At 47.2% G+C, this 230686-nt stretch carries 200 protein-coding genes, 1 other RNA gene, 3 pseudogenes, 2 riboswitches and 1 other annotated feature (2 of these 207 only partly in view); of the genes and pseudogenes, 78 read left to right on the top strand and 126 right to left on the bottom strand.

The annotated features are described in order from the left end of the window. The 9 genes from LBPC_RS07350 to LBPC_RS07310 all read left to right on the top strand — a co-directional run. Window positions 1-750 carry the 3' portion of a PD-(D/E)XK nuclease family protein gene (locus LBPC_RS07350; protein ID WP_003660865.1) on the top strand. 2790 nt of this gene lie to the left of the window's left edge, so the window shows 750 of its 3540 coding nt (coding positions 2791-3540); the start codon falls outside the window, past its left edge; the stop codon is at window positions 748-750. Beyond that, on the top strand, window positions 747-4451 hold the full coding sequence (gene addA / locus LBPC_RS07345; RefSeq protein WP_003594544.1) for a helicase-exonuclease AddAB subunit AddA: 3705 nt from the start codon (window positions 747-749) through the stop codon (window positions 4449-4451). The genes LBPC_RS07350 and addA overlap by 4 nt, the downstream gene beginning before the upstream one ends. Window positions 4452-4489: 38 nt before the next feature. Further along, the gene (locus tag LBPC_RS07340) at window positions 4490-7276 is read left to right on the top strand and encodes a helicase C-terminal domain-containing protein (RefSeq protein WP_011674518.1); all 2787 of its coding nucleotides are present in this window, start codon (window positions 4490-4492) and stop codon (window positions 7274-7276) included. 428 nt (window positions 7277-7704) lie between these two features. After that, window positions 7705-8193, top strand: a complete 489-nt coding sequence (locus tag LBPC_RS07335; RefSeq protein WP_003565619.1) for a cell wall elongation regulator TseB-like domain-containing protein — start codon at window positions 7705-7707, stop codon at window positions 8191-8193. Window positions 8194-8247: 54 nt separating this feature from the next. Next, on the top strand, window positions 8248-9423 hold the full coding sequence (locus LBPC_RS07330; RefSeq protein ID WP_003594539.1) for a pyridoxal phosphate-dependent aminotransferase: 1176 nt from the start codon (window positions 8248-8250) through the stop codon (window positions 9421-9423). 30 nt (window positions 9424-9453) lie between these two features. Continuing rightward, window positions 9454-10752: an asparagine--tRNA ligase gene (gene asnS, locus LBPC_RS07325; RefSeq protein ID WP_003660869.1), complete on the top strand. Its 1299-nt coding sequence runs from the start codon at window positions 9454-9456 to the stop codon at window positions 10750-10752. Between the two features lie 54 nt (window positions 10753-10806). After that, entirely contained in the window at window positions 10807-11430 is a 624-nt protein-coding gene (locus LBPC_RS07320; RefSeq protein WP_003565613.1) for a DnaD domain protein, read from the top strand. 35 nt (window positions 11431-11465) lie between these two features. Continuing rightward, the gene (locus tag LBPC_RS07315) at window positions 11466-12155 is read left to right on the top strand and encodes an endonuclease III domain-containing protein (RefSeq protein ID WP_003660870.1); all 690 of its coding nucleotides are present in this window, start codon (window positions 11466-11468) and stop codon (window positions 12153-12155) included. Continuing rightward, window positions 12152-12613, top strand: coding sequence for a deoxycytidylate deaminase (locus LBPC_RS07310; RefSeq protein WP_003565609.1), 462 nt, complete (start codon window positions 12152-12154; stop codon window positions 12611-12613). The genes LBPC_RS07315 and LBPC_RS07310 overlap by 4 nt, the downstream gene beginning before the upstream one ends. 107 nt (window positions 12614-12720) lie before the next feature. Here LBPC_RS07310 and LBPC_RS07305 read toward each other — a convergent pair whose 3' ends face one another. Together LBPC_RS07305 and recU are read right to left on the bottom strand one after the other, a co-directional pair. Next, window positions 12721-15027 (bottom strand): PBP1A family penicillin-binding protein, encoded by a 2307-nt coding sequence (locus LBPC_RS07305; protein WP_003565607.1) that lies wholly within the window; start codon window positions 15025-15027, stop codon window positions 12721-12723. Then, the gene (recU, locus tag LBPC_RS07300; RefSeq protein WP_003565605.1) at window positions 15020-15646 is read right to left on the bottom strand and encodes a Holliday junction resolvase RecU; all 627 of its coding nucleotides are present in this window, start codon (window positions 15644-15646) and stop codon (window positions 15020-15022) included. Before recU ends, LBPC_RS07305 begins: the two co-directional genes overlap by 8 nt. A 66-nt stretch (window positions 15647-15712) precedes the next feature. Between recU and LBPC_RS07295 the strand changes: the two genes are divergently transcribed. From LBPC_RS07295 to LBPC_RS07270, 6 genes are all read left to right on the top strand, one after another. Next, window positions 15713-16288, top strand: coding sequence for an SLOG family protein (locus tag LBPC_RS07295; protein ID WP_003565602.1), 576 nt, complete (start codon window positions 15713-15715; stop codon window positions 16286-16288). A 55-nt stretch (window positions 16289-16343) separates the two neighbouring features. Beyond that, a complete protein-coding gene (gene gpsB, locus LBPC_RS07290) occupies window positions 16344-16739 on the top strand; it encodes a cell division regulator GpsB (RefSeq protein ID WP_003565600.1) in 396 nt (131 codons plus the stop codon). A 12-nt stretch (window positions 16740-16751) separates the two neighbouring features. Beyond that, window positions 16752-17117: RNase P RNA component class B (gene rnpB, locus LBPC_RS14835), an RNA gene on the top strand. 426 nt (window positions 17118-17543) lie between these two features. Next, window positions 17544-18686, top strand: a complete 1143-nt coding sequence (locus tag LBPC_RS07280; RefSeq protein WP_003594527.1) for a THUMP domain-containing class I SAM-dependent RNA methyltransferase — start codon at window positions 17544-17546, stop codon at window positions 18684-18686. A gap of 132 nt (window positions 18687-18818) precedes the next feature. Further along, complete coding sequence (locus LBPC_RS07275; RefSeq protein ID WP_003660877.1) at window positions 18819-19757, top strand: phosphoglycerate dehydrogenase; 939 nt, start codon at window positions 18819-18821, stop codon at window positions 19755-19757. A gap of 155 nt (window positions 19758-19912) precedes the next feature. Beyond that, window positions 19913-20140, top strand: a complete 228-nt coding sequence (locus tag LBPC_RS07270) for a hypothetical protein (protein WP_003594523.1) — start codon at window positions 19913-19915, stop codon at window positions 20138-20140. Window positions 20141-20253: 113 nt separating this feature from the next. Here the strand turns inward: LBPC_RS07270 and LBPC_RS07265 are convergent, their stop codons facing one another. Beyond that, window positions 20254-21267, bottom strand: coding sequence for a lipoate--protein ligase (locus tag LBPC_RS07265; RefSeq protein ID WP_016386941.1), 1014 nt, complete (start codon window positions 21265-21267; stop codon window positions 20254-20256). A 239-nt stretch (window positions 21268-21506) separates the two neighbouring features. Here LBPC_RS07265 and LBPC_RS07260 point away from each other — a divergent pair, with 239 nt between their 5' ends. Together LBPC_RS07260 and LBPC_RS07255 are read left to right on the top strand one after the other, a co-directional pair. Continuing rightward, window positions 21507-23411: a M13 family metallopeptidase gene (locus LBPC_RS07260; protein ID WP_003594519.1), complete on the top strand. Its 1905-nt coding sequence runs from the start codon at window positions 21507-21509 to the stop codon at window positions 23409-23411. A 227-nt stretch (window positions 23412-23638) separates the two neighbouring features. Continuing rightward, complete coding sequence (locus LBPC_RS07255) at window positions 23639-24520, top strand: LysR family transcriptional regulator (protein WP_003594517.1); 882 nt, start codon at window positions 23639-23641, stop codon at window positions 24518-24520. A 76-nt stretch (window positions 24521-24596) separates the two neighbouring features. On the opposite strand, the gene nrdF is transcribed toward LBPC_RS07255, so the two are convergent. The 3 genes from nrdF to nrdH all read right to left on the bottom strand — a co-directional run bounded on the left by nrdF (window position 24597) and on the right by nrdH (window position 28101). Further along, window positions 24597-25577, bottom strand: a complete 981-nt coding sequence (gene nrdF, locus LBPC_RS07250) for a class 1b ribonucleoside-diphosphate reductase subunit beta (RefSeq protein WP_003565553.1) — start codon at window positions 25575-25577, stop codon at window positions 24597-24599. A 52-nt stretch (window positions 25578-25629) separates the two neighbouring features. Further along, window positions 25630-27801, bottom strand: coding sequence for a class 1b ribonucleoside-diphosphate reductase subunit alpha (gene nrdE, locus LBPC_RS07245; protein WP_003565551.1), 2172 nt, complete (start codon window positions 27799-27801; stop codon window positions 25630-25632). 69 nt (window positions 27802-27870) lie between these two features. Then, complete coding sequence (nrdH, locus tag LBPC_RS07240; RefSeq protein ID WP_003565549.1) at window positions 27871-28101, bottom strand: glutaredoxin-like protein NrdH; 231 nt, start codon at window positions 28099-28101, stop codon at window positions 27871-27873. A 374-nt stretch (window positions 28102-28475) separates the two neighbouring features. Here nrdH and LBPC_RS07230 point away from each other — a divergent pair. Both LBPC_RS07230 and LBPC_RS07225 read left to right on the top strand, forming a co-directional pair. Beyond that, window positions 28476-29926: pseudogene (locus LBPC_RS07230) on the top strand (helix-turn-helix domain-containing protein). Window positions 29927-30077: 151 nt separating this feature from the next. Next, window positions 30078-30404, top strand: coding sequence for a hypothetical protein (locus LBPC_RS07225; RefSeq protein ID WP_003594511.1), 327 nt, complete (start codon window positions 30078-30080; stop codon window positions 30402-30404). Window positions 30405-30472: 68 nt separating this feature from the next. On the opposite strand, the gene cls is transcribed toward LBPC_RS07225, so the two are convergent. Then, window positions 30473-31942, bottom strand: a complete 1470-nt coding sequence (gene cls, locus LBPC_RS07220) for a cardiolipin synthase (RefSeq protein ID WP_003565543.1) — start codon at window positions 31940-31942, stop codon at window positions 30473-30475. Window positions 31943-32123: 181 nt separating this feature from the next. Further along, window positions 32124-33044, bottom strand: coding sequence for an IS30 family transposase (locus LBPC_RS07215; RefSeq protein WP_003574021.1), 921 nt, complete (start codon window positions 33042-33044; stop codon window positions 32124-32126). A 262-nt stretch (window positions 33045-33306) separates the two neighbouring features. Here LBPC_RS07215 and LBPC_RS07210 point away from each other — a divergent pair, with 262 nt between their 5' ends. Further along, window positions 33307-33909, top strand: coding sequence for a nitroreductase family protein (locus tag LBPC_RS07210; RefSeq protein ID WP_003575135.1), 603 nt, complete (start codon window positions 33307-33309; stop codon window positions 33907-33909). A gap of 240 nt (window positions 33910-34149) precedes the next feature. Here the strand turns inward: LBPC_RS07210 and LBPC_RS07205 are convergent, their stop codons facing one another. Next, complete coding sequence (locus LBPC_RS07205) at window positions 34150-34548, bottom strand: ribonuclease HI family protein (RefSeq protein WP_003594509.1); 399 nt, start codon at window positions 34546-34548, stop codon at window positions 34150-34152. 24 nt (window positions 34549-34572) lie between these two features. Here LBPC_RS07205 and LBPC_RS07200 point away from each other — a divergent pair, with 24 nt between their 5' ends. The 21 genes from LBPC_RS07200 (at window position 34573) to LBPC_RS07100 (ending at window position 59004) form a co-directional block, all read left to right on the top strand. After that, complete coding sequence (locus LBPC_RS07200) at window positions 34573-34977, top strand: EbsA family protein (RefSeq protein WP_003565537.1); 405 nt, start codon at window positions 34573-34575, stop codon at window positions 34975-34977. Window positions 34978-34989: 12 nt separating this feature from the next. Continuing rightward, window positions 34990-36663, top strand: coding sequence for a formate--tetrahydrofolate ligase (locus tag LBPC_RS07195; RefSeq protein WP_003584453.1), 1674 nt, complete (start codon window positions 34990-34992; stop codon window positions 36661-36663). A 110-nt stretch (window positions 36664-36773) separates the two neighbouring features. Further along, window positions 36774-37238, top strand: a complete 465-nt coding sequence (gene lspA, locus LBPC_RS07190) for a signal peptidase II (RefSeq protein WP_003565533.1) — start codon at window positions 36774-36776, stop codon at window positions 37236-37238. Next, window positions 37238-38158 (top strand): RluA family pseudouridine synthase, encoded by a 921-nt coding sequence (locus LBPC_RS07185; protein WP_003575124.1) that lies wholly within the window; start codon window positions 37238-37240, stop codon window positions 38156-38158. The genes lspA and LBPC_RS07185 overlap by 1 nt, the downstream gene beginning before the upstream one ends. A 342-nt stretch (window positions 38159-38500) precedes the next feature. Beyond that, window positions 38501-39049, top strand: a complete 549-nt coding sequence (gene pyrR / locus LBPC_RS07180) for a bifunctional pyr operon transcriptional regulator/uracil phosphoribosyltransferase PyrR (protein WP_003565527.1) — start codon at window positions 38501-38503, stop codon at window positions 39047-39049. Between the two features lies 1 nt (window position 39050). After that, window positions 39051-40358 (top strand): uracil-xanthine permease family protein, encoded by a 1308-nt coding sequence (locus LBPC_RS07175; protein ID WP_003565525.1) that lies wholly within the window; start codon window positions 39051-39053, stop codon window positions 40356-40358. Continuing rightward, window positions 40345-41286, top strand: coding sequence for an aspartate carbamoyltransferase catalytic subunit (locus LBPC_RS07170; protein WP_003575122.1), 942 nt, complete (start codon window positions 40345-40347; stop codon window positions 41284-41286). Before LBPC_RS07175 ends, LBPC_RS07170 begins: the two co-directional genes overlap by 14 nt. Window positions 41287-41289: 3 nt before the next feature. Further along, the gene (locus tag LBPC_RS07165) at window positions 41290-42555 is read left to right on the top strand and encodes a dihydroorotase (protein ID WP_003594504.1); all 1266 of its coding nucleotides are present in this window, start codon (window positions 41290-41292) and stop codon (window positions 42553-42555) included. Window positions 42556-42714: 159 nt separating this feature from the next. Continuing rightward, window positions 42715-43797, top strand: coding sequence for a carbamoyl phosphate synthase small subunit (locus LBPC_RS07160; protein WP_003570893.1), 1083 nt, complete (start codon window positions 42715-42717; stop codon window positions 43795-43797). A gap of 2 nt (window positions 43798-43799) precedes the next feature. Further along, a complete protein-coding gene (gene carB, locus LBPC_RS07155; protein ID WP_003660895.1) occupies window positions 43800-46982 on the top strand; it encodes a carbamoyl-phosphate synthase large subunit in 3183 nt (1060 codons plus the stop codon). A gap of 160 nt (window positions 46983-47142) precedes the next feature. Further along, complete coding sequence (locus LBPC_RS07150; protein WP_003594500.1) at window positions 47143-48018, top strand: dihydroorotate dehydrogenase; 876 nt, start codon at window positions 47143-47145, stop codon at window positions 48016-48018. Next, the gene (gene pyrF / locus LBPC_RS07145) at window positions 48015-48734 is read left to right on the top strand and encodes an orotidine-5'-phosphate decarboxylase (protein WP_003660896.1); all 720 of its coding nucleotides are present in this window, start codon (window positions 48015-48017) and stop codon (window positions 48732-48734) included. The genes LBPC_RS07150 and pyrF overlap by 4 nt, the downstream gene beginning before the upstream one ends. Beyond that, window positions 48727-49368: an orotate phosphoribosyltransferase gene (pyrE, locus tag LBPC_RS07140; RefSeq protein WP_003565510.1), complete on the top strand. Its 642-nt coding sequence runs from the start codon at window positions 48727-48729 to the stop codon at window positions 49366-49368. Before pyrF ends, pyrE begins: the two co-directional genes overlap by 8 nt. 562 nt (window positions 49369-49930) lie before the next feature. Continuing rightward, the gene (locus LBPC_RS07135) at window positions 49931-50782 is read left to right on the top strand and encodes a phosphate acyltransferase (protein ID WP_003594496.1); all 852 of its coding nucleotides are present in this window, start codon (window positions 49931-49933) and stop codon (window positions 50780-50782) included. Next, on the top strand, window positions 50779-51900 hold the full coding sequence (gene buk, locus LBPC_RS07130; protein ID WP_003660898.1) for a butyrate kinase: 1122 nt from the start codon (window positions 50779-50781) through the stop codon (window positions 51898-51900). Before LBPC_RS07135 ends, buk begins: the two co-directional genes overlap by 4 nt. Continuing rightward, window positions 51897-53312, top strand: a complete 1416-nt coding sequence (gene lpdA / locus LBPC_RS07125) for a dihydrolipoyl dehydrogenase (RefSeq protein ID WP_003594494.1) — start codon at window positions 51897-51899, stop codon at window positions 53310-53312. The genes buk and lpdA (LBPC_RS07125) overlap by 4 nt, the downstream gene beginning before the upstream one ends. A 17-nt stretch (window positions 53313-53329) precedes the next feature. Continuing rightward, on the top strand, window positions 53330-54334 hold the full coding sequence (locus LBPC_RS07120; protein ID WP_003594492.1) for a thiamine pyrophosphate-dependent dehydrogenase E1 component subunit alpha: 1005 nt from the start codon (window positions 53330-53332) through the stop codon (window positions 54332-54334). Between the two features lie 139 nt (window positions 54335-54473). Then, window positions 54474-55460 (top strand): alpha-ketoacid dehydrogenase subunit beta, encoded by a 987-nt coding sequence (locus tag LBPC_RS07115; RefSeq protein ID WP_003660899.1) that lies wholly within the window; start codon window positions 54474-54476, stop codon window positions 55458-55460. Between the two features lie 17 nt (window positions 55461-55477). Next, the gene (locus tag LBPC_RS07110) at window positions 55478-56803 is read left to right on the top strand and encodes a dihydrolipoamide acetyltransferase family protein (RefSeq protein WP_032780923.1); all 1326 of its coding nucleotides are present in this window, start codon (window positions 55478-55480) and stop codon (window positions 56801-56803) included. A gap of 93 nt (window positions 56804-56896) precedes the next feature. After that, window positions 56897-57841, top strand: a complete 945-nt coding sequence (locus LBPC_RS07105; protein WP_003565495.1) for a 2-dehydropantoate 2-reductase — start codon at window positions 56897-56899, stop codon at window positions 57839-57841. A gap of 14 nt (window positions 57842-57855) precedes the next feature. Further along, a complete protein-coding gene (locus LBPC_RS07100) occupies window positions 57856-59004 on the top strand; it encodes a PTS sugar transporter subunit IIC (RefSeq protein WP_003594488.1) in 1149 nt (382 codons plus the stop codon). A 59-nt stretch (window positions 59005-59063) separates the two neighbouring features. Here LBPC_RS07100 and LBPC_RS07095 read toward each other — a convergent pair whose 3' ends face one another. Next, window positions 59064-59375 carry a MazG-like family protein gene (locus LBPC_RS07095; protein ID WP_003565490.1) on the bottom strand — a complete coding sequence of 104 codons (312 nt, stop codon included), beginning with the start codon at window positions 59373-59375 and terminating at the stop codon, window positions 59064-59066. 45 nt (window positions 59376-59420) lie between these two features. Then, complete coding sequence (locus LBPC_RS07090) at window positions 59421-61124, bottom strand: NFACT RNA binding domain-containing protein (RefSeq protein ID WP_032780925.1); 1704 nt, start codon at window positions 61122-61124, stop codon at window positions 59421-59423. A 153-nt stretch (window positions 61125-61277) separates the two neighbouring features. Between LBPC_RS07090 and LBPC_RS07085 the strand changes: the two genes are divergently transcribed. The 16 genes from LBPC_RS07085 (at window position 61278) to LBPC_RS07010 (ending at window position 74482) form a co-directional block, all read left to right on the top strand. Beyond that, window positions 61278-62144: a DegV family protein gene (locus tag LBPC_RS07085; protein WP_003565486.1), complete on the top strand. Its 867-nt coding sequence runs from the start codon at window positions 61278-61280 to the stop codon at window positions 62142-62144. A 49-nt stretch (window positions 62145-62193) separates the two neighbouring features. Beyond that, window positions 62194-62754, top strand: coding sequence for an NUDIX hydrolase (locus LBPC_RS07080; protein WP_003565484.1), 561 nt, complete (start codon window positions 62194-62196; stop codon window positions 62752-62754). Window positions 62755-63322: 568 nt separating this feature from the next. Beyond that, window positions 63323-64420: a histidinol-phosphate transaminase gene (gene hisC / locus LBPC_RS07075; RefSeq protein WP_003660904.1), complete on the top strand. Its 1098-nt coding sequence runs from the start codon at window positions 63323-63325 to the stop codon at window positions 64418-64420. Between the two features lie 189 nt (window positions 64421-64609). Next, window positions 64610-64864 (top strand) — a binding site (T-box leader). A gap of 125 nt (window positions 64865-64989) precedes the next feature. Then, window positions 64990-66138, top strand: coding sequence for an ATP phosphoribosyltransferase regulatory subunit (locus tag LBPC_RS07070; RefSeq protein WP_003660905.1), 1149 nt, complete (start codon window positions 64990-64992; stop codon window positions 66136-66138). Next, window positions 66135-66770, top strand: a complete 636-nt coding sequence (gene hisG / locus LBPC_RS07065) for an ATP phosphoribosyltransferase (protein ID WP_003660907.1) — start codon at window positions 66135-66137, stop codon at window positions 66768-66770. The genes LBPC_RS07070 and hisG overlap by 4 nt, the downstream gene beginning before the upstream one ends. Continuing rightward, window positions 66767-68059: a histidinol dehydrogenase gene (gene hisD / locus LBPC_RS07060; protein WP_003660909.1), complete on the top strand. Its 1293-nt coding sequence runs from the start codon at window positions 66767-66769 to the stop codon at window positions 68057-68059. Before hisG ends, hisD begins: the two co-directional genes overlap by 4 nt. A 3-nt stretch (window positions 68060-68062) precedes the next feature. After that, complete coding sequence (gene hisB, locus LBPC_RS07055) at window positions 68063-68647, top strand: imidazoleglycerol-phosphate dehydratase HisB (RefSeq protein WP_003660910.1); 585 nt, start codon at window positions 68063-68065, stop codon at window positions 68645-68647. Next, window positions 68648-69274: an imidazole glycerol phosphate synthase subunit HisH gene (gene hisH / locus LBPC_RS07050; protein ID WP_003565472.1), complete on the top strand. Its 627-nt coding sequence runs from the start codon at window positions 68648-68650 to the stop codon at window positions 69272-69274. It begins immediately after the preceding gene. Continuing rightward, window positions 69252-69968 (top strand): 1-(5-phosphoribosyl)-5-[(5-phosphoribosylamino)methylideneamino]imidazole-4-carboxamide isomerase, encoded by a 717-nt coding sequence (hisA, locus tag LBPC_RS07045; RefSeq protein WP_003660911.1) that lies wholly within the window; start codon window positions 69252-69254, stop codon window positions 69966-69968. The genes hisH and hisA overlap by 23 nt, the downstream gene beginning before the upstream one ends. 1 nt (window position 69969) lies before the next feature. Next, the gene (hisF, locus tag LBPC_RS07040) at window positions 69970-70728 is read left to right on the top strand and encodes an imidazole glycerol phosphate synthase subunit HisF (RefSeq protein ID WP_003660912.1); all 759 of its coding nucleotides are present in this window, start codon (window positions 69970-69972) and stop codon (window positions 70726-70728) included. Further along, window positions 70725-71057, top strand: coding sequence for a phosphoribosyl-AMP cyclohydrolase (gene hisI / locus LBPC_RS07035; protein WP_003565465.1), 333 nt, complete (start codon window positions 70725-70727; stop codon window positions 71055-71057). The genes hisF and hisI overlap by 4 nt, the downstream gene beginning before the upstream one ends. Further along, window positions 71054-71386: a phosphoribosyl-ATP diphosphatase gene (gene hisE, locus LBPC_RS07030; protein ID WP_003565462.1), complete on the top strand. Its 333-nt coding sequence runs from the start codon at window positions 71054-71056 to the stop codon at window positions 71384-71386. Before hisI ends, hisE begins: the two co-directional genes overlap by 4 nt. An 83-nt stretch (window positions 71387-71469) precedes the next feature. Further along, window positions 71470-72561 carry a histidinol-phosphate transaminase gene (gene hisC / locus LBPC_RS07025; RefSeq protein WP_032780927.1) on the top strand — a complete coding sequence of 364 codons (1092 nt, stop codon included), beginning with the start codon at window positions 71470-71472 and terminating at the stop codon, window positions 72559-72561. A 268-nt stretch (window positions 72562-72829) separates the two neighbouring features. Next, window positions 72830-73465 carry a nitroreductase family protein gene (locus LBPC_RS07020; RefSeq protein ID WP_003565458.1) on the top strand — a complete coding sequence of 212 codons (636 nt, stop codon included), beginning with the start codon at window positions 72830-72832 and terminating at the stop codon, window positions 73463-73465. Between the two features lie 220 nt (window positions 73466-73685). Next, the gene (locus LBPC_RS07015) at window positions 73686-74084 is read left to right on the top strand and encodes a GNAT family N-acetyltransferase (RefSeq protein WP_003565456.1); all 399 of its coding nucleotides are present in this window, start codon (window positions 73686-73688) and stop codon (window positions 74082-74084) included. Between the two features lie 2 nt (window positions 74085-74086). Continuing rightward, window positions 74087-74482: a GNAT family N-acetyltransferase gene (locus tag LBPC_RS07010; protein WP_003660915.1), complete on the top strand. Its 396-nt coding sequence runs from the start codon at window positions 74087-74089 to the stop codon at window positions 74480-74482. Window positions 74483-74719: 237 nt separating this feature from the next. On the opposite strand, the gene LBPC_RS07005 is transcribed toward LBPC_RS07010, so the two are convergent. Next, the gene (locus LBPC_RS07005) at window positions 74720-75922 is read right to left on the bottom strand and encodes an MFS transporter (protein ID WP_003565453.1); all 1203 of its coding nucleotides are present in this window, start codon (window positions 75920-75922) and stop codon (window positions 74720-74722) included. Window positions 75923-76080: 158 nt separating this feature from the next. On the opposite strand from LBPC_RS07005, the gene LBPC_RS07000 reads away from it, so the two are divergent. From LBPC_RS07000 to LBPC_RS06985, 4 genes are all read left to right on the top strand, one after another. Continuing rightward, on the top strand, window positions 76081-76773 hold the full coding sequence (locus LBPC_RS07000) for a response regulator transcription factor (RefSeq protein ID WP_003605134.1): 693 nt from the start codon (window positions 76081-76083) through the stop codon (window positions 76771-76773). Continuing rightward, on the top strand, window positions 76770-77726 hold the full coding sequence (locus tag LBPC_RS06995) for a sensor histidine kinase (protein ID WP_003594426.1): 957 nt from the start codon (window positions 76770-76772) through the stop codon (window positions 77724-77726). The genes LBPC_RS07000 and LBPC_RS06995 overlap by 4 nt, the downstream gene beginning before the upstream one ends. Window positions 77727-77819: 93 nt before the next feature. Continuing rightward, on the top strand, window positions 77820-78590 hold the full coding sequence (locus LBPC_RS06990) for an ABC transporter ATP-binding protein (protein WP_032780929.1): 771 nt from the start codon (window positions 77820-77822) through the stop codon (window positions 78588-78590). Continuing rightward, complete coding sequence (locus tag LBPC_RS06985; RefSeq protein ID WP_003660917.1) at window positions 78587-80578, top strand: FtsX-like permease family protein; 1992 nt, start codon at window positions 78587-78589, stop codon at window positions 80576-80578. Before LBPC_RS06990 ends, LBPC_RS06985 begins: the two co-directional genes overlap by 4 nt. 67 nt (window positions 80579-80645) lie before the next feature. Here LBPC_RS06985 and LBPC_RS06980 read toward each other — a convergent pair whose 3' ends face one another. From LBPC_RS06980 to parE, 9 genes are all read right to left on the bottom strand, one after another. After that, window positions 80646-80999 (bottom strand): hypothetical protein, encoded by a 354-nt coding sequence (locus LBPC_RS06980; protein ID WP_016383373.1) that lies wholly within the window; start codon window positions 80997-80999, stop codon window positions 80646-80648. A 106-nt stretch (window positions 81000-81105) separates the two neighbouring features. Next, on the bottom strand, window positions 81106-82218 hold the full coding sequence (gene xerS / locus LBPC_RS06975; protein WP_003660919.1) for a tyrosine recombinase XerS: 1113 nt from the start codon (window positions 82216-82218) through the stop codon (window positions 81106-81108). Between the two features lie 966 nt (window positions 82219-83184). Beyond that, window positions 83185-84201 (bottom strand): IS30 family transposase, encoded by a 1017-nt coding sequence (locus LBPC_RS06970; protein ID WP_003596308.1) that lies wholly within the window; start codon window positions 84199-84201, stop codon window positions 83185-83187. A 361-nt stretch (window positions 84202-84562) separates the two neighbouring features. Beyond that, window positions 84563-85495: a manganese-dependent inorganic pyrophosphatase gene (locus tag LBPC_RS06965; RefSeq protein WP_003598664.1), complete on the bottom strand. Its 933-nt coding sequence runs from the start codon at window positions 85493-85495 to the stop codon at window positions 84563-84565. A gap of 29 nt (window positions 85496-85524) precedes the next feature. Beyond that, the gene (locus tag LBPC_RS06960) at window positions 85525-86493 is read right to left on the bottom strand and encodes a LysR family transcriptional regulator (RefSeq protein WP_003565438.1); all 969 of its coding nucleotides are present in this window, start codon (window positions 86491-86493) and stop codon (window positions 85525-85527) included. Window positions 86494-86617: 124 nt separating this feature from the next. Beyond that, complete coding sequence (pflA, locus tag LBPC_RS06955) at window positions 86618-87469, bottom strand: pyruvate formate-lyase-activating protein (RefSeq protein WP_003570339.1); 852 nt, start codon at window positions 87467-87469, stop codon at window positions 86618-86620. 131 nt (window positions 87470-87600) lie between these two features. After that, window positions 87601-89862 (bottom strand): formate C-acetyltransferase, encoded by a 2262-nt coding sequence (gene pflB, locus LBPC_RS06950; RefSeq protein WP_003660924.1) that lies wholly within the window; start codon window positions 89860-89862, stop codon window positions 87601-87603. 251 nt (window positions 89863-90113) lie between these two features. Beyond that, on the bottom strand, window positions 90114-92558 hold the full coding sequence (gene parC, locus LBPC_RS06945; protein ID WP_003660925.1) for a DNA topoisomerase IV subunit A: 2445 nt from the start codon (window positions 92556-92558) through the stop codon (window positions 90114-90116). Between the two features lie 6 nt (window positions 92559-92564). Continuing rightward, on the bottom strand, window positions 92565-94577 hold the full coding sequence (gene parE, locus LBPC_RS06940) for a DNA topoisomerase IV subunit B (protein ID WP_003660926.1): 2013 nt from the start codon (window positions 94575-94577) through the stop codon (window positions 92565-92567). A gap of 562 nt (window positions 94578-95139) precedes the next feature. On the opposite strand from parE, the gene plsY reads away from it, so the two are divergent. Continuing rightward, on the top strand, window positions 95140-95763 hold the full coding sequence (gene plsY / locus LBPC_RS06935; protein ID WP_016383375.1) for a glycerol-3-phosphate 1-O-acyltransferase PlsY: 624 nt from the start codon (window positions 95140-95142) through the stop codon (window positions 95761-95763). A gap of 81 nt (window positions 95764-95844) precedes the next feature. Here the strand turns inward: plsY and LBPC_RS06930 are convergent, their stop codons facing one another. The 16 genes and pseudogenes from LBPC_RS06930 to LBPC_RS06855 form a co-directional block, all read right to left on the bottom strand. Then, window positions 95845-96723, bottom strand: coding sequence for an aldose 1-epimerase family protein (locus LBPC_RS06930; protein WP_003660928.1), 879 nt, complete (start codon window positions 96721-96723; stop codon window positions 95845-95847). Window positions 96724-96758: 35 nt separating this feature from the next. After that, window positions 96759-98168, bottom strand: a complete 1410-nt coding sequence (gene hslU, locus LBPC_RS06925; RefSeq protein ID WP_016383376.1) for an ATP-dependent protease ATPase subunit HslU — start codon at window positions 98166-98168, stop codon at window positions 96759-96761. A gap of 43 nt (window positions 98169-98211) precedes the next feature. Beyond that, a complete protein-coding gene (gene hslV, locus LBPC_RS06920; protein ID WP_003565422.1) occupies window positions 98212-98736 on the bottom strand; it encodes an ATP-dependent protease subunit HslV in 525 nt (174 codons plus the stop codon). A gap of 247 nt (window positions 98737-98983) precedes the next feature. Further along, window positions 98984-99880, bottom strand: a complete 897-nt coding sequence (xerC, locus tag LBPC_RS06915; protein ID WP_003660930.1) for a tyrosine recombinase XerC — start codon at window positions 99878-99880, stop codon at window positions 98984-98986. 124 nt (window positions 99881-100004) lie between these two features. Beyond that, complete coding sequence (trmFO, locus tag LBPC_RS06910) at window positions 100005-101324, bottom strand: methylenetetrahydrofolate--tRNA-(uracil(54)-C(5))-methyltransferase (FADH(2)-oxidizing) TrmFO (RefSeq protein WP_003660931.1); 1320 nt, start codon at window positions 101322-101324, stop codon at window positions 100005-100007. 415 nt (window positions 101325-101739) lie between these two features. Further along, window positions 101740-103824 (bottom strand): type I DNA topoisomerase, encoded by a 2085-nt coding sequence (gene topA, locus LBPC_RS06905; RefSeq protein WP_003565415.1) that lies wholly within the window; start codon window positions 103822-103824, stop codon window positions 101740-101742. 269 nt (window positions 103825-104093) lie between these two features. Then, window positions 104094-104909, bottom strand: a complete 816-nt coding sequence (gene dprA / locus LBPC_RS06900; RefSeq protein WP_003660933.1) for a DNA-processing protein DprA — start codon at window positions 104907-104909, stop codon at window positions 104094-104096. A gap of 61 nt (window positions 104910-104970) precedes the next feature. Next, window positions 104971-105729, bottom strand: a complete 759-nt coding sequence (locus LBPC_RS06895; protein WP_003660934.1) for a ribonuclease HII — start codon at window positions 105727-105729, stop codon at window positions 104971-104973. Further along, on the bottom strand, window positions 105713-106573 hold the full coding sequence (gene ylqF, locus LBPC_RS06890) for a ribosome biogenesis GTPase YlqF (RefSeq protein WP_003660935.1): 861 nt from the start codon (window positions 106571-106573) through the stop codon (window positions 105713-105715). Before ylqF ends, LBPC_RS06895 begins: the two co-directional genes overlap by 17 nt. Window positions 106574-106725: 152 nt before the next feature. Beyond that, window positions 106726-107076: pseudogene (locus LBPC_RS06885) on the bottom strand (MmyB family transcriptional regulator); the annotation flags it as partial. Between the two features lie 58 nt (window positions 107077-107134). Next, entirely contained in the window at window positions 107135-108577 is a 1443-nt protein-coding gene (locus tag LBPC_RS06880) for a S41 family peptidase (RefSeq protein ID WP_050568401.1), read from the bottom strand. Continuing rightward, complete coding sequence (locus LBPC_RS06875) at window positions 108546-108788, bottom strand: YozE family protein (RefSeq protein ID WP_003565389.1); 243 nt, start codon at window positions 108786-108788, stop codon at window positions 108546-108548. The genes LBPC_RS06880 and LBPC_RS06875 overlap by 32 nt, the downstream gene beginning before the upstream one ends. Continuing rightward, window positions 108788-109309, bottom strand: a complete 522-nt coding sequence (gene msrA, locus LBPC_RS06870; protein WP_003660940.1) for a peptide-methionine (S)-S-oxide reductase MsrA — start codon at window positions 109307-109309, stop codon at window positions 108788-108790. Before msrA ends, LBPC_RS06875 begins: the two co-directional genes overlap by 1 nt. Before the next feature lie 25 nt (window positions 109310-109334). Next, the gene (locus tag LBPC_RS06865) at window positions 109335-109964 is read right to left on the bottom strand and encodes a YpmS family protein (RefSeq protein WP_003570299.1); all 630 of its coding nucleotides are present in this window, start codon (window positions 109962-109964) and stop codon (window positions 109335-109337) included. Window positions 109965-109969: 5 nt separating this feature from the next. Beyond that, a complete protein-coding gene (locus LBPC_RS06860) occupies window positions 109970-110815 on the bottom strand; it encodes an SGNH/GDSL hydrolase family protein (RefSeq protein WP_003660943.1) in 846 nt (281 codons plus the stop codon). A gap of 337 nt (window positions 110816-111152) precedes the next feature. Then, window positions 111153-111995, bottom strand: a complete 843-nt coding sequence (locus tag LBPC_RS06855; protein ID WP_003565381.1) for a DegV family protein — start codon at window positions 111993-111995, stop codon at window positions 111153-111155. Between the two features lie 203 nt (window positions 111996-112198). Here LBPC_RS06855 and trhA point away from each other — a divergent pair, with 203 nt between their 5' ends. Next, window positions 112199-112840 carry a PAQR family membrane homeostasis protein TrhA gene (gene trhA / locus LBPC_RS06850; RefSeq protein ID WP_003575035.1) on the top strand — a complete coding sequence of 214 codons (642 nt, stop codon included), beginning with the start codon at window positions 112199-112201 and terminating at the stop codon, window positions 112838-112840. A 154-nt stretch (window positions 112841-112994) separates the two neighbouring features. Here the strand turns inward: trhA and LBPC_RS06845 are convergent, their stop codons facing one another. From LBPC_RS06845 to LBPC_RS06825, 5 genes are all read right to left on the bottom strand, one after another. Further along, complete coding sequence (locus LBPC_RS06845) at window positions 112995-113486, bottom strand: dihydrofolate reductase (RefSeq protein WP_003660945.1); 492 nt, start codon at window positions 113484-113486, stop codon at window positions 112995-112997. Between the two features lie 127 nt (window positions 113487-113613). Further along, window positions 113614-114564 (bottom strand): thymidylate synthase, encoded by a 951-nt coding sequence (locus LBPC_RS06840; protein ID WP_016365569.1) that lies wholly within the window; start codon window positions 114562-114564, stop codon window positions 113614-113616. 28 nt (window positions 114565-114592) lie between these two features. Continuing rightward, entirely contained in the window at window positions 114593-116485 is a 1893-nt protein-coding gene (locus LBPC_RS06835; protein WP_032780931.1) for an ABC-F family ATP-binding cassette domain-containing protein, read from the bottom strand. 95 nt (window positions 116486-116580) lie between these two features. Beyond that, a complete protein-coding gene (locus LBPC_RS06830; RefSeq protein WP_003565371.1) occupies window positions 116581-117036 on the bottom strand; it encodes a hypothetical protein in 456 nt (151 codons plus the stop codon). 137 nt (window positions 117037-117173) lie between these two features. Further along, on the bottom strand, window positions 117174-118370 hold the full coding sequence (locus LBPC_RS06825) for a CCA tRNA nucleotidyltransferase (RefSeq protein WP_003570288.1): 1197 nt from the start codon (window positions 118368-118370) through the stop codon (window positions 117174-117176). Window positions 118371-118473: 103 nt separating this feature from the next. On the opposite strand from LBPC_RS06825, the gene LBPC_RS06820 reads away from it, so the two are divergent. Further along, entirely contained in the window at window positions 118474-119352 is an 879-nt protein-coding gene (locus LBPC_RS06820; RefSeq protein ID WP_003570286.1) for a YitT family protein, read from the top strand. A 10-nt stretch (window positions 119353-119362) separates the two neighbouring features. On the opposite strand, the gene LBPC_RS06815 is transcribed toward LBPC_RS06820, so the two are convergent. The 8 genes from LBPC_RS06815 to LBPC_RS06780 form a co-directional block, all read right to left on the bottom strand. Next, window positions 119363-120631: a tetratricopeptide repeat protein gene (locus LBPC_RS06815; RefSeq protein ID WP_003660954.1), complete on the bottom strand. Its 1269-nt coding sequence runs from the start codon at window positions 120629-120631 to the stop codon at window positions 119363-119365. Window positions 120632-120876: 245 nt separating this feature from the next. Next, entirely contained in the window at window positions 120877-121152 is a 276-nt protein-coding gene (locus tag LBPC_RS06810; protein ID WP_003658248.1) for an HU family DNA-binding protein, read from the bottom strand. Window positions 121153-121395: 243 nt separating this feature from the next. Then, window positions 121396-122703 carry a ribosome biogenesis GTPase Der gene (der, locus tag LBPC_RS06805; RefSeq protein WP_003570284.1) on the bottom strand — a complete coding sequence of 436 codons (1308 nt, stop codon included), beginning with the start codon at window positions 122701-122703 and terminating at the stop codon, window positions 121396-121398. An 89-nt stretch (window positions 122704-122792) separates the two neighbouring features. Continuing rightward, window positions 122793-124112, bottom strand: a complete 1320-nt coding sequence (gene rpsA / locus LBPC_RS06800) for a 30S ribosomal protein S1 (protein ID WP_003565358.1) — start codon at window positions 124110-124112, stop codon at window positions 122793-122795. A gap of 87 nt (window positions 124113-124199) precedes the next feature. Continuing rightward, window positions 124200-124865: a (d)CMP kinase gene (cmk, locus tag LBPC_RS06795; RefSeq protein ID WP_003565355.1), complete on the bottom strand. Its 666-nt coding sequence runs from the start codon at window positions 124863-124865 to the stop codon at window positions 124200-124202. 65 nt (window positions 124866-124930) lie between these two features. Then, complete coding sequence (locus tag LBPC_RS06790) at window positions 124931-125551, bottom strand: SAG1386/EF1546 family surface-associated protein (protein WP_003660960.1); 621 nt, start codon at window positions 125549-125551, stop codon at window positions 124931-124933. Between the two features lie 58 nt (window positions 125552-125609). Continuing rightward, a complete protein-coding gene (locus LBPC_RS06785; protein ID WP_003660961.1) occupies window positions 125610-127019 on the bottom strand; it encodes a RecQ family ATP-dependent DNA helicase in 1410 nt (469 codons plus the stop codon). Continuing rightward, window positions 127006-127986, bottom strand: coding sequence for a helix-turn-helix domain-containing protein (locus LBPC_RS06780; RefSeq protein WP_003660963.1), 981 nt, complete (start codon window positions 127984-127986; stop codon window positions 127006-127008). The genes LBPC_RS06785 and LBPC_RS06780 overlap by 14 nt, the downstream gene beginning before the upstream one ends. 65 nt (window positions 127987-128051) lie before the next feature. Here LBPC_RS06780 and LBPC_RS06775 point away from each other — a divergent pair, with 65 nt between their 5' ends. Continuing rightward, entirely contained in the window at window positions 128052-128309 is a 258-nt protein-coding gene (locus tag LBPC_RS06775) for a ferredoxin (RefSeq protein WP_003660965.1), read from the top strand. A gap of 136 nt (window positions 128310-128445) precedes the next feature. Here the strand turns inward: LBPC_RS06775 and LBPC_RS06770 are convergent, their stop codons facing one another. The 11 genes from LBPC_RS06770 to dnaE form a co-directional block, all read right to left on the bottom strand. Next, window positions 128446-129024, bottom strand: a complete 579-nt coding sequence (locus LBPC_RS06770; protein ID WP_003575012.1) for an ECF transporter S component — start codon at window positions 129022-129024, stop codon at window positions 128446-128448. Between the two features lie 96 nt (window positions 129025-129120). Then, window positions 129121-129239, bottom strand: a riboswitch (FMN riboswitch). 87 nt (window positions 129240-129326) lie between these two features. Then, window positions 129327-130070, bottom strand: a complete 744-nt coding sequence (locus LBPC_RS06765) for a pseudouridine synthase (RefSeq protein WP_003570271.1) — start codon at window positions 130068-130070, stop codon at window positions 129327-129329. After that, window positions 130054-130674 (bottom strand): SMC-Scp complex subunit ScpB, encoded by a 621-nt coding sequence (scpB, locus tag LBPC_RS06760; protein ID WP_003565342.1) that lies wholly within the window; start codon window positions 130672-130674, stop codon window positions 130054-130056. Before scpB ends, LBPC_RS06765 begins: the two co-directional genes overlap by 17 nt. Further along, the gene (locus LBPC_RS06755) at window positions 130674-131399 is read right to left on the bottom strand and encodes a segregation and condensation protein A (protein ID WP_003660966.1); all 726 of its coding nucleotides are present in this window, start codon (window positions 131397-131399) and stop codon (window positions 130674-130676) included. Before LBPC_RS06755 ends, scpB begins: the two co-directional genes overlap by 1 nt. Further along, complete coding sequence (locus tag LBPC_RS06750) at window positions 131374-131760, bottom strand: hypothetical protein (protein ID WP_003565339.1); 387 nt, start codon at window positions 131758-131760, stop codon at window positions 131374-131376. The genes LBPC_RS06755 and LBPC_RS06750 overlap by 26 nt, the downstream gene beginning before the upstream one ends. Window positions 131761-132014: 254 nt before the next feature. Continuing rightward, window positions 132015-132896, bottom strand: a complete 882-nt coding sequence (gene xerD, locus LBPC_RS06745) for a site-specific tyrosine recombinase XerD (RefSeq protein WP_003565337.1) — start codon at window positions 132894-132896, stop codon at window positions 132015-132017. 4 nt (window positions 132897-132900) lie between these two features. Beyond that, the gene (locus tag LBPC_RS06740; RefSeq protein ID WP_003565335.1) at window positions 132901-133779 is read right to left on the bottom strand and encodes a CvfB family protein; all 879 of its coding nucleotides are present in this window, start codon (window positions 133777-133779) and stop codon (window positions 132901-132903) included. Between the two features lie 39 nt (window positions 133780-133818). Beyond that, window positions 133819-134280, bottom strand: a complete 462-nt coding sequence (locus tag LBPC_RS06735; RefSeq protein WP_003565333.1) for a DUF441 domain-containing protein — start codon at window positions 134278-134280, stop codon at window positions 133819-133821. Between the two features lie 223 nt (window positions 134281-134503). Continuing rightward, window positions 134504-136270 (bottom strand): pyruvate kinase, encoded by a 1767-nt coding sequence (gene pyk, locus LBPC_RS06730; protein ID WP_003565331.1) that lies wholly within the window; start codon window positions 136268-136270, stop codon window positions 134504-134506. Window positions 136271-136328: 58 nt separating this feature from the next. Then, on the bottom strand, window positions 136329-137288 hold the full coding sequence (gene pfkA / locus LBPC_RS06725; protein ID WP_003565329.1) for a 6-phosphofructokinase: 960 nt from the start codon (window positions 137286-137288) through the stop codon (window positions 136329-136331). A gap of 111 nt (window positions 137289-137399) precedes the next feature. Then, window positions 137400-140696, bottom strand: a complete 3297-nt coding sequence (dnaE, locus tag LBPC_RS06720) for a DNA polymerase III subunit alpha (RefSeq protein WP_003598608.1) — start codon at window positions 140694-140696, stop codon at window positions 137400-137402. A gap of 95 nt (window positions 140697-140791) precedes the next feature. On the opposite strand from dnaE, the gene LBPC_RS06715 reads away from it, so the two are divergent. Then, on the top strand, window positions 140792-140986 hold the full coding sequence (locus LBPC_RS06715; protein WP_003565324.1) for a YjzD family protein: 195 nt from the start codon (window positions 140792-140794) through the stop codon (window positions 140984-140986). Window positions 140987-141093: 107 nt separating this feature from the next. On the opposite strand, the gene LBPC_RS06710 is transcribed toward LBPC_RS06715, so the two are convergent. From LBPC_RS06710 to obgE, 10 genes are all read right to left on the bottom strand, one after another. Beyond that, the gene (locus LBPC_RS06710; RefSeq protein WP_025376147.1) at window positions 141094-141954 is read right to left on the bottom strand and encodes a hypothetical protein; all 861 of its coding nucleotides are present in this window, start codon (window positions 141952-141954) and stop codon (window positions 141094-141096) included. Window positions 141955-142047: 93 nt separating this feature from the next. After that, window positions 142048-143601 carry a bifunctional metallophosphatase/5'-nucleotidase gene (locus tag LBPC_RS06705; RefSeq protein WP_003660970.1) on the bottom strand — a complete coding sequence of 518 codons (1554 nt, stop codon included), beginning with the start codon at window positions 143599-143601 and terminating at the stop codon, window positions 142048-142050. Beyond that, on the bottom strand, window positions 143598-144149 hold the full coding sequence (locus LBPC_RS06700; protein WP_003565318.1) for a DUF1836 domain-containing protein: 552 nt from the start codon (window positions 144147-144149) through the stop codon (window positions 143598-143600). Before LBPC_RS06700 ends, LBPC_RS06705 begins: the two co-directional genes overlap by 4 nt. A 356-nt stretch (window positions 144150-144505) precedes the next feature. Beyond that, window positions 144506-144697, bottom strand: coding sequence for a 50S ribosomal protein L32 (rpmF, locus tag LBPC_RS06695; protein WP_003660971.1), 192 nt, complete (start codon window positions 144695-144697; stop codon window positions 144506-144508). 180 nt (window positions 144698-144877) lie between these two features. Next, a complete protein-coding gene (clpB, locus tag LBPC_RS06690; protein WP_003660972.1) occupies window positions 144878-147484 on the bottom strand; it encodes an ATP-dependent chaperone ClpB in 2607 nt (868 codons plus the stop codon). A 356-nt stretch (window positions 147485-147840) separates the two neighbouring features. Then, window positions 147841-148176, bottom strand: coding sequence for a LapA family protein (locus tag LBPC_RS06685; protein ID WP_003579059.1), 336 nt, complete (start codon window positions 148174-148176; stop codon window positions 147841-147843). A 13-nt stretch (window positions 148177-148189) separates the two neighbouring features. Next, window positions 148190-148975: an SDR family NAD(P)-dependent oxidoreductase gene (locus tag LBPC_RS06680; RefSeq protein ID WP_016383383.1), complete on the bottom strand. Its 786-nt coding sequence runs from the start codon at window positions 148973-148975 to the stop codon at window positions 148190-148192. Between the two features lie 43 nt (window positions 148976-149018). Then, window positions 149019-149981: a ribonuclease Z gene (gene rnz / locus LBPC_RS06675; RefSeq protein WP_003660975.1), complete on the bottom strand. Its 963-nt coding sequence runs from the start codon at window positions 149979-149981 to the stop codon at window positions 149019-149021. Window positions 149982-150209: 228 nt separating this feature from the next. Then, window positions 150210-152204: an acyltransferase family protein gene (locus LBPC_RS06670; RefSeq protein ID WP_003570229.1), complete on the bottom strand. Its 1995-nt coding sequence runs from the start codon at window positions 152202-152204 to the stop codon at window positions 150210-150212. 39 nt (window positions 152205-152243) lie between these two features. After that, window positions 152244-153530: a GTPase ObgE gene (gene obgE, locus LBPC_RS06665; RefSeq protein ID WP_003660977.1), complete on the bottom strand. Its 1287-nt coding sequence runs from the start codon at window positions 153528-153530 to the stop codon at window positions 152244-152246. A gap of 248 nt (window positions 153531-153778) precedes the next feature. On the opposite strand from obgE, the gene LBPC_RS06660 reads away from it, so the two are divergent. From LBPC_RS06660 to LBPC_RS06650, 3 genes are read left to right on the top strand one after another with little or no spacing between them, the layout of a single operon-like run. Further along, window positions 153779-154528, top strand: a complete 750-nt coding sequence (locus LBPC_RS06660; RefSeq protein WP_003565300.1) for a DeoR/GlpR family DNA-binding transcription regulator — start codon at window positions 153779-153781, stop codon at window positions 154526-154528. Then, the gene (gene pfkB / locus LBPC_RS06655; RefSeq protein ID WP_003565298.1) at window positions 154525-155439 is read left to right on the top strand and encodes a 1-phosphofructokinase; all 915 of its coding nucleotides are present in this window, start codon (window positions 154525-154527) and stop codon (window positions 155437-155439) included. The genes LBPC_RS06660 and pfkB overlap by 4 nt, the downstream gene beginning before the upstream one ends. A gap of 9 nt (window positions 155440-155448) precedes the next feature. Next, on the top strand, window positions 155449-157419 hold the full coding sequence (locus tag LBPC_RS06650) for a PTS fructose transporter subunit IIABC (RefSeq protein WP_003590641.1): 1971 nt from the start codon (window positions 155449-155451) through the stop codon (window positions 157417-157419). Window positions 157420-157794: 375 nt separating this feature from the next. On the opposite strand, the gene uvrC is transcribed toward LBPC_RS06650, so the two are convergent. The 3 genes from uvrC to LBPC_RS06635 all read right to left on the bottom strand — a co-directional run bounded on the left by uvrC (window position 157795) and on the right by LBPC_RS06635 (window position 161973). Beyond that, complete coding sequence (uvrC, locus tag LBPC_RS06645) at window positions 157795-159603, bottom strand: excinuclease ABC subunit UvrC (RefSeq protein WP_032780936.1); 1809 nt, start codon at window positions 159601-159603, stop codon at window positions 157795-157797. Between the two features lie 176 nt (window positions 159604-159779). Further along, entirely contained in the window at window positions 159780-160526 is a 747-nt protein-coding gene (locus LBPC_RS06640) for an amino acid ABC transporter ATP-binding protein (RefSeq protein ID WP_003565291.1), read from the bottom strand. Continuing rightward, a complete protein-coding gene (locus tag LBPC_RS06635; RefSeq protein ID WP_003565289.1) occupies window positions 160516-161973 on the bottom strand; it encodes an ABC transporter substrate-binding protein/permease in 1458 nt (485 codons plus the stop codon). Before LBPC_RS06635 ends, LBPC_RS06640 begins: the two co-directional genes overlap by 11 nt. A gap of 154 nt (window positions 161974-162127) precedes the next feature. Between LBPC_RS06635 and LBPC_RS16985 the strand changes: the two genes are divergently transcribed. Then, window positions 162128-162289 (top strand): SPJ_0845 family protein, encoded by a 162-nt coding sequence (locus LBPC_RS16985; protein WP_003565287.1) that lies wholly within the window; start codon window positions 162128-162130, stop codon window positions 162287-162289. A gap of 43 nt (window positions 162290-162332) precedes the next feature. On the opposite strand, the gene LBPC_RS06625 is transcribed toward LBPC_RS16985, so the two are convergent. The 10 genes and pseudogenes from LBPC_RS06625 to rpsO all read right to left on the bottom strand — a co-directional run bounded on the left by LBPC_RS06625 (window position 162333) and on the right by rpsO (window position 174018). After that, a complete protein-coding gene (locus LBPC_RS06625) occupies window positions 162333-162623 on the bottom strand; it encodes a nucleoside triphosphate pyrophosphohydrolase family protein (protein WP_003565285.1) in 291 nt (96 codons plus the stop codon). 3 nt (window positions 162624-162626) lie between these two features. Beyond that, entirely contained in the window at window positions 162627-163223 is a 597-nt protein-coding gene (yihA, locus tag LBPC_RS06620; protein ID WP_003660982.1) for a ribosome biogenesis GTP-binding protein YihA/YsxC, read from the bottom strand. Window positions 163224-163441: 218 nt separating this feature from the next. Then, entirely contained in the window at window positions 163442-164692 is a 1251-nt protein-coding gene (gene clpX / locus LBPC_RS06615; RefSeq protein ID WP_003565281.1) for an ATP-dependent Clp protease ATP-binding subunit ClpX, read from the bottom strand. 194 nt (window positions 164693-164886) lie between these two features. Continuing rightward, a complete protein-coding gene (gene tig, locus LBPC_RS06610; RefSeq protein WP_003660984.1) occupies window positions 164887-166224 on the bottom strand; it encodes a trigger factor in 1338 nt (445 codons plus the stop codon). 190 nt (window positions 166225-166414) lie between these two features. Further along, window positions 166415-168151, bottom strand: a pseudogene (locus LBPC_RS06605) (ABC transporter ATP-binding protein). Between the two features lie 453 nt (window positions 168152-168604). After that, a complete protein-coding gene (tuf, locus tag LBPC_RS06600; protein WP_003565275.1) occupies window positions 168605-169795 on the bottom strand; it encodes an elongation factor Tu in 1191 nt (396 codons plus the stop codon). Window positions 169796-170005: 210 nt separating this feature from the next. Further along, window positions 170006-170917, bottom strand: a complete 912-nt coding sequence (locus LBPC_RS06595; protein ID WP_003579029.1) for a hypothetical protein — start codon at window positions 170915-170917, stop codon at window positions 170006-170008. An 86-nt stretch (window positions 170918-171003) separates the two neighbouring features. Further along, complete coding sequence (locus LBPC_RS06590; protein ID WP_003565271.1) at window positions 171004-172686, bottom strand: ribonuclease J; 1683 nt, start codon at window positions 172684-172686, stop codon at window positions 171004-171006. Between the two features lie 175 nt (window positions 172687-172861). After that, window positions 172862-173557, bottom strand: coding sequence for a hypothetical protein (locus LBPC_RS06585; protein WP_016365665.1), 696 nt, complete (start codon window positions 173555-173557; stop codon window positions 172862-172864). Window positions 173558-173748: 191 nt separating this feature from the next. Then, window positions 173749-174018, bottom strand: a complete 270-nt coding sequence (gene rpsO / locus LBPC_RS06580; protein ID WP_003565267.1) for a 30S ribosomal protein S15 — start codon at window positions 174016-174018, stop codon at window positions 173749-173751. A 247-nt stretch (window positions 174019-174265) separates the two neighbouring features. Here rpsO and rpsT point away from each other — a divergent pair, with 247 nt between their 5' ends. Then, a complete protein-coding gene (gene rpsT, locus LBPC_RS06575) occupies window positions 174266-174520 on the top strand; it encodes a 30S ribosomal protein S20 (protein ID WP_003565265.1) in 255 nt (84 codons plus the stop codon). A 90-nt stretch (window positions 174521-174610) separates the two neighbouring features. On the opposite strand, the gene holA is transcribed toward rpsT, so the two are convergent. From holA to LBPC_RS06480, 19 genes are all read right to left on the bottom strand, one after another. Continuing rightward, the gene (gene holA, locus LBPC_RS06570; RefSeq protein ID WP_003660992.1) at window positions 174611-175654 is read right to left on the bottom strand and encodes a DNA polymerase III subunit delta; all 1044 of its coding nucleotides are present in this window, start codon (window positions 175652-175654) and stop codon (window positions 174611-174613) included. Further along, window positions 175641-177845 (bottom strand): DNA internalization-related competence protein ComEC/Rec2, encoded by a 2205-nt coding sequence (locus LBPC_RS06565; RefSeq protein ID WP_003565259.1) that lies wholly within the window; start codon window positions 177843-177845, stop codon window positions 175641-175643. Before LBPC_RS06565 ends, holA begins: the two co-directional genes overlap by 14 nt. After that, window positions 177842-178525: a helix-hairpin-helix domain-containing protein gene (locus LBPC_RS06560; RefSeq protein WP_003660993.1), complete on the bottom strand. Its 684-nt coding sequence runs from the start codon at window positions 178523-178525 to the stop codon at window positions 177842-177844. The genes LBPC_RS06565 and LBPC_RS06560 overlap by 4 nt, the downstream gene beginning before the upstream one ends. Before the next feature lie 113 nt (window positions 178526-178638). Next, window positions 178639-179721, bottom strand: a complete 1083-nt coding sequence (locus LBPC_RS06555; RefSeq protein ID WP_003590624.1) for a SepM family pheromone-processing serine protease — start codon at window positions 179719-179721, stop codon at window positions 178639-178641. Continuing rightward, window positions 179699-180202, bottom strand: a complete 504-nt coding sequence (gene coaD, locus LBPC_RS06550) for a pantetheine-phosphate adenylyltransferase (protein ID WP_003565253.1) — start codon at window positions 180200-180202, stop codon at window positions 179699-179701. Before coaD ends, LBPC_RS06555 begins: the two co-directional genes overlap by 23 nt. Beyond that, the gene (gene rsmD / locus LBPC_RS06545) at window positions 180195-180761 is read right to left on the bottom strand and encodes a 16S rRNA (guanine(966)-N(2))-methyltransferase RsmD (RefSeq protein WP_003660994.1); all 567 of its coding nucleotides are present in this window, start codon (window positions 180759-180761) and stop codon (window positions 180195-180197) included. The genes coaD and rsmD overlap by 8 nt, the downstream gene beginning before the upstream one ends. Next, complete coding sequence (locus LBPC_RS06540) at window positions 180748-181104, bottom strand: YlbG family protein (RefSeq protein WP_016366066.1); 357 nt, start codon at window positions 181102-181104, stop codon at window positions 180748-180750. The genes rsmD and LBPC_RS06540 overlap by 14 nt, the downstream gene beginning before the upstream one ends. Window positions 181105-181121: 17 nt before the next feature. After that, window positions 181122-184559, bottom strand: coding sequence for a pyruvate carboxylase (locus tag LBPC_RS06535; protein ID WP_003660997.1), 3438 nt, complete (start codon window positions 184557-184559; stop codon window positions 181122-181124). Further along, window positions 184552-185721, bottom strand: coding sequence for an FtsW/RodA/SpoVE family cell cycle protein (locus LBPC_RS06530; RefSeq protein ID WP_003660998.1), 1170 nt, complete (start codon window positions 185719-185721; stop codon window positions 184552-184554). Before LBPC_RS06530 ends, LBPC_RS06535 begins: the two co-directional genes overlap by 8 nt. Window positions 185722-185925: 204 nt before the next feature. Further along, entirely contained in the window at window positions 185926-186924 is a 999-nt protein-coding gene (locus tag LBPC_RS06525; protein ID WP_016377049.1) for an IS30 family transposase, read from the bottom strand. A 155-nt stretch (window positions 186925-187079) separates the two neighbouring features. Further along, window positions 187080-188924 carry a translational GTPase TypA gene (gene typA / locus LBPC_RS06520; RefSeq protein ID WP_003570179.1) on the bottom strand — a complete coding sequence of 615 codons (1845 nt, stop codon included), beginning with the start codon at window positions 188922-188924 and terminating at the stop codon, window positions 187080-187082. A 258-nt stretch (window positions 188925-189182) separates the two neighbouring features. Further along, the gene (locus LBPC_RS06515; protein WP_003565236.1) at window positions 189183-189974 is read right to left on the bottom strand and encodes an inositol monophosphatase family protein; all 792 of its coding nucleotides are present in this window, start codon (window positions 189972-189974) and stop codon (window positions 189183-189185) included. 2 nt (window positions 189975-189976) lie between these two features. Then, on the bottom strand, window positions 189977-190258 hold the full coding sequence (locus LBPC_RS06510) for a UPF0223 family protein (protein ID WP_003565234.1): 282 nt from the start codon (window positions 190256-190258) through the stop codon (window positions 189977-189979). After that, window positions 190248-191138 carry a Rossmann-fold NAD(P)-binding domain-containing protein gene (locus tag LBPC_RS06505; protein WP_016383408.1) on the bottom strand — a complete coding sequence of 297 codons (891 nt, stop codon included), beginning with the start codon at window positions 191136-191138 and terminating at the stop codon, window positions 190248-190250. Before LBPC_RS06505 ends, LBPC_RS06510 begins: the two co-directional genes overlap by 11 nt. A gap of 236 nt (window positions 191139-191374) precedes the next feature. Then, the gene (gene lpdA / locus LBPC_RS06500) at window positions 191375-192778 is read right to left on the bottom strand and encodes a dihydrolipoyl dehydrogenase (protein ID WP_003565229.1); all 1404 of its coding nucleotides are present in this window, start codon (window positions 192776-192778) and stop codon (window positions 191375-191377) included. A gap of 2 nt (window positions 192779-192780) precedes the next feature. Further along, complete coding sequence (locus tag LBPC_RS06495; protein ID WP_003661000.1) at window positions 192781-194445, bottom strand: dihydrolipoyllysine-residue acetyltransferase; 1665 nt, start codon at window positions 194443-194445, stop codon at window positions 192781-192783. A 17-nt stretch (window positions 194446-194462) separates the two neighbouring features. Beyond that, window positions 194463-195440, bottom strand: a complete 978-nt coding sequence (locus LBPC_RS06490; protein ID WP_003565225.1) for an alpha-ketoacid dehydrogenase subunit beta — start codon at window positions 195438-195440, stop codon at window positions 194463-194465. Window positions 195441-195442: 2 nt separating this feature from the next. Beyond that, on the bottom strand, window positions 195443-196555 hold the full coding sequence (pdhA, locus tag LBPC_RS06485) for a pyruvate dehydrogenase (acetyl-transferring) E1 component subunit alpha (RefSeq protein WP_003565223.1): 1113 nt from the start codon (window positions 196553-196555) through the stop codon (window positions 195443-195445). Between the two features lie 260 nt (window positions 196556-196815). Then, on the bottom strand, window positions 196816-197631 hold the full coding sequence (locus LBPC_RS06480) for a P-type ATPase actuator domain-containing protein (protein ID WP_003565222.1): 816 nt from the start codon (window positions 197629-197631) through the stop codon (window positions 196816-196818). A gap of 217 nt (window positions 197632-197848) precedes the next feature. Then, a riboswitch (M-box (ykoK) riboswitch) is annotated at window positions 197849-198012 on the bottom strand. A gap of 391 nt (window positions 198013-198403) precedes the next feature. Between LBPC_RS06480 and def the strand changes: the two genes are divergently transcribed. After that, window positions 198404-198958, top strand: a complete 555-nt coding sequence (def, locus tag LBPC_RS06475) for a peptide deformylase (RefSeq protein WP_003565220.1) — start codon at window positions 198404-198406, stop codon at window positions 198956-198958. A 63-nt stretch (window positions 198959-199021) separates the two neighbouring features. Here def and LBPC_RS06470 read toward each other — a convergent pair whose 3' ends face one another. Together LBPC_RS06470 and LBPC_RS06465 are read right to left on the bottom strand one after the other, a co-directional pair. Next, window positions 199022-199315 (bottom strand): hypothetical protein, encoded by a 294-nt coding sequence (locus LBPC_RS06470; RefSeq protein ID WP_003565218.1) that lies wholly within the window; start codon window positions 199313-199315, stop codon window positions 199022-199024. A 30-nt stretch (window positions 199316-199345) separates the two neighbouring features. Further along, a complete protein-coding gene (locus LBPC_RS06465; protein WP_003565216.1) occupies window positions 199346-199795 on the bottom strand; it encodes a hypothetical protein in 450 nt (149 codons plus the stop codon). Window positions 199796-200414: 619 nt separating this feature from the next. On the opposite strand from LBPC_RS06465, the gene LBPC_RS06460 reads away from it, so the two are divergent. The 3 genes from LBPC_RS06460 (at window position 200415) to LBPC_RS06450 (ending at window position 203554) form a co-directional block, all read left to right on the top strand. Then, on the top strand, window positions 200415-200627 hold the full coding sequence (locus LBPC_RS06460; protein ID WP_003565214.1) for a DNA-dependent RNA polymerase subunit epsilon: 213 nt from the start codon (window positions 200415-200417) through the stop codon (window positions 200625-200627). 4 nt (window positions 200628-200631) lie between these two features. Beyond that, on the top strand, window positions 200632-202314 hold the full coding sequence (rnjA, locus tag LBPC_RS06455; RefSeq protein WP_003565212.1) for a ribonuclease J1: 1683 nt from the start codon (window positions 200632-200634) through the stop codon (window positions 202312-202314). A 289-nt stretch (window positions 202315-202603) separates the two neighbouring features. After that, window positions 202604-203554: a diacylglycerol/lipid kinase family protein gene (locus LBPC_RS06450; protein WP_003570166.1), complete on the top strand. Its 951-nt coding sequence runs from the start codon at window positions 202604-202606 to the stop codon at window positions 203552-203554. Window positions 203555-203628: 74 nt separating this feature from the next. Here the strand turns inward: LBPC_RS06450 and LBPC_RS06445 are convergent, their stop codons facing one another. The 11 genes from LBPC_RS06445 to LBPC_RS06395 all read right to left on the bottom strand — a co-directional run bounded on the left by LBPC_RS06445 (window position 203629) and on the right by LBPC_RS06395 (window position 216882). Then, on the bottom strand, window positions 203629-204846 hold the full coding sequence (locus LBPC_RS06445) for a GNAT family N-acetyltransferase (protein WP_003661003.1): 1218 nt from the start codon (window positions 204844-204846) through the stop codon (window positions 203629-203631). Window positions 204847-204852: 6 nt separating this feature from the next. Further along, on the bottom strand, window positions 204853-207321 hold the full coding sequence (recD2, locus tag LBPC_RS06440) for an SF1B family DNA helicase RecD2 (RefSeq protein ID WP_003661004.1): 2469 nt from the start codon (window positions 207319-207321) through the stop codon (window positions 204853-204855). Beyond that, window positions 207308-207976 (bottom strand): CDC27 family protein, encoded by a 669-nt coding sequence (locus LBPC_RS06435; RefSeq protein ID WP_003661005.1) that lies wholly within the window; start codon window positions 207974-207976, stop codon window positions 207308-207310. The genes recD2 and LBPC_RS06435 overlap by 14 nt, the downstream gene beginning before the upstream one ends. Before the next feature lie 37 nt (window positions 207977-208013). Then, the gene (locus LBPC_RS06430; RefSeq protein WP_003565202.1) at window positions 208014-208676 is read right to left on the bottom strand and encodes a histidine phosphatase family protein; all 663 of its coding nucleotides are present in this window, start codon (window positions 208674-208676) and stop codon (window positions 208014-208016) included. Window positions 208677-209226: 550 nt separating this feature from the next. Then, on the bottom strand, window positions 209227-210360 hold the full coding sequence (gene mnmA / locus LBPC_RS06425) for a tRNA 2-thiouridine(34) synthase MnmA (protein WP_003565200.1): 1134 nt from the start codon (window positions 210358-210360) through the stop codon (window positions 209227-209229). A gap of 569 nt (window positions 210361-210929) precedes the next feature. Next, on the bottom strand, window positions 210930-213212 hold the full coding sequence (locus LBPC_RS06420) for an ATP-binding cassette domain-containing protein (protein WP_003661013.1): 2283 nt from the start codon (window positions 213210-213212) through the stop codon (window positions 210930-210932). A gap of 217 nt (window positions 213213-213429) precedes the next feature. Then, window positions 213430-213771, bottom strand: a complete 342-nt coding sequence (locus LBPC_RS06415) for a DUF1831 domain-containing protein (RefSeq protein ID WP_003661016.1) — start codon at window positions 213769-213771, stop codon at window positions 213430-213432. 210 nt (window positions 213772-213981) lie between these two features. Continuing rightward, a complete protein-coding gene (locus LBPC_RS06410) occupies window positions 213982-215145 on the bottom strand; it encodes a cysteine desulfurase family protein (RefSeq protein ID WP_003565195.1) in 1164 nt (387 codons plus the stop codon). Window positions 215146-215160: 15 nt separating this feature from the next. Beyond that, a complete protein-coding gene (locus LBPC_RS06405; protein WP_003570151.1) occupies window positions 215161-215871 on the bottom strand; it encodes a 5'-methylthioadenosine/adenosylhomocysteine nucleosidase in 711 nt (236 codons plus the stop codon). A 102-nt stretch (window positions 215872-215973) separates the two neighbouring features. Further along, complete coding sequence (locus LBPC_RS06400) at window positions 215974-216234, bottom strand: hypothetical protein (RefSeq protein WP_016365910.1); 261 nt, start codon at window positions 216232-216234, stop codon at window positions 215974-215976. Window positions 216235-216345: 111 nt separating this feature from the next. After that, window positions 216346-216882 (bottom strand): NUDIX hydrolase, encoded by a 537-nt coding sequence (locus tag LBPC_RS06395; RefSeq protein WP_016383414.1) that lies wholly within the window; start codon window positions 216880-216882, stop codon window positions 216346-216348. 301 nt (window positions 216883-217183) lie between these two features. On the opposite strand from LBPC_RS06395, the gene LBPC_RS06390 reads away from it, so the two are divergent. Then, a complete protein-coding gene (locus LBPC_RS06390; protein ID WP_003574907.1) occupies window positions 217184-217846 on the top strand; it encodes a 5-bromo-4-chloroindolyl phosphate hydrolysis family protein in 663 nt (220 codons plus the stop codon). Beyond that, the gene (locus LBPC_RS06385) at window positions 217843-219054 is read left to right on the top strand and encodes a toxic anion resistance protein (protein ID WP_003565187.1); all 1212 of its coding nucleotides are present in this window, start codon (window positions 217843-217845) and stop codon (window positions 219052-219054) included. The genes LBPC_RS06390 and LBPC_RS06385 overlap by 4 nt, the downstream gene beginning before the upstream one ends. Before the next feature lie 95 nt (window positions 219055-219149). On the opposite strand, the gene LBPC_RS06380 is transcribed toward LBPC_RS06385, so the two are convergent. Continuing rightward, window positions 219150-220586: an MFS transporter gene (locus LBPC_RS06380; RefSeq protein WP_016383415.1), complete on the bottom strand. Its 1437-nt coding sequence runs from the start codon at window positions 220584-220586 to the stop codon at window positions 219150-219152. Between the two features lie 175 nt (window positions 220587-220761). Here LBPC_RS06380 and LBPC_RS06375 point away from each other — a divergent pair, with 175 nt between their 5' ends. Further along, window positions 220762-221667 carry a phosphate ABC transporter substrate-binding protein PstS family protein gene (locus LBPC_RS06375; protein WP_003565182.1) on the top strand — a complete coding sequence of 302 codons (906 nt, stop codon included), beginning with the start codon at window positions 220762-220764 and terminating at the stop codon, window positions 221665-221667. Window positions 221668-221803: 136 nt separating this feature from the next. On the opposite strand, the gene LBPC_RS06370 is transcribed toward LBPC_RS06375, so the two are convergent. The 9 genes from LBPC_RS06370 to LBPC_RS06330 form a co-directional block, all read right to left on the bottom strand. Beyond that, window positions 221804-222025: a cold shock domain-containing protein gene (locus tag LBPC_RS06370; RefSeq protein WP_003565181.1), complete on the bottom strand. Its 222-nt coding sequence runs from the start codon at window positions 222023-222025 to the stop codon at window positions 221804-221806. Between the two features lie 12 nt (window positions 222026-222037). Then, on the bottom strand, window positions 222038-224824 hold the full coding sequence (gene ileS, locus LBPC_RS06365; RefSeq protein ID WP_016376104.1) for an isoleucine--tRNA ligase: 2787 nt from the start codon (window positions 224822-224824) through the stop codon (window positions 222038-222040). Between the two features lie 246 nt (window positions 224825-225070). Then, window positions 225071-225856, bottom strand: a complete 786-nt coding sequence (locus LBPC_RS06360; RefSeq protein ID WP_003661031.1) for a DivIVA domain-containing protein — start codon at window positions 225854-225856, stop codon at window positions 225071-225073. A 57-nt stretch (window positions 225857-225913) separates the two neighbouring features. Further along, window positions 225914-226693 (bottom strand): YlmH family RNA-binding protein, encoded by a 780-nt coding sequence (locus tag LBPC_RS06355; protein ID WP_003661032.1) that lies wholly within the window; start codon window positions 226691-226693, stop codon window positions 225914-225916. Between the two features lie 6 nt (window positions 226694-226699). After that, window positions 226700-226993 (bottom strand): YggT family protein, encoded by a 294-nt coding sequence (locus LBPC_RS06350; RefSeq protein WP_003565173.1) that lies wholly within the window; start codon window positions 226991-226993, stop codon window positions 226700-226702. A gap of 11 nt (window positions 226994-227004) precedes the next feature. After that, window positions 227005-227460 (bottom strand): cell division protein SepF, encoded by a 456-nt coding sequence (locus LBPC_RS06345; protein WP_003565171.1) that lies wholly within the window; start codon window positions 227458-227460, stop codon window positions 227005-227007. Between the two features lie 17 nt (window positions 227461-227477). Then, entirely contained in the window at window positions 227478-228737 is a 1260-nt protein-coding gene (gene ftsZ / locus LBPC_RS06340) for a cell division protein FtsZ (RefSeq protein WP_003574874.1), read from the bottom strand. Between the two features lie 24 nt (window positions 228738-228761). Beyond that, window positions 228762-230108, bottom strand: coding sequence for a cell division protein FtsA (gene ftsA / locus LBPC_RS06335; protein ID WP_003565166.1), 1347 nt, complete (start codon window positions 230106-230108; stop codon window positions 228762-228764). A 109-nt stretch (window positions 230109-230217) separates the two neighbouring features. Continuing rightward, window positions 230218-230686, bottom strand: partial view of a cell division protein FtsQ/DivIB gene (locus LBPC_RS06330; RefSeq protein WP_003565163.1) — the 3' portion only. It continues 386 nt past the right edge of the window; the window shows 469 of its 855 coding nt (coding positions 387-855); the start codon falls outside the window, past its right edge; its stop codon occupies window positions 230218-230220.

The following is a 230686-nucleotide window of genomic DNA, read 5'->3' as shown; positions in this document are numbered from 1 at the left end:
CCTGGCTTGTCTTGGCCGCTGCCGCATGGTGGTCGCGTTAATGTACGCGGCAAAATTGACCGACTAGATGTCTATCGAGAATCAGATGCGCAGCGATTTATGGTTGTTGATTACAAGAGCACGCAACATCGGTTCGATGACAGTGACGCGTACTATGGCATTGCCTTACAGATGTTGACGTATGTTGAAGCAATGGCAAATGTCCCAGCTGATCCGCCATTTGTGCCAGCCGGAGCACTGTATTTTCACTTACAAGATCCTAAGTTCAAATTCAGTACCGATCTTGACCTCGATATTGATCGACTAAAAGCTTTTAAATATCTAGGTTTCTTGGTAGCTAAAGATGGGGCAGACTTGGCGGCGGTAGACAAAACCATTTCAGCAGAAACCGGTGGACGCAGCATGATGGTGCCACTTGGTTTTAAAAAAGACGGTGCCTTCAATTATAATCAGTCAAACATTCTGACACCAGAAGATCTAAGTGCCTATCTTTTGCACAATCAGGCATTGATTATTGATGCTGCCAGTCGGATTTTAGCCGGGGATATCGCTTTGGCGCCGTTTCAATATGGACAGGAATCCACCGTTATCAGCAACAGCGATTATCAAAGTATTATGCTGTTCGATCCGGCAACCGGGTTTGATCATTACAATCATGTGCCAAAGTTGAAACGCAAAGAGGTGCTTGGCCGCGTCACAACTGATCCCACACAAATTCCGCATCATCGTCAGGAGGATTCGCAAGCATGACCCAATTTACAACCTCTCAACAAGCAGCGATTACCCACGACGGGCATGACGTGCTGGTTTCCGCCTCTGCTGGTAGCGGGAAAACCACCGTGTTGGTTGAGCGAATTATTCAAAAGATTCTCAAACAGCATGCCGACATTACCCGGATGTTGATCGTGACATTTACTCGTGCGGCAACAGCCGAAATGCGAACCAAGATTCAGACGGCTTTGAAGAAGGCACTCACCGAGCGACGACATGAGCTTAGTGGTGAGGATCGGCGTCATCTTGCCAATCAAATTGCCATGGTTAATGCGGCTAAAATCAGTACGCTGGATGCCTTTAGTTTGCAAATTGTCCAAACTTACTACTATGTCATTGATCTTGATCCCGGTTTTCGGTTGCTTACGGATGAAACTGAACGCTACATGCTGCAAGAGCGCGTTTGGGACGATTTGCGTGAACAATTATATGCCAGTGACGAAGCACCTGCGTTTGAACAACTCACGGCTAATTTTAGCGGGGATCGAGATGATAGCGGTTTGCAAGACTTGATGTTTGAGTTGATCCGCCAAGCCGGTGCGACAACTGATCCCAAGGCCTATTTGGAAGGATTGGCAACGCCGTATGCACCGGAAAAATGGGAAGCGACCTTTAGCCAACAAATCTGGCCGCGAGTTAAAGGCCAATTGCTGCAAATAGCCACCAGTTTGACTCAGGCGTCAGCGTTAGCCAATCAACTGCCAAACCCAATTTGGTATCAGCAAATTCAGGCTGATCTTGCCCCATTGCAAACACTATTAGAAACAAATGCACCCACATACGATACAGTCCGCAGTGTCTTGATTTCCCATGAATTTGCTGCTTGGTCGCGCATCAGTAAAGGACTGGATGACGCAGATAAGGACACTAAAAACGCGGCAAAAGATCTACGTGATGCTGCAAAGAAAACTTGGCAGAACAAACTGGCACCAACTTTTGCCTTAGCTGCTGAGCAAATTGGCGATTTGTTGCGGGAAGCTCAACCTTTAGTGGCCACATTAGCTAATGTGGCCTTAAAGTTCGAAGACGCGTTGACCGCTGAAAAGGCCGCTCGGCATGTTCAAGACTATAGTGATATTGCGCATAATGCTTTACGCATTTTGCAACAAAAAGATCCACAAACCGGTGCACCAATTGCCGATAACTATCGCGCGAGTTTCGATGAAGTGATGGTGGATGAGTATCAGGACATTAGTCCGTTGCAGGAGGCTTTACTTGCCGCTGTCAGCACCACTACGCCAGGTGATCGATTCATGGTCGGGGATGTCAAACAGAGTATTTACGGCTTCCGACTGGCCGATCCGCAACTATTTATTCATAAATACCAAACATTTCAAGATGCACCGACCGATCCCGCCGCGCCAGAACGGATTATTTTAGCTGAGAATTTTCGTTCGACCAAAAATGTGTTGGCGTTTACCAATCTGATTTTCAGTCAAATCATGGATCCGGAAGTTGGCGATTTGAGCTATGACAACGCAGCGGCTTTAAAGTATGGTGCGCTTGATTACGGTGATGCGCATCCGGCAGTGAAAGTGTTGTTGTATAGCAAAGCAACATCTGATGAAGATTCTTCTGATGCAAGTGAGTTACCGGGAGATGCTGATGATAACGAGCCAGTGGACATTGCGACTGGCCAAACGCAGCTAGTCTTGGCCGAAATTCAGCGATTAATCAACGATCCCGATGCGCAACTATGGGATCGTCAGGCGCAGGAGTATCGGCGCATCCACTATCGCGATATCACATTACTGACGCGTCAAACCAGTCAAAACAGTCTGATTCAAACACAGTTTGCTGCAGCAGGAGTCCCATTGTTTGTGGCCGATACCAAGAATTTTTTCAAAACGACTGAATTGATGGTTATGCTGGCGCTTTTAAAAGTGATTGATAACCAAAAACAAGATATTCCGTTAGTGGCTGTGTTGCGTTCGCCGATTGTTGGTTTGTCAGCTGATCAGTTGGCACTGATTCGTTTAGCGGCAAAACAGGTGCCATATTATGATGCCGTGACAGCATTTCTACAAGCCGAACCAAAAACGCCACTTGCTCAGCGGACGCATGACATGCTGACGCACTTCTTCAACCAGCTCAGCCATTTTCGCGACTTGGCCCGAGAAAATGACTTGGTCACTTTGTTGTGGGCTATCTATCAGGATACCGGATTTCTTGACTATGTTGGCGGCACCCCAGGGGGCAGTCAGCGACAGGCAAATCTCCAAGCCTTGATTGATCGAGCCCGCACTTATGAAGCGGGTGGCTTCAAAGGGTTATTTGCCTTTATTCACTTTATTACTTTGATGCAGAAGCAGGATCAAGATTTGGCAATGCCTGCCCAAGTCGATCCAGATAATGATGCGGTGAAGTTGATGACCATTCACAAAAGCAAGGGTTTGGAATTCCCGGTTGTCTTTTTGATGCAGGCAAACAAACATTTTAATATGCGCGATCAAACCGGCACTGCCATTTTGACAAAACAAGGTATCGGTATTAAATGGCTAGATCCTGAAACTCGCGTTGAATATGAATTACCCCAGTATCAAGCTGCCAAAGCTGCACGGCAAAATCAGACCTTGGCTGAAGAGATGCGGTTGTTGTATGTTGCTCTGACGCGTGCGCAACAGCGACTTTACGTGGTTGGCGCAACGATGAGTGGCAATCAGCTGACGTCTGCTGATAAAACGGTCGAAAAATGGGCTGCGGCGGCGGAAGGTGAAGCGCGTGTTTTGGCGCCGCAAGTCCGCAGTGGGGCAACGAGCTATCTCGACTGGATCGGACCGGCCTTGATCAGACATCCACAGGCCCGTGGGTTAGCCGAAACAACTATCAAACCTGCGCTCGTCGGTGATGAAACGGAGTTTACAATTGAAATTGACGTGAATCCGCAAGTCACACCGACTGCAACTCCGGAAAAAGTTTCTGACGATTCAGGAACAATGGTCGACTTATCTGCGTGGTTTAAAAAGGCCTATCCTTTCCAAGCAGCAACAACTACGACAGGTTTTCAAAGTGTTTCAGAAATTAAACGCGCATTTGATGATCCAGATACCATTGATCTGGTCAATGCAGATCGTTTCCTCGGTCCCAAGCCACCGATGCGGGATTTAACGGCGCCAGCGTTTCTGACCGAAACCCCTAGTGGCATCAGCCCAGCAGCTATTGGGACGGCAACGCATCTATTGCTGCAGCTAGTGGATCTCGCCAAGCCGATCACCATGGCCAGCTTGAGGGCTTTGCGCGATCAATTGACCACCACGCAGGTCATTGCGGTCGATGTGGCAAAGCACATTGATTTGACGGCACTTATTCGCTTCTTTGAAACTGATTTAGGTCGGTTGTTATTGGCTAAGCCGCAGCAGGTTCATCGTGAAGTTCCGTTTTCCATGCTGCTGCCTGCTGACCAAGTTTTTGAAGCATTGGCCGATGACCCAGGCGAGGACGTCTTGATTCACGGGATTATTGATGGATACGTGAGTGATGAACAAGGCGTCACGCTGTTTGACTACAAAACTGATCATAACCCGAACACGGCCGTTTTAGTGGATCGTTATCGTGGACAGTTAAACTTATATGCACAAGCTTTGCAGGATTTACAACCCAAACCGGTGCTGCATCGCTATCTGGTCTTTTTGCGCACCGGAACCGTTGTCGATCTGGTAGCATCAGGTGCTGGTAAATAGTATGATATGAACAGTATGTTTAGACGGGAATGTTTAAAATGAATGCTGAGACCATTTTTGCTGTGGTCGATTTAGAAACAACTGGGACCAGCGTCAAAGACGGCGACCGGATGATCCAGTTTGGATGTGCCTTAATGCAGCACGGCAAAATTATCCAGACAATTTCTCAGTTGGTGAATCCGGATCGGTCGGTACCAGTGGCAATTCAGCGACTAACCGGCTTGGATCCCAATCGATTAGTCGCGGCCCCTTATTTTGAAGAAATCGCCAAAACGTTGCATCAGCTGTTGACTGATACGGTTTTTGTAGCGCACAACGTTAATTTCGATTATCCTTTTTTAAATGCGGAATTTGAGCGAGTGGGGCTGCCAAAGCTGCAATTAGCTGCGATCGACACGGTTGAATTGGCGCAAATTTTATTGCCTGAGATTAGCAGTTTTCGCTTGCCTGATTTAACAAGTTACTTACAAATTGAGCACGATAACCCGCATCAAGCCGATAGTGACGCGATTAGCACAGCTAAGTTGTTGCGCCAGCTGGCGGCTCGCTTTCAGGCCTTGCCCAGTCCGACGCAACAGGCGTTGGTTGCGCGCGGCAGTGGCTTGTTGCGGGAAACCGGCAATTATTTGAAGGCAATTGCTAAACCGTTGAAACCGTTAAAACGCGGGTTTGTTCAAGTTGGCCCGTTGGTCTTGCGCCGAGTGCCGACAGCAACTCAGGAGACGTTTGCGTCAGCAGCTTATCCGGCAACGGATCTTGAAAAACGGCACTTGCTCCAACCGCGCTATCGCTTCCGCAAGGCCCAGGCGCGGATGATGGATGCGGTTTTTGCACATGCACAAGAGGGTGGTCCCCAGCCACTTTTCATTGAGGCAGGAACCGGTCTTGGCAAAACGCTTGGATATTTGCTGCCTTATGCTTATGTAGCAACCGCCGAACATAAGTTAGTGGTTGCGACATCAACGCTTGTTTTGCAAAGCCAACTAATTCAGACGGCCATTCCGACTTTAGCCGCTGTTTTAGGCAGAGACTTGCCAGCAGTCGAGGTTAAAAGTCCGCAACATTATATTGATCTCAACAAGTTCGCGGCTAGTTTGCATCAAGAATCACCAAGTCGGCAAACGCAGCTATTGCAAATGAAATTGCTGGTTTGGTTGACACAAACAACCACAGGCGACCTCGATGAGTTGCACTTAACAACTTATCGGGCACCATTGTTCATGCAAATTCGGCATACTGGTGATTCAGGCACACCATTTATCAACCCGTATTACACACTTGATTTTTATCGGCGGCTGCGTGCTTCCATTGATCGGGCGGCTATCGTGGTTACGAATCACGCTTTTCTGTCACGCCACGCTGATTTGTTGGACCTTGAGGCGCCATTTCTGGTCGTTGACGAAGCGCAACATTTTGCTGATAATACCGCCGCTGCCTTTGCGCAACGGATCGACTTAGCGCAGATTCGGCGGCAGTTGCGACATTTGTGGCGATTGAGTGATCCCGATGAAGATCGCTCATTGGTTAACGTCTATCAAAATGATCGGCAGATGCTGCCTGTGTTGGCGCAACTTAACGCTCTAACAACAACGGCCCAAGAAACGATTGAAATCCTGCAGCACCAAATATATCGGCATTTCTTTAACGGCAAGACAACGGCTGATCAAGGGTTTGTGAGTCTGAGCTTGGATCAAGCTGCTATTAATTGGTTAGTCACGTCCCAAACAGACAATATTAAGACATTGATCAAAGTCATTGGTCGCATTCAGGTCATTGCGACTAAACTAGATGCAGATTTCAATGGCCGGCAACATTTCTTTTTGAAAAGTGACGGTCAACGATTTCAAGCCTTAGCCGCGTTGACAGTCACCCTGATCGATCAACGTGACCGCTTGAAATTACTGTTAGCGCGCTTGCCAGAACTGGTTGCCGGCCAAACTGCCGTAGCTTCTTTGACGTTGCGGCAAATGCATGATGTTAGCAGTCTTGGCCTAAGTTGGGACATTTTTCAGGTTGGATCAGCCATTCAGCAGTTGCTACAGCGGTTTACGGCACCGGTGTTTGTCGGGGCGACTTTAACCACTGACCGTTCGTTTGACTTTTTAACCGCTCAGCTTGGTTACCATGACTTACCAGAGACAGCTTTTCTAAAGTTACGCAGTCCTTTTCATTATCGTGATCAGGCAAAAGTACTTGTCGCCACGGACGCTCCTGCGGCTGGTGCGGTGAGTGCAGAAGCCTATGCCGATTATCTTGCCGCGGCGATTGAGTTGTTGGCTGATAACCGACACCAAACGATTGTATTGTTCAATTCACTGGCGACCATTGCCGCGGTTTACCAACGCCTTGCTCATCGACCGATTGCCGATCATAAAGAGTTATTGGCTCAGGGGGTGACTGGTTCGGCGGAAAAGATCGCCAAGCGTTTTGCGGTCGGTGATCAAAGTTTATTGCTCGGTGCCGCAAGCTTCTTTGAGGGGATTGATTATCCGGATCGGTTGCTCGAAATGGTGATCTTGACCCGGTTGCCGTTCGATGCGCCCGAAGCCGCTATCACCAAAGCTCGATACGAACGACTTCAGGCAGCAGGCCGCGATCCATTTACTGAGGATGCTTTGCCACGCGCAACCTTGCGATTACGCCAGAGTTTTGGGCGCCTGATCCGAACCGAAACCGATCGTGGTATCTTCGTTGTCCTCGACCCCCGATTCATCACCACACGCTACGGTCGAAAAATGCAGAAATCCTTACCAAATATTAAGCCAATGACGTTGCCACTAACTGACATGCCGGGGTACATTAAGATGTGGCTAGACAGAGCGTGAGCAGGCGCGTTTAGAAGCCGGAGCATAAGCGGCCTTGAACTTAAATGGCCAGGTTTTGGCCATTTAAGTTCAAGGTCCTTATGTGCAGGTTTCTGCGCCTGCGAACGCGTTTCAGACAGAGTGTGAGCCAGTCCGGTTAGAAACCGGAGCATAAGTGGCGTCAAGCCTAAATGGCTGGGCTTTGGCCATTTAGGCTTGAGGTCCTTACGTGCAGGTTTCTGGACTGGCGAACGCGTTTTAGCCAAAAGTTGCGAGCAGGCCATCCGTAAGCGCCAGAGCTCGATGGCCGAGAAAACTTTGATCATTACTTTCAAAGCCTGATATGCAGGCTTTTGTGCCAGCAAGTGCTTTTTTAGAAATTTTAATTACCCCACGTATCTCGTCAGCTATCAAAAATCATCTGACCATACTTCGAAAGGAGGCACCCCATGCGTCATCGTCGATTTGACTGGGTTAAGTTCTTTGTGATTACTGGATTGATTGTTTTAATTATTGGTGCCATTGGCGTCTACGCGAAAAGCCTCTCACCTTATCAACAACTACGTGGGCAAGCTGAGAAAATCGCGACAAACCGCGCAAATCTGAAAACGATTAACGGTTTTTGGTGGTATAACCGCGACAAAAGTTATCTGACTGTTGCGGGTAATACCAAGAAAAATCAAGCCGTGTACGTTGTGATTCAAGAAAAAACGGGCAAAGTCAATATTTTAAACCAGAAATCTGGCATCACTCGGCAGCAAGCGTTGCAGCAAATTAATCAAAGTGCTTCGCCAAAGAAAATCTTGAATGCTTCATTAGGAAAACGTGGGTCAGAATTCGTTTGGGATATTGGCTATCTGTCAAAGTCTGGTAAACTAAACTACGTGACGTACAGTTTTCGCAGTGGCGAACAGCTGAACGCGATCAAAAACTTATAAATAAAGTATGATTCGGCAGCGCAAACAACTGCCGGAACTGTAGGAGGCGCAGTCGTGCATTTAGCAAAAAGAATCCTCAACGTCGCACCATCAGCGACGCTTGCATTGAGCAATCAAACTAAGGCTTTGAAGGCAAAAGGAGCCGATGTCATTGATCTGTCCATTGGTCAACCTGATTTTCAGACGCCGAAAACGATTGATGAAGCGGCCATTGCGGCCATCCAAGCCGGGAATGCTAGTTTCTATACTGCCGCGACTGGGATCCCAGAATTGAAGCAGGCCATTAGCGACCGCATTTTCTCGCAAGACGGTGTGCGTTATCCAGCTAGCCAGATTGTGGCGACGACTGGGGCAAAGTTTGCGTTATATGCTTTGTTCCAAGTTTACTTAAACCCAGGCGATGAAGTTTTGATCCCGGTACCATACTGGGTTTCTTACGAGGAACAAATCAAACTTGCTAGCGGGACGCCGCATTTGGTCATGCCATCGGAAGGCCACAAAGTCAGTGTTGATGATCTTGAGGCGGCGCGGACGGACAAAACGCGTGCCTTAATTATCAACTCACCGCAAAATCCAAGCGGGGTTGTATACACGCGAACGGAACTGACATTGATTGGTAACTGGGCACTGCAACATCATATCTTGGTCATTACCGACGATATTTACCGCGATTTAATTTACAACGGCACAACCTTCACGGCAATGATCAGCATCAACCCTGACATTGTGGCCAACACCGTTTTGATCTCTGGTGTTTCCAAATCGTATGCAATGACTGGGTGGCGGATTGGTTATGCTGCCGGACCAGAAAAACTCATGCAGGCGATGGCGACCTTTATCAGCCACACCACCTCAAATCCAGCAGCTGTGTCTGAATATGCTGCAGTGGCCGCATTGACGGGCGATCAGCAGATTGTCGAAACCATGCGGCAAGCATTTGAGGAACGGCTCAACCTTTTTTATGATTTATTAGCCGAAATTCCGGGGTTTGACATGGGAGATAAACCACAAGGCGCCTTCTATTTATTCCCGAACATCAAGCGAGCGGCACAGTTGAGTCATTATGGTACCGTCGATGACTTTATCAGTGCGTTGCTTGCGGAAACCGGCGTTGCAATCGTGCCAGGCCGCGCATTTGGTATGCCTGACCATGCGCGTATCAGTTATTGCAAGGATCTAGACAGCTTACGCGAGGCCGCACGACGTATTCGAGAATTTGTGGGCAAGTAATTATTTAAATTAGAAATAGGGAGTTAACGCATGACGGAACAGATTCGCATCATTGATGCCAAAGAACATGTGAACGAAGAAGTTAAAATTGGGGCTTGGTTGACCGACAAACGCAGCTCAGGGAAAATTACCTTTTTACAGTTACGTGACGGTTCAGCTTATTTTCAAGGAGTTGTTTCAAAAGCTGATGTCCCAGAAGAGGTTTTCAGCTTAGCTAAAGAACTGCGCCAAGAGTCCAGTATGTGGATTACGGGTGTGATTCATCAAGACAGCCGCAGCCACTTTGGCTATGAAATCGAGGTTCGTAACATCGAACTGGTTGGTGATTCGCACGACTATCCAATCTCCCCGAAGGAGCACGGCATCGAATTTCTGCTTGATCATCGCCATCTATGGTTGCGTTCTAAGCGCCAATTTGCGATTCAACAAATTCGCAATGAAATGATCCGAGCAACGTTCGAGTTCTTCAATAACGAAGGGTTTATCAAAATGGATCCGCCGATTTTGACCGATTCCGCACCAGAAGGTACGACCGAACTTTTCGAAACCGATTATTTTGACAAAAAAGCTTACTTGAGTCAATCAGGTCAGCTTTATGCTGAAGCAGGGGCAATGGCTTATGGCAAAGTCTTCACCTGTGGTCCAGTTTTCCGAGCTGAAAAAAGTAAGACTCGGCGCCATTTAACCGAATTTTGGATGATTGAACCGGAAATGGCATTCTGTCACCAAGAAGAGAGTTTGAAGGTCCAAGAACGCTACGTTGCCTATCTCGTGCAGTCCGTTTTGGATAATTGCGCCTATCCGCTGCACTTGCTTGATCGCGACCCAGAAGTACTCAAGCAATACACCAAATTGCCATATCCGCGGATCACATATAAGCAGGCCATTAAAATGTTGCAAGATGCCGGTATGGACGTCAAGTATGGTGACGATTTCGGTTCACCGGAAGAAACCTACCTGTCTGATCAATTTGATCAACCGGTGTTTGTTTTGAACTATCCGAAGACGATCAAACCGTTTTATATGCTGACAGATCCGGAAGATGATCAGCAATATGTTTGTGCCGACATGCTGGCACCCGAAGGCTATGGGGAAATTATCGGTGGGTCTGAACGTGAAACCGACTATGACACACTGAAGAATGCTATCGAACATGCTGGACTTGATTTAGACGAATACGAATGGTATCTCGATCTGCGCAAGTATGGGAGCGTGCCACATTCAGGCTTCGGTCTTGGACTTGAACGGGCAATTACGTGGGTCTGCAAGCTGGATCATTTACGTGAGGCGATTCCATTCCCACGGATGATCAACCGTTTGAAACCATGATGACAATCAAAAGTCGGACGCCTGTGCGCCGGCTTTTTTTGGAGGGCAAGCACCATGACGGATTTCAAAACTTATCTTGAGGCAGGGCAGTTCAGTCTGTCGAACCTGCTGTTTGATCACTACGCCACCTTGGGGTTAACCCAAACCGAGTTCATGACTTATTTGTTCATTGATCAGTGGCAGGCAAGCCATCATCAGGCACCGGATTTGAAAGTGTTAGCTGCCCGAATGAACGTTGCCCCAAATGCGATTTATAGTGCCATTGAGACGCTTATTCAAAAACAAGCCATTGCTTTGGAAAGTGTCCCGGATGGTCATGGTCGGATGCGTGATCATTATGATCTCAGTCCAATATTGGCTAAACTGCCAACCTCAGCTGGTGGCACACCAACCCCGGCAACTTCGCAAGCAAATGTTGATGCGCAAACCAATGTATTCAACCAAATTGAGATTGAATTCGGACGACCACTATCGCCAATTGAGCAAGAGACGATTCGTGATTGGCTTACAACCGATCATTATCTACCGGAAGTCATTTTACTAGCTTTACGAGAGGCCGTATTGAACTCGGCTTATTCGCTAAAATATATGGATCGCATTTTGTTGAACTGGGAACGCCGCAATCTTAAAACGCCACAGCAGGTTCAGGCAGATATTAGACGTCATCAGGAGCTGTGACAAAGCCGCAATGACAAGCGCCAGGAAAACCTTATATGAAAATTCACCCATCATTAGCCCAAGAGGAGGCACCATTTGTGACCGATGCTGAAGCCAAACAACTATTTGATCAGATCATGGCACTTTATCCTGATCCGCAACCAACCTTGCACGCCGAGGATCCATTTCAGATTCTTGTAGCCGTCATGTTATCGGCGCAAACGACCGATGTGGCCGTCAATGCGGTCACGCCAAAGCTTTTTGTGGCTTATCCGACGCCTGCTGACATGGCTGCAGCGCCGGTTGAGGCGATCGCTGCGATCATTAGCCGGCTAGGCCTTTATCGTACTAAAGCTGCGCATTTGAAAGCTTTGAGTGATATTTTGGTTAAGGAATATGCAGGTAAGGTTCCCAACAAAGCGGCTGACTTGGTCCGTTTGCCAGGCGTTGGCAAGAAAACAGCCACCGTTGTTTTAAGTGATGCATTCAACATTCCAGGTGTGGCTGTGGATACGCATGTTAGTCGAATTGTAAAGGGGTTGGGACTCGTCCCGCAAAATGCGACACCGGTTCAGGTTCAGGCGCGACTGGAAGCCTTGATGCCCCCGTCAGAATGGATTAAACTTCATCGCAGCCTAATTCGTTTTGGCCGGGAGTATTTGCGCGCCCGTGATCCGCAAGTGCCAGCAGGGACGCAATGGGCGTTTTTAGAAACACATTATTTACCTTTAGGGGGCAAATCATGACAGATAGCATTGTGCCATCCAAACGAACCGTTCATCGGGAAAGTTGGGATCAGTATTTTTTGGAGTTAGCGGAGAAGGTCTCGGAACGATCAACCTGTGAGCGAGCCACAGTTGGGGCTGTTCTGGTGCAAGAACATCGGATCATTGCGACTGGCTATAATGGTGCCATTAGTGGCGATCCGCACTGTGATGAGGCTGGCCATTTGATGCGAGACGGCCATTGCATTCGCACAATTCATGCCGAAATGAACGCGATTATCCAGTGTGCGGCTAACGGTGTCAGTACCCATGGTGCAACTGTTTACGTAAATTTTTTTCCCTGTCTTAATTGCACCAAAGCCTTGATTCAGGCCGGTATCAAGCGCGTGGTTTATGCGCAAGATTATCGTAACGATCCATACGGCGAAGCCTTGCTAAAGCAGCATCATTTGGATGTTGTGCGCCTCAGCCAACAATAATTTCCGTAAAAATAAGCCTCATCCGCTTCTTGCATTGCCGTCGTTAGGCAGGTGCAAGAAGCGGATGAGGCTATTTTTTAGGGTTTACTGAAGCAGCTTAGTCGTTATCAGGGGTTGTTACTACCACCGCTGCCGCTACCAGAACCCGAAGGCGTGCTTGGTTCGCTTGAACTGGCACTTGGTTCTTGATTTGAAGGTTGAGAGGAGGCAGAGGCTGATACTACCGGCTCAGAGCTGGAAACTGAACTTGAGCTTTCAATACTTTCTCGTGAAGAGGAACTAACAGAACTGCTTGAGCTCGAGGAAGAGGACTCGACTGCCGCTTTGCGGCTGCTTGGGCCGTGTCCGCGGACGTAGAGTTCTTTAGTCGTATCACCAGATCCGCCGGTAATGGCCGTTCCTGGATTACTTCCCTTGAGAATATTATAAGACTCAACTGTATCAGGCTTGGTCCAATCACGATTGGTCAGACTCTGTGACGTATAAGTCATTAGTGCTTTGTATATTTCTTGTGAAATGGTCTGTTCAGCATAGTTAATCCCGTGTGAAGTCGGTTTATCATAACCGGTCCAAACCGAAATGACTCGGCTACGTGTATAACCTGTGAACCAGGCATCTTTGGCAATGCCAGTTGCGTTCAATGCGGGGTTTTGTTGGAGTTCGGCATCACTATAGTCAGTCGTCCCAGTTTTACCAGCTTGATACAGTCCAGAAATAGCCGCCGAGGTCCCGGTTCCTTTGGTCAGAACGCCTTTTAACATGTCAGTAATCATATAGGCGGTACTGGACTTCATAGCCCGGCTGCCTTGACTATTGAAGGTTTGGGTATTGCCATCAGCGGTGACAACTTTGCTAACATAGTACGGTTTATAGTACGTGCCGCCGTTGGCAAAGGCGCCATAAGCACCAGCTTCTTGAACGGTATTGACAGAAGCACCGATCGCACTTGAGAGATATTGTTCCGAACTTGGCAAATTGATCCCTAAACCACTGAGGAATTTAACCGCATTCGCCATGCCAACAGTACTAAGGGTCTTGACCGCTGGAATATTTCGTGATTGTTCAAGTGCTGTCCGCATAGAGATGCGTCCTTGGTACTTCTTGTCCCAATCATAAAGTGAAATGCTCGTGCCCGGATACGTGTACGGTTCATCGGTCATCTGCTCGTAAGTGGAGTAATTCAGATATTCGATTGCTGGTCCATAATCCATCAACGGTTTCATGGTAGACCCATTGCTACGTGTATTTTGTGCAGCACGATTATAGGCCAATCGGACGTCGCCAGTTTTTCGACCGCCGATTTGTGCGAGAACCTGACCATTGTTTGGATCGGTCATCGTGACACCGGTCTGGAAGGCATCATCAGGGAAGTTAACGTATTCGTCAGTGTTAACAATGTCATAAAGCCGACGCTGGGCGCCCATATCGATATTAGTATAAATATCCAAGTTGTCGGTATATGGATTAAGGCCGGTCTTTTTCTTAACTTCGGCAATCACTTGAGTGAGGTAAGAATCAATCACTTTGTCATTGGTTGCGGTATTAGTTTGCTGCTGTTTTGGCTTTAAGCCATCAGTGATTGGTGTTGCTTTGGCTTGTTTAGCCGCCGTCGCGGTGATCTTTTTATCACGCAACATGGCATCAATGACGGCATTGCGCCGTTGAGTTGCTTTTTGCGGATATTCATAGGGATCATAACCGGCTGGGCTTTGCGGCAGGCCTGCAATAAACGCAGTCTGCGCAAGCGTTAAATCCTTCAGTGACTTGTTAAAGTAAAACTTAGCACCCGTGCTCATGCCATATTGACCATAGTTCATGAAAACTTTGTTAATGTAATACTCTAAAATCTGATCCTTGCTATATTTTTGTTGGACCTGCATGGCCAACCAAGCTTCTTGTGCTTTACGCCGAAGGGTTTGGTCGGAGGATTTGGTACTGAAAACCGACAATTTGATCAGTTGTTGCGTTAAAGTCGAGCCGCCCTGTAAACCATCGCTAGTGCCTGTTATATTATTAAACGCTGCCCCGATGATTCGGACAGGATCAACCCCTAATTTCTCATCATAAAAGCGCCGGTCCTCAATGGAGACGACGGCATCTTTTAATTGTTGCGGGATTTCCGAGGCCTTCACATAATCCCGACTTTCCAAACCAAGTGTCGTAATTTCATTGCCAGATCGATCATAAATGGTACTGGAACCGCCTGACTCTAATTTTGCCTGAGTCACTTCTGGCGCGTCTTTAGCGTACCAGGAAAACAGGCCAACGCCGAGAATGAAAAATGCCAGGATCGCGAGCAACGTCCACTTAAGAATTCGCCGCCATAATCGTTTTGGCGGTTTAGGGGCAGATCCTTTCGTGAACTTATCTTCGCGGCGTCGGGCCATTCGCGACATATTTTGATTATCAGCCACGCACATTACCTACTTTCGTTTCAATCAACCAGTCAACCCCATCAAGAAAGGGGATGACCGGCTGTAGTTGTGGATGAAGCTCGAATCCGTTTGTGACAATATCCTTCAATGGAATCGATTTGCGACCGCCGTCTGGTTGTCGGTCCCAACAGTCAATCAGTCGACCGGCAGGGAAAACAAAGAGACGTTTCAGGGTTGCAAACCGAATGACCACAAAACAGATCCCGCTTTGTTTCAAACAGCGCCGAAAATGCTCAATCTGATGCTGATGAAAGTTTTTTAGCGGGAAGCTCGCTTTATTTTTAGTTTCCTTAGCTTCAAAGTCAAGGTAAAATCCACGATAAACACCATTATAATCTGTTGTTGACGGCGTTTTAAAATAGGCCTCGCGAATCACAGCCTGACTTCGCTTAGGGTAGTCAACTTTCACAATCTGAACTGGGGTCGGTTTCTTGTAGACGACCGCTTTATCAATACTGCGGTAATATTGATTACTGATGTTCAATTCTTCTTCCAACGTCATACCGCGTCCACCATAGATAGTTGGACGCGAAATAGCTTGTGATGAAAATTGCGTCCCGTCTTTGTATGGATTACCATTAGGGTAATGAATGGTCATGCGATCACACTCCTTGCGCTATTATACCAATATCAGCCGCTTTGGCCTAATAATCGGAGGTAAGTCATGGTTGGAAAACGATTATGGGTCACGGGGTACCGTGCCTATGAGCTCAACGTTTTTGGCAGTAATGACCCAAAACTTAAGGTACTTAAAACTTCATTAAAAAATACGCTCATGCAGTTTCTTGATGAAGGCTTGGAATGGTTAATTACTGGCGGGCAATTAGGCGTGGAGCAGTGGGCAGTCGAGGTTGCTTTAGGACTCAAACCATTGTATCCAGATTTTAAAATTGCGATGATGGTTCCATTCACAGATTTTGGCAAGCAGTGGAATGAAGATAACCAAGGTCAACTGGCGGCCCTACGTGGACAAGTGGACTTTTCTGATGCGGTTTCGCAAGCACCGTATCAACAACCAGCGCAGTTGCAGGGCTATACCCGGTTCATGACCATCCATACAGATGCAGCGCTGCTGGTTTATGATCCAGAATTTCCAGGTAAAGCTAAATGGGATTACCAAGCAGCAGAGGCGATGGCTGACCGTCGTGATTATCCAGTTCAGCTCATTACCATGGATGATTTAGAAGAAACAGCGCAAGCAATGGCAGAAGCTGAAAATGAGCATTTTCAAAATGATTGAGATATGGTAAGCTAATTAGTAGTTTGGTTCCATGAAAACAATGAGGTGTGTCGGAATGGATAGTAACAAAGAGACAAAGTTTAGCATCCAGTACGGGCCTAAGGATATTTTGGACAAGAAGTTCAAAAACAAGGTCCGCGGTTATGATCCTGATGAAGTTGACGAATTCTTGGATGGTATCATCCGCGATTACGAAGCTTTCACCAATGAGATTGATCGACTGAAGGAAGAAAATACCAAGCTGTTTAGCCGGGTCGACGAGCTGACCAAACAGCTGAGTGTTTCCAAGAATGTCAGTGCGCAGACGCCGCAAACCAATGCGGCTGCGACAAATTATGATATTCTTAAACGTCTGAGTAATCTGGAACGTCATGTGTTCGGCTCAAAGCTATCTGATAGCAGTGTTGACAATCATGATGACGGCAACCATTCCGACGTTGACCAATATTAATGATCACATGTAGGTCCTGAGTGATCGCGGTCTGCTTTTGCAGGCTGAGGAAAGTCCATGCCCGCACAAGCTGAGATGCTTGTAGTGTTCGTGCTAAGCCCAATAAGCTTAGGGGCCGTGTAAACGGCTACGGCGGCCAAACGCGCTAAGGCGTCAGCTATGCGCTAGTAGGTCTGAAAAGTGCCACAGTGACGAAACGATCAGGGAAACCTGAGCGGTGGAACGGGTAAACCCCGCGAGCGAGTAACCCAAACTTTTGGTAGGGGCGTTTTGCCAAGCAAATTGAAGCGACGGCAATACAGCGGTAACGCTGAGATAGATGATGACTGAAGGAGCTTGTGCCTGAACAAGTTCTGGAACAAAACATGGCTTATAGGGATCTACATGCAGGCACAGCCCGGGGAAACCCGGGCTGTTTTTTTAAGAGCGGAAACAAAAGCGTTTAGAAACCGGAATGTAAGTCGCCTTGACCCTAATGACCTTACGTTGGTCATTAGGGTCAAGGTCCTTACGTGCAGGTTTCTGCTTTTGTTTGCGCGTTTCGGAGAGCCAACAGAGCTTTTCCACACGGGGGTGGGCATTGTCTTGCTTCAAGAGCCCTTACACGTCAATTTCTGCGGCTTTTTGCGCGTTTAAAAGAACCACGAATTTTTTACCTTCAAATTCCTTACACAAAAATTCCTGTGATCATCACGACCACTTTCTAATCACCAATTCAAGTACCATTTTCCCCCAAACCATCTCAAAAACTTGTAAACTAAAACTAACCACTAAAAACGCTGCATGAATGAAAGGAAAACCCATATGAGATATCAACTTGTTGCCACGATGGCTGCCGGACTTGAATCTGTGACAACTAAAGAATTGAAAGCCCTTGGCATTCAAACCCGAACAGAAAATGGTAAGGTTTATTTTGAAGGCGATGATAAGACAATCGCGCTAACCAATGTTTGGTTGCGTAGTGCCGATCGAATTAAAATCGTTGTTGGTCAATTCAAGGCGCTGACTTTCGATGCGCTTTTTGAAGGCGTTAAGGCGTTACCTTGGGATCACTACCTACCGCTTGACGCAGCGTTCCCGGTTGAGGGCCGAGCGGTTCGTTCGCAATTACATTCAGAACCGGACGTTCAAGCCATCACCAAAAAAGCAATTGTTGAAAAAATGTCTGCGGTTTATCATCGCACGACGCGGTTACCGGAAACTGGCGCGACTTACCCGCTGGAAGTTTCGATTTTAAAAGATATTGCAACATTGACGCTTGATACGACTGGATCAAGTCTGTTTAAACGCGGGTATCGAATTGCCAAAGGTGAGGCGCCGTTGAAGGAAAACTTTGCGGCCGCGTTAATCATGTTGACAAACTGGCATCCGGATATGCCGTTTGTCGATCCAACCACTGGTTCCGGCACAATTGCGATTGAAGCCGCTTTGATTGGCCATAACATTGCACCGGGTCTGCAACGCCAATTTACTTTTGAGAACTTTGGCTTTTTTGACCAGCCAGTCTTACAAACCGTCAAAGATGAAGCGATGGATCAAGCTGACTTTGATCGTGAATTAGATATTCAGGCAAGCGATATTAACGGTGACATGATTGATATGGCCAAGTTGAATGCGCAACAAGCAGGCTTGCTGCATAGCATTCAGTTTAAACAATTGGCGGTTAAAGATTTTTCGACGAGCAAAGAAAACGGGGTCATTGTTGCCAATCCACCTTATGGGAAACGGCTCAACGATCAGGCCATGGTTCGACAATTATACGCAGAAATGGGCCAAGCATTTGCGCCTTTAACCACTTGGAGCAAGTACATTTTGACAAGTGACATGGGCTTTGAAAAGGCTTATGGCAGCAAGGCAACCAAGCGCCGCAAGCTGTATAATGGGACTATCCGAACCGATCTTTTCCAATATTGGGGCAAACCTAACTGGCACCATGATAGAGCGTGACCAGGGGCGGTTAGAAACCGGAGTGTAAGTGAGCGGCCTTGGCTGTGATGGCCGAACTTTGGCCATTGGAGCCAAGGTCCTTACACGCAGGTTTTTGCGCCTACGTACGCGTTTTTTGAAAAGGAGTGCGACATGATGAAGATTCTAAACAGCTTTAGTCTGAAGCCGGAGCAGCGCCAAACACTTGAAGCAGCGGGACACAGCGTCATCGATGCTGACAAGCTTGATGATGCCACGGCTCAACAAATTGACGTGGTTTATGGTTGGAATGCTGCGGCTACGCGCGTGAACTTTGACCGACTTCAGTTTGTGCAGGCGATGTCCGCTGGCGTTGATTATTTACCATTGGCTGAGTTGGCTAAACACCATGTCTTGCTGGCTAATACAAGCGGCATTCACGCCGAACCCATTGCGGAGTATGTGCTTGGCGTCTTGTTTACGATCAGTCGCTGTATTTTGCCAGCCATTCGAGCAGATCGCGACATGTGGACATTACGTCAAGAGCGACCGCCAATGACATTGCTTAAGGGCAAAACAGCAGTCATTTTTGGCACCGGTCATATTGGATCAACGATTGCGACCAAACTCCAGGCATTGGGCTTGCATACGATTGGCGTGAGTGCACATGGCCGTCCAGCTGCAGGATTTGACCAAGTGATGACGGATGTGGCGACCCATGAGGCAGCAGGGCGAGCAGATGTCGTCATCAACGCGTTACCATTAACGCCAGATACAAAACACTTTTATGATGAAGCATTCTTTGCAGCCGCTAGCAAACAACCGCTTTTCATTAACATTGGCCGTGGTCCGTCAGTTGATATGGCTGCTTTGACGCAGGCATTGAAAAACAATCAAATCAGTGCTGCTGCCTTGGATGTGGTGGATCCGGAACCACTGCCGCAAGACTCACCATTATGGGGCATGACGAACGTTTTGCTCACGCCGCATATTTCGGGCACGGTGCCGCAATTACGCGACAAAGTTTTTAAAATATTTAATGATAACCTCAAAACCTTGATATCAAGCGGCCAATTGGCAAGCCATCAAGTTGATCTCACGCGCGGATACTGAAATTTTTCGACACAACCGTTATACTGAAGCTGTAACCGATTTCAGTCACTGCATCGTCGCTGACTGATGTTCACCGCGGCTAGCAGCGATGCGCATTGAGACATCTGCGGACAGGTTTTTCGCTCGTCTGCTCTTAGATGAAGGAGGAATTGCTTATGGCACAACGCCCGGAAGAAATTACCAACTTGCTTCAAGATGCATTGCACACGCAGCATGAGGTCGCGATCAATACGATTGATCGCCATCGGCTCAAGGGACGCGTGGTCGATATTGAGGCCGCGACTGTCAAACCTTATAATGAACGCGGCGTGATCACCGTGGCAACAGGTCGGGGAGCGAAAAGGATTCAGGCGTACGCCATTAGTCAAATTAAATATAATTGAGCGATCAATCGCTGATCGATCGAAGGACAGCCTGTTAAAGGTTGTCCTTTTTGCATGAAAAAAGGCGGCACAGCATTTGGCCGTGCTGCCTTAAGTTCTAAAAACTGATGCGATTATGGTACGAGCAGGTTAACCACATCGTCCTTAGGAATATTGGTGAAGTACTCATTCGTGTTGATGGCATCTAAAGTGTCTTTAATGGCTGCTGACGTGTAAGGCTTGCCTTTTAACGCACCGGCAACATCCGCAATATCCTTAGGACCAAAGAAATCACCATAGAATTTGACGTTAGCAATTTTGCCTTCCTTGACATCGAAACGAGCATCAATCGTCCCATAGTCAAAATGCTTCCGCTTCTTGGTGGTGAATTCCGGGCTATGGCCATATACCCAATCCCAGTTGTTGTAAACATCATCGTAAATCTTTTTAATTTCGACTTCGTCTTCTGGGGTGACGTGATACTCTTTGTCTTTGATTTCAGCGATGTCATCAACGCCGAACAACCGAGTCAAAAGAATATCGCGGAATTCAGGAACAGTGAGGTTTTGATACTTTTTATCTAGATAAGGCCGCAAGTTCGTCACACGGCTCTTAACAGATTTAATGCCCTTACTCTTGATCTTGTCTTCTGGGACGTTCAAGACGTTAGGAATCACACTCATGTCAACATCCAGCATCAAAGTACCATGGGAGAACGTCTTGCCGTTACGTGTATACATAGCACTGCCAGAGAACTTTTTACCGTCGACCAGCATGTCATTACGGCCAGAAACTTCAGCGCTAGTCGCCCCTAAAGTATGAATTGCATCAACAATCGGCTGTGTGAAGGACTTGAAGTCACCAAATTCTTCAGAGTCACTGTCAACCACAAACGAGAAGCACAAGTTATTGAGATCATGATAAACTGCGCCGCCACCGGATAACCGCCGCGTCACAACAATGTTATGATCCTCCACGTATTTTTGATTCAACTCTTCAAGCGTATTCTGGTTTCGGCCCACAATCACACTCGGCTTTTCATAGTAGAACAGCAGTAACGGTTCATCAAATTGTTTCGAGTTCATGAGATATTGTTCTGTTGCCAGATTCTCACGAATATCATGAGACTTCATAATGACATAATACATTTTCAATCCTCCTGAATGATGACTGCCATTGACGACTAGCCATCGATTTGACTTCATGCTCCATTTTAGCGGGTTAATCATTAAAAAGAAAGCGATTTCGATTGTGAACAATTGACTTAATCAGTTCTTCATTGTTCTCAACTAAAAGGAATATGGCTGAAAAGCGATTCAACCGTGCACGCAAATGAGAAGTGCGTTAAGATTATGACATATCTGTTCATATTGAAAGGGGCTTTTTAATGACTAGTGAAGTGCGCTACCAAGATGATCTGTACCGGGCAGTTAACGGGGCTTGGACGGATCAGGCAGTCATTCCTGATGACAAAAGCAGTACTGGCGGTTTTCAGGACCTTGCCGATGAAGTCGAAGAAAAAATGATGGCTGATTTTTCAGCGATTGCTGACGGCAAAAAAACGACGCCAGACAAGTATTTTGCATCTGCGGTGACGCTGTACAAACAAGCCAAGGATTTCAAGACCCGAGACGCAGCGGGCTTTGCACCAGCCTTGCCGCAACTACATTTGGTTGCTGGCATTAAAGACCTTGCGGATTACAATCAACGGGCAGCCGAACTGCTTCAGGAGCATCTGATTGACCCGCCATTTAATTTCTACGTAGATGCTGACATGAAAGACACCAGCAAAAATGTGATTAATTTGATGGGTCCACGAACCATTTTGCCGGATACCACATACTACGCCAAGGGCAATCAAAACGGCGAACAATTGATGACCATTTTCAAAGATATGATGGCTAAGCTTTTAGCTTACACAGATCTTGACGCTGCTGCGCAAAAGGCAACTTTAGCTGGCGCCTTGGCCTTTGATGCAGAAATTGCGAAACATATTAAGAGTTCTGAAGAGTGGGCAGATTACCCTAAGGCCTATAACCCGATGCCGACAGCGGAGGTTGTTGAAAAACTCAAGCCATTCAAGTTTGCTGACTTCTTACAAAAGATCTTTAAACAGGTGCCAGAAACGGTCGTTGTGAATGATCCGCGGTTCTTGGATGAGTTTACGCAGTTGTTCAACGAAGCTAACTTCAGCAATTATCGCGACTGGTTGTATGTCACCCGGCTAAACAGTCTTGTTAGTCTTTTAAGCGAACCATTGCGCCAATTAGGCGGTACTTTTAGTCGTGCGCTATCCGGTGCGCCCAAAGCACCGGATCAAATCAAACACGCCTACCGATTAGCCAACGCTTTCTTTAGCGAACCAATTGGCATTTACTACGGCCGCACTTATTTTGGCGAAAAGGCGAAGGCTGATGTAACACAACTTGTCCAAAAAATGATTGCCACTTACAAACGGCGACTCAGCAACTCTGATTGGCTATCACAACCGACCAAGGACAAGGCGATTCTTAAGCTCGACAAGATGGTGCTCAAAATGGGTTATCCCGATAAACCTGAGGACGTCTACGATTTGCTGCACGTTAATCCGGATAAGTCACTGATCGATAATATCAACGCGATGCAACTTGTTGAGCTTCAGTACAACTTCGACAAGCTCACCAAGCCTGTTGATCGCACCGTCTGGAATATGCCAGGTCACTTGGTCAATGCCAGTTATGATCCTTCCAAGAACGACATCACTTTCCCAGCCGCCATTTTGCAGGCGCCGTTCTATTCCCTGAAACAAAGTGCTTCCGAAAATCTGGGCGGTATCGGCGCGGTCATTGCCCATGAAATTTCCCATGGTTTTGACAATAACGGTGCTCAATTTGACGAACTTGGCAATATGGTGAACTGGTGGCAAAAGGCTGATTATGCCCACTTTAACAAGCTCACCGAAGCCATGATCCAAGAATTTGACGGTCTTGAAACTGAAGCCGGTAAAGTTAATGGCAAACTCGTTGTTTCTGAGAACATCGCTGATGCTGGCGGCTTGGCTGCGGCTTTAGATACAGCCAAGAGAGAACCGGACGTTGATCTGCATGCCTTCTTCATCAACTGGGCAAGAATTTGGCGTTCAAAGTCTCGCCTCGAACGGCAAAAAATGCTACTAGCGGTTGATGTGCATGCACCACACGAATTGCGGGCGAACATTCAGCCACGCAATCTTGATGATTGGTACACAACTTTTGATGTCCAACCAGGTGATGGGATGTATTTGCCACCGGAAAAACGTGTTCAAATTTGGTAATCCTTTAGCATCGGCTCATTTGCAGCCGGTGCTTTTTTTGAATCAGGCTGGGATCTTTTGCAAGAGATGCGAGTGACTAGATTTAAATAAATTACCCGTGGCGAGCGTGACTTACAAAATAGTTGCGTCCTGCTGTGTGAAAGGGAATACAATTGTTGTCGGATAGGGTATAATTGTTATAGGAAGTCGTTTGCGATAAACAAGGCTGATAGGAAGTAGGGGAGTTTATGGAACTGCAGACGTTGCGCAACTTCATTGAAATTGCTGACCACGGCAGTATTACCGCGGCGGCACGAACGCTGGGCATTTCACAACCCGGACTATCGCGCCAATTAAAAGACTTGGAAAAAGAGCTCGGCGTTAAATTGCTAGTTCGTGGTAATCGACGTGTGACGCTAACTGAAGATGGTACCTATTTGTTAAACCGGGCACGTGAACTCACCGCAATTGCCGAGCGCACAAAGAATAATTTGCAAAGTAAACATGCCCTTGGTGGTGACCTTTACATTGGTGCAGGCGAAACCAGCGGCAAACGGTTGGTTCTTCATGTTGCCCAAGAATTGCGCCATCAATACCCCAGTTTGCATGTTCATGTTACCTATGGCTCCGATGAAGGGCTGGTGGCCAATCTTGAGGCCGGCATGTATGATTTCATACTGCGACCTGGCAAGCAGCAGACGCAGTATGAAAGTTTGCTACTGCCAGTTCGTGATGCTTGGGGTATTTTGATGACCAGTGATGATCCGTTAACTGATAATTTATTGATGACACCAACGGACATTGGCGACAGTGAATTAATCCTGCCGCGGGCCACGCACGCACGCAACACCTTTGAACACTGGTTAGGCCAAGGCATGGATCCGGCTTACATTGTTGGGACTTATGACCTGACCGTCGATGCGCTTGGGATGACTGCTGTCGGCTTAGGACGAGCCTTGTGTCTTGAATATTTGGCCACCCAAAGTCCTAACACATCATTGACCTTCCGACCATTAGCACCAGCATTAGCGGACCCAGTAGCGCTTGTCTGGAAACGTGATCGCGAGTTGTCCAGAATCGCGCAACGTTTTCTTAGTATGATGAAGCAAACCATTAAAGACAGTGAATGATCATCGTCCTAATCAGACCAAAACAAAAAAGCCACCGCAAAGCATTGCAGTGGCTTTTTTTGTTGCCGCGACGGCTTTATTTGTCGTGGTCTTCATCTTCAGTTGAGAACTGATAATCATCATCTTGCATCGCTTCAACTTGACCCAGCCGGTAACCATTACCAACTTGTGAGAAGAAGTCATGGTTGGCGGTAGACGTTGAAATCCCATTCATTACGATTGGGTTGACGTCATCAGCCGTGTCAGGAAAAGCCGTTTCCTGACCTAAATTCATCAAGGCTTTGTTGGCGTTATAACGCAAGAAAGTCAAAACTTCATCCGTCCAGTTGGTCTTCGCGTAAAGATCGTTAGTGTACTTTTCCTCGTTTTCATACAAATCGAACAACAAGTCGTACATCCAATCCTTCAATGTTTGTTGTTCAGCTTCCGGCAACTCGTTGAATCCGAGCTGGAATTTATAGCCGATATAAGTGCCATGAACACTTTCATCACGAATAATCAGCTTAATGATTTCTGCCACGTTAGTTAGCTTATTGTTGCCCAAGTAATACAACGGGGTAAAGAAGCCTGAATAAAACAAGAAGGTTTCCAAGAAAACACTGGCAATCTTCTTCTGCAGCGCCGAACCGTTATGATAAATATCATTAATTTTGTTGGCTTTGTATTGCAGATGCTCGTTATGATTGGTCCAATCGAAGATCTCATCGATTTCTGCTGGTGTGTTTAGCGTTGAAAAAATCGAAGAGTAACTCTTTGCATGCACACTTTCCATAAACTGAATGTTGTTCAACACAGCCGTTTCTTGCTGGGTGCGAATATTCTGCCGCAAACTTGCCATGCCGTCCTGACTCTGCAGGGTATCCAACAAGGTCAAGCCACCGAACACGTGGCCGACAACCCATTGCTCGTCATGATTGAGAGATCGCCAGTCGTCCAAGTCGTTGGACAGCGGAATCCGGGTGTCTAACCAAAATTGTTCCGTCAATTTTTCCCAAGTTGCTTTATCAACTTCGTCTTCGATCGCGTTCCAATTGATCGCAATATACTGTTTTGCCATGTTTACGCTCCCTTATGTAAAAACAGGGGAAACTCCCCCTGTTAAAAGATTATCAGATTGAGCAGCTTTCACAAGCGTTGCTGCCGATTTCTTCTTGATCATCCGTGTAAGTCCGGATGTAGTAAATCGACTTGATGCCCTTATGATGTGCGTAATTACGCAAAATATTTAAATCACGGGTGGTCATTTTATCGGTTCGGCCATCTTTCCAAGGATAAAGGCCAGCCGGAATGGTACTGCGCATGAACAACGTCATGGCCATTCCTTGATCGACATGCTGCTGGGCAGCAGCGTAAACGTCAATCACTTTACGCATATCAATATCATAGGCACTTTGATAGTAAGGCATCGTGTCATTAGAAAGGTCTGGAGCAGGGTAGTAAATCGTGCCGATCTTCTTTTCTTGCCGATCTTCAATGCGGTTAACGATCGGCTGTAATGATGCACTGGTGTCGTTGATGTAACTGATCGACCCATTTGGCGCAACAGCCATGCGGTTCTGATGGTAGAGACCATCTTTCATGACACTGGTCTTCAGCGCTTCCCAATCAGCCTGCGTCGGAATGTGAATGCCATCAAACAGCGCGCGAACCTTGTCATACTTCGGTGCCCATACTTGCTCGGTGTACTTATCGAAGTAGCTACCGTCCGCATACTTGCTGTTTTCGAAGTTGTGGAAGCTTTCGCCGCGTTCCTGGGCAATTTTATTGGATGCCTTCAGGGTGTAGTAATTCAGCAAAAGGAAGTAAATATTGGTGAAGTCCAAGCTTTCAGGCGAACCGTAGAACATATGATTCTTCGCAAAATAAGTGTGCAAGCCCATCGCACCAAGGCCAATGCTGTGAGCCTGGTGATTACCGTGCTGGACGGAAGGTACAACGTCGATGTTGCTGTGGTCCGTGACATAAGTCAAAGCACGAACCATTGCTTCGACACTGCGGCCAAAGTCGCGGCTATGCATCAGGTTGGGAATATTCGTGCTACCTAAGTTGCAAGATACATCAGTACCCAGCACTTCATATTCCTGTTTATTGTTCAACTTGGAAGGCACCTGAACCTGCATGATTTCCGAGCACAGATTACTCATGATGATTTTGCCTTCGATTGGGTTGGCGCGATTTGCCGTATCAATGTTGATAATATAAGGATAACCAGATTCCTGCTGAAGTTTGGAGATTTCGTTTTCTAGATCACGGGCCTTAATCTTGTACTTCTTAATGGCCGGATTGGCAACCATGTTGTCATATTCCTTGGTGATATCAACATAAGAGAACGGCTTCCCGTAAACCCGTTCAACCGAGTAAGGGGAGAAGAGGTACATATCGGCATTAGCCTTAATGAGGTCATAATACTTATCCGGAACGACAACGCCAAGACTGAGTGTTTTAACCCGGTACTTTTCGTCCGCGTTTTCCTTCTTGGCACCTAAGAAACTGATGATGTCAGGATGGAAAACGTTCAGATACACAACACCGGCACCTTGTCGCTGGCCCAATTGGTTGCTATAGGAAAAAGAGTCTTCCAACAGCTTCATGACTGGCAAGACGCCGCTAGCGGCACCTTCAATGCCCTTAATTGGGGCACCGGCTTCACGTAGGTTGGACAAGGTGAGGCCAACGCCGCCACCAATTCGGGATAATTCCAAGGCCGAATTGATCGCCCGGCCAATTGAATTCATGTCATCAGTGATTTGCAACAAAAAACATGAAACCAGTTCGCCACGGCGGGCCCGGCCAGCATTCAAGAAGGAAGGGGTGGCCGGTTGATAACGTTGATGAATCATTTCATCAGCAAGGTCAACTGCCAAGTCCTCGTTACCGTCTGCAAAGAAAAGTGCGTTGGCAAAAACCCGATCTTTAAAATCTTCTAAATACTGGGTACCGTCATCGGTTTTCAAGGCATACTGTGCATAGTATTTGTAGGCGGCCATGAAGGATTTGAACTGAAAATGCTGCGCTGAAAGAAATTGATCCAGTTTTTCCAAAAAAGCTGGCTGATACTTGTTCAAAAAGTCGGCTTCATAATAGTGGTTATCGACTAAATACTTCAGTCGATCAGCCAGCGAATCAAATTGCATCGTATTTGGCGCTACATTTTCGGTCAAAAATGCCTGCAACGCTTCCTTGTCTTTGTTCAACGGAATCTGGTCATTCACAGGAATGTTGATCTCGTTGTTGAGCGCGTAATAGGTGACTTGATCCGGACTAATTGTTTTTAATGACATGCTAAACCCTGCTTTCGCTGCGTTTTATAATAGCTGGTTGCGTTGTGATGCGATAAAAAAACTGGCTGATCAAACAGCCAGTTGCTTCAAGGCGTCCGGTCGGAACCCGGAGAATGAATCGAGCCCATCCGCTTCAAGAACAGGAACCTGCTGGAACCCCTTTTGTTTTAAGTAATCAATGTATTGCGGTTCTTCGTTGATGTTGTGCTCCGTGAATGGAATTTTATGGGTGTCAAGGTAGCGCTTGGTCATCCGGCATTGCGGGCAGCCATTGCGTGTGAATAAGGTGATGTTACGCATAGGTATCATCCTTTCTCGTTATCTTATGTAGCTTAGGATACTCAATATTGGGGTGTCTGTCAATTAAAAATACCATATCTTGGGGCTATTTTTTTGAATACCCCAAGTGTATGGTATTGGCTGACACTTTTGCTTACTTTTAGTATACCAAGTTCGTATGGCGAAAACCAGTCGCAACCGTCAACTATTTGTTGAAGCTGAAGAGCAACTTTGTATCAACGTCACGGTATTGACGAAAAAACCTGACCAAAAATATTTGCGATAAAAATCAGTTGAGACCGTGAAAAAAAGCTTAAAAAACCATGAGCATATCTTATCGGGTTTTTTGCTACCTTTGCTATACTGTAGCAAACGCTTTCGAGGAGGCCTTCTTTATGGTCTTTGATGAATTATTTCTCGATCGGGAAGAGCGAGATCGCATCAATATCTACAGCACGTTGTGGGAGGCCCCAGGGCACCGGCTGGATATTGCTGCCACCGCCATAACCCGTGGTGAGAGTTACCGCCAACTCCGACGCCGGATGGAAAAATTGCCGCAGACTTGGTCACGATGCAGTCAGACGCTGCACCATTACTGCGACGCGGCGATGGTAATATGATTGCACCACCATCAATCAGTCTAGATCGTTATCGTATCTTTCTATATAGGCGGTCCTTGCCGGGACAACTATTGATTCAGACGCTGAAGCGGCCTCAATTGACACTGCAGATGCTTTTGGATGAAACCGGGTTTTCACGAGCCGCCTTTTTCCGCCGAATCTCGGCTTTGCGCCTTTATTTTCGGAAAGCCGGCGTTACCATCAGCCTAAATCCTTTAGCGCTTATGGGACCGGAAGCCCGCGTTAGACAAGTTTACCGGCAATTATTGTGGCAGTTTGTCGACTTTGCCCATCCCTTGTTTTCGGAAATTTTGCCGCAGTCGCGTCAATTAATGCGCGAACTCGACAAAGCTGGTCTGATCCAATCAGATTTTTCGCGGGCACAGCTTCTATTCGCAGCTAATGTTCATCTACACCGATTGTTAGCGAATCACTCCATCGTTGGTACCCTTGATTTTGACGAATTGGCACCTCGGCCAACACTAACTGCAGCACTACCGAGTGCGTTTGATAATCTGCCGAGAAAGGCTGCTGAGGATGAAACATGGCATCTTTTTTTAACTCAGTGGCGCGTACCTCGGTTTCACTCGGAACAACAATTTGATGCCGCTACTCTAGTTGGCTATCACGCAGCGCGTAATATACCTGCATGGCAGTTAGTCGAGAAAATCCGCAACGAGTTCAGTCGAACAGTTGTCGGGATTGCCCCGACAGTAACAACAGATCTAGCGTTGGCAGGGAATCTCTTGAAGATTTTAATCAGCGAGCGCATTTTCCCCGGTGGCGCCTATATTGATCTCACGCGAACAGCGAGTCCAATGCGTGCTTTTTATCCGCGATTAGAAGCTGCCTTGGAGGCTTTTTTCGCTCGCGAAGCGCCATTGGAAAATGCATCAAAAGAGATCATTGACGGGTTCTATCAACTGCTGTGGCCATTTATGACGGACAGTGCGATTGCTGATAAGCTCAAGGTAGCACTTGATCCTTTAATGCCGCAGCCGTTATATGAAACCGTTCGTCTCAACTTGACTCAGCCTGCGTATATTCGGCTAGTGACGACTGAGCAACAGCCTGATCTTGTTATCTCGGCGCAAAATCTTGCGCCTGGAGAAGAACCTATTGTACCAGATACACCAGTCTTTTATCTTGCCAGTGATCGGTTTGAAAGCTGGTCACAACTTTATCAGGAATTATTCGCGCGTTCCCGTAAATTAATAGCCCACTGAAATAATTGATTTTTGAAATGTTCAAGTTTGCTTTGATGCCTAGCACCAGCCTGACTACTTTTGATAGCTAGTAGCACATAGCAAAGGCACTACGACCAGCTTTAAAAAATGGATTAGCAGGCGCATACTTGTTTTATTGGGAGATGACAAAATGAAACGAGACAAGCAAGCCGATGAAGCCGCCGTTGTGGATATGAATGACACGCTCATGGACTATGCGCATAAACGTCAGCCGCATGTCGACGATTTGGCCGAAGAATTGGCTACACGGGCGAAAGATAATATCAACGCGATTGACGATTATTTAAAAGATGATGGTGAGGCGCGTAAAGAGTATCAGGCGATTGCCACCGGCTATTTGCGTGATAAATATGACCTTGAAGGTGACGATCTCACCGCTGCCCGTGACGAACTTGTTCATGCCGCGATTCATTACTTAGTCGGCCACACCAAAGTCTTGGACGACTGGCAACGTTAATGAAGCTTTATATAGTAAAAACTGGCGCTTTATTCTGACATCATTCAGAATAAAGCGCCAGTTTTTACTTAAAGAATAGGTGATAATAACCGCGAGAAGTCTTGTTTAAACCGAAGCCAACTGCTTTGTTTGGCGATTAGCTCAGGCGTCAGTAAGTAACTGCGCGCCATATCAGCCTCGAAAATCTGGCCCAAGCTACTGGCCACTTTACGATCATAAATAAACGCATTAATTTCAAAATTCAGCTTAAAACTACGGATATCGAAATTTGCCGAGCCAACGCTGGCGATGGCATTGTCGACAACCACCGTTTTCGCATGCATAAAGCCGTGTTCGTAATGGTAGATTTTCACGCCAGCGCGAGTCAGATAATTCGCATAGTATTGTGTCGCGCGGAAAATGAACGGGTGATCAGGCATGTCAGGAATCATGATGCGAACATCAATCCCTGACATGGCAGCGGATACTAAAGCGTCGATCACAGTATCATCTGGCACCAAATAAGGACTTTGAATCCAAACAGATTTGGTGGCACTGGTGATTAACTTGGTGTATCCCAACTTAATTTGTTGCGTTGGGCGGTCAGGTCCGGAAGCAACGATCTGGATAGGCGTTGCACCGGCTGTCAAACTGTCGGCAGTGACACTATCGGCACTATCTTGTTCAACACTATAAGCAATTTCGTCTTTTTTGCTGACTGTTGCATTCCAATCCATGGTGAAGCGAATTTTTAAAGCGTAAATCGTATTGCCGATAATGCGCAAATGTGTGTCGCGCCAATAACCGAACTTAGGTTTGCGGGAGACGTATTGGTCACCAACATTAAACCCGCCGATATACCCGACGTGGTCGTCAATGACAACGATCTTGCGATGATCACGATAGTTCAAACGAAAGTCAGTGATGGGATGCTTGGAACTAAAGTAACTTTCGGCTTGCCCGCCAACGTCGGTCAGCCGGCGCCACCACTTTGCTGTAGCGCCCATGGAACCCCAAGCGTCATATAGGACCTTTACAACAACGCCTTCCTTAGCTTTCTTGATCAGCAGTTGCTGGAATTGATTGCCTAATTCATCATTGTAAATGGTGTAGTACTCAACATAGATATAATCTTTAGCGGCCTCAATATCGCGGAATAACGCCGCAAACTTTTTCTCGCCATCCGTGTAAAGTTGCACTTGGTTATGGGCAAGGACCGGTGCTTGCGCGGTATTCAGAAAAAAGGCGGTTAAAGCCTTGGCCGCTGGCGTGTAATCAGTCGGTGGCAATAACTTATTCCGGGCGTTTTCGTGCTTTTGTAGTGAGACAAATGCTTTTACGCCAGACTCATATTCGTGTTGAATCCGTTGCAATTTTTTCGTTGATAAGCCGCGGCCAGCAAATAAATAAAAACCAAACCCGACGATCGGTAAAAAAATAAGCACTAGCAACCACGCCCAAGTCGTTGAGATATCTCGGACCTCGCGTAGAACCGTGAAGATTGCCCCGAAGGTGTTTAAAACCAAAATAATAAGAATAAGCCAGGTAATCAGCGACATACCGCACCTCCAAGAAGAATAAGTTCATTGTACTCAAGCGAAGCGAGGCTGTCACGTTGGAGGGGCAAATAGGAGGATTTGCGAAATATTTGGGTAGGAGGAAAGAAAATGTCGATATTTGGGGTTTACTTACTTTTAGTCAGTTGGTAGAATGATACTTGCCTAGATTGCAATAATAAAGTTACCACCTAGAAAGAGGCTTGCTCACTGCTTGAACTGGGGTTTGCCAACGGAGACATTTTCTAGGTTTGTTATTGATAAGCGCTGTGGCTTGTTGAATATCGGTCTCTGAAACCTGATCAAACTGTGTTCCCTTCGGGAAATAGTAGCGAAGTTCTCGATTGAACCGTTCATTTGTGCCCCGTTCATTCGGGTGATAGGCGTGGCAAAAGTAAACCGGTATCCGATAGCGCTTTGTAAGCGCCTGATCGCAGGAAAACTCTTTACCGTGATCAACCGTCACTGATCGAACCGGACCCGGAAAGTCCACCATCAGTCTTGCAAATCCCTTGAGAACAGCATTTTGTGATAAGTTTTCAAGCTTAGTTGTCGCCATTAAACGTGTCACCCGATCGACAATGGTCAAAACAGCAGCCTTTGACCCGCGACCACCGCGAACTGTATCCATCTCTAAATGTCCTTTTTCGGTTCGCCGATTAGCTGACTCACTGCGAATCTCAATTGAGGTGCCTACTGCTTGGTTATAGCGCGACCGAAGGTCTTGTCTTCTTTTATGACGTTTACCGTGATCAAAGAGTTGGCTTGGCTGAAAATCGACTTGTCTTTGATAAATCCAGTGGTAAATCGTGTGTGGCGCACAGTGAACGGCATAACCGACCATTTCAGGGGACCAACCTAGGTTTAGCTTCTCAGTTACCATCCGCTTCAACTTAGGCGTTAAAATCGAGTGCCGACCACAACGATGCCGACAAGTATCGGCATGATCCTGAGCTATAATGGCGCAGTAATCACCTTCAGGGCAACGGTGAAGCTCATGCCTAATAGAAATACGAGAGCGGCCTAAGGTCGCGGCGATGTATTGAATCGTGTGGTGTTGCATCAGTTCTATCTGAGATCGTTCAATTAAGGTTATAATGGCCATGGGACCTGTCCTTCTCTCTAGATGGTATGTTATGCAAACACCATTTTAGCAAGAACGGACAGGTCTTTTTTCACATTTTCTGGGTGGTAACTTTAATTATGCAATCTAGGCTTGTTCTGAAATGCGTCTGCAGGCGCAGAAACCTGCGTGTAAGAATCTTGGCGGCAATGACCAAAACCTGGCCATCACCGCCAAGACTGCTTACACGCCGGTTTCTAACTGCGCCAGCGCACGCTTTAATTTATAAAAAGGTGGTTTTCTCGTGAATCAAGACTTACTGAATCTTTTAAAACAACGCCGGTCAATTTATGCACTTGGCAAAGATGTTAAACAGAATCCGGATGACTTAGTGGATTTGATTGAAACCGTCATTCAGGAGACGCCGACTGCGTTTAATTCACAAACGACGCGCGCTGTTTTTCTGTTTGGCGAGCAGCATGACAAGCTGTGGGATATTGTCGTGAAGCGGCTGGAGAGTGAAGTGCCGACTGAGCAGGCTTACGAAGCAACCAAGCAGAAAATTGCCAGCTTTAAAGCAGCTTACGGTACCATTATGTATTTCACCGATACTGACGTTGTAAAGCAATTGGAGAATAATTTCCCATTATATGCGGCAAACTTTGCGACTTGGGCAGAACAGGCGCAAGGTTCCGCACAACTTAACACATGGGTCACCTTGGCGAACAATGGCATCGGCGCGAATCTGCAGCACTATAATCCAATCATTGACGATTTAGTGCGTGAAGCCTTTGATATCCCGACCAACTGGAACTTACGGGCACAAATGCCATTTGGTTCCATTGAAGGTTCAGCAAAAGATAAAGATTACATGGATCGAAAAGATCAGTTTAAAGTTTTGAAATAAGCACCCATCAGCTTAATTTAAAATTGTCGTGATGAGACGACAAAGTTGGGATATTATTCACAACCATTAATAAAGGCAACCGTTTCCGTCTACAAGGAAATGGTTGCCTTTTCTTTTCTCAGAAACAAGCTTTTGTTGAACTTAATGATCACGGCGCCAGTACCGACGAGAGTGGCGTCTGGCAAGAAAAATTGCTTTTTGCCTCGATTGTTCTAGTCATGACGCAATTTTGCCGAAAATTTATATTTTAGTTTCAGATTGGCGCAACCCTTGCTGAGCTAACATATGGGCGCCGCGATTGGCCCGGTCAGGCAGCCAGTTTGGCAATACTAAAGGAAATTGACCGATTAAGGTCAGCAAACGGCCTGCTAGGTCGGGATAGTGCTTAGCGTATTGCTTTTCAATCGCCTGAATCACAAGCTTGGAATCACTGTAGAAGGCGACCGGTGTTGTATTTAAGCCGGCTTGGCTCAGCAGTTCAAAACCAGCGATTGCGGCTGCAAACTCGGCTTCATGATTACTCATTGCTGGCAGTGCAGCATGTTTTTGAATTTGATGGGGCAAGCCACTGACCAAGATGCCGATCCCAGCGGGTCCTGGGTTGCCTTTTGTCGCGCCATCTGTGTATAGTTTAAGCATAATTTCTCCTAAGGAAGTGTCAAAGTGCCAGAATACCGAACTCATTATCAACCTGCCTGGATCGATTTTAGCATGTTTTGGAGTATGATCGTGATCGGGATCAGCCTTGCCACGATTGTTCAGTTAGAAAGTACCAAGCCATCGCTGCTAGCCATTGGCATTGCCGTAGTGACAGTGCTTGTTGCGATCATTCAAGTGCTGCTTCATCGTCTTGTTGTCCATGAACAAGGCCTAAAACTGGTTAGTCTTTTTAAGAGTAACACCTTGGAAATGACTTGGCCGGAAATTGAGGGGTTTACGTTTGGCCATTTGACAGTTATTCTTAAAACCAAACGATATGGTCAAGTGACTTTTGTTTTGTTCGGTAAAAAAAGAAAACAAAAAGTAGTGTCGTTGATCCAAAAAGGGCTGAAAGAGTCCGCCAAATAAGGAGTGTGTTGTATGTCTGATATTGAAATTGCACAAGCCAATGAAGCGACGGCAATGTGGCCGATTACGAAAGTTGCGGCTGGTTTAGGTTTATCAGAAGATGATCTTGAACTTTATGGCAAAGCCAAAGCCAAGCTTAGTTTTAGTGCACTTAACGCCTTAAAGGATAAACCTTTTGGCAAACTTGTGCTGGTAACGTCCATCAACCCAACACCAGCTGGCGAAGGTAAGTCGACCATCACCGTTGGCTTAGGGGATGCGCTGCAACAACGCGGTAAGCATCCTGTGATTGCTTTACGCGAACCGTCTTTAGGCCCGGTAATGGGCATGAAAGGCGGTGCGACAGGCGGCGGTTATGCGCAAGTAGTTCCAATGGAAGACATTAACCTGCATTTTACAGGAGATATGCATGCACTTACCACGGCGGTGGATACCCTAGCCGCCTTGATTGACAATCATTTGCAACAAGGCAATACGCTCAATATTGATCCACGGCGGATTTTATGGAAGCGTGCTTTAGATATCAACGATCGCGCTTTGCGTCATGTTACGATCGGTTTGGGCGGTCCCACAAGCGGTGTGCCGCGCGAAGATGGCTTTGATATTACAGTTGCTAGCGAATTAATGGCAGTGTTGTGTCTGGCGGAAAACATTGCCGATCTGAAGGCACGTATCGGCCGAATTGTCATTGGATACACTTATGACCGGCAGCCGGTGACCGTGGCCGATTTGAAAGTCACCGGTGCGATTGCGATGCTATTGCGAGATGCCTTGAAACCTAACTTGGTTCAGACATTAGAACATACCCCGGCATTCATCCACGGTGGTCCATTTGCCAACATTGCGCACGGCTGTAACTCGGTTTTGGCCACGCGTACGGCTTTGCAGCTCGGGGACATCGCAATCACCGAAGCCGGCTTCGGTGCGGATCTCGGCGGTGAAAAGTTTATGGACATCAAAACACCTGTACTCGGCAAGACGCCTGATGCAGTCGTCATTGTCGCAACCGTGCGTGCCTTGAAGTATAACGGCGGGGTCGCGTTAAAGGACCTGCAAACGGAAAATGTCGAAGCCTTGGCCCAAGGCTTCGACAATCTCAAACGCCACATCCACAGTATGCAAAGTTACGGTGTGCCGGTTGTAGTTGCGATTAACCGATTCACTAGTGATACCGATGCCGAAATTCAGTTTTTAATTGATGCTTGTGCGAAACTAAACGTTAAAGCCGTCACCGCCACCGTTTGGGCTGACGGCGGACGCGGCGGATTGGCGGTTGCGGATGCTGTTTTGGCGGCACTTGATCAACCGGCGCATTTTACTCGCTTATATGATCCGCAAAGCGATGTCAAAACCAAAATCAAGACGATTGTGCAAAAGATTTATGGCGGAGCTGATGTCGATTATGAAGGCAAAGCAAACAGTGCCTTGCGCACGATCGTTAAAAACGGCTGGCAGGATTTGCCAGTCTGCATGGCTAAAACGCAATATTCGTTAACGGATAACGCCAAAACGTTGGGTGCACCGGAAGGGTTCACGATTCACGTTCGCGACATCATCCCCAAGTTAGGCGCCGGCTTCCTTGTCGTCATGACTGGCTCGGTGCTTACCATGCCCGGCTTGCCAAAAGTGCCCGCAGCCTTGAACATGGATGTTACCGACGATGGCAAGATTTCCGGCCTGTTCTAATTTTGTGTGGTTTTTAATCAGCTCATGCGTAACCGCCATTTTTAAGATGGCGGTTTTTCTTTGACCGCGGTACACTAGGAAACAAACGCTTTTACTCAGGGGGAACTTCTGTGCTTATTTATCTCATCATCGCCGCTGCGCTCGTATTAATTGATTTTCTGATTAAGGCGTGGGTTACTGCTCACATTCCATTAGGCGAAAGCCAACAACTGATTCCAGGCGTGATTGATCTCACGCACATTCGCAATACTGGCGCAGCTTTCTCCATGTTTGAAGGCAAACAATGGTTTTTCTATATCACAACCTTACTCGCATTCGGGGTTGTTGCCATGCTGTGGCGCGACAGTTTGCACAAACCGATCTATCGCCTAGGACTAACCTTGATTACTGCCGGGGCCATCGGTAATTTCATTGACCGCTTGCGGTTTCAATATGTGACAGACATGTTTCACCTTGAGTTTTTGGATCAGTGGCGCTTCAATGCCATTTTCAACTTTGCAGACATGTGCATCACGTTTGGGGTTATTTTAGTGCTAATTTTTATCCTGTTCGATCATGACAAGGCGGTGGCGTGATGACTAGCACCTTTACGATCACGACCGAGCAGGGGCGCATCGATAAGGTTATCACGGCGCATGAAACCACTCACACGCGCAGTCAGGTGCAAAAATGGTTGCAAGATGGCTTGGTGACGGTCAATGGGCAGCCAACCAAGGCCAATTACAAAGTTGCTAGCGGCGATGTGATTGCTATCTCAATTCCTGAAGCCAAGCCGCTGGAAGCTATTCCGGAGCCGATTCCGCTCGATATTGTGTATGAAGACGACCAAGTCATTGTCGTCGACAAACCGCAGGGCATGGTGGTACATCCTGCACCTGGTCATCCAGATGGCACACTGGTCAACGGTTTGTTATATCATACTGATTTGCCGGGCATCAACGGTGTCATTCGTCCCGGCATCGTGCATCGCATCGACAAGGACACCAGCGGACTACTGATGGTTGCTAAAACCGAAAAAGCGCAACTAAGTCTCTCCGCGCAATTAAAAGCCAAAACGTCGATTCGTGAGTATTTAGCACTTGTCCATGGCACGTTCAAAGAAGATGAAGGCACAATTGATGCACCATTGGGTCGTGATCCTCGCGATCGTAAACGTCAAGCTGTCGTGGCAGACGGTCGCCATGCTGTTACCCATTTCCAAGTATTAGAGCGTTTTGAACATTACACGTTCATTAAATGCATTTTAGAGACCGGCCGGACGCATCAAATTCGCGTGCACATGGCATACATTCATCACCCTGTGGCCGGGGATCCACTTTACGGGCCAAAACGCACCCTGCCCGGCAAAGGCCAATTTTTACACGCGGCTAAACTGGGATTCGTTCATCCGACAACCGGTCAATTGCTCGTCTTCGAAGCACCAGTACCGCCAATTTTTGAAAAAACCTTAGCCGATCTACGTGCAGGCATTGACAAGACCCGCAACGTTCGGTAATCTTAATGCAATCAAACAAGCACCTTTAACTAAGTCCAGTGAGGCTTAGAAGGTCCATTCCGCTGCGGCGGATTATTCAGGCTACGGTCGCCTTCTATCCCAAATTGGATTGAAGGCGACTTTTTTTGTAGAGCGCGAGCAGGAGCGCTTAGAAACCGGAGCATAAGTGGCCTCAGATCTAAATGGCCAAAGACCGGCCATTTAGATCTGAGGTCCTTATGTGCAGGTTTCTGCGACTGCGAGCGCGTTTAGGAAATGCCAGCATCGGAGCGTAACACCCGCATCACTGTTCACTTCCAAAGCACCAAAACCGCAATACATATAAGAAAGGGTGGCACATCAATGGCACAGTCAAAACAAGTTGTAGACGAGGTAACCATGAAACGTGCATTAACACGCATTAGCTACGAGATCATCGAGCAAAACAAGGGACTCAACGATCTCGTTTTAGTCGGCATCAAAACCCGCGGGATTTATTTAGCCCATCGGATCGCCAAGCGTCTCGAACAACTTGAAGGGTTACAGGTTCCGGTTGGCGAATTGGACATTCAGTTTTACCGCGATGACGTCCATAAGATTGATCATGATCATCAGCCAGATGTTGAAGGCGCACAGTTACCGGTTAATATCACCGGCAAACATGTCATTCTGGTTGATGACGTCATCTTCACCGGCCGCACCATTCGCGCTGCTTTAGATGCCTTGATGGACGAAGGCCGGCCTCGCAAGATCAGCTTGGCTGTCTTGGTTGATCGCGGACATCGCGAATTACCAATTCGTCCAGATTTTGTCGGTAAAAACATTCCGACCTCATTAGACGAACAAATTCAGGTTCAAGTTTCTGAGCTTGACGGTAAAGACGGGATCAGCATCGAAAGGATGGAGGGCTAAGATGGCATTTCACAACGACGAAGCCGTTTTAGATATCGGCGACAAGCCAAAATTCGGTCAATGGGTTGGCCTTTCTATTCAACATCTGTTTGCGATGTTCGGCTCGACAGTTCTTGTGCCGATCTTAGTTGGACTCGATCCTAGCATTGCCCTTTTTTCAAGTGGGGTTGGGACGTTAATGTATATCCTGATCACACGCGGCAAAATACCGGCTTATATGGGATCAAGCTTTTCTTTTATCACGATCATGCAGGCCTTGATGAAAGGTGCTGGCTATCCGGCCATCGCTCAAGGCACCATCGCGGTTGGGGTTGTGTATCTCATTGTGGCCTTGATCGTAGCGCGCAGCGGGTCAGCATGGATTGACCGGGCTTTGCCGCCAGTTGTGGTTGGCCCGATTGTGATGGTTATCGGCCTATCTCTTGCCGGCACTGCTGCCACTGATGCAACGATGCGGACCATCAGCGCCACCAAGAGCGTTTATGACTTACGTTACTTCGCAGTCGCAATGATCACTTTAGCCTCTGTCATTATTTATAATATGTACCTCAAAAAATTCATTAGTCTGTTGCCAATTCTACTAGGCATTATCACTGGCTATCTTGTTGCTTTGCTCTTTGGCATTGTTGATTTGACACCAGTTCAGCAGGCTGCTTGGTTCGACCTGCCTAAGTTTGAAATTCCTTTTATCAGTTATCAGCCGCAAGTTTATTGGGGCGCGATTCTCTCCATGGCACCAATTGCTTTTGTCACTATGACCGAGCATATGGGGCACATCATGGTGCTCAACAAGCTGACTAAACGTGACTTCTTCAAAGATCCTGGTTTAAACCACACCCTAGCCGGTGACGGTACCGCATCCATTATCGCCGGTCTGGTTGGCGGCCCACCTGTCACCAGTTATGGTGAAAACATCGGAGTTTTAGCGATGACCAAGGTCCATAGTATCTATGTGCTGGGCGGTGCCGGGTTCTTCGCCATCTTGTTTGCCTTCATCGGTAAGCTTAGCGCCTTGATCCGTAGCATTCCCAGTCCAGTTATTGGCGGGATCAGCTTTCTGTTGTTTGGGGTGATCGCTTCCAACGGCCTGCGCGTCTTAATTGACAACAAAGTCAACTTTGATCAGAAGCGCAACCTGATGATTGCTTCAACCATTCTCGTGATCGGCATCGGCAATGCCAGCCTACAGTTCTCCGGGTATCAATTCTCAGGACTGGCGCTGGCAACTGTGATCGGGATCTTCCTGAACTTTGTCTTACCTGAACACGCCGCTAATGAAGAAGAGGCAGAAAAAAATGACCTTATCTAATTTCACAGATACATCCTTTCAAGATTTTGTTTCCGCTGAACAAGTTGATGACAAAAGCGCCATGGCTTTGATCAATCGCGCCGAAGATTTTAAAGCTGGTCAAACCGTCCATTTTCCAGAGCCGATATACGCAGCTAACTTATTTTTTGAAAACAGCACGCGCACCCACACTAGTTTCGAGATGGCTGAACGCAAATTAGGTCTGACTGTCATCCCATTTGATCCGGCACATAGTTCGGTTTCAAAAGGCGAAACCCTTGAAGACACCATTAAAACGATTGGGGCGATCGGAGTCAACATTGCGGTGATGCGACATGCACAAGATGGCTACTATAACGATCTTTTAGGTGCATGGCCAACGACAGCGATTGTCAATGCTGGTGACGGTGCCGGCCAGCATCCTTCCCAGATGATGCTGGATCTGATGACGATTCACGAAGAATTCGGTCATTTTGACGGCTTGAGTATCGGAATTGTTGGCGATTTGAGTCACAGCCGAGTTGCGCGCAGTGATATGCAGATGCTGCATAAACTCGGAGCCACGTTGCACTTTGCCGGTCCAGAGCAATGGTACGATTCCAGTTTCGATCAATATGGTGATTTCATCACCGTGCCTGAATTGGTCAAGCAGGTGGATGTTTTGATGCTGCTGCGCGTTCAGTTGGAACGCTTCAACGCCGACCACCGTCAGGCTTTCTCAAAAGAAACCTACCATGCAAAGTACGGCATCACCGATGATCTTGCTAAGACAATGAAACCTGGCGCGATTTTCATGCATCCGGCGCCAGTCAACCGCGATGTTGAGTTAGCCAGTGATCTGGTTGATGGCCCGCAGTCACGCATTTTCACTCAGATGCAAAACGGCGTCTTCATGCGGATGGCCATGCTTGAGGCCGTCATTAATGCCCGTCATTTTGGAGAGGAGTAACCCATGCTCATCAAACACGCCCATATTGTCAGCGATACTGAATACATGGCTGACATCCAAATTACCGATCACATTATCTCGGCGATTGGTCAATCGCTGGCGCCGCGCGATCACGAACAGGTGATTGATGCAACTGGTGCCATCGTCATGCCGGGATTAATTGATGTCCATGTGCATTTTCGCGAACCCGGCTTTACTGATAAAGAGACAATCAAAACTGGCGCTGCGGCGGCTGCTCACGGCGGTTTCACAACTGTTGTCGCCATGAGCAATCTCAAACCGGTACCAGACACTGTCGAAACCTTAAAACCACTGCTTGAGAAAAATCAAACTGATGCGAAGATCACGGTTTTGCAGTTTGCACCGATTACGCATGACCTGCATTCTGATCAGGTCGTTGATATGGCAGCCTTACAAGCTGCTGGAGCGCTGGGCTTTTCCAACGACGGGGTCGGGGTTCAGGATGCCGACACCATGTATCAAGCCATGCAACAGGCTGCTAAGTTGCATGCGCCTATCGTTGCTCATATTGAAGATGCAAGTCTGATGCATGGCGGGGTGATCAATGCCGGTCCAGTTGCCAAGAAACTGAATTTACCGGGGATCATCAATCAAACCGAAAGCAGTCAGTTAGCGCGCGATCTTGAACTTGCCGCTGCAACCGGCGTGCATTACCATGCTTGCCACGTGTCGACTCGGCAAAGCGTTGACCTAATCCGCGAAGCTAAAAAACGCGGGGTAAACGTCACCGCTGAAGTCTCACCGCATCACCTGCTATTGGATGAGAATAACATTCCGGGCGACAATCCAATGTTTAAAATGAATCCGCCGTTGCGCTCACGTGCCGACCACTTAGCCTTACTTGAAGGCTTGCAAGACGGTACGCTTGATATGATTGCGACTGACCATGCACCACATACGGCTGCTGAAAAAACCGGTTCCTTCAAAACAGCGGCATTTGGCATTGTTGGGTCAGAAACGGCCTTTTCAACGCTCTATACCAAGCTGGTTAAATCAAAGATGTTCACCCTAAAACAGCTGATCGCACGCATGAGCACGATTCCGGCTGAGAAATTTGATCTGCCAGGCGGCCATATCACAGTCAGTGGACCTGCCGATTTAACCATTATGGATCTCGATACGCCTTACACCATTGACCCAGCCGACTGGTTCTCCAAAGGCAAAAATTCACCTTTTATTGGCGATAAAGTCAACGGTCAAACACTGTACACGATCAGTCAGGGGCAAATTGCTTACGCAAGAGCGTGAACCAGCTTGGGCTTCTAGCTGGCAAGCACGTTTAAAAGAGCGTCAGCCAGCCCTTAAGAAAGTATGAACAAACGCGATTAGCATTAGGCAAACGGGTTTAAGCAAAGCGCTCACCAGATCGGCTTCTGATCTAGTGAACGCCTTTAGAGGAGGACAAGCATGAAGCGCTATTTAATTCTTGAAGACGGCAGCGTTTTCCCTGGCGTCGGTTTCGGTGCGGAAACCGTTACAACGGGCGAAATCGTCTTTAACACCGGGATGAGTGGTTATCAGGAAACCATCACCGATCAAAGTTACAACGGCCAAATCATTACCTTCACCCAGCCACTGATAGGCAACGTCGGGATCAATCGTGACGATTATGAAAGTATCGATCCAACCGCAAAGGGGATTGTGGTACGCGATGTTGCCCGAGTGACCGGCAATTGGCGCAGTCAAATGACCTTAGATGAATTTCTGAAACGCAAACACATTCCTGGCATCAGTGGCGTTGATACCCGCGCCTTAACTAAGAAGATTCGTGAAGTTGGGGCAATGAAGGCTAGTATTGTCGACGCAGCCGATGAGCACGCATTCGATCAATTGAAAGCCCTCGTGTTACCTAAAAATCAAGTCCAGCAGGTTTCTACCCAACAGGCTTACCCAGCTCCTGGCACAGGCCGCAACGTGGTCGTCATTGATTTCGGACTCAAACATAGTATCTTACGCGAACTTGCCAAACGGCAGTGCAATGTTACCGTGCTGCCTGCCACCACCACCGCCTCAACAATTCTCGAATTAGCGCCAGACGGGGTGATGCTCACCAATGGCCCTGGTGATCCAAAAGACGTTCCTGAAGCACTGGACATGATTCGTGGCGTGGAAGGCAAAATTCCGCTGTTCGGTATCTGCTTAGGGCATCAACTATTCGCACTCGCCAATGGCGCCAACACTTTTAAAATGAAGTATGGCCACCGCGGTTTCAATCATCCGGTTCGTGAAATTGCCACCGGCCGAATTGATTTTACCAGTCAAAACCACGGCTATGCGGTTGATCCTGACAGCATTGATCCAGATACTTTGTTGATCACCCACGTGGAAATCAACGACGGTACAGTAGAAGGTTTGCGGCACCGATTGTATCCTGCCTTTACTGTCCAGTTCCATCCAGATGCCGCTCCTGGCCCACATGATGCCGATCATCTTTTTGATGAGTTCATGGAAATGATGGATGCATTCTCAAATCGCACGCAGAAAGGATAATCATGCCAAAACGTCAAGATATTCATAAAATCTTAGTGATCGGCTCCGGTCCAATTATTATCGGTCAGGCCGCGGAATTTGATTACTCTGGTACGCAAGCCTGCCTTGCTTTACGCGAAGAAGGTTATGAAGTGGTTTTGGTCAATTCCAATCCAGCAACCATCATGACCGACACGGAAATTGCCGATCGCGTCTATATTGAACCCTTAACAGTCGAATTTGTGAGCCAGATTCTACGTAAAGAGTTACCTGATGCGATTTTACCAACCATCGGCGGCCAAATCGGCTTGAATTTAGCGATGAAACTCAGCAACACCGGCATTTTGGATGAACTGGGTATTGAATTGCTAGGCACCAAGTTGACGGCGATTGATCAGGCCGAAGATCGCGAATTATTCAAAAACCTGATGCAAAAACTCCATGAACCAGTACCTGAATCAGCCATCGCCAATAACATTGAAGAAGCACAACAATTTGCCGATAAAATCGGGTTTCCGGTTATCATTCGACCGGCCTTCACCATGGGTGGCACCGGCGGCGGGATTGCGAACAACGAAAAGGAATTGGCAGAAATTGCGGAAAACGGCCTCAACCTAAGCCCCGTGACGCAGGTGTTGGTTGAACGCTCCATTGCCGGCTACAAAGAAGTCGAGTTTGAAGTTATGCGCGATGCAGCGGATTCTGCAATTGTCGTCTGCAACATGGAAAACTTTGATCCTGTCGGTGTCCACACCGGCGATTCGATGGTCTTTGCGCCAACCCAAACGTTGACCGATAAAGAAGTCCAGATGTTGCGCGATGCTGCGTTGAAAATCATTCGCGCGTTGAAGATCGAAGGCGGCTGCAACGTCCAATTTGCCTTGGATCGTAACAGCTTCAAGTACTACGTCATCGAAGTCAATCCGCGGGTGTCGCGCTCCAGTGCACTGGCTTCCAAAGCTACTGGTTATCCAATTGCGAAAATGGCTGCCAAGATCGCAGTTGGCCTGCACTTAGACGAAATCAAAAATCCGGTCACGAAAAAAACTTGGGCCGAATTCGAACCGGCTTTAGACTATGTTGTCACCAAATTGCCACGCTTTCCGTTTGATAAGTTTGAAAACGGTGATCGCACATTAGGCACCCAAATGAAAGCCACTGGCGAAGTCATGGCAATTGGCCGAACGCTTGAAGAAAGTCTGCTAAAAGCGGTGCGCTCATTAGAAGTTGGACTAATTCATCCAGAACGGCCAGCTTTTGCCAAGTTGAGCGACGATGAACTGAGCAAACAGATCATTCAAGCCAACGATGAACGACTTTTCTATCTCGCTGAAGCTTTCCGTCGCGACTACACCATTGAAGAAGTCGCCGAGTTATCGAAAATGAACCCATTCTTCCTCGACAAGATCAAACATATTGTGGAATTAGAGCGGGAACTGGCGGCACATAAAGCTGATCTGGGGTTGCTCGCCGAAGTAAAGCGGTACGGTTTTGCCGACGAAGAGATTGCCAAACTCTGGGGCCTGCACGCTGACCAAGTGCGACAGATGCGCAAGGAACAAAAGATACTACCAGTTTACAAAATGGTCGATACCTGCGCCGGTGAATTTGCCAGCGACACGCCGTATTACTACAGCACCTATGAAAGTAGCACCGAAAGCGTTAAAAGCGACAAGCCGAGTGTGCTCGTGATTGGCTCGGGTCCGATTCGGATTGGTCAAGGGGTGGAGTTCGATTACGCCACTGTGCACAGTGTTAAGGCCATTCAAAAAGCCGGCTATGAAGCGATTATCATGAATAGTAATCCGGAAACGGTGTCGACTGACTTTTCGATTGCTGACAAGCTGTACTTTGAACCATTAACCCTTGAAGATGTCCTCAACGTCATTGATCTGGAACAGCCAGAAGGGGTCATCGTCCAATTTGGCGGGCAGACCGCCATCAACTTGGCTGAACCGCTGGCAAACCGTGGCATTAAGATTCTTGGCACTTCAGTTGAAGACCTTAATCGGGCCGAGGATCGTGACTTGTTTGATCAGGTGATTAAATCACTTAAGTTACCACAACCAGAGGGCGGTACCGCCACGGATAAAGCCGGTGCGTTAGCGGTCGCTGATAAGATTGGCTATCCGGTTTTGGTTCGGCCTAGCTACGTGTTAGGCGGCCGGGCGATGGAAATTGTTCACGACGCAACTGAACTTGACAATTATATTGATCGGGCGGTGTCCGTTTCACATGATCATCCTGTGCTGATTGACCACTATCTAGTCGGTAAGGAATGCGAAGTGGATTGCATCTCTGATGGTGACACCGTTGTTTTGCCAGGGATCATGGAGCATATCGAACGCGCTGGCATTCATAGCGGCGATTCGATGGCTGTTTATCCGCCGCAGACCTTTAGTCAAGACATTATCGATCAAATCACCGATGCCACGATTAAATTGTCGCGGACACTAAACTGCATTGGCTTGATGAACGTTCAATTCATCATTCACGATGGTAAAGCCTACGTCATCGAAGTCAATCCGCGGGCCAGTCGAACCGTGCCGTTTTTGAGTAAAGTGACCAACATCAAACTGGCACAAGTCGCAACATTGGCAATTCTTGGTTTAAGTTTGAAGGAACAAGGTTTTGAAACAGGCTTGTTGCCGAATCAGTCAGGTATTCATGTCAAATCACCGGTGTTTAGTTTTTCGAAGTTGAATCACGTTGATAGTCTGCTTGGGCCGGAAATGAAATCGACCGGTGAAGTCATGGGCAGCGACACCACCCTTGCGAAGGCGTTGTACAAAGCTTTTGAAGCGGCTGGCATGCACTTGCCACAATTTGGCCGGGCATTGATCACGGTTAAAGACGCTGACAAGGCTGAAGCAACGGCACTAGCAAAACGATTCCGCGAAGTTGGTTATCAACTAGTGGCAACAAGCGGCACTGCTAAGGCCTTTGAGAAAACCGGTATCACAGTGTCAACGATTGAGAAACTTGACAGTGGCCAGGAGACGATTCTTGAAGACATTGCCAATCGGAAAATTCAATTAGTGATTAACACTATGAGTGCAGATAAGAAGGTTTCAAGTGACGGTTTCCGAATTAGAGAAGCTGCCATCGAACATGGCGTGCCATTGATGACCAGTCTAGACACAGCTGGAGCCATTTTGAAAGTTCTAGAATTACAAGCATTTTCAATATCGCCGATTAAAAGTTGAGCGCCTTGCCATACAAAGTGATTTTTTCAACACTATCTAGGTATGATCACCATCAAAATGCTCGTTGCGTTATTAACGCTGCTATTTTAGCTTTTATAGCATGACGGGCACGCTTTAACGCACTTGCAGTCGCAGCAGCCTACACATAAGGAGGTACCACATGGCCATTCAATTACCGGGTTTCACGATGAAAAATCCGTTAATGCCCGCGAGTGGGACGTTTGGCTTTGGCGAAGGTTACGCCAAAGAGTATGATCTCAATTTGCTAGGGGCGTTAGTCACAAAATCGACGACACTCGCACCGCGCATCGGCAATCAAGGGACTATTTTTGCCGACGGCCCTGACAGTACTTTGAATGCAGTAGGTCTAAAGAATCCCGGTTCTGATGTCGTGCTGCACGAAAAGCTGCCATGGTTGGCCACGCAGTATCCTGATTTGCCGATTATCGCTAGTATTGCTGGGGTGGATGTTGCCGAATACGCAGCAGTGGCGAAAAAATTGAGTGCCGCTCCTAATGTTAAGGCACTAGAAGTCAACATCTCCTGTCCGAATGTCAAGCAAGGCGGGATGGCGTTTGGAACAGACCCAGAAGTCGCTGCGGCCGTGACGCGTGCGGTTAAAGCCGCGAGCTCGGTGCCGATTTTCGTTAAGCTGACGCCGAATGTGACTGATATCACTGCCATTGCTAAAGCAGTCGAACAAGCGGGAGCCGATGGTCTTTCACTGATCAATACGTTTGTCGGCATGCGGCTGGATATTGCCACTGGCAAACCGCTTCTCGACAATGTGACTGGCGGCGTTTCAGGTCCGGCTTTGCTGCCAATGGCACTCCACATGGTTTATCAAGTGGCTCATGCCGTTCGCGTCCCGCTGATTGGGATGGGTGGGATCAGCTCTGGCCATGATGCAGCAGAAATGTTGGCGGCCGGTGCCACGGCACTTGCAGTTGGTTCAGCCAATTATTATCAAAAGCGAGCCATTCCGAAGATCGCGGCTGAATTGGCAGCCATACAGGAAGGACAGACAGTTTTATGACGCCTATTATCGCACTGGATTTTAAAGATAAGACCACAACTCTTGATTTTTTAAGCCAATTTCCAAAAGAAGAATATTTGTTCGTTAAAGTTGGCATGGAACTTTTCTATGCTGAAGGCCCAGCAATTATCACCGAGATTCAACAAGCCCGACCGGTGTCGATTTTTCTCGATTTAAAACTTCACGATATCCCTAACACCGTGGAAAAAGCGGCGTGGCAATTGGGTAAACTAGGTGTGGCGATGACCACTGTCCACGCAGCAGGCGGGAAAGACATGATGATCGCAGCCAAACGCGGGCTATTGGCTGGCGCAAAGGCAGCTGGTCATCCAGCACCAAAAATGCTTGCGATCACGCAGCTAACTTCTACAGATCAGACGATGCTGACAAATCAGCTTTCGATTGAGATCCCGATCAGTCAAGCGGTTCAGCATCTTGCAGCCATCGCGCAGGCAAGTAATGCCGATGGTGTGGTGGCAAGTGCTTTGGAAACACCACTCATTCGAAGTGTGACGCGACCTGATTTTCTGGTAGTCACCCCGGGAATTCGACCGTATGGTGCGGCAGTCGGCGACCAAAAACGAGTCGTGACCCCGGGCAGAGCCAAGCGTTTAGGCAGTTCAGCGATTGTTGTTGGCCGGCCGATTACGCAGGCTGATGATCCGGTGGCGGCTTATCAATCAATTAAGGAAGCGTGGGAAACAGCACATGACTAAATTAGAAACACAAATTGCCAGCGACTTACTCCGTATTCAGGCCGTCACCTTGCGTCCTGATGCACCGTTCACTTGGGCCAGCGGCATGAAAAGTCCAATTTATACCGATAATCGCTTGACCATTGGCTACCCAGACGTTCGCAGTAAAATTGCAGCTGGTTTGGCGCAGCAAATTGTGGCTCACTATCCTGATGTTACCGCGATTGGCGGCGTGGCTACTGCTGGGATTCCACATGCGGCTTTGGTCGCAAACTTGTTGAACCTACCGCTGGTTTACATTCGCAGTAAGCCTAAGGATCACGGTCAAGGGCGGCAAATCGAAGGGCATCTGCCAGCCGATGCTAAGCTGGTGGTCATCGATGATTTGCTCTCAACTGGCGGATCAGTCTTAGGCGCGGTTGCAGCCGCTCAAAAAGATGGTGCTACAGTTTTAGGCGTCGCTGCAATCTTTAGTTATCAACTAGCCGCGGTCAAAACTAATTTTGCCGATGCTGGCTTACCGTTCTTCACATTGACAAACTATACGGCTTTGATCCAAACAGCCGAGGCACAAGGCGCCATCACTAGTACGCAACTCGCTTCACTGCATCAATGGCGAGAAGATCCGGTCAAGTGGGGCGCACAGTTTCAATAAGCCGCACCAATTGAGTCCCATGTTCAAATCGAAAAAGCCAAGCACGGTTACTTCAAAAAATATTTTGAAGTAACCGTGCTTTTTTGTCCTTGCCGATGACGTGAAGCTGCATTCGTTAATTTATCGAAACCAAGTCGCATTGGTGAGCAATCTAAGCAAGCCATGAGGAAATGAGAATTTCAGAATATGATCGTTGATTCACATAGTGGCAAATAAAAAAATTATTTTGACTGATATTGGATTAATTAAGCAGTAAAATCCATTTTAAACTGATTTATTAGAAAATGATTTGATTGCATTTATATGCACAATGCGTTGAATTCAGGTTTCATCAAAATAGCTTCATGAGAATTCAGGAAAATCGAGCCGCGTTTTCTTGCTGTATCGACACCAACTGTTATACTACAGATAGGGGCAATTAAAGCTTATATACTTATTTTCATTAATTTATGAGTAAAATTTATGGAAAATAGACGTCATCCGGTTAATTGTTATACAACAGTTGTTCGCAATTTAAATGGCCACTGGCAAGATACCATTTATCAACTTTGGAGGTGAAAGGATGATCACAGTTGCTATTCCAATGGGTTCGCAACCAGACATATTAACCCTTGTAACTCGTGCTCGCAGTGAGCTCGCTTCGACCTTGGCGGACAAACTGCAATTTGTTGTGTTTGATAGCGGTTCGAACGTTGACCAAGCAGACACTTGGACGTTTCATCAGGCGCGCGATGAAGCGGACGCGGTGACGCAAGCGGTTGGTTTAGTCGCTCAAGGTAAGGCCGATATTTTACTAAAGGGCATTGTGCAAACGCATACATTACTGAAAGAACTGCTTCGTCCTGACTATCAACTGCGGCTTCAGAAAGTTTTGTCTCATGTTGCGATTATTCATCTGCCACAACTAAACCGGCCGCTTCTTTTGAGCGATGCTGGTATGAATATTGATCCCGACGAAGACAGGCTGGCCGCCATTGTCGAAAATGCAGTAGGCGTTGCGCATCAAATTGGTTTGCCAAAGCCAAAAGTTGCGCTACTCAGTGCAGCCGAGAACTTTAATCCGAAAATGCCTTCCTCAGTTTTGGCGCAGGCGGTCGCAAAACAGTTTGAAACGCGCTCAGATGCCGTGATTGCCGGCCCAATCTCGCTTGATTTGGCATTATCACCAGCATCTGTGGCGCATAAACATTATGAAGGCGTGATTCAAGGTGATGCCGATGTGTTAATTGTCCCAACCATTGATGTTGGCAATGTTTTATATAAGGCGTTGATGCTATTCACGAATGCTCGCTCAGGCGGCACGATTGTGGGGGCCAAAGTGCCGATAGTTTTAACTTCGCGCAGTGATTCCGTTGATAGTAAACTAACGGCGCTGGCATTCGCGATTGCACAACTGAAAGGCGGTGCCTCATGACCATGCATCCAAAACGCGATGTTGTCATCGTGATCAATCCTGGCTCAACTTCGTCCAAAATCGCCTTATTTAAGGCTGGTAAAATGGTCGCCGAACGCACACTTAACCACTCCTTAGCCGAGCTAAGTCAATTTGATGCCGTTATTGCACAAAAAGATTTTCGGATGCAAGCCATTCAAGAATTTTTAGCCGATCAGGACTTTTCAGCAAGCGAAGTGCTGGCAGTCGCTGGACGCGGAGGATTGTTAAAACCAATTCCGGGCGGTACGTATGCTGTCAATGAGGCGATGCTGGATGATTTAACCGCAGCCAAACGCAACGAACATGCAAGTAACCTCGGTGCAGGACTAGCACAGCAAGTCGCTGATCAATATGGCGTCAAGGCATATGTGGTGGATCCACCCGTGGTAGATGAATTGCAGCCGCTCGCTCGTATCAGTGGTTTAAAAGGAATCGAGCGACACAGTGCGGCCCATGTTTTAAATCAAAAAGCCATGGCCCGCCAAGTTTTGGCTACTATGGGCAAGACCTATGCCACAAGCCGTGTGATCGTCGCGCACATCGGCGGGGGTCTCAGCATCCATGCACATGAAAACGGCCGCATGATTGACGGCAATAACGGCATTGATGGTGAAGGACCGTACTCACCAGAACGGGCTGGTTCACTGCCGCTAGTTGATTTTGTTGCCAAGGTATTAGCTGAGCGGCTGACGCTAGACCAAGTCAATAAATTATTGGCTAGTCAAAGTGGTTTGCGCTCGTACCTAAACGATATCAGTATCAAAAACATTGTCGCTCGGATTGCTGAGGGTGACGAAACCGCTAAGTTCTACTTAGATGGCATGATCTATCAGATTAAAAAACAGATCGCCGAAATGGCGGGCGTTTTAAATGGTCAGGTTGATGTGATTATTTTGACTGGCGGCGCTGCTTATGCCACTGCTGTGACAGCCCCGCTGCAACATGATTTAGCCTGGATTGCACCGGTGGTAGTGCGACCAGGAGAAATGGAAATGCAGGCACTCTATGAGGGGGTGATGCGCGTTTTGAATCATGAAGAACCCGTCCGCGTTTATCAATCAGACGCGTCAACAATCAAAGGGGGAACTGGCAGATGACAATGAACACAGATCTGGTGGTCCTGGGTGGCGGACCCGGCGGTTATGTTGCCGCCATTCGGGCCGCACAGTTAGGCATGCAGGTCGTTTTGGTAGAGAAAGCAAAAGTCGGCGGCATTTGTTTGCACAAAGGCTGCATCCCCACCAAGTCACTGTTGCATAGCGGTGAAACACTGCGACTGATGCAATCAGCTGCGACATTTGGCGGGATCATCGAAGGCAAAGTCGGCATTGATTTTGCTAAGATTCAAGCGCGTAAAGCAACTGTTGTGGACCAGCTTTACCGCGGGGTTCAAGGATTGATGAAGAAAAATAAGATCACCGTTCTTAACGGAACTGGCGCGGTTTTAGGCCCATCGATTTTCTCACCGGTATCTGGAACTGTCTCGGTAACCTTCGATGACAAAAGCAAAGAAGACGTGATGATCGTACCTAAACACGTCATCATCGCAACTGGCTCTAGTCCAAAGACTTTGCCGAGTCTGCCAATTGACGAAAAGATGATTTTGACCTCCAACGGCATGCTCGAACTCACGGCTTTACCGAAGAAAGTCGCAATCATCGGAGGCGGTGTCATCGGCGTCGAATGGGCGTCTCTGCTTAATGACTTTGGGGTGGATGTCACCATCGTTGAATTTTTGGACCAATTGGTGATCAACGAAAGTCAAACGATTGCCCGTGAATTACAGAAACAACTCGAAAACCGCGGCATTCACATCCAACTCGGCGCCAAAGTGGAACAGGCAACGATCAAAAATAAGCAGGTGGCACTGACCATCGCTGAACAAAGCGATCCCTTAATCGTTGACAAAGTCATGGTTGCGATTGGCCGCCAGCCAAATGTTGAAGGCATTGGACTACAAAATACCTCGATTAAGTATTCGGCAAAGGGCATCACCCACAATGCGTTTTATCAAACAACGGAAGATCACATTTATGCGATTGGCGATGTCATCGATACCCTCCAGTTGGCGCATGTGGCGATGAAAGAAGGCATCATCGCGGTGGAACACATGGCCGGTCTACCAGTTGCACCGCTTAATTACAATGATGTACCGCGTTGTACGTACACCGATCCAGAAATTGCCAGTGTCGGCTATACCTCATCCAATTATCCGCAAGATCGCGACGTGAAAATTGGCCGGTTCAACTTTAATGCCAATGCTAAAGCGATCATTTTGGGCGATACAGCCGGTTTTGTCGAAGTGCTGCGAGATGTGATAACCGATGACATTATCGGCGTCAGCATCATTGGTGCCCACGCCACCGACATGATTGCCGAAATGAGTGACGCGATGTACCTCGATGCCTCTGCTACAGAGATTGGTGATGCCGTTCATCCGCATCCATCACTATCGGAAGCCATTCAAGAAGCAACTTTAGATACCCACAAGATAGCCATTCACAAATAAGAAAGCGAGTGAGTCTGATGCAAAAAATGAAAACGACAGGGAAACTGAAAACGACAGGATTGAGTCGCGAGACCATTCTTGACGTCTATAAGGCCGTCATGCGTGGCCGCCGCGTCGATGAACGTTTATGGCAACTGACCCGAATTGGTAAATTCTCGTTTAACATTTCCGGACAAGGCGCTGAAGTCGGGCAAGCTGCTATGGCGTTGGCGTTTGATTATGACAAAGATTATTTTCTGCCTTACTACCGGGATCTCACCGCAGTGCTCATGTGGGGGATGACGACAAAAGATATTATGCTGGCCGGTTTTGGGAAAGAAGCCGATCCAGCTTCACATGGTCGTCAAATGCCAAGTCATTACGGCAGCAAGGCGCATAACATTGTGAGTCACTCCTCGCCAGTCAGCACCCAGTATCCAATTTCCGCGGGGATTGCCTATGGTGCTCAGATGCGTGGTGAAGACTATGTCACCGTGGTTACCACTGGGGATGGCTCCTTTAGTCAAGGTGAATGTGCAGAAGCCATGAACATCGCAGGCGTGCACAAGATGCCAGTAGTCTTCGTCGTTGAAAATAATGGATACGCTATTTCGGTGCCAGACAAAGAACAATATGCCGTTGAAAAGTTAGCTGATCGCGGCCCGGCATTCGGTTTTAATGGGATACGAGTCAACGGCAGCGACTTTGCTGAAACCTATCTGGCTTTCAAGCAAGCAGTGACGGATGCCCGTCAAGGCAACGGTCCGACCTTGATTGAGATCATGGTTGAACGACTCACCAGTCATTCTTCCGACGATGATCAGCGAGTATACCGTAGTGCCGAAGAACTTGCCGAAATCAAAGAAAACGATCCGGTGAAGCTTTTCCAACAACAATTAATCGACGAAGGGTACCTGAACGAAGCCGACATTGATCGCATTGAAAAGGAACTTGAAACCGAGATTAACCAAGCAACCGATGAGGCAGAAGCCATGCCTGATCCAGATCCAGCCAAGATCACCGACCAGTTGTACGCAGAATAGGAGAGCGCGAACTGCCACGGGTAGGAACCGGAGTAAAAGTATCCTTGGACGTGGATGGTCGGACTTTGACCATTGCGACCAAGATACTTACACGCAGGTTTCTGGGCTGGTGAACGCGTTTAAAGGAGGATGAAGAACCATGGCTGAATTAACTTATTTAGAGGCGATCCAACAAGGTATTGACGAAGAAATGGCGAAAGATGAAAACGTCCTTATTTTCGGGGAAGATGTCGGCGGTGACAAAGGCGGGGTCTTTGGCGTCACGAAAGGCTTGGCTGCCAAGTATGGCGATAAGCGGGTTTTCAACACACCTTTAACGGAAATTGCTATTGGCGGTATGGGTGTTGGCCTTGGACTGGTTGGCTTCCGGCCAATCGCCGAATTCCAATTTGCTGATTATATTTTACCAGCTGTCAACCAGCTCAATTCCGAAGCGGCCCGCATGCGGTACCGCAGCAAAGGCGACTGGACCGTGCCGGCAGTTTTCCGCGCTCCATATGGCGGCGGCGTGCGCGGCGGCTTTTATCACTCACAATCAACGGAAAAGATCTTTGCTGGGCAACCAGGTTTGCGGGTCGTCACCCCGTCAAATCCATACGACGCAAAAGGCATGATTAAAACCGCGATTCGTAGTGACGATCCGGTGATTTTCTATGAACACAAACGTCTATATCGCTTGCTAAAAGCGGAAGTGCCGGAAACGGATTACACCGTGCCAATTGACAAGGCTAATGTGATTCGCGAAGGTGACGACTTGACCGTGATTGCATATGGGGCGGTGCTCCAACATGCCTTAACTGCTGCGGAGAAGCTGGCCGGTGAAGGCGTCAGTGCAGAAATCGTTGATGTCCGCTCACTTTATCCACTTGATCGGGAAACCTTAGTCGCAGCAGCAAAGAAAACCGGTAAAGTCTTATTAATCACCGAGGATAACAAGGAAAGCACCATCATGAGTGAAGTTGCAGCCATGATTGCCGAGGATACCCTTTTCGATCTCGATGCACCAATCAGACGGTTAGCAGGACCTGATGTGCCGGCAATGCCATATGCTGTTGGGCTGGAACGAGCATTCTTAGTTAACGAAGAACAAGTTTACAACGAAATGAAAGCGCTCGCAGCATATTGATGAAGGGGGAAAATAGCATGGCGATCGAACAAATCTTACTGCCCGGTTTAGGCGAGAGTGTTCACGAAGCGTCCATCATTAATTGGCTGGTCAAACCAGGCGATCATGTCAAAAAATACGATCCCTTAGCTGAAACCGTATCAGATAAAGTGACGACCGAAATTCCATCGAATTTTGCTGGCGTCATTAAAGCCTATCTCGTTGACCTTGATAAAGAGGTTCCAATCGGTACACCGATCATGAGCATCGAAGTTGAAGGCGCAGCAAGTGCACCTGAACCAGCTGCCGCCACCAGTTCACCGGCTGCACAACCGGCATCGCCACCAGCACCAGTACCAATTCCGGCAGCGCCAAGCAAACCTAGTGCCACTGGCGGCAAGCGTTTTTCACCAGCAGTGTTGGCTTTAGCTGAAGAAAAAGGCATCAATCTTAATGATGTCATCGGCACCGGTAACAATGGCCGAATCACACGCAAGGATGTGCTCAATTACACGCCTAGCGCCAGCGCGCCAACCTCAGCGCCTGAGCCACAACCCGTTTCGGATGCGGCTCAAGCAACCACCCAAGTGCCAACCGCACCGCCCGCATCAGCAATACCGGAAGCACCAAAGCCAGCACCTGAAACGATCAACTTTGAACCTGGGATTCATGATCAAATTGTCCCGGCTGATGGTATTCGTAAAACAATTGCTCGTCACATGGTGCAAAGTGCCACCGAAATTCCGCATGCTTGGATGTTAGTGGAAGCAGATGTGACGAACATGGTTAAACTGCGTAACCGCATGAAGGACAACTTTAAACAGCAGGAAGGCATTTCCTTATCTTACTTCCCATTCTTCATTAAAGCCGTCGTTCAAGCCTTGAAGAAACATCCGAAGATCGACACTAGCTGGCAAGACGGGAATATTGTTTATCATCAGGATTTCAATATCTCAATTGCCGTTGCAACCGATGATTATCTTTATGTACCCGTGATAAAACATGCCGACCAGCTGTCCATCACCGGGATTGCCAAAGAAATCAACCGTCTAGCGCAACTCACGCGCGCTGGGAAACTGACGTCGGCTGATATGGCAGATGGCACCTTCACCGTGAACAATACCGGATCGTTTGGCTCAGTTGCCTCTATGGGGATTATTAATTATCCGCAGGCAGCGATTATGCAAGTCGAAAGCATCAACAAGAAACTGGTCGTCACCGATGACGGCATTAAGATCGCTGACATGGTCAATCTGTGTCTGTCGCTGGATCACCGTATTCTCGACGGCCTGCAAGCCGGACGATTTATGAACGATGTCAAATTGAACTTAAGTCAATACAACATCGAGTCGGATCTTTACTAAAGCACAGTACGACATGTTTGCGTTGAGAACATTGAATTTCCACAGATTTTCAAAACAGCTGTAGAGATGTGCCATGACAGGAGGAAAAAGATCATGAAAATTACAATTGCTGGTGTCGGGGCCATGGGTGGCCGCTATGCATTGATGCTCAGTCGCGCAGGCAATGATGTCGACGGTATTGACGGCTGGGCTGACAATGTGAATGCTATCAATGAGCATGGCCTGCAGGCTAACTTCGATGGCGAACAAGTTGTTGCTAAGATCAAAGCCTATGAACAAACCAAAATTGATCCAAGTGCAGTGGCTGATCTCGTCATCCTCTTCCCGAAATCCATGCAACTAGACGGTATGATGCAGTCATTAAAGCCGGTGATCACTGACCATACTAAAATTCTGTGTTTAATGAATGGTATCGGTCATGAAGAAATCATCGAAAAATATGTCACACGCGACAATATTTTTATTGGTAATACGATGTGGACCGCCGGAATGGAAGGACCAGGCAAATTAAAGCTATTCGGCAGCGGTTCAGTCGCCTTGCGCAACGTCGAAGACGGCGAAGCAGCAACCGCGGCTGCAAAAAAGATCGTGAAATTGTTATCAGACGCTGGACTAAATGCTGAATACTCTGATAATATTCTGTATACGATCTACAAGAAAGCAACGGTCAATGGCACAATGAACGGCTTATGCACGATTCTGGACTGCAATATGAGTGAATTTGGCAGCACCTCAACCGCTGAGGACATGGTTGTCGCAATCGTCAAAGAATTCTCGGCAGTTGCCGCAAAAGAAGGCATTGATTTGAATGTGCCTGACACGGTGGACTACATCAAAACAACCTGGGATCCAAACACGATCGGCCATCATTATCCGTCCATGCATCAAGACCTGATTACCAATCACCGCTTGACTGAGATCGATTATATTAACGGTGTGATTGATCGGCGCGGTAAGAAGTACGGTATTCCGACCCCATATTGTACCTTCTTAACCCAACTAGTCCACGCCAAGGAACAGTTGCTGCACGCAAAATAATGAAGGGGTGACACATGATGGCTGATTCGACGAACAAGGAGATGACCCATGCGGCTGCAGATGCACTTGTAGACGAACAAAAGGGGAAAGCAGGCGGGCTTGTTGAAGACAACAAAACACCTGAAAAGTCCCAGAAAATGACGCCACGCGTTTTTCTTAATAAGGTTTTATCAGGAACGGCCTTGGGCGTTATTATCGGCCTCATCCCCAATGCTGTTCTATCCGGCATTCTGAAATACTTCGGCACCAACACATTTGCGGTCACGTTGACGCAAATTGCCGTGATTTTTCAACTTGCGACACCGTTGATTATTGGCGGTTTGATCGCTTTGCAATTTGAATTCAATCCAATGCAGATGATGGTAACGGCTGGTGCTTCCTTTGTTGGTTCGGGGGTTGTGAAATTTAATCCTGCCATGAAAGCCTATGTCGGTGCCGGTACCGGTGATTTAATTAATACCATGATCACCGCCTCAATTGCTGTGTTGGTTCTGATGTGGGTCAAAGATAAATTCGGCTCCACAGCAGTGGTTGCCATGCCGATCTTGGTTGGGTGCGGGGTCGCCTATATCGGGGTCTTACTGTTGCCGTTTATTGCAGCATTTACCGCAGCGATTGGCGATGTAATTAACAGTTTTACGACCTTACAGCCGATTTTCATGGCAATCTTAATTTGCTGCTCCTTCGCCACGATTATCATTAGTCCAATTTCGACTGTTGCCATTGGCCTAGCCATCCAACTGAACGGAGTTTCGGCTGGTGCAGCGGCGATGGGGGTTGCAGCAACAGCACTTGCGCTTGTCGTTTATTCATGGACCGTGAACAAATCTGGCGTGACCTTGGCAATTGCTTTAGGTGCCATGAAACTCATGATGCCGAACTTGTTCAAATATCCGATTATCTTAGTACCGTGCTTGTTCACCGCGATCATTTCGGCAATTCCAGTTGCACTGCTTTCTATCAGCGGTACGCCGCAATCTTCTGGGTTCGGGATTGTCGGCTTGGTCGGACCGCTGGCATCCATGGAGGCTGGCCTAGCGATCCCGCTGGTTGTCCTTTGCTGGATCGTGATTCCAGTTGCAGCAGCCTTGCTAAGTAAGTTATTGTTTGAAAAAATGCTCAAGCTTTTCGATAGCAATGTTGTGTTTAAGTTCCAAGGTTAAACAGCATCAAAAAAGCTCACGTTTTGCGACGTGAGCTTTTTTGGTGCCGTCAGAACAAGTTATTCAAGATGTTTATGGCCTTGCGCATCATACACGCGGTGGTCGTTAATGGCGACTTTCTTGTGGACGGCTTGGGCTAAATCAACATCTGTCATCTCGGCAATGCCAAGTAGATAAATGGTGATATCAGCCAATTCTTCCGCGATGTTGGCGTGATCGTCCTTTAATAATGCCGTCGTTAATTCAGCCATTTCATGGTAGGCCAATAACATTTCGAAATTTGTATCAGTGGTGTTCCAGCCATGTTTGATCTTGTTAGCTAATATATGCGCCTGAACGGTTTTGGATGAAGGAATGTCTGATGCTTTCATCGTTCTGATTGCCCCCTAGACACTGACATCAATTGAACGTGACGATTACTTGGTAGGCGGGTTGCGTAACTTGTCGACCAGCTCGACGTCAGGCGTGACAGCGACCGTCTTTTGCCCTTCATAAACCACAAAACCTGGCTTGGCGCCATTGGGTTTACGAATCTTTTTGACTTCGATCCAGTCCACCGGTACATTAGCACTGTCACGGGCTTTCGAAAAATAGGCGGCCAACTTAGCCGCTTCGAGCAACGTTTTCTCGCTTGGCTGATGACTATCGATGATAACATGGGAGCCTGGTATATCTTTCACGTGCAGCCAGATATCGGTTTTCTTAGCGGTGTGCAAGGTCAATTGATCATTCTGCAAGTTATTCTTGCCCACCCAAATTTTGGTGCCATCGCTGGCATAAAATTGATCAGGTTTTGCGACCTTTTGGCGTTTAGCCCCTTTTTTGTTGGTCTTTTGCTTGCGTAAATAGCCTTGCTGCTGCAGTTCGGGCCGAATATCGGCCAAATCTTTCGGGCTAGCGACGTCGATCTGGGCCATGATACCTTCAAGATAATCAATTTCTTCCTGATTTTCCTGCATTTGTTGATGGACATGGGCAACGGCATTACGCAGTTTTGTATATTTAGCGAAGTACTTCTGAGCATTTCTAGACGGCGTCAGTTGGTTGGATAGTGTGATTTTGATTGGCCGATTATCATCATAGAAATTAGGCAGCTCGATGCTGGTCATGCCGCGTTCGACCTGACTTAAATAAGTCGTCAACACTTCGCCCCGAATTCGGTAATCATCGGCCTTTTCCGTTTCCTCTAAGGTCCGCTGCAACTTACGCTGTTTTTTGCGATCTTTATCAAGGACGTTCTTGATGACGTGGATCAGGTTCCCACCTTGCTGCAAGACGCGATCGTGTTCGGCCTTTTGTTCATAATAAGCATCCAACATCGTGCTGAGGGTCGGATATTGGCTTTGCTCACCAGTCAATGACACGTAGGGGATTGCCGTGAAAACGGCCTTTTTGCCTTGTGCCGTGATGGTCGGCACGGGTGTCGCCAGTGCGGCAAAGAAACCATCCCAGCCTGCATCGCCTTGGTTGAGTCGTAACGCAAGCTCAGTAGCCGAATCTTTAGCTAAGCCTTGATAATGCTGTTGCAACAACGCTGCGCGACTTAAGGCGGGCGTGACCTCGCGTTCTAATGCGTGGTAACGCCGGTCTGGATCGTGAAAAGGATCGGTTTTGTCTTGCTTAGGCGGTTCAACGTAAGGGGCACCTGGCATCAGGGGACGATAACGATTTTGATCGGCCGACACATGCCGAATGAGATCAATAATTTTACCAGTACGTTCACTGACAAGGAAAATATTGCTGTGGCGACCCATCATTTCGATGATCAACCGCAAGCCGAGTTCATCGCCGAGTTCGTCACGGGTTGAGAACTCAAAGTGGAGCACCCGGTCATTTTGCACCTGATGCACGGCAGTTAAGGTGGCCGCATTAAAATACTTCCGCAACGTCATGGTGAATGTTGCGGGAACATCAGGGTTCGTGAATGGAATATGCGTGATCTGAACCCGCGCATATTGAGGGTTGGCTGACAGAAGGAGGGGATGATTCTTTCGTCCTGCTCGAATAGTGATCACAACTTCATTTTCATAAGGTTGTTGAATTTTAGCAACACGGCCGCCGCTTAAAGTTGCATTTAGCTCGTTGGCCATGGCATGGGTAAAGATTCCGTCAAATGACATGTTGATCCGCTCGCTTTCCAATTGTACCAATCATTTTACCGGTTTTTGGGTGGCATAGCAAAAAGCGGGTGGTGGGGGACTGCGCACCCGCTACATTTTTGTTTTTTATGGTATGATGTAGACAATCATTTTTGAAAAAGTGGGTGTCTGTACATGAAAATTGCTATCGTGACGGATAGTACCTGTTATCTGCCGCAAGCCGAAATTGACAAACATCACATCACTGTGGTGCCGATTCCGGTTATTCTTGACGGCGCGGTTTACGACGAAGGCAAGGATATCACCACCGAAGAATTCTATGCCAAATTAAAGACTGCCAAAACGTTCCCCAGCACCACGCAGCCGCCGCTGGGCGAGATGCTGAAGCTTTACGAGAATCTTGCTAATGAAGGCTATGACACTATCATCAGTATTCATCTGGCCAGCACAATTTCCGGTTTTGTGAATACATTGAAAGGTGCCGTAGATGAGGTTCAAGGCGCAAAGGTTTATGTTTATGATTCACAAATTACCGTTATTTTGATGGGTTGGCTGGTTTTGGCAGCAGCACAAATGGCCGAAGCCGGTGATGATCCTGAGGCGATCTTGGCTCGATTAGATAACTTACGCACAACCATGGGTGAGTATTTTATCGTTAATGATCTGCAAAACCTTGTTCGCGGCGGCCGACTCAGCAATGCCTCGGCTTTTATCGGTGGCATGTTAAAGATCAAGCCATTGTTAACGTTTGACGATCAAAGTCACAAGATCGTGGCAATCGAAAAAATTCGCTCCATCAAAAAGGCTTACTCTCGCGTTGAGACTTTGTTTCAAGAAGAACTTGATCGAGTTGATTATCCGGTTCGCGCGGTTGTTATCCACGCTAATGATCCAGACGAGGCCAATCGTTGGTTAGCAGATTTACAGCAGAAGTTTCCAACAGTTCCATTCGAACTATCTTACTTTGGCCCAGTTGTCGGCACCCACTTAGGTGAAAAGGCAATCGCCTTAGCTTGGATGAAGGATTTTACGAAAGCATAATCAGAAGTCGCGTTTAGGCGCGGCTTTTTCAATTGAAGGAGATGCCTATATGTTTTTTGATCAACCGCTAGCAAAAGGGAAAATTCTGAGCGAAACCCCGCATTATCATGGGCCGATTTTCGATGTTGTGACGCAACATATTAAAACGCCTGATGGCCTCACAGTTGAGCGTGACTTGATTCGCCACGCCAATGCAGTGGCCATGTTGGCTATGACCGATGATGGGCGCGTGCTAGTCAATCGCGAGTATCGAGTTGCGGTAAACAGTGAAGTCTTTGGCTTACCAGCCGGTTTGATGGACCCGGGTGAAGACTGGCAAACCGCCGCAAGCCGGGAATTGCGCGAGGAAACCGGCTACGTGACGCACGATTTGCAGTGGATGACCGCTATCCGTTCAAGTGAAGGGATGACGGATGAAACCGTCAATCTGGTGTTGGCACATCTTGACTTGGCTGATAAAACAAAACAAGACTTCGATCAAGACGAATTTGTAACTAGCCGATTAGTCCCATTTTCTGAATTAGTTGCGGGTGTCAAAGCTGGCAAAATCCGTTCGGCGCAAACAGTTTCGGCTGTGACTTATTATTTGGCATTTATCGCCAAAGATTAAAATATTGATTAGAGGTTGGGGCTGAGCCATAGTTCCTCATAGAACTTGTGAATTATTAGATTTCGAATAATTCAGGAAAAGCTCAGTGCAAAAATTTCTTTGCCGTGCCAAACTCCGCAATCTCCGGCCAGATGGAGCTGGAACGCGTGACGGCGCTTCGAGCCCGCCAAACCCACGGTCTCGAAGTCGCCTAACAACATCAGCGACAAAGCCCGGTCGCTGTGTTGTTTGCACAGCTGAGCCCCATCTGGCCTGTGATTGCTCCGCCTTGGCACTGATTTCTTCAAATTTTCAATAAAAATTATCTATGTGAAAAAGGTCAACGTTTTTCCTTTGTATGGAAATTGTGGCCTTTTTTTGATGACTTCGCGTTATGGTTTAACCTTATTATTTGCTTAAGAAAAACTACTCAGCTTAATTAAAATAACTAGATTTCTCCGTGCTTGGTCAGCAATAGAAAGCCAACGCTTTGATTCGGCGCTTACCCTATGAATATTTATGCATAATATATTTACTTTTCAAGCAATTGCGCGTACACTCGAAAGCAATTAAGAAAGCAGGTGGCGTGATGTTACGCAAAAGTATTGCCAAGCTGCCGGACTATGTTTCGGACAGTACACCGGAGCGACTCGCGAAAGCAGCGGGACTTGCCAAGCTGACGCGTTTGTCATTCAATGAAAATCCGGTTGGCACATCGCCCAAAGTGAAAGAAGCGCTCGCAAATTGGGCGTTTTCGCAAGGACGCAATTATCCTGATCCAGATGCACTGCCATTACGAACAGCCGTGGCCGAACGACTACACGTAAACCCCGACCAGCTCCTTTTTTCCAGTGGTTTGGATGAAATGATTGCCTTGATTTGCCGGACATTTTTGGAAGTCGGGGACGAAAGCCTTCAACCGTGGCCGACTTATCCGGAATATCAACTACAGGCAGCTATCGCGGGTGCCATAACGGTGAATGCTGCCGTAACGCCGGCAACCGGACTTATTGATCTTGATGATTTAGCCGCACACATTACGGCCAAAACAAAAGTGATTTGGTTGTGCAATCCGAATAACCCGACCGGTACTTATTTACCAATTTCTCAGATCGCCCAGTTTATGAAGCGGGTGCCTGCTGATGTGCTAGTAGTGGTCGATGAAGCCTATATTGATTTTGTCGCCGACGTTCCGAATCCGTCTGCGCTGTCACTGGTTACCCAATTCAACAATTTACTAGTCATGCGGACATTTTCAAAATTGTACGGTCTAGCTAATTTTCGCGTCGGGTTTAGCATCGTGCCGCAGCGAGTAATTGCTAAAATGCAGAATGTGCGCTTGCCTTACAACATTAGCGGTATTAGTCAGACGGCGGCATTAGCAGCTTGGCAGGATCAAGCCTTCACTCAAACCGTGAAACAGCAACTATTGACAGCACGGCAGCAATGGTCAGCTTTTTTTGAGGCCAACCACATTCAGCACTATGCCAGTCAGACCAACTTTATGTTGTATCAAGTCGCCGATCCCCAAGCGCTTGGCGCCTTTTTAAAACAGCATGGCTACTTGGTTCGCGACAGCATGGTACCCGGCTGGATTCGCCAAAGTTTTGGAACACCTGCGCAAGATGCAGAGATGCAACAATTACTACTGACGTTTCTTAAAACGGATACTGAGGTCCCTAATTAGTGGACTGATTATGCAAAAAAGATGTTTACTTTCAAAATAATAATTTAACCAAATATTCATAAAAAAACATCATTGATGCTGGCTGCCGCACCTTTTTATGCCACAACTTGTGGTGGCATAATCCGCGCCGAATCAAAAAAAGGTTGACAATGGCAAAATGATGGCTATTATGAAAGTCACATTAACAAACATGAAGTTGTGATTAGAACAAGTAAGCTGATCCTGATCAACAGAGAGCGTCTATTGCTGAAAAGACGCGATTAGCCAGCTGAACACACATCTATGAACTTGCCGGCTGAACTAAGTAAGCTGTCACGCATCCGTTGCGTTATCACTGCTGCCAACTGCTGTTCGCAATTGCTGACAGTTACTTGGCAGGTGAGGTTTAGGTCGCAAGAGCTAAACAAAATTGAGGTGGTACCGCGGTCAAAAATCGCCCTCGGAAACGTTTTTTCGTTTTCGAGGGCGATTTTTTTTAGGCGCGACCAGGAGCGCGTAGGTTTCTGCGACTGCGAGCGCGTTATCGCGAGCACCAAGCCAAACTTCATGTCAACGAAAGGAGCTAACTCATGTCAAATCGGCATCTGCCTATTGGCACACGCGACGAATTCGGGCCGCGGGCCATTCGCAAAGAGAATCTCATTCAAACCATTAGTCAACAATTCATTCAAGCCGGGTTCGAGCGGGTCAAAACCCCATTGTTGGAATATCGAGATGTGTTTAAACCGTTAGCTGTCAGTGGCGAACAACCTTATCAAATGCTCGATGATGCTGGCGAATCAGTGGTTATGCGGCCTGATCTGACTTTACCGCTTGCGAGATTGCTTAGTACCACGAGTATCGTGCCGCCAGTGCAATGGTGGTATGTCGGCGACATTTTTCGAGTTAAGAAAAGTCTAAGCGGTACTTATAACCAGATCACCCAAGCAGGCATTGAGCTTATTGGGTATCGCTCCCTCAAAGCCGAGTGGGCATGTCTCAGTGAAGCAGGAAAAATTTGTCGCACGCTAGGATTGACACATCTCACGTTAGAGTTATCGGATGCCCAGTTCGTTCCGCAAATCTTACGAACACTTCAACTGAATGATGCCGCGGCTGATGCATTTCAAACCGCTTTCTTTGCTAAAGAGCTAAGCACCTATCAAAACCTGATTGCGCCGCTTGCTACAAACCCGCTTTATCCATTTCTTCAACAGTGGCCATGGCTTTTTGGCGATAGCGAGACGATCTTTGCCGAATTAAAACGGTTATTGCCGTCGAATGTGATTACGGATCGCTTAGCCCCACTTCAACAAACGGTGGCCTTTCTCAAAGACCAATTTCCGGAATTGCGCGTGACGATCGATCTCACCAGCCGGCCACCACAATCTTATTACACCGGCATCTTCTTCCATGCTTACGTTGATGGCGGTCACCAATATCTTTTTAGCGGCGGTCGCTATGACAAATTGCTGGCAAGTTTTCAACAAGAATTGTTGCCAGCGGTTGGCTTAGCTTTTGACATTGATGCCGTGACTGATCAATTGCCGAATGCGCCTGACCAGCCCCTCACATTTGTCTATGGTCTGCCATCGCAATGGCAAGCCGCAGCAGCGATGGTTGCCACCACCCCGAATGCAAGACTGTGTCTGGTCGATACTTTGGCAGAGGCTCAAGCTGCAGCGACAAAACAGGATGCTAATCTGATTGATCTTTCCCCAAAGGAGGCGATCCTATGACACTCACCATTGCGCTCACTAAGGGGCGAACTGAAACGCAAGTCTTACCCTTACTCGCGGCTGCCGGGATTCACTGTGAGGCCATTCAAGCCAAAAGCAGACGGTTGATTTTTGCCGATGATCCGAATTTTCACTTTATTTTGGTTAAAGCCCCGGATGTGCTGACCTATCTCAATCATGGCACCGTCGATATTGGGATTGTCGGTTCGGATATTCTGGCTGAGCAAGGGCATCGCCAGTTTGACATGTTGGATCTCAACACTGGTCGTTGCCGCTTCATTCTTGCTTCAACCGCAGACTTTGATCCAAAGCAGACGAAACGTAAACTCATCGCGACCAAGTACCCGCACATTGCGCAACAGTATTTTCAAAAGCAAGGCGAGGACGTTGAAATCATCAAAATTGAAGGTTCTGTCGAATTAGCACCACTCACTTGTATGGCCGATGCCATCGTTGATATCACCGAAACTGGCACGACCTTACGCGAAAACCACCTCAAAGTGTTCGCCGAACTCGCGCCTGTCTCGACACATCTCGTTGTCAATCGCTTGGCCCTGAAACAAAAACGCACAGAGATTTATCAGCTTATTCAATCTTTACAAAAAGTTCGCCCTCAGGAGGCATCGTTATGAAAATTTTAACCGGCACGTTAAGCCAGCTTAAGCAACAAGTCGACATTCGGCGCACCGCCGTTGCCCAAAATACAGATGTACAAACGACTGTTCAGGCGATCATCGCGAAAGTCAGAGCAGAAGGTGACTCAGCTTTGCGTACTTATAGCAATAAGCTCGATCACGTTACCGTTAATGACTTTCAGGTTGACCAAGCGCTCATCGATGCCGCGCCCGCACAACTGCCGGCAAAACTATTGAAAGCTTTGCAGTTAGCGAAGGCCAATATCACAAGTTATCATCAAAATGAAATCGAACGCGGTTTCGTCGATACGCCAAACTCTGGCATCATTCGTGGACAAAAAATCACCCCGTTGGCTGCAGTCGGCCTCTATGTTCCCGGCGGCACAGCTGCTTATCCGTCCACCATTTTGATGACCGCTATCCCCGCTAAATTGGCCGGTGTTAAAAAGATTGTGATGGTGACACCGCCGCAGCCAGATGGCCTTAATCCAGTTGTACTAGCAGCGGCTAATCTCGCTGGCGTAGACGCTATATATCAAGTCGGTGGCGCCCAGGCAATTGCTGCTTTAGCTTATGGCACCGAAAGCATCCCCCGCGTTGATAAAATCATGGGCCCAGGCAATCGCTATGTTGCGGAAGCTAAAAAGCAGGTTTTTGGCAACGTCGCTATTGATATGATCGCTGGTCCTTCAGAAATCGGCATCATTGCCGACGAGTCCGCCGATCCGATTCGATTAGCTGCCGATCTTTTATCACAAGCCGAACATGACCCCAATGCGCGCGCGATGATGGTAACCCCAAGTGAAAAACTGGCTTCGGCAGTCAGCGAACAGATCGATATTCAGTTGCCAACCTTACCTCGAGAATTGATCGCGCGAGCAGCAATTGAAAATCAAGGATTCATTGCGATTGTAGCAACCATAAACGAAGCCTTTTCATTGATGAATACAATTGCACCCGAGCACTTAGAAGTTCAGTTGCCTCATCCGATCACGTATCTAGCTCAGATTCAAAATGCCGGATCCGTTTTTCTTGGTCAAAATGCTGCTGAGCCGGTCGGTGATTATGTCGCGGGACCCAATCACGTTTTGCCTACCGCCGGATCAGCACGGTTTTTCTCACCACTGGGGGTCTATGACTTCGTTAAGCGTACCCAATTCATTCAGTACAGCTCAGAAGCACTAGCAAGTCAGGCAGACGCGATCGTCACCTTGGCACAAGCAGAAGGGCTAGATGGCCACGCTGAAGCCATCATCAAACGTGTCTCTGCCGCAAAGGAGGTTTAACTTATGCGTACAGCTACCATTACCCGAACTACCAAGGAAACAACGATTACGATCAGTCTCAACCTTGATCAGCAAAGTGGCATTCAAATTGCTACTGGCATCGGTTTTTTTGATCACATGCTGGATGCATTTGCTAAACATGGTCGATTTGGCTTAACTGTCGATGCGCAAGGTGATTTGGATGTTGATCCGCACCACACCATTGAGGATACCGGCATCGTGTTAGGTGAATGTTTTAAGCTGGCGCTTGGCGATAAAGCCGGGATTGAGCGTTTCGGCAGTGCTTTTGTGCCAATGGATGAAAGTCTGGCCCGAGCGGTTGTCGATCTTTCTGGACGCGCGTACCTCGTTTTTGATGCCGAATTAACTAATCAGCGATTAGGCGGCTTTGATACGGAAGTCACAGAAGATTTCTTCCAGGCGGTTGCCTTTGCTGGTGAATTCAACCTGCATGCCAGCGTTCTGTATGGCCGCAATACCCATCATAAAATTGAGGCCTTATTCAAAGCACTGGGTCGTAGTTTACGGGCTGCAGTCGCCATTAATCCTGAAGTGCAAGGCATTCCCTCAACAAAGGGTGTGATTTGAATGATTGTGATTGTTGATTACGATACAGGCAACACCCGCAATGTTAAAAAAGCACTTGATTATCTGGGGGTCAACAATCAACTCTCAGCCGACCCCGCGATTATCATGGCTGCTTCCGGTTTGATTTTGCCGGGTGTCGGCGCTTTTAAAGAGGCGATGAAAGCCTTAAATCAACGACAACTGGTGCCTGTCATTCAAGCGTTTGCTGCTACTGGCAAGCCGTTGTTGGGTATCTGTTTAGGGATGCAGTTGCTATTTGATCGCAGCTTCGAGTTCGGCGAAACTGCCGGTCTTGGCCTCATTCCCGGCGAAGTCGTTGCCATCCCGACTGACTCGGGATTAGCCGTCCCGCACATGGGTTGGAACACCAACAACCTCACGCAACCCGATTTATTTGCTGCGGTGTTTGCCGATCAAGCAACTTATTTTGTCCATTCCTTCTATGCAACAACGCTGCCACAATTTACGCTGGCAACCACTGATTATGGACAACCTCTGACTAGCATTGTTCGTCGCAATAATGTACTTGGGACCCAGTTTCACCCAGAAAAAAGTGGCGCGATTGGCCTAGCCGGCTTGAAAAAGTTCAAGGAGATGACCGAAGATGAAGCTCTATCCCGCGATTGATTTGCTCAATGGCAAAAGCGTTCGCCTCACGCAAGGTGATTACGACCAAGTGAGTTTAACTGAAGACCCGCTCTATCAGGCACAGCGGCTGACAGATGCCGGATTTGCCCATTTGCATCTCGTTGATCTTGACGGCGCACGGGCACAACGTCCGATCAATCGAAGGATCATCACTCGCATTCGTGAACAAACCTCGGCTTTTATTGAACTTGGTGGCGGCATTCGAACACTGGCTGCCATGGAAATTTATCTTACGATAGGCATTGACCGGCTTATTGTAGGATCGGCAGCTGTTTCCGATCCTGATTTGGTCGAACAAGCGATTGCGAGATTCGGGTCTAATCGAATTGCGGTTGGCATTGATACCCGCGCCGGGAAAGTGGCGACAAACGGTTGGTTAACCACCAGCCAGCAGACGGCCAACGCCCTTCTAACCGCCATGCAACAACGCGGCGTCACCACATTTATCGTGACCGATATTGCCAAAGATGGGATGATGCAAGGCCCGAATGCCCAGTTACTTGCGGACTTGCAACAGGCGATGCCCCAAGCCACGATCATCGCCAGTGGCGGCATCAGTTCACTAGCTGACTTACACCGCTTGCAAACCGCTGGCATTCAAGCAGCCATCATCGGCAAAGCATGGCAAACAGGCGCTATTGAATTAGCAATGCTCAAACAAATGGAGGGTTAAGATGCTGACAAAACGCATTATCCCATGTCTAGATGTAGATCACGGTCGGGTCAAAAAAGGCATCAATTTTGTGCAGTTAAAAGATGTCGGCGATCCTGTCGCTATTGCTAAGGCTTATCAGGAGCAAGGCGCAGATGAACTGGTCTTCTTAGATATTACCGCGACCAACGAAGCGCGCGGCACCTTGGTTCAAACGGTCGAAGCAGTGGCCAATCAAGTCTTTATGCCGCTGACAGTTGGCGGGGGTATTCAATCGGTCGCGGATATGCACGCTTTGTTGCGAGCAGGTGCAGACAAAGTATCATTAAACTCAGCCGCAGTCGCCGATCCAAGTTTGCTCACAGCCGGTGCCGAAAAATTTGGTCGCCAAGCGATTGTTGCCGCGATTGATACACGTTGGCAAGCTGATCAAAATCGCTATCAGGTCACGGTTAACGGTGGCCGAACGCCAGTCGATCTCGATGCGATCACTTGGGCGAAACAAGCAGTTGCCGCAGGAGCAGGCGAATTACTCGTCACTTCGATGGATGCGGATGGCACTGAAAGTGGCTTTGATTTGCGATTGTATCAACAACTCACGGCCGCCGTTCAAGTTCCGATCATTGCGAGTGGCGGCGCCGGTTCGACAGCAGACTTTGTCCAGTTGTTTACGCAAACCACGGTGTCGGCTGGCTTGGCAGCATCTATTTTTCACTTCGGCGAATTAACTGTCCCGCAAGTGAAAACCGCTTTAAAACAAGTAAAGGTGGCGGTTCGATGATCACACTTGACTGGGAAAAAGCCAATGGCCTGATCACCACAGTCGTTCAGGATGCAACCACCAAACAAGTGTTGATGGTCGCTTATATGAATCAAGAAAGCTTGGCAAAAACGATGGCAACCGGTGAAACTTGGTTCTGGTCGCGCAGTCGCAAAACATTGTGGCATAAAGGCGCCACCAGTGGCAACATTCAAACGGTTAAAACAATTGCAGTTGACTGCGATGCGGACACCTTGCTCGTCACCGTTGATCCCGCCGGCCCAGCATGCCATACCGGCCACATCAGCTGTTTTTATCGTCATTATCCGGAAGGGAAGGATCTTACATGACCCAAGCAAAGCAAAGTATTCCAGCTCTATATGATTTCATCAAAGAACGGCAAGCAAATCCAGTTGCCGGTTCGTACACGGATTATCTTTTCACCAAAGGACTCGATAAAATTTTAAAAAAAGTCGGTGAAGAAAGCACAGAAGTGATTGTCGCCGCCAAAAATCCAGATGATCCGGCGTTTATCCTTGAAGTGGCCGACCTCACTTATCACGTCCTGGTTCTTATGGTTGAACGTGGTATCACGGTTGATCAAATTGCCACCGAATTGGCTAGTCGCGAAGGAAAGAAGAGCCGACTGCAAGAACGGTCAAAAATCGAGAAATATTAATGCCTTGAAGAGGGCATCGTTAATAGACAATGCGTGAACAGGCTAATTCCGAGCCAGCAAACGCTTTTAAGGAGGACGCCAACATGCTAAAACATACCGTCACTCATTTACAACCTTACATCCCCGAAAAACCCTTGGCAGATTTGGCGCAAGAACGCGCATTGCCGCATATTGTTAGAATGTCAGCAAACGAAAATCCTTTTGGCACTAGTGACAAGGTACAAACAGCAATCAAAAACTGGGACTTCACCCAAAGCCGTGACTATCCTGATGGCAATGCTAGCCGTTTACGATCAGCGGTCGCAGCTGAACTGGGCGTCACTGAAAGCCAACTTGTATTTGGTAATGGTTTGGATGAAATCATTGAGCTCATTGCCCGTACTTTTTTAGAGGCTGGGGATGAAGTGGTTGAGCCGTGGCCAACTTTCTCCGAATATCAGTTGCATGCCCAGATTGAAGGCGCCAAGGTTGTTAACGTACCGGTACAAGCGACGACCGGAGCATTTGATCTCGAGGCGCTGGCTCAGGCAATTACCCCCAAAACCAAACTGCTTTGGCTTTGCAATCCTAATAATCCGACAGGCACCTTGCTGTCACTGACTGAGCTAGAACAGTTCTTACAGCAAGTGCCACCAAGTGTTTTGGTTCTGATTGATGAAGCCTACATTGAATTTACAGACGATTATCCGGCTACCAGCGCACTCAAATTGTTACCAAGCTTTGCTAATCTGGTTGTCTTGAGAACTTTCTCAAAAATATACGGCTTAGCCAATTTTCGAGTCGGCTTCGCCGTTGTGCCTGAGCAACTGGCAGCGACCATGCAAACCGTCCGCCTGCCATATAATCTGAGCAGTGTGGCCCAACTAGCAGCTTTCACTGCCCTTGGCGACCAAACATTTGTCCAGACAACCCGTGGACAGGTTCGGCAGGCACGGGAGGACTGGGAACGGTTTTTAACGAAGGCTGGTCTGCCACATTATCAAAGTCAAACGAACTTCCAATTTTTTCAGGCTCCGCAAAAGCAAGCGGCCGCTTTGAAGGAACAGCTCTTGAATCACGGCTTTTTGGTTCGTGATGGCTTAAAGCCGGGATGGTTACGGATCACTTTTGGTACCACAGCGCAAAATATAGCCGTACAACAAATCATAACTGCGTTTCAGCAAGCAAAAAAATAGCGACAACGAACCCGATCCGACCCTTTTAAGCATGTGCATCACCACCAAGGAATCAAATGCTTATTGACCTACCATTTTTTCAACGTTGTTATTAGGCGCATCGTTGCGGTCACGAGATGACATTAGCGACAACTAATCATGGACTAAGCAGGGAATGTCACCGCTTCCATTTTCCACATAAAACCTATACCATTTTGAAAAACACCTAGGAAAGCGCCCACATTTGGCGTATTCTGAAGATGTCCAAAAAATCTAAGAGGTGAATTTGATGTTGGAAAACAATAATTTTGATGAAGTTGTCCTTAAACGCCACACCGCCCGTGAATTTGATCCGGAAATCACCATTAGTAAAGGCGAGTTGTTACAAATGATTACTTATGCGACAAAAGCGCCCAGTGCCTTGAATATGCAGCCAACGCGGTTTGTCGTCGCACAAAGCAATGCAGCCAAAGAAAAAATCGCCGCAGTTGCTGGCACCAATGCACCGGAAATTTTATCCGCGTCCGCTGTGGTACTTATTGGTGGCGAAACCGACTTGGGACCATTTGAGGAGGATCTCTTCAAACGGGCGGAAGCGGCTGGTTTATTGACTGATCGGGCGATTGAGCATCAAAAACCAATGATTGAAAATCTTGTTGCCACCTTTAAAGAAAACCAACAAGCATTACGCGAATTTATTATCCAAAACAGTAGTCTTGCGGCAATGTCGTTCATGTTGGCTGCCCGCGCCTATGGCTATGAAACAGGTGCCATGACAGGTTTCGATCACGAAAAAATTATTCCGGCACTTGATTTGGATCCGAATCATTTCTTGCCGACATTGCTGATTGCTGTTGGCAAACCAAAGAGTGCACCGGACTCACTGTATCGGATCCCAGCAAGCAAAATCACTGTTTTCAAATAAAGTGCTACAACATTGCGCAACTCAAAGATGATCGCCGTCAACGATTTCAGCATCAAGTGGGTGCGGGCGTCATCACAAACTACTTTGCTGGACGTTGCCAAGGTCACCAAAAAGGCCGCTTGTTTACGCGGCCTTTTTGGTATCGTCAACGCTAGTCATTGCTTTTTAGTTTGAGAAATGCCACAGCGAAACGAGTTTTCACAAAAAGGAGTTGGGTTGATTGCCCTATACCATTAAAATTAATGCACCGTTAAGTGTTCAACAGGTCCATGATTTGTATCAGCAAACACATTTCAATAAACCGATCAACGATCCGACCCGCTTGCAGACGATGATTGACGAAACACCCCTTGTTTTGAGCATGTGGGATGGCGCAAAGTTGATTGGCTTTGCGCGGTGTCTGACGGATTTTGAATATTGCTGTTACCTAAGTGATCTTTTAATTTTGCCTGCCTATGAAGGTCATCACCTTGGACGTCAGCTCATGACAACTTTGCAAGCTTATATCGGTCCGCGCGTCACGCTGTCATTGAAGGCAGCAGATTCGGCGATCGGCTTCTATGAACGCATCGGATTGCTAAAAGCCGATAACATGTTTCGAATTGGCAGGGAGGGATAACCATGATTAAAATTGCAACTAATCACGCCATTACCGCTGACCAATTCATTCATGTCCTAACAGCATCGGGCATCAACCGACCGACTGAGGATCGCGGCCGCATGCAACGCATGCTCAATAATGCCAACGTTTTATTAACAGCGTGGGACGATGAACAGTCAATCGGCGTTTTACGCGGCGTGTCAGATCGCTCCTATTGTACATTTGTGTCAGAATTAGCTGTAACGAAGGATTATCAACATCAAGGCATTGCCACCAAGTTACTTCTCCAATTACGGACAATGCAGGGGCCAAATGTCTCGATCATGCTGTTATCAGCGCCTAGTGCCATGACTTTTTATCCAAAAGTCGGCTTTGAGCCGGTGCCAACTGGGTTTAAGGTTCAACGCCGGTATTAATCGGCCGACTGAGGATGTGCCATCACGGACAGCGACCATATAAAAAAGAATGATTGGCCGTTTTTAGGAAAATCATTCTTTTTTTCTTGTCTATAATCTAATAGGACTTAAGGATCGTCATGGCAAGGCAGAGCCGTCGTAGGCCAGATATAGCTAAAAATGTCGACGTTTGGCGCCGATCTTGTTTTGAATTTTGGCCCATTAGCGCTGCTAGCGGCAACTAAAGAACAGAATGGCTTACCACGAAAGCTTACGCAGCCGGTGCCAGAACCAGTAAGCAACACCAATGAGCAACAAGCCAGTGACCACAAAAATGCGGCCAATTGGCACCTGATCTGCCAGTGGTCCGTAGACCAACATCGCTAATGGATAAATTCCTGTCGATAGGATGGCCCAAAGCGAAAATACACGACCTAACTTATCAGCAGGGACATTTTCCTGAAGATAAATGGTTTGACCGGCTTGAATCAGTGGGTAAAAAATTCCGGAAACAAACATAAACAGTAAATAGAAACTAAAGGATTGCGGCAGTCCCATCTCGGCAAAGGCAAGACCACTGCCGGCAAACCCGATGGCAATCAAGCCAAGTTGATCGCGAAAATGTTTGTGACGGGCGATATAAAGGCCGCCAAGTCCCGCGCCAATGGTCCAAAACCACTCATTAAACGTCAAATGCCAAACTTCTGATCCAAATGTCCGATTAACATACAATGTTGATAATTGTGATGAAGGGGCAACGAGGATAAACGCCAACCCAGTAAATAGCATGAAGGCCAGCAAAATCGGTGTTCGTCTGACATATTGCAACCCGGCGAGAATCCCATCGGCGCGTTTGGCTGCTCGATCATGACTGGCACTCGGTGTTGGTACGTGCACCACACTCAAAAACAGGATGGCCAACGCGGCAGATAAGGCGTCTACCACAAAAATCCAAAAAATCCCAAGGTCACTTAAAATATAACCAGCCAACAGCGGCGACATCACGAGCATGGCCGCCATCAGGATTTGATTGTAACCATTTACCCGCGTGAGATGCTTGGCAGGGACCAGTTGTGGCAACAAGGCATTCGCTGCGGGATTTTCTAAACCGTTGCCAAAACTACGAATCACAGCAATCACGAGCAGCAGCCAAAGATCTTGCGTCATAAAAGCAAAGATAGACGCAACTAATAATGTCAGTAAGGTGACAACAGCCGCCGAGAGCACAATTAACATTTTACGATTATAGCGATCGGCCAACACGCCAGCCGTGAGCGAGATTAAAATCGCTGGCAACGCGGTCGCCAGCGAGACATAGGTCATCCATGCCCCTGACGACGTTTTTAGCGCAATATCCCACAACACAGCATAGAACACGGTCGAACTGCCAAAAACAAATAAATTTTGACTGAGAAGAAACGCTGCTGTTTGCGCTTGCCAACCTAGATTTTTATGTGACACTCTCAACACCCGAAATCAGTTAGAATAGAAACTGTCCTTAGTGTAAATCAAAGTGATGTAAAAACCTATGATCTAGGCCAGACGAACTATTAGCACATTTGAATGGCAGTTTCTGACTCACAAAACAAGTTGAAGATACCCAAGGGGATGTATACGAGATGGCACAGAAAATTTTTATTGTCGAAGATGACGCGGTGATTGCCAAAACGATTAGTGATTACTTAAATCGCTGGGCGTTTGCCGTCAGCACGGTCACCAAGTTTGACCAAGTTGACGCGGAAATCTCAGCGGCGGCACCAGACTTAGTCATCATGGACATCAGTCTGCCATATTTTAATGGCTTTCACTGGCTAAGTGAGTTACGCAAACATAGTAAGGTACCTGTCATCTTTTTAACAAGTTCTGGGGATGATATGAACCTTGTCATGGCGATGAACTTAGGAGCCGATGACTTTCTGGCTAAGCCGATTGAATTGCCGGTGTTGCTGGCGAAAATTCAAGGGATGCTGCGGCGCACTTATCAATATCAGCAAATCGACACCAATTTATCGCACGGCGCCTTTACGCTCGTGCCGACCGATAATCAGCTAAAAACGGCTAAGCAGGTTGTTGCTCTGACACCGACTGAGACAAAATTGCTGAGTCTTTTGTTCAGCGCTGACGGTGAGGTGGTGTCGCGCGAAGCGATGATCGAAAAGCTGTGGGAAGGCGACGATTTCATTGATCGCAATGCCTTAGCTGTGAACATGAACCGTCTGCGCAAGAAAGTCACTTCAATTGGTTTGGCGCAACTAATCGAAACAGTGAAGGGTAAAGGGTACCGGTTGGCAAGTGAGGGGACAAAGCCATGATGAAAGCTTATTGCCGCTCGCGTTGGGCAATTTGGTTATTGCTAGCGACCTTACTGGCAACAGGTTTTTTGGCAAGCTGGTTGTTGGCCAACTCCTTTGAGATTGTCCTGAATATGTGGTTTTTTGCGACAGCGCCACTGGCAGTGATTGTGAGCATTGATTATTGGCGTTTTCGCCGTGAATGGCAGCAACTGCAAGACGATCACCCAATTGATCCTGTGCAGATCACTGATCCATTAAGCCTGGCTTATTATCAAAAAATCCAAACGCTGACGCAAAAGCTGCGCACAACCAGAGATACTGCCCACGAACAAGAACAAGAAACGCTCGACACGCTGCAGCTATGGACACATCAAATCAAAACGCCGCTGACCGCGTTAGATCTTCTATTGCAAGTCGAACCTGTTAACGCCAAAGATGCCCGACTTGAAATCAGCAAAATCGATCGGTATCTTGCGGTCATGTTGAACTATCTGAAGCTGACAACATTAAATACCGATCTTGTTTTAACTGAACTGCCACTCAAACCGTTAGTCAATGAGACCGTTCGTGACTTGGCGAAGCTGTTTATCGCCAAGGACCTGACCGTGACTGTGGGGCCATTGCCAACTGTTATTAGTGACAGTCAATGGCTGCATTTTATTTTTGAACAATTGCTAACCAATGCCATTAAATATACCCCGCACGGTTCAATCAAGATTTATGCCAAAGGCGATGCTGTCATGGTGGCCGACACTGGTATCGGGATTTTGGCCGAAGATTTACCGCGGATTTTTGAACAAGGTTATTCCGGCTACAACGGCCGCGCAAATCAGAAAGCTAGCGGGTTGGGGCTATTTTTGAGCAAACAAATCGCTGAAAAGCTTGGCCTGACGCTAACTGTCACCTCAGAAATTGGGCAAGGCAGCACATTTGCCATTCATTTTCCCCAAACGCGGTGGCAAGTGGAGTAAGCTACCTTACCAGCTTGTAAGCAACTACGAGTCACTGTAAGTAGGCATGGGGCATCATCCCCGCTAAGCTAATAAATGAAAGGGGACGATCACATGTCAACATTACTTAAATTAAAAAATATCGAAAAAACTTATACCAGTCGCGGGGCTCAGCCGGTGCGTGCCTTGACGAACATCAGTTTCACTGTTGAAGCCGGTGAATTTGTGGCAATTATGGGTGAATCAGGTTCTGGTAAAAGCACCTTGCTAAATCTGATTGCAACGCTGGACGATCCAACCGGCGGCGATATTAGTCTAAACGGACAGGATCTGAGCAACGTCAAGGAAGGTGCCCGGGCTAAGTTTCGTCGAGAACACCTCGGTTTCATCTTTCAGGATTTCGACTTGCTTGACACCTTCAATGTTCAAGACAACATCTTTCTCCCATTAGTCCTTGCCAAAAACCCTCTCGAAATCATGAGAAATCGGCTAACTAAGCTCGCACCACGACTAGGCATTGATGCCTTGCTGAAAAAATATCCTTACGAGCTTTCCGGCGGCCAGCAACAGCGCGTGGCGGCAGCACGCGCGATGATCACCGAGCCAGAAATTTTGTTGGCTGATGAACCCACTGGCGCCTTGGATTCCAAAACTTCTACAGAACTGCTTGATCTGCTCACAGATGTGAATGCCGAAAACCGGCAAACGATCCTCATGGTAACGCACAGTGCTGTGGCGGCCAGTCACAGCCGACGAGTATTATTTATTCGCGACGGTCAAATTTTTCATCAACTTTATCGTGGGGATCTCGATCAACCAGCCTTTCTAACCCGTATCAGCGAGACGATGACCGCCATGCTGACAAAGGCAGGCGATGGACAATGAAATTCTACTTTAAGCTCGCTGCAAGTAACTTGAAAGCCGATCGCCGCCTGTTTGTTCCGTTTGTCACCACCACTAGCTTCCTGATGGCCGTCAACCTAATCATGCTGAATGCTTACGCCAGTAGTGATGTCTTGTTTAAAAAGCTGGGGGCAGCCGCTGGCAAGTCACTGTTCATGTTCGGCACAGATGTCATCGTGATTATCTCTGTGATTCTCGCCATCTACGCAAACAATTTTCTGCGCAAACAGCGTATTCGTCAGTTAGGACTTTACAACATCATCGGGTTTGGCAAAGGTGAACTCGGCAAAATGATGGCAGTGGAGAAGCTGCTGCTGTTACTAACCACTTTACTGTTCGGTGGTATTCTCGGTACCGTACTTTCCCGCATCAGCTACCTTGCGCTCGCCAAAATGCTCAAAGTTGACCACAATCTTGACTTTGGGTTAAGCCAGCAAGCCTTCAGTATCGCCGGGATCATTACCATTGGCTTATTCATTGTTTTGCTGTTAGTTGATGAACTTTGGCTCATTCGCAAACGGCCAATCGAAATCGTGCGAGCACAACGAGCAGGTGAGCGGGAGCCCAAGGCAAAGTGGGTGACGCTAATTGTTAGCCTTATTGCCTTAATTGCCGGCTACTATATCGCGGTCACGACAACTAATCCACTACAAGCAATGAGTATGTTTTTTGTTGCCGTGATCTTAGTCATCTGCGGCACTTATGGACTGTTCACCGCCGGATCGGTCTTCGTCTTAAAATGGTTGCGAAACCGCAAAAATTACTATTACAAACCCAAGCATTTTATCAATGTAGCTAATTTACTCTATCGTATGCAACAAAACGGTGCTGGCCTTGCATCTATTGCCATTTTGGTGACGATGACCTTAATTACGCTCGCCAGCACGGCCACGTTGTTCTTCGGTATCAATGAAGTCGTCAATACGAATACGCCGGTTGATTTGTCATATGTTCTCAAGGCAAACGACACCACTGCACCCGGCAAGGTGGCACGGATGGCCAGCGCAAATCATGTCATCATCAAGTCGCAACACACTTTTGTTGGACCTTCCAGTACGATGGCTTTACTTGATGGCAATCGTCTTGAATCGCAGGCCAATGTCAATGGTCCGTTCAGTATGGGCAATGCGCGCTCGGTGCAATTGATGATCATTGAGAGCTACAACCGTTTTACCGGGCATCATGCCCGCGTTAAGTCAGGGGAAGTGTTGATCTATACATCCAAAAATTTTCCTAGCAAGACCATTCGCATTGGTCAAAAGACTTACAGGATCGGAAAACGTGCAGGTAGCTTTCCAAATGCACAAGCGACTTTTATCCCCAATCTTTTTATTGCCTTTCCTGAAGAGAAGCAAATGATCGACGCCATGCAGCATCTGAGAAATGCACGCTATCAAAACGCGGCTGAGGCGCAAGCTGATATCACCACAAGTCAAGATGTGATGTTGCAAGGAAGCCATGCCAATCAGCTTAAGCTCTATGAAGCGGTGGTCAAGAGTCGTATCGCTGAATCGGCCTCAGTTCAATCGAAAGCGGTGAATTACGATGAGACCATGAGTATCATGGGCAGCTTTCTTTTCCTCGGCATCATTTTCGGCGTCACCTTCATTTTGGCAACCTTATTGATCTTGTATTATAAACAGTTATCTGAAGGCTATGCCGATGCCCGCCGCTACACAATCTTACAACGCGTCGGCTTAAGCTTGCGAGAAGTGCGCGCAACCATCAACAGCCAGTTACTAATGCTGTTTTATCTGCCATTACTCGTGGCAGGGATTCATGTCGGATTTGCATTGCCATTCATTCAACGCATCATGATATTGTTTGGCTTACCGAATTGGCAGTTCTTCCTGACTGTCTCACTCATCACACTTGGTATCTTCGCGATCATCTATGTCCTCATGTACAAGCTCACCGGTAACGTGTACTATCGCATCGTCTCGCGTCGCCAAGCCACCAGTCGCAGCTAACTAAAAAAAGCGTCGAAACGCCAGTAAAAATACTGTCGCTCGACGCTTTTTTCGTTGATGCCAGCAATTAAGCCGGCTGCAATGCCTTGATTTCATCAATGATCTTCAACAGCGTTTGCTCAGCTGTTTGATAGTCCGCCATTTTATCGGCAAACTGCTCGTCAAAACCAGCCAACCCGCCAGCAGCAAAGGCATACTCATAGGCATACACCGCTTCATAGGCGGCCACAAACCGCTTTAGCAAATCATGATATTGTTCGCCGCCAAGTTGCAGCGCCATCTGAATCACTCGAAAGTCCGTATACGCCATCTCAAATTGAACTGCCCATGCCCGCATAAAATCATGTCGGGCCTGAATATGCAGGAAATGATGCTCCGTAGTCCATGCTAATCGGTTCACTGAATCTTTAACATCTAACACAATCAATCCCACCTTCCCGTTTCGATCTGACTCGATTATAGGCTGGTCTGGCGAAATAAGCTTTCAAAAGACTCGATGATCAACTTCAGTAACCATCTCTCGTCAATTAAGCTTGTTCATGCCCGCGATCGGTTGCTTTTGCGGCCGTTTCAGAAACCTCACGCAAGGCTTCTTTACCGCTTTTATCACTGAGATTGATATACAGATCTGTTGCGCTTGTGGTCGTCTGCCCAAGCTGATCCGCAACCTGCTGTACATCCTTGGTGACCGTATAAATATTGGTTCCCAAAGTGTGCCGGGCCTTATGTGGTGTTGATGGCCGACCATAATCGGTTGTATAGCGCTTGAAAAAGGCTTCGATTGTATTTTGGCGAATCCGATTGATTTTTTGGCCGACAACTGTCACAAACAGGGGAGAAGTCGGCTTTTGATAACCGATAATAGCCGCTCGCTGCGTTAAGTAAGCCTGAACATACGGATCAATCCAGTCTGCAAAATTGACGCGATCCTGAAAGTTACCTTTGCGAACAACTTGGACCGTATGCCGATCCATGTTCAAATCTTCCAGATTCATATTCACCAATTCGCTGACACGAACCCCTGAGCCAAACAGTAAGGCAATCATGGCCAAGTTGCGCACTTTTGTCGCCTCAAAATAGCGCCGCGGCTTGGCTGGCAGTTGTTGCGCATAACTTTGATCCAACCACTGTAAAAACTTAGCATCTTCACCGTCCACAAACAGCATTTCCTGTAGCTTGTGGTTTCGGTAACTCGCAGTTTCAGTATGGGTTTTAAGTTTTACCTTGTTCCAGACATTCCGATAGAAATAAGGTTCGCCATCTGCATGGGGTTCACTTTCCTCCGTCAAAAATCGATAAAGCGCCTTGATCCCGACTAAGCGCAAAGCGACACTGCGACGCGTCATTCGCTTGTTGTGGTGCGTCTTGGAAGGCCGTTCAAGCAAATACGCCATAAATGCCTGGGCATCACGCAACGACAAATGTTCTAACACGGTCAGCGGGACGGTTTGCGGTGAGGAAGCGACCGTCACACCACTGTTAATCAGCCAGTTCAGAAACTCTTGATAAAAATGTAAATACTGATACAGCGTCGAATCGGCGATCGGGATCGCTTTTTGACTCTGATAATAGTCCTGAATGTAATCCGGCAGGGCAGGTAGCATTGTATGAATTAATTTCGAATAATTTTGTGTCGACACAGATTTCACCTCGAACGTATGTTTTCTTTTAGATAATGTTAGTATACGCGAAAACAACTGTCCTTGGCGAGGGCTAGTGTTGATGAAAAATGAACGGTGGTGCTAGTTCAGCCATTGTTCTGCCATGTGAAGCAGAATTGAATAAAGTTTTAGCTTTATCCAAAGGTGAGCAAAGATGTCAGCAAACACCTGTTGGTCACACAAATTTAAGCTGGCATAATTCTGGCATGAATTCGGCTATTAAATGAGTTCACTTCGGTCAATCATTCAGCAAACTTATTTTGGCCATTGGTCATCAAAATAAATTTGCTGAATGTTACGTGACCCTCAATTGTTGTTGAGTCAATTTCAAACTACACAACTCAAAAAATCATCAAGCAACTCGAAGCCGGCTAACTGACGAGAATCTCACAACATCATGAAGCTTGAATTGATATGCACTTTTCTGGTTTTGGCTGGCATGACATTTTCAATCAAACAAATGCATGCAACTCAGCGCAAACGCAACAACCCAAGTCATAATTGATTGCCTTGGTAAAAAGTTCAATCGCCACCACCAACATCATGTCCGGACCACAAATTTTTGACAGCCATCTGAAAGAGGGGACACCCAGATTCGCAGATCAAGTGGCAAAGCCAATTATTTATATTCTAGTTTACATAATATATATTATGCGAAGTAGTGTTTGAAGAGACGGCATCGTGCCATTCTCGCAATATTTACGTTGGCGATTATTTGATTCGCAATTTCATACAGCACCTGATAGTCGCCTCATTTTTTGAACCGCTGCTTGCAGCCAAGTCTTTAAAAGCTTCTACAATCTTTGGATAAATCATTGGATATTTTTTGCTTGAGTTTTTTTCGTTAAGTCACTTGCGACGAACAACTATCAAGTTGAATTCCCGACCTCAATTTTCAAGTCAAGTGCAACGATGATAACGAATTCTTGATAGTGGTCTAGGCTGTTACGCCATGCATCGGTAGTAATCGCATGGGCGAAGATAGTTCAGAATACGTCTGGGACGATGGTTCAGTGCGGATTGGACTGCTTGAATTTCAACCAGGGTAATTGCTCTGAGAGACTTCCCTTTCGGGAAGAATTCCCTAAGCAGTCCATTGGCGTTCTCGTTTGTGCCACGCTCCCAAGGCGAGTACGGATGTGCGAAGTAAATCTGGGTTCCAACAATCTCTGATAACTTGGCAAACTCGGAACCATTGTCAAAAGTGATACTCTCAAATTCCTTGGCCCCGTAGTCGTCGATCGTGTCCTGCAAGGCTTTAAGGCAGGTGCCCGCATGATAGTCAGGAATCTTGACGATGATCTCAGTCCGGCTGTACCGTTCTGTGAGCGTCATTAATGCTGGCTCATCAGCTAAGCGAATACCTTTGACCAAGTCGCCTTCCCAATGTCCCACGCCTGTGCGGTCATTCACGGCCGCAGGACGCAACTCGATTGAGTCGCCGTATATCTTCTTATTCTTGCGCTTGTGGGCGTTCTTATAGCCTTTGATGCGGCGTCGGAGCTTCTTGGGAAGTGTCATGTTGTCTAGCTCAAGCAGCCCGGCGTCGATGTAGCGATAGACAGTTGTCGTTGAAGGGCAAGCCTTGCCCTGGTCGCGATAGAAGTGTACGAAGCTATCAACGCTGTGTACGCGCGGCTTACGAGTAAGCTCCCTGGCGAGAGCCTTGAAGAACGCACGGCCGGTCTTAAGAAAGGCGTAGTGACCGGTTCTATCGCGTTTACGGTCGTGCATGGCTTGGGCAGTTTCCGCAAGATAGACTTGATGCGAGTGACGCTTCGAGTCGAGCTGAGTTACAGATCCACGCGTGATTTCTCGTGAGATTGTCGCTTTACTGCGATGAAGCTTCTGTGCAATCACGGTCGCGGTGTCACCAGCAGCCTGAAGGGCCTGAATTGTAGCACGGTCGCTAAAACTGAGTTGTTGGTAATGCTTGTGGGTGTTAGTCTGAGAGTGGGTCATGAAGATTCCTGCTTTCTTGTTTAGCTAGCACTAACAAGAATAGGTCTTCATGGCCTTTATGGTCTAGTCGTCAGGGTGTTGCACTTGAATTGTAAACTGGGGAGTTGAATTCCCGAACTCGTCTCAGAATGCGTCTCTCAGCATGCCTCAAAACCAGCCAAAATGACCCATGACAACTTGCTGTTGATTCGACCCGCGAATTACTACACGAATTTCAAATTCACGCATCACGAGCTGCTAGTCAGCTTTATATTTAACAGATTTCGCAAAAAGATGGCTAGAGACTTTTTGCAAACAAAAAAGCCGCAACTGGCTAGCTGCGACTTTCCTTAGAACAATTGTGTGCAATTAAAGATGAAAGTTAACCTTCAAACGTGCTCTGCATTGGCGGAACGACCTGTTTTTTGCGGGAAACAACCCCAGGCAATGCCAAACGCGCGTCCTTGTCGAACTGTTCGTTGAAAGCACTGGCGATTTTATCGCGGTCAGCACCGACTGCGAAACCAGTTGAATTGCTGTCCAAGATGTCAGTGGCAATCAGCAGGAAATCGTCGTAGCCTTTCGCCTGCGCCTCTTTGGTCATGGCACTGATCAATTCGTCCTGACGTGCGTAAATGTCGTTCAGATCAACGGTATTGACCTGTCCGATGCGAATAGACTTGCCGCCCATGGTGAAACTCTTAGCATCGCCTTCGATAATGTCCATATCTGACTTGGCGGCCAAATTAGTACCTGCCTTCAGCATGGCAAGACCATATGACTGCAAATCAATTCCGGCAATCTTCGCCATTTCTGGCAAAATCTTCTTATCCTTATCGGTTGCGGTCGGCGATTTCAACAACAGCGTGTCTGAAATCAAACCAGAAGCCATCAAACCAGCCAATGTTGGCGAAATCTTGAAGCCATATTCTTGGAACATCTCAAAAATGACGGTATTGGTGCTGCCAACCGGTTCTGCTCGGTAAAACAGCGGCGCTGCCGTGTGGAAGTTAGCGATGCGATGATGGTCGACAACAGAATCAATCGTCACGTCTTCGATATCACTGACACTTTGTTGAAATTCGTTGTGATCAACCAACATGACATGATCCGTCTCGTTGGCTGCCGTCTTGATAACCCGCGGTGCCTGAACCTTAAAGTGATCAAGGACGAACTTAGTTTCATCGTTCGGTCCGCCTAATGCTACCGCCTCAACATCCGTGTTGCCTGCCTGTTTCTGAAATTCTGCCCAGCTCATGGCACTCGTAATCGCGTCGGTGTCCGGGTTCTGATGCCCAAAAATCAAAGTCGTCATCTTATCTGATCGCTCCTCAACTGAATAGTTTACTTATCAAGTTTAACACGGTTTTCACTGACCCGCGACAAGTAATCTTTTTCCTTCAGATAATCGTCAAAGGTCTGGAAGAAGTTCGAGATCCGCGGAATGTCAGCTTTCTCTTTGCGATAAACAAAAGAAATCTCAAAGCGAATGGCCGGATCAAACGCAATAGCATAGGCCTTGATTTGATCAGCGCGTGCCCGAACAAAACTGGTTGGTAAGGCCGTGTTGACCCCTGACAAGTTAACGAATTGGGTTAACTGATATGGCGTGGTGAAATGTGCGACCACGTGCGGGAAATCAACCATTTGATTCTTGTACGCCTCACGCAGAAGCTGTCCAAGGAAATAGTCGTCAGGATAAGTTGCCCAAGGTTCAGCTAAAGTATCTTTGAAATGGATTCGCTTACGGTTAGCCAAGGCGTCATCGTGGTGCAAGAACAGCAATTGTTCATCAATAATTTTCTTGCTGGCGTATGGTTTCCAGTTCTTAATGGTCTCATCTGGCAGATTCATGATAGCCAAATCAATCTGGTTGTTTTCCAAGGATTCCCAAATTTCGTGACGGGTCATCATCCGTAGCGTTACTTCAACTTCAGGATTCAGTTGATAGTAATGAGCAATGAACGCAATAAAGGCGCTATCCTCAATTGAGCTTAATAACCCAATATTGATTTTTCCGACGGTTGCACTGGTTGTTTGTTGAATTTCGTCGGTTGTCTGGTTCAAGATCTCGTAGATCTCATGGGTTGACTTTAACATGGTCTGACCAGCGTCAGATAAATGCAGTTTCTTCCCGACAGAATAAAACAGCGGTGCCCCCACCGTCCGTTCCAATTTCTTGATCTGCTGTGTTAAGGCTGGCTGGGTAATGCCAAGCAATTGGGCGGCTTGGGTGTAGTTCATGGTTTCTGCCAATTGCAGAAAATAAGTTAGTGTCTTTGAGGAAAAAATGCGCTCTTGTTTCGTTTTCATAGGGCGGCTTCCCTTTCGTTTATAATTTAATAATATCGTTCAACCATCATCATAAGTGGCAATGAAAAAAAACGCAACGAATTTGCCGCGTTTTTAATCGTTACGTTAAGTTCTAGCTAAAGATTCAGTTGCTCGCAACTGGTTTCGGACGCCAGCTTTGCCATCCGGTATAATCCTTAACGTGCAGCAGATTCTCTGCATTCTTAACGCGATCGGCAGACGGCGGTTCGATGCCTTCAAGCGGGTACGTAATGCCAAGCTCGTGATACTTTTTAACGCCTAACGTGTGATACGGAAGAATCTCAACTTTTTGGACCACGTTTTTGTCCAATGTCGCAATATAGTCCCCTAACCGTTTGAGATAAGGGTCAAAGTCAGTGCGTTCCGGGACCAGAACGTGGCGAATCCACATGTCATCACCATGCGCCGACATATACTGCACCATATCCAAAATATTCTCATTAGGAAAACCGGTGAGCTTTTTATGCTCGGCCGAATCAATGTGTTTAATATCAACTAATGAGATGTCAGTAACAGCCATCAGCTTTTCAAACTGGCCAAACCACGGTTGGTCACGCGTGAAGGGGCCGCCTGACGTATCGAGGCAAGTCGAAATTCCCAGTGCCTTAGCCTTGGTGAAGAGTTCGAGAATGAAATCGATTTGTACCAAACTCTCACCGCCACTGCAGGTAATACCCCCTTGGTCACCCCAGAATGCTTTATAGCGCTGGGCATCCGCCAAAATTTGATCGGCCGTCATTTCTTCACCAACCCCAATGTTCCAGGTGTCAGGGTTGTGACAATACTGGCAACGCATGCGACACCCTTGCATAAAGACAACGAAGCGAATACCAGGGCCATCGACCGAACCAAAACTTTCGACCGAGTGAACATACCCTTTGATCGGGCCATCATGATCCTGACCAACTTGTTCTAAGATATTTAATGGGCTTTGTGACTGATCGATGAGTTTCATCTTATTGCCTCCACTACAACATCATGTGTCGTTTTCAATTGATTTTCATTTCATTCTGCCAAAAAACGGCAACAGCATCGTTGCCGTCTTTTGGCAAAACAGGAATGGCTTCCTGTCTTGAGTTAAGCTGCTTACATTTCTTCGAAGAAGGTCCGAGCAATGACATCGTCTTGTTGTTCCTTGGTCAAATCTGCGAAGTAGACGCAGTAGCCAGAAACCCGAACGGTCAATGTTGGGTATTCTTCTGGGTGCTTCTGAGCATCAATCAGGGTCTCCTTGTTGAAGACGTTGATGTTCAAATGCATGCCGCTGTTTTCCATATAGCCGTCAACCATGTGAACCAAGGTATCCTTACGAGTTTCATCATCGTGGCCCAGTGTGTTCGGAGTAACCCCAAACGTATTACTAATGCCGTCAGTTGCGTAATGATACGGAATCTTGGCGGTGGACATCAGGGATGCCAGTGCGCCGTTCTTTTCTGCGCCATATGCCGGGTTGGCACCTGGTGAGAATGGTTCGCCTTTTTGACGACCGTTTGGTGTTGTCCCTGTATTCTTACCATAAACCACGTTGGAAGTAATGGTCAGGACACTGGTGCTCAACTTCGCGCCGCGATACAGATGATGCGTGTTCATCTTGTTATAGAAGGTCTTAACCAACCACTTAGCGATGTCATCAGCGCTATCATCGTTGTTACCATAACGTGGATAGTCATCATTGTCAGCAACGAAGTCAACTGCAACACCGTTTTCATCGCGAATTGCCTTGACATGACCATACTTGATTGCACTGATGGAATCAACCGCGTGTGACAGGCCGGAAATCCCGGTTGCGAAGGTCCGGTTCAGTTGGGTATCCTTCAATGCCAGCTGTGCAGCTTCATAATAATACTTGTCATTCATATAGTGAATCACATTCAAAGCATTGACATACGTGTCGGCCAGCCAGTCCATCATCTTGTCGAACTTATTCATGAATTCTTTGTAATCAATGTAATCGCTGGTGATCGGTGCATATTCAGGCCCTACTTGCGCTTCCTGAATTTCATCTTTCCCACCGTTGATCGCATACAGAACTGTCTTAGCTAAGTTAGCACGGGCACCAAAGTATTGAACGCCATCAGCAATTGGTTGTGCCGAGACACAGCAAGCAATACCGTAGTAATCGGTACCCCATTCGTTGCGCATCAGGTCATCATTTTCATATTGAATGGTTGAACTTTGGATGGATACTTCGGTTGCATAGCGTTTGAATCCTTCTGGCAAGCGTTCGCTCCAAAGCAAGGTGATGTTTGGTTCTGGTGCTGCGCCCATGTTGTCCAAAGTCTTCAGGAAACGGAAAGCCGTCTTGGTAACGTGGTGACGGCCATCATTGCCCATTCCTGCCAATGACAAGGTTGCCCAGATTGGATCGCCTGAGAACAGTGAGTTATATTCTTCAGTCCGGATGAAACGAACCATCCGCAATTTCATAACCAAATGATCAATCAGTTCCTGTGCCTGTTCTTCGTTCAATTTGCCTAAGCGCATATCGCGTTGGATATAAGCATCAATAACCGTATCGATCCGGCCAACGGACATTGCGGCACCGTTTTGCGTCTTAACAGCAGCCAGATAGCCAAAGTAGATCCACTGAACAGCTTCTTGCGCATTAGCTGCCGGACGCGAGATGTCATAGCCATATTCCTTGGCCATCTTCTTCATGTCGTTTAAGGCACGATATTGTTCATTGATTTCTTCACGCAGTTTGATTACATCGTCAGTCATTTCGCCGTCGCCGGTCAAGTTATAATCCTTGAACTTCTCAGCCATTAAACGATCGATCCCGTAAACAGCGATCCGTGGGAAATCAGAAACAATCCGGCCACGGCCGTATGCGTCTGGCAAGCCAGTCACGATCTTGTAATGGCGAGCCTTTCGCATATCAGGGGTATAAGCATCAAAGACACCTTGGTTATGGGTCTTACGATATTCATTGAAAATCTTGTGTTCTTGAGGATCTGTCTTGAAGCCATAAGATTCCAATGCATCTTCAGCCATTCGAATACCGCCAAATGGCATGAATGCTCGTTTGAATGGCTTGTCGGTCTGAACACCAACAATCTTTTCAAGATCTTTGTTCAAATAACCAGGTCCGTGTGAGGTGATCGTAGAAGGAATATTGTTGTCAGCATCCAAAACACCGCCATTTGCACGTTCTTGCTTCTTTAAATTTAGAACCTGATTGTTCAGGACTGTTGTCGCTTCAGTGGGGCCAGCAAGGAAACTTTCGTCCCCGTCATATTGGTTCAGGTTATGCTCGATAAAATCGCGCACATTAATTTCTTCTTGCCAGTCGCCGCCGTTAAAGCCTTCCCAATAATTAGGAACTTTGGTTTCGTCAAGCTGTTTCATAGTTGTTTGCCTCCTAAAGTGGATTACAGATGTGACAGTTCTTACAAACACAGTATAACACGCCGCCAAATCTATGCAAGCGTTTTATTGCCCATATAATAGGCGTTATATTGTTTTTTAAGTGTGCTTCGTCGCTTCTTTTCGCCCATGATTTCGTCATTTTGTTAAATTGTGCACAACTGATCTGTCCTATAATAATCAAAAATGCCACCATCTGTATTAGTACAGACAGTGGCGTCAATGATCACCATTTATTCGACTTGATCTGCTGGTTCTTCTTTGGTTTGAACAAAAACTGGCTTGCCAAGGACATCAGTGTCAATGACAAACGAACCATTCGAATAGCGGTCACCTGCTGGATGTTGTACCGGATTAAGGGTCGTTACCTTACCCGTATCGGTCAAAACATTCAGGCGGGTAGCGTCATCGACTGACATCATCGCGACAATCCGATGCGGATCACGCTTAAGCTCACGCAAGACCAGTAAACCACGACGGGCACGACTCATTTCCCCGACCTCGCTTAAGGCCATCTTTTTGAAGGCGCCACGTTGGGTCAAAATACCGACCTTAGCCGTAGTTGGATCCTTCACTAGAATGAAATTGACAACCTCATCGTCTGGCTTTAGATCCATACTTTTAACGCCGGTTGCCCGGGCACCGACAGTTGACACATCGCTTAACGGGAATGTCAGTCCGTAAGCGTGGCGGCTGACCACAAAGACATCCTGTTGCTGATCAGTCGTGAAGTATGCATTGGTGACAATCGCGGCTGGGTCTTTCAGCTTCATCGCCATCATCGGCTTACTCTTGTACGTCCGTTGCGGCTGCAAATCACTTAAGGCAGTTTGTTTGATGTACCCGTCACTTGACCCTAACACAAAACTGCCAGCGCCATCGAGTTGATCAAAAGCAAACACTGCCAAGACTTTTTCGTCAGAGCCAAGGCCAACTGTTTGACTTAAGTGTTCGCCGGTGTCTTTCCAACGCGCATCACTAATTTCATGCACTGGTCGATAAATGACATTTCCGGCATTTGTCACGATGTAAAGATGCTGCAACGTACTCAGTTCGCCAGTGAAAATGGCAAGATCATTGGCCTTCAAACCATTGTCGGCCGGATCAACCGCCTGATAACTGCGCAGTGAACTGCGTTTAACGTACCCATCACGAGAAACCTGCACCATAACGGTTTCATCAGCCACCGTCACCGTTGTCGCCACTTCAAGCGTTTCAATTTTGGCTTGAATGCTGCTGCGACGATCATCCCCGTACTCCTTGGCAATCCGCTTCAACTCGCCTTCAATCACCCGATCGCGGGCAGCGGGGCGGGCCAAAATATCTTGATACTCGGCGATTGCTTTCGCCAATTGTGCTGCTTCTTTCTGTAAAGCCGTGATATCGGTATTGGTCAATCGATACAGCTGCAAGGAAACAATCGCTTCCGCCTGAGCTTCCGAAAAATCAAACTTCTTGACTAAGTTACGCTTAGCATCTCCTTTATCCTTGGAAGCACGAATCGCGGCGATGACCTGATCCAAAATCGATAGCATTTTGATCAAGCCTTCGACAATGTGCTGTCGAGCAGCGGCCTTGTTGAGGTCAAAACGCGTTCGCCGAGTGACCACATCGCGTCGATGTTCGACGTATGCTTCCAACATGGCCTTGAGTCCTAGTAACTTCGGCTGCATGTCGGCAATAGCGACCATGTTAAAGTTGTATGCAATTTGCAGATCGGTATTTTTAAATAAATAGTTTAAGATGCCATGTGCATCGGCTTCTTTTTTTAATTCGATGACAACGCTAAGCCCAAAACGGTCGCTTTCGTCACGGACTTCGGCAATACCGTCCACTTTTTTGTTGATGCGTAATTCATCGATTTTTTTAATCATCTGCGCTTTATTGACATCATACGGAATCTCAGTGACCACGATCTTCTCACGACCGCCACGAATGGTTTCGATGTGTGTCCGAGAACGAACCACGATTTTACCGCGACCGGTTTCGTAAGCTTGCTTGATACCATCAAGCCCTTGAATAATCCCACCTGTTGGAAAATCGGGACCCTTGACGTATTGCATTAAAGTATCTAAATCAGCAGTGGGATGCTTCAGCAAGTATAAGACCGCATTGATCACTTCACGCAAGTTATGCGGCGGAATTTCGGTCGCGTAACCTGCAGAGATGCCCGTTGCACCATTCACCAGCAAATTCGGAAATCCTGCGGGCAACACAGTTGGTTCCTGTGCCGTGTCATCAAAGTTCAACACCATATCGACGGTTTCCTTATCGATATCGGCCAGCATTTCCTTGCTGATTTTGCTTAAACGCGCTTCCGTATAGCGCATTGCAGCTGGCGGATCACCATCCATGGAACCGTTATTCCCGTGCATCTGAATCAGTGGGGCCCGTAACTTCCAATCCTGGCTTAGCCGAACCATCGCTTCATAAATGGAGCTGTCGCCGTGGGGATGATAATTACCCATGACATTCCCGACACTTTTAGCCGACTTGCGGAAGCCCTTATCATACGTATTGCCATCTTGGTTCATCGCAAATAAAATGCGACGCTGAACCGGTTTGAGGCCGTCACGCACATCAGGCAGCGCCCGTTCTTGAATAATGTATTTCGAGTACCGGCCAAACCGGTCGCCCATGACCTCTTCTAAGGTCAGTTCTTGAATCTGATTGGCCAATGGCTTTTACTTTCCTTTCTTGTCCAGTTGTTTGACGATTTGCTTGGCACCAAACTGTAATTTTTCGTGATTAGCAGTCGGGGTTTCCAAAATACTGCCGTCGTCATCCATATCAAACTTGACGTTATGCTCAATCCATTCCCGACGCGGCTCAACGCGATCACCCATCAAAGTGGTCACGCGTCGTTCCGCCAGCTGAGCATCGTCAATCCGAACCCGGATCAAAGTCCGCGTCTCAGGATTCATAGTCGTTTCCCAAAGCTGATCGGCATTCATTTCCCCCAGTCCTTTAAATCGGGTCAATGTGTAACCCTTGCCCATGGCTTTGGTCTCTTTGGCCAACTCTTCATCGGTCCAAGCATAACTGATCTTGGTTTTAGCACCAGCGCCTTTTTGCAGCCGGTACAATGGTGGCAAAGCAATGTAAATTCGGCCAGCGTCAATCAGCGGCCGCATGTAGCGATAAAAGAAGGTTAGTAGCAAAATCTGAATATGCGCGCCATCAGTATCCGCATCAGTCATAATAATGATTTTGTCGTAGTTGGCCTGCTGCATATCAAAATCCGCACCGACACCAGCGCCGATGGTGTAAATCATCGTATTGATTTCTTCGTTTTTAACGATGTCCTGTAACTTGGCCTTCTGAGTATTCAGTACTTTCCCTCGCAATGGCAAGATCGCCTGAAACTTCCGGTCTCGGCCTTGTTTAGCTGAACCACCGGCAGAATCCCCTTCGACGAGATACAATTCGTTACGCTTAGGGTTCTTGGTTTGCGCCGGGGTTAATTTACCGGAAAGCAAGCCTTGATCCTTCTTGCGCTTGCGTCCCGTCCGGCTATCATCGCGTGCTTTTCGAGCCGCTTCCCGCGCATCACGGGCTTTGACGGCTTTACGAACCAACTCTTGCGACTCTTCACCGTTTTCCATCAAAAAAGTTGACAGCTTGTCATAGACAATCCCATCGACCACAGTGCGGGCTTGCGGCGTACCAAGCTTGCCCTTTGTCTGGCCCTCAAATTGCAAAATTTCTTCTGGAATGCGGACACTTAAAATACCTGCAAAACCTTCACGCACATCACTGCCTTCAAGGTTCTTGTCGCGTTCCTTCAGCAAGCCGACTTTTCGGGCAAATTCATTGAATGCTCGCGTCATGCCGCTGCGCAAGCCAATTTCATGCGTCCCGCCATCACCAGTGCGAACGTTATTAACAAACGAAATCAGGTTTTCAGAATAGCCATCGTTATATTGGCCGGCAAAATCAACCACGATACCGTCCTTTTTGCCTTCAAAATTGATCACCTGTGACAATGCGTCTTTGCCTTCATTAAGGTATTTAACAAAACTGACCAAGCCATCAGGGTAGTGATAACTGTCATGCTTGCCGGTGCGTTCATCAGTCAGATTAATCGTGATATTTTTCAGTAGAAAGGCTGATTCGCGCAAGCGTTCGGCCAAGGTATCATAACTGAAGACGGTGGTTTGAAAAATAGTCGGGTCCGGCTTGAACGTGATGGTCGTGCCATTCGGTTCGTTGACTTTTCCTAACTTCTGCAGCGTGCCATCAGGATGACCGCCATTGATGAAATGTTCTTCAAATGCGCGCTTATCCCGCACAACTCGCACGGTTAATGATTCCGATAAGGCATTGACGACGCTTGAGCCAACCCCATGCAAGCCACCAGATGTTTTGTAACTATTTTGGTTAAATTTCCCGCCGGCATGTAGCACGGTCAAAATGACTTCAATCGTCGGTTTGCCGCTCGGATGCATCCCCGTTGGCATCCCGCGACCATGATCCTGTACGGTCACAGAGTTATCGGCGTGAATCGTCACATTGATCTCATCCCCAAACCCCGCGAGCGCTTCATCGACAGAGTTGTCCACGATTTCATAGACCAAGTGATGCAAACCGCGGCCATCGGTGGAACCAATATACATCCCCGGACGCTTCCGCACAGCTTCCAAGCCATGCAGCACCTGAATGGATGAATCATTATATGCTTGCGTTGCTTTATCCATAGTAAACTCCCTTTTTTGAACAACTAAGTTATAGAATACACCACGCGTTGAGATTTCAGAAATAAAAAATAAGAGCGCGAGCCAGCCCGATTAGAAACCGGAGCATAAGCGGCCTTGGGTGCGATGGTTGGACTTTGACCATTGCACCCAAGGTCCTTACACGCAGGTTGCTGCGAGTGCGTTTAGGCATCAACACCATCAACAGCAGACCTCACCGTATTGCTCTCAGGACTCCTGTTTTCTCCTCAAAATCGACCCAGCTGGCTAATACCATCATTGTTCATTTAAATTTTATTAGCCGTGTCAATGGCCCAAAGCTCAGCAGAAAACCGCACTTCCCTAAGCATGGCACATAACTATGACTTCTTGACGTGAAATTCATCGCCCGCTGGCACCATATCTACGCTGTGCCCCGCCATGATCCTTGCACAAGACGCCACCAAATCGCGCCACAACCCGCTTCACAGGTTTTATTCGAATGTACGTTCGTTTTATTCTACTGACGTATCACTCAAAAGTCAAAAATGCTAAAATAGTTTCTAGTTTGAGAGGAGGGGCACATTTGATACTTGTGCTTTGTTTTATACTCGCGTATTTCATAGGCGCCATCCCGTTTGGTGTGGTCATTGGTAAACTCTTTTATCACACGGATATCCGCAAAGGCGGGAGTCACAATATTGGCACCACAAATGCTTATCGCATGTTAGGGCCAGTCGGCGGCTCAATTGTCTTGGTGCTGGATATCTTAAAAGGCACGTTGGCTGCCAGCTTACCCATTCTCTTTGGCATCGAGCATCATTGGCTGGTGCTGATCGTGGGTTTAGCGGCCGTATTCGGTCATACATTTTCGATCTACATTCGCTTTAGAGGCGGTAAGGCGGTGGCAACTAGCGCTGGCATTTTACTTGCATATAATCCGCCATTTTTTGTTATTGCATTTGCCATCTGGTTTAGTTTGATCTTGCTAACGTCCATGGTCAGCGTTGCCAGCACACTGGGTATGGTGTTGATCACAGCTTGGTCGCTTGTTTACCATGATTGGTTGCTGACAACTGTTGCCTGCGGGTTGCTGGTTGTCTTTTTGATCAAACATCGGGCAAACTTCAAACGCATCAAGGCCGGAGATGAAAATATGGTGCCCTTTGGCTTAGGCCAATATCTTCGTCAACACCGGGGCCGCTCCTAGTCACCTTTTGATGGCAACCAAAAAGACATCCGAAACTGGATGTCTTTTTTTCATGTACCTAATCGACAAACTGATGACACCTTAGAAAATGCTGATCATGTAACCCTTCTCAAATGCCGTGCCAGGTTCAAGTCGATTGATCCCAAGTTTGCGCGTCAGGTCGCCAGTGCTGCCAATCGTGTCGGCGATGCCCCACCAAGGTTCGATGCAGACAAAGTCGCCAGTGGTTGGATACGGACTCCAAACGCCCAGATATGGGGTATCGGTCATGGTAACGCTGACACCATGTTTCGTCTTGTCAGAAACCAAGTTGAAGGTTGTCTTACCAAGCAACGCGAAAATTAAAGCATCATGATCAAATGTTTCGTGCGTTAAGGCCAAATTGGCATCAGTTGCAGCCAAGGTCCGGTGCGTGTAATCAATGCCTTCACCAGCAACCAATGGAATCTGAACAAGCGACTTACGCGGTTTGAAGTTCAAATAATAATCGGAGAATTGAGTATCCGGCGTCATTGGGACCTTGAAGCCCGGATGGCCGCCGATGCTAAAGAACAGTGGCTCACTTTTGTCCGGATTGTCAACGTGATACGTGACATGTAGATTGTTATTTTCTAGTGCAAACGTGATGATTAAACGAAAAGCGAACGGGTACATCGCCCGCGTTTTGTCATCATCCTTCAGAACGAAGCTCGCTTTAAACGGTGTCGCAGAGAGCACCGTGAAATCACGATCACGGGCAAAACCGTGCTGGCCCATGTGGTAAGTCTTGCCTGCGTAATGATATTGATTGTCAGCCAGCGCCCCAACAATCGGGAACAAGACCGGGGCGTGGCGACCCCACACCGCAGGATCTGCTTGCCACAGACGCTCCCTGCCTGTCAGGTTATCTTTGATACTGGTCAGTTCAGCACAATGCCGACTGATTTTAACTGTCAAAAAGTCATTTGCAATCGTTACCATACATCCTCATCCTTTACCTACAACATTATTGTTAACTACAAAATATACCGCGTCATGTTTGAATCAGCCGCAATATGGCCAATCTTGTCATCCACATATTGCTGGGTGACGGTCACACTGCCCATCGCCATATCTGGACCTTCATAAAGTACGTCTTCAAGCAGTTTTTCAAGAATGGTCGCCAGTCGCCGCGCTCCAATATTATCAGTGTCGTGGTTGACCTGAGTCGCAATCTCTGCAATTCGATCAACCGCTTCCTTCGTGAAGGTAATCTTCACGCCATCTGCACCAATCAAGGCGATATACTGCTTGATCAAAGCATTGTCTGGCTCGGTCAAGATCCGCACAAAGTCTTTTTCGGTTAAGTCCTTCAATTCAACCCGAATTGGAAAACGCCCTTGAAGTTCAGCAATCAAATCACTAGGCTTAGCCTCGGCAAACGCACCTGATCCAATGAACAAGATGTGATCCGTATTGATAGGACCATACTTAGTGTTAATCTGCGATCCTTCTACAATCGGTAAAATATCTCGCTGCACACCTTCACGCGAAACTTCGCCGCTATTATGCTTGTTTCCTGCAGCAATTTTATCGATTTCGTCGATGAAAATGATCCCGTTATTCTCGGCACTTTGAATGGCGTCGTGATAGATGTCGGCATGATTGACCAGTTTGTCAGATTCCTCTTTGATGAAGATTTCGCGAGCTTCTTTGACGGTCATGGTCCGCTCAACCTTTTTCTTAGGCATTAAAGCGCCAATGGTGTCGCTTAGATCAATGCCCATCTGACCGTACATGTCACCCATGCCACCGCCTTTTTTCTCATCATTGACAGCAACGGTGATTTCATGATCTTCAAGTAATCCTTTTTCCAGTTGCTCTGCCACGCTCAAACGCTTATTGCGAATATCATCGGTCACTTCGCCGCCTGCGTCTGCATCATCGCCAGCTGGCATTTTGCCATTTTGCATCCCTTGCAACATGCTCATCATCTCGGCCATCGGATTGGTATTCTTTTCCTTACGAATGGCCGGCACTAAAATTTTAACCAAACGCTTATTGGCTTCTTTTTCGGCACGTATGCGAACCTTTGAAAATTGCTTCTCTTCTTCCATGGCAACGGCAGTTTCGGCAAGATCTCGGACCATGGATTCGACGTCACGGCCAACGTAGCCAACTTCCGTAAACTTAGTCGCTTCCACCTTCACAAATGGCGCCTCAACTATTTTCGCCAGTCGTCGTGCAATTTCGGTTTTCCCGACACCGGTTGGTCCGATCATCAGTAAGTTTTTCGGGTTAATCTCTTCTTGCATTTTTGGCGATAATTGCATTCGCCGATAACGGTTATACAAGGCAACCGCGACGGCCCGTTTTGCATCATCTTGTCCAATGACATATTGATCGAGTTTTTCAACGATCTGTTTTGGGGTTTGTACTTCTGCCATCATAAGCCTCCTGTAGATCAATGTAATTGCCGACGGTTACAAACTAAAAGCTTTCGACAATAACATTGTGGTTTGTGAAAATATCGATATTTCCTGCGATATTCACCGCTTCTTTGGCAATGTCAGCTGGTGTCATATCCGGGGCATGCCGCAGCATCGCGATTGCCGCGGCTTGCGCAAAGTTGCCGCCAGAGCCGATCGCTACCACGTCTTCATCTGGATCTATCACTTCGCCAGACCCGGATACAAGTAACAGGTCATGCTCATCCATCACGATCATCATGGCCTCAAGTTTCTGCAAGGTCGGATCCTTGCGCCAATCTTGAGCCAGCGCAACTGCGGAACGTCGCAAGTTGCCCGCATAATGCTCCAGCTTCTTTTCAAACCAGTCTTGCAGGGTGAAAGCATCTGCTACCCCGCCGGCAAATCCGATGACGACTTGATCATGATAGATCCGGCGAACTTTCTGCGCGTTGCCTTTCATGATGACCTTTTCGCCAAGGGTTACCTGACCGTCACCGGCCAAAGCGGTCACACCATCTTTTCTTACTGCTGCAATTGTTGTCATAGTCATGCTCCTTTTTAAGTGAGCGCAAGCAGAAGCGCTTAGAAACCGGAGCATAAGTGGGCTGCAAGCCTAAATGGCTGAATTTTGGCTATTTAGGCTTCCAGGTCATTATGTGCAGGTTTCTGCGACTGCGAGCGCGTTATCTGCGTATCTCGTCGGATAAAAACAGCTAAAGTAGCGATTAATCTGTTATCGCCAATGTTCTTAGCTTAAAAAACTCAGACTGCTTTTGCATCATGCTTTAGTCTTAATTATGCTTCGGATAATATTTCATATACTCATTTTTTAAATGTGCCATGGTGACATGCGTGTAGATTTGTGTGGTTGATAAACTTGCATGACCCAGTAGCTCTTGAACAGTTCGCAGGTCAGCACCATGATCCAGCATATGGGTTGCAAAACTATGCCGCAGCATGTGGGGATGAATGTTAGCTGTCAGCGTCGTCTGCTTGATGAGCTGATCCAAAATATATTCAATGCCACGCGAGGTAATCGGACGCCCATACTGGTTCACAAATACATATCGATGCTGTGCCTGACTTTTAGCCATCAAGACTTGTCGGCCATCTTTTAAATAAGTTCGTAGTGCTTGCTGAGCGTACTGTCCAAAGGGCACATACCTATCTTTGTTGCCTTTACCATGAATCAACAGTAATGCCGTATTGAAATCGACCTGATTCAATGTCAGTTTGGCACACTCGGAAACTCGAATACCGGTGCCATACAAAACTTCCAACAAAGCGCGATTACGTTGATCCAGCGGGGTTTTGCCAGCAACTGTCTTGAACAGTTCCTGAATCTCGGCTTCATAGAAAAATTGTGGTAAATGATGATGCTGCTTTTTTAATTCAACCAGCTCAAATGGGTTGCGTTTGACGACATCAATTCGTGTCAAATAACGGTAAAAGCTTCTCAAACTACTGATTTTTCGGGCAATCGATGTCCGTGCCAAATCCTGTTTGTTAAGATCAGTCAAATAAGTTTGAACGTCTAAATCATCCACATGCCGAAAGTCAGTAAACCCGCCGTTGGCCTTGAGAAACGCCTGAAATTCTCGAAGATCACTCAAATAAGCCGTCACTGTTTCCGGTGAATACTGCCGTTCAACTTCAAGATACTCCTGAAACGCTGCAATTGGCTTCATTGAATCCCTCCGATAATACATTAACATAAAATGCAGCCATTGTTGACGCTTTCAGTGCATCAACACCATCAAGCCGCCGAAATACCAATGAAAAAATCCCGGTAACCCGAGATTTTTTGCGTCCTTAAACTTGTTCAACCCGATTCATACCTGCTTGGAAAGTAGCTAAATCTTTTAATGCACGATCAGCTAACTGCTGATTGCGTTCTTTTTTATTGCGTACTTTGACTGTTAACGCTGGCATGATGCCAAAGTTCGCATTCATCGGCTGGAAGTGATGGGCGGATGTGTGAGTAATGTAATCCGCCATTGACCCCATCGCTGTAGTTTCGGGAAAAATCAGCGGGGTTTCTCCAAGCGCCATACGGGCCGCATTGGTACCCGCAATCAGACCGCTGGCGGCGCTTTCAACATAACCTTCCACCCCAGTCATCTGGCCTGCAAAGAACAGATCAGGCCGGCGTTTGGATGCATATGTTGGTTCCAAAACCACTGGGGATTTCATGAAAGTGTTGCGATGCATGACGCCATACCGGACGATTTGCACGTTTTCAAGTCCAGGGATTAGTCGGAAAACCCGTTTTTGCTCGCCCCATTTAAGATGAGTTTGGAATCCGACCATGTTATATAAACTCGCTGCAGCGTTATCTTGACGCAACTGGACAACCGCGTAAGGTTCCTTACCTGTCCGTGGATCTTCAAGGCCAACTGGCTTTAGCGGGCCAAACAACATAGTTTTAATACCGCGTTTGGCCATGACTTCAATCGGCATGCAGCCTTCAAAAACCGTCATCTTTTCAAAATCATGGCCTTCAGCAACTTCGGCCGAAACGAGCGCTTGATAGAACGTCAAGAATTCATCCTTCGTCATCGGACAATTCAAATAGGCGGCTTCGCCACGATCATAGCGCGACTTTTTATAAACAATGTCCTCGTTGATCGTATTCGCATCAAGAATCGGTGCGGCTGCGTCAAAGAACGACAAACCGGCCTCGCCGTTCAGATCAACAATTGCCTGTGCTAACCCGGGCGCTGTTAGCGGACCGGTAGCCACCACTGTGATCCCATCAGGAAATGCTGACAATTCCTCATTCACCACATGAATATGCGAATTGCTCGTCAACTTTTGGGTCACTAGCTCGCTAAATGGTTCGCGATCCACCGCCAAGGCACCGCCAGCAGGGACTGCGGTGGCGTCAGCACTTTGAATAATGATTGAATGTAACTGACGCATTTCTTCCTTTAATAGACCCACCGCATTGGTGATCTGGTTGGCGCGCAGTGAATTCGTGCAGACAAGCTCAGCAAAATTGCTCGTGTGATGAGCAGGTGTCATTTTAACGGGACGCATCTCGTATAAGTTGACATCTACACCGGCCTGAGCGATTTGCCAGGCTGCTTCTGATCCGGCTAGTCCGGCACCAATGACATTAACTGTTGGCATGAGTGATTCCTCCTTGTGGTGGCGTGGCGCAATTAGTTCGTTCAGAGAAAATGTGAGTTTTGCGGCACGTGTATTTTTGTGGCTTGCTGATGCGGTAGCGACTCAGCTTGCTATTGTGGGCAGACTGAATCTTTGAGCAAGTTTTCTAAAGGCGCGATCAGGCGCAGAAACCTCCGTGTAAGGACCTTGAAGTCTAAATGGCCAAAGTTCAGCCATTTAGACTTCAAGGCTGGTGATGCTCCGGTTCCGAAACGCGCAAACAGGCGCAGAAACCTGCACATAAGGACCTCAAGCCTAAATGGCCAAAGCCCAGCCATTTAGGCTCCGGTTTCTAAGCGCGCCTGTTCACACTCTGCCCAAGTTTACCCGAAAAAAACAGTGAGTACAAAGATAACATACTCACTGCTTTCTCAAATTATGCTTTTTGTAAGGCTTCTTTATAATCGTTATTTGGGCAGACAACTTGGGTGCCAGCTTTGCTCTTTTTCTCAACTAAGAAATGTCCGCAGACCGGGCAATCGCGGCCGACTGGTTTGTCCCATGAGACAAAGTCGCAGTCTGGATAACGCGAGCAACCATAGAAGACGCGGTTACGCTTGCTCTTACGTTCAACAACTTGACCGATATGACATTTCGGGCAGACAACCCCGATCTCTTTGACAATGGCCTTGGTGTTGCGGCAATCCGGGAATCGGGAACAGGCGTAAAACTTACCATAACGACCCATTTTGATAACCATCGGCGCACCGCAGATGTCACAGTTGAAGCCGGCTGGTTCGTCTTTGATTTGAATCTTCGCGATCCCAGTTTCGGCGTGAGCCACTTCTTTTTCAAATGGCTTATAGAACTGATCAATCACCTTAACCCAATCAGCCTCGCCGGTTTCAATCCCATCAAGTTCAGATTCGACGTTCGCCGTAAATTTGATATTCACGATGTCCGGGAAGAATTCAACGATCAAGCTGTTGACGATCTCACCTAATTCAGTCGGTTCAAACCGGCGAGCATTCAGTTTCACGTAGTAACGTTTCTGAATGGTTTCGATAGTTGGCGCATAAGTTGACGGACGACCAACGCCATTTTCTTCAAGCGCTTTGACAAGGTTTGCTTCCGAGTAACGGGCTGGTGGCTGTGTAAAGTGTTGAGCCGGATCGGTCTTCAACATTTTGACATCATCACCAACTGCAAGCGGTGGCAAAATATTGTCCTTTTGATCGCTGTCACGTGATGAGACATACAACTTGGTAAACCCTTCAAACTTAGTCTGACTACCGTTGGCGCGGAAAGTCACACCGTTTTGGTCTAACGTCACGGCCACAGTGTCAATAATCGCCGGGGTCATTTCACTGGCAACAAACCGACTCCAGATCAGCCGATAAAGTTTCATCTGATCTTTGTCCAGAACTGCCGTCAAACTATCCGGTGTCCGTAATGTGCTGGTTGGCCGAATGGCTTCGTGGGCATCTTGTGCCCCTTCCTGCAGTTTACCTTGGCGAATTTTGACAGCAGCATAAGCTTCGCCGTATTTCTCATGCAGGTAATGGCTGGTTTCAGTTTTGGCAACATTTGACACGCGAGTCGAGTCGGTCCGCATGTACGTGATCAGCCCAACGGTGCCTAACTTACCACCTAAGTTAATTCCTTCATACAGTTGCTGGGCCAACATCATGGTCTTTCGGGTGCGGAATCCCAACTTACGGTTAGCTTCCTGCTGCAAGGTACTGGTTGTGAATGGCGGGGATGGGAAGCGTTTGCGTTCTTTTTTAACAACATTCGTCACAGCAAACGGCTTAGTTTTGTCCACTTGACCCAAAATCTTTTGAACGGCCTCGTTGTTCTTTAAAGCCTGCTTTTTATTCTTCAGGCCATAGAAACTAGCACTGAACTTTTTACTACGGCCCTTTTGGAACTCAGCGTCTAATGACCAGTATTCTTCTGGCGTGAAGTTTTTGATTTCATTTTCGCGATCAATAATCAGCTTTAGCGCAACACTTTGAACGCGGCCAGCACTCAGGCCCTTTTTAACTTTCTTCCATAATAAAGGACTGATGGAATAGCCTACCAGTCGATCCAAAATCCGCCGTGCCTGCTGGGCATCTACAAGATCCATATCAATGCCACGAGGGGTTTTGAACGCATTTTTAACGGCATCTTTCGTAATTTCGTTAAAAACGACGCGATTTTTGGCTTTTGGATCCAAACCTAAAATGTGACTGACATGCCATGCAATGGCTTCTCCTTCACGATCCGGATCGGCTGCGAGATAAATCTTGCTAGCTTTTTTAGCATCTTTTTTAAGGGATTTAATCACATCGCCTTTGCCGCGAATCGAAATGTACTTTGGCTCGTAGTCGTTATCGACATCGACCCCCATCTGACTCTTAGGTAGATCGCGAATGTGCCCCAAACTTGCAACAACTTTATAGGTTCGGCCAAGATACTTTTCAATAGTCTTGGCTTTGGCTGGCGATTCAACAATGACTAACTTCTTGTCGGCCATGAACGCGCTCCTTCCGGTGGCATTGCCTAGTAGGCAAGCCCTGATTAATTTGTGCGATGCTGACGATTCGTCGTCAGTAATTGATGCGTCCTAAGGCGGCAATAGATCATCTGCCACCGGCGCGACCATCAAAGCAATCGCAACTGGTGCCAGTCTAATGGTCAATGCCACCTGCTGACTCAAAACAGTTGCTATCATAAGCTAGTCATTTTGCTCTTGTCAAATCAAAAGAAATTTTTTCTACTATAAAATAAGCAAAAATGTGCACCTCAAGGGTAAAAATTCAAGTTTTCTACCAACGTCTCTGGACCAGTCACCAACGCCGCTCCTGCCTGAATCAGCGCATTTGTACCTGCTCCCAAAGGCGCATCAATTCGATTAGGCAACGCAAAAACTTCGCGATTATGTTGCAAAGCATAGTTAGCCGTGATGAGACTGCCGCTTTTCATCTCCGCCTCAGTTACCATCACACCATGGGCAATACCGGCAATAATCCGATTGCGAGCGACAAATTGAAACCGCTGCGGGCCGGTTGCTGGTGGATACTCACTTAAAACAAGCCCAACATGCGCAATCTGCACCTGCAAATCGCGGTTCTTGGCAGGATACACCTGATCAAGGCCGTTGGCAATCACTGCAATCGTTGGCAGTCGGGCACTGAGGGCTGCCTCATGCGCCATCGCATCAGCTCCTGCTGCTAGTCCACTTGCAATCACCATTGACGGTAGTTGCGGCAATAACTGCGCCAGCGCCGTTGCTGAATAGCCGGTTGCACGCCGCGAACCAACAATCCCTAACGTTAATTGATTCAACAGACCTAACTGCCCACGATAAAAAAGCACCAACGGCGGCTGCGGAATTTCCCGCAATCGTGGTGGATAAGCAGCATCAACATACGTCATAAACGGCACATGTTTGGCAGCAATTAATTGTTGACTATACTGGTCAGTCAAACGTTTCTTGAGTTCTGCATGAAACGGTGCGAGATCGTCTTTTCCTCGGATAGCTTGTTCTAAAGCAACTGCCATCCGTGGATTCTGGCGTGTGGCAATATGCCATGCTAGTAAAAAATTGCGCAGTGTCATTGTTGGTCGTCCTCCCGCAAATAAACTACGCAAACACGACATCGACACACTCAACGAAGCACTAAGAGCGCAGTCGATCACGGACAGGCCCAAAACTGCGGCGATGAATTGGGGTAACGCCGTGCGCCGCCAATCCGGCAAGATGTGCCTTTGTCCCGTATCCCATGTTGTCCTTAAAATCATAACCAGGATAAATTTTATCGTACATCATCATAAGACGATCACGAATCACTTTAGCAACAATACTGGCCGCAGCGATGCTGATGCTGTTGGCATCGCCCTTAATTAAGCGTTTTTGCGGTAAGTCGACTGGCACGTGCATTGCGTCCACCAACAAACATTCCGGAGCGACTCGCAAATGGTCAACGGCTTGAGCCATCGCCAATTCAGTCGCATGGTAAATATTTTCACGGTCAATCGTCCGATTATCAGCCACGCCAATGCCAACTACAATCGCTTCAGTTAAAATATGCGGGTAAAGCACATTGCGTTCATGTGCGGTCAGCTGTTTCGAGTCATTCACCGGCCACTGAAAATGGTGCGGCAAAATCACCGCAGCCGTCACGACAGGGCCAGCAAGTGGTCCCCGCCCTACTTCGTCTAACCCAGCGACATACTCATAGGTTCCCCATAACTGACGCTCATACCTGCTACGATAACGTAAAGCCACCTCTTCGGCTGCTTGATGGGCCTGTCGCCGTTGATACGCTGCCAGTAATTTGCCAGCACCGATGCGACTGTCTTCTTTAAGTGCCGCCAAAATAGCCGGTGCAACTTCGTCAGCAGCCAGCAATGCTTTGTACTCACTCAGCGTCGGCATCTGTCTCACCAGGCTTCTCGAGGGTAAAGCGTCCCAATTTTCCTTGTCGTGCATCAAAAATCAAGCGCTCAGCCATCCGATCGTAAGCCTCAGCGAAACCTTGTGATTTCGTCAACTTAACCAGCAGGTCATGGGGCGCTTCATTTAAATCATCATCGGTGACATGGTATGCCTTTTTCAAAGCAGCTGGATAATGCGCCATAAAGTAAGTCAGCCCATACAAGCCAACCATGTCTTCTTGGAAAACTGCATCGGCAATTGCACCTGTAAAGGCTAACCGCATCCCAATTGTTTGTGAGGCAAACTTCGGCCAAAGAATCCCAGGGGTATCAAGCAATTGAAAGTTATCACTGGCCTTCAACCACTGTTGATTCTTCGTCACGCCTGGTTTGTTGCCGGTCACCGCGATGTTACGCCGAACCAGACGATTTAACACCGTCGACTTGCCGACATTGGGGATGCCAATACACATCGCCTTAATCATCGGATTACGAATGCCGCGCGCCTTTTTCCGAGCAATCTTTTCCGCCAACAACTTCGTCGCCAATTGCGGAATTTGCTGCAACCGCTTGGCATGCTGGGCATCAATCGCAATCGCCGCAAACCCTTGATCCTGATAATATTGGACCCACGCCGCCGTCAACGCCGGATCAGCCAAATCCTGCTTATTCAGCACCATAATGCGCGGCTTGTCAGCCACCAGCTCATCCAACATCGGATTGCGCGACGATTCCGGTGTCCGCGCATCGACAACTTCAAGCACGAGGTCGACTTGTTTAATCTTTTCTTGAACTTGTTTCCGGGCTTTGGCCATGTGACCGGGAAACCATTGAATTTGTGCCATTTGTGTAACTCCTTTAGGACTAAGACAATTAAAATCTCAGTATGAACTATTTCCTAACGACTAGCATACTGTATTTATGTGAAAAGTAACAACTGCCTGTTTTTAAACTATGATAGCCGAAAAATGTGTCGGGCCGCTCAGTCATGCACTTTTTAGTCGCTAACCATCTCACCAAGCCTCTTGCGAGTTCCTTCATCCCCAGGCAGTTGCACGCCGATAAAATCACCATTCCCCAAAAACTTAAGAAAAGTCTCAACGAAATAGAGCTCTCCGGCGTTAGGGACGCTGAGCAGCAATCGTTCTTCACCTAACTCTTCGACCTTTAGCTGATCCCACGTTTGCTTAAAAACGGGATCATCCTTCATCGCTGAATAAACTTCAAATAAGGCCTTTGAATCCCGCGTTCGACTATATAATTGGCGAAACTTTGCGGTAAGCGCACTGGCATAATTTTCCCAGTCAACCATGACAACACGAAAATGCGGATCATTGAACGTGCGAAAAAAACGCGTACACACCTCCTAAAAGGCATATACGCGCATATCATAACCTATTTGATTTTCACTTGGCTACTGCATCCACAGCCGCCTTCATCATCGGATCATCCTTTGTCAACTGTGCACTCAACTTCTGCGCGAGCGTTGCCAACGTATCCTGATCAGCCGTTCCTGTTGCGTCAAGCTTATTTGCTTGCTGGAACGTTTTGACAGCTGCTTGGGTGGCATCGTCGTATTGACTATTGACAGTGACGGAGCCGACTTTAAGTGCCGTGAGCATTTGTTGCAAGGACTTCACATCGCTGCCTTTATCGCCTGGTTTGAGCTGAGTGGCGTTGATCAAGGTGATCTTCGCCGCGGCTGGGTAGTCGACCTTGATATCAGGTGTCAGGCCTTTGTGATTGATCCAAGTGCCGTTTGGCGTTAACCATTTAGCGATGGTCAGCTTGAGTTCTTTGTTGCTGCCCATTTCGCCGACATTTTGGACGGTGCCTTTGCCGAAACTCTTTTCACCGACAAGCGGAATGTTGCTGTTTTGGTGAAGTGCTGCAGCGGTGATTTCACTGGCTGAGGCCGAATTACCATCAATTAAGACCGCCGTTTTTTCAGTGACTTTAAAGCCGTCATCGAGTTTCTTGCCAGCCTTATAGACTTCCTTGGCACCGTTGCGGTCTTCGACTTGCAGAACGGTTTGGCCGTTTTTGGAGAACATGGAGCTGATGGACAAAGCCGCACTCATCATGCCGCCTGGATTTTGCCGTAAGTCGAGGACAAAGGATTTGGCCCCTTCTTTGCGTAATTTCTTAACAGTGGCCTTGAATTGTTTGACGGTTGGTTCGCTAAAAGTCGAAATAGTAATGACGCCGACCTGTTTGTTGGCCGAAGCAAGTTGGCCAGTGACAGTGTCAACCGTGATTTTCTGCCGTTTCATCGAGAAAGTTGCTTGTTTGCTGCCGCGCTTAACGGTGACGGACACTGTGGTACCGATTTTACCGCGAATTTTGGCAACTGCCTTGCTAACGGTTTGTTTGGAGACATCTTTACCGTTGACCTTGAGCAGCACATCGCCGACTTGCATGCCTGCTTTTTTGGCGGGCGTATCAGGTAAAATGCTAGCGATGGAAAGACTGTCATGATTTTGCTGGACGGTGGCACCGATACCGCCAAATGAAGCCGAAATCGTGTCATCAAGATTGGTTTTATCGTTATTCTGCAAGTAAACGGAATATGGATCATCTAACGTTGCCAGCATACCTTTAATCGCGCCATCGGTTAATTTGGTCGTATTGACGCTTTTATAGTAGTTATTGGTAACCGTCTCATAAGCAGCAATAACGGGTGCTAGTTCCTTGGGGACACTTGTTTTCAAAACATTTTGTTGCGCTTGCTGATAAGAGAGCGCGTAACCGCCTGCGACACCACCGCCAAGTGCGACGATGACAATTATCAAAACGGCCCACCACGGTAATCTACGTTTATTGATACGAATCGCCTCCTGTGCTTTCACTCGCCTCATAGGCGCGATACGTTTCGTCAAAAACGGCCATGCTTGGCAAATAATTGCCGTTTAGTTCCAGATAATCGCTTAGTCGATGGTAATCCTTTTCTTGCTTAGGAAAGCTTTGATCCAAAAAGGCATTTTTCGCAAATTCAGCAATTTCACTATGGTCATTGGGGTTACGCAGGGTCATGAGATATTCGTAAAAAGTCCGATGCATTATTGATCCTTCCATGTTTTGTCGATAAAAGCCTGCCGTTGTGCATGTTCTAATGCATAACGGCGGGGATTCTTAGCATAAAACTGTTGGTGCTCAGGCTCAGCCGGATAAAACGGCTTGGCAGCTTCGATTTGCGTCACAATCGGATCACTGAAGCGCCCACTAGCTGCTAAGGCCGTTTTTGAAGCCTCTGCAGCTTCGCGTTGGGCATCATCCTTCACAAAAATCACCGGTCGATAATTATCGCCGCGATCCTGAAACTGACCCATAGCATCTGTCGGATCGGTTTGCTGCCAATAGATGTCCAACAACTTCGGATAGCTAATGGTGTCGGCATCGAAGGTGATTTCTACAGCTTCAGTATGTCCAGTGGTGTGAGACGAAACCTGTTCATAGGTGGGGTTGGCGACATGGCCGTCAGTGTAGCCGGACACTACATTCAAAATGCCCGGCTGCTCTTCAAAGGGTTCAACCATACACCAAAAACATCCCCCAGCAAAAATAGCTGTTTCTTTTTTCATAAAATATTCAGCTTCTTTCCAATGATCACTGATTATCCGGGAGGTAAACTGCGAACTCTAAGTCATCGTTCGTCGGATCTAGTTTAGTTGCCCGAAGCGTCATGCCATTTTGGAGTTTAAATTGGCTCAATTTTAGCACAACGTTTCCTGCCTTACTATCAAGACTGACCCAGCTAGGGATTTTATAACTATGCCCAATATAGCTCATTACGAAACTAATCGGGACTGGCAATGTACCGACGTTCAATTTCTTTGACTTTAGCAAAACATCGCCATTTTTAAGTACCAACGGATCAAAGGTCAATTGGAACTTGACATTATTGCCAAGAAATTTGAACGAACCATTCAACGCCGCCTCATTATTGCCAAGGGTGACGGCGTATTTAATTGGGCTGTCCTTCAGATAGGTTTTTAAATAATGTGCCATGATTCGGTTGGCACTACTCTTGGTGACTTTAACCGTGAAAACCGGGTCGTTTGAAATCGTCTTAGTCTCTGTGGCTGTGTTCAGTGAAACCGGCGCTAAGACGGTTTTGGTAAACCAAATTCCGCTACCCAAGATAAGGCCAATCAGGATTAAAAATGCCCATTTCCACCAGTTAATCATTGACCAGCTGATCGATTTTTGTTTGCGCTGCCGTTTCTTTTCTGTCACCCTAATCACTCCCAATCTTTCTTTGTGGCTGTTAGTTTCGTCATCAATTGTTTAGTCATTTGCGCATAACCGGCATTATTAGGATGAAAATGATCTTGCGAAAAGATCAGCGGGTTGCCATCTCCAGATGTTGCTTCCTTCAAAGCCTCTTTTGCAGAAGCCTTGTTGGCGACATTTTCCCCATTTGATAGGAACTTATCGATGTCAATGTAATAGACACGTTGGAAGCCTTGCAAGGTCTTTTGCGTTGCCTGATTCCACGCGCTCACGCTATTAGTCATCGCTGTCATTTTTGGAAAATAAACATAAAACGGATTATAGATGCCAAAAACATAAATCGGTGCCGTTGCGTTCTCCTTACGAATAGTTGTGAGTAAGGTCGTTAGATGTTTCTGAAAAGCCGTGCTACCAGCAGTGATCTCTTTTTCAGACAAGCTAAGAAAATGTTGCTGCAACACATGCATCAGATCATTGCCGCCTGCCGTCACGGTAATGATATTGGCTTGCTTCAAATCTGTACGAATCTTCGCCTGTTTATTGATGCGACTAAGAATCTGGGTGCTGGTGTTACCACTAACACCATAGTTTTTCGTCGTGACTTGATATTGGCCGGTAGCTTCCAAATCGGCCTGAGTGAGTCCAACAAAACCACCGTTATTCGTGGCATCGCCAACGCCGTATGTCAGCGAATCGCCAACCGCCGTCAGCTTGAGTTGCTTCGGCTGATCAGCCGTCAGTTTGACTTGACTGGGCGCAGCGGCAGGGCCGAATACTTGCCAGCTTAAAAAAGCCGCTATACCGGCTAGCAAAATGACGCCGAATGAAATAAGAAAACTTTTTAACTTGGCCATGGTGCCTCCTGTGTTTCTGGTCAAATGACTGGTGTTAATAGGCTATTGTACTTGAGGTTGTACAAATTAACAAAGGCGCTTCGTCTGAATGATCATTGACAATGACCAAAAACAGTCGACAAGGGCGCCCAGTTTGATTCAAAAATGGTGCCGACTTTGCTTCTCTCTAAAATCAGGGCACAAGTAGCCGCAGATGCCCGCCTAACCGTTTTAGGCATCACCAGCTGTCGGTTGACTTGATCATGCCTGAAACCGTGCATACGGCGTTTTCAAGCCACAAGTGTTCGTGCTTTAAAAAAGCCGGCGCTTCCGCCGGCCAGTTAAATTTTATTAAAAATTAATCAACGTAGTACGTAATTGCAAACGCACCTGGCCCTGTATGGGTTGCAATGACTGGATCAGTCGGTCGCACCAGAATCGGGACACTCGGTAGCACTTCTGCGATGCGCCGACCAATGTCTTCACCTAATTCCTTAGCGCCGGCCGTTGAAATACCAACACTTTTGATGTTGCTGAGTTTGGCCATTTTAGCAATTGTTTCGGCGATGAAATTATTAATCGTCTTCATCCCCCGACCTTTGCGTAAGGCTTTCAGTTCGCCATTTTGCAGTTGCAGAATGACCTTGATGTTCAAAAACGATGAAATTAAGCCTGAAACACGACTAAGCCGGCCACCTTTGACTAAATTGTCTAAATTCGTTACGCCAAGGACCAGTGTCGTGTTGTCCCGCACTTGCTCAAGCTTATCAAGAATCGTTTTCATATCTTTGCCGGCTTCGGCCATTTCAGCAGCAACTAAGACCTGAAAAGCCATCGCTCGGTCCGTGAACTGCGAGTCAATCACCGTCACTTTGCCTTTCGCAATTTGAGCCGCTTGCCGCGAAGAATTCACCGTTCCGCTGATCGTTTCAGTCATATGAATTGCCAAAACTTCGCTGCCGTCTGCTGTCAGTTTGTCGAAAACATCGGCAAACGTACCGACAGCTGGTTGCGAGGTTTTGGGCAGATTTTGCGCCGCAGCCATTTCATCCATAAAATCATCCCGTGTGATGGTTTCGCCATCAATATAAACGGTATTATCAATCATAATGGTCAGCGGTACAACCGTAATGTTATGTTGGCTGATCTCTTCTGGAGTCAGTTGAACGGAAGAATCCGTGACGATCTTGATATTTGCCATGTCTGAGCCACGCTTTCTGTTAGGTTCGTTTATCGAACTCATTATAGCAAAGTCCAGAAATATTGTCAGTACATATTATCTAGTTATCATAACTAGATTAGGTTGTATTGTGAAACGCACCATGCTAAAATCGTAAGTGAATCGAAGCGTGCCCGGCAATTCTCGTAAAGAAATCTGTACCGGTTGCACCAAGGAGGTAGAAGATGCGCGTGGCAAAATCAAAGCATTATGAATTTAATAATGAAATGTTTAGTGCGATAACCCATGCATTTGCCTTAGGGCTGGCAGTGGTTGGCACGATTGCGTTGGGTATTAAGGGCGCCAATAGTGGCAGTCAGCTTGAGTTAATCAGTTACTTAGGATTTGGGATTTCCCTCATCATCTTATATACGGCTTCAACGGCGTTCCACGGTTTCTATTTTAGCAAGGCGCGCCATGTCCTACAGGTCCTAGATCACTCCGGCGTTTTCATATTAATCGCTGGCTCCTACCTACCTTACTGTTTGGTCGCGATTGGCGGACCATTAGGGATCGGCTTGCTAATTGCCATCTGGGCGCTTTGCTTTGGCGGCATCCTCTACAAGCTGTTCTTCTTGAATCGCTTCAAGCATCTGGAAACCATGATTTACGTCATTCTCGGCTGGCTTTGCTTAATCGGCATGGTGCCACTGTGGCATCACTTAGGACCGATTGGCTTCTGGTTACTGGTTGCTGGCGGGTTAGCATACACAGGTGGCGCTATGCTGTACCTGCAAAAAGGCATCCCATACATCCACGTCATCTGGCACCTGTTTGTCATTCTCGGCAGCCTGTGCATGTACATTTCAATTTACCTTTTCGTTTAATGCTAACTATATAAAAAAGATCGGCTCGCTCCGTCAGACGGAGAAGCCGATCTTTTTTTGCACATGAGTCAATTTTAGTTAAAAAATCGAACTACAAATGCGCATAACTATTTAAGTTCCTTAAAAAATTTCTTTAGCTGCTAACCGCGTCAGATCATTTTTGCTTTTGCCAAACTTCATAAGTATGCGTCAAAGCGGGGTTTTGATCTTCGACAGTTCGGCTTGAGGTTTTAGTAAACGCATCCCAATCTAGTGGAATCATTTTAGTGTCACCTGCAAAACTGCCGGCTAGACGGGTCACGAGCAAGGTATCAACCATGTCTTTAAAGGCGCTAAAGATTTGAGCACCACCGGCGATGACTAATGCCTGATCTGCATGTTCCTTCGCATAATCAAGCACTCCAGCAACCTGATGCAAGACAATCGCACCTGGTGCCTGGTAATCAGCCTGGTGCGTCAAAACCACGTTCGTACGATCTGGTAATGGCCGTTTTGGAAAACTTTCGTACGTGCGACGCCCAACCACCATCATTTTTCCTTCAGTCTGAGTCCGGAAATAATGCAAATCGTCTGGCAAATGCCATGGCAAATGGCCGTCTTTACCGATTACACCATCCCGATCCTGCGCCCACAAAAATGCTACCATTTAAAATCCCCCTCGTTTTTGATACGTCTGATGGTACTGCAATCAGTCAAAACCGTCACTTAAACAGCTTCGATATCGCCAATAATAAGCTTTCTCGCCGACAAGGCAGCCCAAGCACGTGCTTCGCTTAAACGGCAACTGGTGCTTTAATGGCCGGATAAGGATCATAATTCAACAATTTAATATCTTGCATATCAAAATCAAAAATATCGTGTTTATCCGGATTCAAGACCAAGGTCGGTGCCTGGCGCGGTGTCCGGGTTAATTGTTCTTTGATTTGATCCAGATGATTGACATACAAGTGGGCATCGCCAAATGTGTGAATGAAGTCCCCGACTTGCAACCCGCATTCATGGGCAACAAGATGGGTCAGCAAGGCATATGAGGCAATATTAAACGGCACGCCAAGGAAAATGTCCGCAGAACGCTGATACAGTTGCAAGGAAAGTTTGCCATCATTGACATAAAACTGGAAGAGGGTGTGACAAGGCGGTAACGCCATGGTTGGCACATCTTCTGGATTCCAAGCGGATACGATCAAGCGTCGCGAGTATGGATGCGTCTTAATCTGCTCAATCACATCCCCCAGCTGGTCAATGGTGTCACCGCGACTGGTATGCCACGCCCGCCATTGCGAGCCATAAACCAATCCTAAATCACCGTATTTAGCTGCAAATGACTCGTCAGTGAGAATACGTTCGTCAAACTTGGCCATCTGTTCACGATAACTGGCGGCAAATTCAGGATCTTTTTGGCTGCGATGACCAAAATCGGTCATATCCGGACCATGATAATCGGGGCTGGCAACCCACTTCTCAAAGGCCCATTCATCCCAGATGTGATTTTTGTGCTGCAATAGGAAACGAATGTTGGTGTCGCCACGCAAGAACCAAAGTAACTCGCTTTTAATGAGACCATAGGGCACCTTTTTGGTTGTTAGTAAAGGGAACCCTTCGCTAAGGTCAAACCGCATTTGGTGACCGAAAATACTGTACGTGCCTGTATGCGTGCGATCAGGCTTGAAGTGGCCTTCATCTAATACTTTTTGGGCAAGATCGAGATATGGCTGCTCTAACATTGTCTTCTTCCCTCCAGTGGGCGTGTGTTCAAACATACTGATCCAGTTCGGCAAATCGGTCGAATTTTTTATCAATTGTTTGGTTGATCTCGTCAATTTGGGCTTGTAAGTCACCTAGTTTGACATAATCTTCGCCGTTGACTTCGGCCATAGCTGCCTTGACTTTAGCGAGTTTATCGTCCAACTCGTCAAGCTCATTTTGGAGTTTATCATACTCTATCTGCTCAGCATATGTCAGTTTTGTTTTCTTCTTTGGCGCGGCTTTTTTTGGTACAGCGTCAGCAGCTGGTGTTTTTGGTTTGGCTGCTGGCTGCTTGGTTTGTTGCTGAGCCAGATAATCAGAGAACTCGCCTACCGCTCGGTCAATCTGCGCGTTGCCATTGAAGATCAGTAATTGATCAGCCACTTTGTCCAAAAAGTAACGGTCATGTGACACGGTGATGACGGTGCCTGGAAATTGATCCAGATAATCTTCGAGTACGGTCAAGGTGGCAATATCTAGATCATTGGTCGGCTCGTCCAAAAGCAAAACATTAGGTTGACGCATGAGCACCTGTAACAAATAAAGCCGGCGTTTTTCGCCGCCTGACAAGCGACCAATCAGCGTACCATGCATACTGCGCGGAAAAAGAAACTGTTCCAGCATTTGGGTCACTGACACGCGTTGACCATCTGCTTGCACGACTTCTTCGCCAACCTCCTGCAAGTAGGTAATGATGCGTTTGTTCGGATCCAAATTGGCACTCATCTGGGTGTAGTAGCCCAAATGAACGGTCTCGCCTAATTCAATAGAACCGCTGTCCAATTTTTGTTTGCCAGCAATAATATTCAGCAATGTTGACTTGCCAGCGCCGTTTTTGCCGGTAATCCCAATGCGAGTGCCTGGTTGAACCAGCCAATTAAAGTCTTTTAGAATCGGCTGATCGTCAAACTGCAAACTGGCATGATGCATTTCGATGACTTTTTTGCCTAAGCGGGCGCTGGCGATCTGAATGGGATCCAACTGCTGGTTTGCTTCCGGTGCCGCATCTTTGGCAGCTTGCAAGGTCTCGAAACGATTAATCCGCGCTTGTTGTTTCGTTGAACGTGCCTGGGCACCAGCATGCATCCAAGCTAGTTCCTGCTTGTAAAGCTGGGTCTGCTTGTGATTAGCCGACTTTTCGGCCTCCAATTGCTCAGCCTTTTTGGCGACATAAGCCTGATAGTTGCCTTGATACTGGAATAAACGGCCGCGGTCCAATTCAAAAATCCGGTTCGTCACGCGATCAAGAAAATAACGATCATGCGTTACCACGACCAAAGCGCCGCGATAATTGCTGAGATACTTCTCAAGCCACGCGATTGAATCAAAATCCAAGTGGTTCGTCGGCTCGTCCAACAGCAATAAGTCCGGCGATTCGATCAGCACTTGGGCCAGACCGACACGCTTTTGCTGACCACCGGAAAGATCGCCAACACGCATGCTCAAATCATCAATGTGCAGCTGCGTCAAAATTGTTTTGATATCGGTTTCTGCAGACCAGGCATCTTCTTGCGTCATGCGGGCATCTGCTTTTGTATAAGCGGCAGTTTTTTCCGGATTCATAGGATCCTTGGTATATTCGGCTAGTGCCTGTTCATATTGGCGAATCGCTTGAAAAACCGGTGAATCACCATGATAAATGGCATCCATAATCGCCAAGTCAGGATCAAGATCGGGAATCTGAGCCAGATAGCTGATGCGATATTGCTTGGGTGTTTTAATTTCACCAGCATCAACTGAATCAAGTCCGGCTAATGCGCGAATAAGCGTGGTTTTCCCAGCGCCATTAACCCCAATTAAGCCAATTCGCTCGCCTTCGTTAATTAAAAAATCAATCTGATTGAATAATTGTTTGTCACCATATGCCTTACTCAGGCCTTGTGCTGTTAGCGTCTGCATGTTGTCCCTCATTTCACTCGTATCGTTGTCCATCTTAGCAAGAAGCAGCGCACAAGAAAAGGCCGACATCAATGCCGACCCGTACGTGATCACGATTAGATCCGCGGATATTCATCATCCACGGTATGTTTTTCATCGATCACAATATAAAGATGACCGTTTGCTGCAAGCTTGCTACTCTGGTACTCGTTATCAAGCCCGCTTGGATCCTTTTGCTTGAATGGGAAATAGATTTGAACGCGCTTTTTGTCTTCCGCGTTAAAGACCAAGTCCATCTTTTCAATATCTTGATACTTAGTGGCGCGACCAAACATCCCCATCTCCAGCGAACCGGTGTTGATATCGCTTGACTTGACGTGGTCAGCTTCAGGCAAAATCTCAACCTTAAAGCTCTTGCAAGGATGAATCTCTTGAATCTGACCGCCGTGAATGCGTCCGTAACTCGTGGTTACTCGACTGATCCAGACGTCCGCCAGTTCATCATGCTCAACAGTCCATTCGTCACCGTTACGAAAATGAAAAATCAATTGCTCAAAAACATGTTCTGCCATTGGAAATCCCCCTTCACTGTCATGCAGAACGGGTTGGAAACGCACTGGTGGCCAACTATGCTATTTTAAAGCCGCCCAGCTGATCAATCGTCCTGTTTGACGTTGTTGAATGTGCTTACATGCTCATCATAACACACTCACAAACGATCTTGAGACATTTCAGTTGCGATCGGCAACAACTTTTTTAGTTCATTTGGCAAAGCTCCAGCGACGACACGCTGCTCGATTTGATTGAGTGCTTTGCCCATCGCTGGCCCGGGACGGACCCCCGCTTTAATCAGATCTGCACCGGTCAGCGCTAATTCTTTTTTACTATGAATCGGTAAGGCCGCGTAAGCCTCAGCTAGCTGCTGCTGATCAAAGTCAGGCGTCAGCAGTTTTTGAACCTCGCTAGCCGTTGTCACGGCCGCTTCACCAGCTTGGTAAAGATCCCAAGCAGTCGGATTCGGCATCACCTGCAGTAGCTTGACAGTTTGCGTGACCAAGGTGATCAGCTCATTGGATTGCTTCCAGGCCTTTAGCATCACCAGCGGCTGTGTTCTTAAAAGGAAAATCAATGCCGCCCAGCCGCTTGCCAAACTGGTCAGCTGCGTATCAGGCAACTGAGAAAATTGCGTTAAGGCTGTTTCATGAGCCGCCATTTTCGGGGCGTAGGCAAACAAGCGAGTCTCAATAAAATCTTGCAAGCCAGCACGTCGATCAATCCCAGTCAGCAACCGATTAAATTCTGCGGCGACTCGTTCTACAGAAATGTGCACTAACAGTTTGGCATTATCGGCGATTGCCGCTTTGGTGGCTGGCTCAATGCCGAACCCCAATTGGCTCTCGAATCGAACTGCCCGCATCATCCGCAAAGCATCCTCATGAAACCGTTCATGAGGATTACCCACTGCCCGCAGCTGGTGGTGCTGCAAATCTTTTAGGCCGTCAAACAAATCAATGATCGTGCCATCATGCCGAACAGCTAAAGCGTTGATAGTGAAATCCCGACGCTTTAAATCTTCTGCTAAGGAGCGCACAAAAGTCACATGATCAGGCCGGCGAAAATCCTGATAGCGCGATTCGGTTCGGAAAGTTGTCACTTCATAGCCAGTCCCGTGATCAAGCACCATCACTGTGCCATGCTCGATGCCGGTATCGGCTGTCCGCTTGAAAATTCGCTTAATTTCTGCCGGATACGCCGAACTGGCAATATCCACATCGTGAATCGGCAGCCCCAGTATCGCATCACGAACACTGCCGCCAACAAAATAAGCTTCATAACCAGCAGCTTCGATTTTTTTTAAAATCGGAATCGCTGCCTTAAAATCTGGCTGGGTCAAATCTAGTCGCATTTCAAACTCCTTTTTCCAAACCGGCAACCACCATTACCACAATTAAGCCGAAATATGACATTTCTGTTAGAATAAGCTTAAATTCTTTTTTGGGAGGCGGCCTATGTCACGCACCACGCGTACTTGTTGGGATCTTTTAATGATTGTTCTTGGTTGTGCTTTATATGGGTTCGGGCTTGTTTATATTAATATTGCGAATCACTTGGCTGAAGGCGGCGTCACCGGGATTACCCTGCTAATCCGCTATTGGTGGCATCTCGATCCGGCATACAGCACAATTCTGCTGAATATTCCGTTGCTCATCGTTGGTTACAAATTTTTAGGCAAACGCGCCCTAGCTTACACTGTTTTTGGCACCTTGATGCTTTCTGCTTGGCTGTGGATCTGGCAACGGGTACCTTTAACCATCAACCTCGATCATGATCTTTTTATCTCCGGGGTTTTAGCTGGACTGTTTGGTGGTTTTGGCAGCGGCTTGATTTACCGCCATGGCGGGACCACCGGCGGCACGGATGTTGTTGCCCGGATAGTTGAACAACAGACCGGCGTGCCAATGGGACGAACCTTGTTGGTTTTCGATGCCGCTGTGCTAACGATCTCGTTGACGTATCTGAACATCGAACTCATGATGTACACTCTGCTTGGTGCCTACGTGTTCTCACAAATTGTTAACTTTACGCTGGATGGTGCTTACGCGGCAAAGGGCCTTTTAATCGTCTCTGACAAAAGCCAAGAAATCGCCACTGCCATTATGAACGAATTGGAACGTGGGACAACTTTCTTACATGCTGAAGGCGGGTTCGCCCACGATCGCAAGCAGGTCGTCTATGCTGTCGTTTCGTCAACTGAAATTGCCCAAACAAAACGGCTGATTGAGGCCATTGATCCGCACGCCTTCATCAGCATCCTTGATGTCCATGAGGCCTTGGGCGAAGGCTTCACCTACCAGAAAAAACGCCGCCGACTACTATTTGGTCATTGATTCACAACGATTAATCCGTCTCGGCGTTGAGTTCATCCAAACGGGCCTGCATCTCGTCGTCAGTAGGTACCAGTTTCAAATATCGCACTAAAGCGGCTTTCAATTCGGCGCGAGCACCAGTCGACTGGAAGAAATCAATGATATCGTGGAGAAAGTCCGGGGAATCCTGAAAGCGATTGAACGCTAAAAGGTAATTCTCACGGGCTTTTTTAATATTCTCCAACCGATCGTAGCTTTTAGCCATATTCCAATAAATTTGTGGGTCAACATCACCACTACGATCGATTTGGTCAAGAAAGTCAACATTTTCTTGATCACGCTCTTCCTGCACCAAAAAGTTGCTCCAAGCGAGCATATTACCATGATCTTCCGGATCAATCGCCAAAGCCTTTTGTAAATACGTCTCGGCTAATTTGACATTGTCTTCACTAAGCGCTAATTTGCCGCCTAAGGCATATAGCGTTGGGTTCGTATCATCGACCATGACGCCGGCCTGAACCGTGTCTAAGGCCTTGTCAGGCTGATTCTGGGCCTCATAAGCACGAGCAAGTGGCAAATACGCATTGGCGTAACTTGGATCACTGTCAATCACGGCTTGAAGATTGGTGATCGCTTTAGCCGGATCATCAAGTTGTAAATACAAGCCGCCTAATTCGAACCGGCCATTGAGATCCAGTGCATCAACACCGACATCTTCATAAGCAGCCACTGCGTCTTCATACTGCCCTGTTTGCGCTAAACTGGCCGCCAACCGTGCTTCGATGTTAACCCCAGCAAGTTCAGTTGTACCGGCCGCTAGCAGCTCGTTATAAGCACTAATGGCCTCGGCAAAATGACCCCAGTCAAAATAGAATTCGCCTAAAGCGAAGGTCACCACCGGCTCGTCTGGCGCCAATCGCTTCGCCTCAAGCAGTTTTTGCTCACTAACCTCATATAAACCAAGTGTTTGATAAACATCGGCAGCGCTCACCAGACTTTGAACATAGGCAGGATCACCTGGCTGAATGCGACTAAGATAATTCAAGGCGGCGTCTGTATCTCCGTCAGAAACTGCAATATCAGCTAAAGCCGTTGCCAGATCGCCTTGGTCAGGATATCGCCCCAGGAGCCCTTGATAAAGCCGCTTAGCCTGACCGTTGAACCCAAGCGCATACAGTTCTTCGGCAAGGTTGTATTGGGTTTCGTCGTCATCGTGGGCCAATACTTGGGTGAATAGCTGCTTCGCCGTTTCCATCTGGCCAGCTTCAATGGCATCAAGCATTTCTTTTGCGTAACTCATGGCTGCCTCCGTTGATTTTATTTTATAAAAAGCCTAAAGATTGTCGTTACTGCTAGTTTAACATTGCGTTTTGCTGATTCCGAACTGATGAGCATCAAAAGCTCTCCAGCCACACTTGACTGCGCATATCGCTACTGTCGCTCGGTCCCGCCCCTGGTCGCTGGCGAATGACGCCAAAACGCGCAAAAACCGAGTCCAGATAGACTCGGTTTTTGGTTGTTTCATCATTGCCTCAGGTGAACCGCTTATTTAACGGCGTCCTTGAGTGCTTTACCAGGCTTGAATGCTGGTACCTTGGATGCTGGGATCTTGATCTCGGCACCGGTTTGTGGGTTGCGGCCCTTACGAGCGGCACGCTCACGCACTTCGAAGTTACCAAAGCCGATCAACTGAACCTTGTCACCCTTTGAAAGGGAGTCTTGGATAGAACCGAATACTGCATCAACAGCTGCGGTTGCATCCTTCTTGGTCAAACCAGTTGCGGTTGCAACACTTTCGATCAATTCTGCTTTGTTTGCCATGAACATTTCACCTCCATATTGATTAGATGCGTTAACACCTAAACATGCCCATTCCTGACCTCTCAGGAATGAAGAAACAATGATAATATGTATCACCATTTCAGGTTTAAACATAGCATAGCAAGCCCGTTGTGACAAGGTTTTTGCCAAACTTTTTGCTGTCTGATCAAGGATCGGTTATCGAAAATCACGATTTTTGACATATTTTTTTAAATGAAAAGACAATATTCAGCCATCGCCGAACTACTTGCGTTTACGTGCGATGATGTGAATCGGTGTACCGGAAAAATCAAAGGCCTGTCGTAATTGGTTAATCAGAAATCGCTCGTACGAGAAGTGCAGCAGGTCGGGATCATTAACAAAAACCACGAAAGTTGGCGGTTTGACGGCAACTTGGGTCATGTAATAAATCCGCAAGCGTTTTCCATTAACTGTCGGTGTCGGTGTAACAGTAATGGCATCCATTAAGACATCATTTAGGACACTGCTTTGAATTCGCCGAGTTTGATTTTCTGAAACTGCTACAATCATGGCTGGCAAGCTCTGTAAACGCTGTTTCGTCTTGGCAGAAACAAAAATAATCGGCGCATAATCCAGATATTGGAACTCCTGACGAATCAGATTTTCAAAATCCTTCATCGTGTGATTATCTTTCTCAACTGTATCCCACTTGTTGACGACGATGATGATGCCACGACCGGCCTCGTGGGCATAACCGGCGACCTTTTTATCCTGTTCGCGGATACCTTCTTCGGCGTTGATGACAAACAAAACAACATCCGAACGATCAATCGCTCGTAATGCACGCATGACCGCGTATTTTTCGGTGTTCTCGTAAACCTTGCCACGTTTACGAATCCCAGCCGTGTCAATCATCGTGAAGGTTTCGTCAACTGCTTCGAACTTCGTATCAATCGCATCGCGAGTCGTGCCTTCGATTGGACTCACGATGACCCGATTTTCACCAAGAATGGCGTTAACTAAAGACGATTTACCGACATTTGGCCGACCAATCAGGCTGAACTTAATCGAATCGTCTTCAACTGACTTATCTTCGGATGGAAATGCTGCTAAAACAGCATCCAAAACATCACCAAGGCCAATCCCATGAGTCCCAGAAAGTGGATAGGGTTCGCCAAAACCTAATGAATAAAAATCGTAAATATCTTGGCGACGTTCAGGGTTATCAACCTTATTGACTGCCAGTACAACCGGCTTTTTAGCCCGATAAAGAATCTGGGCAACCCGTTCATCTGCATCAGTTACCCCGCTTTCAATATCAGCGAGAAAAAGGATGACATCGGCTTCATCGATGGCAATTTCAGCTTGATCCTTAATTTGCGCCAAAAAAGGTTCATCGCCTAAGTCGATCCCACCGGTGTCAATGACAGCAAATTCTTTACCAAGCCATTCACTCGTGCCATAGATGCGATCACGCGTGACCCCGGGCGTATCTTCCACAATCGAAACCCGCTCACCGAGAATACGGTTAAAAATGGTTGACTTGCCCACATTCGGACGGCCAACGATTGCTAATGTTGGTAAGACCATAAAACGGCCTCCTTTCTGTGACGGCGTCATGGGATTTGTTTCCCATAAAAAAAGTTGAGCCAAGGCTCAACTTTTTAGGTTCAAGATGACTACTTGTTATCATCCTGATCATCATTGCCCTTAGCAGCATCTTTCAAGGCATCGCCTAAGATGTCGCCAAGTGAGAAGCCTGAATCATCTTGCTGATATTCAGCAGGAATCGACGTGGATTGATGACGATCATTGCCACGACGAGGACGTGAAGAACGACGACGGTCACCACGGTCGCTATTGTCACGACTGCTGTTGCCGCCTTCATGAGATTCTTCTTCAGAACCTGCTGGACGTTCCTGCAAAGCCTTGATGGACAAAGCAAGACGATGTGCATCAGGGTCAACGGAAAGAACCTTGACCTGCACTTCTTGGCCTTCCTTAAGGACATCCGCTGGGGTTGCTACGTGTTCGTGAGAGATCTGGGAAATATGAACCAAACCTTCAACACCAGGGAAGACTTCAACAAAGGCACCAAAAGTGGTCAAACGTTTAACTGTACCAGTCAAAACAGAGCCGGCCGGTGCCTTTTCTTCAATGTCGTCCCAAGGTTGTGGCAACGTTGCTTTGATGGACAAGGAAATGCGGTTGCGATCAGGATCAACGTTCAGAACCTTAACCTTGATTTCTTGACCAACCTTCAGAACATCGCTTGGCTTGTCAACATGATCAAACGAAATCTCTGAAACGTGAACCAAACCATCAACGCCGCCAAGATCAACAAAGGCGCCAAAGTTGGTCAAACGAGCAACTTTACCTTCAACGGTATCGCCAGGTTGAATCTTCGCAAAGATTTCCTTGCGTGCTTCAGCCTTGCTGGCTTCAACAATCGCACGATGTGAAAGAATCAGACGATTTTCACTTGGTTCGATTTCAATGATCTTGAATTCAAGTTCCTTACCCTTGTATTGGCTAAGATCTTCAACAAAATGATCTTCAACCATGGATGCAGGAACGAAGCCACGAACACCGGCATTAACAACCAGTCCGCCTTTAACGACGCTGGTAACCGGAGCGGTGATGGTTTCACCTGCTTCATACTTAGCTTGGATTTCTTTCCAAACCTTTTGCGCTTCCAAACGGCGCTTGGACAGCAGGAACTGCCCATTCTCTTTATCTTTGCCAACCGTTGAAAGCACAACTAAATCAAGCTTGTCGCCGACTTTTGCAACATCGTGAATGTCATCGATTGGCTGAGTTGATAACTCCTTGATCGGGACCACGCCTTCGACGCCTGTTCCTTCGATCCCAACGATCAATTGTTTATCTTCAACGGCAAGAACGTCTGCCTTGACGGTATCACCAATCTTTACTGTGGTGACACTCTTAAGGGCGTCCGCCATTGTTTCGGTGTTCTCATTAACGTTATTATCACTCATGCCAAAAAATCCTCCTATGCAGCTGTATACTGGATCTATTGTACTTGAAAACGAACCAAATTACCACCTATTATTTTAAGCCCTTGACTATTTCGTCTTTACTTGGCCTATCAGGGATAAAATTCGTTCCACCACTTCATCGATGGTCATTGATGTCGTATCAATTCTGATCGCGTCAGAAGCCTGACGTAGCGGGGAAACGGCCCGATGAGAGTCCTTGCGATCGCGTTCGGCAATCTCCTGTTCGAGGGTAGCTAGTGGTGTCTCAATGCCCTTTTGAATATTTTCTTTGTAGCGTCTTTTTGCCCGTTCAGCAACTGATGCCACCATATAAATCTTCACTTCGGCGTTAGGTAAAACGGTGGTGCCAATGTCGCGACCATCCATGACAATATTGCTGGATGCAGCGATATCCCGCTGGCGTTTCACTAGTTCAGTACGTACCTTGGGTAACGCTGACACTTGCGAAACATTGTTGGTCACGTCTGGTTCGCGAATGGCTAAGGTCACATCTTCATCATTCATTAAGACGCGCTGTTCAGGGTCACCCGGTTCAAACCGAATCGTCATGTTGGCGAGATGCTGCATGATAGCCGCCTCATCGCCAAAGCCCAGCTGGTCTTTGATGGCCATGTAGGTCACGGTGCGATACATCGCGCCAGTGTCACAATAGATAAACCCTAACTCCTTGGCGACTCGTTTCGCAATGGTACTTTTCCCGGCACTGGCCGGGCCGTCGATCGCAATTTGCATACTTTCCTCCACAACACACGACCCTGCTCATGCCAATACGCATGCAGAACAGGGTCGTGTCATGATTATTTCACTTTCAAAACCGTGCCCGGTGCAATGCTGGAACCCGCACTCATACCGTTCATCTGGAGCAACTCATCTAAGGTCATTCCATGATTGACAGCGATTCGATAAAGGTTATCGCCTGCTTGAACGGTATATGAACTGCCAGCCGTGCTGGCACTTGCTTGCTCGCTAGGCTGCGCTGATGCACTGGTCTGTTCTTCTTGTTGGGAAGTAACGCTTGGTGCTTGACTAGGCTGAGTCGACGCTGCCTGTGACGAGGCCACTGAAGTCTTCGAGGCTTTGGAAGCCTTCGATGATTTCTTTGATTTTGAAACTTTACTGCTCTTTTTAGTACTTTGGATCACAACGCGATCATTAGAAAGGTTAGCTCCATTGCGGCTTTGATCACCAGAAATTTTGACATAAATAATTGGTGCCAAAACCACAAGAATTAACAAGATCGCTAAAATCCAGGTCAATTTTGAACTTCCTTGCCTTTTTTTCTTGGTGGCAATGCGGCTCAAATTACCTTGATCATCACGATCATCGTCAAACAGCGTTTCCCAAGGTTTACTTGGATCCTCACCATTGGTGCGCTTGTGATCCTCATTGTCATGTTGGTGTTCATCTTTTTCCGCCATCACGATCCCCCTCACTACTGCGCTTATTGTATCATATTGACCAGCGTCAGGGCGTCGGTTATCTAAAGATTTGGTGAAATACTGCCTGCCAAGAAGCTAATTTTGGTTGTTCTTGTGGCACTTCAGGCTGTAGTTGGCGCAATATCGTAGTGGTGATCTCGCCACAGCACAAAGCCGTATGCGGTTCAATTGGCGAATCAAAATGTTGCAGCAGAACAGCACGACGGCATTCTGATTCATTAACAAAAGCCGCCATCGCTGCGAAACTAGCCTGTTTCTCAGTTAGTCTGTGCTGTAATTGCTGCTGCGTAGCCTCTACCGAAAAGCCAGCGTCTACATACGCTTCGATCAGATTGATCTGCGGATCGTCAAAAGTGCGATACGCCTCAGGATGCGCATAGATGAGCCGAATCAATGCCGCATCTGGCAACATCCCCGCCAAAATAGCCCCGTGCTGAACATCATGATCGGTCACCAAAAGCGCCGCTAGACTCTGCTTGCCATCACGGCCGGCTCGTCCGATTGCCTGATAATAAGCTTCAAGCGATTCCGGCACATAGGTATGCACGACGAACCGTACATTTGCCTTATCGATCCCCATGCCAAACGCACTCGTCGCACAGATAATGTGCAACTGATCCGATTGAAACTGTCGCTGGATTAGATCGCGTTGGTGCCGATCCAACCCAGCATGATAAAAGGCCGCAGCATGGCCGGCTTTTTGCAATCGTATCGCTAACGTCTCACACGCGGCTCGGGTAGCACTATAAATGATCGTTGGCCCCACCACCTCGTGCAATAACTGATCCAGTCTTAAAGCCTTTTCCTTATCTGTTAAGCCGGTCTCAACGCCAAGGAAAATATTTGGTCGATCGACTGACCCAGCCAAAATTGCTGGCGATTGCATGCTTAGATGTTGGACAATGTCACGGCGAACGGGCTCCGGTGCGGTTGCGGTTAAGGCAAGAATCGCATCTGCTTGCAATTGTTGGCGAACTTGTCCCAGCTGCAAATAAGCAGGTCGAAAATCTGGCCCCCACTGTGAGATGCAATGCGCTTCATCTACCACAAATAAGCCTAGGGCCAGTCGTTTGAGCGCCATGAGCACATCAGCGCGTTGTAAAATTTCTGGTGAGACAAAAATATAGTGGTAACTTGCCAATCGTTTGAGAATTTGGGTAAAAGCAACCGGTGGCATTTGCGCTGACAAGGCAATGACCCGTTTTTCTCCAGCTGCTTGCAAACGACCAACTTGATCATTCATCAAGGCAATGAGCGGTTCAACAATTAAACTTGGCTTGTTACTGATCAAAGTCGGCAATTGATAACAGAGTGATTTCCCGCTGCCAGTAGGTAAAATTCCCAGCGTGTCATGTCCATCCAACACCGATTGGATCAAAGCCTTTTGTCCAGGTCGGAATTCTTGAAAGCCAAAATGTTGTTGAAGTTGTGCTTCAAGTTGTGACACGCGGCCACCTCCCTTGAAAACTTAGAATCTGGAACAATCGAATCTGAAAAAAAGTACTTCCAGGAATGGCTGCCAACAATGCCTGATGATCGTAGATTTGCGTCACCCGATCAAGTGCACGGTGAATTTTAAGCGGCACCAAATGCTCAATCGGCAACGTTTCACCCATAATTGCCGCGAGCAACAGATGTTCATTAATCGTGCTTTGCTTACGGTGGCTGCGATGAGCAATTGTTGGCAACGCCATGCCAGCGCGTGCTTGCGCCAAGGTCTGCTGCGCCGGTCGCGAAACGAAATCGCGGGGTCCGCCCCACAACGCCGTCCACATACTCCTAGTATTAGCGAGCTGCTGAACCAGTGCCGCTAGCGCATCGAGTCGTTCAAAGTGAGCCTGCAATGTTGCTGGCATCAGTTGTCCAGCGTAGTCATGGCCAATCATGTTAGCCGCTAACGTGTCAGCTAATTCAGTCGGCAGTCCTTGAAAAAGGTTGCTTAATGTTGTAACGGCAGCTCGATGATCGACCTGCTGATACCACTGCTTCACAACTTGCTGTGTCGCCCAATTAACACTTATTGGTTGATAAGCACGGTTCGCATAACTCGCCTCAGAAAGCACTTGCACGCCTAAGAAGAACCGCGGTGCAAACACCGGTAAGTTCATCCACGGTTGATAATGTGTCGGTAACGGTAACTGGGTAACTGCTGCTTGCTTGAGATGCTGCCCTTTTTCCGTTAAAATCAAGCCGGTTTCAGTTTCACGCAGCATTCTTTGCACTTTCAACGTCGTGATGGCCGCTGAAAAAGCTTCTTTTGACAGACTTGGATAAAGATGCAACCATTGCAGTTGTTGGTGAATCAAGGCGGCGTAAAGGATTGAAATGGTCTGCTTACCAGTTAAGAGTCCAAAAACAGCCCGCTCACGCCGCGGCTGCTCACTGAAAAATTGAATCACAAAATCGGTCAGCAAAGCTTGTCACCTCATTTCTCAACATTGCTGTTTAAGTGTTATGTATCGTATAAAGGAGTTTGAATATGGCTTTATATGGCAGAGTAGAACGTCCAGAGTGTATTGCTTGCGGCTTGTGTCAGATGTTGGCACCTGCCCTTTTTGATTACGATCAAGCTGGCATTGCTTATTATAAACCAGATCGCAACACCGGCACTGAGCCTTTAAATGATCAGGCCACGATCGACTTTCGATTGGCCTACCAACGCTGCCCGACCCACGCTATCAAACGTAGCAATCAACCGTTCAACGCGCGCCCGTTTTCCGAGACGGGGAAAGCTTAACTGCTATAGTTTCAGATTACGCGAACCAATAGGAAGATTGACGTGATTCGTCGCAAGACAATCGATTTTACGCTAAAGAAAAACATCCGTCGCTTAACAAAGCTGACGGATGTTTTTTAGTTGATTGATCAAATCATTAATGACTAGGTTGAATCTCACGCCGAGCTAACCACGGTGCCAAGGCCTTGGCGATCGCGAAGAATGCAACCGAGACCACAATTCCTTTAATTAAGTTGAATGGTACAACGCCGATTAAAACGTAACGCGTCAGCGACATACCAAGGTTAAAATTGAAGACCGCCATGTACATCGGCGTGATCACCAGCCAATTGAGCACACTCATGACAACTGTCAGGCTTGCGGTACCTAGTACCAGACCTTCAATTTGCCGCAACAAGCTGTGCTTGCCACGAATCGTGTAAACAACTGGAAGCAGGAACCCAACGCTCGCAATGAAAGCTGCCAGATCACCAATTAAATTGACGACCCCGCCGCCTGTTAAAGCAAAATGCACAAGACTCCGGATAAATGCAACGCCGATCCCGCCAGCCGGGCCATATAATAACCCACCAAGCAAAACAACCAGATCTGATAGATCAAGCTTCAGGAACGGGAAAGCAGGAATGATCGGAAATGAAAACATCATCAAAACATACCCGATCGCCGCTAACAACGCGATACCAACCAAACGGTGAACCTTGGAACTACTTGCCATAAAGCATTACCTCCGTGAGGCCGTCTTCCGGAACTTAAAAAGACCTATTCCTCCTTCAGGGGGAATAGGTCTTGATTGAATGTAGATTCAAAAAAGCCCCATCTTCTTCCATCTAGACTATCACTATCGGTACCGGAGTCACACCGGTTCCACCGCATAAGCGGGTCGCGGACTATACCGCCGGTCGGGAATTGCACCCTGCCCTGAAGACGAACCAAGATTATTTAATTAACAGCTTTACTTTAGCAAAGGCACCGGAAAAGTTCAAGCGTTTGCACTGAAAACGTTAACAATTTCACCAACTACTTATTTTCCGATTCACCCGCTAGTTTTCGCAAGGCTTGCAGTTCTTGCGGCTTGATTGGCCGATGTTCACCTGGCTGTAACCCCACCAAAGTTAAGTTGCCATACGCTTCCCGAGATAGTTTTAGAACTGGGAAGCCGACTGCTTTAAACATCTTTTTAACCTGATGATTCATGCCTTGATGAATGGTCAAAGATACGATCGCCGTTTTTTTAGCCTTATCAGTCGAGATAATGTCTACTTTAGCAGGCGCAGTCATCTTGCCATCAACCTCGACACCTGTTTTGAGCGGAGCCAAGGCAGGTCGATTCGGTACACCTTGAACCTTGGCTACATATTTTTTCTCAAGCGCGTAACGTGGATGCATCAAATGGTTGGCTAAATCGCCATCGTTTGTCATCACAAGTAAGCCGCTTGTATCGTAATCTAATCGGCCAACTGGATAAAGACGCTCAGTAATATCCTTAAAGTAATCGGTGACGACATCACGTCCCTTATTATCTTGAACAGCACTAATCACGCCGCGCGGTTTATAAAAGAGAAAGTAGCGCTTAGCCTCTTTGCCAATCGGCACGCCATCCACTTCGACTTCATCATGCGGACCAATCTTGATGCCCATTTCAGTTTCAATTTGGCCATTAACTTTGACATGGCCAGTTGCAATCAACGTTTCCGCATGTCGACGCGAAGCAATACCGGCATTTGCGATAATTTTTTGAAGCCGTTCAGTTTTGGTTGTCATGTTGTTGATTTTGCTCCATTTTCTTTTCGTCTATAGTAGCTTCCTCTTGATCATCATCGTGCCGAAATGCCGTAAACAAATCAACCTCACCTGTATCGGCAGGCGCATCAGCTAGCGGTGGTAAATCAGCAAGGCGGTTCAACCCAAAATAGTCAAGGAAAAACTGAGTTGTCGCATATAAAATTGGTCGACCAGGGGCTTCTTTTCGGCCTGCCTCTTTGATGAGTTGTCGCGCAGCCAAGGTAGTTAATGCACCTGAGCTTTGAACACCGCGAATTTCGTCAATTTCAATCCGGGTAATCGGTTGCTGGTACGCGATAATCGCGAGCACTTCTAACGCAGCCTGCGATAATCCCGCAGCTGGCGGCCCAGCAAAATATTTCTTGATTGCAGGTGCGTACGCTGGTTTGGTCAGTAAATAATACCGGTCCGCAAACTGCTGCAATTGCAGGCCACGCTGATCATCAGCAGCCAGCCGTTGTCGATACGCGTCTAATTGCTGTCGCATCGCGCTTTCGCTGATTTCTAAAATGCCGGCCAGCTCACCCAGCGTCACGCCGCTTTCGCCAGCTGTGTAAAGGATTGCTTCTAGTGCTGGCTCCATTAAGCAGCCTCCTTCAAGTTCACTGTGATTGGATCAAAAGGCGCCTCTTGTTCACAAATAACCTGATCATTTTTCATCAATTCAAGTAAAGCCAGAAAAGTCGTCACAACCTGCTCAACCGACTGAACCGACAGTAAATCAGCAAAGAGACATTGCCCGCCTTTTTGCAATGTCTGTAGCACTTCGCCGATTCGTTTTTCAACGGATACAGGTTCGGTTTCAATGTGGGCAATGGTTTGGCGAGTGGCTTGTTGTGCCTTCATCACACGCGCCATGGCCGCTTGTAAATCAACTAATTTCACCGAACCTGGCGCAAGTGGCACAGCCATTTTGGCGTCTGGCAATGTGGTTGGCTTGGCATAGGCTTGTGCGCGTTTAGCCTCGCGTGCTTTCAAATCCTTTGCCGCTTCTTGGTAGACTTGATAGGTCAATAATTGTGCCACTAAATCTGCTCGTGGATCTGGCGCCTCATCAGGAGCCATCGTTTCGGGTTCAGGTTGCGGCAACAAAAGGCGACTTTTCAAGACCATCAAATTAGCGGCCATGACAAAATAATCGCCGGCCACGTCCAGCGCCAGATCCTGCATTTGATGCAGGTAATCTAGGTATTGAGCGGTGATCTCAGCGATCGGAATGTCGTAAATGTCAACTTCATTCGTCCGAATCAAGTGCCAAAGCAAGTCTAACGGTCCGGAGAAGTCATTCAGCACGAGTGTCAGTGCCATGGTCATCCTCTTTTCGAAACTTGTTAAAGGCGGCGATTAGCGGTGCATGTTCAAGGGCACCCATCAATTTCTTGTTTGGGAAAAGTTCAGTCAGTTCAGTCAACGCGGCAAATGCCGTTGCTTGGTCACGAAAATTAGGTGAAAAGCTTAAATGCCGCACCAAAACAAAGTCAGCACTTAGTTCAATGCCAACGACACCAACAAAATCATTCTTATGTTTGTATAGATACAACGCATGGGAATCATCTTCGGTGTACATCTTGAGTTCTGTCTTTAAATGCCCGACATCTTTCAGATCCGGAATAAAAGACAACAATCCCATCGCGATCTTCTCATAGTCGTTTTTGTATTTAACCAGCATGTTTGCCTCCAAGAGATACTCTCGTAACACTCTATCATAGAAACGCGGCAGTAGCAAAGGGCAGAGCGTGAACGTATGTGTCAAGCTTTTCTCGGTTCTACGCTAATCAAGTTTAATTCTATTGTCCGATTTGGCTCCGCCAACGCTCTGCTTTCTATCTTAGTATTCGAGCTAGACTGCCCATGGCAATGCTGATGGCCACAATCTCTTAGTCATCAAACATATTCTTAGAAAGGAACACCCTGTCAAAATAGCTACCCGCGCGGATGCGTTTTATGATAGACCGCAACCAGATGTTGATTGCTTAAATGGGTGTAAATCTGGGTCGTGCTGATGTCGCTGTGGCCGAGTAGTTCTTGAACCACGCGCAGGTCAGCACCGTTTTCGAGCAACCTTGTCGCAAAGCTGTGACGAAGAGTATGCGGTGTGACATCTTTTTCAATGCCGATACTTGCAATATATGCTTTGAGGTTCTTCCAGATCCCTTGGCGAGTCATTGGGCCACCGTGAAAATTGACAAAAACGTTTTTAGGTTGTACTCGTTTGAGTAATTTGGGTCTGGCCTCTTGCAGATAGCGATCCACCCATTGTGTGGCTTGCGGACTAATGGGAACCAGTCGTTCTTTGTCTCCTTTACCAGTCACTTGAAGTAGATTCATTGCCAAATGCAATTGATCAAGACGTAAATCAACAACTTCTGAAACCCGTAACCCAGTGGCATACATCAACTCAAAAATAGCGCGATCACGTAATCCCAATGGCTTGTCGGTATCTGGTTTGGCCATCAAAGCATCGACTTCTTGACTCGACAACGTTGCTGGTAAATGTTGGGCACGTTTTGGGGTGTCAATCTTGGTCATTGGATCAGCTGAAATTGCCCCTTCACGCAATAAAAACCGATAAAACTTGCGTAAAGCAGAAATCATGCGGCTAACTGAAGCAGGTGCCTTGGTGGCATTCTGCTCCTTTAAAAAGGACTGGATGGTACCGAACTCCTCAGGAAATGTCCTTCTTTTTCGGGCCGCTAGCCAAGCCGAAAAAGTGATCAAATCCTGCTGATAGCTAGTTTGGGTGGCTTTTGCCAATCCGCGTTCAACATTTAGATAATGAATAAAATCCGCGATCAACCCATGCATGATGTTACTCCCGAGACGCCTTGGCTGCGGCCGTCAAAATCGTATACCCAGCTTCCTCTTTCACTAAGCCAGCCTTCAACAAATGGCCCAGTGCGCGCTTAAAGGCGCCTTTACTGATGCCAAAGGTTTGCTTAATCGCTTCAGGATCGCTCTTATCCGTATAAGCAATTTTTCCTGAAGGATCATGCTGCAAAACTGCCAAGATCATGCCAGCATCATCACCGATGGCCTGATAGGCACGTGGTTTTAGCGACAAATTCAGCTCGCCATTGGCACTAACCCCGATCACGCGAGCATGCAAAATTTGCCCAAGTCGCGGTTCAGCATCGCGCTCACTTGGATGGATAAAACCCAAATAAAAATCATCGGTCAAGACACGCGTTCCAGCCATCTTCAACCGATAAGCCGTGGCAGTAACATCAGCATTCATCTGCTCAGGCTTCGCGCGATTTGCAACCGCGTGGATGATACTTTCATCAGCCAGATTGCCCCACATCCGGTCTTTTTTGTCGACTGTTAAGGCAACCATTAATTGATCGCCTTTTTGCGGCCATAAACGGCTGATTTCAGGTAACTGGTCTTCACTAACCACAATATCTTTGTCTGGTAAGCCGATGTTCACAAATACCCCAAGATCCTTACGCACTTCGACTACTTTCGCAAAAGCGTAATGGTCGCGGCCAACTGTCGGAACTTTTGTGGTTAACCGAGCCTGCCCTTGCTTATTTTCATAGGCAAAACCCTCAACATCACTGCCAACTTCTGGAAGTTCAGCCAACTCACTGCGATCAATGGCCAAAGTGACGCCATCATGCTGAGCAAAGACTTCCGTGTCATTGTGATCCGTCACTTGTGCGGTGACAATACTGCCATTAAAATTCATTTATTTTTCTCCTTAAACCAGCGCCATAGTTGCCGGTCATTAATGTCCAGGAACAAGATTAAAAACGGTCAAGATAACATAGGTGAGGCCACTGGCGATCACCGGTCCAGCCGCAATGCCCTTTAAGAACACGACGCCAATAATTGTGCCAAAAACCAATGCCACAGTCATTTCCGGGCTCATTGCCAGCAGACCGACACCCTTTGCCGACAAAACAGCGACTAAAACGCCGCACCCGATCGCAATCCAGCCAGCCGGACTTTTAATGACATTAAGAAGCTCTTTAAAGCCGATCTCACCCGTTGCAATTGGCACCATGATAGCGGCTGAAATCACAGTCACGCCCCAATTGATCCCTTGCGTCTGAAGCAATTTCAAAAAGTTTTGAGTTTGCGGGATCAGCTTGAGAACCATCACAGCACTGACCCCAATTATCAGGCTTTTATTTTTGCCGACAATTGCAATTGCTAAAATACCTAGTAAAAAAAGCCAACTCTCCACAAGTGTTCCCTCCATCATGATGCTGACCAAACTGCCAGCGTTATCGCTTACGAGATTGCATACTGTTTCTTATTATAAGCCACTCGCACGCACCTGACGACCTCTGCTCATACATTTATCAGTAAGTTGCTCAAAACAGGCAACGCTACTGTTTTTTTGGAAGAAAAAAACTCCCAAATTTCCTTGAGAGTTTTTCCTAACCTTTAACAGGTCATTTTGAAGATTAAAGGGCGTTGGTAGCACCTTTGTAGATGATCCCACGACGGGAGTCAACAGTAATGATCTGGCCATCGGAGATGACGCTGGTAGCATTTTCAGCACCAACAACAACTGGGATACCCATAGCAATACCAACAACAGCTGCGTGACTGGTCAAGCCACCGGTTTCAACAACCAAGGCAGCTGCTTTTTCGATTGCTGGCAAATAATCTTTGTCAGTCGTCTTAACAACCAGAATGTCACCCTTTTGCATCTTAGCAGCAGCTTCTTGAGCATTGCTTGCGATGACTGCCTTACCAATCGTGGATTCGTCGCCGACACCTGAGCCTTGAACCAGCTTGGAGCCAATGAGTTGAACCTTCATCACGTTGGTTGTGCCAGATTCACCAACAGGAACACCGGCAGTGATCAAGATCAGATCGCCTTCCTTAGCAAAGCCAAGGTCTTGGGCCTTCTTGGTTGCCAAGTCGAACATAGCATCGGTGTTAGCAGGCTTTTCAGCAATGATTGGGTAAACGCCCCAGTTGACCATCAGGCCGCGTTGGGTCTTTTCGCTGAAGGTAATGGCAAGAATGTCAGCCTTCGGACGATACTTGGAAATCATGCGGGCAGTGTAGCCGGATTCGGTCGCAGCAACAATGGTCTTAACCCCTAAGTTGCGAGCCGTGTGTGCAACACTTTGGCCAACAGCTTCGGTGACGTTCTTGTTACTGTATTCCTTCAATGCGAAGGCATCCTGATCCATCATCGCTGCTTCGGTGTATTCGTCAATCCGAGCCATTGCAGCAACGGATTCAACCGGATAGTCACCATTAGCAGATTCGCCAGAAAGCATCGTTGCATCGGTGCCATCAAACACGGCATTGGCAACGTCGTTTACTTCGGCACGGGTAGGACGTGGGTTTTCTTGCATGGAATCCAACATTTGTGTAGCCGTGATAACCGGCTTACCCAAAGAGTTGCACTTCTTGATCAAGCGCTTTTGAACGATCGGAACATGTTCAAATGGAATTTCAACACCCATGTCGCCACGAGCAACCATTAAGCCATCGGAAACCTTCAAGATGTCATCAATGTTGTCGATGCCTTCTTGTGATTCGATCTTAGGGAAGATCTGAACATTAAGTGCGTTCTTTTCTTCAAGGAGTTCACGAATGTCTAAAACGTCTTGAGGCTTACGAACAAAGGAAGCAGCAATGAAGTTGATCCCGTTGTCCAAGCCGAAACGAATGTCATCGGAGTCTTTTTCCGTAATCCCAGGCAAGTTGATGGCAACACCAGGAGCGTTGACACCCTTCTTACCACCAAGGACACCGTCGTTTTGAACAACGGTAACGAGTTCACGGTTCTTTTCGTCCTTTTCGGTGATCTTCATGTCAATCAAGCCATCATCAAACAAAACATGGCCGCCAACGTGAGTGTCATCATAAAGGCCAGGATAGGTAACAGCAACTTTTTCCTTGGTGCCTTTCAGACTTGCATCCATGGAGATGCGAACTTTGTCACCGGTGTGAAAATCGATCTTACCATTCGGGGTATCTTCAAGAGTTGTCCGAATTTCGGCACCCTTCGTATCCAGCATGATACCAACGGTCTTACCCGTGATCTTTTCAGCTTCGTGAACCATGTTCATCCGTGCCAAATGCTCTTCATGATCACCATGTGAGAAATTGAAACGGAAAACGTTGGCACCCGCTTCAATCAACTTAACGATGATATCAGTGGTGTTACTTGCAGGTCCAAGCGTGCTGACGATCTTGGTTTTTTTCATAAGTGAAATCGCTCCTTGAAATTATTTAAACAGACGTTAATGTCGTTTGTTTACGAGATTAAAATGTTAACTCTTCCGCTAAGGTGTAGAGCGAAAGTTCTGCGTGATGCTTGGCATCAAACAAGGTCCGAACATCATGTGCCGTGATCTTGTTGTTTTCAATGCCGACAGCCAAAGCGCCTTTGCCTTGCAACAAAAGTTCAACCGCGTATGAACCCATTTGTGAAGCCAAAACGCGATCACGTGCGGACGGTGCACCGCCACGAACAATGTGTCCCAGAACTGTCGAACGTAATTGGAAATCGCCATGTGCGGCTAATTCCTTGGCAAATTGATCAGCGTGCATCACGCCTTCTGCCAAAAGAATGACCGCATGCTTTTGACCACGTTCACGAGAACTTTGCAACTTCGACGCAATTTTCTTAACGTCAAAGTCGTGTTCTGGAATGATGACATCCTCGGCACCACCGGCGACGCCCGACCAAAGGGCAATGTCCCCAGCTTCACGACCCATGACTTCAATGACAAAGGTTCGTTCATGTGAAGCCGCGGTATCGCGAAGACGGTCAACAGCTTCCACAACTGTATTAACGGCAGTGTCAAAGCCAATCGTGAAGTCCGTGTAAGGAATATCGTTGTCGATCGTTCCTGGCAGGCCAATGGTGTTGAAACCGTGACGCGTCAAAGCTAGTGCACCGTGATAAGAGCCGTCTCCGCCGATGACGACCAACGCCTCGATGCCAAACTTGTTTAATTGTTCGACCCCGCGCAACTGGCCTTCTTCTTGCGCAAATTGTGGATAACGTGCGGAATATAACATGGTCCCGCCGCGTTGAATCTTATCACCGACAGTTGATTCATTCATTTTGAAAATGTCGCCGGCAACTAACCCAGCAAATCCATAATTGATGCCATATACTTCAAGGCCTTCGTGCATCGCCTTGCGAGCAACAGCGCGGACCGCGGCGTTCATGCCAGGCGCATCCCCGCCACTGGTCAAAATACCAATGCGTTTCATTATTTCACCTCATGCATATTCTTTTGCGATTTGTCCCATCACAAATACTCATTGAGTTTACCACTTTTCAGAAACAAAGTCCCTGAAAATGAGAACATTTTACAATTTTCTCTATTCTTCTTGTCGTTTTCGCAACACCACATTAGCCGCACCAAACCGCGATTCAAGATCAGCCATCAAGCTGGTATCAGCAGTGACCCAGTATCGCTTATCTAACAAAACACTCTCCTTGCTGGTCGTGTCGACAGTGATAACCGGAATTGGTCCATGGGCAGTTTGCAATTTTTTCAGTAAATCGGTCCGGGCGTCAACATTATCCGCATCCAAGCGAATAAATAACTGTGCTTTTGGTAAGGCCTCAAGCAACGGTGCGGCATCTTGAATCCGGTTCACAATGAGTTGCAAGTCGTCATTGCGTTTTTCAACTCGCCCGTTCACTAGTACCACCATGTCGGTCTCAATTTTTTCTAATGTTGGATATAGATTGGGAAAAACCGTCAGCGAAACGGTGCCAGTCGCATCCTGTCCATCCACAAACGCCATAGGCTTCCCAGTTTTGGTCCGGATCCGCTTAATGTGTCGAACCAGAAGCAAAATATCAACCGTGCGACCTTCTGCTAAATCCACCACATTGACTAATGTGTATTGCGTTTTCAAAGGGGCATATTTGTCAACCGGATGACCAGAAAGGTAAACGCCTAAAACATTAGCCTCTTCTTCAAGCCGTTCGCCTGCCGGCATTTCCGGCACCACAATCGGTTTAGGCGCTAGCACTGAAAATAGCCCAACATCATTGCCAGCAAGTTTAACCGAGTTGATTAATTCATCTAAGTTCGCAATTGTCTGTGCCCGGTTATCATCAAAGCTATCAAAGGCACCGGCAAGAATCAATGGCTTGAAATTATCTGCCTTTAACCACTTCGGCTCGAGGCGCTGTAGTAAATCGCGAAAATCTTTAAACGGGCCATTTTTACGAGCGGTAAAAATGGCTTCGGAAAAGTCACGGCGCATCCCTTTGACAGACAAAAGTCCAAAGCGAATCTTCCCGTCGCTCAACTTAAAGCCACCATTGCTGGTGTTGATGTCAGGACCTAATAAAGCTACCTGACGCGCTTTGGCTTCTTGTACGTAAGTCCGGAGCTTCGGCAAATTATTCATACTAGCATTCATCAATGCCGCAAAAAAGGCGGCTGGATCATGCACTTTTAAATACGCTAACCAAAATGCGACCATACTATAAGCAACTGCGTGAGAACGATTGAAGCCGTAATTCGCAAATCGATCAATATAAGCATAAACCGTTTTGGCAGTCGCCTCAGGGAATCCTTGCTTGACCGCACCTTCAATGAATTTATCCTGTTCGGCTGCCAGCACTGATGATTTCTTCTTACTCATGGCCCGCCGCAACAAATCCGCCTCGCCAAGACTGAACCCGCCCATGACACTGGCCACCTGCATGACCTGCTCCTGATAAACCAAGACACCATAAGTCGGTTTCAAAATCTTCTCCAAGGCGGGATCAGGATAAGCAATCGGTTCTTGCCCATTTTTGCGGGCAATGAACGTGTCGATGTTTTCCATTGGACCTGGACGATACAAGGCGTTGACAGCCACAACATCTTCAAAATCAGTTGGCCGCAGTTTGCGCAAAACATTTTTGATACCAGCAGACTCGAATTGAAAAACGCCGTTAGTATCACCGCGGGCAAACAAAGCGAGTGTCGGTTGATCATTCAGCGGAATCTGTTTTGGATCAAACGTCCGGCCAGTATCACGGGTGACAAAATGACTGGCGGCGGCTAAAATATTGAGGTTTTTCAAACCCAGAAAATCCATTTTAAGCAGCCCAAGTGCTTCAACATCATCTTTGGGTACCTGCGTCTGTTCAAGACCATCGCCACTGGGTTGCAAGGCAACGGTGTCAGTTAGTGGTTCTTCAGAAAGCACAATCCCGGCTGCATGCGTGGAATAATGCCGCGGCAACCCCTCTAATGCTAAAGCGGTTTGAAACAGCATGCGATTTTTTGGTGAATCGGCCACCAAATTTTTCAACGGCTGACTCTGATCGTATGCTGTTTTTAAATCCATGTGCAACAAGTTTGGAATTGCTCTGCTCCAAGTATTACTTTCAAACTGACTCATGCCGAAAACGCGTGCCACATCTCTGATCGCCTGTTTCGCGCCGAACGTCCCAAAAGTAATAATCTGAGCCATGTGATTTCGGCCATATTTGTCATGGACATATTGAATCAGCTCGCCACGGCGGTTATCAGGAATGTCCAAATCAATATCAGGCATTTGCGCTCGAGCAGGATTCAGAAACCGTTCAAACAGCAGATCATAAGCAATCGGATCGACTTCTGTAATAGCCAGCGCGTAACTGACCAAGGAGCCCGCAGCTGATCCTCGCCCAGCCCCAGTCATAATATTGACCTTGTGAGCGTAATTCATCACATCCCAAACCACCAGAAAGTAATCAGCAAATCCCATTTTGATAATGACATCCAGCTCATATTGCAAACGCTGCTGATAGGTTGTCGGAATCGGCTGATCGTGAAAACGGTTAGCGAGGCCTTCTTGAGCCAGTTTGGTCAGGTAATCTTTAGACGCAAGCTGATCTGGCGTTTGATAATGAGGTAGCTGCGGCTGCTTGAACGTAATCGTCACATCCGTTTGATCCGCTATCTGAGCCGCGTTGTCAACTGCCGCCTGTAGTCCAGCAGCAACAAAAGGTGCACTTGCATCTGCTGGCGGTTTTAACCACCATGGCCCAGCATCGGTTAAAACTGGGTCACGAAAATTCAACTGACTGCCATCACCAATCGCTGCCATCACTTTTTGCGTAAAAGCATCAGTCGGATCACGATACAGTACGTTACCTAACGCCATTAGGTGAAGTTGCTGACTAGTCGCAAATGCCGGCAATGGCGTATCTAAATGAGCCTCATCCAGACCAACATACACCGCTTCCGGCTGTTTATTATCAAGCTCCTGTAAAAAAGCGACAGCTCTGTCGTGATCGTTAGCAGCAACTGCCGCCGAAAATGGTGAATCCGGTAAGGTGATGGCGACTAAGCCTGTCAAAGGCAATAAGTCCGCAAAGGCCACCGGCGAAGTTGCTAGCATAATCTGCGTGGAGATCTTAAGTAACTGATGGTAGCCCTGATTATTTTTGGCAATCACTAAAAGTTTGGCATCATCAATCGCGATCTGCATGCCTAATAGCGGCTTCAAGCCAGCCGCTTTCGCCTGTCGATAAAACTCGACTAAACCATAAACAACATTAGTGTCCGTTAAGGCAATGGCCGAATAACCGCGTGATTTTGCTGCGCTGATAAGATCCGACAGTGCCAACGGGCTGTGTAATAAGGTATAATTGCTATGAACCTGTAATTGGGTAAACGTCATCTTGCCACCTCGCTTCTATTATACCGGAAATACTCACAATTTCAGTTGAATTCGCTTGTGGTCGTGGTAAGATGACGACAGAAAAGAGGGATTCCATGCGTTATCTACCTACTATTATCTGGGGCGTGATCCTCGGCCAAGTTGTCGGCTTCCTGATCAGCGCCTTGAGCGGCGGCAGCTACGACCCGAAGACAAGCGCGATTATCAGTGTGATCTTCGTTGTCATTTTATTCTTCTTCCCGCCAATCATGCAGCATTTTGCAAAACCTGCGGAAAAACCAGAACATTAATTAAATCGTCAATGACGTCAAAGTGCCCGATTATTGCTAGACTGGCATGTCTAACAATAACCGGGCACTTTGCATGTGCTGACGTTTTTGGAATGAGTGACGCAAGCTTATTTTGTCACATACAGGTAAAGTGCTGTGGTGGAATAACCAACATCAATTTTGACGCCGTGACTCTTGATTGTGCTAATGGTCGTCGCATTGTTTTTAGACTTAGCATCCTTCGTCAATTTCTTAAATTGCGAGAAAACTGACTTGGCATCAGCACCGACCGAAGTTGTGAGTAACCCGAAGTCAGTGGCAAACGTCTGCATCTTCTTGCTGTTTTTCAAAACTGATAATGGTACCACAACGGCAAACCCCATTGCCTTGCCATCAACAATACTTGCGCGATAATCGCCGCTTGCTGATTTTAAGATTGAATGAATGCCCGTCTTCGCCGTTGCCGGCAGTTGGGATGCTTTGGTATTGGCATTGGCCTGAGCCATCAGTGTCTTCAATTGCTGTGCTTGCTGAGCCATTGCCATTTTCTCAGTTGGACTCATGGTCGCAGCGTTCTTTTGAGCATTGGCACTTGCAGCCTGTGCCTGTTTTAGCTTGGCTTGATCCGCTTTAGGTAGACTGGATACCGCCAGCATTTGATTAAACTTTGCCGCAATCGTGCTATAAGTTCCGAGCGATTGACCAGCTCTCACCGTGACATTAGTTTGCATGCTACCGGCTTTTAAGTTCACCTTTTGAGCCACATCGCTAACGGGCACATTGACCACAAACGTGCCTGAATTGACTGGCACACTGCCTTTTCCGGCATCACTTGTATAACTGACGCGATCCACACCGCGGGCCGTCCCTTTAACAATGGCGACCAGTCCGTCACGCCCATATGAGGTTTTGGTAGTGCTTAATTGTTGGCCGCAACCTGCTAGCACGAATGCCAATAAGCCGACCATGGTGTATTTCCAAATTTTCATTAAACCGAACAATCCTTTCGCTATGCACAATTCAATAACGACCAACAGCATAAGCGTTCCTTCGCTGCTTGACAAGCGAAATATGACTCACTGTCACATTGACGGTAAAACATTAAAGTTTTGGTCAGCAGTTGCCTTGATTAATGGGTGTTCCTGCAAATAATCGGCAATCAATTCGGTCATATCTTTTTGATTTTCTCGGATGACTTTATCAGGACCAAACATTTTAAAATTACCGCCACCAGCCGCACGGTATTGATTAACTGCCACATCATAAGTCTGAGTGGGCTGTACTGGCGCACCGTGATAAAGCAGCCGAGTTACTCGACTGCCCACGGGCTGATGAATATCCAAAGTATAATCAATGCCCTGATACATGTCATAATTGTAATGCTGAGGTTTTGGCCGCTCAAATCGGGGCGTCACCGTCAACTTGCCATCAGCATCTAGCGAAAAATATTCGGCGCACTGTTCCAGAGCTGCTTTTAAATCAACGCCGGTTAACCGCAACACAGCTAGCGTGTTGGGATAAATGTAATTCGTAACGACATCCCGCATGTCGATGGTTTCACCAAACCCTCGCCCTTCATTGTTAAACAGAGCGGTGCCCGAAATGTCGGTATCGGTGCTGGCCATTTGGACTTTTTGAATAAACTCAATGTACGGCACCTCATGAACCCGCGCAGCAAATGGATCCTGAATGCGCATATCTCCTTCAACATGAGCTAATGGCTGGTCTAACCAAGTTTCAACAGTTTGATTCAAATCAGCCGCTGACTGCAAAATGGTTGGGCTCGCAATTGATCCGCCTGTTTTGACTAACACGGCTTTGCTAGCAGTAACTTGGTAGCCGCTCGCTGTCTGATTTAAGTCAAGTGTGATCTTACCGATCGCTTCCCCGCGGTAACCTGGCTGGGTGATCGGCACACCGTTAACTAATCCGGCCAATTGTCGATGTTGATGACCCGTGACTAAAGCATCAATCCCCGGTACTTGGGTCAGCGCATATCCGACATTTTCGCCAGTTAATGGCTCAGTCGGCTGACCGGTCTGCAAGTTACGCTCAAAACCGCCATGATAAGCAACAATCACAACGTCCGCTTGTTGACGCAGCAATGGGACATAGTGCTTGGCAGTCGCTACCACATCTTGAAAAGCCAAGCCGGCAATATGGGCCGGTGCTTCCCAATGTGGGATGTAGTTCGTTGTCAAACCCAGAATGGCAATTTTGACCCCTGAGCGCTCAATCAATTGATAAGGCGCCCCAAATGCTGGTTGGCCATTTTCGGTGATATTAGCGTTGATGGTTGGATAGGTCAATGTTTTCAACGCTTGCCGCAAATAGTCGCTGCCGTAATTAAACTCATGATTGCCGATAATGCCGGCATCATACCCAACCTCGTTATACAGTCGCGTCAACTGATCTGGCTGCTTGCTGATCTTCGCAACGTAATAGGCCAGTGGTGATCCTTGAAGCCAATCGCCATTTTCAATCGTCACAACTGGTCCTTCAGCTGCTGCCTTCTGAGCATCAAGCACCGTTTTGGCCTTGGCTAATGAAAAAGGCAAATCCTGATCCCGTTTCACATAATTAGTTGGCAAGACAAAACCATGCGTGTCACTTGTCGATAGAATGGTTAGTTTCATTTTTTCCCTTTCTTTTCCGAATCATCAGCAGCCAGATCAATCATTTTTTCAACTAACAGTTTTTGTAAAACAGCATTAATGGCCATTGTCACAATGGCATGCTGGGTTGTCGTCATATCTGGTTTATTGACGCGGCTAATGGTTAAACCATCGCTAAAATCCGAATTTGCCTGCTCAATTGCGCTGCTAAAAGTGAGAATAAACGCATCGTAAGCTTGCGCAACCGGCCGATTGGCAAGTGAAAATTGAATACCTGCCGCAATAGCATCCAACGCAAAAACTGGCTTTAGCATCGCAATGACTAAAATATTGGCTAATTGTTCTGGACGATACTTTTTCTTAAGCGGGGCTTTAATAACCCCCTTTTTAACATAATTATTGACCATCGTGGATGTGATCTCGCCAAACCCCAGCGGCGTGACAATATCATTGACATACTGGATCACTTGATCCATATACAAGTCAAATTGGGGCAGATCAGTCCAGCGCGGAAACTGCGCCTCTTGAAGTTGCCCTAGATAATCGGCAAATTGTTCGTTATCAGCCATATGCTGCCACCTCTTTCAAGAAGAGTATACCATGTGAGCTAGACTTGATAACCATTCGTGGACCGATTGATGCTAATATTTTACCCAATGATCAAAGTACAGCCTTCATTGGTAAGGTCGCTTATGTTCCGACTTCTAGCTGCTCGTACTCACGCTCACCATAACGCGCTCACCTGCCCAGAAACCTACTCCGTTCGCCATAACGCGCTCGCCAGCCCAGAAACCTGCGTGTAAGGACCTTGAACGCAATGACCAAAGTGCGGTCATCACGTTCAGGGCCACTTACACGCCGGTTTCTAAACGGGCTGGCGAGCGCTCACACACAAAAAGCCAACACCTAAGATGTTGGCTTTTGATTATGCATTTGCGTTATCGTCGGACTTCTTAACCACTTGTGCACCCTTGTAGTAACCCTTAGGTGAAATGTGGTGGGAAATGCGGTATTCGCCGGTCGCTGCGTCGAATTGCAAGTTAGGCACATTCAACTTGATATGACCGCGGCGCATACGCTTCTTGGTCTTTGACGTTCTGCGTGCTGGAACTGCCATGAGCGGAAAACCCCTTTTTTAGTAAGATTTCTAAACAACTTTATACGGTTGATGATCAAAATGCAAGTCCAATCATCATCACGCGTGGACAGAATGCTATCTGTCACAGCAACGATAATCATACATGAAAAGGCGCGTCAAGGCAAGGGTCTTTACAGAAAAAATCAGTTGTCAGCCGGTTTAAGCTTTGACCGGTACTGTTTTTGCCTTAAATTGCAACTGATCGTCCGCAACCGTGATGACGACTTCTTGACCCGGCATCACAGTCCCGCGAATCAATTCTTTAGCCAGCGGCGTTTCAACCGCACTCGTAATTAACCGTTGCAGTGGACGGGCACCAAACGCTGGCTCATACCCTTTATGGGCCAACCACTCCTGCGCTGCCGGTGTGATATCAAGCGATATCTGTTGATCGGCCAACCGCGTGCCTAATTGCTTGAGATCCTTCACAGCGATCTTTTCAACATCTGCTAATGATAGTGGGTTGAACATGATAATATCATCAATCCGATTCAAAAATTCAGGCTTAAAGGCTTTGCCGACCAATTGCCGCACATTATCCTTGGCTTGTTGGCTAACGGTACCGTCTTCTTGCACACCGTCCAGCAAGTACTCGGAGCCTAAGTTGGACGTCATGATGATAATCGTATTTTTGAAATCGACGGTACGTCCCTGACCATCTGTCAAACGACCGTCATCTAAAACTTGTAGGAGGATATTGAAAACGTCCGGGTTAGCTTTTTCAATTTCGTCTAACAAAACAATGGTATATGGGTTGCGGCGAACTGCTTCAGTCAACTGGCCGCCTTGTTCGTAGCCGACATAACCAGGGGCCGCCCCGACTAATCGCGACACACTGGCTTTTTCCATGTATTCGGACATATCAATTCGCACCATGTGTTTTTCTGAATCAAATAAATCTTCTGCCAATGCTTTAGCAAGTTCTGTTTTGCCGACACCAGTGGGACCAAGGAACAAGAAGCTGCCAAGTGGCCGACTTGGATCTTGTAAACCGGCCCTGGATCGCAAAACAGCATCCGAGACAGCGCTGACGGCTTCATTTTGGCCAATGACGCGTTGGTGTAGATTATCTGCCAAATGCAATAACTTCTGGCGGTCACCTTCAACCAACTTCGCTACTGGAATACCGGTTTCCCGCGAAATTACCGCAGCAATTTCATTGGCTGTCACGCTTTCTTGAACTAGCCAAGATTGCGGACGATCGCTGTGTTCCATCGTCTGCAGCTCTTTTTCCAACTGTGGAATCGTGCCATGTTGCAAGCGTGCAGCAGTTTCAAGATCGTAGCGACTTTGGGCATCTTCCAATTCATGCTTAGCTTTATCAATCGCCGATTTCTTCTCGTTAAGTTGACGAATATCTTTCTTTTCTGCTTCCCACTGAGCCTTGAGCTTATTTGTTTTCTCTTTTAAGTTGGCCAATTCAGCGTCAGCATCTGCTAATCGCTTCTTGCTGGCAGGATCAGTTTCATTCTTCAGTGCTTGCTGTTCAATTTCCAACTGCATCTGTTTGCGCTCTGCCACATCCAGCTCAGTCGGGCGGGAGTTCATTTCCACGTTAATTGTGGCACAAGCTTCGTCCACCAAATCAATCGCCTTGTCAGGCAAAAACCGATCCGTGATATACCGATTGGACAAAGTAGCTGCAGCGACCAACGCGGTATCATGGATCCGAACTTTATGAAAAATTTCGAATCGTTCCTTCAGACCCCGCAAAATACTGATCGTATCTTCAACACTAGGTTCCTGAACCAGCACCCGTTGGAACCGACGCTCAAGGGCTTTATCTTTCTCGATGTTTTCCCGGTACTCGTCCAGTGTCGTGGCACCGATCAGATGCAATTCACCACGGGCCAGCATCGGCTTCAGCAAGTTACCAGCATCCATGGAGCCTTCTGCCTTACCAGCACCGACAATATTGTGAATTTCATCAATAAAAAGAATGATTTGGCCTTCACTCTTTTTGACTTCTTTTAAGACCGCCTTCAAGCGTTCCTCGAACTCACCGCGGTACTTCGCGCCGGCAACAAGACTTCCCATATCAAGTGAGATGATAGTTTTATTCTTCAGATTGTCAGGTACATCATTTTTGACGATCCGCTGGGCTAAACCTTCTACAATGGCGGTTTTGCCGACCCCCGGTTCACCAATCAAAACTGGATTGTTTTTAGTTTTGCGACTCAAAATACGAATGACATCGCGAATTTCTTCATCACGTCCGATGATGGGATCCATCTTGCCACTGCGCGCTTCTTTTACAAGATCGGTACCGTACTTTTCCAAACTCTTATAAGAGGCTTCGGCATTTTTGCTGGTTACTTTTTCACCACCGCGCAGGTTCTCAATCACCTGTCGTAATCGCTTTGCATCAACCTTGGCATCGTTCAACAAGAATTGGGTGATCGGGTTGTAGCGTTGTTGATAAAGGGCGAGCAAGACTGCTTCTGTAGAAATATAGGTATCGCCAAATTCATACTTCACGCTGTTGGCATCTGTCAGTAGCTGCGACAGGTTTTGAGACATGCTTTGTCCGTATGCGCTAGCGCCTTCAACGACAGGCTCTGCTTCCAGTGCCGCATCAATCGCAGCATTCAAGCCCTGCACATTCACACCGGCTTCACGATAAATCTGTTCAGCCAATTGATTAGGCTGCACCAGGCTTTTCATGACATGTGGGATGTCAATTTCTTGATGACGGCGAACTTGGGCAATTTGTTGTGCCGCGCCAAGTGCTTCGGCAACGGCTTGCGTAAAATTATCTGGGTTCATGAATACGGATGCCTCCCTGAAAAATATCGTCTTACATTATAGTTTTCATTTTCACAATACGACATTGGTCAGTTAAGGTCAAACTATTTTTTAAATTTCATGATGATTTAAAAAAATCGTAGGAAGCCCGTCGCTGTGTTGCTTGCACAACTGAGCCTCAGGTGGCCTAGATTGCTCCGTTTTGGCACTACGGTCTTTACAATCGCATTAAATAATCTATGTGAAGGCAAAAAGGAACAATTTTCCAATCGTACAATCGAAAAATTGTTCCTTTTATTTGTTTATTTGTCTGACTGAGAATTTTGTCACGGGCTACTCTATTGACAGCTAGGTACGACAGTTCAATCCTCAAAGGTCTATTTTTTGGTATCCGTCGCATCCGTTGACAGTTCCTCTTTTGGTGCTTGAACTGGCTTAGGGGCTGGCTTGTCAGTTTTATTGGATTTTGTCAGCTCCGTGATCCGCTGTTGCAACTCACGAATCTGTTTTTTAGCACTCGAAACAGCACTGGTTGAGATCAACCAGGTCACAACGGCACCTATCAACACGGAAACCGCAATAATCACTATCAACGGCCACTTTAGCTGAATACCGAAGAAATTAACCGAAACGTCTTGCCCATTCAACAAGGCAAAAACAATTAAAATCAATGCCAGAACTAACCCAATAATAAAACGTTGTTGACCCTTCATACGACCTACCCCTTTACTTCTTATTAAACATACCAGCAGCTAACCAATCGCCCAAATGCGGGAACAAGGTATAAAAATCTGCGCCTAGATTCATAAACCACGGTGCATTGATTTCCCGAACTGGTCGACCAAATGTCGCTACAATTCGCCGCGCTAATTTATCTGGATCCAAAACCAGCCAAGAAACGCTAGCCAAATAGTCTAACGCATTGGCTTCGCTAAAGAAATTCGTGGCAATTGGTCCCGGATTAACCGTGGTCACCTTAACACCGAATGGCTTCAGTTCAAGACGTAAGCCATTACTATACCCAAGCACCGCAAATTTGGTTGCTGAGTAGATAGCTGACTTAGGCGTCGCCATTTTTCCAGCCATTGAAGCAATGTTAATGATTTGTCCTTGCTGACGCGTGACCATATCGCGACCCAGCAACTTCGTCAGATACATCATCCCCAGCACATTCACCCGAAACATGCGCTCTACTACCTGCATATCGGTATCGAAGGCTGTTTCAAAATGACCAAACCCAGCGGCATTCACCAGAATATCAACTGGCCCAACCGTTTCGTGAATTTGATCAACGGTCGCTTCAATTGCAACTGGGTCAGCAACATCAACAGGGAAAGCATAAGCTGGTCGGCCGGAAAGCGTGCTGGCCTCTGCCTGTGCTTGACGTAATTTCTCCCGCCGCCGCGCCAAAAAGACAACGGTTGCGCCTTGCTTTGCTGCCTCAAATCCAATCGCCTTGCCTAAGCCTGACGATCCTCCAGAAATAACCACCGTCGGATGTTGGTTCATCATGATTTCCTCCTCTGTTTTGATATTCACTTGCTACCGCTGAGCTTTATGATTTAACTGTGACAGCAGGTTCCGATTGTTCACTCCGAAATGGAATGTTAATTTCCTCGAAGTCTTTGACAACATGCGTATTTGGAAAAATCTGCCGCGCCGTTTTTTCCAACATCGCTACCTCGGGACTCAGATATCGTGCCGAAATATGGTTCAGCAAGAGCCGCCCGACACCTGCACGTTTAGCCAACGCCGCTGCTTGTACATTGGTCGCATGATAATACTGCTTAGCCAATTGGCTTTCATCCGGTCCAAAGGTACTTTCGTGAACCAACACATCAGCGCCTGCTGCTAAAGGCAGCGCGCGATTGCACATGCGGGTATCCCCGAAAATGGCAACCGTTCTGCCAGGTTGCGCAGGGCCAATGAAATCGTGGCCGTCAAAAATCCGGCCATCTGGCAAGGTTACAGTTTCGCCGGCCTTCAAAGCCGCATAAACCGGTCCAGAAGGAATTTTAGCGGCACGTACCTTATCAATCAACAACTCGCCAGGATGCGGTTTTTCTTCGATCCGAAAACCAAAGCTCGTAATTCGATGATCCAAGCGATCAAAAGTGACTTTGAAAGTTTGATCTTCAAAAGCCACGCCTGGATGCTGTAATAAAACAAATTTTAACGGATAACTGAGATGACTTTGAGAAACTTTCAAACTGGTTTTTACAAAATCCTCAATGCCAGAAGGCCCGTAAATCGTCAACGGATCTGTACCGCCTTGGTTGGAGCGACTGGCCAAAAACCCTGGCAAGCCAAAAATATGGTCCCCATGCAAGTGAGTAATAAATACTTTGGCAATTTTTCGTGGTCGAATAGCGGTTTGTAAAATCTGATGTTGTGTGCCTTCCCCGGCATCAAACAACCAAACCTCATTACGCTCATCAAGTAATTTTAAGGCTAAACTGCTAACATTCCGGGACTTGGAAGGCGACCCTGCGCCTGTGCCCAAAAATTGAATTTCCATACCATACTTCCTATTCTGTCGAACTTCACTTTGTAGTCTACCACAAGTTCCTCGCCATTTTCGCGGTTTCAATGTTGGTAAGCCGAGATTTGCAAGGTTTAAAAAAGACGAAGGTGGACGGCTAACTGCAACCGCTAATAAAAAAACTGAGCGACTTGATGCCGCTCAGCCTCATGAAATCAACCGACATATTTGTCTCATCAACGCAAGCAATCAGCTGTCGGAAGCTTAATTTTTCACCTTGTCCAGAATCGTTTTCGCAACTAATGCCGCATATTGTGGATTGCCATTCGGATTCATATGAACCATGTCGTTGTAGAACCAATCAGGATGACCATTAGACTTGTCATACCAATCAATCACCGTCAGATTCTTATACTGCTTCTGGGCTGCGGCTAATTTGCTATTAACATCATTCTGCCAAGCGCGCGTTGGTACGCGTACATTAATCCAGAAGACTTGCCGATCAGGACCGATGGCTTGCATCATTTGCGCTAGCTGATCATCTGAAAATGGGCCGTTAGTTCCTAACCCAATCAGAACGATATTGCCCAGCACACCGCGGTCAGCGTAACTGCGGACCAAATCAATACTATTGATCATTTGCCGAGAAACAGCAGCGTCAATCACAGCTTTAGGGAACAGCTGTTGAAGCCCATTTTCACCGTCAAGCATGACAGAGTCGCCAATAGCAGTGAGTCCAATATCTTGTGCCTGTTGCAATTGAATCTGGGTCAAGCCGTATTGTTCATACTCACGATTGACTGGATGCGTTTTAGCTTGAGAAGCATACTTGGCTTCTAGCGCCTTGGAACTTGATTCTTCGGCCGCTTTATTCTTGTCAGCCTTCTTTTGTGCAGCAATACTGGAACGCATTGCTGCCAACCGCTTTTCTTTCTCTTTAGTGGAAACACCACGCTTCTTTAACTGCTGTGCTAAAGGCGAGTTGTCACCTTCTGCTTTAACAGAAGGCGCTTTGGCTAATCCAACACTACCAATAGCTAAGATAATCAGCGCCACATAACTAACCCACCGCGTTTTCCCCATACGAACTTTAGGATTAGCTAAGCCCTTTAGGAATGCCCAAGTCTTGTGATAATTAAAATGTGCCGCCGGTTGTTCAATGAAGCGGTAAGAAAGTTCGGTGATAACAACAATTAGCACCACTTCAATCACCGGATATAATACTGGGTGATCCGCAATGTTACGAAAACGATTCTCCCAAAAGATCATGACGGGAAACTGATACAAATACAAGCCATAACTACGGCTGCCGATATAGCTGAACAACGGATTACTTAACAATCGGTCAAAATGAGCTGCCGGATGCGCTACCACTGCCACCAAAATCGTTGTCACAATTGAGAACAATACCATTCCGCCTTCATAAAGAAAGCTGCTCTGGGCATCAATTGTGAAGACCATGACTAGTAAGCCGAGAAAGCTGGCAGTACCGAGAAGATCAAGCCCAATCACCCATTTTTTACCTAAGTGTTGCGAAAGCCGGCCACTTGGCCAAATAAAGGCCAGCGCTGCTCCGAATAGGATTGAGAATGCACGGGTATCAGTACCGTAATAAAGCCGACTTGGATCAAACGCTGCTGGCTGTACATGGGCAATGGTCATCATATACAAGATTGCCATCCAAGCGCCACTGGCAGCCGCAAGAATCAGCACAATGTTCGCAATCTGATGCCGGCTCTTAACCAATAGCAACAGCGCCAACACAAGAAAAGGCCAAATGAGATAATACTGACCTTCAATTGACAACGTCCACAAATGCGTAAATGGGGATTCCCCATTTGCATATCTGGCAAAATAGGATTGCCCGTTCAAAATCTGCCACCAATTGTACACATAAAGTAAATTGGTCAATACCATCATGTGCAAGTTATGCAGCAAGTTTTGCGAGAATAACGTGATATAGGCTGCTGTCCCAAAGAGGACGGTAATTAACCCAGGATATAGGCGTTTAAATCGTCGAATAAAAAAACTTTTAAAATCAATCCGATGATTGCGGTCAAATTCGATCAACAACCCATCCGTTATCAAATAGCCGGACACGACCATGAAGATCGGTACGCCTAAATATCCGCCCCGAAACAACTCGGGGCGTAAATGATACAAAATAACACCAATAACCCCGATTGTTCTTAAACCATCAAATCCATGAATGTACCGGCGCTTTCGTCCACGCGTCTGTTTCAATTGCGGCCCCACCATTCTGTCTAAAAATAACTTCCCCAGCCGTTCAGCCGAAGATCATTCAACGAACTCAAATGTAAAATCATCAATGGCGACTAAATCGCCGCTTTCAGCACCAGCATCACGCAAAGCATCATCAACCCCCATGCTGCGTAATTGCCGAGCAAAGCGCATCGCGCCATCTTCATGATCAAGATTGGCCATTTTAAACGCCCGCTCAATCTTGTCACCAGTGAGCACAAACGTCCCGTCACTATCGCGGGTTACTTTCAAAGCCGGCTCTGGTTGATACTTATAATCAGCCGTTTTAACCGCCGCTTGTTTCGGCTCAAAATGCGGTGCTGTTTTGAGTACTTCGGCTGTCTTGTGCATGAGTGGCGTCACGCCACGATGCGTCAGACTAGAAATTTCAAAGATATGATCCGCCGCGACGCCACGAGCAAGTAACGATGCCTTAAAATCAGCAAATCGTTCAGCTGCGCCGGGCAAGTCCATCTTGGTCGCGACCACGAGTTCAGGCCGCTTCAAAATGTTATCGTCATAAGCCCCTAATTCTTTACGAATTTGATCGTAATCATCAAGCGGCTCGCGTCCATTATCAGGATCCATCTCAACTAGGTGCAGTAGCACACGAGTGCGTTCAACATGCCGCAAGAACTGGATGCCAAGACCGACACCTTGTGAAGCTCCTTCAATCAAACCGGGCAAATCAGCCATCACAAAATCGGTACCATCATCTAATTGAACCATACCAAGATTGGGTACTAACGTCGTAAATTGATAAGCCGCAATTTTTGGCTTGGCTTGGGTTACAACCGATAACAGTGTCGATTTACCGACAGAAGGAAAACCAACCAACCCAACATCCGCAAGCACCTTCAGTTCCAATTTGATGAAACGATGCTCGCCCGGTTCGCCATTTTCGGAAATTTCCGGCGCCGTATTTTTGGGCGAAACAAAGTGCATATTACCGCGACCACCGCGGCCACCTTTAGCAACAACCAAAGTTTGACCCGGCTCAGTTAAATCGCCTAAAACCTCGCCTGTGTCAGCATCGGTAACTGTCGTACCAGCCGGCACTGCAATCCGCCGATCTTCAGCAGCGCGGCCATACATTTGCTTGCCTTGGCCATTGCCACCAGCTGACGCTTTAAAATGCCGTTGATAACGGAAATCCATTAACGTGCGCAAACCTTCATCAACGTATAAGATGATGCTGCCGCCATGACCGCCGTCACCGCCGGCCGGGCCGCCAAACGGTACAAATTTTTCGCGCCGGAACGCGACCATACCGTCGCCGCCTTTGCCCGCCTGAACCTCTACTTGAACCTGATCGACAAACATTGGCGATCTCCTTTCAGAAAAACATGTCATTTGATTATACGCGATGTTTATATTTCAGTACAGCGTAACGCATACCTCAACCATTTTAACACGTCCCAAGCCGGTACTCACCCTTCATGCACAAGAATTAGAAAACATTGACAATATGCCGCTTCAGTCGGGGTAATGACAGTTGTTGAATGTTTTTGCACGTTTTAGGTTGCTTTTGACGGTTTCATCAGTATAATGAAGAACGAGGTGAAACGAAAGTGCTTACAGAAGAACGTCGGCAATATATTCTTGCCCAATTGCAACAGCATACCGTCATCAAATCTAAGGCACTTATGGCTGCTCTTGATGCTTCTGAATCCACGATTCGCCGCGACTTGGACGAGCTAGAGGCAGCAGGTGAGCTCAAACGCATTCACGGCGGCGCCAAGCGCATCAATGGCCTCGGCGATGAACCGGATGTCGCGAGCAAATCTGCGCAGAATTTGCGCGCCAAGCAAACGATCGCGCAGGCAGCCGTTCGTCAGATTGAGCCCGATGATCTGATCTTTTTAGATGCTGGAACCACAACAGCACAATTAATTCCTTTTTTGGCCGACATTGGTGTCACAGTCATTACAACGGGGGTTGATAACGCTTCTTTGTTAGCTGATTATCAAATCTCTACACTCATGCTGGGCGGCATGGTCAAGCCCACAACCAAAGCGTTGATTGGCGCCACGACGGCTGAAGCCTTGAACCATTATCGGTTTGATGTTGCCTTTATTGGAACTAACGGCGTTCATCCTGAGTTTGGTCTCACTACGCCTGATCCAGAAGAAGCTGTGATCAAGCGATTGGCCATTCACCAAGCCAGTAAACCTGTCATTCTGGCGGATCCAAGTAAATTTGAGCAAGTCAGTTTCGTCCGCTTTGCTGATATCTCCGATGCCACGATCCTGACAAGTTCATTACAAGGACTCCCAACCAGTTATCAGCGATTTGAAAATATTAAGGAGGTTCATTCTTGATCTATTCAGTAACGCTCAACCCTTCGATTGATTATGTGATCGAGTTACCGGAACTTGAACTTGGCGCTGTCAATCGACTTACGCACGCCGTTAAATTACCAGGCGGCAAAGGCATCAATGTGAGTCGAATTTTGCAAACATTAGGCCTGCCAACAACTGCTTGGGGCTTTTTGGGCGGTTTTACCGGTACCTTTATCCAAGATCGGCTCGATGCGATTGACATGCCTTGTGACTTCACAAAAACTGCTGGTGATACACGAATCAACGTCAAACTTAAAGCAGCATCCGAAACTGAACTCAATGCAAGCGGTCCTACCATTGACGCTGCTGAAATTGCCGCCTTCAAAAATAAATTAGACAAACTTGAAGCCGGCGATGTCGTCGTCATGTCTGGCAGTTTACCAAAAGGCTTGCCTAACACTTTCTATCGGGATCTGATTCCGGTGATTCATGCCCACAAGGCTGATTTTGTCATCGACACCACTGGTCAAGCGTTACTCGACACATTGCCTGACCATCCCCTTGTCGTCAAACCTAATCACCATGAATTAGCAGCATTGTTCGGCGATCCAGAATATACAAGCACAGATGCCATCATCAAAGCTGGTCGCCGCCTACTTGGTCTTGGCGCTCAGCATGTCTTGATCTCCATGGCGGGGGCCGGGGCCTTAATGATCGACCAAGATCACGCTTGGCATGGCACCGTTCCTAAGCAGCCAGCGGTTAATTCCGTCGGCGCAGGCGATAGTATGTTAGCTGGTTTTACCGGCACATTTGCGCAGACACATGACACGTTGGAAAGCTTTAAAGTCGGCATTGCCTGCGGTTCCGCGACCGCTTTTTCTGAAGATCTTGCCACCGCTGACAAAATCGCTGAAGTGAAACAAACAATTAGTATAACTGAAGTTTAGGAGGACAAAATGGACATTCGTGATTTACTACTAAAAAATGTCATGATCATGGACCTCAAAGGAACGTCCAAAGAGGCTGTGATTGATGAAATGGTCGCTAAATACCATGAAGAAGGTATTGTGACCGACGAAAACGAGTATCGCCAAGATATTCTGAAGCGTGAAGCCGAATCAACGACTGGGATTGGCGAAGGCATTGCAATGCCGCATGCTAAAGACAGTGCGGTTACTCGAGCAACCGTTCTTTTCGCCAAAAGCGATCAGGGCGTTGACTTTAACGCCTTAGACGGCCAGCCGGTTCACTTATTCTTCATGATTGCTGCCCCTGAAGGTGCCAATAACGAACATCTGGCAGCACTTGCAGCATTATCTTCCCTGCTCATCAACCCGAAGCTCGTGGCAGATCTTAAACAAGCGAAGACACCGGATGATGTTTTAGCCTTGTTTGGTAAGGCGCAAGCTGAAAAAGAGGCTAAAGATAAAGCTGAAGAAGCCAAGGAAAAGGCTCAGGAAGAACAAGAAAAAGCTGACAAGCAAGCGGAGTTCAAGGCAGAAAAGCGCCAGGAACGGCCATTTATCGTAGCGGTCACTGCTTGCCCAACAGGGATTGCCCACACCTACATGGCTGAGGCAGCCTTGAAAGAAACAGCGGAAAAGCTCGGTGTCGATATCAAAGTCGAAACAAATGGCTCTGAAGGTATTAAGCACAAACTGACCGATTCCGATATCAATCGAGCAGCTGGTGTCATTGTCGCTGCCGACAAAAAGGTAGCAATGGATCGGTTTAACGGCAAAAAGTTGCTCAATCGGCCGGTCATTGACGGCATTAAAAAGCCTGAAGAATTGATTGAAGAAACGCTTCAAGGCAAAGGCCAAGTCTTTCATGCTGCAGGCACCGATAACAGTGATGCGGCCAGTGAAGAAGCTTCTGGCGGCACTTTATGGAATCGCATCTACAAAGACCTGATGAATGGTGTTTCAAACATGCTGCCATTTGTTGTCGGCGGTGGGATTATCATGGCGATCTCGTTCATCCTCGAACAATGGCTGGGCAAGACATCGATGTGGTTCACCTTCACCAACAACTTGGGAACCTTTGCCTTTAGCTTCTTAGTACCCGTTTTAGCGGCCTACATTGCTGAATCAATTGGCGATCGGCCTGCGTTGATGCCTGGGTTCGTCGGTGGTTATATGGCCACCGTTGCAACGGCCTCCGTTGTGAAGGCTCAAAACCCAGCTGGCTTCTTAGGCGGTCTGGTTGCTGGGTTCGCAGCTGGTTGGATGATCGTTGGCTTGAAGAAGCTGCTCAGCAAAATGCCACATTCACTTGACGGTATGCGCACGATCCTGCTCTATCCAGTCATCGGCCTTGCCATCATGGGTCTGCTGATGTTCTTCATCATCAACCCGATTTTCGCCGCTATCAATGGCGCATTGATCAGCTTCCTTGAAGGCATGGGTACTGGTAATGCGATTCTGATTGGCGTCATTCTAGCCGCCATGATGAGTATCGATATGGGCGGTCCTTTCAACAAAGCCGCTTATACATTTGCCATCGGTGTCTATCAAGCATCCGGCTTTAAAGATGGTCGGTGGATGGCCGCGGTTATGATTGGTGGCATGATTCCACCTTTGGCCATTGCGGTTGCTTCAACCTTCTTCCCGAAGAAATTCACCTTGCAAGAACGCAACGCTGGTCTTTCTAACTATGCACTTGGCCTGACCTTCATCACTGAAGGCGCGATCCCATTTGCTGCTACTGACCCGCTGCATATCATTGGCAGCTCAGTCATCGGCTCAGCTATTGCTGGCGGTTTGACCCAGTTATGGCACGTCAACGTCCCTGCTCCTCATGGTGGCGTTGTTGCCTTGCTGCTAACCAACCAGAAACTTGGCTTCATCATGTCACTTCTGATTGGGACCATCATTGCCGCCTTAATCCTCGGCTTCTGGCGGCCAGTCGCAAAAGAAAATAAATAAGTAAGCAAAAAGCTTGGCGATCAATGTCGCCAAGCTTTTTTGTGCCGTGAGACCGAACCGGAATTCCACATAAGAGCTTGTGGTGCGTTAAATTCCTAGCCAAAAAATTCGCTTGCCGTGCCAAACTCCGCAATCTCCGACCAGATGAGGTGGCGACGCGTAGCTAGAGCGGAGACGGCGCTTCGAGCCCGCAAAGCCCGCGGTCTCGAAGTCGCCTAACAACATCAGCTCCAGAGCCCGTCGCTGTGCTGTTTGCACGGCTGAGCCCCATCTGGCCTACAATTTGCTTCGCCTTGGCACTAGATCTTTAAATCTCAAGATTGTTTGTTCTTACTGATGGTTATGAACGATGTCCTAAACGCTCCTACGATTTGATTAAACCCGCCGAGCTGGTGTCGGCTCTGCCGTCAGCGACAGCTTCAATGCCTGCGCAACTTTTTTAGAAATTCCTAGCTCCTGAATATCTTCCAGGGGAGCTTCTTTAATCTTATTGATCGTCTTGAATTTCCGTAACAGCTTCAGCCGCGTCTTGGGCCCGACCCCCTTGATACCTTCTAATCGAGAGGCCAACGAGTTCTTGGCGTGCAGCTGCCGATGGAAAGTAATCGCAAAACGATGCACCTCATCCTGAATCCGTTCAAGCAGGTAAAAGCCTTGCGACTTAGGATCAAGATTAATCAGCTGATCAGCATTGCCAAATAACAATGCTGCCGTTTTATGCTTATTATTTTTGACCATCCCTGCCACGGGAATATCAAGGTTGAGTTCGTTTTCCAAAACATCCTTGGCTGCGTTCATTTCAATCTCGCCGCCATCCATCAAGATCAAATCTGGTAACGGTGCACGCTCCTTTAACAACCGGGTATAGCGCCGGCGAATGACTTCTCGCGTATTAGCCGCCTCATCTGCGCCATTATGCGTTTTGTCAGCATCCAACTTGTACTTTCGATAATTGTTCTTAGCTGGCTGGCCATCCACAAACTGCACCATCGCCGACACTGGATCAGCTCCTTGAATGTGACTGTGGTCGAATGCCTCAGCCACATGCCCCATTGGCAAGTTCAAAGCGGCCATCAGCTCTTTCATCGCGCCAATCGTGGTACGATTATCCAATTCCATTAAACGGAATTTGTCTTCAAGCTTAATTTGACTGTTCTTAGCAGCCAAGGCCATCAAGTCCCGTTTTTCACCGCGCTGTGGCGTTCTAACTGGAATCTCTAGGATATCTGCCAGTACTTTATTATCAAGCCCAGCAGGTACGAGAACTTCGCGTGGTTTCACATTATTCTTGCGGCTGTAAAACTGTAAAATAAATGATTCGAATTCTTCTTTAGCAGTGTTCACCACTGGAAAAAGTCGTGACTCACGTTTCATTAAACGTGCTTGACGAATAAAGAAGACCTGGATACTGATCCAGCCCTTATCCATATAAAAATTGAACAAATCACGCGTTGTATTGTCGTGTGAAATAATTTTCTGCTTCTCCACCGTCTGTTCAATATAATGCAGTTGATCCCGAATTTCTGCGGCTCGCTCAAATTGAAGATTTTTCGCAGCCCGCTCCATTTTAGCCGTCAAACTGGCTTTAGCCTTGCCAACGTTCCCATTCAAGAAGCGCTTAATACGTTCAATTTGGTCCGTGTATTCCTTTTCCGGAACAGTCCGGAAGCAGGCACCCAGACACTGACCCATGTGATAATACAAGCACGGTCTGCCTTGATAGCCGTTACAGCGCCGCAATGGATAAACCTTCTGGATAAAATGCATGGTTTTTTGCGCTGCATAGACATTTGGGTATGGCCCAAAGTAATAACCGCCATCTTTACGGATAGTACCAGTGATTTCAATCTTCGGATCGCGTTCATGAGTAATTTTAATGTACGGATAGCCAGTCCCTTTTTTCAACTTAATGTTGTAATACGGCTGATATTTTTGAATCAGCGTAATTTCGAGCAAAAAGGCTTCTTTGTCAGTTGAAGTCACAATGAAATCAAAATCCGCTACCTGTGACACCATCGCCGCAACTTTACCGTCGTGTGAACTCTTGAAATAAGACCGCACCCGATTTTTCAGGTTTTTGGCCTTGCCGACATAAATAATTTTGCCGTTGATATCCTTCATTTGATAACTGCCAGGCAGATCTGGCAGCAACGATAACTTGTGTTCAATGTGTGCTGAGGCCATCGTAATCTCCTTATAAAACAAATGTTCGCCTAACATTATAAAGATTCTAAAAATAGATTGCAAGCAAGCGGCTTTGATCAGTGATGGCATGACTGCCCCCACTTAGCAATGGTCACTTCACACCAAAAACACCTCAACCAGTGCCGCTTACCAGCTGCTGGGTGAGGTGTTTTTGCTTATTGGGCAAGAATCTTGGATAGGAAGTCTTGTGTCCGTTCTTCTTGCGGGTGTTCGAACAGTTGTTCTGGCGTCCCCTTTTCAAGGATTTTGCCGCCATCCATAAACCATACTTCATCGGCCACACTACGGGCGAAGCCCATTTCGTGGGTCACAACAACCATGGTCATCCCGGTTTTAGCCAAATCCTGCATAACTTTCAGAACTTCGCCAACCATTTCAGGATCCAAGGCACTGGTTGGTTCATCAAACAGCATGACATCAGGATGCATCGCTAATGCACGAGCAATAGCGACACGCTGTTGCTGACCACCGGAAAGACTGGATGGATAAGCATCTGCCTTTTCGGCTAAGCCAACTTGATCCAAGATTTCTTTGGCTGTTTTGGTTGCTTCTTCATCGGTCACAGCTTTGACTTTAAGTGGTGCGAGTTTAATGTTTTCCAAAACTGTCATATTGGGGAACAAATTAAAACTTTGGAACACCATTCCCATTTTTTCTCGGACATTATCCAGCTCTTTCTCGCTCAAACCAACTAAATCAGTACCTTCAAAAAGGATTTCCCCTTTTGTTGGTCGATTCAGTAAATTCAGGCTACGCAGGAAGGTACTTTTCCCACCACCGGAAGCACCGATAACAACGATCACATCGCCTTTGTCAATGGTTTCGGTGATATCGTTCAAAACAACATTGTCGCCAAACTTTTTGGTGAGGTGATTGATTTGGATTAAAGGTTTATGCTGCATGATTCATCTTCCTTTCAAAATGACTCAAGAGCTTGGACAGCCCGAATGTCAGAACAAAGTAGAGGACCATCGCGACAAGGATTGGTTGAACTCCCTTGTATGTCGCGGTTTGGACAACCGTTAACTGATAAATCAGATCGGTAACCCCGATAATGGAAACAATCGAGCTTTCCTTAATCAAGGAGATAAATTCGTTACCAAGCGCTGGCCAAATATTCTTGATTGCTTGTGGTAAAACAACGCTTATCATCGTCTGCCGCTCTGACAGACCGAGCGAACGGGCAGCTTCTGTTTGCCCAACTGGAATGCTATCGATCCCGCTACGGATAATTTCAGCCACATACGCCGCCGAGTTCAAGGAAACAGCAATCAACCCTGCTATTAGCGCAGGAATATCAATGAAGATCCCTATGCCGAAATAGACAAACATGACTTGAATCATCAGCGGAGTGCCACGAACGAACTCAATGTATGACACACCTATTAAATGTGACAGTTTATTCTTGCTCAACCGCAGCAAGGCGAAGATCGTGCCGAGTAGAACCCCGAAGAAAGCACCAATAGCACTAATCAACAGCGTATACTCGACCCCTTTTAGGAAGTAGGTCCAGTAATGGATCATACTGGTATCTTCAGTATTGGTTTTCATGTAACTGCCAGCAGTTTTGAGATACTGGTTAATTAAACCTTTTTGCTTAATCTCTGCCAAGCTCTTGTTGGCGGCTGCCACTAATGAATCAGAGTTCTTAGCAAACCCTATCGCGGTACCGACTGTGTCGCTTGATAAGTTGAAGTGACCGGGAATCTCAACTAACGAATCATCATTTGACGTGTAAGCCTTCGCTACCGCACCTTCAGCGACAACACCAGCTACCTTATGTGTCTTCAACGCCAAAATCAGGTCGGTGACCTTAGTCAAGCCCAATGTGGAACTCGTCTTCATCTGTGTTTTCGCTAACGTCTCTTGCAAGCTGCCATTCTGGACGCCGACTTTCTTGTTCGCAAAACTTTTATGATCTTTGTAGATCTTAGCATCCGTTTTGTTGACCAAAATGTCTTGTCCAGACTTGTAGTACGTATTTGAAAAGTCAACTGACTTCCGTCGGGCATTCGTCGGTGACATCGCCGCCAACACCATGTCGACCTTACCCGTCTGCAAGGCGACCAGAAGTGAGTTAAAGTTCATCTGTTTAATGACCAGCTTTACACCCAGATCCTTGGCAATCTTACGCGCAACTTCAACATCCATGCCAACAACTTGATTCTTGCCATTCTTGTTGACTAAAAATTCATACGGCGCATAATCAGGGCTCGTGCCCATCACCAACGTACCTTTTTGTTGAACCTTGGCCAAGCTGTCATCAGCATGGACCGTTTGCATATTCAATGTCACAACAGCCGCAAAAACAGCGACTAAAGCGATCAACCAGCGTCTCAAATGCTTCATAATACCCTCCTTGATTACAAGAGTGTACTATACACTCAAATTGATTTTTATGCAATATGCATTCATATTTTTTCAGATTTTTTTGTTCGGGCGACTTACCTAGACGCGCCCCAGTGTTGATGCTATACTTTCAGCAAGGAAAGGGGTGGCGTGCATGGCACTGAAAATCAACACACAAACCAACCTGAATGACATGTTCGATAAGTTTGCCAGTCTGCCTGGTGATAAGGAGAACGCAACCGGGCCAGATCCAAAACACCACGACAAGTTGGCCAAGAAGGCCAAAGAAAAAACAGAAAAAGAAGCAAAGAAATAGCGAAGTGCCCACGCACTTCGCTTTTTTCATACCTAGAAACCGATTATTTTTTGGCTTGTGGGTAGCGTTTCGCCAATTCCTGAAGGTTACTCGTTGCAACATCATCAAAATCAATGTCTGCCCACAAAGCAATCTGTGATAAATACCACAACACATCGCCTAGCTCATGTTGCAGCTTGACTTTATCAAGATCCTGTCCCTGAAATGTATATTTCTTGATTAAATCGATCGCTTCGCCGCTTTCACTTGCCAACCCTAATGACAGGTTAGTCAAAACGTGTTCATTGCCAGCTAAGGTGCGATTTGCTTTTTGCTGATAGTCATTGAAATTCATGCTTTATCTTCCCTCCAAGCCAGCCGTTTGTTCAAGCCAAGACCAGACAGCCTCATAACCTTCACCAGTTGTTGCCGAAAATAGAATCACATCGTCGGTCTGATTCAAATCAAGTCGCTGTTTGATCTGTTTGGCCACATGCAGCCGTTTACTTTTTGGCGTCTTATCAATTTTGGTGGCCACCACCAGTGTTCTGAGCTGATAATATTTTAAATACTGATACATACTGATGTCATCAGCAGTAGGCTCATGCCGACTGTCGACCAGCAAAACAATACCGCGCAATGGTTGCCGCGTCGTCAGATAAGTCTCAATCATGGCGGCGAACTTCGCTCGTGCGGTTTTGCTGACCTTAGCATATCCATATCCGGGTACATCAACAAAAAAGAGTCGACTATCAAGATCATAGAAATTCAATGTCTGCGTTTTACCTGGCACACCAGAAGTGCGTGCCATGGCTTTGCGCTGAATCAGTTTATTGATCAGTGATGACTTGCCGACATTACTGCGGCCCAAAAAAGCGATCTCTGGATGACCGTCCTCGGGATACTGAGCGGCCGCAACCGCACTAATAGTTAATTTGACGTCATGCACGTCCATCTCAAACGGCCTCCTCTTGCCTTTACCTCAACGTGATGTCTAAACACAACACCGCTTCAAATAGTTTAGCATATTTTACGCAGCCTCGCCGGAGAAACCGGTCGTGATTCGGGTGACACCTTATCCGCAAACACAGCCGTGGCTAACCTCAAAAGAATTTTTTAATAGTCAAAAAAAGCACCAAGCTTTTCGCTTGATGCTTTCATGACAGTTGCGTTTTAAGAAGCTTCACGGCCCTTGGTTAAGACCAGTTGTGGCTTAGCCTTACCTTCAACAGCTGACTTGGTCACGACAACTTTGTCAACATCGCTGCGGCTTGGTAAGTCAAACATGGTATCCTGCATGATGGCTTCCATAATGGACCGCAAACCACGGGCGCCAGTGTCGCGCACAATTGCCTGATGGGCAATCGCCTTTAAAGCATTCGGGGTGAATTCCAAGTCGGTATCATCCAAGCTCAGCAGCTTTTGATACTGCTTGACCAAGGCGTTCTTCGGTTCGGTCAAAATCCGTACCAGATCGTCTTCATTCAGCTTCTCAAGCGCGGCTAAAATCGGAATACGGCCAATGAATTCAGGAATAATCCCAAATTGCATCAAATCTTCTGGAATAATTTGCTGCATCAGTGACTTATCCGGATCAACTTGCTCGTTTGAATCCGTTCCAAACCCGATCGTCTTTTCACCAATCCGGTTCTTGACGATATTTTCGATACCATCAAAAGCACCGCCAACAATAAAGAGAATGTTAGTGGTATCGATCTGGATGAACTCTTGCTGCGGGTGCTTTCGGCCACCCTGCGGCGGTACGTTGGCAATCGTGCCTTCTAAGATCTTCAATAAGGCTTGCTGAACCCCTTCACCCGAAACATCACGGGTAATGGAAACATTTTCTGCCTTCTTAGCGATCTTATCGATTTCGTCAATATAGACGATCCCTTTTTCAGCACGCTCAACATCATAGTCTGCATTTTGAAGCAATTTAAGCAAGATGTTTTCAACATCTTCCCCCACATAACCAGCCTCGGTCAGTGTGGTGGCATCGGCGATTGCAAATGGCACGTTCAAAATTTTGGCTAATGTCTGGGCAAGGAAAGTCTTACCGGAACCGGTCGGCCCGATCAACGCAATATTACTTTTCTGCAGTTCGGTGTCATCTTTCGTTGCAGTCTGCATTTGGTTAACTCGTTTATAATGATTATAAACCGCAACCGACAAAGCTTTCTTCGCGGCATCTTGACCAATGACATACTCATTGAGCGTCTTCATGATCTCGACTGGCTTAGGCACTTCAAGCAGATTCTGATAGGCTTCTTCTTTAAATTCTTCATCAATGATCTCTTTGCAGAGGTCAATGCATTCATTACAAATATAAACCCCAGGGCCAGCAACGATTTTCTTCACTTGATCCTGTGACTTGCCACAAAAAGAACAAGTAACTGGACCCGTCGTTTCGACGTTGTCAAACATCTGATTCAACCCTTTCTTGATACCTTCATTCTAACAGAAGCGTCAAGTGCCGACTAGCGGAAGCACACCCACCATTTTGTCAAATAACTTGCCTTTCTTTCTGCTAAAAGAATAACGTCAAGTATACGCTAAAAACGCGTTCATACAACAAAAGAGACGATCGGGGATCGTCTCTTTTACGTGGAAACGGCAAACTATTTGTCAGCCTTGGCGTCAGAAGCTTCTTTGTCAGCATCATCTTTAGCTGATTCGACTTCTTTTGCACTGTCCGTGATGATATCAATGGCTTGTTTGACACCAATATCATGTTTGAGCATATCTTCACTCAAAGCCTTACGAACGGCCTTTTCGTCCATGTTGTATTCAGAAGCCAAGTTTTTGACTTCTTCGTTCACTTGGTCTTCGGTTGGCTGAATATCTTCGGCCTTCACGATGGCTTCAAGGACTAAGTTTGTCCGAACACGCATAGCTGCATCAGCCTCAAACTGCTTGTGCAAATCATCCTCTGATGTACCAGTTAATTGATAGTACATTTTTGGTGAGATCCCTTGGCGTTGCATGTTGCCAAGATATTGATCCATCTGATTATGCACTTCTTGCTCGATCATCGCATTTGGCACTTCTTTGATCGTCGCATTGTCAGTAGCTTCCTTGATGGCAGCTTCCTGAACGGCATTCTTTGCAGCTTCCTCACGCTGATCGGTCAATTCCTTCTTGATTTTTGCTTTCAATTCATCAAGGGTATCAACATCATCATCAAGATCCTTCGCAAAGTCGTCATCCAATGCAGGCAATTCCTTAACTTTGACTTCATGGATCGTGGTCTTGAATTCGGCTGCTTTACCAGCCAAATCAGCTGCCTTGTAGTCTTCTGGGAAGGTGACATTAACGGTCACTTCATCACCAGATTTGTGACCAACAAGTTGTTCTTCAAAGCCAGGAATGAATGAGTTTGACCCTAATTCCAAGCTATAGTTCTTGGAAGAGCCGCCGTCAAATTCCGTCCCATCAATTGTCCCGACATAGTCGATCACAACGGTATCGCCATTTTCAGCTGCTTTGTCGTCTTTAACAACGAGTTCAGCCTGCTGTTCGCGACGCTTTTCCAATTCAGCGTCAATATCCTTTGCAGAAACTTCAACGTTCTGCTTTGGCACTTCAAGACCCTTATACTGGCCAAGTGTGACTTCTGGCTTAACCGTAACGGTTGCCTTGATGACCCAAGGTTTGCCTTCGTCCATAGAATCAACGTTGATTTGCGGCTGGTCAACCGGATCAATACCGGATTCCTTAACGGCTGCTTCATAAGCGTCTGGCAGCAAGATGTTCAAAGCATCTTCATAAAGTGCAGCGTCGCCATACATCCGTTTGAACACGGTGCGGCTAACTTTGCCTTTACGGAACCCAGGAACCGTCAAGTTCTTGCGAACACGTTGAAACGCTTGGTCTAAACCTTGTTGAATTTGTGGTAAATCGATTTCAAAGGTGAGCTCACCATCATTGGTGCCCTTTTTTTTCCATTTTGCAGACATGCTGTACCTCCGACAATTAGTCTCGCAATTTCACATTGCATACTTAATGTATGATACCCGAAACCCACTTGAATGTAAATGTTGTGGCCAAAAAAGGCGACATCAGCGTCGCTTTTTTTCACATTCCCCCGCCCTGAGAGCTTTGAAGCGATAGATTCCGATTTTTAAGCTTTCCAGCTAACTGCAATTATCAAGTAAATTGCAAATCATAAAGTTCTTTATAACGACCGTTTTGCGCCATCAGTTGGTCATGAGTACCAGATTCGACAATCTCGCCATGTTCCAGTACGAGAATATTGTCCGCATGGCGGACGGTTGACAGACGGTGGGCGATCACTAATGACGTACGATCCGCCATCAACCGATCAAAACTAGCCTGCACAAATTGCTCTGACTCATTGTCTAGGGCAGCCGTGGCTTCATCCAAAATAACAATTGGCGCATTTTTCAGAAAGACTCTAGCAATGGCAATTCGCTGCTTTTAACCGCCTGATAAACGAATCCCCCGTTCACCAACTTGAGTGGCAAGACCATCAGGCAATTCGCGAATAAACGTTGCAATGTTGGCGGCTTCGGCGGCTTGCCAAATAGCCGCTTCACTAGCATTTGGTGTACCGTATTCAAGATTCTTCTTGATCGTACCATCTAATAGAATCACATCTTGCGAAACAATCGCAATCTGTTGCCGCAAGCTCTCTAAGTCAGCTTGGCGAAGATCGACCCCATCAAGCGTAATTTTTCCTTCTGTCGGATCATAAAATCGATCCAGCAAGTTCGTAATGGTCGTCTTCCCTGCACCTGAAGATCCGACCAATGCAATCACCTGTTCTTTAGCAAGTGAAAAATCAATATTCTTAAGCACAGGTACTGACGGATCATAGCTAAAGCCGACGTGATCGAATTGAATGCGATCATGAAAACGCGCTAACTTGATCGCATTTGGCGGAGATACCACCCGCGGCACCGCCGCCTGCAGTGTTTCAATCCGCTCAAAAGAAACCGTTGCTTGCTGCAATTGTTGAATCAAGCCGTTCACTTGGCGAATCGGTGCTTGAAGAATACCCAGATAAGCTGTATAGGCGACAATTAGCCCGACTGTGAATTGCCCATGCATTACCTGAAATGCACCAAATCCTAAAATGATCGCCGTACCAAGATAGTTAACGAAATCAGTAATCGGCGAAAAAGTTGCTCCAAGACGTGTTGCTGTCAGTTGATTATCGCGGTTCTGCTCATTAACGTTTTCAAAAGTATTCGCGGTTGCTTTTTCAGTTGTGAAACTCTTGATAAGCCCAATGCTCGTCAAAGCTTGTTGAATTTGGTTATTCATCACACCCGAACTGGTCCGCACCCGCCGATAAGCAGCGCGAATTCGGCGCACAAAAATATTATTCAAAACGAACAAAACAGGAAACGTAAGCAAAATCAGCGCCGTGAGCTGCCAGTTTTGAATCAGCATCAACACCAGCACGACAAAAAAGCTCAGCATACTTCCGAACAGACCCAAGGTGTTGCTTGAGATTAAACGCTGCAAGGTGTTGACATCACTGGTTAAAACAACCATTAAGTCCCCGGTTTTACTTGTCTCGAAATAATGCATGTCAAGTCCCAACGTATGCCGAAATAAAGCGTCACGCATACGGGCGATCGCGCTTAAACTAACCTGTCCAATCCAATATGTGCTGAGCGCATTCAGCAAGCCAGCCAAAGCAGTCAGGCCTAAAGCCAGAAAAATTGTGAGCACCAGTGTTGAGACAGCCCGGCTCGGAATCACGCGGTCAATGACATACTGTGACAGGCGTGGAATCGCATATTGTGCAACGGCAACGCCCACTAGCGCCACTATAATTCGAATCAATTGACGCTTCATATCCGCAAGTTGACGCCAGAAAAACGCCAACATGCGCCATGTGGTGGATCGTTTCATAGGTGGCTCCTCCTTAAACGTGTTCACTGGTGCAAATACCTGCCCATAAGCACCTTGAGTGTCATGACCTAGGCCGCTTATGCTCAGATTTCTGAACACATCAGCTCACGCTCTGTCTTTTCGTGAACATCTATCATATAACAGTCGTCATGTTTTGGCGATGAAAAAGCTTGGTCACTCATCGTATGCTAGTGAAGGTCCAGTGCCGGCGTTGACCGCGGTTGACTGGAGGCTTAATCAGTCAGGATAAATGACCATATTTGTGTTTTTGATCGCGTTTCGCCAAGTGGCTTGGTGCAGCTTTGAATTTGGATCTAACGGTACTCAGTCATGGGCCCGGATGACCTTACATTGGAGAAGCGCGTGAGAAGGCCCAGAAACCGAGCCTGCTCAGGCGTTCCTGCACGAAAAAACCCGCAAGCAAGCTTGCGGGTTCATGCGTATATTCAGAAATTAGTCAAGGATTTCGGAAACAACGCCGGCACCAACAGTACGGCCACCTTCACGGACGGTGAACTTGGTACCTTTTTCGATAGCAACCGGAGCAATCAGGTCAACTTCGAAAGTAACGTTATCGCCAGGCATAACCATTTCAACGCCATCTGGCAATTCAATCACACCGGTAACATCAGTGGTGTGGAAGTAGAACTGCGGACGATAGTTTGAGAAGAATGGCGTATGACGGCCACCTTCTTCTTTTGTCAAGATATAAACTTCACCCTTGAACTTGTTGTGCAATTGGATTGAACCTGGCTTTGCCAAAACTTGGCCACGTTCAACTTGTTCGCGGTTAACACCACGAAGCAAGACACCAACGTTATCGCCGGCTTCACCAAGATCCAAGGTCTTACGGAACATTTCAAGACCAGTAACGGTAGACTTGATAACATCTGGCTTCAAGCCGATGATTTCAACTTCGTCACCAATCTTAACCGTCCCACGATCGATACGGCCAGAAGCAACTGTACCACGACCAGTGATGGTGAAGACATCTTCAACAGGCATCAAGAAAGGCTTGTCTGTTTCACGAACAGGTGTTGGGATATATTCATCGATGGTATCCATCAATTCCATGATAACCTTTTCCTGTTCTGGATCGCCTTCAAGGGCCTTCAGAGCAGAACCACGGATAACAGGAATATCATCACCAGGATAATCGTATTCGCTGAGCAGTTCCCGGACTTCCATTTCAACCAAGTCGATCAATTCTGGATCGTCAACCAAGTCTGTCTTGTTCAGGAAAACAACGATGTAATCAACGCCGACCTGACGAGCCAACAAGATATGCTCTCGGGTCTGTGGCATTGGGCCATCAGTTGCCGCAACAACCAAGATCGCACCATCCATCTGTGCAGCACCGGTGATCATGTTCTTAACGTAGTCAGCATGCCCTGGCGCATCAATATGTGCGTAGTGGCGCTTTTCGGTTTCATATTCAACGTGGGCGGTGTTGATTGTGATGCCACGTTCCTTTTCTTCTGGAGCAGCATCGATAGAAGCGTAGTCTTGCGCTTTGGCAAGGCCCTTTTCTGACAATACCTTAGTGATAGCCGCGGTCAAAGTAGTCTTACCGTGGTCAACGTGCCCGATCGTACCAATGTTTACGTGGGGCTTTGTGCGTTCATAGTGTTCTTTTTCAGCCATGAAAAAACGAACCTCCTGTATTTTTCGTAAGAATACAGGATACCTTGTGTACCCTGATAATCCTTTACGTTTAAGTGTACTACATTTGAGCGTAAATACCAAAACAAATATCTACGCTGGAAATGAATTCCAGCAATGAGTATACATGGTCAATTTCACTTTGTAAACAGATAGCGTCAAGTTTCTTTCATTTACAGTGAAAACGTATCGTTACGCCTGTTCCGACAATTTTGCCGTTTCGGCGGTCTGCCATGCAAAAAGTTGATCAAATACCGTGCTTTTGCCTTGATGATGATCCAAATAAGCTTGGACGAATGCAGCTGGATCTGGAATCAGACGGTCAATATCGGGATAGAGAAAGGCAATTTGCACCCGCGCCATCTGAACCAATGCCGTCCCTAGTTCCTGATCATCATCGCCCAAGGCAGCTTGCAACTGCGTCAAAATGGCCGGTCCGCTTTTTTCCTCCGCCATTCCAGGCAACTCATTTGGCACAAGGGTTTCAATGCGGTCATATGCCTGATATCTGACAGGTTGGTTATAACTGATACTTGTCAACAAATCTAGCAAAGACACGCGCATCGCAACAGGAACCGTTTGATCGGCCAAATTAGGCACAGCTGCTTCAACTAACGCCGCTTTTGGCAAAATGCCAATTTGGCTGAACAAATCTTGCTGCTCCTGCCGCGAAAAGCCGCCGAGATGGCTGATTTTTCGCACCAATGAAGCAATCTGTTCACCATGGCTACTTAAAGCAAGTGCCTCGGCAGCGTCAATTTGTCGGTCAAAAGTAGCGCGCCGCACCGCATCAAAATGGCGCAACATGCCACGTGCCATGACAAAATTGAGTGTCCCTAACCAAGCATCCAACATTAACTGAACGTCTGCGTCTGTCTGCATGAAAGCTTGATAGTGTGGCAACATCACATTTAAGCTTTCGTGAAACTGCTTCAAGCCATTCAAACTTGCGGCCAACGGTTGGGCAATTGCATACGATTGATCTGCTTCATAGGCTTTTTCAAAATGAGCCGCTGCCGAAGCATAATTGCCCTTCTGCAAAGCCTGCTCGCCGATGTCAAAATGACGTTTTTCATTATCCGGTAATGAAACCATTTTTGCCATAAGAACCCTCCTGTCGTGCTGTAGAAAGCGTGTCATCACTGCAAAAATAAAAAATTCGGAAATGGTGATCCGAATTTTCTTTTTGATTATTGGCGCTTGGCGCTATTTTGATTAACTTCCATAATGACCGGCAGGATAACTGGGCGGCGTTTCGTCTGTTCAAACAGAAAACGACTAAGTTTATCGCGGACATCCTGCTTCAAATGTGTCCAGTCGAATTCTTTGTTGTCCAAGTTCTTTTGGACCGTATCAGTCACTAGTGTGCCGCTTTCGGCAAGCAGATCACGACTGGTCTTCAGATAAACGAATCCGCGACTCGTGACTTTCGGCTTTGATACGACGCGTTTTTTCTTGCGATCAATCGTCACAACTGCAATGAAAATGCCGTCTTCCGCAAGCATTTTACGATCTCGTAAAACGATATTGCCAATATCACCGACTCCGATCCCGTCAATCATGGTGTTACCTGCATTGACATGACCCGATGCAGTCATTTTACCTTTTTCATAACGTAAAATGTCGCCCATTCCAACAATAAAGATATTGGCAGTTGGGATACCGGCTTCATGCGCAATCTCCGCGTGAGCAGCCATCAGACGGTATTCGCCTTGCACTGGCACAAGATATTGAGGTTTTAACAAGTCGATCATGAGCTGAAGATCGTTTTTGTAGGCATGGCCAGATGAATGAATATCATCCCCAAGCACTTTCACATCTCCGCCAGCACGATAAATCATGTCTTTCGTACGTGCTGCCATGGTTTCCATGGCATGGGCGATGGTGGTCGTAATAAAGACTAAATCACCTTCATGAATGTGAATCAAACGATGCCGAGAAGTCGCCATGCGTTGCAAGGACTTCATCGGTTCACCCATACGACCAGTTTCCAAAATAACCGTTTTTTCTGGGGCAAGCGCTTTGAGTTCCTTGGTTTTAGCAAGGACGTCCTCATTCGGCAGCTTGATGTAGTCCATGCGAATTGCAGTCTTGACTACTTTTTCAACATCTCGGCCGGTCAAAACGACGCGTCGTCCGAGCGAAGCGGCCGCATTAATAACCTGCTGAATGCGCTGAATGTTGCTGGCAACACCGGCAACAATGATCCGGCCATCCTGATACTCGAATGTTTCTTTAATGTGATCATAAATTTCATGTTCATTAGCATTTGGATAAGGAGATTCCGCATTGGCCGAATCCGAAAGCAAGGCCAATACCTTTTTATTCCCAATCTGTGCCAAGCGCGCCCAATCAGTTTGATACATCGGTGTGGCACTGGGGTCAAATTTGAAATCACCGGTATAAACAATCTGACCTTCGCTGGTTTCAATATCGATCCCTAACGATCCGGGAATACTATGTGTTGTCCTAAAGAAGGAGACAGACACATCGCCAAAATCAATGACCGACTTCTCATCAATCACATGAAAGTCTTTGAACTTTTTAGCCTGAGCATCATGTTGCATGAATACCTTGGCCATCGCGATCGTCAATTCCGAGCCAAAAACTGGCACAGGATGTTCCACCAAAAAATATGGTAAGGCACCAACCGCATCCGCATGTCCGTGGCTCAGGAAAATCCCGGCAATCCGATCAGCATTTTCAGTTAAATAACTAAAATCAGGGATAACAACATCAATGCCAAGTAACTCATTATCAGGGTATTTTAACCCAAAATCGCATACAAAAATTTGGTCGTCAACTTCGACGGCGTACATGTTTTTTCCGTTTTCACGTACCCCACCAAGAGCGACCAGATTGATCTTCGTCATGGTTTCACCTCGTGGTTAATTTATGGAAGCGCGGCAATGATGATCACTCAAACCCGCTTCCGCCGAATAAATTCTTATACAAGTGTACCACATGACGGAAGGAAAACCTATAGAGCGCAATTGGATGCATTTCAAAGACTTCATGCCAAATGAGCCTAAGTACAGATGTTTCTTTCTAAACGTGATTCTCAAAGAAACGTTGTACAACGTGGTGATTTTGTTTGGCCGCTGCAACGGCTGTCTGATAGCCAGCATCACTCGTCTGTGCCGCATCAAGATGATAGGCCGCTACTTCATGATCCGCCATTAAAACGACTGCAACTTCTGATGAGCAACCAGCTGCTAGATGTTTGCCACGGTCGTTGGCTAGGATCGCCAACGCTGCTTGCCCGGTTACTGGGCCGAAGCCCATGCCATGAGCTTGTGGTAGGATATTTTGCACCCACGCTTTCAAATCTATCGGTTGCAAGCGATCATCCGGTACAGATAAAAACGCGGCATCACCAGCAAGCCAAAAGTCCACCGTTGTACCAGCCACTTGAGGCATGATCGTCAGTCCTGTCGGTGTTGCTGTCATTAGCAGTTCACGATTTTGTAAAATAGTGGTTACCGTTTTTTGCAACTCTGACGGCAACAACGATAAGGTTGGTGTTTTACCAATTAAGCCAATCGCAATCGCCTGCACTAATTGCTGAAGAGGCAGCGCAATGCCCTCTGCGGCGGTCTGCACTGCTCCTTTTTTAGTGATCCCCGCAGCGGCCCACTGATCAGCAGCCATTGCTGCAAAGACAACCGTTATCTGATGTGTCGCTGCTAAAACCGTGATTCTCAACAAATGATCCTCATAACGTTGACGGTATTCCGCTCCCATGATGCTTACTCCTTTGTCTGGCATTCCGGTTTTCATAACGCGCTCATAGTCGCAAATAGTCTACACCTAAAAGGCTTGAACACAATGGCGTTTCCCAGACTACATTTAAAAGCCTTTCACACGCCGCTTTCTAATCAGACTAGTTTGTAACCATCAAAAAAAGGCCGCCAAGGCGACCTTTCAAAGTTAAATTAACGACGCAGACCCAATGCTTTAATCAGATCACGGTAACGCGTAATATCTTTGTTACGTAGATATGCAAGCAAGTTACGACGATGACCGATCTTCTTCATCAAACCAACGTAACTATGATGATCCTTCTTATGAACGGACAAATGGTCATTCAAGGCCAAAATTTCTGCAGTTAAAACTGCGATTTGGACTTCGGGTGAACCCGTGTCCCCATCATGCCGTGCATACTGCTTGATGATTTCATCTTTTTGTGTTTGTTCAATTGCCATTGTGTGTACCACCTTTCTGAGTATTGCCTGAAACTGAGTAAAGCGTCGGTGGTTCGCTAAACTAAGTATCAGGTTCAAAAGTACTTACTTACTTTACCGGAGCTGCCCAATGATTGCAAGTCTTTTTGCCTATCAAGCATTTTCCCTTTACAACTTTTTATTGCATTGCCCCCAAGCCTTCTGTATAATAGCGACTGTTGAAACTTATGCAGTTTTATCATAATCCACTGTTGGAGGTGAACATCTCATGCCACAAATCAAATCTGCAATCAAGCGCGTTAAGACGCAAGAAGCTGCTCGTGTACGTAACATTGCGCAAATGAACGCAATGCGTACCGCTGTTAAGAAGTTCAAGACCGCAACCGAACAAAATGCTGACAACAGTCAGGATCTTTACAAGGCTGCTGCCCGTGCTATCGACATGGCAAACAGCAAAGGCCTGATCAAGAAGAACAAGGCCGGCCGCGACAAGAGTCGTCTTTCTGCACTACTTAACAAGTAATTAAGGCGTCATGCCAAATAAAATCCCCTCGGGTTTCTATCCGAGGGGATTTTTGCGTCTAACGATCATTTGCAATCCGCACGATGTTGCTTAACCGCGCACATGCTTGCCAGACTGCTGTCCTGTGTACTTTAGCATAAATAGTTCAAAAGCCAACGCCTTATCGATAGTTCCGGTTTTCATTGCTGTTTCAGTATCAACCAAGCCACTGTAGGCAATCGCCAGCTGCTGATAAGGTAAGCGATCCACTTGCCGCATGGCTAATTTGACCCGATATGGATGGGCCTTGAGGGTGCCAGCAATATCGCCTTGACTATACCCTTTTTTTGCTAATAATTTCACCTGCAGCAATAGGCGAAACTGGCCTAGCATCAATGCGTTCAAACGAATGGGTTCTTCACGCTGAGCCAATAAATCACGATACAGCGCCAAAGCGGCCGCAGCATTTTTGCGCAAAACATCAGTCACCAAGTCAAACACCCGATCATTGAGCTGCTTAGGTACTAGGGCTTCGACCGCTGCAACGGTCAGCGGGCTGCCATCACTGGCATAGGTCAGTAGTTTGCGAACCTCACCCATCATGATCGAATACTGGCCGTTAGTGCGCTGCACAAGGGTATCCAATGCCGGTGCATCAATGGTCACTTGGTGCTTCTTAAATGTTTGGGCTAAAGCAGCACGCGCCTCCCGTTCATCAAGCGGTGCTGCATTCACAATGAGCGCCGCCTTTTTCAATGCCTTGGTCAACCTTTTCCGTTCATCAAGTTTCTTATAAGGCGCGATGATGACCATCATCGTTGACGGTACTGGGTTCTCAAAATAAGCCTGCAAACCAGCAAGATCATGATCGACTTTGTCGGCATTTTTTTCGCCTGTCAAAAAATACGGATCGTCAATAACGACTTCCCGATAATCCCCAAAAAAGGGCATCGAGGTCGCATCATTCAAGGCTGCACCAACAGGCGTTTGCTGCATATCATAGCGGCCAAAGTTCATGGCCTGTTGATCTTCCGGAATCATGCTGGCTATCGCGTGTTGTGCCTGCTGACGCAATGCGGATTCTTCACCGAGAATCAATGTCAGCGGCGGTCGTTCGCCATTCTTAAGATGTTTGATAAAATCACGGACCTGCATTGCTGCTTTGCTCCTTTGTTGGTAACCAGCCAAAAAGCTGATCTTCCTGTTTGTTTTGCCCCGGCTCAACCCACAGCATTCCTCGCTCGCTAGTGCTAGCCCATGGAACGTTGGCCGCAGCCAACGTTGCAAGGGTTTCTGGATGGGGATGACCATACCGATTATCGACACCTGCGGAAATAAGTGCTGCTTTTAAATGCAAGCTATTGATCAATGCCGGGGTACTTGATGTTTTCGAACCATGATGGCCGACTTTTAAATAATCGGCCGTTAGCTGACGCGGCATGATATTCTTTTCTTCCGCTTCTTTTTCGGCGTCGCCAGTTAACAACCAACTGCTGTTGCCTATTTTACCATAGAGCACAATTGAATCGGCGTTTGTCTTGGTAGGATCGCCGGATGTCTGCGCTTTCGGTGATACGACCTGAAATTTAGCGGGTCCAATGCGCAACCAGTCATCAGCCGCCACGAGCTGCACATGTTGCACTTGCTTGGCAACTTTTTGAATCATTTGATGCTGAACGCTTGTCGCTGTGGTGATCAGTCGACCGACTGGCATTAGCTGAGATAACAACGGGGCATCGCCAACATGGTCCATATCCGGATGCGTCAGTAATAAGGTATCCAGCCGAGCATAGCCGCGAGCATGCAAATATGGCACAATGGCTCGTCGGACAGGTGGATTGGTCGTCTTCCCGAAAATTCGCCCACCAGTATCAATCAACAAAGCACCTTGATGAAAAGGGGTTTCAATCAAAATTGCGTCCCCTTGTCCAACGTCAAACATGACCACCCGATAATTTGGCTGATACCAACACCAGCCAAAGACAGTCACGAACCAGCAAGCCGCCGCCAACCAGCGTTTAGCAACAATCACCGTCAGCATCACGACAACACCGATAAGCGCTAACCAACTTGGAAAAGCGCCAGTGACTATTTGGCCAGGTACACGGCTTAAACTAACTAAGCCATTTTCCAACAATTGCAAACCATCGTCAAAAGTGGCTGTCAAGGTGGCGTGTGGCAAAAGCAACGCGATCGCAAGCCCTGGCATGACCCCAAGTTCAAAGATCGGCATTAACAGCCAATTAAAAAGAACCGTCAATATATTGAAGCTGAACGTGTGCCAAGCAATCACTGGCATACTGGCAAGTACCAGTCGCCAGTTGAGCTGCCACGAACGCATGGCAGGAAGCGCCACTAATAAACCGGTTAACAGGTAAGTTAGTTGACCACCCATGGTTAACAAAACCCGCGGTTGCCAAAATAAATTAACCATTAAAACGAAGCTAAATAAGTCAAGCCCGCTGAAGCCAAGTTGCAAATGATCATTCACAATACCGGCCAATCGCATCCAAACTGCACGCCACAATCCAGCACCAAGTGGCAACAGGAGTAACAACAACGGCAGCAGGACGATTAGACTCAGATCAACTAACCCTTGAGGCACTCGCAAGCGCGCCGCAAACCAGTATAAACCGGCAATAATTGCAAAAAGATGCATCCCTGAAACAGAGAAAACGTGAAAGATCCCTAAGTCAACGAAAGCTTGCCGCTGAGTCAAAAAGTCTTCATCAAGTTGGCCTAGAAATAGGCCTTTTGCATATTGACGAACTTTTGTTGGCAATTGCTCAAAATAGTCAAATAAATGAACCCGCCAACCATCAACTAGCTCTGCTATATTTTGTGGCGACCTTGACTCGAAATTCAATTGCGGTTTCACTAACTCGTAGGCTAACTGCTGTGTTTGCCAAACATAAGTCGCGTAATCAAACTCAAACTGATTTCTTGCTGGCGCTAGACGTTTTATTTGATGCTGACCGTGCAGCACGAGTGGTTGATTATTTGATTTTAGTCGGGCAGCGACGGCCTGATTGACGCTGCCGCGACCACTAACAATCACCCCATTAGCTGCTCGACCAGTAAAACTTGCGTAACCTTCTTTAAGTTTGAGTGCTGTCGCAGGGATCACAATTGATCCTTGGGGAACAGGCGGTTGCCGCCACTGCTGGGCATCAATCAAGCCACGTCCTAACCCAACGAGAATGGCCAAACTTACGACTATGACCAGATTGCGAGTCGTTTTAACGAGTAGCCAAAGTAACAATAAACAAGCTGGCAACCATCCCCCAATGCCAATCAAGATACCAGCAAGCAAACCTGCTGCCATTAAAATAAACCGACCACTCATGGGCCAACCGTTAGCTGAGGTGCTAAAGTCTCAAACGTTTTATCGCCAATGCCGTGAACCTCTTTTAATTCGGCCACATCCTTAAATCCACCATGACTATCGCGATAACTGATAATGTCAGCGGCTTTTTTCGGACCGATGCCGCTGATTGTCTGGAGTTGGCTAACATCAGCTGTGTTTAGATTCACAACTGCACGACTACCAGCAGTCGCATTTGTTTGGCCAGCAGTGCCGCCAGTGCTGGCAGTCACTGAAGCTGGCGCGGTGGCAACAGCGCCACCTTTCTCTGGAATCTGAAGACTTTCTTGATCCACCGCTAGCTTGGCTAAATTCACCTGACTGATATCAGCTTTGTCTGTGAGCCCACCAGCGGCTTTAACCACCGCATCCCAACGCGTATCAGCACGAACCGGATATAACCCCGGCTTTTGGACTGCTCCTTTGATATGCACAAATCCGCGGGTTGGTCGGCTGGTACTGCTTCTTGTTTGCCTGCTGGACGCTATAGAGGTCGACTGACCATGAACATTAGATGCATGACTGCGAGTGGTGTGAACACTAACGGCCAGCTGGGATTGTGCTGGTGCTGCCTTAGTTTGCTGCCAGAAAAAGAACCCGCCGACAAGCACCACCAGTGGTACATACCAATAAGTTTTCAACCAAAACATAAGTGTCGTCATCTCTCTCACCTCACCAACACATTACGCAGGCCAAGAAAAAAAGAACTGCCTTGGTTGGCAGTTCTTCATCATCACCATCTCTTCATGCCAATGTTCGATCAACTGGCAAGCGCTTATGATGCCGATTTTGCATAAGTTTCCATGTAACGGATGACATCTTGCAATGTTTTGACCGGGACAATCTTCATCTTGGTCTTAATCTGCTTCGCTGTTTCGACGGCTTCAGCGTAATTGTTGACGTAATTGGGATCATAATGTTTTAGCTTTTTTGTAGCTGGCTGATTGGGGGCAAAAAAGAGTTTTGCGCCTTTGGCATCGGCAGCAACCACCTTCTTATCAATCCCGCCAATTTGCCCCACATTACCATCGCTATCGATCGTCCCGGTACCGGCAATCACTGCTCCCCGCCGCAGATTCTGGTGTGTAATTTGCGTGTAAATCTGTAAGGCAAACATCGTACCGGCACTCGGTCCGCCGATGTTACCGGCATCAATAGTCACTTTCGGTTCACTTGTGACCGCTGTGTTCTCCGTCAGTGTGATACCAATACCCGCCCGTTTTGTTTGCGGTAGCCGCATCAGCTTGCCAGTTGCTTGTTTGGTCTTTCCCTTGTGCTGGTATGTCAGTGTCAGACTTGATCCGACCTTTTTAGATTTGATCGCATTGACATAGGCATCAGCGGTTGTATAGTGCTGGCCATTCAATTCGGTAATCGTGTCTCCTAACGCCAGCTTACCTTTGAATGGCGACTGCGGCAGCACGGACATGACATAAATACCCAAATGTTCCGTTTTCACTGGCATTTTGGCCGCTTTGAATGCTGCCGCAACCGCGTTATTAGCGGCACTTTTCATATAGTAGGCTTGCAGCTGATCATACTCAGCGCTACTATCATTGCCCATCAGATCCTGTTTCGACACAATATCGGTGTGCGCTTGCACCTTACTGAGCAGAAGTAATGCCGGAGATGCTGGCCCTACGACACCCACTGTCGTCAACATATAGGCACCCTTGGCATCATCTTTATTGCCACTGACTTTAACGTACGGCTTCAAAGATTCCGCTGAACCGGGCACTTCTAGATAATAATTGGTTGGGATCAAAAAGAAGACAGCCAACAAAACGACTGCTATTAACAGTCCGATAAGCCAACGCCAGCGCCGACGTTTCTGATTACTTGGTTTGATGAGCGTCACCTAGTTTCGCATACAAAGCTGCTTCGACAGGCGCAGGCACAAAACGATGAACGTCACCGCCAAAGGCCGCGACCTCTTTGATGATGGTACTGGATAAGGCATCATATTGCTTGTCTGCCAGCAAGAAAACTGTTTCGATTTCAGGATCGAGATCATGATTCACCGTCGCAATATCAGCCTCGTAACCAAAGTCCGCGACATTGCGGATACCACGAATCATAAACTGGGCACCGATTGACCGGGCAAATTCAACTGTTAATCGTTTAGGCGCTGCCATGGCTTTAACATTTGGTAGCCCAGCGGTGCTTTCACTGATCAGCGCCAATTTCTCTTCACTGGAAAAAAGCGGCTTTTTGCTCGTGTTGGTCATGGCTGCTACAACCACTTCATCAAACAACCGACTAGCTCTTTTGACGGTATCAAGATGACCGTTCGTGAAAGGATCAAAACTACCGGGAAACACTGCAATTTTTTTAGTCATTGTTTTCCTCGCTTCGCTCTAAAATTAAGACCTGCGCCACCCCATAGGTTTGGCGCCGTAGCTTGATGTAGCCGGGGATCTCATCAGGATAAGTCACATCCATACCGGTTTCAACTAAAACACGTGCGCCTGGCCGCAGCAAATTAGTCCTGATAAACGCCGCAAGTTGTGCCAATACTTGCTGTTGCGCATAGGGTGGATCCATCATGATTAAGTCAAACTGTTGGCCAGCTTCCGCAAACTGGCGGATAGCCTTATTGACCGGCTGCTTCAAAACGGTGAAGTGCTCAGGCTGTTTGGTTAGTGCAAGATTGGTTTTGATCGTTTTGATTGCGGCGTACTGCCGATCAACCAACGTCGCGTGAGCCATACCACGCGAGACTGCTTCAATGCCCAACGCACCGGTGCCAGCATATAAGTCGAGTGCCTGTCCGCCGTCAAAGTACGGTCCCAGCATGTTAAACATGGATTCCTTGACTTTATCTGCAGTTGGCCGGGTTTGGTTACCTGCCACTGCCGTCAGCCGCAATCCCCGAAATGTTCCACTAATGACGCGCATCGTTATCACCTACTGATGTCTCATCGCCAGCCGAACTTGGGCGCAAGCGACGTTTTGGCTTGGCTTTCACCTCAAGATCCTCTTCAGTCGGCTTAAATTGGCCGATGTTGCTACCGAATTCAGTCGCCAATTCTGGCCGATGGGAGGGTTCAACACGTTTGACAAATCGTAATTTACTGAGTTTGGCGCTTGTCTGAGCCAACTCGTCTTGATCCAAATAAAGATAAACATACTTCATGCGGCGCGAGACATACATAATCGTGCCATATCGACGCAGCGTTTTTAATTGTTTGAGGGAATACACCCAAACGACAAGTCCTTGCCGCTGTTTGATAGCAAACATTTTTTCACCTTCCAAACTCACTGCTTGGTCACACCGGGTTGAAGCTTGGCCAGCAGTTCCTGACTCTTAATTAAGGCGCCTGCCTCCACGTAAAGATGAGTGACGGTACCTGCAAATGGTGCATGAACCGTCGTCTCCATCTTCATGGCTTCAATGACAAACAAGGCATCCCCTTGTGCCACTTCTTGACCGGACTTAACGGCAACTGAAACAATTTTCCCTGCCATCGGTGCACCAATTTGATTACGATCAGTCGGTTCCGCCAACTGATGCCGCAACCCCGCGCTCTTCTGATGCGCATCGCGGATTTGAACTTCCTGCTTTTGACCATCAACAGTAAAGTACAGCGTCTTCATACCACTTGCATCCGCCTCGCCGATCGCGTTGAGCTGGATAATCATTGTCTTACCTGCTTTAATCGGCACAGACACGGTTTCGCCTATCCGCATTCCTTGGAAATACGATGGCGAATCCAACTTCGTCACCGGTCCAATCTGCCGTTGCTTGCGGGCGTATGCATTAAAGACATCCGGATACAGAATTGCACTCAAAACGTCTTCTGTGCTGGGTTCATTCATCCCGGCTTGTACTAACGCCGCGCGAACAGCCTTCAGGTCAGCCGGCTTCGCCAATTGCCCTGGACGTACCGTCAACGGTTTTTGCCCTTTCAGAATTTTTGCTTGGAGCGCTTTCGGAAAACCACCAACCGGCTGCCCGAGATCGCCTTTAAAGAATGCCACGACCGAGGCCGGAAAATCATATTGCTCACCATGCGCCAACACTTCATCGGGTGTCAAGTGATTTTGCAGCATGAACAACGCCATATCACCCACCACCTTTGAGGATGGCGTTACTTTGATGATATCGCCAAATAAGGTATTTACCTGGGCATACATCGTTTTAACGGCCTCAAAATCCGTTATCCCCATGCTACGCGCTTGTTGCTGCAAGTTACTATACTGGCCACCTGGCATCTGGACTGTATAAATATCCGTTAGCGGACCCGTCACACCATTACTAAAATCGGCATAGTAAGGTCTGATTGCCTGAAAATAGCGATTCAACTTCTGCGCCTTTTCAATGGCAACATCTGGCTGTCGCTGATTGCCACTTAATGCATAGTAAAGACTTTCTAGACTAGGCTGACTGGTCGTTCCGGAAAAACTGCTTTGCGCCACATCAACGATATCGACCCCAGCATTAGCAGCGGCTACATAAGTCGCGATACCGTTACCAGTGGTGTCATGTGTGTGCAAATGAATCGGCACACTGACCGCATCTTTGAGCGCCGTTACTAACTCTGTCGCCGCTTGCGGTTTCAACAAGCCGGCCATGTCTTTAATCGCAAGCATGTCGGCACCAGCTGCAACTAATTGTTTGGCCAGATCAACATAATAAGCCAGCTGATACTTAGGGTGGGCATGGCTTAGAATGTCGCCTGTGTAACACATCGTCGCCTCAGCAAGCTTGCCTGTTTGTTTGACGGTATCAATACTGAGCGTCATCTGTGGCAACCAGTTCAAACTGTCAAAAATTCGAAAAACATCAACGCCATCATCAGCTGCTTTTTGAATGAAAGCTTTAATCACATTGTCCGGATAGTTTTGATAGCCGACCGCGTTACTGCCACGGAATAACATCTGTAACAAGGTATGCGGCAAGGATGCCCGCAATTTTTTCAAACGGGTCCACGGATCCTCGTTCAAAAACCGATAAGCGACATCGAACGTCGCGCCGCCCCATACTTCCATGGAAAAAAGATTTGGCAAGCCATTGCCCATATCCTGTGCGACCGTCAACATGTCTCGAGTGCGCATCCGGGTAGCAAAAAGACTTTGATGGGCATCACGGAAAGTCGTGTCCGTTAACAGCAACTGGTTTTGTGCCTTAATCCAATCAGTAACCCCTTGCGCACCGTCAGCATGCAGCAAGGCAACTAAATCTTTTTGCGGCTTAGCAGCAGGAAAATGAACATCATAGCGCAATTCAGGGTAATATTTTTGTGCCTGTCGTTCAACACCTTTGAACCCATTAACCGTCACATCACTGATGTACCACAGTAACCGCGAAGCCGTGTCGGGCTTTGCCTGGACTTGCAAGAGTTCTGGATGGGCATCAATAAACGCGGTTTCTGCTTCACCTGTCCGGAAAGTTTCTGTCGCTAATAAGTGCTCAAGGAAAGCAACATTGGTTTTCACGCCGGTGATTTGAAATTCATGTAAAGCGCGTTGCATTTTGGCTACGGCAGCGGTGAAATTCGGTGCGTGAACGCTGGCCTTTACTAATAAGGAGTCGAAATAAGGACTGACAACTGCCCCAGCATAGGCATTCCCAACATCAAGGCGGATACCGAAGCCGCCTGGTGACCGATAAGTATTAATGGTGCCTGTGTCTGGCATGAAATTGTTTTCAGGATCCTCAGTCGTAATCCGGCACTGGATCGCCGCGCCATTTTCATGCAAATCTGCCTGCTTTGGTAAATGCAAATCAGCAAAAAGATCGGCGCCTGCTGCAATCTTTAACTGTGACTGCACAATATCCACATCGGTAATCAGTTCGGTGATCGTGTGTTCCACTTGTACCCGCGGATTAACTTCAATGAAGTAGTACTGATCGCCATCAACCAAAAATTCAACGGTACCGGCATTTTCATAGTGCAAACCTTGCATTAAATCAACAGCGCTTTGGCAAATTCGCGCCCGCAAGGCTGTTGGCAATGCCACAGCTGGGGCAATTTCAACCACTTTTTGTTGGCGGCGCTGTACTGAACAATCACGTTCGAAGAGGTGCAACAAATGGCCATGCTCATCGCCAAGAACTTGAACTTCGATATGTTTGGCGGAGGCAATGTACTTTTCAACGTACATCCGATCATCGCCAAAACTAGCTTTCGCTTCATTCACCGCATTTTGATACACGGCCTCAAGTTCAGCTTCAGAGTGAACGATTCGCATGCCTTTCCCGCCGCCGCCTGATGCTGCTTTAAGCATCACCGGAAAACCGTGTGTGGCTGTGAAATCCTGAATTTCGCTAAAATCGCGCGTTGGTTCCGGCGTGCCGGGAATAGTCGCCAAGCCTGCCTTGTGAGCAGCTTCCTTGGCCGCAACTTTATCGCCAAAAATATCGAGTAATTCCGAACGCGGGCCAACAAAAATGAGGCCGGCTGCCCGAACTTTCCGGGCAAACTCAGCATTTTCTGAAAGCAGGCCATAGCCCGGGTGAATCGCGTCCGCGCCGCTTTGCTTGGCAATTCGGATAATATCGTCCATATCCAAATAGGCAGCGATAGGCGCTTTTCCTGCTCCGACCTGATAACTTTCCTGCGCTTTGAATCGATGAATTGACAAAGCGTCCTCTTTAGCAAAAATACCGACTGTTTTAAGACCAAGCTCTTCACAGGCACGAAAAATCCGAATGGCGATTTCGCCACGATTAGCGACTAAAACTTTATGCATGCGTCTTCTCTACCTTTCGTTGCGTACGTTCACTATGATAACTGATATTTAACATAATGCCGATCGCCATTGACAGCACGATCATACTCGAACCGCCGTAACTGATAAACGGCAGCGTCACCCCGGTAACTGGCAAAACCCCAGTCACAGCACCAACGTTGAAAACGGTTTGCACCAGCATCATCGTGGCAATGCCGTACGCGATCAACGTGTGATAGGTGTTCTTGGAACGAATTCCGATCAGATAAAAACGCATGATCAGGAAAAACAGCAAACTCAATACGACAAATGTCCCAACCAAGCCAAGTTCCTCGGCAATCACGGCCAAAATAAAGTCAGTATAAGGCTCAGGCAGATAGCCTAACTTTTGGCTGCCCATGCCTAGTCCAACACCAAACAGCCCCCCGTGATTGATCGCATACAAGGAGTTAACAACCTGATTGCCAACCGTATTCGCTTTAGCAAACGGATGAATGGCGGCCACTAATCGTTGATAGCCGTAATTCTTCTCCAATCCGGGAAAATGATAATGCGACACGATGTAGTAGCCCAGTGCTGTGATCGCGATCAACATCAAGACCCACAAAAAACCGTAACGCATCGGTATCCCGCTGGACATAACCACGACCAATGTAATCAAGAAAAGAATGGCAAATCCACCGGTATCCGGTTCGACAAAAACCAGAAGCATGATCATACCAGCGACAAACAATGGCTGCCACATCTGCCTTAGCCGAAAGTCCTCTTGTTGAAAGCGATCCTCGCGCGATGTCAGCATGTGCGCCAGATAAAAAATCAAAATCATTTTAGCAAATTCTGATGGCTGTAAGCGAAACCCGCCAATCGTGATCCATGCAGCGGCTCCGTTAACGGCGCGGCCGTGCACAATGAGATAGATCAGCATCACAACTAGTCCGGTCATTAAAGTCAACAGAACCCAACGATTGTGGACCACCTTCAAGGACATATTATAAAAGAAAAACACAGTCGCGATACCGAGCAGGACAAACAGTGCTTGTTGAATCAAGTATTTCGTTTCGGCAACGCCATATTGCCGTTGAACCCAATAAGCGCTGGCAGAGTACACCATGACAATACCGATCGCACATAAAACGAGGTACGGAACTAATATGAAGTAATCCACGTGCCGTAATTTATTCATCAATGAAAACGCGGCCTTTCAAGCAATTAATGGACTAATTATAGCATATCGCCTTCACGCTCCAAGCCGTGTTCTGCGGTAATCACTAAAAACTGTTTTTTCAGGCGGTCATTTACACCAATACATGCTGATTTAACAACCGCTCAGTCGACAAGTTAAGCCTTGTCTAACAATCACAATTATTGTGATCAAGACGACGAATTGTCAACTCAAGTGCAACTTTTTACCCATGAAGACTTCTGATGGCGTCTTCCAGCCTAAGACCTTGCGTGGTCGATTATTCAGTTGTTCAATGTAAGTCTCAATTTCCTGGTCGCTCTGAAGGTCTAGGTCTGTGTTCTTGGGAAAGTATTCTCTAATCAGTCCGTTGGTGTTTTCGTTAGTTCCTCGTTGTTGAGGCGCGTGTGGGTCAGGAAAGAAGACCTTTGTATTCAGACGTTCTGCCAGCTCCCTGTACCGGGCAAACTCCCTTCCACGGTCAGGAGTCACTGTTCTTACTCGGTTAGCTGGTAAGGCACCAAGCAGCTCAATCATGACGTCTCTAACAGTGTCAGCTTTTGCATTGGCCGTTCGCTTCGAAAGCAGATAGCGTGATTTACGGTCAACTAATGTTACTAATGCAGAGTGTCCTGTTTTACCGCGTACTGTATCGCCTTCCCAGTGACCAAACCAGCTGCGATTTTCTGCCGACCGGGGTCGGTCGTGAATTGATGGCACGTCATTGAAGCGCCCCCGGCGTTCATTTATGGTGCCTTTGATTTTGCGCGTCTTGCCTCGGTGTCGAAGCAGCCTTGGTAGCCCGCGAGCACCATGGCTCTTCAATGGAACACCGAGATTATCTAGGTAGATACCTCTGTAGATAGTCGAATAGCTGATGCGAATAGGACTGCCTTCTAGTGACAAGCGACCGGCAATCTGCTCAGGCGACCAATGTAGCACCGTGATATATCGAATGACAGCGTCACGAGTCCCCGGTCGATCGAGGATCCGAGGACGCCTGCTAGCCAAGCGAACCCGCCGGTAGCGGTCCTGAGCGGTGGCTGCCGAATAGTTCCGCCAGCCGCCGTTACGTGCAATTTCACGGCTGACTGTACTCTTGGAACGACCTATCTCTTTGGCGATGGTATCAAGAGTTTTGCCTGTAGAGATACCAAGCAGTATCGATTCACGGTCTTTTAAGGTAAGATGGGTGTACGGACTCATAGTCGAGTTCTCCTTGTAGTTGGTCTTGTGGTGATTCCATTTTACAAGGACTCAGGCTATGAGTCTTTTCTATTTGACTAATTTGTTGCACTTGAATTGTAAATCCGTCACATCAAAAAAGCCGCCTTTTACAGACGACTTTTTGACCAACTTATTTACTTGGATGCGGCAATTTTCTTGCGCTTAGCCGCTTTTTGACGTTCGCCTGTGTTAAGGATCTTCTTACGCAAGCGAATGTTCTTAGGGGTAACTTCGCAGTATTCGTCATCATTCAAGAATTCAATGGATTCTTCAAGCGTCATATCTTTTGGCGTCTTGATGGCTGCTGCGTGGTCTTTCCCGGCTGCACGGGTGTTGGTCAAGTTCTTACCTTTGGTGACATTGACTGCAATGTCATTTTCACGCGAGTTTTGACCAACAATCATGCCTTCATAAACCTCGGTGCCGGCATTGATGAACAACTGGCCACGGTCTTCAACGGATTGCAGACTGTACGTCGTTGCTGAACCAGCGTTGATGGAAACCAAAGCACCTTGTGTACGGCCTGGTTCCCAATTCTTGATAACCGGAGCGTATTTTTCGAAGGTATGGTTCATGATGCCGTAACCGCCAGTAGCAGAGAGAAATTCGGTTGAGTACCCGATCAGACCACGAGAAGGCGCCAAGAATGTCAAACGGGTTTGACCGTTGCCTTCGTTCTCCATGTTCTGCATTTCGCCTTTACGTTGGCTCATCGCATCAATGACTGTCCCAGTATATTGTTCAGGAGTGTCAATTTGGACGCTTTCGAACGGTTCCATCATGACACCATCAATGTCACGATAGATAACTTCAGGACGACCTAATTGCAATTCAAAGCCTTCACGCCGCATCTCTTCAACCAAAATTGAAAGATGCAATTCGCCACGACCGGAAACCATCCAGGCACCTGCCTGATCAGTGTCGTCAACGCGCAGCGACACATCTGTCTGCAATTGCGACTTCAGACGCTCCTCAAGTTTACGAGCAGTCACATTTTTACCTTCACGGCCTGCAAATGGACTGTCATTCGCAACAAACATCATCTGCAAAGTTGGTTCATCAATCCGCAAAATCGGCAAAGCTTCTGGCGTATCAGCTGCCGTCACCGTTTCACCCACGAAGATGTCATCCATCCCAGAAACCGCGATCAAATCGCCGGCTTTAGCAGAGTTGATTTCGGTTCGGGTCAAGCCAAAGAAACCAAAGAGTTTTGTCACGCGGAAGTTCTTTTGAGAACCATCCAGCTTCATAACGGTAACATTGTCGCCGATTTTAATCTTGCCGCGGAAAATCCGACCAATCCCAATTCGACCAACGTAATCGTTGTAATCAAGCATCGCAACTTGGAACTGCAAAGGTTCGTCACTGTTGTCGATGGGTGCCGGAATGGTTTTGACGATGGTCTCAAACAACGGGGTCATGGTGTGCTTTTGCGTTGACAAATCGGAATCCATGCTGGAAGTACCATTGACAGCGGAAGCATAGACAACTGGGAATTCCAGTTGTGCATCATCAGCGCCCAATTCAATGAACAATTCGAGAACTTCATCAACGACTTCTTCAGGGCGCGCACCTGGACGATCGACCTTGTTGATGACAACGATCGGTGTCAAATGCTGTTCAAGCGCCTTTTTCAAGACAAACCGCGTTTGCGGCATTGGGCCTTCAAAAGCGTCAACGACAAGCAAAACGCCGTCAACCATCTTCATAACCCGTTCCACTTCACCACCAAAGTCAGCATGCCCCGGGGTATCGAGGATGTTGATGGTCGTATCGCCGAACTTAACTGCCGTGTTTTTACTCAGGATGGTGATCCCACGTTCTTTTTCAATGGCGTTGGTATCCATTGCCCGATCCTGTAATTGAATGTGTTGATCAAGTGTATCTGATTGTTTAAGCATTTCGTTAACCAATGTGGTCTTACCATGGTCAACGTGGGCAATGATCGCAATGTTGCGAATATCGTCACGTGTTTTCACGATTTATACTTCCTTTCTGCTGGCACTACTGGCCGCCTACCGCATTAAAAAAGTGCCAGCAACTGACACAGTTATACGATTTGAAATTATAACACACAATGACAAGTCTGTCTGGATTTTCTGAAAAGTGAAGTGCTTCACGCAATCACAGACCTTGCATTTTCTTATAAAGCGGGCTATCACGCGACCCTTTTATTAAGAAAAAAACTGGCGCCACTTAGTTTGCGCCAGAAATCATGATTTGTCTATTGGTTTAGCTTAAGCCTCTTTGCCGCCATCCGCCATCATCGTCAAAATCGTTTGATGTGCCTTTGGTGTAGCAGCAACTACAACGCCTGGTTGCTGCAAGTTGATTGGTGCGCCATCTTCACGGCTGAAAACAACGCCAAGACCCTTAGTAATCGCCATTCCAGCCGCTACGTCCCACGGCTGTAAGTAAGACACATACCCGATCTGTCGGCCCAGCGCAATTTCGATGAATTCCATTCCTGCACTGCCGCTCATTCTAGCGCCAGAACTGGTCAACGCGATATCGCCTAGATGCAACCGATTCTTAATCGTCATCGGGCCATTGACACCTAACAAGCCATCTTTAAGCGGCAAGTCTGGCAAAACCTTCACTTGTTGTCCAGCATGGGTGACGGGAATCATTGGGCCCCCGCTAAGCACTTCATTTCGCATGACGTCCATAATCGCGCCGACAACAGGTTCACCATCCTGATAAACACCAATCATAATGGCAAAATGGGCTTGTTGTTTGACGAAATTCATGGTGCCGTCTATTGGATCGACAAAGAAGACGAGACCAGCTAAATCAGTGTCATCGTGCTCATGTCCTTCTTCGCCAATGATACCGGCTTCAGGATACGCCTCTCTGATTTTGCCAATCAAAAATTGTTGATTCGCCTTGTCGACATTGGTGACCAAATCGTTGCGATTACTTTTGGTGGCAACATCTAATGGGGCGGCCATTGCGGTTAGAATTTGTTTGCGACTAGCAGCAAACCAGCTAATAATCGTTTGCCGCAACATTTCTGGATCTTGTGTCATGGTTAACTCACCCTTACCCTAATCTTTTGGCTCACGCCTTTGCGGGCCATCTGTATAACAGTATACATGGAATAACCGGACAGTGCTTCAAACTCCCGATCCAATTTGCGCTCGGTTCCTTTATCTGGCACAACTTCCTTAAATCCACGGTACGCTGCAAGCAGATTATCACGATCAACACCGTGTTCATATGCATCTTCGACTAAGGTATAAAAGGTCGTGACTTTTACTTTTTCGGCAGTTGTCCAGTCAATGTCGAGTGGATAGGCATAATTAGGTTTCATGTTTACTAGCTCCTTGTTCTATCGCCTTAATTTGATCCTGTACAGTTTGTTTCGTTTGACTCAACGCAGCTTCCTCATCATCCGAACCAGCAACTGTGGCGAGCGTCACAACGCCGCTATCATTCAAGAGGACTGGCGAACTATAAACCTGACCTGTGTCATCCTCTACATCCATCAGATGCGTCAGCGTGCCAATCAAACTATCGCCACTATACGCCGCAATAATCGGAATCACCAACCTGCCAAGCAAGACGGTCAAGGGACTCCTCAAAAAGCTTCGAACTGCATCCAAGCCATCAGTAAAAATCGTCTGATCATTTAATAAGCGCAAAACCGGCGTTGCACCAACGTAAGCTCGGCTCCAAATCAACACTGGGGCTTGTCGCGTACCTACCACATAAGCCGTCACATGTTTCGCCGGTACTGCCAACCTAGCAGCCAGAAATTGTTCAAATCGCCACGTTGCACCAAACGTACCAAGTCCAACAACCTGACTTTTATTCACTCCGGAAAAACGTTGCGCAAAATACGTGAAAAGTTCATCACGTGTCATCGCAACAATGATTCTACCTATGAAGCCTGCCGCCATCGCTGAATTGAGAACTTTGCGAATTGCCGCAATATTCGTCTCAATAAAATCATCGACATCAGGTGACCCCGTATCGGTCAAGATTAAAATATCCGCCGCTTTTAAAACTTTCGGCGTGACTTTTGCAAATGTGTTTTGACATATTTGACTTAAAGCTGTCAACCCAACCATATCAATCAATGATTCATCTGGTTCATAACAACCCACCGTCAACAGCAACTGTGATGCAATTAATGTTTCTAAAAGCCCTTGGGTCCCGATACTGGCACCGCTCACCACGACTCTTTGCATGAAAACCCTTCCCCTCCACTCCATTAGTTACATTTTAACGGAAGCAGAATCTTAAGACAAAATTAAAAAGGGGTTTAGACGCAATTGTTAACTAACTGAAATATTAGCCGTTTCTCATCTTCTTGTAAAAATTAGCTGTTGCCATGCCCACAGCATTCGCCATTAGCGATAACCAAATGACACAAAAACAGCCTGATCAAGGAGATCAGACTGCTTCATGACATCTCTATCAGATACTAAATATTGATTGGGAGTCCCAATGCAACTTCAGCGTCATCCATGATAACTTCACTCAGTGTTGGGTGCGGATGAATGGTCAAGGCAAGATCCTCAACGTTCAAACCGCCTTCAACAGCAACGGTCAGTTCGGAAATCAAATCACTAGCACCGGCGCCAGCAACTTGGCCGCCGATAACCGTACCGTTTTCATTAGTGACCAAGCGGACAAACCCTTCTGTCTGGGCAAGACTGAGGGCACGACCATTGGCAGCAAATGGGAACTTGCTGGCTTTAGCCTTGATCCCTTTATCCTTCGCCTCGGCAACTGTCATCCCAGTTGTTGCAAGTTCAGGGTCCGTGAAGCAAACGGCAGGCATCGCTTTGTAGTCAACCGCACTGGCTTTGCCGCTGATGGCCTCAGCAGCGACTTTACCTTCATAGCTAGCCTTATGCGCCAATGCTGCACCTGGCACAATGTCGCCAATCGCATAGATATTCGGTTTGTTGGTCCGGCCTTGAGCATCGACCTTGATTAAACCGCGATCAGTTGTTTCGACCCCGACAATATCGAGACCAAGATCGTCAGTATTTGGCCGCCGTCCGACCGTCACCATAACATAATCAGCTGCAATCGTCTGTTCCTTACCATCGGCCGTGTACGTCACTTTGACACCTTTGCCAGTGTCTTCAGCTTCTTTAGCCATCGCATTGGTAATAACTGTTACGCCACGTTTTTTGAAGGAATTCAGAACTAGCTGAACCATATCCTTCTCAAAGTTTGGCAGAATCGAACTTGTGCCTTCAAGAATCGTGACATGCGCGCCAAGATTAGCATACGCACTCGCCAACTCGGAGCCGATATAGCCGCCGCCAATGACGACAAATTCTTTTGGTACTTCAGGAAGATTCAGCCCCCCCGTTGAATCTAAAATGCGCTTGCCAAACTTAAAGCCTTTAATTTCGATTGGCCGGCTGCCAGTCGCAATGATCAGATTCTTGAACGTATAGGTCTGAGCTGAATCTTTTTGCATCACGCGCAGGCTATGGTCATCTTTTAAGAACGCCGTGCCCATAATCGTGTCGATCTTGTGTTTCTTGAATAGCATCGACACACCGCTTGTCAGCGTATGCACAACCTTATTTTGCTTCCATTCCTGGGTTTTCGTGAAATCAAGGTCAGCACCTTTGGCATTAATGCCAAACGTACTTGCTTCCAAAGCGTCTTGATAGCGATGACCTGCGTTGATCAAAGCTTTTGATGGGATGCAGCCGACATTCAAACAAACACCGCCAATGAACGTGCTCTCAATCACGGTCACCTTTTGACCCATTTCAGCTGCGCGAATCGCAGCAACATAACCGCCGGGGCCGGAACCAATGACGACGGTATCCAAATCGATTGCAAAATCGCCTACAACCATGCTTATCCCTCCATCAACAGCAGATCAGGATCTGCCAACAATTTGTCCATCAGATTCAAGGCGGTTTGTGCTAACGCGCCGTCAATCAAACGATGGTCATAGCTCAAACTTAATTTCAACATGTTGCCAACCACAATTTCGTTGTCTTCGTTGACATAAGGCTCCTTAGCAATTTTGCCCACTCCGAGAATCGCAACTTCAGGTTGATTGATCACTGGGGTGAACCAGCCGCCGCCAATTGACCCAACGTTACTGATGGTCATGGAGCCACCGCGCATTTCATCCGGCTTTAGTTTGCTGTCATAAGCCTTCTGGGCATTTTCACTAATTTCCTTAGCAATTTCAAACATACTCTTTGCATCGGCATTCTTGATCACAGGCACATACAAGCCGTGATCCGTATTCGTTGCAATCCCAATGTTGAAGTAATGCTTATAGACAATTTCATCCGTTGTATCATCAATGGACGCATTGAATTCTGGATATTCACGCAACACCGTCACAAGTGCTTTGACGATATACGGCAGGAAGGTTAACTTGATACCTTTATCTGCTGCGTATTGCTTGTACTTCTTGCGATGAGCCATTAACTTAGAAACTTCAACGTCATCAAAACTCGTCACATGCGGGCTACGTTGCTTAGAAGCAAGCATCGCCTTAGCAATCGCTTTCCGAGTTGGGGTCATCTTTTCACGGGTTTCAAGTTCAGCTTCATTACCACTCGAAACGTATGGTGCAACTGCTTGTGGCTTTGGTGCTGCCGGTGCAGCTGGCTTTGCTGTGGCTGGTTGCGGTTGTGCCTGAGCAGCAGGGGCTGCTGGCTGTGCAGATGCAGCTGGTGCGCCGGTCTTGAATGCATCGACATCAGCCTTGGTAATTCGGCCATGTTTGCCGGTTGCTGGCACTTGTGAGATGTCAATGCCCTGTTCGCGTGCATACTGACGCACAGATGGCATTGCTAAAATTTCCCGGTTCGGATCGGTGATGGCCGGCACGCCACCCGCTGCTGGTGCAGCTGGCGTCGCAGCCGGTGTTGCAGCAACCGGCTGCGGTGCAGCGCCAGCCTCAGTAGCAACCGATGTGTCATTATGACCCGGTGCATCAATATCAACCAGCGCTTCACCGACTGTCGCGGTTTCGCCTTCTGGTACCAGAATCTTAACAACCGTTCCGGCAACTGGAGAAGGAATTTCTTCGACACTCTTGTCGCTTTGAACTTCTAACAGCGTGTCGTCCTCTTTGATTTGATCGCCAGGCTTGACTGACCATTTAACAATTTCGCCTTCTGCCAAACCTTCGCCTAGTTCGGGTAACTTAAACTGATAAACCGATTGCGCAGGTGCAGGTTGCACAGCAGGCGTTGCTGGAGCGGGTGTCGCAGGGGCTGCTGTTGCAGTCGCAGGTGCAGCCGGTGCAGCTGCCGGTCCGGAGCCATCATCGATTTCAACCAATAGATCACCAACTGACGCGGTTTCCCCTTCTGGAACAAGAATTTTTAAAATTTTGCCGGAGACCGGGGATGGAATCTCTTCAACACTTTTATCACTTTGAACCTCAAGTAAGGTATCGTCTTCCTTGATGTCATCACCAGGTTTGACGTCCCACTTAACGATTTCGCCTTCTGCCAAACCTTCGCCAAGTTCTGGCAGTTTGAATTCAAAAGCCATGTTGGCACCTCTTCTTTCTAGAAATTAACGGTTTCCCGGACTTTAGCTTCAATATCCTTAGCATTTGGCAGCCAAATGTTTTCAGCTTGGCCAAATGGGAACGGGGTATCCGGAGCGGCAACCCGACCAATCGGTGCCTCAAGCGACAGAATCGCCCGTTCGGAAATCTCACTGATCACCGTTGATGCAACACCGGCCATGCGTTGTGCTTCTTGCACCACAACAACCTTATGTGTCTTTTTGACCGAATTGATGATCGTTTCGACATCAAGTGGCGCAATTGTCCGCAAGTCAACAATTTCAGCCTGAATCCCATCTTTGGCTAAATTATCAGCAGCTTTCAGCGCTTCGCGAACCATCGCACCATACGTGATGATCGATACATCTGAACCTTCGCGGGTCACCGCCGCTTTGTCCAACGGTACCGTGTACGTGCCCTCTGGAACATCTTGCCGGAAGGAACGATATAGTTTCATATGCTCAAGGAACAAGACAGGATCATTGCTCCGGATCGAACTAATCAGCAAACCTTTGGCATCATATGGATTGCTTGGAATAACGACACGCATACCAGGAAATTGCGCAATTAACCCTTCAAAGTTGTCACTGTGCATTTCCGGGGTGTGAACACCACCGCCAAAAGGCGCCCGAATCGTGATCGGCATTGAGCGAGTGCCGCCCATCCGGTAACGCATCCGTGACATCTGACCACCAATGCTGTCCATCGTTTCAAAAACGAATCCGAAAAACTGAATTTCAGGAATTGGCCGCCAACCGGTCAATGCCAACCCAATCGACAAACCGCCGATGCCAGATTCCGCCAGTGGGGTATCGAAAACCCGATCCTCACCGTATTTTGCTTGCAAACCATCAGTTGCACGGAAAACACCACCGTTTTTCCCGACATCTTCGCCGAATACCAAGGTCTTAGGGTCGTTCGCCAACTCAACATCAAGCGCATCCGTGATGGCTTGGATCATTGTTTTTTGTGCCATGGTTACTTCGACTCCTTTCCTTGAAATTCTGCCAGCTGTTCAGCAACATTTTGCGGTGCGGTCTCGTACGTGTCCTTTAGGAAGCGGGATACCGTCTGCTGTGGTGCCTTATCAGCTTTGTTAATTGCGTCCTTAATTTCATCCTTAACTTGATCAATTAAGGCGTCTTCCTTGTCTTTGTTCCAAAGTCCCTTATCAGTCAGGTAGTTCCGCATTCGAATTAACGGATCGCGCTTTTGCCATAACTCATCTGTCTCCTTGGAACGATAACGCGTCGGATCATCGCCAGATAACGTATGTGGCCCATAACGATAGGTCAGCGTCTCAATCAAGACAGGGCCATTACCAGCGGCGGTCCATGCCCGCGCTTCTTTTGTCACTTCATAGACAGCTAGGGCATCCATACCGTCAACTTGCACACCTGGAATACCAGCAGCAACTGCTTTTTGCGCTAAAGTCTTCGCAGCCGTCTGACTGGCCCGCGGTACAGAAATCGCAAAGCCGTTATCTTGCACAATAAAGATTGCTGGGGCTTTGAAATGACCAGCAAAGTTGACACCTTCGTAGAAATCACCTTGTGACGTGCCACCATCACCGGTATACGTGAAGGCCACTTCATCGCTGCCATTCTTCTTTAAGCCGAGTGCAACGCCGGCTGTCTGGACGTACTGCGCACCAATAATAATCTGAGGCGGTAACGCGTGAAAATCTTCTGGGTATTCATTACCGGCAACATGACCACGAGACCATAAGAATGCTTTATCCAGTGGCAAGCCATGTTGAATCAACTGTGGCAAGTCACGGTAAGCAGGTAACAACCAGTCCGTTGTTTTCATGGCCGAATGGCTGCCAATCATGCTGGCCTCTTCACCAGCGCTTGGCGCATAAAAACCTAATCGTCCTTGCCGATTCAACGCGGTTGCTCGTTGATCAAGAACCCGCTGCCAAACCATTTTGGACATCAAGTCGACCAACTGATCATCACTCAGATCGGGCATGATATCAGGATTGACGACCTTGCCCGCTTCATCCAGAATTTGGATGGTCGGCTTAAAATCGGCATCTTGATTTTCCAACAGTTTCTTGAAATCAACTGCAGCATGCTGTTTTGCCATAATCAGAACCTCTTTCCATTCCTGTTGTCATTAACGCAGGAAAACTGTACTAATGAAAATCTTTACAAACCAAGCGTAACATTGCGGTTTTATCCTTGCAAGCGTTTTATTTCAGCACTGGCGGGAATCCTTTTCCGAGCTTGTTGTGCCTCATTTTTTAACGAATGGGACTATAACAGAACCTTATAAAAAATAAGACACAAAAAGAGCACGTCGCTTCACAAGCGCGTGCCTCTTTTAATGGATTCATTCATCGTGCTTCACGAGACCGGATCTTGGTTGTGCCGAAAATCACTTGTTTTACTGTGATGTTTCATGGCGCCAACCAAGGTGGCGTGTTGGGCAAGATCGGCATGTAACCGAACCTGCTGTGCACGATTTACTTGTTTACTTCTTAACAATTCACTTGCCAGGAGTGATACAGCAATGCCGGATACCCGAAAAATCTGTTTTAGCGCAAGGACAAAACCAACTGCCGCACTCGTTACAAGTGAAGCTGGCGCATGATTTTCCGTCTTTCCGTTCAATTGTGCAAAGGCATGGTCGACAAGACCATCACGCAAAACCGCTGTGACGGTTGCTTGGGCATCGGTCGCCATCACAGCGCCAGCAATGCCTACCCCCGCTGGTACCTGCCGACCGATCAAAGCCAGCAGCCCGGCCAAATCACTTGGCAAGGAAACGTGTGCATCGGGAGCCAACGCAACGTCAACAGGCAGTTTTTCTCCTGTCGTCAACATCAGCACGTCACCGACGACAAGGTCATTTGCGCTCACTTGGCGAACCAAGCCCTCGCGTACAACCAAAACCGTCTGTTTGGGATCGCCCTGATGTCGGGTAGCAGCTGTGAGCAGATAAACGATCACAGCCATCATCATACTAAGCAACACGCCGATAACAACTGTAAGAAGCCAGTTGCGAGTGATCACACTGATCAAGCCACTGACACCGGCAGTCATGATCAACAACGGTAAGAAGAGACTTGCCTTGTTGATCGTATTAGGACGTGGTGTAACTGTTTGTTGGGCCTTTTGCGCTTCGTAGCGTGACAGGCCACTCGAAACCATCATCAACATCGACAAACTCCTTCCCGTTTCCCGAGAAGGACCGCGATGCTGCCAAATCCATTAATTTCACTTAAGAGATCGTAGCGGCAGCACAATGGGCCTTCCGGGATCAGCTAAATCGCTACTACTACCGGTACTCTTTGAAGATTGTTCCATTATGCTCACCACCTTTTCCTCAGCTTTTCATTAGGCAAAAAAATTGCACGCCGATTGAGAGCGTGCAGAAAAAGCATCCCAATCGTTTAGTTTTAGCACTATACGCCTAGAAGCGAGCTTCAGCTGCATTAGCGTAAGCCTTAATGGGCAGACGCAGTTGACTCAATTGGCATCTCTCGATGTTTCTGAGCAGCAGCATTGTTCGTATAGGAGCCTCACCTAACGGAAAGCACCGTATTTGTTTAACCTTCTATATAGTAGGGTAAAAAAAACCGAATGTCAAATGTTTCACCGAATCGAGCACAGCTGAACAATCATGGCAATTCAAAAAGGTTGTTGGTTAGAACATAAAACTTGCGAATCATCAATTAGACAAAAAACATTTTGTATTTGTCTTTGTAAGTGATACAGAGCTATTATTTTTTCTGTAGCTTTATGAATCGAAATAGCGTGAATTCCTTGAAAATGAGCAAAGCTTCAAAAATAGTTTTTTTCTTGCTTATCACCCAGACACAGAAAAAGTTTCTGCTATTGCAGCATTTAAGGCAAACCTCTTGCACGCGAAGCTTTTCAGCCTTCTGGTCCTGTGCTAATCTAGTAGAAGAAATGAACGGAGGTACAGATTGTGTATTTGATGAAGGATATCACGCGCGATGGGGCCAAGGTCCTGCGTGAAACGGCAAAGCCAGTCACGTTCCCACTTTCTGACGAGGACAAGCAACTGGCGCATGATATGATGGCTTACTTGGTCATCAGCCAAGATGAAGAACAAAACGAAAAGTATCATTTGCGTCCTGGCGTTGGACTAGCTGCGCCACAAGTTGGGCAAAGCAAGGCGATGGCTGCTGTTTTGGTTCCCGGTGACGATAATGAAATCCTCTTTAAAGAAGTTTTGATTAATCCGCGGATCATCAGCAACAGCGTTCAACATGCTGCTTTGGCTGAAGGCGAAGGTTGCCTGTCCGTTGATAAAGATGTTCCCGGATATGTCGTCCGGGCTGATCGGATTACCATCAGTTATCAAAATGAAGCCGGTGAACATAAAAAGATTCGTCTGAAGAACTATCCGGCTATCGTTTGCCAGCACGAAATCGATCACTTAAATGGCGTCCTGTTTTACGATCATATTAATAAGGAACATCCTTTCACCATCGACCCGGATGCCGTCATTATCAAGTAAAATACGTTTGTACTAAAAAGAAGGCTTAAAGCCTTCTTTTTTTGACACTATTTTTCACCCAACTTACGATTCTTTATACACAAATCGTTGTCCCTGCAACCATGCCGTTAAGTCTTCGTACTGTCGTCGTGATAAGCGGGTGTCCCGCCATGTTGTCAAAAGTGCTTTAGCTGCCGAAAAGCCATTTTCCTTCACTTCAGTTATCAGTTTTGCTTGATAGCTGGCCAAGCTGACTTCCGCATCGTGGAAAACGACGACTGGATCATCTGGGCGTCGATCTTTCTTACTCATCGCAGCGCCTAATCCTTGGGCAAAACTTTTGATCTGACGCATCAATAAATCCTGATCATCGTTCACTTGAACCCCTCCATTCGACACTTTCTAAAATTAAGCAACGCGATTCACATCGCGGACATATTCTATGGTAGCCTCATTAGCAATAAAAGCGAGATCAACATGTTGCTGCCCCTCTAGTTCAAAGTAATCCGTGATCACAAAAGGCGGTAATGCCGGATCGGAACTGGCAATATCCAATTCTTCAGCCGCTTTTTGCAAAGCGTCGGCTAATTGATGCTGATCAATGGTGGAAAAGCTCTTGGGGAAAATATAGGAGAACGCCATCACACCATGACCCCAAATGTCCGTAATTGGTTTTGAAGTCAAAGGTTCTTGGACAGGGATTTTAAGTGATGTTAAAGCAGCATCCATGACCTGATCACTTAGTCGCTGGCTATGATGAAGCAGAATTTGGATTGCTTTATTACGCCGCCAGCGCTTCCTGAGCACCCACAAAACGATGAGCACGATCAGAACTAGAACAACGATAAGCCAGACCACAACGTCCACTCCCTTCAAAAGCCAATATGTTATTGATTCTTACCTTTATTATACCCAGAACAACCACGCTATCGCCAATGTGATTCTTGCAATCGAAGGTTAGTTTGACAATAATAGCTGGTCATAAACTCGTGAGCATCATCTGGTTTGATTCCTAAGAGAGTACTAGGATCAGTGTGCCAGCCGCATTAGCACCAAAGGATAGACCTTACAATTGCCGCATAACCGCGGTCGCCAGTTCAGAAACCTACGTATAACAACCTTGAACGCAATGGCCTCAATCCGGACATCACGTTGAGGAGCACTTACACTCCGGTTTTTCTAACCGGGCTGGTTCACGCTCTGGTCTGTTCACACCGTTTCAAATATGATAGACTGTTGCTAGCTGTTGTTTTCACAACAAATCGATCGGTCATAAAGTATTTAGGAGTTGTGACAGAAATAGAACGACGAAATAGCGCAGGTATGCCTGTTTTCGGGTTCGAACGACGAGAAATATCGGCCATCCCAATAAGATAGACCATGTCTGTTGTGGTTTTCCATCTTGATGGTATGTCCTTTTTTTCGGAAGCCGTTTTGTTGCACTTCCTTTCTTTTTGTACCACGGAAGGAGTCCATCATGATCTACAAAGTCTTATATCAGAAAGACAAGATTCAAAATCCACGACGGGAAACAACCCAGACGCTTTACCTCGAGGCGCCATCTGCGGTTGAAGCGCGTGCGCTTGTTGAAAAGAACACGCCTTATAATATTGAATTCATCCAGGAATTATCCGGAAACTTCCTGGAATACGAGGAAAAGTCAGCCAACTTTAAGCTGACAACTTTCTAATTATATGAAATTAAATATTAAGAATAACGAAACCGCCGTCTTTGCTGTCGGCGGTTTAGGTGAAATTGGGAAGAACATGTACGGGGTTCAATTCCAAGATGAAATCATCGTGATTGATGCAGGGATCAAGTTCCCTGAAGATGATCTGCTTGGGATTGATTATGTCATTTCCGATTATTCCTACTTGGTTCAAAACAAAGACAAGATCAAAGCACTGGTTATTACTCACGGACATGAAGATCATATTGGTGGTATTCCCTACTTCTTACAGCAGGTACCGAATGTGCCAATTTACGCTGGTCCGTTAGCAGCAGCTTTGATTCGTGGCAAACTTGAAGAACACGGTTTGTTACGCACTACCAAATTAACTGAAATTAACGAAGACACCGTGTTGAAGTTCAAAAAACTTAGTGTTGAGTTCTTCCGCACGACCCACAGTATTCCGGATACGCTGGGCATCGCGGTTCATACACCGCAAGGCATCGTCATTCAAACCGGGGACTTCAAGTTTGATCTCACGCCGGTTGGCGATCAGCCATCCCCTAACTTCCAAAAAATGTGCCGGTTCGCCGAAGAAGGCGTGCTGGTACTGATGTCGGATTCAACCAACGCGGAAGTACCGACATTTACTAAGTCAGAACGATTTGTTGGCAAGTCAATTCGCCACATTTTTGATCGAATTGATGGTCGCATCATATTTGCCACCTTTGCGTCAAACATTTCACGGATCGCCCAAGCAGCTGATGCGGCAATGGCACACGGTCGTAAAATTGCTGTTTTTGGCCGTTCAATGGAAACTGCGATGGTCAATGGCCGCGAACTTGGCTACCTTAACATCCCTGATGACGTCTTGATTGATGCCCATCAACTTAATTCGATGCCAGCTGATAAAGTGATGATCCTCTGTACCGGTTCACAAGGCGAACCAATGGCAGCGCTGAGCCGAATTGCTAATGGCACGCATCGACAAATCAGTATTCAACCTGGGGATACCGTCATCTTCTCCAGTAATCCGATTCCCGGCAATACTGTCAGTGTTAATCACGTGATCAATCAGCTAAGTGAAGCTGGTGCCGAGGTCATCCATGGCAAGGTCAACAACGTCCACACTTCCGGTCACGGCGGTCAAGAAGACCAGAAGCTTATGTTGCGGCTAATCAAGCCAAAATTCTTTATGGCTTGCCATGGTGAATATCGGATGCAAAAGATTCATTGCGAACTTGCCCAACAATGCGGCGTCCCTGAAAAGAATTGCTACATTATGGAAAATGGCGATGTATTAGCTCTTACGCAAGATAGTGCTCGAATTGCCGGTCACTTCCCTGCTGGCGATGTTTACATTGATGGTAATGGTGTCGGCGACATCGGTAATGCTGTCATTCGCGATCGGCGCATGTTGTCTGAGGAAGGCTTGGTTGTGGTCGTTGCCACGATCAATATGCAAAAACAAGCGGTCTTAGCTGGTCCTGATCTGCTTTCTCGCGGCTTCATCTATATGCGTGAATCCGGCGAGTTGATTAATCAGGCTCAGCGGCGCGTCTATCGCACCATTAAGTCAACCTTCTCAAGCAGTGAAAAGGTGACGGAAGCTAGCTTAAAAGATGCAATCACCAGCAACTTGCAAGAATTTTTGTTCGACAAAACAGAACGACACCCGGTTATTTTACCGATGCTGATTTTGCTCTAAATTCCGGTCAGATAGCTGGCAACGTCACTCATTAACTGAAAATGATTAACAGTCACGCGACAACCACTTAGGTGCTTGTCGAGTGGCTTTTTTATTGGCATCTATTACCAAAAATCATGATTAAAATCCTGTTACCGCCTTGCTAGGTGCTGGACCGACACTTTGCTGGTTTGTAGTCATCTGCCTCTTCAAAAAATGTTCGTTTGATGACAATAAGGTCGTCACTGTTCCATTGTTTTTCGCCTTATTTTCGGTATAATTGAGTGCGTGTCTATTAGGAGGAAAGCTGATGACGGCTGTTTTTTATTATATTATCTATAATCCGGCGGCTGGCGGTGGTTCGTCGATTCCAATTTATAAACAAGTGAAGGCCGTTTTGGATCAGCGTCATTTGGCTTATGCCATCAAAACTTCCCGCTATCCCGGACATACCAACGTGATCACAAAGCAAATTGGTGATTTCAATCGACGTGAGCATCCGGTTTTGTTAGTCATTGGCGGGGATGGCACCTTGAATCAAGCGATCAATGGGTTAGCTGGCACACGCCAGTCAGAGATTCCTGTTGCTTACGTACCAGCCGGATCGGGTAATGATTTCGCCCGCGGTATCGGTATGTCTGAAGATCCGATGCATGCGCTGGAACAAGTATTACAGGCTACAGAAGCGGTCACGATTGATATCGGGCGATTTCATGAACGCACCCGCGGCGAAAGTGGCTATTTCGTGAATAATATCGGTATTGGCTTTGACGCTGCCGTTGTTAATGCTGCTAACCGCAGTGATAGTAAGCAATTGCTCAATAGGCTGCATCTTGGTAAACTCACCTACTTATTTCATGTTGTCGGTATGCTGATGACTCGCCGTCCCTTCCCGGTTGCCGTCTATGAAAAAGGCGTTCGCCATTTTTTTCATCGCGCCTATATCTGCACCACCACCAACATTCCTTATTTTGGCGGCGGCATTCGTCTTTACAAACCGGCTAACCCAACCGACGGGAAACTTGATCTCGTGATTGTTGAATGGTTTAATATCGTCTCATGGGCGTTGGCGATGATTCAACTCATGCGTGGTAAAAAACCGACAAGTCGGGCTACTCACATTTTCCACGCAGACAAGTTAACAGTTGAGACCAGTTCGCTCGAGTTTGGTCAGATGGATGGCGAGGAAATGGGAACACGGCCGTTTGAAATCGACTTCTCAATGGCCAAACAAAAATTTTGGATTGATCGCAGTATTTAAACCGATCAAAAAGCGCTGTACCGCCAGTTTTCTTCTGGTAGGTGCAGCGCTTTTTCTGTGATTGAACATGACGATCAAAAATAATCTGAAAAATAAGGTTCTTCCATTGGAATGACATTTTCCAGCAACTTAATCGCATGCTTACTAGCAAAAAGTCGTTCAATCTGGGCCAAATACGATGGCCGCCGATAACTCATCAACATGGTTGTTAGGGTTTGGATATCAGTTTTTATCTCCTCACCCACCGGCCGGTCAGTAATTTGAACTTGATTTTTTTCGTCCCAATAAACCCCAAAGGTCCCATTGTTCCACGGCGCCAAAGGATCAGTTACGACAAAATGAAACGACTCAGGCGTTTCAGCCGCAAACGGATACTGCTTCAGAAAAGCCTTCACATCCACAATCCGGGCCATAAAGTATGGTTTGATCGTCTGATAGATATCACCATCATCTAACAAAAAGTGCAACGGTTCATTTTTGTAAATGTTACCTTTAACGTGCGTCACCATTGAAAAATGAGCACTTATAAAGTTCCATAAGCCGACTCGGGCTTCTTGGTTGGTGTAAATCATTTCCTTGACGTGGAAAACCTCGTCGGCAATCCAATAAAGAACATAGCCTTGTGGTTCATCGTTGGCGTCATAATAAACACCAGCCGTACGCTCCTCCTCGTTTTCCCAACGCCAGTATTCGTCCCAATTCAACTGGTTGCGGATCATCGCCCCATGATTTTTCATGGCGAAGCGATTATACGTTTCAATCACATCAGGATCATCGATTTCCAGACGCTCAACATGTCCGGGCACATTCACCTGTTTAGGTAATTGTGTGTCTTTCACGTCAAAGGTGAGATGATCGGACATGATTTCCCATCCCTTTTTTCGGTAAAAAGGGATGCTGTAAGGATATAAATACGAAATCCACTGCTTGTGGTCACGCATATGCTGCAAGCCAAGTCGGACAAGATCGTGCATCAAACCGTGGCCGGCATACTCTGGATACGTGCCAACCCCTGTCAAACCAGCCATTTTGTATAATGTGCCGTGAATATTCACTGTGCAAGGATAAATGGCCAGTGAACTGACAAGCTCATCTTTGTGAAACCAGCCCAAAACATCCGATTTCTCTAAAACTGGACGCTTAGCTCGTTCTAACTCCCCTTCCTCATAACCGGATTGTTCCAAGTCCTTTTGAGTCACTTGAAACACATAAGTTAATAGATCGTTGAACTGCTCGAGATCCTGAGGCGTCACTGGCTTAATCACCAGTGACTTGCGTATGTTGTCCTCCATAGCTAGTTAATTCTCCTTCGTCATAAACATTTGCGGAGTGATACCATCCATCCCAATCATGGGATCGATTCGTTGAGAAGCCACCAAGGCAGGCGTTAATTGGTGGGCTGCCGGTGGTTGTTGTTTAACTTCATTATCCAAGTCAAGTGCAGTTGTGTCAATTTGCGGCTCATTGGGACTTGCTGAAATATCCTTGGCTGCTGAAGCATCAGCAACCTGAGGGGCAACGGTTTTGCCAAATACGGTCATGAGCCGATCGACCAGCCCAGTATGTCGATTAACGGCTACTTCACTGACTGCTTCCTGAAAGGCAGCCAGTTCGCCAACCAAAATCAAAAATGATTTAGCCCGCGTAATGGCGGTGTACAACAAGTTACGTCGCAACATCCGGCGGCTTTGCAAGGTTAGCGGCAAAATCACCATCGGGAACTCACTGCCTTGGGCTTTATGAATCGAAGTGGCATAAGCAAGCGTAATCTTATTAAAATCACTGCGTTTGCAAGTGATTTCATTGCCGTCGAAATCAATCGTTAATTCGTCCGTCTTGCTTTCGGCTTCCTTGCCCAAAGTAATGCCGACAATCTGACCGATTTCACCGTTAAAAACATTTTGGTTGGGATCATTGACCAGTTGCAACACCTTATCACCAATTCGATATTCCGTTTCTCCAAACTGAATTGCTTTCGTTCGGGCACTGCGTTTTGGATTCAAAATGTTTTGCAGTAACGGATTCAAACGATCAATGCCAGCGGTTCCGCGGTACATAGGTGCCAACACTTGAATATCCGCGATCGAGAATTGTTTGACTGCGGCTCGTTGCACCACTTGTCCGACAACTTCAGGTACCTGACTAGGCGCACACGCCAAAAAACTGCGATCAACTTGCGGCTTGGTAAAATCATCCGGCAACTTGCCAGCATTAACTGCATGCGCTAGCGGAATAATTGAACTATCGGCATCCTGACGATGAATATGCGTCAGCGCTGTTTGCGGCAGCACGCCGCTGCGCAATAAATCAGCGAATACTTGTCCGGGACCGACACTTGGTAACTGGTCTTTATCGCCAACCAAGACAATTTTCATTCCGGGATGTAATGCCGTTAAAAGCGTCCGGAACAAGTAAGTGTCAACCATTGACATCTCATCAATAATCAACAGGCCATTTGGTAACTCATTAGGTGCAAATTCTTGCGTGTCAACACCTAAACCGAGCAGGCGATGAATCGTACTGGCTGGCAGTTGGGTGGTTTCACTAATCCGTTTCGCTGCCCGTCCGGTTGGCGCTGCCAGCATGATTGGAAATGGCTCGTCAGTCGTATACTGATCAAGATCCAATGAAAGGTCATGCAACCGTGCATACGTCCGCACGATACCATCTGTTACTGTGGTTTTCCCAGTACCAGGTCCTCCGGTCAACAGAAAAATGGGCGACTGTAACGCCGTGACAATGGCTTTTCTTTGCGTCGCATCATACGCAATACCGGTATCCGCCTCGACCGCCGCTAATGTTTTTTCAATCTCAGCCAATTCAGGTTCGGTAGCCGTTGCTTCTGCCTCTGCCAGTCCTTTTAGTTGCCGACCAATCTGCCATTCAGCATCATATAATCGTTTCGGGAAAATGCGGTCGCCTTCTGCAATCAAGGCATTGTCTTTAGCCAGCGTCACAATTGCCTGTCCTACTGCGTCTGGCGAAACGGCAACGTTTCTCGCCCGTTCCAATAAATCAAGTGTCTGAGTGACCAATGACTTCAGCGTCACATAGGTATCACCTTCGCCATCGGTCAACCGCTGCAGGGTATCCATCACTGCACCGCCAAGACGAAGCTGCGAAGTCGGGGCAATCGCCAATTTTGCCGCAATCTGATCAGCCCGAGTAAAGCCGATACCATCAATATCGTTAATCAATTGATACGGATTGTGCTTAATCACATCTAAGGCGTCATTTTGATATTGTTGGTAAATACGACCTGCCATATTGCTAGTAAAGCCGTAATCGTTAAGACCAATAATAACCCGTTCCATGCCTTGATTCGATTTCAGATTCGTCGCCAACATATCACGCTTGGCAGCTGTCATGCCTAAGCCTGCCAAAACCTTCGGATCATCCAGAATCTTGTCAATAGCATCCATACCCAAATGATCGATAATTTTCGTTGCCGTTTTCGGACCGATCCCCGGGAACTTATCTGAGCTCAAATAATCGACCAGCCCACTTTTATTCGTCGGCTGATCCGCATGGTAATTGTCTGCTTGAAACTGCTGCCCATACTTAGGATGATCCACGACATGCCCAGTGAACGTGTAGGTCGCATCTTCCTTAATATCACCAAACGTTCCTGTCACCACAATATCTGACTCTGTCCAGGTGATAGTCGTCGCAGAGATTTCGATCAGAAGAATTTTAAAGAAATTTGTTGGATTCTGGAAAAAGATACTTTTGACCCGACCGGTGACAGTCTCCTCACGCGTGTCCATCTTGACCCTCCTGCAATCGCAAGAATCGGTTGATATCAGCGACAATGTTAGCTTTTTGATCATACCCTTTTGGATCGAGTGCCCTGGCCTTGTTCAAATAATGACTGCCATCTTTACCAGCGGCGCTCAGTGCCATGCCGTACGTGAACAGAACCTGTGGCTGTTCGGTTGCCAACAATGGTTTCAACACTCGGGCTGCTGCGTCAAACACATCGTTTGCCATCAGCAAATCAGCTGCTAAAAGGGCGGCATCGAGCTGCTTTGGCGCCAAGTCATGCGCCGTTAATGCAAACGCCAATGCCTTCGTTGGCTGGCCAGCTTGTTGGTAGCTTAAAGCCAACATGTAGGTAGCATCATTTTTCAAAGTCTGGTCGGTTCTAACCTTGGCAAACCATGAGACTGCAGCCGCAAAGTCCGCTTGAGCATACGCAAACAAGCCAGCGGTGTATTGCAATTCCAGATCCTCTGGAAAAAGCTGGCGCGCTTTGGCCAGCAATTCACCGGCCTGATCCAGCGCTTTGATACTAATCAGCATTGTTGCCAACATCGCATAGCGTTTCGGATCATCAGGGGCAGCATCAATGGCTTTGACTGCCGCTTGAATCGCCTCCTCATGCTTGCCTTGGTTGAACATGGTTAAAATTTTTGAATCCATTTGACCCTCTTATCTCGTTGTTGACAGCCGTAGCAACTCAAATCGTATCCGTTGCTTTTGGCGGTTCCGGTAAGAAACTGGTTTCATTCCAATCCAGCAAGGTAAACGGCAAGGTCGGTCCATCTGCGTGCAAAATGGTCACACTGCTATTGGTCAAACCTCCGTCTTTGCGAATATCCGCCAGTGGTGTGCCCAACAGACTTTGAATCACCGCAGCGAGTGCGGCCCCGTGGCTGACGTACAGCAAATTAGCCTCACCAGTGCGATCCATGGCCACAGTCGCCACGATCGCCGGAATAGCCCGATTAATCAGTTGTGAAAAAGATTCCCCATGTATTTTTCGTGGATCATAGGCTGCCGGTTCATGACGAAAGGCATGCAGCTCCTGAGGAAAATGCTTACCTACATCAGTAAACGTCATCCCTTCCATTTTACCGAGATTGAACTCCCGCAAAGCTGGCATAATGGTCAACGGAATTGACTCATCCAAATCTTTAATCAAGGTTTGGGCAGTTGTTCGTGCACGCTTTAATGGACTGACATAAGCATGCATAAAAGGAATTCCTTGCAAATAACCGGCCAACGCCTTAATTTGCGCATAACTCTCCGGCAATAACGGCGAGTCCCCATTAGCTCCTTGATAACGTCCTTGATTATTCCATTCTGTTTTGCCATGACGTACAAAATACAACTTCGTCACAAGTCAATCCCCTTTAGTCACAGCCAATGATTCAAAAGTCCCAATCAATGACCGTACTATCCTTTCGCATCTTAACTCTTTCATTATCGAGATTATGAAGGAAAATTTCAAGCAGAGCGTGAGCCACCCCGGTTAGAAACCGGAGTGTAAGTGGCCTTGAACGTGATGGCCCGGGTTTGGCCATTGCGGTCAAGGTCCTTACACGCAGGTTTCTGGGGTGGTGATCGCGTTTCAAGCAGAGCGTGAGCAGGCGCGGTTAGAAACCGGAGCATAAGCGGCCTTGAACGTGATGGCCCGGGTTTGGCCATTGCGATCAAGGTTCTTATGTGCAGGTTTCTGCGCCTGCGAACGCGTTTCAGACAAGAGCGTGAGCAAGCGCGGTTAGACGGAGCATAAGCGGCCTTGAACGTGATGGCCCGGGTTTGGCCATTGCGATCAAGGTCCTTATGTGCAGGTTTCTGCGCCTGCGAACGCGTTTCAAGCAGCAATCAGCCGCCGCTATGTAAAAAAGCCGACATAATCGCCGACTTTCTTTTTGCACTCAGTTTAATTAAACGTACTGTAACTCATTCGTGTGTGCGTATGCAGCATCTATGGTTCCGCCACCCAAGCACTCGTCGCCGTCATAAAAGACAACCGCCTGACCCGGTGTGATTGCGCGGACTGGCACGTCAAAGTCAACGGTGGCGGTGCCATCATCATGATAATGAAGCGTCACGCCAGTATCCCGTTGACGATAACGGAACTTGGCCGTCATGTGGGTGCCTTCTGCCGGTGCCTGACCAGTCGTCCAGTTAAGGTTAGAAGCGCTCAAACTGGTGGCCATCAAGGCTGGGTTGTCAAACCCTTGGCCGACATACAAGATGTTCTTGTCTAAATCTTTGCCTACCACAAACCATGGCTCAGAATTATCTGAGTTACCACCTATGCCGAGGCCTTGGCGTTGACCGATTGTGTAATACATCAAGCCATCGTGGGTACCCATCTCGACACCATCCACCGTCATCATTTTGCCCGGCTGAGCTGGCAGATACGTGCTCAAAAACTGCTTGAAATTGCGCTCGCCGATAAAGCAAATACCAGTCGAGTCCTTCTTCTTTGCCGTTGCCAGTCCCGCTGCCTCGGCGATTTTACGAACCTCGGGTTTCTGCAAATGACCAATTGGGAAAAGCGACTTTTTAAGCTGATCCTGTGAAAGCTGGCTCAAAAAGTACGTTTGATCCTTATTGCCATCAGCGCCGCGAAGCATGTGCACGATCCCGTTTTCGTCTGTCTTAACCTGCGCATAGTGACCCATCGCAATATAATCCGCGTTGAGCTGATCAGCGTAGTCCAAGAAAGCCTTAAATTTGATCTCCTTGTTGCACATCACGTCAGGGTTTGGTGTGCGGCCAGCCTTGTACTCATCGAGGAAGTATTGAAAAACCCGATCCCAATATTCCTTCTCAAAGTTAATCGAGTAATATGGGATGCCGATTTCACTAGCAACCTTGGCGACGTCCTCATAGTCCGTTGTTGCTGTACAGACGCCATTTTCGTCTGTGTCGTCCCAGTTCTTCATAAAGACCCCGACGACATCATAACCTTGTTGTTTCAGCAACAGCGCCGTGACACTCGAGTCCACGCCGCCGGACATGCCGACAACAACACGGATGTTGGAATTGTCCAAAACAATCACCATCATTTCATCAGATTCTGGAGATATCCGATTTGAAGGTCGAATTCCAGTAAAAACCATTATAACAGTGAATGATGAGATAGCAACTGAAAGAGCGTGAGCAGGCGCGGTTAGAAACCGGAGCATAAGTGGCCTCAAGCCTAAATGGCTGGTCTTTGGCCATTTAGACTTGAGGTCCTTATGTGCAGGTTTCTGCGCCTGCGAACGCGTTTCAGCAAGAGCGTGACCCACCCCGGTTAGAAACCGGAGTGTAAGTGGCCTTGGGTGTGATGGCCCGGGTTTGGCCATTGCATCCAAGGTCCTTACACGCAGGCTTCTGGGGTGGCGAACGCGTTTCAGCCAAAAATAACAAGCTTGCCAGTAGCGATCTAGACATAAACAGCCGCCAGTCCAAATAGCTAAGCTTTGGCTATTTAGGCTGGCGGCTGTTTACGCGGAACTGCAAACCATCATTTTCTGGTCTATGCTAGTTTAGTTTTTCTCTGATGATCCAAGCAAACAACAAGTCACCAGCTCATTCTTGTTTCAGTGCAACGTGACGCAGAACGGTCAATACAAATAAATCAAGTTTGGCGTCAATGCCTATTATTTTGTTGCCGTTCCGGCGCCTGATTGTATTGCTTCATGGCTTGGCCCGTTCGTGATTGTTTGACAGTCATGCTATTTTCAGGTGTCCCCGTATAGCGGACTTGACCACCATAGATGCCAGCGTCTGGACCCATGTCAATGAGCCAGTCTGCCTGACTAATGACCTCTAAGTTGTGTTCAACGATGATCAACGAGTTGCCATCTGCGACAAGTTCGTCAAATAGCTGAATCAACTTTTTCACATCTTGCAAATGTAGGCCAGCGGTTGGCTCATCAAGCAAGTACAAGGTACCGGTGCGGTTCAATTCGACAGCCAACTTTAAACGCTGCTTTTCGCCACCGGAAAGTGTGGTCAATGGTTGCACAAGTGTTAAATAGTCGAGGCCAACCCGTGCCATATTTCGCAAGGGTGCGGCAATAGCTGGTACATCCGCAAAAAAGCTTTGTGCTTTTGTAATCGGCATGCGCAGCACGTCAGAAATATTTTTATCATGATAAGTGTAGCTCAGCGCCTGATCATTGTAACGTCGTCCATGACATTGTTCACAAGTCTGTACAACCGGATCCATGAACGCCATATTGGTAATGGTCACGCCTTTACCTTTACAACGTGGGCAAGCGCCGCGACCGTTGTAACTAAACCAACTGCTAGCCACATGATTCGCGTCAGCAAAGACTTTGCGAATCGGATCGAGGATTGAGAGATATGTGGCAGGCGTTGAGCGGATATTAGCACCGATATCGGCTTGTGCCAAATCAATACATGGTGCGGTTAACTGATCACGTAAAGCAGATACCAACGTACTCTTCCCGGAACCAGCGACCCCGGAAATCACAGTTTCAATGCCCAGCGGTACTGCGACACTAACATCTTTTAGATTATGTCGATGAATATGCTGCAATGAAATCGTTGATGTGGCTGGCCGCGGCTGGCGAAAAGTCAATGGCTTTTTCAACAGTTTTCCTGTCAAAGTGTCACTGTCTAAAAGGGCTTGGTAGGTACCTGTAAAGGTGATATGCCCGCCCGTTGTCCCCGCTCCGGGACCCACTTCGACAATATTATCGCCAATCGCAATCAGTGCCGGATTGTGTTCAACGATTAAAATAGTGTTGCCTTTCTCCTTCAAACGCAAAATGGCACGCTTGATTAATTCAATATCATGCGGATGCAAGCCAACACTGGGCTCATCCAAAATGTAAACCATATCGACTAAGGCACTAGTCAAAAACTTGGCAATTTTAATGCGCTGGGTTTCGCCGCCCGACAATGTCTCAGTCGGTCGATCAAGGGATAGGTAGCCTAACCCAATGTCAATCAAAGAATCGATTTTTCGTAACAGCTCACGGATCACGTCCTGAACAAGTGGTTCTTGAATGCCATTCAGAAAATGGCGAACCTTGACGAGATCCATTTGCAGCACTTGAGCAATATTCGTTTGATTGATGAGACAAGTCAGAACCTCTGGCCGCAAACGTGTTCCATGGCAGGTTGGACATGGCATACGAGTGACAATTTCTGCCAACGCCGTCTTATGATGTTCAGCCTCTTTCTTACCAATAATGGACCGCCTGATTCGCGGCACAACGCCTTCGTACAAAGCTGTTTTAGGCCACTTTGTTGGCGCATGATCTAGTGTTTGCTGCGGGGCATACAATAAGGTGTCCATTTCCTGCTTTGTATAGTCGCCCAATCGTTTGTCATTATCAAATAAACCACTGTAAGCGTAGCGTTTCCACCGCCACGTGTCTGGTCCAAAACTGACAAACGTAATCGCGCCCTGATTCAACGATTTGTTCGGGTCAATTAACTTTTTAACATCAATGTCATCCACATACCCGAGTCCCTGACATGTCTTGCACATTCCCTGTGGCAGGTTAAAAGAAAAAGTGTCCGAATAGCCAATAAACGGCTTGCCAGCTCGTGAAAACAACAACCGCAACAAGGAATAAATACCCGTATAGGTGGCAAGCGTTGACCGCGCATTTTTACCAATGCGCTTCTGCTCGACAACAATTGCCACTGGTAAATGGTCGATTTGGCCGACATCCGGCTGACCATATTTAGGTAGATACTGTTGGGTAAAACTCGGAAAAGTCTCATTCAGTTCGCGGCGGGACTCAGCGGCAATGGTATCAAAAACTAAAGAAGACTTGCCTGAACCTGATCGGCCGACGAAAACACTAATCGCATCCTTAGGAATCTTTACGTTGACGTGTTGCAAATTATTTTGGTTAGCATCGTGGACCTCAATGAAGCCGTGGTCAAACATATTATCCCTCCATTTCTTCTCTTCGTTAATTTCAGCTTATCACTTTAGCGTTTCTGATAATCATAAAAACCAATTTGCTACAGATTGACATTTTTACTGTGAATAAGATCGCTTCGTAAGGCTTGATCTAATCAAAAGAAAATAAAAAAGCTGCTAAGCTGTCAGCCTTCCTGAGGCCAACATCGTGGCAGCTTAATGTTAAAACGCGGCATACATCCTATTTTGCTTCAATCACACCGCGCTCAATAAAATTATTGATCCAATATTGATATTGCTCGACATTTTCTTTTGTGGCATCGGTTTTGAAAATGTTAATCGCTTTAAGACCATTGCCCGTTGTGACATCGAGCTGGAACTTATCTAAATTCTTTGCCACCGTCATTTTCAGCTTGTTTGCCGTTGTGTACGGTGAATTTGGATCAAGCGAGCGTTGCAGTTGAAAATTGCCGTTCTTAGTTTGAACAAAGCCTAAATCTATCAAGGTAAATCGTTTCAACGCTGACCCGATTTGATAGGTTTTCGGATCGCCTTGTGCGGATCCGGTTGCTGCTAGTGCCATACAAAAACCTCCCCTAAACAGTTTCACCAGCAAAAAGGTGGTGAAACTGTTTTTATTTCAGCGCATGCGAGGAACACGCTTAACTGTTTATAAGTTTAGCATATTGGTCGCAACACTGGGGAGGTTGATAAGGATTATTAGGTGGTGAAAGACAATTTTGAGCTTTTTAACCGTTGAAACGCATGGTAACGGGTCACTCGCAAACCAAACTTATCGCGCCGATTGTTTTGCCTGAAGCCGTTGCACGATTGGTAACAAGGCATCAATAAAGGCCTGAATATCTGCTTTGGTTGTCTGCGCGCCAAATGACAAACGAATCGACTCGCCAAGCCGCGGGCTATCAGCGCCAAACATGGCAGTTAAAACGTGTGAAGGCTCAAGTGAACCAGCTGTGCAGGCAGAACCTCCAGAAACTGCAATGCCAGCCAAATCAAGGTTGGTTTGCAAAGCGTATGTTGAGATCCCCTTCAACCAGATATTGAAAACGTGATTGACATTATCTGGCCGAATATCACCATTAACTGCATAGGGAATCTCCGCATCATCCAATGCACCCATAATCTGCTGCTTAAAACCAAGATACTTTGACTGCCGCTTAGCCTTCTCATCAGACGTGATCAGACTAACCGCCGTTGCAAACCCGGCAATGCCAGCAATGTTTTCTGTACCAGCACGACGTTTCAACTCCTGCTCGCCACCTTTCAACAAAGACGGGAACTGAACCTTAGGATCGCGGTAAAGAAAACCGATGCCTTTGGGTCCGTTAATTTTGTGCGCCGAAACACTTAACATATCAATGTGTTGCGCTTGAACATCGATGTCTAGTAAGCCAAAAGCCTGGGTTGCATCTGTATGAAACCAAGCTTGATGATCGACTAGTCGCGCACCAATTTCACTGATTGGCATCCGACTGCCAACCTCATTATTGCCCATCATGATGGTTACTAAGATAGTGTCATCGTCCAAAGCCGCGTCAAAATCAGCTAAACTGATTCGGCCATTTTCGTCGACTGGCAGATAGGTCACCCGAAAGCCTTCCTTTTCCAAGGCTTTTAGCGGCTGCAAAACGGAGGGATGTTCAATAGCCGTTGTAATGATGTGCTTCCCCAAACTAGCGCGCGTATGCGCCGTTTGAGTGATCGCCGTATTGTTACTTTCTGTTGCGCCACTGGTGATCACCATATTTCCGGGCTGCGCATGGATTGCATCGGCCAAAATTTTGCGACTCTTGTCCATGACAGTATGAGCTGTTCGGCCAAACCAATGAGTCGAACTGGCATTACCAAAATCGTGCTCCATTTGGTCCATCATGGTCTGAATCACTTCTGGGGCCATGGGTGTGGTCGCCGCGTTATCAAGATAAACATGTTGCATATTAACAATCAACTCCTAAGACTGAGGTGATGCCTGTAGGTGAGCAAAAAAGCTAAGAAGCATCGCGGCACTTTGTTCGCCCGCCTTGATCACAAATTTGTCAAAATCCACTCCGGACTGCTCGTCAGCGACATCGCTCATTGCCCGGATGACAACAAACGGGGTATGGAACTCTTTGGCCACCTGACCGATAGCCGCCCCTTCCATTTCGCTTGCTAACGCCTGCGGATAGATTTTCAGAATTGCCGCAATCGCATCCTGACCGTTAACAAACTTGTCGCCTGTCACAATGAGGCCAACCTTTGACGTTAAACCGGTTGTGCTGGCTGCCGCCTGAATTTTAGCCACATAGTCTAAACCGGCTTCAAAAATTTGCGGCTGTTGTGGCAACTGCCCTGGTAAGTAACCAAAAGCCGTTGCATCCACATCATGATACGCAACCCCGCTCGAAATAACAACATCACCGATCGCCAGACCTTGACCAATACCACCGGCACTTCCGGTGTTAATCACAACATCCGGTTTAAAAGTTCCCAACAACAAAGCCGCCGTCATGGCCGCTTGAACCTTGCCAATACCAGACTGAACCAAAATCACATCAATCCCGTCAATTTGGCCCTCAAAATAATGTTGACTGGCAATCACCGTTTCATGTTGCTGAGTCTGTTTGGCCAGTAAGGTCCTGATTTCTTCTTCCATGGCACAAATAACGCCGACTTTTATCAAAATATCGCTCCGTGCTTTCTTCTATAATATGAGTGAATCAACTTTCTTCCACTGCGCTTGCGCTACAGTAGCCATTTCTGGTAAGTGCCAAGAATAGCTAGCTTACCCAAAATAGAGTACCAGAAAAACAATCACCAACAAGCCAAGGACAATCCCGATGGCCCAATTCAATCTTTTTTTGAGACTGTTGACCTTCCTGAAGGTCACCTCGTCAAAACGGGCATTCTTGATTTCGGGTTTGCCTTTGGTTTTGCGAGCATAGTCTTTTTCAACTTCAACTCGTTTGGCCTCGCGGGCGCGCGCCGCGTGTTGTTCTTTTTCCTGTGCCTCACGATATGCTTTGCGCGTGTTAACTTCCGCCATGTTGCCCTCCTTTAACGCGTTTGCCAAGCCAGAAGCCTGCGGATAAGGATCATCATTGCACTCGTCAAAAAATGACCATCACACTTACGACCTCTTATATACCAAGCCGGTTCACGCTCCTATTCCTTGCTGCTGCCAATAAAGTAAAGCCAGCAAGGTTTTGCTATCGCAGATGCGACCGTCATCGACTGCTCGCCAAGCTTCTGGCAGTGTCAACCATTCGCCTTTGACGAACTCATCCGGATCCTGATGCAATTCATTGGTTGCCAAATGCAGCTCGCTGGCCAGAAACAAAGCCATGGTCGCATCAGAAAAACCTAGTGACTGAAAGTAACTCGCCAAAGGTTGCCACTTCATCGCCGTCATGCCGGTTTCTTCATTTAATTCCCGGCGTGCAGCTGTGAGCGGTGCTTCTCCTTGATTGATTTTACCTGCTGGAATCTCTAATGTCATCTGACCGATTGTTGATCGAAACTGGCTGACAAACAGCGCCTTGTCGTCTTTTAAGGCCAAAACACCAGCAGCCGGTTGGGCGCGTACAATTTCTCGCTGTGCGGTTGTGTTGTTTGGCAACTTAACTGTGAGTTCATCCACAGCAATTAATTGCCCAGTAAAAACGCGTTGCTGAGTGATCGGTTCTTCGTCCACTTGATTTTCCCTCCTTAACTGCATTCGCAGGCGCAGAAATCTTCACATAAGGACCCCGGCCATCATGACCAAAAAATGGTCATCACCGCCTAAACCCGTTTAAGTGCTGGTTTCTAACCACGCGAGTCCATGCTGGCCTCTAAAGCTTCAAAATGGCCAAACAACCCTAATTATTAGCTTACACCAGCCAACCTACAACCGTGCATCCTTAATAAAATAATTACTAATATCCAACTTCCGGCTGATAGTCAAGCCGCGGGGGTGTGCTACACTAAATGCAAACGAAAGAGGAAGTGATCTCGTGGCCACAAGCAAACGTATTCGCATATGGCGAATTATACTCTGGGCCGCCATGGGTGCGGCAATAGGTGCACTGTCCGGACGTTGGGTGATCGCCTTGGCCATTGGTGTGGTCTTTGCCTTCGCCCGCTATATCGGTGAACTAAGCCGGCCTAAGCCAAAATCAACCAGTCTCCCGTCACTTGATCCGAAGATGGCTGAACATTATGCTGCATCCGGTTTAAGTGATGAGGAAATCAAACTTTTTAGAAAAACAATGGCAGATCTTGCCGAACAAATTCGGACTATCGAGGCACTCACAAAAGAAGTACCAAAGTTGCGTGCGCTCACATTAAATACCGATTTGGTTGACCTGCTACATGCCTATTTTGAGGCACTTGTTCAAGCACCACAACGCTTAACCGATGCCGGCACGTTCGTTTATCAGCAGGTACCTAATTTACTGGATCTGATGCAAAAATATGCCCAGATTACGCATCACGAGGTAAAGACGGCAGATACGTACGAAACCTTAGACAAAGCATTTTCGACCATGACTTCTATGGCAGGCAAAATCAAGTCAGACTATCAAGCCTTCATTAAAGATGATCTTGATGATCTCGATAGCGATGTTCGTCTTGCCAAAAAACACCTTGATCCAGATAAGGTGCATGAAACGGAGTGAATAATGTGAATGATGACAAACAAACCAATCTGACAGATGATTTATTGGCCGATCCTTTCAGCACGTCAGAAGCTTCAATGACCAACAACAATTCGGCTGAGGCTGTTCAAGCAGCGGCCACAGCGAGGCCAAAACTAAGTGCTGAACAAGAAGCAAAAGCACAAGAATTAGCCAGCAAAATCGATGTGACGAAAGGCGAAACTGTTTTGAATTATGGCGCTGATGCCCAAAAACAACTTGGCGTCTTTTCACAAAACATGTTAACTAAAGTTCAAAGTCAGGATACCGGCGCAGTCGGTGATGCCTTGACAAGTCTCATGACGAGATTGAACGAGGCTAACCCAGACGAATTAAAAGCTGAAAATAATAATATTTTCCGCAAATTATTTGGCCGTGTCAAGCGATCAATCTATGAAATCACTGCGAAGTATCAAAAGATCGGTGCTCAAATTGATACGATTGCCAATCGCCTTGAAACATCACAACGCGGGTTACTCAATGATAACAAGCTGTTAGACGAATTATATGATCAAAACAAAGCTTATTTTGATGCTCTGAATATTTATATTGAAGCGGCCAATCTTAAGTTGCGTGAACTCAATGACAAAACCATTCCTGAAGCGGTGAAAGCAGCCGAAGCAGCCAATGACCAAATGGCAATTCAGCAAGTCAATGATCTGAAACAATTCGCGTCACGTTTGGATAAACGTGCTTACGATCTGCAATTGGCTCGACAAATTACCATTCAACAAGCACCCCAGATTCGCCTGATTCAAAACACGAATCAGGCTTTGGCCGAAAAAATTCAAGCCAGCATCAACACAGCGATCCCACTGTGGAAAAATCAAGTGGCCATCGCCCTCACCTTGTTGCGGCAAAAAGATGCTGTCACGGCCCAGCGACAAGTCTCGCAAACCACCAATGACCTGTTAAAGAAGAACAGTGACATGTTGAAGATCAGTTCGATTGAAACTGCGAAGGAAAATGAACGCGGTGTTGTCGATATTGAGACGTTAACGCAAACACAAAACGACTTGATTGACACTTTGAAACAGACCTTGCAGATTCAACAAGACGGTCGGGTTAAACGCCAAAATGCCGAAAAGCAACTGGTTCAAATGGAAGGCGAACTGAAGGAACAACTGCTAAATTATACGCACGGTGATATGAGTCATCAAGGCCCCAAAGACGTCACACCAGACAACTGATCAGTAGTTATCTGCTATAAAAACATTTCGCCAATTAAAAAAGCATCCCCGCAATGAAGCTAAAAAGGCAGGGATGCTTTTTTTATGTCTTTCACTTAGACAGCTGTCTCATGACGTACCTGCCACATGCGATAGCCGGTTAAAATCACCGCTAGTATGCACAACCCCGTTGCAACCCAAAAAGAAACATGCATACCAGAAATGAAAATGTCCGGTTGCCCAGTCAGATAAGTGGTTACTTTTTTCCCAGCAGTATGACTCATGGAAGAAAACAGCACTGTGGTGGCCGTTGAGATGCCGACGACCATTCCTAAATTACGCGCCAACGCATTCATACCGCCAGCAATTCCTAAATCACGGGTCGGCACACTCGACATCACCACAGTATTATTTGGTGCTTGAAACAGCCCATTGCCAAATCCAACTAAGCCGATCATCAACGCAACAAACATAAACGATGTCTGCAAATTGAAGAAAGCATACCCAATCTGACTGGCAACAATGATCACCAACCCTACCATTGTGATGCGATAAGGACCGATGCGATCAGCAATGCTACCCGCCACCGGAGCCACAATCACTTGCACAATCGGAAAAATCATCAATAAGTACCCAGCTTTTTCTGGTGATAATCCCCGCGCATTCTGAAGATAAAACGGCGAAATGACGTTGAAGAAAAAGTTCGTGACGAAAATAAAAAACGCAGATAACAAACTCAGGGTAAACGCACTGTTTTGAAAAATCTTGAAGCTGACCAATGGATCGGTTTTATGATTTTCAATATGAACAAAGGCAGCGAACGCCACGATAGCTAATGCAAACAACCCAAGAATGAAGGGATCGGTAAAGCCGCGTTCTTGTCCCAAAAAGATCCCCATAAAAAGGGACAAAATCAAGACTAGAAACGTCACAAAACCAGCCCAATCAATCGGCACGCGCCTGCTGGGTAGATCTTTTGGCAAAACAATCGTTCCGAGGATCAAAGCGACAATTCCAATCGGAATATTGATCCAAAAAATATACCCCCAAGGCAACTGGCCTAAAATCAAACCACCAATCCCAGGACCAGCAATTGCGCCAATCGAAACAAAGGAACCGATCAGGCCCAAGGCGCGACCACGCTCATTCATTGGAAAAATCTCCGTTACGATCCCATTATTGTTCGCCATGGTCATAGATGCACCGGTAGCTTGAACAATTCGCGCAGCAAGCAACAAGGCAAGACTATTGTTGAAACCGGCAAAAAGCGAACCAATTAAGAATAGTACCATCCCAACTCGGAAAACTTTGATTTTGCCAATTGAATCACCTAGCCGGCCAAAAAACAGCAACAAACCACAGATCATCATCAGATAAATCGAAACCACCCACTCCGCTTGATTCATTGGAATATGTAAATCGCGACTCATCACTGGCAAAGCAATGTTGACAATTGACCCATCTAGCGTCGACATAATTGTAAACATTCCGATGGCAGTTAGGATCCACCACCGATTTTTCTGAACATTTTTGTCCTCAATGTAATTTTTCACGTGTTCCGCTCCTTTAATAAAGCCTATCTGCGTCATTATACGCCGAGTGTTGTCGCCATTTCAAAGGAACCGTTACAGCCTTTACAAAAGTAAAACGTATTCTTTACAGCAACGTGGCGAAGTCTTTACACAGCAACCTTATGCTTAGGTTATTCAAGTATTGGAGGGAAAAGTAATGAAGCATTCGAAATTGTTCGTCGGTTTGACCGTGGCCTTAGCCGCCACCTTAGTATTGGCAGGCTGCGGGTCCAAATCCGCCAGCAGTTCAAGCAAATCCAGCTCTGCCCCAATCAAGCAGAGCAAGATTTTGGCAGTTGGTTCAACAGCTTTACAGCCTTTGGTTGAACAGGCAGCTAAGCAATATCAAACAGACAATCCTAAAGCAGAAATCACCGTGCAAGGTGGTGGTTCAGGCGCCGGTTTGAGTCAAGTTGCAGCCGGTTCAGTTACAATCGGTAATTCAGACATTTTTGCCCAAGAAAAATCTGATTTGAAAGCTGATGATCTGGTTGACCATCAGGTAGCCGTTGTTGCGATTGCACCAGTTGTCAACAAGGACGCCGGCGTCAAAAACATCTCCACGCAGCAATTAGTTGATATTTTCCAAGGCAAGATCACTAACTGGAAAGAAGTTGGTGGTAAAGATCAGGCCATCGTATTGATTAACCGCGCACAAGGTTCCGGGACACGAGCAACGTTCGAACAGTTCGGGATCAAGACAAATAAAGTTAAAACCAGTCAGGAACAAGATTCTAGCGGTACTGTTTATCAGATGGTTTCAACAACACCGGGTGCCATCAGCTATCTCGCCTTCTCAGCAATTAAAGACGGTGTTCAAAAGCTTGCCCTTAATCATGTCCAACCAACGGACAAGAATGTGACCACCAACACTTGGAAGATTTGGGCCTATGAACATATGTACACCAAAGGCAAACCAAACGCCTCCACAGCAGCTTTCATCAATTATATTCAGTCAAAGAATGTCCAAAAGACATTGGTACCAAAGCTCGGTTACATCCCCGTTACTCAGATGACCGTTGCCCGTACGCATGACGGTAAGATCGAAGAAATCAACAAGTAATTTAAGTCTAAAAACCTGCACCACAAAAACTGAATGCTGTATACAAAAACACCGCGATTTGATCTCGCGGTGTTTTTTACTGTCTAGGATTTACGTAAGCGCCCTATCGCCAGCCGACAACGGGGCGTCAAAAAGTCTATTGCGGTGTACCATCCTCAGACCGATGAACCGTCACATTCGCTGCTTGTGGACCCCGAGGCCCTTCAACAATAACGAAATCAACCGTTTCACCGGGTGTCAGACTTTTAAATCCCGGTTCATTAATCGCCGAAAAGTGAACGAATATATCCGGTTGCCCCTCAGCTTCAATAAAGCCATAGCCTTTGTCAACGTTAAAGTTTTTAACGCGTCCTTGCATGTCTTCACCCGCCTACTTATCAAACCCGTTGGTGACAGCATCTGGGAAATTAGCCTCAACGATAGCCGCACACCGGCTGCACAATTGCGGCAACTTTGGATCTGTACCAATATCTGTACGCACCATTCGGCAGCGTGGGCAAACTTCGCCGTCAGCATGTTTTACAACAACAGCCATGTCATCAAACTGTTCGGCATTGGCCGGTGCCTTCGTAGTTGCAGGCGCAATTTCGAAGTGACTTGTGATCAAAAGCTGCATCACATTGGCATCGACGTCATCCAGCATATCACGAACAGGTTCAGAAGGATAAACTGTGACTGCAGCTTCAAGCGACTTCCCGATAACTTTGTTGTCACGAGCAAGTTCCAAAGCCTTTTGCACTTCAGAACGGAAGTCCATAAAGCCTGACCAGATATCTAATAATTGGCTTTCATCATCAAACTGTTCTGCTTCTGGCATATCAGCCAAAGCAGCATAGGCTTCTGGCTGCTTGAGATATGGCCAAACTTCTTCTGCTGTATGCGGCAGAATCGGCGTGATCAACTTAGTGAGGGCCAATAAGGCGGCAAACATCACGGTTTGCATACCACGCCGCTTAGGATCATCTTTCGCCTCGATGTACACAACATCTTTAGCGACGTCCAAATAGAAAGCACTCAGATCATTGACAAGGAAACTGCTGATAGTCTTCTCGACGGTCGCAAAATCATACACATCATAAGCTGTTTTGATTTGCTTGATGATTTGGTTTAAGCGAACCATCATGTAACGATCAACTGATCCAAGTTCATCATAAGCAACCGTATCTTTTTCAGGATCGAAGTCGCCTGTGTTAGCTACCATAAACCGCATCGTATTTCGAATCTTTCGATAAGCTTCAGAAGTTTGGGCAAAGTTATCTACAGAAACTCGCACATCAGAGGAAGAGTCAACCGTTGCGACCCACAGCCGGATGATTTCAGCCCCAAACTGCTTTTCAATCGTGGCCGGGACAATCGTGTTACCTAGGCTCTTACTCATCTTGCGTCCTTTGCCGTCCAAGGTGAAACCTTGCGACAAAATACCGCGATAAGGTGCGACACCAGTGGCAGCAACGCTGGTGATCAAACTGGAATTAAACCAGCCGCGATACTGATCAGACCCTTCCAAATACAAATCAGCTGGGAAACTGAGCTCTGGGCGAGCCGCCAAAACAGCCTGATGAGAGGAACCGGAATCGAACCACACATCCATGATGTCTTTTTCTTTGGTGAATTGACCATTCGGACTATGCGGATTCGTATAGCCTTCTGGCAACAAGTCTTTCGCCTCTCGTTCGAACCACACATTTGAGCCATATTTTCCGAACAGATCAGCAACGTGATTAATCGTCTCTTCTTCAATAATCGGTTCGCCATCTTCAGCATAGAAGATCGGCAACGGCACGCCCCATGCGCGCTGACGGGAAATAACCCAATCGCCACGATCACGAATCATATTGTACAGCCGTGTCTTGCCCCAGCTCGGCTTAAAGTCAACCGTATCAATAGCCTTTAGAATCTGATCACGGAAAGCATCAATTGACGCAAACCATTGTGTCGTTGCCCGGAAAATAACCGGCTTCTTTGTCCGCCAGTCATGCGGATAGCTATGGGTGAAGAAATCAAGCTTCAGCAGGGCGCCTTTATCAGCCAGTGCTTGGGTGATCTGCTTGTTGGCATCATCATAAAAGACACCTTCAAAACCAGGCGCATATTCATTCATGTAACCTTTGGCATCAACCACTGAGACGACAGGCAAGCCGTATTTAACCCCGACTTTGTAGTCATCTTCCCCATGACCAGGCGCTGTATGGACAAGTCCAGTCCCAGCATCCAACGTGACATGATCAGCATTCATGACAAGACTCGTGCGATCATATAAAGGATGCTGAGCAGTCATTTTATCCATATCCGTGCCCTTAAAGGTTTTCAGGATCTTCGGATTTTCCCAGCCAATTTCTTCAGCTACGCGATCAAGTAATTCGGCAGCAACCACGTACTTTTTGTCGCCAACTTGAACCTGAACGTAATCGAACCGCGGATTAACCGTAATCCCATAGTTAGCCGGAATGGTCCAAGGTGTGGTGGTCCAGATGACCAGATAGGTATCAGTGTCAAGTAAGCCCTTGCCATCCACAACTTTAAAGGCAACGTAAATGGATGGTGATTTATCATCGTGATATTCAATCTCGGCTTCAGCCAGAGTCGATTCAGATGACCATGACCAGTAAACCGGCTTCAAGCCATGATAGATGTAGCCCTTTTTCGCCATGGCACCAAAAACCCGAATTTCACTGGCTTCATAATGATGCTGCAGCGTAATGTAAGGATGTTCCCAGTCACCCATCACGCCTAGGCGTTTAAAGTCAGTGCGCTGTTTATCGATTTCCTGCATGGCAAACTGCCGACAAAGTTCACGATAATCGGTCATCGACATTTCCTTGCGCTTCACACCTTGTTTCGCTAGTTGCTGTTCAATCGGCAATCCGTGAGTATCCCAACCAGGAACGTAAGGCGCCCGGAAGCCATTCATGGATTTGTAGCGAACAATAATATCTTTACTGATCTTATTCAAGGCGTGACCCATATGAATATTGCCATTCGCAAATGGCGGGCCATCATGTAGCATAAACGTTGGCTTGCCTTCATTTAATTTTTGGCGTTGCTCATAGACGTGGTCCTCATCCCACTTTTTCTGCCAAATCGGTTCATTCTTCGGTAAACCAGCGCGCATTGGGAAACTGGTTTTACCCATGTTCAAGGTATCTTTAATTTTCACGTGACCCGCTCCTTTATTAATTGAAATCAAAAAAGCCCGCCCTAATATTAGGACGAGCAAACGTGGTACCACCTAACTTCAGGGAACAAGTCCCCCTCAGTGATTGACTAACGGTGATCAACCGGTCCCGCTTACCAACTTCGGCAGGACAACTGTGAACTGATATCGTTCAGCGGTACTTGTCAGGCTCACACCCACTTCCTGACTCGCTGCAAAGGGAACCACCAAACGACGCGTGTTCATACGTTATTGAGCATCATGATCGATTGCAGACTCAGAATCATTGGTACTGTCATTTGTCGATTCTGACTCAGCCGCCGCCGAACTAGCCGGTGTATCTGCTGCTGCTTGCGAGGCTGGTGCGCCACTTTGATCATCTGGAAAAATGATCTCAGTATAGGTACCATCAGCGCCGGAAACTGCTCCCTCTGAGTTTACGAAACCCTCGTGGGCATTGTCAAGCGAATCTTGACTCGGATCGGTCGTATCGGCAGCTTCAGGTGAACTGGAAAGCAATTCCTTCCACTCTGGACTCTTCACAACTTCAAGCTGTGACTCCAACATCACTTGCAGACGTTGGCGGAAGACCCGGCTTTGTCGCTTGAGGTCTTCAGTTTGGACAGAGATATTCTGACGTTTCAATGCGGCATCATGCAAGGTTTGTTCCGTTTGAGCTTGAGCTTGATGCAACTTCTGGTCAGCATCTGCTTTGGCCTTGCTCAAAATAGCCTGACCATCCTGCTGCGCCTGCTGCTTAATCAAATCAGCTTCCTGATGCGCGCTATTTTTAACCTTTTCAGCACTTTCCTGAGCGACAATAATCGATTGATTCAAGGCTTCCTTCATATCCGTGAAGTACTGAACCTTTTCCTTGGCATCTGCCAATTCTTTTTTCAGGCCCTCGTTGTCCTTGATCAAGCTACTATAATCTTTAACGATCTGCGCAAGGAAGTCATTGACCTCGTCCTTATCATAGCCGCGCATTTTGCTGCTAAATTCTTTATTGTGAATGTCTAGTGGACTCAAAGCCATTGATAGTCCTCCTCATCAATTCGTTTTCTGGGACAATTGTTGCACTCGGCGGTGTGACTACTTATGAATCACGGCCGCTGAGACCCTTAGTTTACCTTTTTTACTCTCTCCAAGAATCTCATCAAGCCGCAAGCGGCCAAACCCTCGAACAGAGATAATATCTGATGTTGCAATTTCAGCATCCGGTGCATCCGATTCACCAAACTTAAGACGCACCTTACCGCCTTGAATTAAGGTTTTGGCACGTTGACGCGAGATGTTAAACCCGTGGGCCACAACTGTATCCAAGCGTAAAGCACTGACTGAAAAATTGAGCGGCTCCCAGTCATTTTCCGGTGTCACATAATCCGCCAGCGGATGTTCAGTGAAATGAACACCCACGCGCCCGATTTTATCAACATTGCTTGTGACCCAATCCTGCATGTGCGCGGCCACAAAGAACTGCCAAATGTCACCATCCGTGATAATGTCACCGAAAACATCACGATCAAGGCCTGCGTTCAGTAGGGTGCCTTGCACTGTACTATGGTGCAGTTCGGCGAATTTCTCCGGATAAATGATCTGTAACAACCGAATATCAAAATCAGCCGCCGTTGCTGAGAAATAGCTCGGTGCAAAGATGATTCGTTGCCGCTCAGCGTGGGGATACCCGCCAAAATGTACGAGCTTAATATCGTCATCGGCGCTTACTAAACTGGTTGCAATCAACCGTTGACGTGGATCTGTAAAGTCTGTCAGCACTGGCCGGTACTCCGTTCGTGCGGTTTCAATTAGTTCCGCAAAATGGTCGATCAGTGCCGCTTCATCTTTTCGAAAATGCTGATAGATGGCATCCATAAGTTGTCACCCGATTACAAGCTTCTGGACTAACATGATAAATAATTTCGTCCAAGCCATTTTAATAAGTGAAAGTACAAAGAATGCTAGGATTGGTGAAAAATCAATTCCAGCCAATGGTGGGATGAATCGCTGAAAGATGCTCAGAAACGGATCAACAAATCTGCTTAAAAAGCGATCCAGTGCTGAGCCTTGAGCATTGGGAAACCAAGATATCAAAATGTAAATGAAGACCATGATGATATAAAGGTAAATTGCCCAACTGCCCACCTGGTAGATTGCATTGAGTAAATTGAACACTTGACACCTCGTTAATGTTGCGAAGAAAGGTTCAAACCGTCAGAGTCAATGGTGCTGGCTAGTGACCCATCAATTTCAAAGTTAGCAGGGGTCACGAGGAAAATCGACTCGCCCACCCGTTTAATCTCACCATTAATGGCGAACACAGTGCCTGTCAAAAAATCGACAATGCGCGTCGCATCATCGGAGCCGATGCGATCAAAGTTAATGACAACCGCCCGATTGTTCAATAAATGCGACCCGATTTCTTTGGCATCAGAGTACACTCGCGGTTCATAAACCACGATCTTCGCTGTCTTACCAGCGGGCGTTGCCATTGAAACCACCTTGTTGCTGCGATAATGATTGTCCACCGGTTGTTCTGGTGCGGGTTGTTGCGCCTGTTCGTCTTCTTGGTCTTGATAATCATCTTCATTGTCCATGGCAAAGAAGTTGCTAAATTTTTCGCCTAACTTTTCAAACGCCATGTATCGTGACCTCCTGACTATTGACGCCGACGCTTGAAGAATGGTGGCTGATCATCGCCGCCAGCATCGTCTGCGTTAGTTTGATTTTCAAAAATGTCGAAATCTTTTTTCTTAGCGTTGCTCATATCATCGCCGCTTGGTGCCTGACGCTTGCTTGGTTCACGCCGCAAGTCCCAGTTGCCAAACGGATCATCGCTTTTTGCCTGCCGATTCTCGTTGGCGTCACTATCAGCATAGGCTGGGCGATAACCGCCGCCTTGATTATCTTGATCCGTTGTACGGTTCTTAGCAACGTTGCGACGTGAAGGTTCCTGACGGGGATCTTCTTCGATCCCTGTCGCAATGACCGTCACGACGACTTCATCGCCAAGTTCCTCGTTGATGGATGTCCCGAAGATGATATTAACATCATCTTTAGCCGAGTCGGCCACAATCTGGGAAGCATCTTGAGCTTCGAACAAGCTCAAATCTGGGCCGCCAGTGATGTTTAACAGTACCTGTTTGGCACCGCTAATATTTACTTCAAGCAGTGGACTTGAGATGGCTTTTTTAGTCGCTTCAACGGTACGGTTTTCACCCGTAGCACTCCCAATCCCCATCAAAGCAGATCCTTGGTTAGCCATGACTGTTTTCACATCGGCAAAGTCCAAGTTAACGTAACCAGGGCTGGTGATCAGATCGGAAATACCTTGAACACCTTGGCGTAACACATTATCAGCAGCATGGAACGCTTCAAGCATCGGCGTCTTCTTGTCGACAATCTCAAGTAGACGGTTGTTGGCAATAATCACCAAGGTATCCACATGCTCTTTCAGTTGTGCAATGCCCTCTGTCGCATTCTTTGCGCGCTTAGGGCCTTCAAAAGTAAAGGGACGGGTAACCACGCCGACAGTCAAGGCACCTTGGTCTTTGGCAATTTTGGCAACAATCGGCGCTGCTCCTGTGCCAGAACCACCGCCCATACCAGCGGTAACAAAAATCATATCTGCACCTTGCAGCGCAGCACCGATGGCTTCTTCGCTTTCTTCAGCAGCCTTTTGCCCGATCTCCGGATTGGAACCGGCACCTAGGCCGCGGGTCAATTTAGGCCCGAGTTGGATCTTGGTTTCAGCGTTGCTGGCATTCAAAGCCTGCAAATCAGTGTTCGCCGCAATGAACTCAACACCTTTAACATCTTCGGCGATCATGCGATTAATCGCATTGCCGCCTGCACCGCCGACACCGATTACTTTAATGTTGGCGCCTTTTTCATTTTGTGCGTCCATTTGAAAATCCATTCGTGTTCCTCCTAGGATCGAGATTTATTCAAAGAAATTGCCAAAGAACCGGCGTAATGCTGAAGGCTCCTTGGATTTTGGTTTATCCGGTTGTTTTTCCTGCTTGCGCTTAAGTAATCGCTGATTGCCTTGGTCCACAGCGGCAGCCGGTTGCTCTGGCTGCTTACTTTGTGGTTGTGGACGGACATCGGCGCCATCAACCATGAATGGTGTCGGCAAGACGCTGGAGACCAGCATTTCAATATCTGTCATCTGGGCAGCATATTTGATAAGGGCAAGCCCTTCAGTAAACGATGGGTGACGCAACCCCATATCATCGGGAATAAACCGTTTGACCGGTCGGCCGAAAATGTCCTGAGCCAATTCCGTCACGCCTGGCAACGCCGTAGTGCCGCCAGTAATCACAATGCCGCCGGGTAAATCAAGCGCATTAACAGCGTCCAACGCTTTGTTCAGACGTTTAAAGATTTGCGCCACTCGCGCCTCGATAATCTCGGAAAGGTATTTTTCAGAGATCATCGCTGGCTCGTGTTTGCCAACAACCGTTACAGGAAAAGTCTCTTCCTCACTCGTTGCCAGTGAATCAGCATTGCCATATTCACGCTTGAGTTTCTCAGCGTCCGTAAAACTCGTGTTGAGGACAACTGAAATATCTTTAGTGATATACTCGCCGCCTTCTTGATCCACCGACGTAAACTTAAGCTTACGGTCATGGATCACGGCAGCGGTGCTTTGACCACCACCCATGTCAATCAAAACAGTGCCAAAATCTTGTTCACCATCGGTTAAGGCCAAACGACCAATGGCCAAAGGCGAAATCACCAAACCGCCAACTCGAAGACCCGCCTTTTCAATGGCTTTCTTCGTGTTATGAATCACGGTCTTAGGAACAGTTAACATGATGCCACGCATCTCAAGCCGAACGCCCAACATACCACGCGGATCTTTAATATCATCAAAACCATCTACGATAAACTCGGTCGGGACTAATGATAATGTTTCACGCTCTGGTGGTAAGTTGCGGACCAATGCTGCCGCTGCCACGCTGCGAACATCGTTGTCGGAAATTTCTTTATTCTCTTCACCGACCGCGATCATCCCGGAAACTTGTTCAATCTGCAGCATGTTGGCGGGAATGCCAGCAACGACCCGATCGATCTTGATATTTGCCTTGTCTTCAGCTTGGGCAACGGCCGCACGAATGACGGCAACTGCCTTATCGATATCAACGATCACCCCGCGGCTCACGCCTTCCGATCGCTGACTTCCCACACCAATAACATTCATTTGTCCCTTTACTGTTTCGGCAACAATGACTTTTATTGAGGTGGTTCCGATATCAAGTCCAACGTAAATACCTTGATTATCCATGTATCGGGAACCTCCTTGTGTAACGTTTAATAGGTTAATTTCATAATTGAATGGTGCCATTATCAGTGTAACACACTCGATTTGCCTTGAGAAAACAAACCTTACAAAATCAGTCGTTTGACGACTTTTCCGCACTTGAGTATGCCCGCCAAAATGCCCCAACTTCTAAATCGATAACACCTTTTTTCTTAACCTGTGAAACAATTGCCGGATAATACTTGATTTTGTTAGCAATTGTTCGCGAATCGGCAATCACGCGATAACCGTCGTTCATGTTCATCGAGATCTGGTAAGGATTTGCGTCACCACGACTAGCATCGATTTCGGAAATGTCTCGCTGAATGGCCTTTGGAAACTGCTGCAGCAAGGAAATCATCTGCGGCAATTCCTTCGCTGTGAAGCCTGAAAAAACAGGGTAAGTGTCAACTGGCGTCTGCGTCCCGTTCTTCAGCACTTTGCCGGTTATCAAAATCTTGTGATAAGTATGCTTCTGATAGACGTAACCGATCGTCTCATACTCGCTGGTTTTGATAACAATATGATTCAAGCCGGTAAACGTCAGACTCGCTTGTTTAATT

It is taken from the genome of Lacticaseibacillus paracasei subsp. paracasei (assembly GCF_000829035.1).
Classification (GTDB): Bacteria; Bacillota; Bacilli; order Lactobacillales; family Lactobacillaceae; genus Lacticaseibacillus; species Lacticaseibacillus paracasei.
The sequence above is the reverse complement of the archived record's forward strand: the minus strand, read 5'-3'. Positions and strand labels throughout refer to the sequence as shown.

Bases quoted from the DNA above. Each gene is read 5' to 3' on its own strand.
- lpdA (WP_003594494.1), top strand. From the start codon at position 51,897: ATGACAATGAACACAGATCTGGTGGTCCTGGGTGGCGGACCCGGCGGT.
- LBPC_RS06345 (WP_003565171.1), bottom strand. From the start codon at position 227,460: ATGGCGTTTGAAAAGTTAGGCGAAAAATTTAGCAACTTCTTTGCCATG.
- trhA (WP_003575035.1), top strand. From the start codon at position 112,199: ATGCGCGTGGCAAAATCAAAGCATTATGAATTTAATAATGAAATGTTT.
- LBPC_RS07335 (WP_003565619.1), top strand. From the start codon at position 7,705: ATGCGTCATCGTCGATTTGACTGGGTTAAGTTCTTTGTGATTACTGGA.
- LBPC_RS07010 (WP_003660915.1), top strand. From the start codon at position 74,087: ATGATTAAAATTGCAACTAATCACGCCATTACCGCTGACCAATTCATT.
- mnmA (WP_003565200.1), bottom strand. From the start codon at position 210,360: ATGATGGTGATTGTTTTGGACAATTCCAACATCCGTGTTGTTGTCGGC.
- LBPC_RS06505 (WP_016383408.1), bottom strand. From the start codon at position 191,138: ATGCAAAGAGTCGTGGTGAGCGGTGCCAGTATCGGGACCCAAGGGCTT.
- topA (WP_003565415.1), bottom strand. From the start codon at position 103,824: ATGGCCGACAAGAAGTTAGTCATTGTTGAATCGCCAGCCAAAGCCAAG.
- LBPC_RS07295 (WP_003565602.1), top strand. From the start codon at position 15,713: ATGGTTGGAAAACGATTATGGGTCACGGGGTACCGTGCCTATGAGCTC.
- rnjA (WP_003565212.1), top strand. From the start codon at position 200,632: ATGAAATTAAATATTAAGAATAACGAAACCGCCGTCTTTGCTGTCGGC.
- LBPC_RS06770 (WP_003575012.1), bottom strand. From the start codon at position 129,024: ATGGCAAGTAGTTCCAAGGTTCACCGTTTGGTTGGTATCGCGTTGTTA.
- addA (WP_003594544.1), top strand. From the start codon at position 747: ATGACCCAATTTACAACCTCTCAACAAGCAGCGATTACCCACGACGGG.
- LBPC_RS07175 (WP_003565525.1), top strand. From the start codon at position 39,051: ATGGCATTTCACAACGACGAAGCCGTTTTAGATATCGGCGACAAGCCA.
- LBPC_RS07135 (WP_003594496.1), top strand. From the start codon at position 49,931: ATGATCACAGTTGCTATTCCAATGGGTTCGCAACCAGACATATTAACC.
- LBPC_RS06670 (WP_003570229.1), bottom strand. From the start codon at position 152,204: ATGGTGGGGCCGCAATTGAAACAGACGCGTGGACGAAAGCGCCGGTAC.
- pyrF (WP_003660896.1), top strand. From the start codon at position 48,015: ATGACGCCTATTATCGCACTGGATTTTAAAGATAAGACCACAACTCTT.
- LBPC_RS07080 (WP_003565484.1), top strand. From the start codon at position 62,194: ATGTTTTTTGATCAACCGCTAGCAAAAGGGAAAATTCTGAGCGAAACC.
- LBPC_RS06700 (WP_003565318.1), bottom strand. From the start codon at position 144,149: ATGGCTGATAACGAACAATTTGCCGATTATCTAGGGCAACTTCAAGAG.
- LBPC_RS06590 (WP_003565271.1), bottom strand. From the start codon at position 172,686: ATGACGAAGATCAATCTGGTCGCTCTTGGTGGGGTACGTGAAAACGGA.
- pflA (WP_003570339.1), bottom strand. From the start codon at position 87,469: ATGAAACTCATCGATCAGTCACAAAGCCCATTAAATATCTTAGAACAA.
- pyk (WP_003565331.1), bottom strand. From the start codon at position 136,270: ATGAAAAAAACCAAGATCGTCAGCACGCTTGGACCTGCAAGTAACACC.
- LBPC_RS06830 (WP_003565371.1), bottom strand. From the start codon at position 117,036: ATGGCAGAACATGTTTTTGAGCAATTGATTTTTCATTTTCGTAACGGT.
- buk (WP_003660898.1), top strand. From the start codon at position 50,779: ATGACCATGCATCCAAAACGCGATGTTGTCATCGTGATCAATCCTGGC.
- ftsA (WP_003565166.1), bottom strand. From the start codon at position 230,108: ATGGATAATCAAGGTATTTACGTTGGACTTGATATCGGAACCACCTCA.
- recU (WP_003565605.1), bottom strand. From the start codon at position 15,646: ATGACCATTCATTACCCTAATGGTAATCCATACAAAGACGGGACGCAA.
- LBPC_RS07150 (WP_003594500.1), top strand. From the start codon at position 47,143: ATGGCCATTCAATTACCGGGTTTCACGATGAAAAATCCGTTAATGCCC.
- hisE (WP_003565462.1), top strand. From the start codon at position 71,054: ATGACCCAAGCAAAGCAAAGTATTCCAGCTCTATATGATTTCATCAAA.
- msrA (WP_003660940.1), bottom strand. From the start codon at position 109,309: ATGAAAAAAGAAACAGCTATTTTTGCTGGGGGATGTTTTTGGTGTATG.
- LBPC_RS07000 (WP_003605134.1), top strand. From the start codon at position 76,081: ATGGCACAGAAAATTTTTATTGTCGAAGATGACGCGGTGATTGCCAAA.
- LBPC_RS06560 (WP_003660993.1), bottom strand. From the start codon at position 178,525: ATGACGACACTTATGTTTTGGTTGAAAACTTATTGGTATGTACCACTG.
- LBPC_RS07090 (WP_032780925.1), bottom strand. From the start codon at position 61,124: ATGTCATTTGACGGAATCTTTACCCATGCCATGGCCAACGAGCTAAAT.
- hisC (WP_032780927.1), top strand. From the start codon at position 71,470: ATGCTAAAACATACCGTCACTCATTTACAACCTTACATCCCCGAAAAA.
- LBPC_RS07110 (WP_032780923.1), top strand. From the start codon at position 55,478: ATGGCGATCGAACAAATCTTACTGCCCGGTTTAGGCGAGAGTGTTCAC.
- ftsZ (WP_003574874.1), bottom strand. From the start codon at position 228,737: ATGGATTTTCAAATGGACGCACAAAATGAAAAAGGCGCCAACATTAAA.
- LBPC_RS07160 (WP_003570893.1), top strand. From the start codon at position 42,715: ATGAAGCGCTATTTAATTCTTGAAGACGGCAGCGTTTTCCCTGGCGTC.
- LBPC_RS06840 (WP_016365569.1), bottom strand. From the start codon at position 114,564: ATGTTAGAGCAGCCATATCTCGATCTTGCCCAAAAAGTATTAGATGAA.
- LBPC_RS06495 (WP_003661000.1), bottom strand. From the start codon at position 194,445: ATGGCTTTTGAATTCAAACTGCCAGAACTTGGCGAAGGTTTGGCAGAA.
- LBPC_RS07070 (WP_003660905.1), top strand. From the start codon at position 64,990: ATGTCAAATCGGCATCTGCCTATTGGCACACGCGACGAATTCGGGCCG.
- hisH (WP_003565472.1), top strand. From the start codon at position 68,648: ATGATTGTGATTGTTGATTACGATACAGGCAACACCCGCAATGTTAAA.
- LBPC_RS06490 (WP_003565225.1), bottom strand. From the start codon at position 195,440: ATGGCACAAAAAACAATGATCCAAGCCATCACGGATGCGCTTGATGTT.
- rpmF (WP_003660971.1), bottom strand. From the start codon at position 144,697: ATGGCAGTTCCAGCACGCAGAACGTCAAAGACCAAGAAGCGTATGCGC.
- LBPC_RS06835 (WP_032780931.1), bottom strand. From the start codon at position 116,485: ATGCAGACGCTAACAGCACAAGGCCTGAGTAAGGCATATGGTGACAAA.
- gpsB (WP_003565600.1), top strand. From the start codon at position 16,344: ATGGATAGTAACAAAGAGACAAAGTTTAGCATCCAGTACGGGCCTAAG.
- LBPC_RS07205 (WP_003594509.1), bottom strand. From the start codon at position 34,548: ATGCTTAAACTATACACAGATGGCGCGACAAAAGGCAACCCAGGACCC.
- ylqF (WP_003660935.1), bottom strand. From the start codon at position 106,573: ATGGCACAAATTCAATGGTTTCCCGGTCACATGGCCAAAGCCCGGAAA.
- LBPC_RS07020 (WP_003565458.1), top strand. From the start codon at position 72,830: ATGTTGGAAAACAATAATTTTGATGAAGTTGTCCTTAAACGCCACACC.
- LBPC_RS07100 (WP_003594488.1), top strand. From the start codon at position 57,856: ATGATGGCTGATTCGACGAACAAGGAGATGACCCATGCGGCTGCAGAT.
- xerD (WP_003565337.1), bottom strand. From the start codon at position 132,896: ATGCATGGGTTGATCGCGGATTTTATTCATTATCTAAATGTTGAACGC.
- hisD (WP_003660909.1), top strand. From the start codon at position 66,767: ATGAAAATTTTAACCGGCACGTTAAGCCAGCTTAAGCAACAAGTCGAC.
- rpsT (WP_003565265.1), top strand. From the start codon at position 174,266: ATGCCACAAATCAAATCTGCAATCAAGCGCGTTAAGACGCAAGAAGCT.
- LBPC_RS06435 (WP_003661005.1), bottom strand. From the start codon at position 207,976: ATGGATTCAAAAATTTTAACCATGTTCAACCAAGGCAAGCATGAGGAG.
- coaD (WP_003565253.1), bottom strand. From the start codon at position 180,202: ATGACTAAAAAAATTGCAGTGTTTCCCGGTAGTTTTGATCCTTTCACG.
- clpB (WP_003660972.1), bottom strand. From the start codon at position 147,484: ATGAACCCAGATAATTTTACGCAAGCCGTTGCCGAAGCACTTGGCGCG.
- LBPC_RS07195 (WP_003584453.1), top strand. From the start codon at position 34,990: ATGTCTGATATTGAAATTGCACAAGCCAATGAAGCGACGGCAATGTGG.
- recD2 (WP_003661004.1), bottom strand. From the start codon at position 207,321: ATGGACACGCGTGAGGAGACTGTCACCGGTCGGGTCAAAAGTATCTTT.
- LBPC_RS06515 (WP_003565236.1), bottom strand. From the start codon at position 189,974: ATGACACAAGATCCAGAAATGTTGCGGCAAACGATTATTAGCTGGTTT.
- cmk (WP_003565355.1), bottom strand. From the start codon at position 124,865: ATGCAAATTGCGATCGACGGCCCGGCCAGTGCCGGGAAAAGTACCATT.
- LBPC_RS06750 (WP_003565339.1), bottom strand. From the start codon at position 131,760: ATGCTGGTTAAATACAAAAACGACTATGAGAAGATCGCGATGGGATTG.
- uvrC (WP_032780936.1), bottom strand. From the start codon at position 159,603: ATGGCCTCAGCACACATTGAACACAAGTTATCGTTGCTGCCAGATCTG.
- LBPC_RS06360 (WP_003661031.1), bottom strand. From the start codon at position 225,856: ATGGCTTTGAGTCCACTAGACATTCACAATAAAGAATTTAGCAGCAAA.
- LBPC_RS06450 (WP_003570166.1), top strand. From the start codon at position 202,604: ATGACGGCTGTTTTTTATTATATTATCTATAATCCGGCGGCTGGCGGT.
- LBPC_RS07170 (WP_003575122.1), top strand. From the start codon at position 40,345: ATGACCTTATCTAATTTCACAGATACATCCTTTCAAGATTTTGTTTCC.
- LBPC_RS06825 (WP_003570288.1), bottom strand. From the start codon at position 118,370: ATGCGACTAGATTTGACCCAGCCAGATTTTAAGGCAGCGATTCCGATT.
- rsmD (WP_003660994.1), bottom strand. From the start codon at position 180,761: ATGCGCGTCATTAGTGGAACATTTCGGGGATTGCGGCTGACGGCAGTG.
- LBPC_RS07105 (WP_003565495.1), top strand. From the start codon at position 56,897: ATGAAAATTACAATTGCTGGTGTCGGGGCCATGGGTGGCCGCTATGCA.
- tuf (WP_003565275.1), bottom strand. From the start codon at position 169,795: ATGGCTGAAAAAGAACACTATGAACGCACAAAGCCCCACGTAAACATT.
- LBPC_RS06420 (WP_003661013.1), bottom strand. From the start codon at position 213,212: ATGTTTGACCACGGCTTCATTGAGGTCCACGATGCTAACCAAAATAAT.
- LBPC_RS07310 (WP_003565609.1), top strand. From the start codon at position 12,152: ATGACAGATAGCATTGTGCCATCCAAACGAACCGTTCATCGGGAAAGT.
- scpB (WP_003565342.1), bottom strand. From the start codon at position 130,674: ATGGAGCCAGCACTAGAAGCAATCCTTTACACAGCTGGCGAAAGCGGC.
- dnaE (WP_003598608.1), bottom strand. From the start codon at position 140,696: ATGACGTTTACCCAATTACAGGTTCATAGCAATTATACCTTATTACAC.
- LBPC_RS07255 (WP_003594517.1), top strand. From the start codon at position 23,639: ATGGAACTGCAGACGTTGCGCAACTTCATTGAAATTGCTGACCACGGC.
- dprA (WP_003660933.1), bottom strand. From the start codon at position 104,909: ATGACACTGCGCAATTTTTTACTAGCATGGCATATTGCCACACGCCAG.
- LBPC_RS06415 (WP_003661016.1), bottom strand. From the start codon at position 213,771: ATGGCACTAGCAGCAACCGGATCCGCACAAGGCGATCCGAAAACCTAT.
- der (WP_003570284.1), bottom strand. From the start codon at position 122,703: ATGGTCTTACCAACATTAGCAATCGTTGGCCGTCCGAATGTGGGCAAG.
- nrdH (WP_003565549.1), bottom strand. From the start codon at position 28,101: ATGCGTAACATCACCTTATTCACACGCAATGGCTGCCCGCAATGCCGG.
- LBPC_RS06565 (WP_003565259.1), bottom strand. From the start codon at position 177,845: ATGAGTGGTCGGTTTATTTTAATGGCAGCAGGTTTGCTTGCTGGTATC.
- lpdA (WP_003565229.1), bottom strand. From the start codon at position 192,778: ATGGTTGTAGGCGATTTTGCAATCGATTTGGATACCGTCGTCATTGGT.
- LBPC_RS06875 (WP_003565389.1), bottom strand. From the start codon at position 108,788: ATGCATCGGACTTTTTACGAATATCTCATGACCCTGCGTAACCCCAAT.
- hisI (WP_003565465.1), top strand. From the start codon at position 70,725: ATGATCACACTTGACTGGGAAAAAGCCAATGGCCTGATCACCACAGTC.
- yihA (WP_003660982.1), bottom strand. From the start codon at position 163,223: ATGGACGTGCATGACGTCAAATTAACTATTAGTGCGGTTGCGGCCGCT.
- rpsA (WP_003565358.1), bottom strand. From the start codon at position 124,112: ATGAGTGATAATAACGTTAATGAGAACACCGAAACAATGGCGGACGCC.
- LBPC_RS06895 (WP_003660934.1), bottom strand. From the start codon at position 105,729: ATGCCGACGCTGAGTGAGTACAAAGCATTGCTGGCTGCTGACGAAGTT.
- hisA (WP_003660911.1), top strand. From the start codon at position 69,252: ATGAAGCTCTATCCCGCGATTGATTTGCTCAATGGCAAAAGCGTTCGC.
- LBPC_RS06765 (WP_003570271.1), bottom strand. From the start codon at position 130,070: ATGACAACCAAAACTGAACGGCTTCAAAAAATTATCGCAAATGCCGGT.
- LBPC_RS06445 (WP_003661003.1), bottom strand. From the start codon at position 204,846: ATGGAGGACAACATACGCAAGTCACTGGTGATTAAGCCAGTGACGCCT.
- LBPC_RS07340 (WP_011674518.1), top strand. From the start codon at position 4,490: ATGAATGCTGAGACCATTTTTGCTGTGGTCGATTTAGAAACAACTGGG.
- LBPC_RS06705 (WP_003660970.1), bottom strand. From the start codon at position 143,601: ATGAAACTAACCATTCTATCGACAAGTGACACGCATGGTTTTGTCTTG.
- xerC (WP_003660930.1), bottom strand. From the start codon at position 99,880: ATGAAGCCAATTGCAGCGTTTCAGGAGTATCTTGAAGTTGAACGGCAG.
- LBPC_RS06510 (WP_003565234.1), bottom strand. From the start codon at position 190,258: ATGAAACCTAATTATGCCTATCCACTCGACATTGACTGGACAACTGCC.
- LBPC_RS06755 (WP_003660966.1), bottom strand. From the start codon at position 131,399: ATGGCACTGACACTCGTGCTGAATGACTTCTCCGGACCGTTAGACTTG.
- LBPC_RS06860 (WP_003660943.1), bottom strand. From the start codon at position 110,815: ATGGCCAAGTTAAAAAGTTTTCTTATTTCATTCGGCGTCATTTTGCTA.
- pflB (WP_003660924.1), bottom strand. From the start codon at position 89,862: ATGAAACAGCTTGACGAAACCAAAGTTCCTAATTATTGGGAAGGCTTT.
- LBPC_RS07275 (WP_003660877.1), top strand. From the start codon at position 18,819: ATGATGAAGATTCTAAACAGCTTTAGTCTGAAGCCGGAGCAGCGCCAA.
- hisB (WP_003660910.1), top strand. From the start codon at position 68,063: ATGCGTACAGCTACCATTACCCGAACTACCAAGGAAACAACGATTACG.
- hisF (WP_003660912.1), top strand. From the start codon at position 69,970: ATGCTGACAAAACGCATTATCCCATGTCTAGATGTAGATCACGGTCGG.
- parE (WP_003660926.1), bottom strand. From the start codon at position 94,577: ATGGATAAAGCAACGCAAGCATATAATGATTCATCCATTCAGGTGCTG.
- LBPC_RS06595 (WP_003579029.1), bottom strand. From the start codon at position 170,917: ATGGCAAAAATGGTTTCATTACCGGATAATGAAAAACGTCATTTTGAC.
- LBPC_RS07320 (WP_003565613.1), top strand. From the start codon at position 10,807: ATGACGGATTTCAAAACTTATCTTGAGGCAGGGCAGTTCAGTCTGTCG.
- LBPC_RS06790 (WP_003660960.1), bottom strand. From the start codon at position 125,551: ATGGCGGAAAAAGATGAACACCAACATGACAATGAGGATCACAAGCGC.
- LBPC_RS06370 (WP_003565181.1), bottom strand. From the start codon at position 222,025: ATGCAAGGACGCGTTAAAAACTTTAACGTTGACAAAGGCTATGGCTTT.
- LBPC_RS06995 (WP_003594426.1), top strand. From the start codon at position 76,770: ATGATGAAAGCTTATTGCCGCTCGCGTTGGGCAATTTGGTTATTGCTA.
- LBPC_RS07165 (WP_003594504.1), top strand. From the start codon at position 41,290: ATGCTCATCAAACACGCCCATATTGTCAGCGATACTGAATACATGGCT.
- rnz (WP_003660975.1), bottom strand. From the start codon at position 149,981: ATGGAAATTCAATTTTTGGGCACAGGCGCAGGGTCGCCTTCCAAGTCC.
- LBPC_RS07095 (WP_003565490.1), bottom strand. From the start codon at position 59,375: ATGAAAGCATCAGACATTCCTTCATCCAAAACCGTTCAGGCGCATATA.
- LBPC_RS06740 (WP_003565335.1), bottom strand. From the start codon at position 133,779: ATGAATTTTAATGGCAGTATTGTCACCGCACAAGTGACGGATCACAAT.
- LBPC_RS06635 (WP_003565289.1), bottom strand. From the start codon at position 161,973: ATGAAGCATTTGAGACGCTGGTTGATCGCTTTAGTCGCTGTTTTTGCG.
- LBPC_RS06855 (WP_003565381.1), bottom strand. From the start codon at position 111,995: ATGGCAAATATCAAGATCGTCACGGATTCTTCCGTTCAACTGACTCCA.
- pfkA (WP_003565329.1), bottom strand. From the start codon at position 137,288: ATGAAACGCATTGGTATTTTGACCAGTGGCGGGGATGCGCCTGGCATG.
- nrdF (WP_003565553.1), bottom strand. From the start codon at position 25,577: ATGGCAAAACAGTATATTGCGATCAATTGGAACGCGATCGAAGACGAA.
- LBPC_RS06815 (WP_003660954.1), bottom strand. From the start codon at position 120,631: ATGAGTTACGCAAAAGAAATGCTTGATGCCATTGAAGCTGGCCAGATG.
- pyrE (WP_003565510.1), top strand. From the start codon at position 48,727: ATGACTAAATTAGAAACACAAATTGCCAGCGACTTACTCCGTATTCAG.
- obgE (WP_003660977.1), bottom strand. From the start codon at position 153,530: ATGTTTGTCGATCAGGTTCAAGTAGAGGTTCAGGCGGGCAAAGGCGGC.
- LBPC_RS06355 (WP_003661032.1), bottom strand. From the start codon at position 226,693: ATGGATGCCATCTATCAGCATTTTCGAAAAGATGAAGCGGCACTGATC.
- LBPC_RS16985 (WP_003565287.1), top strand. From the start codon at position 162,128: ATGGCACTGAAAATCAACACACAAACCAACCTGAATGACATGTTCGAT.
- LBPC_RS06710 (WP_025376147.1), bottom strand. From the start codon at position 141,954: ATGAAAATTTGGAAATACACCATGGTCGGCTTATTGGCATTCGTGCTA.
- LBPC_RS06410 (WP_003565195.1), bottom strand. From the start codon at position 215,145: ATGCAACATGTTTATCTTGATAACGCGGCGACCACACCCATGGCCCCA.
- carB (WP_003660895.1), top strand. From the start codon at position 43,800: ATGCCAAAACGTCAAGATATTCATAAAATCTTAGTGATCGGCTCCGGT.
- hslV (WP_003565422.1), bottom strand. From the start codon at position 98,736: ATGACAACAATTGCAGCAGTAAGAAAAGATGGTGTGACCGCTTTGGCC.
- LBPC_RS07085 (WP_003565486.1), top strand. From the start codon at position 61,278: ATGAAAATTGCTATCGTGACGGATAGTACCTGTTATCTGCCGCAAGCC.
- LBPC_RS07260 (WP_003594519.1), top strand. From the start codon at position 21,507: ATGACTAGTGAAGTGCGCTACCAAGATGATCTGTACCGGGCAGTTAAC.
- LBPC_RS07215 (WP_003574021.1), bottom strand. From the start codon at position 33,044: ATGGCCATTATAACCTTAATTGAACGATCTCAGATAGAACTGATGCAA.
- LBPC_RS06685 (WP_003579059.1), bottom strand. From the start codon at position 148,176: ATGAAGGGTCAACAACGTTTTATTATTGGGTTAGTTCTGGCATTGATT.
- LBPC_RS06625 (WP_003565285.1), bottom strand. From the start codon at position 162,623: ATGAATTTCAATGACTATCAGCAAAAAGCAAATCGCACCTTAGCTGGC.
- LBPC_RS07280 (WP_003594527.1), top strand. From the start codon at position 17,544: ATGAGATATCAACTTGTTGCCACGATGGCTGCCGGACTTGAATCTGTG.
- LBPC_RS06585 (WP_016365665.1), bottom strand. From the start codon at position 173,557: ATGGGAGCGGAATACCGTCAACGTTATGAGGATCATTTGTTGAGAATC.
- LBPC_RS06930 (WP_003660928.1), bottom strand. From the start codon at position 96,723: ATGGTAACGATTGCAAATGACTTTTTGACAGTTAAAATCAGTCGGCAT.
- asnS (WP_003660869.1), top strand. From the start codon at position 9,454: ATGACGGAACAGATTCGCATCATTGATGCCAAAGAACATGTGAACGAA.
- LBPC_RS06640 (WP_003565291.1), bottom strand. From the start codon at position 160,526: ATGCAGCATAAACCTTTAATCCAAATCAATCACCTCACCAAAAAGTTT.
- pdhA (WP_003565223.1), bottom strand. From the start codon at position 196,555: ATGGCAAAACAGCATGCTGCAGTTGATTTCAAGAAACTGTTGGAAAAT.
- LBPC_RS06400 (WP_016365910.1), bottom strand. From the start codon at position 216,234: ATGGCGGAAGTTAACACGCGCAAAGCATATCGTGAGGCACAGGAAAAA.
- LBPC_RS06530 (WP_003660998.1), bottom strand. From the start codon at position 185,721: ATGAATAAATTACGGCACGTGGATTACTTCATATTAGTTCCGTACCTC.
- LBPC_RS07115 (WP_003660899.1), top strand. From the start codon at position 54,474: ATGGCTGAATTAACTTATTTAGAGGCGATCCAACAAGGTATTGACGAA.
- hisC (WP_003660904.1), top strand. From the start codon at position 63,323: ATGTTACGCAAAAGTATTGCCAAGCTGCCGGACTATGTTTCGGACAGT.
- pyrR (WP_003565527.1), top strand. From the start codon at position 38,501: ATGGCACAGTCAAAACAAGTTGTAGACGAGGTAACCATGAAACGTGCA.
- LBPC_RS07270 (WP_003594523.1), top strand. From the start codon at position 19,913: ATGGCACAACGCCCGGAAGAAATTACCAACTTGCTTCAAGATGCATTG.
- LBPC_RS06845 (WP_003660945.1), bottom strand. From the start codon at position 113,486: ATGGTAGCATTTTTGTGGGCGCAGGATCGGGATGGTGTAATCGGTAAA.
- LBPC_RS06535 (WP_003660997.1), bottom strand. From the start codon at position 184,559: ATGCATAAAGTTTTAGTCGCTAATCGTGGCGAAATCGCCATTCGGATT.
- LBPC_RS07225 (WP_003594511.1), top strand. From the start codon at position 30,078: ATGAAACGAGACAAGCAAGCCGATGAAGCCGCCGTTGTGGATATGAAT.
- LBPC_RS06965 (WP_003598664.1), bottom strand. From the start codon at position 85,495: ATGACGACTTTGATTTTTGGGCATCAGAACCCGGACACCGACGCGATT.
- LBPC_RS07185 (WP_003575124.1), top strand. From the start codon at position 37,238: ATGACTAGCACCTTTACGATCACGACCGAGCAGGGGCGCATCGATAAG.
- LBPC_RS07120 (WP_003594492.1), top strand. From the start codon at position 53,330: ATGCAAAAAATGAAAACGACAGGGAAACTGAAAACGACAGGATTGAGT.
- LBPC_RS06715 (WP_003565324.1), top strand. From the start codon at position 140,792: ATGCGTTATCTACCTACTATTATCTGGGGCGTGATCCTCGGCCAAGTT.
- LBPC_RS06460 (WP_003565214.1), top strand. From the start codon at position 200,415: ATGATCTACAAAGTCTTATATCAGAAAGACAAGATTCAAAATCCACGA.
- rpsO (WP_003565267.1), bottom strand. From the start codon at position 174,018: ATGGCAATTGAACAAACACAAAAAGATGAAATCATCAAGCAGTATGCA.
- LBPC_RS07265 (WP_016386941.1), bottom strand. From the start codon at position 21,267: ATGTATTATGTCATTATGAAGTCTCATGATATTCGTGAGAATCTGGCA.
- cls (WP_003565543.1), bottom strand. From the start codon at position 31,942: ATGTCGCTGATTACCTGGCTTATTCTTATTATTTTGGTTTTAAACACC.
- LBPC_RS06525 (WP_016377049.1), bottom strand. From the start codon at position 186,924: ATGAGTCCGTACACCCATCTTACCTTAAAAGACCGTGAATCGATACTG.
- LBPC_RS06820 (WP_003570286.1), top strand. From the start codon at position 118,474: ATGTCACGCACCACGCGTACTTGTTGGGATCTTTTAATGATTGTTCTT.
- tig (WP_003660984.1), bottom strand. From the start codon at position 166,224: ATGTCTGCAAAATGGAAAAAAAAGGGCACCAATGATGGTGAGCTCACC.
- LBPC_RS06970 (WP_003596308.1), bottom strand. From the start codon at position 84,201: ATGACCCACTCTCAGACTAACACCCACAAGCATTACCAACAACTCAGT.
- LBPC_RS06375 (WP_003565182.1), top strand. From the start codon at position 220,762: ATGAAGCATTCGAAATTGTTCGTCGGTTTGACCGTGGCCTTAGCCGCC.
- LBPC_RS07315 (WP_003660870.1), top strand. From the start codon at position 11,466: ATGAAAATTCACCCATCATTAGCCCAAGAGGAGGCACCATTTGTGACC.
- hslU (WP_016383376.1), bottom strand. From the start codon at position 98,168: ATGGCAGAAGTACAAACCCCAAAACAGATCGTTGAAAAACTCGATCAA.
- LBPC_RS06810 (WP_003658248.1), bottom strand. From the start codon at position 121,152: ATGGCAAACAAAGCAGAATTGATCGAAAGTGTTGCAACCGCAACTGGT.
- holA (WP_003660992.1), bottom strand. From the start codon at position 175,654: ATGCAGGTCCGTGATTTTATCAAACATCTTAAGAATGGCGAACGACCG.
- LBPC_RS06680 (WP_016383383.1), bottom strand. From the start codon at position 148,975: ATGATGAACCAACATCCGACGGTGGTTATTTCTGGAGGATCGTCAGGC.
- LBPC_RS06650 (WP_003590641.1), top strand. From the start codon at position 155,449: ATGGACATTCGTGATTTACTACTAAAAAATGTCATGATCATGGACCTC.
- trmFO (WP_003660931.1), bottom strand. From the start codon at position 101,324: ATGCCAACAGTTAATGTCATTGGTGCCGGACTAGCCGGATCAGAAGCA.
- hisG (WP_003660907.1), top strand. From the start codon at position 66,135: ATGACACTCACCATTGCGCTCACTAAGGGGCGAACTGAAACGCAAGTC.
- LBPC_RS06540 (WP_016366066.1), bottom strand. From the start codon at position 181,104: ATGTTTGCTATCAAACAGCGGCAAGGACTTGTCGTTTGGGTGTATTCC.
- clpX (WP_003565281.1), bottom strand. From the start codon at position 164,692: ATGTTTGACAACGTCGAAACGACGGGTCCAGTTACTTGTTCTTTTTGT.
- nrdE (WP_003565551.1), bottom strand. From the start codon at position 27,801: ATGTCATTAAAAACAATTAGTCCGGATCAAGTCACCTATTACGCGCTC.
- LBPC_RS06960 (WP_003565438.1), bottom strand. From the start codon at position 86,493: ATGAAAACGAAACAAGAGCGCATTTTTTCCTCAAAGACACTAACTTAT.
- LBPC_RS06990 (WP_032780929.1), top strand. From the start codon at position 77,820: ATGTCAACATTACTTAAATTAAAAAATATCGAAAAAACTTATACCAGT.
- LBPC_RS06775 (WP_003660965.1), top strand. From the start codon at position 128,052: ATGGCTTTATATGGCAGAGTAGAACGTCCAGAGTGTATTGCTTGCGGC.
- LBPC_RS06985 (WP_003660917.1), top strand. From the start codon at position 78,587: ATGAAATTCTACTTTAAGCTCGCTGCAAGTAACTTGAAAGCCGATCGC.
- LBPC_RS06480 (WP_003565222.1), bottom strand. From the start codon at position 197,631: ATGTTGATGATGGTTTCGAGTGGCCTGTCACGCTACGAAGCGCAAAAG.